At 71.5% G+C, this 222601-nt stretch carries 209 protein-coding genes, 2 tRNA genes and 1 pseudogene (2 of these 212 cut by a window edge); 124 read left to right on the top strand and 88 right to left on the bottom strand.

Translation table 11 applies throughout. The annotated features are described in order from the left end of the window. On the top strand, positions 1-237 hold the 3' portion of the coding sequence (locus F1C12_RS07610; protein ID WP_185278831.1) for an amidase. The gene continues 1173 nt to the left of window position 1, outside the view; only the last 237 of its 1410 coding nucleotides appear in the window; its start codon lies off the left edge, out of view; it ends in the stop codon at positions 235-237. A gap of 136 nt (positions 238-373) precedes the next feature. Beyond that, positions 374-1747 carry a pyridoxal phosphate-dependent decarboxylase family protein gene (locus tag F1C12_RS07605; protein ID WP_185278182.1) on the top strand — a complete coding sequence of 458 codons (1374 nt, stop codon included), beginning with the start codon at positions 374-376 and terminating at the stop codon, positions 1745-1747. A gap of 7 nt (positions 1748-1754) precedes the next feature. Here F1C12_RS07605 and F1C12_RS07600 read toward each other — a convergent pair whose 3' ends face one another. Next, positions 1755-3551 (bottom strand): gamma-glutamyltransferase family protein, encoded by a 1797-nt coding sequence (locus F1C12_RS07600; RefSeq protein ID WP_185278181.1) that lies wholly within the window; start codon positions 3549-3551, stop codon positions 1755-1757. 56 nt (positions 3552-3607) lie between these two features. On the opposite strand from F1C12_RS07600, the gene F1C12_RS07595 reads away from it, so the two are divergent. Continuing rightward, on the top strand, positions 3608-4309 hold the full coding sequence (locus F1C12_RS07595) for a YoaK family protein (protein ID WP_258046162.1): 702 nt from the start codon (positions 3608-3610) through the stop codon (positions 4307-4309). A gap of 142 nt (positions 4310-4451) precedes the next feature. On the opposite strand, the gene F1C12_RS07590 is transcribed toward F1C12_RS07595, so the two are convergent. Beyond that, entirely contained in the window at positions 4452-4784 is a 333-nt protein-coding gene (locus tag F1C12_RS07590; protein ID WP_185278180.1) for an MmcQ/YjbR family DNA-binding protein, read from the bottom strand. Next, positions 4784-5158, bottom strand: coding sequence for a DUF1844 domain-containing protein (locus F1C12_RS07585; RefSeq protein WP_185278179.1), 375 nt, complete (start codon positions 5156-5158; stop codon positions 4784-4786). The genes F1C12_RS07590 and F1C12_RS07585 overlap by 1 nt, the downstream gene beginning before the upstream one ends. A 266-nt stretch (positions 5159-5424) precedes the next feature. Here F1C12_RS07585 and infC point away from each other — a divergent pair, with 266 nt between their 5' ends. The 8 genes from infC (at position 5425) to pheT (ending at position 12905) form a co-directional block, all read left to right on the top strand. Next, the gene (gene infC / locus F1C12_RS07580) at positions 5425-6081 is read left to right on the top strand and encodes a translation initiation factor IF-3 (protein ID WP_185278829.1); all 657 of its coding nucleotides are present in this window, start codon (positions 5425-5427) and stop codon (positions 6079-6081) included. Next, positions 6081-6275 carry a 50S ribosomal protein L35 gene (gene rpmI, locus F1C12_RS07575; RefSeq protein ID WP_185278178.1) on the top strand — a complete coding sequence of 65 codons (195 nt, stop codon included), beginning with the start codon at positions 6081-6083 and terminating at the stop codon, positions 6273-6275. The genes infC and rpmI overlap by 1 nt, the downstream gene beginning before the upstream one ends. A 37-nt stretch (positions 6276-6312) precedes the next feature. After that, a complete protein-coding gene (gene rplT, locus F1C12_RS07570) occupies positions 6313-6696 on the top strand; it encodes a 50S ribosomal protein L20 (protein ID WP_185278177.1) in 384 nt (127 codons plus the stop codon). A gap of 308 nt (positions 6697-7004) precedes the next feature. Further along, positions 7005-7808: a TrmH family RNA methyltransferase gene (locus F1C12_RS07565; protein ID WP_185278176.1), complete on the top strand. Its 804-nt coding sequence runs from the start codon at positions 7005-7007 to the stop codon at positions 7806-7808. Positions 7809-7854: 46 nt separating this feature from the next. After that, complete coding sequence (locus F1C12_RS07560; protein ID WP_185278175.1) at positions 7855-8211, top strand: ArsR/SmtB family transcription factor; 357 nt, start codon at positions 7855-7857, stop codon at positions 8209-8211. Beyond that, positions 8208-9248 carry an SRPBCC domain-containing protein gene (locus F1C12_RS07555; RefSeq protein ID WP_185278174.1) on the top strand — a complete coding sequence of 347 codons (1041 nt, stop codon included), beginning with the start codon at positions 8208-8210 and terminating at the stop codon, positions 9246-9248. The genes F1C12_RS07560 and F1C12_RS07555 overlap by 4 nt, the downstream gene beginning before the upstream one ends. Positions 9249-9321: 73 nt before the next feature. Continuing rightward, a complete protein-coding gene (pheS, locus tag F1C12_RS07550; protein WP_185278173.1) occupies positions 9322-10362 on the top strand; it encodes a phenylalanine--tRNA ligase subunit alpha in 1041 nt (346 codons plus the stop codon). After that, positions 10362-12905 carry a phenylalanine--tRNA ligase subunit beta gene (gene pheT / locus F1C12_RS07545; protein ID WP_185278172.1) on the top strand — a complete coding sequence of 848 codons (2544 nt, stop codon included), beginning with the start codon at positions 10362-10364 and terminating at the stop codon, positions 12903-12905. Before pheS ends, pheT begins: the two co-directional genes overlap by 1 nt. A 57-nt stretch (positions 12906-12962) precedes the next feature. Here the strand turns inward: pheT and F1C12_RS07540 are convergent, their stop codons facing one another. Continuing rightward, positions 12963-14465, bottom strand: a complete 1503-nt coding sequence (locus F1C12_RS07540; protein ID WP_185278171.1) for a hypothetical protein — start codon at positions 14463-14465, stop codon at positions 12963-12965. 398 nt (positions 14466-14863) lie between these two features. Between F1C12_RS07540 and argC the strand changes: the two genes are divergently transcribed. The 7 genes from argC (at position 14864) to F1C12_RS07505 (ending at position 22410) form a co-directional block, all read left to right on the top strand. Then, complete coding sequence (argC, locus tag F1C12_RS07535) at positions 14864-15913, top strand: N-acetyl-gamma-glutamyl-phosphate reductase (RefSeq protein WP_185278170.1); 1050 nt, start codon at positions 14864-14866, stop codon at positions 15911-15913. Further along, positions 15910-17064, top strand: coding sequence for a bifunctional glutamate N-acetyltransferase/amino-acid acetyltransferase ArgJ (gene argJ, locus F1C12_RS07530; RefSeq protein WP_185278169.1), 1155 nt, complete (start codon positions 15910-15912; stop codon positions 17062-17064). The genes argC and argJ overlap by 4 nt, the downstream gene beginning before the upstream one ends. Position 17065: 1 nt before the next feature. Continuing rightward, positions 17066-17983, top strand: a complete 918-nt coding sequence (gene argB, locus F1C12_RS07525; RefSeq protein ID WP_185278168.1) for an acetylglutamate kinase — start codon at positions 17066-17068, stop codon at positions 17981-17983. After that, the gene (locus F1C12_RS07520; protein ID WP_185278167.1) at positions 17980-19209 is read left to right on the top strand and encodes an acetylornithine transaminase; all 1230 of its coding nucleotides are present in this window, start codon (positions 17980-17982) and stop codon (positions 19207-19209) included. Before argB ends, F1C12_RS07520 begins: the two co-directional genes overlap by 4 nt. 31 nt (positions 19210-19240) lie before the next feature. Next, positions 19241-20209 carry an ornithine carbamoyltransferase gene (argF, locus tag F1C12_RS07515; RefSeq protein ID WP_185278166.1) on the top strand — a complete coding sequence of 323 codons (969 nt, stop codon included), beginning with the start codon at positions 19241-19243 and terminating at the stop codon, positions 20207-20209. Further along, positions 20206-21663 carry an argininosuccinate lyase gene (gene argH / locus F1C12_RS07510; protein ID WP_185278165.1) on the top strand — a complete coding sequence of 486 codons (1458 nt, stop codon included), beginning with the start codon at positions 20206-20208 and terminating at the stop codon, positions 21661-21663. The genes argF and argH overlap by 4 nt, the downstream gene beginning before the upstream one ends. 117 nt (positions 21664-21780) lie before the next feature. Next, on the top strand, positions 21781-22410 hold the full coding sequence (locus F1C12_RS07505) for a DNA-3-methyladenine glycosylase (RefSeq protein ID WP_185278164.1): 630 nt from the start codon (positions 21781-21783) through the stop codon (positions 22408-22410). 68 nt (positions 22411-22478) lie between these two features. On the opposite strand, the gene F1C12_RS07500 is transcribed toward F1C12_RS07505, so the two are convergent. Continuing rightward, positions 22479-23078 carry a hypothetical protein gene (locus F1C12_RS07500; RefSeq protein WP_185278163.1) on the bottom strand — a complete coding sequence of 200 codons (600 nt, stop codon included), beginning with the start codon at positions 23076-23078 and terminating at the stop codon, positions 22479-22481. After that, positions 23075-23701, bottom strand: coding sequence for a DNA-binding protein (locus tag F1C12_RS07495; RefSeq protein ID WP_185278162.1), 627 nt, complete (start codon positions 23699-23701; stop codon positions 23075-23077). The genes F1C12_RS07500 and F1C12_RS07495 overlap by 4 nt, the downstream gene beginning before the upstream one ends. Positions 23702-23840: 139 nt before the next feature. Here F1C12_RS07495 and tyrS point away from each other — a divergent pair, with 139 nt between their 5' ends. The 9 genes from tyrS to xerD all read left to right on the top strand — a co-directional run bounded on the left by tyrS (position 23841) and on the right by xerD (position 33829). Continuing rightward, on the top strand, positions 23841-25172 hold the full coding sequence (gene tyrS, locus F1C12_RS07490) for a tyrosine--tRNA ligase (RefSeq protein WP_185278161.1): 1332 nt from the start codon (positions 23841-23843) through the stop codon (positions 25170-25172). A 27-nt stretch (positions 25173-25199) separates the two neighbouring features. Next, entirely contained in the window at positions 25200-25385 is a 186-nt protein-coding gene (locus F1C12_RS07485; RefSeq protein WP_185278160.1) for a hypothetical protein, read from the top strand. Further along, positions 25378-26169: a TlyA family RNA methyltransferase gene (locus F1C12_RS07480; RefSeq protein WP_185278159.1), complete on the top strand. Its 792-nt coding sequence runs from the start codon at positions 25378-25380 to the stop codon at positions 26167-26169. Before F1C12_RS07485 ends, F1C12_RS07480 begins: the two co-directional genes overlap by 8 nt. A 107-nt stretch (positions 26170-26276) precedes the next feature. After that, complete coding sequence (locus tag F1C12_RS07475; protein WP_185278158.1) at positions 26277-27593, top strand: hypothetical protein; 1317 nt, start codon at positions 26277-26279, stop codon at positions 27591-27593. Between the two features lie 131 nt (positions 27594-27724). After that, positions 27725-28651 (top strand): NAD kinase, encoded by a 927-nt coding sequence (locus tag F1C12_RS07470; protein ID WP_185278157.1) that lies wholly within the window; start codon positions 27725-27727, stop codon positions 28649-28651. A gap of 58 nt (positions 28652-28709) precedes the next feature. Beyond that, the gene (recN, locus tag F1C12_RS07465; RefSeq protein WP_185278828.1) at positions 28710-30428 is read left to right on the top strand and encodes a DNA repair protein RecN; all 1719 of its coding nucleotides are present in this window, start codon (positions 28710-28712) and stop codon (positions 30426-30428) included. A gap of 40 nt (positions 30429-30468) precedes the next feature. Beyond that, positions 30469-32229, top strand: a complete 1761-nt coding sequence (locus F1C12_RS07460) for a CTP synthase (protein WP_185278827.1) — start codon at positions 30469-30471, stop codon at positions 32227-32229. Next, positions 32229-32927, top strand: coding sequence for an NUDIX domain-containing protein (locus F1C12_RS07455; protein WP_185278156.1), 699 nt, complete (start codon positions 32229-32231; stop codon positions 32925-32927). The genes F1C12_RS07460 and F1C12_RS07455 overlap by 1 nt, the downstream gene beginning before the upstream one ends. Further along, positions 32924-33829, top strand: coding sequence for a site-specific tyrosine recombinase XerD (xerD, locus tag F1C12_RS07450; RefSeq protein ID WP_185278155.1), 906 nt, complete (start codon positions 32924-32926; stop codon positions 33827-33829). Before F1C12_RS07455 ends, xerD begins: the two co-directional genes overlap by 4 nt. Here xerD and F1C12_RS07445 read toward each other — a convergent pair. Beyond that, positions 33811-34332, bottom strand: coding sequence for a GNAT family N-acetyltransferase (locus tag F1C12_RS07445; protein WP_185278154.1), 522 nt, complete (start codon positions 34330-34332; stop codon positions 33811-33813). The two genes, xerD and F1C12_RS07445, sit on opposite strands and share 19 nt — an antisense overlap. Before the next feature lie 136 nt (positions 34333-34468). Here F1C12_RS07445 and F1C12_RS07440 point away from each other — a divergent pair, with 136 nt between their 5' ends. The 11 genes from F1C12_RS07440 (at position 34469) to F1C12_RS07390 (ending at position 47046) form a co-directional block, all read left to right on the top strand. Beyond that, positions 34469-35368, top strand: coding sequence for a ParA family protein (locus tag F1C12_RS07440; RefSeq protein WP_185278153.1), 900 nt, complete (start codon positions 34469-34471; stop codon positions 35366-35368). Continuing rightward, positions 35352-36179, top strand: coding sequence for a segregation and condensation protein A (locus F1C12_RS07435; protein ID WP_185278152.1), 828 nt, complete (start codon positions 35352-35354; stop codon positions 36177-36179). Before F1C12_RS07440 ends, F1C12_RS07435 begins: the two co-directional genes overlap by 17 nt. Then, the gene (gene scpB / locus F1C12_RS07430; protein WP_185278151.1) at positions 36169-36783 is read left to right on the top strand and encodes an SMC-Scp complex subunit ScpB; all 615 of its coding nucleotides are present in this window, start codon (positions 36169-36171) and stop codon (positions 36781-36783) included. The genes F1C12_RS07435 and scpB overlap by 11 nt, the downstream gene beginning before the upstream one ends. Continuing rightward, the gene (locus tag F1C12_RS07425; RefSeq protein ID WP_185278150.1) at positions 36773-37537 is read left to right on the top strand and encodes a pseudouridine synthase; all 765 of its coding nucleotides are present in this window, start codon (positions 36773-36775) and stop codon (positions 37535-37537) included. The genes scpB and F1C12_RS07425 overlap by 11 nt, the downstream gene beginning before the upstream one ends. A 30-nt stretch (positions 37538-37567) precedes the next feature. After that, complete coding sequence (locus F1C12_RS07420; RefSeq protein ID WP_185278149.1) at positions 37568-38656, top strand: prephenate dehydrogenase; 1089 nt, start codon at positions 37568-37570, stop codon at positions 38654-38656. Next, positions 38653-39372 carry a (d)CMP kinase gene (gene cmk / locus F1C12_RS07415; protein WP_185278148.1) on the top strand — a complete coding sequence of 240 codons (720 nt, stop codon included), beginning with the start codon at positions 38653-38655 and terminating at the stop codon, positions 39370-39372. Before F1C12_RS07420 ends, cmk begins: the two co-directional genes overlap by 4 nt. After that, positions 39365-40870: a ribosome biogenesis GTPase Der gene (der, locus tag F1C12_RS07410; RefSeq protein WP_185278147.1), complete on the top strand. Its 1506-nt coding sequence runs from the start codon at positions 39365-39367 to the stop codon at positions 40868-40870. Before cmk ends, der begins: the two co-directional genes overlap by 8 nt. Before the next feature lie 197 nt (positions 40871-41067). Beyond that, the gene (locus F1C12_RS07405) at positions 41068-43395 is read left to right on the top strand and encodes a glycosyltransferase family 2 protein (protein ID WP_185278146.1); all 2328 of its coding nucleotides are present in this window, start codon (positions 41068-41070) and stop codon (positions 43393-43395) included. After that, on the top strand, positions 43395-45029 hold the full coding sequence (locus F1C12_RS07400; protein ID WP_185278145.1) for a chitinase: 1635 nt from the start codon (positions 43395-43397) through the stop codon (positions 45027-45029). The genes F1C12_RS07405 and F1C12_RS07400 overlap by 1 nt, the downstream gene beginning before the upstream one ends. Positions 45030-45266: 237 nt before the next feature. Further along, positions 45267-45340: transfer RNA gene (locus F1C12_RS07395), tRNA-Pro, on the top strand. Between the two features lie 473 nt (positions 45341-45813). Then, complete coding sequence (locus tag F1C12_RS07390) at positions 45814-47046, top strand: type II toxin-antitoxin system death-on-curing family toxin (RefSeq protein ID WP_185278144.1); 1233 nt, start codon at positions 45814-45816, stop codon at positions 47044-47046. 401 nt (positions 47047-47447) lie between these two features. Here the strand turns inward: F1C12_RS07390 and F1C12_RS07385 are convergent, their stop codons facing one another. Continuing rightward, positions 47448-47630: a hypothetical protein gene (locus F1C12_RS07385; RefSeq protein ID WP_185278143.1), complete on the bottom strand. Its 183-nt coding sequence runs from the start codon at positions 47628-47630 to the stop codon at positions 47448-47450. Positions 47631-47735: 105 nt separating this feature from the next. On the opposite strand from F1C12_RS07385, the gene F1C12_RS07380 reads away from it, so the two are divergent. Further along, positions 47736-48071, top strand: a complete 336-nt coding sequence (locus tag F1C12_RS07380) for a hypothetical protein (protein WP_185278142.1) — start codon at positions 47736-47738, stop codon at positions 48069-48071. 621 nt (positions 48072-48692) lie between these two features. On the opposite strand, the gene F1C12_RS07375 is transcribed toward F1C12_RS07380, so the two are convergent. Both F1C12_RS07375 and F1C12_RS07370 read right to left on the bottom strand, forming a co-directional pair. Next, positions 48693-49142 (bottom strand): DUF1801 domain-containing protein, encoded by a 450-nt coding sequence (locus tag F1C12_RS07375; RefSeq protein ID WP_185278141.1) that lies wholly within the window; start codon positions 49140-49142, stop codon positions 48693-48695. Between the two features lie 80 nt (positions 49143-49222). Next, on the bottom strand, positions 49223-49417 hold the full coding sequence (locus tag F1C12_RS07370) for a hypothetical protein (RefSeq protein ID WP_185278140.1): 195 nt from the start codon (positions 49415-49417) through the stop codon (positions 49223-49225). A 149-nt stretch (positions 49418-49566) separates the two neighbouring features. On the opposite strand from F1C12_RS07370, the gene F1C12_RS07365 reads away from it, so the two are divergent. Continuing rightward, positions 49567-50061, top strand: a complete 495-nt coding sequence (locus tag F1C12_RS07365; protein ID WP_185278139.1) for a peptidoglycan-binding domain-containing protein — start codon at positions 49567-49569, stop codon at positions 50059-50061. A gap of 84 nt (positions 50062-50145) precedes the next feature. Here the strand turns inward: F1C12_RS07365 and F1C12_RS07360 are convergent, their stop codons facing one another. Then, entirely contained in the window at positions 50146-51327 is a 1182-nt protein-coding gene (locus tag F1C12_RS07360; RefSeq protein WP_185278138.1) for an ROK family protein, read from the bottom strand. Positions 51328-51474: 147 nt separating this feature from the next. Here F1C12_RS07360 and F1C12_RS07355 point away from each other — a divergent pair, with 147 nt between their 5' ends. From F1C12_RS07355 to F1C12_RS07330, 6 genes are read left to right on the top strand one after another with little or no spacing between them, the layout of a single operon-like run. Then, positions 51475-52617: a Gfo/Idh/MocA family protein gene (locus F1C12_RS07355; protein WP_185278137.1), complete on the top strand. Its 1143-nt coding sequence runs from the start codon at positions 51475-51477 to the stop codon at positions 52615-52617. Continuing rightward, positions 52614-53591 (top strand): sugar phosphate isomerase/epimerase family protein, encoded by a 978-nt coding sequence (locus tag F1C12_RS07350; RefSeq protein ID WP_185278136.1) that lies wholly within the window; start codon positions 52614-52616, stop codon positions 53589-53591. The genes F1C12_RS07355 and F1C12_RS07350 overlap by 4 nt, the downstream gene beginning before the upstream one ends. 56 nt (positions 53592-53647) lie before the next feature. Further along, positions 53648-54778 (top strand): ABC transporter substrate-binding protein, encoded by a 1131-nt coding sequence (locus tag F1C12_RS07345; RefSeq protein ID WP_185278135.1) that lies wholly within the window; start codon positions 53648-53650, stop codon positions 54776-54778. Beyond that, positions 54778-55806, top strand: a complete 1029-nt coding sequence (locus tag F1C12_RS07340) for an ABC transporter permease (protein ID WP_185278134.1) — start codon at positions 54778-54780, stop codon at positions 55804-55806. The genes F1C12_RS07345 and F1C12_RS07340 overlap by 1 nt, the downstream gene beginning before the upstream one ends. Then, positions 55803-56615, top strand: a complete 813-nt coding sequence (locus tag F1C12_RS07335; RefSeq protein ID WP_185278133.1) for an ABC transporter permease — start codon at positions 55803-55805, stop codon at positions 56613-56615. Before F1C12_RS07340 ends, F1C12_RS07335 begins: the two co-directional genes overlap by 4 nt. Further along, the gene (locus tag F1C12_RS07330) at positions 56615-57688 is read left to right on the top strand and encodes an ABC transporter ATP-binding protein (protein WP_185278132.1); all 1074 of its coding nucleotides are present in this window, start codon (positions 56615-56617) and stop codon (positions 57686-57688) included. The genes F1C12_RS07335 and F1C12_RS07330 overlap by 1 nt, the downstream gene beginning before the upstream one ends. A gap of 76 nt (positions 57689-57764) precedes the next feature. On the opposite strand, the gene F1C12_RS07325 is transcribed toward F1C12_RS07330, so the two are convergent. The 3 genes from F1C12_RS07325 to F1C12_RS07315 all read right to left on the bottom strand — a co-directional run bounded on the left by F1C12_RS07325 (position 57765) and on the right by F1C12_RS07315 (position 61156). Then, a complete protein-coding gene (locus F1C12_RS07325; protein ID WP_185278131.1) occupies positions 57765-58292 on the bottom strand; it encodes a DUF1269 domain-containing protein in 528 nt (175 codons plus the stop codon). Positions 58293-58461: 169 nt separating this feature from the next. Beyond that, positions 58462-60099, bottom strand: coding sequence for an amidohydrolase (locus tag F1C12_RS07320; protein ID WP_185278130.1), 1638 nt, complete (start codon positions 60097-60099; stop codon positions 58462-58464). A gap of 121 nt (positions 60100-60220) precedes the next feature. Continuing rightward, positions 60221-61156 carry a LysR family transcriptional regulator gene (locus tag F1C12_RS07315; protein ID WP_185278129.1) on the bottom strand — a complete coding sequence of 312 codons (936 nt, stop codon included), beginning with the start codon at positions 61154-61156 and terminating at the stop codon, positions 60221-60223. A 159-nt stretch (positions 61157-61315) separates the two neighbouring features. Here F1C12_RS07315 and F1C12_RS07310 point away from each other — a divergent pair, with 159 nt between their 5' ends. Together F1C12_RS07310 and F1C12_RS07305 are read left to right on the top strand one after the other, a co-directional pair. Beyond that, the gene (locus F1C12_RS07310; protein ID WP_185278128.1) at positions 61316-62746 is read left to right on the top strand and encodes a purine-cytosine permease family protein; all 1431 of its coding nucleotides are present in this window, start codon (positions 61316-61318) and stop codon (positions 62744-62746) included. Next, entirely contained in the window at positions 62743-64302 is a 1560-nt protein-coding gene (locus F1C12_RS07305; protein WP_185278127.1) for a GMC family oxidoreductase, read from the top strand. Before F1C12_RS07310 ends, F1C12_RS07305 begins: the two co-directional genes overlap by 4 nt. Positions 64303-64668: 366 nt before the next feature. Here the strand turns inward: F1C12_RS07305 and F1C12_RS07300 are convergent, their stop codons facing one another. From F1C12_RS07300 to F1C12_RS07290, 3 genes are read right to left on the bottom strand one after another with little or no spacing between them, the layout of a single operon-like run. Continuing rightward, positions 64669-66177, bottom strand: coding sequence for an APC family permease (locus F1C12_RS07300; RefSeq protein ID WP_185278126.1), 1509 nt, complete (start codon positions 66175-66177; stop codon positions 64669-64671). 52 nt (positions 66178-66229) lie between these two features. Continuing rightward, positions 66230-67075 carry an HpcH/HpaI aldolase/citrate lyase family protein gene (locus F1C12_RS07295; RefSeq protein ID WP_185278125.1) on the bottom strand — a complete coding sequence of 282 codons (846 nt, stop codon included), beginning with the start codon at positions 67073-67075 and terminating at the stop codon, positions 66230-66232. A gap of 10 nt (positions 67076-67085) precedes the next feature. Beyond that, positions 67086-68561, bottom strand: coding sequence for an aldehyde dehydrogenase family protein (locus F1C12_RS07290; protein ID WP_185278124.1), 1476 nt, complete (start codon positions 68559-68561; stop codon positions 67086-67088). A 290-nt stretch (positions 68562-68851) separates the two neighbouring features. Between F1C12_RS07290 and F1C12_RS07285 the strand changes: the two genes are divergently transcribed. The 5 genes from F1C12_RS07285 to F1C12_RS07265 are packed head-to-tail and all read left to right on the top strand — an operon-like array spanning position 68852 to position 73784. Beyond that, positions 68852-70129 carry a flavin-containing monooxygenase gene (locus F1C12_RS07285; protein ID WP_185278123.1) on the top strand — a complete coding sequence of 426 codons (1278 nt, stop codon included), beginning with the start codon at positions 68852-68854 and terminating at the stop codon, positions 70127-70129. Continuing rightward, positions 70129-70572 carry a RidA family protein gene (locus F1C12_RS07280; protein WP_185278122.1) on the top strand — a complete coding sequence of 148 codons (444 nt, stop codon included), beginning with the start codon at positions 70129-70131 and terminating at the stop codon, positions 70570-70572. The genes F1C12_RS07285 and F1C12_RS07280 overlap by 1 nt, the downstream gene beginning before the upstream one ends. After that, entirely contained in the window at positions 70569-71240 is a 672-nt protein-coding gene (locus F1C12_RS07275; RefSeq protein ID WP_185278121.1) for a DUF1028 domain-containing protein, read from the top strand. Before F1C12_RS07280 ends, F1C12_RS07275 begins: the two co-directional genes overlap by 4 nt. Beyond that, positions 71233-72378 carry a M20 family metallopeptidase gene (locus tag F1C12_RS07270; protein WP_185278120.1) on the top strand — a complete coding sequence of 382 codons (1146 nt, stop codon included), beginning with the start codon at positions 71233-71235 and terminating at the stop codon, positions 72376-72378. The genes F1C12_RS07275 and F1C12_RS07270 overlap by 8 nt, the downstream gene beginning before the upstream one ends. Then, positions 72375-73784 carry an aspartate ammonia-lyase gene (locus F1C12_RS07265; RefSeq protein ID WP_185278119.1) on the top strand — a complete coding sequence of 470 codons (1410 nt, stop codon included), beginning with the start codon at positions 72375-72377 and terminating at the stop codon, positions 73782-73784. The genes F1C12_RS07270 and F1C12_RS07265 overlap by 4 nt, the downstream gene beginning before the upstream one ends. A 1-nt stretch (position 73785) precedes the next feature. Here the strand turns inward: F1C12_RS07265 and F1C12_RS07260 are convergent, their stop codons facing one another. The 3 genes from F1C12_RS07260 to F1C12_RS07250 are packed head-to-tail and all read right to left on the bottom strand — an operon-like array spanning position 73786 to position 75140. Next, positions 73786-74187, bottom strand: a complete 402-nt coding sequence (locus F1C12_RS07260; RefSeq protein ID WP_185278118.1) for a PIN domain-containing protein — start codon at positions 74185-74187, stop codon at positions 73786-73788. Then, positions 74178-74444 carry a type II toxin-antitoxin system Phd/YefM family antitoxin gene (locus F1C12_RS07255; RefSeq protein WP_185278117.1) on the bottom strand — a complete coding sequence of 89 codons (267 nt, stop codon included), beginning with the start codon at positions 74442-74444 and terminating at the stop codon, positions 74178-74180. Before F1C12_RS07255 ends, F1C12_RS07260 begins: the two co-directional genes overlap by 10 nt. Before the next feature lie 48 nt (positions 74445-74492). Next, positions 74493-75140 carry a TetR/AcrR family transcriptional regulator gene (locus tag F1C12_RS07250; RefSeq protein WP_185278116.1) on the bottom strand — a complete coding sequence of 216 codons (648 nt, stop codon included), beginning with the start codon at positions 75138-75140 and terminating at the stop codon, positions 74493-74495. A gap of 102 nt (positions 75141-75242) precedes the next feature. Between F1C12_RS07250 and F1C12_RS07245 the strand changes: the two genes are divergently transcribed. Continuing rightward, positions 75243-77213: a primary-amine oxidase gene (locus F1C12_RS07245; RefSeq protein ID WP_185278115.1), complete on the top strand. Its 1971-nt coding sequence runs from the start codon at positions 75243-75245 to the stop codon at positions 77211-77213. Beyond that, positions 77213-77725 (top strand): hypothetical protein, encoded by a 513-nt coding sequence (locus F1C12_RS07240; protein ID WP_185278114.1) that lies wholly within the window; start codon positions 77213-77215, stop codon positions 77723-77725. Before F1C12_RS07245 ends, F1C12_RS07240 begins: the two co-directional genes overlap by 1 nt. Before the next feature lie 6 nt (positions 77726-77731). On the opposite strand, the gene F1C12_RS07235 is transcribed toward F1C12_RS07240, so the two are convergent. Both F1C12_RS07235 and mobA read right to left on the bottom strand, forming a co-directional pair. Further along, complete coding sequence (locus F1C12_RS07235; RefSeq protein WP_185278113.1) at positions 77732-77980, bottom strand: DUF6457 domain-containing protein; 249 nt, start codon at positions 77978-77980, stop codon at positions 77732-77734. After that, complete coding sequence (mobA, locus tag F1C12_RS07230) at positions 77980-78552, bottom strand: molybdenum cofactor guanylyltransferase (RefSeq protein WP_185278112.1); 573 nt, start codon at positions 78550-78552, stop codon at positions 77980-77982. The genes F1C12_RS07235 and mobA overlap by 1 nt, the downstream gene beginning before the upstream one ends. An 84-nt stretch (positions 78553-78636) precedes the next feature. On the opposite strand from mobA, the gene F1C12_RS07225 reads away from it, so the two are divergent. Then, entirely contained in the window at positions 78637-78861 is a 225-nt protein-coding gene (locus F1C12_RS07225; RefSeq protein ID WP_185278111.1) for a PLDc N-terminal domain-containing protein, read from the top strand. 9 nt (positions 78862-78870) lie between these two features. Here F1C12_RS07225 and F1C12_RS07220 read toward each other — a convergent pair whose 3' ends face one another. Then, on the bottom strand, positions 78871-80649 hold the full coding sequence (locus tag F1C12_RS07220; protein WP_185278110.1) for a DUF2510 domain-containing protein: 1779 nt from the start codon (positions 80647-80649) through the stop codon (positions 78871-78873). A gap of 11 nt (positions 80650-80660) precedes the next feature. After that, entirely contained in the window at positions 80661-82064 is a 1404-nt protein-coding gene (locus tag F1C12_RS07215; RefSeq protein WP_185278109.1) for a GmrSD restriction endonuclease domain-containing protein, read from the bottom strand. 138 nt (positions 82065-82202) lie between these two features. On the opposite strand from F1C12_RS07215, the pseudogene F1C12_RS22880 reads away from it, so the two are divergent. The 4 genes and pseudogenes from F1C12_RS22880 to F1C12_RS07200 all read left to right on the top strand — a co-directional run. Then, positions 82203-82637 (top strand): annotated as a pseudogene (locus tag F1C12_RS22880) (YDG/SRA domain-containing protein); the annotation flags it as partial. A gap of 159 nt (positions 82638-82796) precedes the next feature. Continuing rightward, complete coding sequence (locus F1C12_RS22680; RefSeq protein ID WP_258046161.1) at positions 82797-83126, top strand: HNH endonuclease; 330 nt, start codon at positions 82797-82799, stop codon at positions 83124-83126. A 144-nt stretch (positions 83127-83270) separates the two neighbouring features. Next, positions 83271-83867 (top strand): PadR family transcriptional regulator, encoded by a 597-nt coding sequence (locus F1C12_RS07205; protein ID WP_185278107.1) that lies wholly within the window; start codon positions 83271-83273, stop codon positions 83865-83867. Between the two features lie 4 nt (positions 83868-83871). Continuing rightward, the gene (locus F1C12_RS07200; RefSeq protein ID WP_185278106.1) at positions 83872-85638 is read left to right on the top strand and encodes an ABC1 kinase family protein; all 1767 of its coding nucleotides are present in this window, start codon (positions 83872-83874) and stop codon (positions 85636-85638) included. 93 nt (positions 85639-85731) lie between these two features. On the opposite strand, the gene F1C12_RS07195 is transcribed toward F1C12_RS07200, so the two are convergent. Next, positions 85732-86577 carry an SDR family NAD(P)-dependent oxidoreductase gene (locus F1C12_RS07195; protein ID WP_258046160.1) on the bottom strand — a complete coding sequence of 282 codons (846 nt, stop codon included), beginning with the start codon at positions 86575-86577 and terminating at the stop codon, positions 85732-85734. Positions 86578-86684: 107 nt separating this feature from the next. On the opposite strand from F1C12_RS07195, the gene F1C12_RS07190 reads away from it, so the two are divergent. After that, on the top strand, positions 86685-89030 hold the full coding sequence (locus F1C12_RS07190) for a glycoside hydrolase family 5 protein (protein ID WP_185278104.1): 2346 nt from the start codon (positions 86685-86687) through the stop codon (positions 89028-89030). A gap of 27 nt (positions 89031-89057) precedes the next feature. Here F1C12_RS07190 and F1C12_RS07185 read toward each other — a convergent pair whose 3' ends face one another. Then, a complete protein-coding gene (locus tag F1C12_RS07185) occupies positions 89058-89351 on the bottom strand; it encodes a hypothetical protein (protein ID WP_185278103.1) in 294 nt (97 codons plus the stop codon). 184 nt (positions 89352-89535) lie between these two features. Between F1C12_RS07185 and F1C12_RS07180 the strand changes: the two genes are divergently transcribed. Then, the gene (locus F1C12_RS07180; RefSeq protein WP_185278102.1) at positions 89536-89811 is read left to right on the top strand and encodes a hypothetical protein; all 276 of its coding nucleotides are present in this window, start codon (positions 89536-89538) and stop codon (positions 89809-89811) included. Positions 89812-89818: 7 nt separating this feature from the next. Here the strand turns inward: F1C12_RS07180 and F1C12_RS07175 are convergent, their stop codons facing one another. The 4 genes from F1C12_RS07175 to F1C12_RS07160 form a co-directional block, all read right to left on the bottom strand. Further along, the gene (locus F1C12_RS07175) at positions 89819-90112 is read right to left on the bottom strand and encodes a hypothetical protein (RefSeq protein WP_185278101.1); all 294 of its coding nucleotides are present in this window, start codon (positions 90110-90112) and stop codon (positions 89819-89821) included. A 34-nt stretch (positions 90113-90146) separates the two neighbouring features. Then, entirely contained in the window at positions 90147-90296 is a 150-nt protein-coding gene (locus F1C12_RS07170; protein ID WP_185278100.1) for a hypothetical protein, read from the bottom strand. A 109-nt stretch (positions 90297-90405) separates the two neighbouring features. Continuing rightward, entirely contained in the window at positions 90406-91758 is a 1353-nt protein-coding gene (locus F1C12_RS07165) for a M20/M25/M40 family metallo-hydrolase (RefSeq protein WP_185278099.1), read from the bottom strand. A 33-nt stretch (positions 91759-91791) separates the two neighbouring features. Continuing rightward, complete coding sequence (locus F1C12_RS07160; RefSeq protein ID WP_185278098.1) at positions 91792-93276, bottom strand: anaerobic C4-dicarboxylate transporter family protein; 1485 nt, start codon at positions 93274-93276, stop codon at positions 91792-91794. Positions 93277-93474: 198 nt separating this feature from the next. Here F1C12_RS07160 and F1C12_RS07155 point away from each other — a divergent pair, with 198 nt between their 5' ends. Together F1C12_RS07155 and F1C12_RS07150 are read left to right on the top strand one after the other, a co-directional pair. Then, positions 93475-93855 carry an SHOCT domain-containing protein gene (locus F1C12_RS07155; protein ID WP_185278097.1) on the top strand — a complete coding sequence of 127 codons (381 nt, stop codon included), beginning with the start codon at positions 93475-93477 and terminating at the stop codon, positions 93853-93855. 126 nt (positions 93856-93981) lie between these two features. Then, complete coding sequence (locus tag F1C12_RS07150; protein ID WP_185278096.1) at positions 93982-95274, top strand: APC family permease; 1293 nt, start codon at positions 93982-93984, stop codon at positions 95272-95274. A 174-nt stretch (positions 95275-95448) separates the two neighbouring features. Here the strand turns inward: F1C12_RS07150 and F1C12_RS07145 are convergent, their stop codons facing one another. Then, the gene (locus F1C12_RS07145) at positions 95449-96132 is read right to left on the bottom strand and encodes a TetR/AcrR family transcriptional regulator (RefSeq protein WP_258046159.1); all 684 of its coding nucleotides are present in this window, start codon (positions 96130-96132) and stop codon (positions 95449-95451) included. Positions 96133-96241: 109 nt separating this feature from the next. On the opposite strand from F1C12_RS07145, the gene F1C12_RS07140 reads away from it, so the two are divergent. From F1C12_RS07140 to F1C12_RS07100, 9 genes are all read left to right on the top strand, one after another. Next, entirely contained in the window at positions 96242-97933 is a 1692-nt protein-coding gene (locus tag F1C12_RS07140) for an amidohydrolase (protein ID WP_185278095.1), read from the top strand. 50 nt (positions 97934-97983) lie between these two features. Further along, positions 97984-99633 carry an ABC transporter substrate-binding protein gene (locus F1C12_RS07135; protein WP_185278094.1) on the top strand — a complete coding sequence of 550 codons (1650 nt, stop codon included), beginning with the start codon at positions 97984-97986 and terminating at the stop codon, positions 99631-99633. After that, on the top strand, positions 99620-100588 hold the full coding sequence (locus F1C12_RS07130) for an ABC transporter permease (protein ID WP_185278093.1): 969 nt from the start codon (positions 99620-99622) through the stop codon (positions 100586-100588). Before F1C12_RS07135 ends, F1C12_RS07130 begins: the two co-directional genes overlap by 14 nt. Next, positions 100585-101451 (top strand): ABC transporter permease, encoded by an 867-nt coding sequence (locus tag F1C12_RS07125; protein WP_185278092.1) that lies wholly within the window; start codon positions 100585-100587, stop codon positions 101449-101451. The genes F1C12_RS07130 and F1C12_RS07125 overlap by 4 nt, the downstream gene beginning before the upstream one ends. Next, positions 101448-103073, top strand: coding sequence for a dipeptide ABC transporter ATP-binding protein (locus tag F1C12_RS07120; RefSeq protein ID WP_185278091.1), 1626 nt, complete (start codon positions 101448-101450; stop codon positions 103071-103073). Before F1C12_RS07125 ends, F1C12_RS07120 begins: the two co-directional genes overlap by 4 nt. Before the next feature lie 35 nt (positions 103074-103108). Continuing rightward, on the top strand, positions 103109-104530 hold the full coding sequence (locus F1C12_RS07115) for an NAD(P)/FAD-dependent oxidoreductase (protein WP_185278090.1): 1422 nt from the start codon (positions 103109-103111) through the stop codon (positions 104528-104530). A gap of 96 nt (positions 104531-104626) precedes the next feature. Further along, on the top strand, positions 104627-105994 hold the full coding sequence (locus F1C12_RS07110; RefSeq protein WP_185278089.1) for an NAD-dependent succinate-semialdehyde dehydrogenase: 1368 nt from the start codon (positions 104627-104629) through the stop codon (positions 105992-105994). 112 nt (positions 105995-106106) lie between these two features. Then, complete coding sequence (locus tag F1C12_RS07105; protein ID WP_185278088.1) at positions 106107-107993, top strand: esterase/lipase family protein; 1887 nt, start codon at positions 106107-106109, stop codon at positions 107991-107993. Between the two features lie 54 nt (positions 107994-108047). After that, positions 108048-108962: a PrsW family intramembrane metalloprotease gene (locus F1C12_RS07100; protein WP_185278087.1), complete on the top strand. Its 915-nt coding sequence runs from the start codon at positions 108048-108050 to the stop codon at positions 108960-108962. 71 nt (positions 108963-109033) lie between these two features. Here F1C12_RS07100 and F1C12_RS07095 read toward each other — a convergent pair whose 3' ends face one another. From F1C12_RS07095 to F1C12_RS07080, 4 genes are all read right to left on the bottom strand, one after another. Continuing rightward, positions 109034-109870 (bottom strand): hypothetical protein, encoded by an 837-nt coding sequence (locus tag F1C12_RS07095; RefSeq protein WP_185278086.1) that lies wholly within the window; start codon positions 109868-109870, stop codon positions 109034-109036. 57 nt (positions 109871-109927) lie between these two features. Further along, positions 109928-110905: an RNA polymerase sigma-70 factor gene (locus F1C12_RS07090; RefSeq protein WP_185278085.1), complete on the bottom strand. Its 978-nt coding sequence runs from the start codon at positions 110903-110905 to the stop codon at positions 109928-109930. Beyond that, on the bottom strand, positions 110902-111834 hold the full coding sequence (locus F1C12_RS07085; RefSeq protein WP_185278084.1) for an NAD-dependent epimerase/dehydratase family protein: 933 nt from the start codon (positions 111832-111834) through the stop codon (positions 110902-110904). The genes F1C12_RS07090 and F1C12_RS07085 overlap by 4 nt, the downstream gene beginning before the upstream one ends. A gap of 117 nt (positions 111835-111951) precedes the next feature. Beyond that, positions 111952-113106: a hypothetical protein gene (locus tag F1C12_RS07080; protein WP_185278083.1), complete on the bottom strand. Its 1155-nt coding sequence runs from the start codon at positions 113104-113106 to the stop codon at positions 111952-111954. Between the two features lie 186 nt (positions 113107-113292). On the opposite strand from F1C12_RS07080, the gene F1C12_RS07075 reads away from it, so the two are divergent. From F1C12_RS07075 to F1C12_RS07055, 5 genes are all read left to right on the top strand, one after another. Continuing rightward, a complete protein-coding gene (locus tag F1C12_RS07075) occupies positions 113293-113493 on the top strand; it encodes a hypothetical protein (protein ID WP_185278082.1) in 201 nt (66 codons plus the stop codon). Between the two features lie 41 nt (positions 113494-113534). After that, the gene (locus F1C12_RS07070) at positions 113535-114674 is read left to right on the top strand and encodes a hypothetical protein (protein ID WP_185278081.1); all 1140 of its coding nucleotides are present in this window, start codon (positions 113535-113537) and stop codon (positions 114672-114674) included. Next, positions 114671-115240: a YdeI/OmpD-associated family protein gene (locus F1C12_RS07065; protein WP_258046158.1), complete on the top strand. Its 570-nt coding sequence runs from the start codon at positions 114671-114673 to the stop codon at positions 115238-115240. The genes F1C12_RS07070 and F1C12_RS07065 overlap by 4 nt, the downstream gene beginning before the upstream one ends. A 79-nt stretch (positions 115241-115319) precedes the next feature. Next, complete coding sequence (locus F1C12_RS07060) at positions 115320-115934, top strand: GNAT family N-acetyltransferase (protein WP_185278079.1); 615 nt, start codon at positions 115320-115322, stop codon at positions 115932-115934. 77 nt (positions 115935-116011) lie between these two features. Beyond that, the gene (locus F1C12_RS07055) at positions 116012-117883 is read left to right on the top strand and encodes an alkyl/aryl-sulfatase (RefSeq protein WP_185278078.1); all 1872 of its coding nucleotides are present in this window, start codon (positions 116012-116014) and stop codon (positions 117881-117883) included. Positions 117884-117937: 54 nt separating this feature from the next. Here the strand turns inward: F1C12_RS07055 and F1C12_RS07050 are convergent, their stop codons facing one another. Both F1C12_RS07050 and F1C12_RS07045 read right to left on the bottom strand, forming a co-directional pair. Beyond that, complete coding sequence (locus F1C12_RS07050) at positions 117938-120586, bottom strand: DUF4062 domain-containing protein (RefSeq protein ID WP_185278077.1); 2649 nt, start codon at positions 120584-120586, stop codon at positions 117938-117940. A 105-nt stretch (positions 120587-120691) separates the two neighbouring features. Continuing rightward, positions 120692-121672: a DUF1996 domain-containing protein gene (locus F1C12_RS07045; protein WP_185278076.1), complete on the bottom strand. Its 981-nt coding sequence runs from the start codon at positions 121670-121672 to the stop codon at positions 120692-120694. Between the two features lie 110 nt (positions 121673-121782). On the opposite strand from F1C12_RS07045, the gene F1C12_RS07040 reads away from it, so the two are divergent. Genes F1C12_RS07040 through F1C12_RS07030 form a run of 3 tightly spaced genes read left to right on the top strand, consistent with a single transcriptional unit; the run spans position 121783 to position 124654 of the window. After that, positions 121783-122469, top strand: a complete 687-nt coding sequence (locus tag F1C12_RS07040) for a response regulator transcription factor (RefSeq protein WP_185278075.1) — start codon at positions 121783-121785, stop codon at positions 122467-122469. 5 nt (positions 122470-122474) lie between these two features. Then, entirely contained in the window at positions 122475-123827 is a 1353-nt protein-coding gene (locus F1C12_RS07035) for a sensor histidine kinase (protein ID WP_185278074.1), read from the top strand. A 35-nt stretch (positions 123828-123862) separates the two neighbouring features. Then, a complete protein-coding gene (locus F1C12_RS07030) occupies positions 123863-124654 on the top strand; it encodes a DUF5666 domain-containing protein (RefSeq protein WP_185278073.1) in 792 nt (263 codons plus the stop codon). Positions 124655-124736: 82 nt separating this feature from the next. Here the strand turns inward: F1C12_RS07030 and F1C12_RS07025 are convergent, their stop codons facing one another. Genes F1C12_RS07025 through F1C12_RS07010 form a run of 4 tightly spaced genes read right to left on the bottom strand, consistent with a single transcriptional unit; the run spans position 124737 to position 128171 of the window. Further along, entirely contained in the window at positions 124737-125972 is a 1236-nt protein-coding gene (locus tag F1C12_RS07025; RefSeq protein WP_185278072.1) for an OmpA family protein, read from the bottom strand. Beyond that, positions 125969-127030 (bottom strand): hypothetical protein, encoded by a 1062-nt coding sequence (locus F1C12_RS07020; RefSeq protein WP_258046157.1) that lies wholly within the window; start codon positions 127028-127030, stop codon positions 125969-125971. The genes F1C12_RS07025 and F1C12_RS07020 overlap by 4 nt, the downstream gene beginning before the upstream one ends. Positions 127031-127039: 9 nt before the next feature. Beyond that, positions 127040-127393, bottom strand: coding sequence for a hypothetical protein (locus F1C12_RS07015; protein ID WP_185278071.1), 354 nt, complete (start codon positions 127391-127393; stop codon positions 127040-127042). Further along, on the bottom strand, positions 127386-128171 hold the full coding sequence (locus tag F1C12_RS07010; protein WP_185278070.1) for a hypothetical protein: 786 nt from the start codon (positions 128169-128171) through the stop codon (positions 127386-127388). The genes F1C12_RS07015 and F1C12_RS07010 overlap by 8 nt, the downstream gene beginning before the upstream one ends. Positions 128172-128344: 173 nt before the next feature. Here F1C12_RS07010 and F1C12_RS07005 point away from each other — a divergent pair, with 173 nt between their 5' ends. Continuing rightward, positions 128345-129142, top strand: coding sequence for an ABC transporter ATP-binding protein (locus F1C12_RS07005; RefSeq protein WP_185278069.1), 798 nt, complete (start codon positions 128345-128347; stop codon positions 129140-129142). A gap of 12 nt (positions 129143-129154) precedes the next feature. On the opposite strand, the gene F1C12_RS07000 is transcribed toward F1C12_RS07005, so the two are convergent. Then, the gene (locus F1C12_RS07000) at positions 129155-129625 is read right to left on the bottom strand and encodes a GNAT family N-acetyltransferase (protein ID WP_185278068.1); all 471 of its coding nucleotides are present in this window, start codon (positions 129623-129625) and stop codon (positions 129155-129157) included. 40 nt (positions 129626-129665) lie between these two features. Here F1C12_RS07000 and F1C12_RS06995 point away from each other — a divergent pair, with 40 nt between their 5' ends. Together F1C12_RS06995 and F1C12_RS06990 are read left to right on the top strand one after the other, a co-directional pair. After that, positions 129666-130442, top strand: a complete 777-nt coding sequence (locus F1C12_RS06995) for an alpha/beta fold hydrolase (protein ID WP_185278067.1) — start codon at positions 129666-129668, stop codon at positions 130440-130442. Between the two features lie 157 nt (positions 130443-130599). Continuing rightward, positions 130600-131979 carry an FAD-binding oxidoreductase gene (locus F1C12_RS06990; RefSeq protein ID WP_185278066.1) on the top strand — a complete coding sequence of 460 codons (1380 nt, stop codon included), beginning with the start codon at positions 130600-130602 and terminating at the stop codon, positions 131977-131979. A gap of 73 nt (positions 131980-132052) precedes the next feature. On the opposite strand, the gene F1C12_RS06985 is transcribed toward F1C12_RS06990, so the two are convergent. Then, positions 132053-133414: a DUF2252 domain-containing protein gene (locus tag F1C12_RS06985; protein ID WP_185278065.1), complete on the bottom strand. Its 1362-nt coding sequence runs from the start codon at positions 133412-133414 to the stop codon at positions 132053-132055. Positions 133415-133492: 78 nt separating this feature from the next. Here F1C12_RS06985 and F1C12_RS06980 point away from each other — a divergent pair, with 78 nt between their 5' ends. The 6 genes from F1C12_RS06980 to F1C12_RS06955 all read left to right on the top strand — a co-directional run bounded on the left by F1C12_RS06980 (position 133493) and on the right by F1C12_RS06955 (position 140058). Further along, on the top strand, positions 133493-133861 hold the full coding sequence (locus tag F1C12_RS06980; RefSeq protein WP_185278064.1) for a hypothetical protein: 369 nt from the start codon (positions 133493-133495) through the stop codon (positions 133859-133861). A 79-nt stretch (positions 133862-133940) separates the two neighbouring features. After that, positions 133941-135572 carry an MFS transporter gene (locus F1C12_RS06975; RefSeq protein WP_185278063.1) on the top strand — a complete coding sequence of 544 codons (1632 nt, stop codon included), beginning with the start codon at positions 133941-133943 and terminating at the stop codon, positions 135570-135572. 84 nt (positions 135573-135656) lie between these two features. Next, a complete protein-coding gene (locus F1C12_RS06970) occupies positions 135657-137489 on the top strand; it encodes a glycoside hydrolase family 15 protein (RefSeq protein ID WP_185278062.1) in 1833 nt (610 codons plus the stop codon). Beyond that, positions 137486-138586, top strand: coding sequence for an ATP-binding protein (locus F1C12_RS06965; protein ID WP_185278061.1), 1101 nt, complete (start codon positions 137486-137488; stop codon positions 138584-138586). The genes F1C12_RS06970 and F1C12_RS06965 overlap by 4 nt, the downstream gene beginning before the upstream one ends. Positions 138587-138613: 27 nt before the next feature. Next, positions 138614-139468 (top strand): MIP/aquaporin family protein, encoded by an 855-nt coding sequence (locus tag F1C12_RS06960; RefSeq protein ID WP_185278060.1) that lies wholly within the window; start codon positions 138614-138616, stop codon positions 139466-139468. Between the two features lie 32 nt (positions 139469-139500). Further along, complete coding sequence (locus F1C12_RS06955; protein WP_185278059.1) at positions 139501-140058, top strand: hypothetical protein; 558 nt, start codon at positions 139501-139503, stop codon at positions 140056-140058. 6 nt (positions 140059-140064) lie between these two features. On the opposite strand, the gene F1C12_RS06950 is transcribed toward F1C12_RS06955, so the two are convergent. From F1C12_RS06950 to F1C12_RS06935, 4 genes are read right to left on the bottom strand one after another with little or no spacing between them, the layout of a single operon-like run. Then, positions 140065-140736 carry a GAP family protein gene (locus tag F1C12_RS06950; protein WP_185278058.1) on the bottom strand — a complete coding sequence of 224 codons (672 nt, stop codon included), beginning with the start codon at positions 140734-140736 and terminating at the stop codon, positions 140065-140067. Positions 140737-140747: 11 nt separating this feature from the next. Next, positions 140748-142013, bottom strand: a complete 1266-nt coding sequence (locus F1C12_RS06945) for an AI-2E family transporter (protein WP_185278057.1) — start codon at positions 142011-142013, stop codon at positions 140748-140750. Then, positions 142000-143730: a SulP family inorganic anion transporter gene (locus tag F1C12_RS06940; protein ID WP_258046156.1), complete on the bottom strand. Its 1731-nt coding sequence runs from the start codon at positions 143728-143730 to the stop codon at positions 142000-142002. The genes F1C12_RS06945 and F1C12_RS06940 overlap by 14 nt, the downstream gene beginning before the upstream one ends. A gap of 13 nt (positions 143731-143743) precedes the next feature. After that, entirely contained in the window at positions 143744-144223 is a 480-nt protein-coding gene (locus F1C12_RS06935; RefSeq protein ID WP_185278056.1) for an SHOCT domain-containing protein, read from the bottom strand. A 171-nt stretch (positions 144224-144394) separates the two neighbouring features. On the opposite strand from F1C12_RS06935, the gene F1C12_RS06930 reads away from it, so the two are divergent. From F1C12_RS06930 to F1C12_RS06920, 3 genes are all read left to right on the top strand, one after another. Continuing rightward, the gene (locus F1C12_RS06930) at positions 144395-145594 is read left to right on the top strand and encodes a Fic family protein (RefSeq protein ID WP_258046155.1); all 1200 of its coding nucleotides are present in this window, start codon (positions 144395-144397) and stop codon (positions 145592-145594) included. A 66-nt stretch (positions 145595-145660) separates the two neighbouring features. Then, complete coding sequence (locus tag F1C12_RS06925) at positions 145661-147985, top strand: arylsulfatase (RefSeq protein WP_185278054.1); 2325 nt, start codon at positions 145661-145663, stop codon at positions 147983-147985. Between the two features lie 7 nt (positions 147986-147992). Then, the gene (locus F1C12_RS06920) at positions 147993-149597 is read left to right on the top strand and encodes a SulP family inorganic anion transporter (protein WP_185278053.1); all 1605 of its coding nucleotides are present in this window, start codon (positions 147993-147995) and stop codon (positions 149595-149597) included. A gap of 12 nt (positions 149598-149609) precedes the next feature. Here F1C12_RS06920 and F1C12_RS06915 read toward each other — a convergent pair whose 3' ends face one another. The 3 genes from F1C12_RS06915 to F1C12_RS06905 form a co-directional block, all read right to left on the bottom strand. After that, on the bottom strand, positions 149610-150515 hold the full coding sequence (locus F1C12_RS06915) for a hypothetical protein (protein ID WP_185278052.1): 906 nt from the start codon (positions 150513-150515) through the stop codon (positions 149610-149612). 63 nt (positions 150516-150578) lie between these two features. Further along, positions 150579-152648, bottom strand: coding sequence for a DUF6777 domain-containing protein (locus F1C12_RS06910; protein WP_185278051.1), 2070 nt, complete (start codon positions 152646-152648; stop codon positions 150579-150581). 41 nt (positions 152649-152689) lie between these two features. After that, positions 152690-153526, bottom strand: a complete 837-nt coding sequence (locus tag F1C12_RS06905) for a helix-turn-helix transcriptional regulator (RefSeq protein WP_185278050.1) — start codon at positions 153524-153526, stop codon at positions 152690-152692. A 101-nt stretch (positions 153527-153627) separates the two neighbouring features. On the opposite strand from F1C12_RS06905, the gene F1C12_RS06900 reads away from it, so the two are divergent. Further along, on the top strand, positions 153628-154404 hold the full coding sequence (locus F1C12_RS06900) for an SDR family oxidoreductase (protein WP_185278049.1): 777 nt from the start codon (positions 153628-153630) through the stop codon (positions 154402-154404). Between the two features lie 46 nt (positions 154405-154450). Here F1C12_RS06900 and F1C12_RS06895 read toward each other — a convergent pair whose 3' ends face one another. The 4 genes from F1C12_RS06895 to F1C12_RS06880 all read right to left on the bottom strand — a co-directional run bounded on the left by F1C12_RS06895 (position 154451) and on the right by F1C12_RS06880 (position 159065). Continuing rightward, positions 154451-155554 carry a DNA glycosylase AlkZ-like family protein gene (locus tag F1C12_RS06895; RefSeq protein ID WP_185278048.1) on the bottom strand — a complete coding sequence of 368 codons (1104 nt, stop codon included), beginning with the start codon at positions 155552-155554 and terminating at the stop codon, positions 154451-154453. Positions 155555-155591: 37 nt separating this feature from the next. After that, complete coding sequence (locus F1C12_RS06890) at positions 155592-156269, bottom strand: DedA family protein (RefSeq protein WP_185278047.1); 678 nt, start codon at positions 156267-156269, stop codon at positions 155592-155594. Next, the gene (locus F1C12_RS06885) at positions 156266-157807 is read right to left on the bottom strand and encodes a glycosyltransferase family 39 protein (protein ID WP_185278046.1); all 1542 of its coding nucleotides are present in this window, start codon (positions 157805-157807) and stop codon (positions 156266-156268) included. The genes F1C12_RS06890 and F1C12_RS06885 overlap by 4 nt, the downstream gene beginning before the upstream one ends. 175 nt (positions 157808-157982) lie before the next feature. Next, complete coding sequence (locus tag F1C12_RS06880; protein WP_185278045.1) at positions 157983-159065, bottom strand: NAD(P)/FAD-dependent oxidoreductase; 1083 nt, start codon at positions 159063-159065, stop codon at positions 157983-157985. Between the two features lie 130 nt (positions 159066-159195). On the opposite strand from F1C12_RS06880, the gene F1C12_RS06875 reads away from it, so the two are divergent. Together F1C12_RS06875 and F1C12_RS06870 are read left to right on the top strand one after the other, a co-directional pair. Further along, positions 159196-161745: an ATP-dependent Clp protease ATP-binding subunit gene (locus F1C12_RS06875; protein ID WP_185278044.1), complete on the top strand. Its 2550-nt coding sequence runs from the start codon at positions 159196-159198 to the stop codon at positions 161743-161745. Between the two features lie 135 nt (positions 161746-161880). Further along, entirely contained in the window at positions 161881-164382 is a 2502-nt protein-coding gene (locus F1C12_RS06870; RefSeq protein ID WP_185278043.1) for a penicillin-binding protein, read from the top strand. Here the strand turns inward: F1C12_RS06870 and F1C12_RS06865 are convergent. The 4 genes from F1C12_RS06865 to F1C12_RS06850 form a co-directional block, all read right to left on the bottom strand. After that, positions 164379-165272 carry a 3-methyladenine DNA glycosylase gene (locus tag F1C12_RS06865; protein WP_258046154.1) on the bottom strand — a complete coding sequence of 298 codons (894 nt, stop codon included), beginning with the start codon at positions 165270-165272 and terminating at the stop codon, positions 164379-164381. The two genes, F1C12_RS06870 and F1C12_RS06865, sit on opposite strands and share 4 nt — an antisense overlap. A 22-nt stretch (positions 165273-165294) precedes the next feature. Next, the gene (locus F1C12_RS06860) at positions 165295-165900 is read right to left on the bottom strand and encodes an HD domain-containing protein (RefSeq protein ID WP_185278042.1); all 606 of its coding nucleotides are present in this window, start codon (positions 165898-165900) and stop codon (positions 165295-165297) included. Between the two features lie 216 nt (positions 165901-166116). Continuing rightward, positions 166117-167151: a zinc-dependent alcohol dehydrogenase family protein gene (locus F1C12_RS06855; RefSeq protein ID WP_185278041.1), complete on the bottom strand. Its 1035-nt coding sequence runs from the start codon at positions 167149-167151 to the stop codon at positions 166117-166119. Then, the gene (locus F1C12_RS06850; RefSeq protein ID WP_185278040.1) at positions 167148-167594 is read right to left on the bottom strand and encodes a (deoxy)nucleoside triphosphate pyrophosphohydrolase; all 447 of its coding nucleotides are present in this window, start codon (positions 167592-167594) and stop codon (positions 167148-167150) included. Before F1C12_RS06850 ends, F1C12_RS06855 begins: the two co-directional genes overlap by 4 nt. A 57-nt stretch (positions 167595-167651) precedes the next feature. On the opposite strand from F1C12_RS06850, the gene F1C12_RS06845 reads away from it, so the two are divergent. Next, positions 167652-168194: a cysteine hydrolase family protein gene (locus F1C12_RS06845; protein ID WP_185278039.1), complete on the top strand. Its 543-nt coding sequence runs from the start codon at positions 167652-167654 to the stop codon at positions 168192-168194. Here F1C12_RS06845 and F1C12_RS06840 read toward each other — a convergent pair. Beyond that, the gene (locus F1C12_RS06840) at positions 168191-169309 is read right to left on the bottom strand and encodes a hypothetical protein (protein WP_185278038.1); all 1119 of its coding nucleotides are present in this window, start codon (positions 169307-169309) and stop codon (positions 168191-168193) included. The genes F1C12_RS06845 and F1C12_RS06840 overlap by 4 nt on opposite strands. Before the next feature lie 123 nt (positions 169310-169432). Here F1C12_RS06840 and F1C12_RS06835 point away from each other — a divergent pair, with 123 nt between their 5' ends. Continuing rightward, positions 169433-169768, top strand: coding sequence for an antibiotic biosynthesis monooxygenase family protein (locus tag F1C12_RS06835; RefSeq protein WP_185278037.1), 336 nt, complete (start codon positions 169433-169435; stop codon positions 169766-169768). Positions 169769-169814: 46 nt separating this feature from the next. On the opposite strand, the gene hpaD is transcribed toward F1C12_RS06835, so the two are convergent. From hpaD to hpaH, 6 genes are all read right to left on the bottom strand, one after another. Then, positions 169815-170888 carry a 3,4-dihydroxyphenylacetate 2,3-dioxygenase gene (gene hpaD / locus F1C12_RS06830; RefSeq protein WP_258046153.1) on the bottom strand — a complete coding sequence of 358 codons (1074 nt, stop codon included), beginning with the start codon at positions 170886-170888 and terminating at the stop codon, positions 169815-169817. Positions 170889-170901: 13 nt separating this feature from the next. Further along, positions 170902-172398 (bottom strand): 5-carboxymethyl-2-hydroxymuconate semialdehyde dehydrogenase, encoded by a 1497-nt coding sequence (hpaE, locus tag F1C12_RS06825; RefSeq protein ID WP_185278036.1) that lies wholly within the window; start codon positions 172396-172398, stop codon positions 170902-170904. A 32-nt stretch (positions 172399-172430) separates the two neighbouring features. Then, complete coding sequence (locus F1C12_RS06820) at positions 172431-173144, bottom strand: GntR family transcriptional regulator (protein ID WP_185278035.1); 714 nt, start codon at positions 173142-173144, stop codon at positions 172431-172433. After that, positions 173126-174559 (bottom strand): fumarylacetoacetate hydrolase family protein, encoded by a 1434-nt coding sequence (locus F1C12_RS06815; RefSeq protein ID WP_185278034.1) that lies wholly within the window; start codon positions 174557-174559, stop codon positions 173126-173128. Before F1C12_RS06815 ends, F1C12_RS06820 begins: the two co-directional genes overlap by 19 nt. Before the next feature lie 84 nt (positions 174560-174643). Then, entirely contained in the window at positions 174644-175453 is an 810-nt protein-coding gene (locus F1C12_RS06810; RefSeq protein ID WP_185278033.1) for an aldolase/citrate lyase family protein, read from the bottom strand. Then, the gene (gene hpaH / locus F1C12_RS06805) at positions 175438-176223 is read right to left on the bottom strand and encodes a 2-oxo-hept-4-ene-1,7-dioate hydratase (RefSeq protein WP_185278032.1); all 786 of its coding nucleotides are present in this window, start codon (positions 176221-176223) and stop codon (positions 175438-175440) included. The genes F1C12_RS06810 and hpaH overlap by 16 nt, the downstream gene beginning before the upstream one ends. A gap of 138 nt (positions 176224-176361) precedes the next feature. Here hpaH and F1C12_RS06800 point away from each other — a divergent pair, with 138 nt between their 5' ends. Then, complete coding sequence (locus tag F1C12_RS06800; RefSeq protein WP_258046152.1) at positions 176362-176598, top strand: type II toxin-antitoxin system Phd/YefM family antitoxin; 237 nt, start codon at positions 176362-176364, stop codon at positions 176596-176598. Beyond that, complete coding sequence (locus F1C12_RS06795) at positions 176595-177032, top strand: type II toxin-antitoxin system VapC family toxin (RefSeq protein ID WP_219732689.1); 438 nt, start codon at positions 176595-176597, stop codon at positions 177030-177032. The genes F1C12_RS06800 and F1C12_RS06795 overlap by 4 nt, the downstream gene beginning before the upstream one ends. 12 nt (positions 177033-177044) lie before the next feature. Here F1C12_RS06795 and F1C12_RS06790 read toward each other — a convergent pair whose 3' ends face one another. Continuing rightward, the gene (locus F1C12_RS06790; protein ID WP_185278030.1) at positions 177045-178340 is read right to left on the bottom strand and encodes an MFS transporter; all 1296 of its coding nucleotides are present in this window, start codon (positions 178338-178340) and stop codon (positions 177045-177047) included. 185 nt (positions 178341-178525) lie between these two features. Between F1C12_RS06790 and F1C12_RS22835 the strand changes: the two genes are divergently transcribed. The 4 genes from F1C12_RS22835 (at position 178526) to F1C12_RS06770 (ending at position 183147) form a co-directional block, all read left to right on the top strand. Then, positions 178526-179806, top strand: a complete 1281-nt coding sequence (locus F1C12_RS22835; RefSeq protein WP_185278029.1) for an LPXTG cell wall anchor domain-containing protein — start codon at positions 178526-178528, stop codon at positions 179804-179806. A gap of 56 nt (positions 179807-179862) precedes the next feature. Next, on the top strand, positions 179863-180807 hold the full coding sequence (locus tag F1C12_RS06780; protein ID WP_219732717.1) for a helix-turn-helix domain-containing protein: 945 nt from the start codon (positions 179863-179865) through the stop codon (positions 180805-180807). Positions 180808-181069: 262 nt separating this feature from the next. After that, entirely contained in the window at positions 181070-182065 is a 996-nt protein-coding gene (gap, locus tag F1C12_RS06775) for a type I glyceraldehyde-3-phosphate dehydrogenase (protein WP_185278027.1), read from the top strand. Positions 182066-182217: 152 nt separating this feature from the next. Further along, entirely contained in the window at positions 182218-183147 is a 930-nt protein-coding gene (locus F1C12_RS06770) for an MBL fold metallo-hydrolase (RefSeq protein ID WP_185278026.1), read from the top strand. A 10-nt stretch (positions 183148-183157) separates the two neighbouring features. Here the strand turns inward: F1C12_RS06770 and F1C12_RS06765 are convergent, their stop codons facing one another. Continuing rightward, positions 183158-183460, bottom strand: a complete 303-nt coding sequence (locus tag F1C12_RS06765; protein WP_185278025.1) for a DUF1905 domain-containing protein — start codon at positions 183458-183460, stop codon at positions 183158-183160. 141 nt (positions 183461-183601) lie between these two features. Here F1C12_RS06765 and F1C12_RS06760 point away from each other — a divergent pair, with 141 nt between their 5' ends. Next, a complete protein-coding gene (locus F1C12_RS06760; protein ID WP_185278024.1) occupies positions 183602-183997 on the top strand; it encodes a DUF7144 family membrane protein in 396 nt (131 codons plus the stop codon). 89 nt (positions 183998-184086) lie between these two features. Beyond that, positions 184087-184713 carry a hypothetical protein gene (locus tag F1C12_RS06755; RefSeq protein WP_185278023.1) on the top strand — a complete coding sequence of 209 codons (627 nt, stop codon included), beginning with the start codon at positions 184087-184089 and terminating at the stop codon, positions 184711-184713. 6 nt (positions 184714-184719) lie between these two features. Here F1C12_RS06755 and F1C12_RS06750 read toward each other — a convergent pair whose 3' ends face one another. Beyond that, positions 184720-186162: a lipase maturation factor family protein gene (locus tag F1C12_RS06750; RefSeq protein WP_185278022.1), complete on the bottom strand. Its 1443-nt coding sequence runs from the start codon at positions 186160-186162 to the stop codon at positions 184720-184722. 66 nt (positions 186163-186228) lie between these two features. After that, on the bottom strand, positions 186229-186900 hold the full coding sequence (locus F1C12_RS06745) for an endonuclease/exonuclease/phosphatase family protein (RefSeq protein WP_185278822.1): 672 nt from the start codon (positions 186898-186900) through the stop codon (positions 186229-186231). Positions 186901-187084: 184 nt separating this feature from the next. Between F1C12_RS06745 and ligD the strand changes: the two genes are divergently transcribed. Then, the gene (gene ligD, locus F1C12_RS06740) at positions 187085-188104 is read left to right on the top strand and encodes a non-homologous end-joining DNA ligase (protein ID WP_185278021.1); all 1020 of its coding nucleotides are present in this window, start codon (positions 187085-187087) and stop codon (positions 188102-188104) included. A gap of 25 nt (positions 188105-188129) precedes the next feature. Here ligD and F1C12_RS06735 read toward each other — a convergent pair whose 3' ends face one another. Beyond that, entirely contained in the window at positions 188130-189200 is a 1071-nt protein-coding gene (locus F1C12_RS06735) for an ATP-dependent DNA ligase (protein ID WP_185278020.1), read from the bottom strand. A gap of 95 nt (positions 189201-189295) precedes the next feature. Here F1C12_RS06735 and F1C12_RS06730 point away from each other — a divergent pair, with 95 nt between their 5' ends. Then, positions 189296-189745: an SIP domain-containing protein gene (locus F1C12_RS06730; protein WP_185278019.1), complete on the top strand. Its 450-nt coding sequence runs from the start codon at positions 189296-189298 to the stop codon at positions 189743-189745. Here F1C12_RS06730 and F1C12_RS06725 read toward each other — a convergent pair. The 7 genes from F1C12_RS06725 to F1C12_RS06695 all read right to left on the bottom strand — a co-directional run bounded on the left by F1C12_RS06725 (position 189720) and on the right by F1C12_RS06695 (position 195525). Continuing rightward, positions 189720-190577, bottom strand: coding sequence for an SDR family NAD(P)-dependent oxidoreductase (locus F1C12_RS06725; protein WP_185278018.1), 858 nt, complete (start codon positions 190575-190577; stop codon positions 189720-189722). The two genes, F1C12_RS06730 and F1C12_RS06725, sit on opposite strands and share 26 nt — an antisense overlap. Further along, positions 190574-190939 carry a Fe-S oxidoreductase gene (locus F1C12_RS06720; RefSeq protein WP_185278017.1) on the bottom strand — a complete coding sequence of 122 codons (366 nt, stop codon included), beginning with the start codon at positions 190937-190939 and terminating at the stop codon, positions 190574-190576. The genes F1C12_RS06725 and F1C12_RS06720 overlap by 4 nt, the downstream gene beginning before the upstream one ends. An 8-nt stretch (positions 190940-190947) precedes the next feature. Next, positions 190948-192399 carry a dihydrolipoyl dehydrogenase family protein gene (locus tag F1C12_RS06715; RefSeq protein WP_185278016.1) on the bottom strand — a complete coding sequence of 484 codons (1452 nt, stop codon included), beginning with the start codon at positions 192397-192399 and terminating at the stop codon, positions 190948-190950. A 76-nt stretch (positions 192400-192475) separates the two neighbouring features. Beyond that, the gene (locus F1C12_RS06710; RefSeq protein WP_185278015.1) at positions 192476-193261 is read right to left on the bottom strand and encodes a crotonase/enoyl-CoA hydratase family protein; all 786 of its coding nucleotides are present in this window, start codon (positions 193259-193261) and stop codon (positions 192476-192478) included. A gap of 22 nt (positions 193262-193283) precedes the next feature. Then, positions 193284-194222: an arginase family protein gene (locus tag F1C12_RS06705; RefSeq protein WP_185278014.1), complete on the bottom strand. Its 939-nt coding sequence runs from the start codon at positions 194220-194222 to the stop codon at positions 193284-193286. Next, positions 194219-194866: an NADPH-dependent F420 reductase gene (locus F1C12_RS06700; RefSeq protein WP_185278013.1), complete on the bottom strand. Its 648-nt coding sequence runs from the start codon at positions 194864-194866 to the stop codon at positions 194219-194221. Before F1C12_RS06700 ends, F1C12_RS06705 begins: the two co-directional genes overlap by 4 nt. Next, positions 194863-195525, bottom strand: coding sequence for a TPM domain-containing protein (locus F1C12_RS06695; protein WP_185278012.1), 663 nt, complete (start codon positions 195523-195525; stop codon positions 194863-194865). The genes F1C12_RS06700 and F1C12_RS06695 overlap by 4 nt, the downstream gene beginning before the upstream one ends. A 126-nt stretch (positions 195526-195651) precedes the next feature. Here F1C12_RS06695 and F1C12_RS06690 point away from each other — a divergent pair, with 126 nt between their 5' ends. After that, positions 195652-196395, top strand: a complete 744-nt coding sequence (locus F1C12_RS06690; RefSeq protein WP_185278011.1) for a gamma-glutamyl-gamma-aminobutyrate hydrolase family protein — start codon at positions 195652-195654, stop codon at positions 196393-196395. Positions 196396-196554: 159 nt separating this feature from the next. Here F1C12_RS06690 and F1C12_RS06685 read toward each other — a convergent pair whose 3' ends face one another. The 7 genes from F1C12_RS06685 to F1C12_RS06655 all read right to left on the bottom strand — a co-directional run bounded on the left by F1C12_RS06685 (position 196555) and on the right by F1C12_RS06655 (position 203922). Next, entirely contained in the window at positions 196555-197172 is a 618-nt protein-coding gene (locus tag F1C12_RS06685; RefSeq protein WP_185278010.1) for a protein-L-isoaspartate(D-aspartate) O-methyltransferase, read from the bottom strand. 38 nt (positions 197173-197210) lie between these two features. Continuing rightward, positions 197211-198215: an N-acetylglucosamine kinase gene (locus F1C12_RS06680; protein WP_185278009.1), complete on the bottom strand. Its 1005-nt coding sequence runs from the start codon at positions 198213-198215 to the stop codon at positions 197211-197213. Next, complete coding sequence (locus F1C12_RS06675; RefSeq protein ID WP_185278008.1) at positions 198212-199471, bottom strand: 6-phospho-beta-glucosidase; 1260 nt, start codon at positions 199469-199471, stop codon at positions 198212-198214. The genes F1C12_RS06680 and F1C12_RS06675 overlap by 4 nt, the downstream gene beginning before the upstream one ends. Before the next feature lie 3 nt (positions 199472-199474). Further along, on the bottom strand, positions 199475-200380 hold the full coding sequence (locus F1C12_RS06670) for a carbohydrate ABC transporter permease (RefSeq protein WP_185278007.1): 906 nt from the start codon (positions 200378-200380) through the stop codon (positions 199475-199477). Next, complete coding sequence (locus tag F1C12_RS06665) at positions 200377-201360, bottom strand: carbohydrate ABC transporter permease (protein ID WP_185278006.1); 984 nt, start codon at positions 201358-201360, stop codon at positions 200377-200379. Before F1C12_RS06665 ends, F1C12_RS06670 begins: the two co-directional genes overlap by 4 nt. Positions 201361-201364: 4 nt before the next feature. Beyond that, positions 201365-202696, bottom strand: coding sequence for an ABC transporter substrate-binding protein (locus tag F1C12_RS06660; RefSeq protein ID WP_185278005.1), 1332 nt, complete (start codon positions 202694-202696; stop codon positions 201365-201367). 77 nt (positions 202697-202773) lie between these two features. Then, positions 202774-203922: an ROK family transcriptional regulator gene (locus tag F1C12_RS06655; protein ID WP_185278004.1), complete on the bottom strand. Its 1149-nt coding sequence runs from the start codon at positions 203920-203922 to the stop codon at positions 202774-202776. Between the two features lie 203 nt (positions 203923-204125). Here F1C12_RS06655 and F1C12_RS06650 point away from each other — a divergent pair, with 203 nt between their 5' ends. After that, entirely contained in the window at positions 204126-204938 is an 813-nt protein-coding gene (locus F1C12_RS06650) for a CPBP family intramembrane glutamic endopeptidase (RefSeq protein ID WP_185278003.1), read from the top strand. 42 nt (positions 204939-204980) lie between these two features. Here F1C12_RS06650 and F1C12_RS06645 read toward each other — a convergent pair whose 3' ends face one another. Further along, entirely contained in the window at positions 204981-205976 is a 996-nt protein-coding gene (locus F1C12_RS06645; RefSeq protein WP_185278002.1) for an SDR family oxidoreductase, read from the bottom strand. A 173-nt stretch (positions 205977-206149) separates the two neighbouring features. Here F1C12_RS06645 and F1C12_RS06640 point away from each other — a divergent pair, with 173 nt between their 5' ends. The 4 genes from F1C12_RS06640 (at position 206150) to msrA (ending at position 209462) form a co-directional block, all read left to right on the top strand. Beyond that, a complete protein-coding gene (locus F1C12_RS06640) occupies positions 206150-207361 on the top strand; it encodes a mechanosensitive ion channel family protein (protein WP_185278001.1) in 1212 nt (403 codons plus the stop codon). Between the two features lie 193 nt (positions 207362-207554). Continuing rightward, complete coding sequence (locus F1C12_RS06635; RefSeq protein ID WP_185278000.1) at positions 207555-208370, top strand: type IV toxin-antitoxin system AbiEi family antitoxin domain-containing protein; 816 nt, start codon at positions 207555-207557, stop codon at positions 208368-208370. A gap of 103 nt (positions 208371-208473) precedes the next feature. Next, the gene (gene msrB / locus F1C12_RS06630; RefSeq protein WP_185277999.1) at positions 208474-208950 is read left to right on the top strand and encodes a peptide-methionine (R)-S-oxide reductase MsrB; all 477 of its coding nucleotides are present in this window, start codon (positions 208474-208476) and stop codon (positions 208948-208950) included. Next, positions 208950-209462, top strand: a complete 513-nt coding sequence (msrA, locus tag F1C12_RS06625; protein WP_185277998.1) for a peptide-methionine (S)-S-oxide reductase MsrA — start codon at positions 208950-208952, stop codon at positions 209460-209462. Before msrB ends, msrA begins: the two co-directional genes overlap by 1 nt. 68 nt (positions 209463-209530) lie before the next feature. Here msrA and rlmC read toward each other — a convergent pair whose 3' ends face one another. After that, positions 209531-210655 carry a 23S rRNA (uracil(747)-C(5))-methyltransferase RlmC gene (gene rlmC, locus F1C12_RS06620; protein WP_185277997.1) on the bottom strand — a complete coding sequence of 375 codons (1125 nt, stop codon included), beginning with the start codon at positions 210653-210655 and terminating at the stop codon, positions 209531-209533. 130 nt (positions 210656-210785) lie between these two features. Here rlmC and F1C12_RS06615 point away from each other — a divergent pair, with 130 nt between their 5' ends. The 5 genes from F1C12_RS06615 (at position 210786) to F1C12_RS06595 (ending at position 215999) form a co-directional block, all read left to right on the top strand. Continuing rightward, a complete protein-coding gene (locus tag F1C12_RS06615) occupies positions 210786-211571 on the top strand; it encodes a DeoR/GlpR family DNA-binding transcription regulator (RefSeq protein ID WP_185277996.1) in 786 nt (261 codons plus the stop codon). Further along, positions 211568-212533 carry a 1-phosphofructokinase gene (locus F1C12_RS06610; RefSeq protein WP_185277995.1) on the top strand — a complete coding sequence of 322 codons (966 nt, stop codon included), beginning with the start codon at positions 211568-211570 and terminating at the stop codon, positions 212531-212533. The genes F1C12_RS06615 and F1C12_RS06610 overlap by 4 nt, the downstream gene beginning before the upstream one ends. Before the next feature lie 55 nt (positions 212534-212588). Then, positions 212589-214664, top strand: a complete 2076-nt coding sequence (locus tag F1C12_RS06605; RefSeq protein WP_185277994.1) for a PTS fructose transporter subunit IIABC — start codon at positions 212589-212591, stop codon at positions 214662-214664. 38 nt (positions 214665-214702) lie between these two features. Continuing rightward, the gene (locus tag F1C12_RS06600; RefSeq protein ID WP_185277993.1) at positions 214703-214972 is read left to right on the top strand and encodes an HPr family phosphocarrier protein; all 270 of its coding nucleotides are present in this window, start codon (positions 214703-214705) and stop codon (positions 214970-214972) included. A 124-nt stretch (positions 214973-215096) separates the two neighbouring features. Further along, on the top strand, positions 215097-215999 hold the full coding sequence (locus tag F1C12_RS06595) for a trypsin-like serine peptidase (RefSeq protein ID WP_185277992.1): 903 nt from the start codon (positions 215097-215099) through the stop codon (positions 215997-215999). 93 nt (positions 216000-216092) lie between these two features. On the opposite strand, the gene F1C12_RS06590 is transcribed toward F1C12_RS06595, so the two are convergent. Then, positions 216093-216165: transfer RNA gene (locus F1C12_RS06590), tRNA-Arg, on the bottom strand. Between the two features lie 70 nt (positions 216166-216235). Further along, entirely contained in the window at positions 216236-216847 is a 612-nt protein-coding gene (locus tag F1C12_RS06585; protein ID WP_185277991.1) for an iron ABC transporter ATP-binding protein, read from the bottom strand. Positions 216848-216944: 97 nt separating this feature from the next. On the opposite strand from F1C12_RS06585, the gene argS reads away from it, so the two are divergent. The 5 genes from argS to thrC all read left to right on the top strand — a co-directional run. Beyond that, positions 216945-218648 (top strand): arginine--tRNA ligase, encoded by a 1704-nt coding sequence (gene argS / locus F1C12_RS06580; RefSeq protein WP_185277990.1) that lies wholly within the window; start codon positions 216945-216947, stop codon positions 218646-218648. A 4-nt stretch (positions 218649-218652) separates the two neighbouring features. After that, complete coding sequence (locus F1C12_RS06575) at positions 218653-219474, top strand: LmeA family phospholipid-binding protein (RefSeq protein ID WP_185277989.1); 822 nt, start codon at positions 218653-218655, stop codon at positions 219472-219474. Positions 219475-219628: 154 nt separating this feature from the next. After that, positions 219629-221044, top strand: a complete 1416-nt coding sequence (lysA, locus tag F1C12_RS06570) for a diaminopimelate decarboxylase (RefSeq protein ID WP_185277988.1) — start codon at positions 219629-219631, stop codon at positions 221042-221044. Continuing rightward, positions 221041-222414: a homoserine dehydrogenase gene (locus F1C12_RS06565; RefSeq protein ID WP_185277987.1), complete on the top strand. Its 1374-nt coding sequence runs from the start codon at positions 221041-221043 to the stop codon at positions 222412-222414. Before lysA ends, F1C12_RS06565 begins: the two co-directional genes overlap by 4 nt. Next, positions 222414-222601 carry the 5' portion of a threonine synthase gene (gene thrC / locus F1C12_RS06560; RefSeq protein WP_185277986.1) on the top strand. It continues 934 nt past the right edge of the window, so only the first 188 of its 1122 coding nucleotides appear in the window; it begins with the start codon at positions 222414-222416; its stop codon lies beyond the right edge, outside the window. Before F1C12_RS06565 ends, thrC begins: the two co-directional genes overlap by 1 nt.

Here is a 222601-nt window from a genome sequence, read left to right as displayed (position 1 = left end):
GACCAGGAGGACGGCGAGCGCAACTTCGAGCAGCAGGTGCTGTACACGCCGTTCACGTCGATGCTGAACGTGACCGGGCTGCCCGCGATCGTGCTGCCGGTCGCGCAGACGGCGGACGGCCTCCCGATGGGCGTGCAGCTCATCGGCCGCCCCGGTGGCGAGCGCACCCTGCTCTCCCTGGCCGCCCAACTCGAGCGCCGCATCCGCTGGGACACCCGCCGCCCGCCGACCTGGTGACGCCCGACCGCCGTCGCCAACGGAGGACATCCGCCCTCCCGCACCCCGGTTCTCCTCCGCTGACTGCCCGGTACCGGCGTGTCGGCCCGGATCTCCTCCGTTGTTCACGGCGGTGAACCAGCGCTACCCTGCCCTCGTGGACGATCGGGAGGCGTTCGTGCTCGGCGAGGCCGCCGCGCTCGCGGCGCGGTGGCTCGACGGCGTGCGGGACGGGAGCATCCCGCCGACCGCCGACGTCGAGGCGGTCAAGGACGCGCTCGGCCGACGCCTCCCGGAGCGCGGGCCTGCTCCCGCCGAAGTCCTGGGGCACCTGGCCTCCGCCGTCGAGCCCGGGCTGATGAGGATGCACTCGCCGCGGTTCCACGGCTGGGTGATCGGTGGCGCGCAGCCCGTCGCGCTCGGCGCCGACTGGCTGGTGGCGGCGTGGGACCAGAACACCGCCCTGCGCGCGGTCACCCCCGGCGTGATCGCGGCGGAGGAGCTCGCCGCCGAGTGGATGCTCGACCTGCTCGGGCTGCCCTCCGACGCGGAGGTCGGCTACGTGACGGGCGCGACCGTCGCGAACCTCGTCGGCCTGATCTGCGGGCGCGACGAGACGCTGCGCCGCGCCGGCTGGGATGCGCGCACCGACGGTCTCGCCGGAGGCCCGCGGGTGCGTCTCCTGGTCGGGGCCGAGCGCCACGGCTCCATCGACAGTGCCGCGATGCTGGCCGGGCTCGGCGCCGGACGTCCGGTCGACGCCGACGAGCAGGGCCGCCTCCGGGTGGACGCGCTGCGGGCGGCGCTCGCCGACGGCGACGGCCCGGCGGTCGTCTGCCTCCAGGCGGGCAACGTCCACTCGGGCGCGTTCGACCCGCTGGCCGACGCGATCGAGGTCGCGCACGCCGCGGGAGCGTGGGTCCACATCGACGGCGCGTTCGGGCTGTGGGCCGCGGCGGCCCCTGGTCTGCGCCACCTCACCGAGGGGATGGCGGGCGCCGACTCCTGGGCGACAGACGCGCACAAGACGCTCAACGTCCCGTACGACAGCGGCGTCGCCGTCGTCGCCCACCCGGAGGTGCTGCACGCCTCGATGGCGCAACACGCGGCCTACCTGGCGGCGATGTCGGGGGCGTCGGATCCGGAGGACCGGGTCCCGGAGCTCAGCCGCCGCGCGCGGGGGGTTCCGGTCTACGCGGCGCTGGCCCAGCTGGGACGCGCGGGGGTCGGCGAACTGGTCCAGGGGCTCGTCGACGCCGCGACCGTGATCGCAGAGGGGCTCGCCGGCATCCCGGGGGCGCGCGTGCTCAACGATGTGGTCTACACGCAGGTCTGCGCCACGTTCGACGGCGACGACCGCACCCGCCGGGTGGGGGACGCGCTGCGGGCGGGCGGCGTCGCGCTGGCGTCGCCGTCGGAGTGGCACGGGAGGGCGGTGCTGCGGTTCTCGGTGAGCAACTGGCTCACGGACGCCGTGGAGGCCGGGCGCACGGTGGAGGCGGTACGGGAAGCGGTCGCGGCGACCGCGTAGCCCGGGCTCAGCGCCCCGCCGCGTACCCCTGCATCCCGCGCGGATTCGCCGCCGCGCTCAGCACACCCGTCTCCGGATCCCGCCCGACCGACGACAGCCGCCCGAGCGTCCACCCACCGGCCCGCGTCACCACGTGCCCGCGCGCCTCCAGCCCCGCGATGACCTCCTCGCCGAGCCGCGACTCCACCACCGCGCCGGCCGGCGCCCACGTGCGCGGCCAGAACGACTCCGCCAGCGACGTGGTGTGCAGCGCGGGCGCGTCGATCGCCTGCTGCGGCGTGTAGCCGCCGACGAGCGTGCGCAGCAGGTACAGCAGCTGCCACTGGTCCTGCTGATCGCCGCCGGGCGAGCCGAGCGCGGTGACCGGGACGCCGTCGCGCAGCACGAGGGTGGGGGTGAGCGTGGTGCGCGGGCGCTTGCCGGGCTCCAGGGTGGAGGCCGAGCCCTCCTCCAGCCAGGTCATCTGCAGGCGCGTGCCGAGGCAGAAGCCGAGCGCGGGGATGGTCGGCGACGACTGCAGCCAGCCTCCCGACGGCGTCGCCGAGACGATGTTGCCCCAGCGGTCCACGTCGTCGATGTGGCAGGTGTCGCCGCGGGTCGTCCCGTCGCGGGCGACGGTCGGCTCGCCGACGCCGGCGATGGCCTCCGCCAGCGGGGGCTCGTACTCGGTGCGCAGCGGCGGCAGGAACGGCTCGGCTCCGTCGACCCGGCCCGGACGGAACTCCGCCGATGCCCGGTCGCCGATCAGGCCGCGGCGCGCTGCGATGTACTCGGGTGCCAGCAGCTCCGCCACCGGCACGCGTGCGTCGCCGAAGTAGGCGTCGCGGTCGGCGTAGGCGAGCTTCTGCGCCTCCAGGATCGTGTGCGCGCCGAGCTCCGACGACGGGTCGAGGCGCTCGTCGTCGAACCCGTCGAGGATGGCCAGCGTCTCCAGCAGCGCGGGTCCCTGGCCCCACGCGCCGGTCTTCGCGATCGTGTGCCCGCGGAACTCCAGCGTCGTCGCCGGCTCGTACGTGGCGCGGAAGGCGTCGAAGTCGGCCTCGGCGATCACGCCCGCGTGGTCGGTGCCGGGGGAGTGCCGGTGCGGGATGCGTGCGAAGGCGGACGCCTCCTGTGCGACCCGGCCGGTCGCCCACTCGGTGCGGGCGGCCTCCACCCGGTCCTCACGGGTCGACGCGCCGTCGCCCGCGGCGATCAGGTCGCACAGCACCCGCGCGTACGCCGGGTTGCGGATCAGCTCGCCGGCCTCCGGGACGCGGCCGCCCGGCATCCAGTGCTCGGCCGACGACGGCCAGTGCTCGGCGAACAGCCCGGACACTGTGGCGATGGTGCGGCAGACGCGCTCCAGCACGGGGTGGCCGTCCTCCGCGTAACCGATGGCGAAGGCCAGGACGTCGCCGAGCTCCCAGGTGCCGTGGTCCTTCAGCAGGAGCAGCCAGGCGTCGACCGCGCCCGGGACCGCGGCGGCGAGGGCCCCGGCGCCGGGGACGAGTTCGAGGCCTTCCGCGCGGTAGTGCTCCCGCGTCGCGCCGGCCGGCGCCGGACCCTGGCCGGCCAGCACGACCGGAGTCGGGTCGTCCGCCGTCGCGAACAGCGCCACCAGGTCGCCGCCGGGGCCGTTCAGGTGCGGCTCGACCACGTGCAGCACGAATGCGCCGGCGACCGCGGCGTCGAACGCGTTGCCGCCGCGCTCCAGGACGGCCTGCGCGCTCGCGGTCGCCAGCCAGTGCGTGGAGGCCGACATGCCGAACGTGCCGGTGAGGGTCGGGCGGGAGGTGACGGCGGGGGGAGGGGTGAACGTCATGGACTCCAGTCTGCACCTGCGTCCGTGGGCCGCCGTCTCGCATAGGGTGGTGCTCCGTGTCCGTCACTCATCGCCTGGGCCGCGCCGACGCCGATCGGCTGCATCTGGCCCTCATGCTCGCCCTCACGTTCTCGACCGGTGTCGTCGACGCCACCGGCTACCTCGGCCTCGACCGGGTCTTCACCGGCAACATGACCGGCAACGTCGTGCTGCTCGGGATGGCGCTGACCGGGACCACCAACCTCCCGATCCTGCGCCCGCTGCTGGCGCTCGGCGCGTTCCTCGCGGGCGCCGTCGTCGGCAGCCGGCTGGTGCGCCGGGACGACGGCTGGTCGGGACGCGTGACGGCGACGCTCTGGGTGATCGCCGGCCTCCTGACCGCGATCGCCGCGCTTCTGGCGTTCGCGCTGCACCTCGATCCGCAGCTGATCGGCACGATCGCCACCTCGGCGCTGGGCTTCGCGATGGGGATGCAGGCCGCGCTCGCGCGCCGGGTGAAGGTCGCCGACGTCACCACCGTGGTCGTCACCTCCACGCTCACCGGCCTCGCCGCCGACAGCCGTCTGGCCGGAGGGAACGGCTCGCTGTGGGTGCGGCGCGCGCTCGCCGTGCTGCTCATCACCGCGGGCGCGGCGGCGGGCGCGCTCGCGCTGCTCGTGCACGTCTCGCTCGGCGTGCTGCTGTCGGCGGTGATCACGATCGTGGTCGCGACGCTCGGCCACACCGGCCACCGCGCCCGCGCGGCGGCCGCCGTCTAGCGCGACATTCGTGCCGAATGTGGCCTTTGGTCGCGTCAAACGCGACATTCGTGACGAATGTGGCCATAACCGGCGCGAGGCGCATTCGTGCCGAATGTGGCCTTTGGTCGCGCCAAACGCGACATTCGTGACGAATGTCGGCTCAGTCGAGCAGGCGGCGCAGGGAGACCGGGGCGCGGTTGCGCCACGCGTCGGTCATCAGCTCGCGCAGCAGCCCGGGCTCGATGTCGGAGAAGTCGACGTGCGCCGACGACAGCCGTCCGGCGTACCACTGCTCCGAGCAGTGCTCCGGCCACGCCGCGGCGGCCTCCCGGATGCCGGCCTCGCCGAGCATCAGGTTCACCGTCGAGGTCTCCGGATCGAGCATCGTCGCGTACCGCTTGCCGCGGACGCGGAACGCCGGGAGGCCGCCGTGCTCGTACTCCTCGGCCTCCGGGAGGCCCAGGGCGAGCGCGTGCACGGCGGCGGCGTCCATCAGTTCACCGGGCCCGTGTACTTCTCGCCCGGCCCCTTGCCGATCTCGTCCGGGAATGGCGACGCCTCCCGGAAGGCCAGCTGCAGCGAGCGGAGGCCGTCGCGCAGGCTGCGCGCGTGCTGGTCGCCGAGGTGCGCGGCGCTGGCGGTGACCAGGCCGGCGAGCGCGTCGATCAGCTTGCGGGCCTCGTCCAGATCGGTCTGGTGCTCCGGGTCGTCCGCGAGGCCCGTCTTCACCGCGGCGGCGCTCATCAGGTGCACGGCGGTGGTCGTGATGACCTCGACCGCGGGCACCTCGGCGATGTCGCGGGTGGCTCCGGCGATCGCCTCCTCCTCGTGGTTGTGACCGTCAGGGATGGGGGATGTGTCGCTCACTGCTTTCCTCTGCTAGAATCGTTCGGGCTCCGGGGCATCTGCCTCGGGACGAAAGTGGAGATTCCTCCCACCCGCGCTTGACCGCTTTACAGGTTACCGGGTCGTTGCACTCCGCCGACGTGCGTCAGCACAGCGGTAGCCAGGGTGCTGCACCAGCCCCGCGAGATTTCTTGCGGGGCTGCGCTGGTGCGTGGAATCCCTACTTTCTCCGAACCGTCGGAAGACGGCCCGAGCACTCGAAGCATCGCTCATCAGAGGAGACTGACATCAGCGAACCCCGTACGAATGACCGTATCCGCGTCCCCGAAGTTCGACTCGTCGGCCCCAGCGGAGAGCAGGTCGGCGTCGTCAAGATCGAGGTCGCCATCCGACTCGCGCAGGAGGCGGATCTCGACCTGGTCGAGGTCGCGCCCAATTCCAAGCCGCCGGTCGCGAAGATCATGGACTACGGCAAGTTCAAGTACGAGGCTGCGCAGAAGGCCAAGGAGGCCCGGCGCAACCAGGCGAACACCATCCTCAAAGAGGTCCGGTTCCGCCTCAAGATCGACAAGCACGACTACGAGACCAAGCGCAAGCGCGCCGAGGGCTTCCTGAAGTCCGGCGACAAGGTCAAGGCGATGATCCTGTTCCGCGGCCGCGAGCAGTCGCGTCCCGAGCAGGGCGTCCGCCTGCTGCAGCGCTTCGCCGAGGACGTCGCCGAGTTCGGCCAGGTCGAGTCGAACCCGACCATCGACGGTCGCAACATGGTGATGATCATCAGCCCGCTCAAGAACAAGTCCGAGGCCAAGGCCGAGGCCAACGCAGTACGTGCCGCTTCCAAGGCGCGCGCCCAGGGGCGCGACCAGGAGGCGGTTGCTGAGACAGCCGACGCTGCTCAGTCCGAAGAGAGTTCGCCCGCCCAGGCGACGAACGAGGAGAAGTAATGCCCAAGCAGAAGTCCCACTCCGGCGCCAAGAAGCGCTTCAAGATCACCGGCAGCGGCAAGGTCATGAAGCAGCAGGCCGGTATGCGCCACAACCTGGAGCTCAAGTCCAGCCGTCGCACCCGTCGACTGAACCAGGACCAGGTCGTCCCCGAGGTGGACGCCAAGGTCATCCGCCGGATGATCGGCAAGTAGAGCTCCTCCCCGACACGCACGTAAGGAAAATCGACTAATGGCAAGAGTGAAGAGGGCTGTCAACGCCCACAAGAAGCGTCGGGTCATCCTCGAGCGCGCCGAGGGCTACCGCGGTCAGCGGTCGCGCCTCTACCGCAAGGCGAAGGAGCAGGTCACCCACTCGCTCGTCTACGCATACCGTGACCGCCGCCAGAAGAAGGGCGACTTCCGCCGTCTCTGGATCCAGCGGATCAACGCCGCGAGCCGCGCGAACGGCCTCACCTACAACCGCCTCATCCAGGGCCTGGGCCTGGCGGGCGTCGAGGTCGACCGTCGCATCCTCGCCGAGCTGGCCGTGAACGAGCCCGCGACCTTCGCGGCGCTCGTGGAGACCGCGAAGAAGGCCCTCCCGGCCGACACGTCGGCCCCGAAGGCCGCGTAAGCAGCTGCACCACACGAACGGCCCGGTCCTCCCGACCGGGCCGTTCGGCGTTCCCGCCCCCGTCGCCAACTCCGGAGATCGCGCCCGTCTCGTCCCGGATGTCCGGAGAAACGGACACGTCGGCGGCGTGTCGGCCGGAGTCTCCGGAGTTACCGCAACTCCGGAGACTTGGACCGACACGCCGGCCGGATGACCGGAACTCCGGAGTACCGGGCTCGGGAGGCGGGTATCTCCGGAGTTACGGAAACGGCGGATCGGGAACGCGCCGGAGCTACGGTTGCGGGAGGCCGCGCCGATAAGCTGTGCGCATGCTTGACAACCCGCGCTCCCCGCGCGTCCGCGCCGTTGCGAAGCTGGCGAAGCGCCCCGCCCGCGCCGAGACCGGGCTCTTCCTCCTCGAGGGGCCGCAGGCGGTCTCCGAGGCCCTCACCTACCGACCGGAGCTCGTCGTCGAGCTCTACGCGACGCCGACCGCGCTGGAGCGCTACCAGGACATCGCGCAGACCGCGGTGGAGGCCGGAGTCGACGTCGAGTTCGTCACCGAGCACGTGCTGGACACGATGGCCGACACGGTCACGCCGCAGGGCTTCGTCGCGGTGTGCCGGCAGTTTCCGACCTCCGTCCGCGACATCTTCGCCGACGAGCCGCGGCTGGTCGCGATCCTGGAGGAGGTGCGCGACCCCGGCAACGCCGGCACGATCATCCGCGCCGCCGACTCCGCAGGGGCGGACGCCGTCGTGCTCACCGGCCGCACCGTCGATCTCTACAACCCGAAGGTGGTGCGCTCCACGACCGGGTCGCTGTTCCACGTGCCGGTTGCGGTCGGCGCCGACCTCGCCGACGTGGTCGGCCGCGCGCACAGCGCCGGCTTACAGGTCCTCGCAGCGGACATCAAGGGGGAGGACCTCCTCGCCGCGCGCCAGGAGGGCCAGCTCGCCCGCCCGACCGCGTGGGTGTTCGGCAACGAGGCGCGCGGGCTCGCCGACGACCTGCTGGGTCTGGTGGACCGCGTGGTGACGGTGCCGATCTACGGCCGCGCCGAGTCGATGAACCTCGCGACCGCGGCGTCGGTCTGCCTGTACGAGTCGGCGTTCGCGCAGCGCTCCGAATGATCGATAAGCCTTGCGTTATATAACGCAGACTTGATAGATTGACCGTATGGACGGTCTGGAGGCGGTGGGCGACCCCGTGCGGCGGCGCTTCGTGGAGCTGCTGGCGCGCGGTGAGCGCACGGCCGGCGAGCTCGCGACGCTCGCCGCCGACGAGTTCGGGATCACGCAGCCCGCGGCCTCCCGGCACCTGCGGGTGCTGCGGGAGTCCGGTGTGGTGGCCTCCCGGGTGGACGGCCAGCGCCGGGTCTACGCGCTGGAGCCGGCCGGACTGGAGGAGGCGGCGGCCTGGTTCGACGGCTTGGCTGTCTTTTGGGAGCAGCGCCTCGACGCTCTCGGCACCGAGCTGGTGCGCGGCCGCAGAGGCACCAAGACGATCCACCACACCGGAAAGGCCGCATCATGACCCTCTGGGGAGAGCTCGCCCTCGACGGCCCGCGCCGCTCGGTGACGGTCGAACGGGAGTACCCCGCGACCCCGGCCGAGCTCTGGGCCGCGCTCACCGAGCCCGAGCGCCTGGCCCGCTGGATCGGCCGCTACGAGGGGACCCCCGACGGCTTTCGCCTCGCGATGGGCGGCCCCGACGCGGACGCCGTGGTCGACGGCCGCGTGCTGACCTGCGAGCCCGAGCGCCGCCTCCTGGTGACCTGGCGCTTCACCGGCGACGGCCAGGTCGAGGCGCCGACCGAGCTGGAGGCCGTCATCGAGCCCGCGGGGGAGGGGCGCGTCCTCCTGACCCTGACCCACCGGCGCGTGCAGGCGGTCACTGCAGCCGTGTACGGGGCGGGCTGGCAGGACGTCCTCACCCACCTGGCTCGCGAGCTCGGCGCGGACGCGAGCCCTCAGGAGCACGACGGCTACCTCGGCGAGGCCGCCGATCCCGCCGCGTTCGACGCCGCGCTGGACGAGTACCGCAGCGCGGAGGCCGCGCTCGTGGCGGCCACGATGACCCGGGAGGGCGAGCGCTCGGCCGTGTCCCTCCGACGCCTCCTCGACGCGCCCGTGGACGAGGTCTGGGACGCCCTCACCCTCCCCGACCGGGTGGGCCGCTGGCTCTGGCCGGTCGTGGAGTGGCCCGACGATCCCGCGCGCGAGCGCCGGCTGCGGCAGGGCGACGTGATGCGGCTCGGCGACGAGAACGTGGACGGCGCCGTGCAGGTCCTGGAGGTGCTCGACCTCGAAGACCGCGCCCACCTCCGCTTCACCTGGGGCGACGCTGCGGTGAGCATCCGCCTCACGGAGACCGGCGACGGCACGCTGCTGTCGCTCGAGCAAGACGGAGTGAAGGATACCTTCGGCGCCGGGCGGCTGCGCTCGGCGCCCGACTTCGCGGCGGGCTGGCACCAGCTGCTCGACCAGCTGACCCTGTTGCTCTCCGGGCTGACCGTCCCGGCGCCCGACCGGCTGTGGGAGGCCGCGTACCTGGTGTACTCGGCGGAGTAGCGCCCGGCCCGGCCGCCGAGCATCCCGCCTCGGCCGCAGAGCCCTCCACTTCCACCGACTAAACTGGGGAACCGTGTCTGAAACCACAGAAATCACCGAGGAGTCCGTCGACGCGGCCGTCTCCGCGGCGCTCGCCGCGATCGACGCAGCCGGCACCTCGGACGCGCTGAAGGCCGTCCGCCACGACCACACCGCCGAGGCATCGCCGCTCGCACGGCTGAACGCCGCCATCCGCTCGCTGCCCGGCGACCAGAAGGCCGCAGCAGGCAAGCTCGTCGGCGGCGCCCGCGGCCGCGTGAACCAGGCGTTCGCCGCCAAGGAGGCCGCGATCGCGGCCGAGGAGGACGCCGCCCGGCTCGCCGCCGAGGCCGTCGACGTCACCGCCCTGCCGAGCCGCTGGACGCCCGGCGCCCGCCACCCGCTCAGCCTCCTCCAGGAGCGCATCGCCGACATCTTCGTCGGCATGGGCTGGGAGGTCGCGGAGGGTCCGGAGCTGGAGAGCGAGTGGTACAACTTCGACGCGCTCAACTTCGACGCCGACCACCCCGCGCGGGCGATGCAGGACACCTTCTTCGTCGAGCCGACGAACGCGCACCTCGTGCTGCGCACGCACACCTCCCCGGTGCAGCTGCGCGCCCTCCTCGGCAACGAGCTGCCGGTCTACCGCATCGCGCCCGGCCGGGTGTTCCGCACCGACGAGTTCGACGCGACCCACCTCCCGGTCTTCACGCAGACCGAGGGCATCGCCGTCGACAAGGGCCTGACGATGGCGCACCTGCGCGGCACGCTCGACCACTTCGCCAAGACGCTCTTCGGCGAGGGCGCCCGCGTGCGCCTGCGTCCCAACTACTTCCCGTTCACCGAGCCGAGCGCCGAACTCGACCTCTGGCACCCGACCTTCAAAGGCGGCGCGCGCTGGATCGAGTGGGGCGGCTGCGGCATGGTGAACCCGAACGTGCTGCGCTCCGCGGGCATCGACCCGGAGGTCTACTCCGGGTTCGCGTTCGGAATGGGCGTCGAGCGGGCGCTGATGTTCCGCAACGACGTCAAAGACATGCGCGACATGGCCGAAGGCGATGTCCGGTTCTCCCAGCAGTTCGGAATGGTGGTCTGATGCGCGTCCCCCTGAGTTGGCTCGGCGAGTACGTCGACCTCGAGCCCGGCACCACGGCCGACGAGGTCCACGCCGCCCTCGTGTCCGTCGGGCTCGAGGAGGAGGACGTCCACACCTTCGAGATCAGCGGCCCGGTGGTCGTCGGCCAGGTGCTGGACTTCGTGGAGGAGCCGCAGAGCAACGGCAAGACCATCCGCTGGTGCCAGGTCCGCAGCGCTCCGGAAGGCCAGAAGGCCGCCGACGGTGGCGACGCCGTCCACGGCATCGTCTGCGGCGCCCGCAACTTCTTCCCCGGCGACAAGGTCGTCGTGACGCTGCCCGGCTCGGTCCTGCCCGGACCGTTCCCGATCGCCGCCCGCAAGACCTACGGGCACGTCTCGGACGGCATGATCGCCTCCGCGCGCGAGCTCGGCCTCGGCGACGACCACGAGGGCATCCTGCGGCTGACGACGCTCGGGCTCGACCCGGAGGTCGGCGCCGACGCCATCTCGCTGCTCGGGCTGGACGACACCGCGGTGGAGGTCAACGTCACGCCCGACCGCGGCTACGCGTTCTCCATCCGCGGCATCGCCCGCGAGTACTCGCACGCGACCGGCGCGGCTTTCCGCGACCCGGCCGAGGCCGTCCGCGTCCACTCCACGGGAGCGCACGCGCACGGCTTCAGCGTGACGATCGACGACCGCGCGCCGATCCGCGGCCGCGTCGGCGCCACGGTGTTCGTCACGCGCGTCGTCCGCGACGTCGACGGCTCCCGGCCGACCCCGCCGTGGATGGTCGCGCGGCTGAAGCTCGCCGGCATCCGCTCGATCTCGCTGATCGTGGACATCACCAACTACGTGATGCTCGAGCTCGGCCAGCCGATCCACGGCTACGACCTCGACAAGCTCTCCGGCGGCATCATCGTGCGCCGCGCGCACGCGGGCGAGACGCTGGTGACCCTGGACGACCAGACCCGCGTCCTGGACGAGGAGGACCTCCTCATCACCGACGAGTCCGGGGCCATCGGCCTGGCCGGCGTGATGGGCGGAGCGTCCACCGAGATCGGCGCGGGCACGAGCAACGTGCTGGTGGAGGCCGCCAACTTCGACCCGGTGTCGATCGCGCGCACCGCCCGCCGGCACAAGCTGCCGAGCGAGGCCTCCAAGCGCTTCGAGCGCGGGGTCGACCCGCGCGTCGCCGTCGCGGCGGCCGCCCGCGTCGTGCAGCTCCTGGAACAGCTCGCCGGTGGCCACGCCGACGAGCTCGGCTCGCTGCTCGACACCGCGGGGGAGGCGGAGCCCATCCGCCTGCCGAGCGCCTACATCCCGAACCTGATCGGGGTGGCGTTCACCGACGACGAGGTGCGCGGCGCGCTCGCCGAGATCGGCGGCACCGTGACCGGCGACGCCGACGGCCTGCTCGTCGTGCCGCCGAGCTGGCGTCCTGACCTGCGCGACAAGTCCGACCTGGCGGAGGAGGTCGCCCGCATCGTCGGGTTCGACCGCATCCCGTCCGTGCTGCCCGTCGCGCCTCCCGGCCGCGGCCTGTCGCGCGCGCAGAAGCTGCGCCGCTCGGTCGCCCAAATGCTCGCCGACAACGGCGCGACCGAGGTGCTCGCCTTCCCGTTCGTCTCGGAGGCGCAGAACGATCTGTTCGGCTCGCCCGAGGCCGGCCCGGTGCCGGCGGTGCGCCTGGCGAACGCGCTCGACGCGACCGCCCCGTACCTGCGCACCTCGCTCCTTCCCGGCCTGATCGACGTGGCCAAGCGCAACCTCGCGCGCGGCCTCGTCGACCTGCGCGTCTACGAGCTCGGCACGGTGTTCCTCCCCGCAGGCGGCGTGCTCGGCAGCGAGGAGCTGCCGCTCGGCGCCGCCCTCCCGGGCGACGACGTGCTCGCCGGCCTGAACGCGGGCATTCCCGCGCAGCCGCGCCACCTCGCCGGCCTGATCGTCGGCAGCCCGGTGGAGAAGCAGCCCGGCCAGGCGCCCGTCGCCGCCGGACTCGCCGACGCGCTGACCGCCGTGCAGCAGACCGCGACCGCCGTGGGCGTCCGCGTCGAGCCGGTGCAGAGCCGCCACCAGGCGCTGCACCCGGGACGCACCGCCCAGCTCGTGGCGCACGCCGCGGACGGCTCGCGCGTCGTCGTGGGCTACGCCGGCGAGCTGCTGCCCGCGATCGCGGAGGACCTCGACCTCCCGCGCGTCGTCGCGGTCTACGAGCTCGACCTGGACGCGCTGATCGCCGTCGCGCCCGCCGACATCGTCGCGGGCGTGATCGCCGGCTTCCCGGCGGCGACGCAGGACCTGTCGCTCGTCGTGCGCGACGAGGTCCCGGCCGGCGAGCTGCTGGCCGCGGTCCGGGAGGGCGCCGGCGCGCTCCTGGAGGACATCCGCCTGGTCGACGACTACCGCGGCGCCGGTCTCCCGGCCGACCGCAAGAGCCTCACCTTCGCGCTGCGCTTCCGCGCCGACGACCGCACCCTCACCGCGGCCGAAGCCAGCGAGGCGAAGCTCGCGGGGGCGGCGCGTGCCGAGGAGCTGTTCGGCGCGCATATCCGCGAGTAGCGGAACGATCCCGTGCCGGGTGGGAGGCCCCATCCGGCACGGATCGCCGCGCGGCCGTCAGAGGACGCTTCGGGATCGCAGCTTGCGCTTCACGCGATAGGCGGCGCGAGGCAGGAACTCCTGCACGCGCAGGCCCGACGTGCGGGGATTGATCGGTTCCTTCAGCCAGTCGTCGCCGCCCGAGGCGATGATCTGCCGGAAGGCCACGCGCTCGGGAGCGGAACGCAGTTCGTCGGGCAGCTGCAGCAGGGTCGTGAGGAGCACGCGGTCGTTGAACGGGGTGAAGGCCTCCTGGGCGATGTCCCATTCGAGCTGGCTCTGTGCCTGCCAGGAGCCGCACAAGTGCTCCCAGTGGAACAGGACGTCGAGGTCGATCCCCACCGCAGCGGCGGCGGGCGCTGCCTTCTCCCGCCACACGTCGAGGGAGGCGACGATCGCGGGCGCCGTCTCCCAGCCGGGGATGAGGCGGGCGAGCTGCCGGCCGGTGTCGGTGTCAGGGAGGATGCCGTCGGTCCGGAGGTAGAACTGGGCGATCTCGGCCGCGTTGCCCTTCAGGGCCACCCGCTCGGCGGGGAAACCGCGCTCCATTCCGTAGGCGATCTGGCCCCAGTCGTCGAGGTGCGAGATGGCGGAGTTGTCGCGATAGACCCGCAGCCATTCCGCGGTGGCCGGCTCGCGGCAGTCGATGATGTGGTGCTCCAGCCCGCGTGCGGCCAGCAGCCGGGACGGGATGGCGATGTCCGGCGACCTGCGATGCAGGTGCCGGTAGCGGAGCGTGTAATAGAACAGCCGGTCCGCCAGCGGCCCGGACGCCGCCAGGAGCATGCGCGAGTCCAGGCCGCCGGTCACGGGCAGCGCGACCGGGAACCGGTCCGCCGCGGCCGCGAGGGACGCCCGGAGTCTCGTGATCGCCGACTCGATCAGGAACGCGGGGTCCGCCCCCTGCCTGGCGTGCAGGGCGGTGTCCTGCACCGGCCAGTAGCGCTCCTGCTCTCCCGTGCTGGCTCGGAGCAGGTGGTTCGGGACCAGACGATCCACGTCCTCGAACGGTGTCGCGTCCGCGGGCAGGAAGGCCTCCTGGGAGTTGCGCCAGTAGCGGGACTCGAGCAGGTCGCGATACCGCGCGCTCGGCCTGAGCGGCACGACCTGCTCCAGCAGCAGCGCCTGCGAGGCGAGGTGCAGCGCGCCGTCTCGCCGCGTGTATTCGAGGGTCCGCAGCCCGCAGGGGTCGGCGAGGAACAGGACATCGTCCGCGGTGAACACCACGAGGACGAAGCGGCCGGCCAGCTCGACCGCGGACCAGGTCGAGACGTCGCCGCGCCAGGTCGCGGCGAGCTCCGCCAGGAGTGCGGCATCGTCGAGCCCAGGCCGTGCCGGGTCGATCGCGAAGCCGAGAAGCAGGAGGCGGACGGGGGAGGCCTCGTCGTCGTGCACACTCACCGCGAGGTCGGGATGCGCGTGCAGCCGGTAGTCGGCGATGTCGAGCGTCGTCCATCCGGGCAGGTCCACGTTCCGGGACGGGGTCAGCAGGAACTGACGGCGGTAGCGGAACGGATTCATCGACGGCTCGCTTTCGGATCGTGGAAGTCGCCTCACCTCGTGAGTGACGGCGAGAGTCGCCCGGGTCAGGATAGGCGCGGGACGGAGGCCGTTCGGCCGGGGGCCGACCCGGCTCCGGAAAGATCACCCGGCGGTTCACCGGCGCGGCAGAACCCATCGGTGGTGTGCGGGGCGGACGACGGCGCGGGTGTTCGCCGGCCGTGTGTGACGCCCGCGATTTGGCGGCGCGGAGGGAGAGGGCGCTAGGGTGGTCTACATGCTTACCGTCGGTGCCCCCTCGATGCGCCGACGCCTGCGCGACCGCCGAATCTAGGCGGCGCTCGGGCGACCCTTCGCGGTCGGACATGGGCGTCGCCGGCTCCTCGGCCCCCTGTCGTCCACCCCATCAAGGAACAAGCATGACTCTCTCGGTTGCCGTCGCCGGTGCCTCCGGGTACGCGGGTGGCGAGCTGCTGCGCATCCTCGCCGACCATCCCGACTTCGAGATCCGCACTGTGACCGCGCACAACAACGCCGGTCACCCACTCGCCGCGCACCAGCCGCACCTGCGCTCCCTCGCCCACCTCACCCTCACCGAGAACACGCCGGAGAACCTCGCCGGTCACGACGTGGTCTTCCTCGCGCTGCCGCACGGCCGCTCCGGGGAGGTCGCCGCGCAGCTGCCCGGCGACACCCTCGTCGTCGACGCGGGGGCCGACCACCGGCTGGAGGACCCGGCCGACTGGGACGCGTTCTACGGCGGCGAGTACTTCGGCTCGTGGGCGTACGGCGTCCCCGAGCTGATCGTCGGGGCCGACGGCGCCAAGCAGCGCGCGCACCTCGCCGGAGCGACCCGCATTGCGGCGCCCGGCTGCAACGCGAGCGCCGTCTCGCTCGCGCTCGCGCCGGGCATCCACGCCGGGGTGGTCGAGGAGGAGGACATCGTCAGCGTCCTCGCCGTCGGGCCGTCCGGCGCGGGGAAGTCGCTCAAGACGATGTATCTGGCCAGCGAGATCCTCGGCTCCGCCAACCCGTACGCGGTCGGCGGCACGCACCGGCACATCCCGGAGATCCAGCAGAACCTCCGCAAAGCGGGCGCGACGACGCCGACCCTCTCGTTCACTCCGGTGCTCGTGCCGATGTCGCGGGGGATCCTGGCGACCACCACCGCGCGGGTGAAGCCGGGAGTGACCGCCGCACACGTGCAGGAGGTCTGGGAGGCCGCCTACGCGGACGAGCCGTTCGTGCACGTCCTGCCCGCAGGGGTCGTGCCGCGCACGGCGGACGTGCTGGGGTCGAACACCGTGCTGATCGGGGTCGCCCTCGACCAGGCGGCGGGCCGGGTCGTGACCGTGCTCGCCATCGACAATCTGTACAAAGGAACGGCCGGCGCGGCGATCCAGTCCGCGAACATCGCTCTCGGGCTCCCCGAGACCGCCGGTCTGAGTGTGAACGGAGTCGCGCCATGAGCGTCACCACCGCCAAGGGATTCTCCGCCGCCGGCGTCGTCGCCGGCCTCAAGTCGAGCGGCAAGCGCGACCTCGCGCTCGTCCAGAACCGCGGACCGCTGACGGCGGCCGCCGCGGTCTTCACGACCAACCGCTGCAAGGCGAACCCGGTGCTGTGGAGCGAGCAGGTCATCGCCGACGGCGTCGTGTCGGCGATCGTCCTGAACTCCGGCGGCGCGAACTGCTACACCGGCGCGCAGGGCTTCCAGACCACGCACGCGACGGCGGAGGCCGTGGGCGAGGCGCTCGGCGTCTCCGCCGGTGACGTGCTGGTCTGCTCCACCGGCCTGATCGGCGAGCAGCTCGACCTCCAGAAGCTGACCACGGGTGTCGCCCAGGCGGCCACCGCCCTCGCCGGCGACTCCGGGCTCGGCGCGGCCGAGGCGATCATGACCACCGACACGCGCCCGAAGCAGGCCGAGCAGGTCTCAGCGGCCGGCTGGTCGGTCGGCGGCATGGCCAAGGGCGCCGGGATGCTCGCGCCGGGCCTCGCGACGATGCTCGTCGTCATCACGACGGACGCCGTGCTCGACTCCACTCAGCTCGACTCGGCGCTCCGCGCAGCCACCCGGGTCACCTTCGACCGCCTCGACTCGGACGGCTGCATGTCGACCAACGACACCGTCGCGCTGCTCGGCTCCGGCGCGAGCGGCGTCACGCCCGACCTGGACGAGTTCACGTTCGCGCTCACCGAGGTGTGCCGCAGCCTGGCAACGCAGCTCCAGGAGGACGCCGAGGGCGCCTCCCACGACGTCACGATCGAGGTCGTCAACGCCAGGACCGAGGACGAGGCCGTGACCGTCGGCCGCGCGGTGTCGCGGTCGAACCTGTTCAAGGCGGCCATTTTCGGCAACGACCCCAACTGGGGCCGCGTGCTCGCCGCGGTCGGCACCACCGACGCGGAGTTCGACCCGTACGGCATCGACGTCGCGATCAACGGCGTGCAGGTGTGCACGGCGGGGGAGCCGGACCAGCCGCGCGACCTGGTCGACCTGACGCCGCGCGCGGTGCACGTGCTCATCGACCTGCACGCGGGCGACGAGACGGCGGCCATCCTCACCAACGACCTGACCCACGACTACGTCCACGAGAACAGTGCCTACTCCAGCTGACATGACGACCGACACCGACACCGACACCGCGGAGGCCGCCGAGCGCGCCGCCGCCGCGGACAAAGCCGCGACCCTGATCGAGTCGCTGCCCTGGCTGAAGACCTTCCACGACCGCATCATCGTGGTGAAGTTCGGCGGCAACGCCATGGTGAGCGAGGACCTCCAGCGCACCTTCGCGGAGGACATCGTCTACCTGCGCTACGCGGGGCTGCGCCCGGTGGTCGTGCACGGCGGCGGTCCGCAGATCTCCGCGATGCTCGACCGGCTCGGCATCGAGAGCGAGTTCCGCGGCGGCTACCGGGTGACCACACCGGACGCGATGGACGTGGTGCGCATGGTCCTGACCGGCCAGATCAACCGCGACATCGTCGGCAACATCAACAAGCACGGCCCGCTCGCCGCCGGTCTGTCCGGGGAGGACGCCGGGCTGTTCCAGGGCCGCAAGCGCGGCGCCGTGGTCGACGGCGAGGAGGTCGACCTCGGCCTCGTGGGCGACGTGATCGGCGTGAACCCGGAGGCCGTGCTCGCACAGCTCGACGCCGGCCGCATCCCGGTGGTCTCCTCGATCGCGCCGGACATCGACGACCCGGGCCAGGCGCTCAACGTCAACGCCGACGCGGCCGCTGCGGCGCTCGCCGTCGCGCTCGGGGCGGCGAAGCTCGTCATCCTGACCGACGTCGCCGGTCTCTACAGCGACTGGCCGAACCGCGACTCGCTGCTGTCCAAGATCGCCGCGCCCGAGCTGCGCGAGCTGCTGCCCGCGCTGGAGTCGGGCATGATCCCCAAGATGTCGGCCTGCCTGGACGCGGTCGACGGCGGCGTGCCGAAGGCCGCGATCATCGACGGACGCGTGGCGCACTCGATCCTCCTCGAGGTGTTCACGCAGTCCGGAATCGGAACGGAGGTGGTGCCGGCATGACGGCGCGACTCGCACACAGCACGGAAGCCAACACGGACGGGCGGTGGAAACCGCGCTTCGGCGACGCCATGATGCGCACTCTCGCGACCCCCAAGCTCATGCTCGCCCGCGGCGAAGGCTGCCGGGTCTGGGACGTCGACGGCAACGAGTACCTCGACTTCCTCGCCGGGATCGCGGTCAACTCGCTGGGCCACGCGCACCCCGTCCTGGTGGAGGCCGTGAGCAGCCAGGTGGCCACGCTCGCGCACGTCTCCAACTACTTCTCCACGCAGCCGCAACTCGAACTCGCCGAGCGCCTGCGCGACATCACCGGAGCGGGCGAGCAGGGCCGCATCCTGTTCGGCAACTCGGGGGCGGAGGCCAACGAGGCCGCCTTCAAGCTGGCGCGCCTCAACCGCGGCCCGCACGGCCGGCGCACGCGCGTGCTCGCCCTGCACAACGCCTTCCACGGCCGCACGATGGGCTCGCTCGCGCTCACCGGCAAGCCGCCGATGCGCGAGGCGTTCGAGCCGCTGCCGGGCGGGGTCGAGCACATCGACTCGACCATCCACGCGCTGGAGGCCGCCATCGACGACCGCGTGGCCGCGCTGTTCGTGGAGCCGATCAAGGGCGAGGCCGGCGTGCTCGACCTCCCGGAGGGCTTCCTGCAGCGCGCCCGCGAGCTCACCGAGCAGCACGGCGCGCTGCTGATCATCGACGAGATCCAGACCGGCATCGGCCGCACCGGGCGCTGGTTCGCCTACCAGCACGCCGACATCCTCCCGGACGCGATCACCGTCGCGAAGGGCATCGCCGGGGGAGTGCCCATCGGCGCCCTCATCACGTTCGGCCGCGCGTCGGAGCTGTTCAGCCAGGGCCAGCACGGCTCGACGTTCGGCGGCAACCCGCTGGCGACGGCCGCGGGCAACGCGGTGATCGGCGAGATCGAGCGGGCCGACCTGGTTGGCAACGCCGCCCGGCGCGGCGAGGAGCTGCGCGCCATCCTGCGCTCCTACGACTCGCCGCTGATCGGCGACATCCGCGGCGCCGGCCTGCTGATCGGCGTCGGCCTCACCGACGGCGAGGCGCACCGGCTCTCCGACGCGGCGCTCGCCAACGGGCTGATCATCAACGCGCCGAACGAGTCGAGCATCCGCCTCGCTCCTCCGCTGATCGTGGGCGACGCCGAGCTCGCGGAGTTCCGCGAGCGGTTCGGGCGCGCGCTCGACGCGGTGCACGCCTCCTGACCTCCTGACCGACGCAGACCCAAGGACTCCCATGACCCGTCATTTCCTCCGCGACGACGACCTGAGCCCGGCCGAGCAGGCCGAGGTGCTCGACCTGGCGGCGCGGCTGAAGGCCGACCGCTTCTCCGCGAAGCCGCTCGCCGGCCCGCAGACCGTCGCCGTGATCTTCGACAAGACCTCGACCAGGACCCGCGTCTCGTTCGCGGTCGGGATCGCGGACCTCGGCGGCAACCCGCTGATCATCCAGAGCGGCGAGAGCCAGCTCGGCGGCAAGGAGTCGCTGGCCGACACCGCGCGCGTGCTGGAGCGGATGGTCGCCGCGATCGTCTGGCGCACCTTCGCTCAGAGCGGCCTGGAGGAGATGGCGGAGGGCACCACCGTCCCTGTCGTCAACGCGCTGTCGGACGAGTTCCACCCCTGCCAGATCCTCGCCGACCTGCAGACGGTGCGCGAGCACAAGGGCCGCACCGAGGGCCTGACGCTCGCCTTCTTCGGCGACGGCGCCAGCAACATGTCGCACTCGTACCTGCTCGGCGGCGCGACCGCCGGCATGCATGTCCGCGTCGCGGCGCCCTCGTCGTACGCGCCGGACGCCGCCGTGGTGGCCGACGCGGCCGCCATCGCCGTGCGCACCGGCGGCTCGGTCGCCGTCTTCACGGACGCCAGGGAGGCCGCGGCCGGCGCCGACGTCGTCATCACCGACACCTGGGTGTCGATGGGCAAGGAGGACGAGAAGGCCGAGCGGGTCGCCGTCTTCGGCGACTACACGGTGAACGCCGAGCTGATGGGGCTTGCCGCGGAGGACGCCGTGTTCCTGCACTGCCTGCCGGCCTACCGCGGCCTGGAGGTCACCGCCGACGTGATCGACGGCCCGCAGTCCGTGATCTGGGACGAGGCGGAGAACCGCCTGCACGCCCAGAAGGCGCTGCTGGCCTGGCTGCTCGCCAAGAACGAGCCGACCACGAACGAGCCGACCACGAACGAAGAGGGGGCGGCATGACCGCGGACAGCACCGACGGCGTCGGCAAGACCGACGAGGGCAAGCTCTGGGGCGCGCGCTTCGCGGGCGGACCGTCGCCCGAGCTGGCCGCGCTGAGCAAGTCCACCCACTTCGACTGGGCGCTCGCGTCCTACGACATCGCCGGCTCCCGCGCCCACGCCAAGGCGCTCGCGGCGGCCGGCTACCTCACCGACCAGGAGCTGGCCGGGATGATCGGCGCCCTCGACGTCCTGGAGACCGACGTGCTCTCCGGCTCCTTCGCCGCCGCCGAGAGCGACGAGGACGTGCACGGCGCGCTCGAGCGCGGCCTGATCGAGCGGGCGGGCGCCGAGCTCGGCGGCAAGCTGCGCGCCGGCCGCAGCCGCAACGACCAGATCGCGACGCTCGTGCGCCTCTACCTGCGCGACCACGCCGGGATCATCGCCGAGCGCCTGATCGCGCTGATCGACGCGATCGCCGCCCAGGCGGACGCGCATCCCACCGCGATCATGCCCGGCCGCACCCACCTGCAGCACGCGCAGCCCGTCCTGCTCGCCCACCACCTGCTGGCGCACTGCTGGCCGCTGGTGCGCGACCTGGAGCGGCTGGCCGACTGGGACCGGCGCGCGAACGTCTCGCCGTACGGCTCGGGTGCCCTCGCCGGGTCCACGCTCGGGCTCGATCCACTGCTGGTCGCCCGGGAGCTCGGCTTCGCGATCAGCTCGGAGAACTCCATCGACGGCACCGCCGCGCGCGACGTCGTGGCCGAGTTCGCCTTCGTCGCGGCGCAGATCGGTGTGGACGTGTCGCGCTTCGCCGAGGAGATCATTCTCTGGAACACGCGCGAGTTCGGCTTCGTGACCCTGGATGACTCGTACTCCACGGGCTCCTCGATCATGCCGCAGAAGAAGAACCCGGACATCGCGGAGCTCGCCCGCGGCAAGGCGGGGCGCCTGATCGGCAACCTGACCGGGCTGCTGAGCACGCTCAAGGGCCTCCCGCTGGCGTACAACCGCGACCTCCAGGAGGACAAGGAGCCGGTCTTCGACTCGGTGCAGACGCTGGAGGTCGTCCTGCCCGCGTTCGCCGGGATGGTCGCGACGCTGCGCTTCCACACCGACCGGATGGCGGAGCTCGCGCCGCAGGGCTTCTCGCTCGCGACCGACGTCGCGGAGTGGCTGGTCAAGCAGCACGTTCCGTTCCGGAACGCCCACGAGATCACCGGCAGCCTGGTGAAGTACGCGGAGGACAACGGGCTGGAGCTGAGCGACCTGACGGACGAGCAGCTCGCCGCCGTGTCGCCGCTGCTGACGCCCGAGGTGCGCTCGGTGCTGACCGTGGAGGGGTCGGTCGCGAGCCGCGCCGGGGCCGGCGGGACCGCTCCCGACCGCGTCGCCGACCAGCTCGCGACGCTGACCGAGCGGGTCCGAGCGCTGACCCGTGCCCTGATCGCCACCCGGCGGGACCTGGGCTGATGGCCCGGCGTCCCGGCTGGCTCATTCCGCTGATCGTGGTGGTGGCGGTCGCGGTGATCGTCGTCGGACTGATCGTGACCGTCGCCGCCGGCGGCCGGATCTTCTGAGCCGGGCAGCATGACGCTCTACCGGCCCGGGCGCGACGTGTTCGCCGCGTCGGCGCTGGAGGTCGCGCCGCAACTGCTCGGCGCCGTGCTCCGCCACGAGACGGAGGAGGGCGTCGTCGGCATCCGGATCAGCGAGGTGGAGGCCTACGTCGGCGACGGCGTCGACCCCGGCTCGCACTCCTTCCGCGGCCGCACCAAGCGCAACGCGGTGATGTACGGCGGCCCCGGCCACCTCTACACGTACTTCACCTATGGGATGCACGTCTGCGCGAACGTGGTGTGCTCGCCCGAGGGTGTGTCGTCGGCGGTGCTGCTGCGGGCCGGGGAGGTCGTGGAGGGCGCGGAGCTGGCCGCACACAGGCGCGGCGGTCCCGTCGGCCGGGCCGTCGCGGCGCGCGACCTGGCGCGGGGACCCGCGCGACTGGTGGTGGCGGCCGGCATCCTGCTGTCGGAGAACGGCTCCGACCTGTTCGCGCCGCCGTTCGAGCTGGAGCTGCCGACCGTCCAGCCGGCCTACGAGACCGGCCCGCGCACCGGCGTCTCCGGAGCGGGCGGGAGCGTGACCTTCCCCTGGCGGTACTGGCTCCCCGGCGACCCCACGGTCAGCCCCTACAAGCGCCACCCCAAATCCCACGACTGACCACCGCCGAGGGGCACCTAAACGCCCCTAAACCGCAGTTTTAGGGGCGTTTACGTGCCCCTCGGCGGTCAGGCGATGGCGAAGCGGAAGAGGCCGGCGCAGAGGCAGGCCCAGATGAGGCTGACCAGGGTGCCGATGATGAAGCGTTCGCGGGCCTCCGGCGCTTCGAGCTCGGTGAACCGGCCGACGCCCTTGATGGCGATGAGCACGCCGAGCGCCTCCGGGAAGCCCGCCATGATCGAGCCGGTGGTGGCGAACCGCTCCAGGTAGCCGATCGTCATGCCGCCGCGCAGCACCTCGCGCGTCTCCTCGATCCCGCTGACCTTGTCGTGGACGACGATGCCGCCGTGGACGCCGGGCACCGATGTGCTCCGCGTGGCGAGTGCGAGGGCGAGCTGCGCGGCCGGGCCGCCGCCGACGACGCTCAGCACGAGCGCGACGATGCCGATGAGCACGCGGAAGACCAGCGGGGCGCCCTGCTGGGGGAGGGCGACGAGGAGGAACGCGAGCCCGAGCAGGCCGGCCGCGGTGTAGACGAGCGGCCGCCGCGGCGACCGGAGCGTGGCGATCATGCAGCACACGGCGGCGATCGCGAGGATCAGCGCGACGGCCCACAGCGCGAACGGCACGATGGCGGCGAGGAACTGCGGCACGGGCAGGGACGTCATCCATCCTCCGGACGTTCGGCCGACTGCTGGGCTGCGTCGGCGGTCTCCAACAGCCTAACCAGGGCCGGCTGCGCCGCGAGGTCGGCACGCAGGCCGGCGGCGCGGGCGCGGTCGTTCGCCGATTGCGGGGTGATCCCGAGCCGCGCGCCGGCCTCCGCCTGTGTCAGCCCGGCGGCGACGAGGTCGTAGAGCTCCCAGCCCGCCGCGCTGCGCGTCTCCCGCAGGGTCAGCAGGAGGCCGACCAGCGCTTCGACGTCGGCGGCGGCCTCCGGCGCGGCGACCGCCTCCGCGGCGAAGCGGAGCGGCGCGCGCTTGGCGCGGGTGACCGCGGCCCGGGCTGCCACGAACGCGTCGCCGCTGGCCTCCCGCGTCGCGGCGGGGAGCGGCGTGCGGACCGCGCCGATGCCGATGCCGACGCTCCACGCCCCGCCGCGCGCGAGCGTCGTGACGATGTCGAAGGCGGTGGCGGCGTCGGCGGTCAGCGCCTGGAGCTCGTCGCCGGCGTTCCGGTCGGCGGGCAGGGCCAGGCGCTCGCCGTGGCGCTCGTTCAGCGCGGAGAGCGCGGGGGCGACGATGTCGGGCCGGTTGCGGCTGTCGACCTGGTCGGCGGTGACGACGAACACGGGATGCCTCCTCGCAAGCATCAGGGCTGTGGACCTGATTCGCACATTATCAGGTCCTGAGGCCTGATTCAAGTCTGATCAGGTCCACAGACCTGATCGACGACCGGGATACGGAGGCCTCCGCTGCTACTCTGTGGGAGTGCCAGAAACCGCCGCCGCCGAAGACCGCAGCAGCGCAGAGCCCACGCTCAGCGCGCAGACCAACGACCCGTCGTTCGACGACGTCTGGGACGAGCTGAAGTGGCGCGGACTCGTCCACGTCTCCACGGACGAGGCCGCGCTCAAGGAGCTCCTGGCCGGTGACCCGATCACCTACTACTGCGGCTTCGACCCGACCGCCCCGAGCCTCCACCTCGGCAATCTGGTGCAGCTGCTGACCATGCGCCGCCTCCAGCTCGCCGGGCACAAGCCGCTCGGCCTCGTCGGCGGCTCGACGGGTCTCATCGGCGACCCGCGGCCCACCGCGGAGCGCACGCTGAACACCAAGGAGACCGTGTCCGAGTGGGTCGGCTACCTCCAGCAGCAGGTCACGCGCTTCCTCTCGTCGGAGGGCGACAACGCCGTCCGCCTGGTCAACAACCTCGACTGGACGGCGCCGCTGTCGGCCATCGACTTCCTGCGCGAGATCGGCAAGCACTTCCGCGTCGGCACGATGCTGAAGAAGGACGCCGTCGCCGCCCGGCTCAACTCGGACGAGGGCATCTCGTACACCGAGTTCAGCTACCAGATCCTGCAGGGTATGGACTTCCTGGAGCTGTACCGGCAGTACGGCTGCCTCCTCCAGACCGGCGGCAGTGACCAGTGGGGCAACCTCACGAGCGGCACCGACCTCATCCGCAAGGTGGAGGGCGTGCACGGTCACGCGATCGGCACCCCGCTCATCACGAACAGCGACGGCACCAAGTTCGGCAAGAGCGAGGGCAACGCGATCTGGCTCGACGCGAGCTTCACGAGCCCGTACGCGATCTACCAGTTCTGGCTCAACGCCGACGACGCCGACGTGATCGACCGCCTCAAGGTCTTCACCTTCCTGCACCGCGACGAGATCGAGCGCCTCGAGCGCGCCGTCGCGGAGGAGCCGTTCCGCCGCGAGGCCCAGCGCCGGCTGGCCTACGAGGTGACGGCGCTCATCCACGGCGTGGAGGCCACCGAGGCCGTCATCGCGGCGTCCGAAGCCCTCTTCGGCCAGGGCGACCTGGCCGCCCAGGACCGCGGCGCGCTGGAGTCGGCGCTGCGCGAGCTCCCCAACACGACCACGGCGTCCTCCACCACGATCGCCCAGGCGCTGGTCGACACCGAGCTCACCAAGAGCCTCGGCGAGGCCCGCCGCGCGGTCGCCCAGGGCGGCGTGTACGTCAACAACGCCAAGGTCGAGGACGCCGAGTCGCCCGTCGGCGACCACCTGCTCCCGGGCGGGATGGTCGTCCTGCGCCGCGGGAAGAAGACGCTCAGCGGCGTGTTCGTGGAGTAGGGGACGAGCGCGGGTAGGGTGTCGGACATGCAGAACGAGGCGGGGACCGTGGACGGCGACCGGCCGGACGACGAGTCGGCCCCGGACGGCCTCGTGTCGCGGCTCGAGGTGATCGAGGAGCAGCCGCTGGAGGCGCGCGCCGAGTCGTACGCCCAGCTGCACGAGGAGCTCAGCGCGCGGCTCGAAGGCGCCGACGCTCCACGGCATGGCTGAACGACTGGATGTCGCGCTCGCCGCGCGCGGGCTGGCGCGGTCGCGGACGCACGCCGCGACGCTGATCGCGGACGGCCTCGTGACCGTCGACGGCAAACCGGTCGTGCGCGCGTCCACGAAGGTGGGCGACGAGCAGGAGCTGGTCGTCGCCGGCGCCGACCACTACGTGAGCCGCGGCGCGCACAAGCTGATCGCGGCGCTGGACGGGTTCGGAGTCGCGGTGGAGGGGCGTGTCGCGCTCGACGCGGGCGCGTCGACGGGAGGCTTCAGCCAGGTTCTCCTGGAGCGCGGCGCCCGCCTTGTCATCGCGGTGGACGTCGGGCACGGGCAGCTCGCGCCCGAGCTCACCCGTGAGGACCGGCTGTTCTCGTACGAGGGCGTGAACGTCCGGGAGCTGACCCGTGAGTCCTTCGCCCGGCTCGTCGGCCCCGACCTGCGTCCCGACCTGGTCGTCGCCGACCTGTCGTTCATCTCGCTCGCGCATGTGCTCCCCGCGCTTCGCGAGGTCGCGGCGGAGGGCGCGGACTTCGTCCTGCTCGTCAAGCCGCAGTTCGAGGTCGGCCGCACCGGCATCCGCGAGGGGATCGTGCGCGACGCAGGGCTGCGCGCGGACGCCGTCGGCGGCGTGCTCTGGAGCGCCTGGGACGCGGGGCTCGGCACCGCGGGCGTGATGGCCTCCCCGATCGCGGGCTCGCACGGCAACCAGGAGGCGCTGGTGCACCTGCGGGCGGGCGCGAGCAACCCGACGGAGTGGCTGGAGAGGGTGCGAGCGGTCACGGCGTGACCCGCGGTTCCGGTTCACGATCGAACCGGTGAAATCCCGGGCGATTATCGAGGCCCTTCGTGTGATATCCGGGATGTCTGAGGTGCCTCCGGGGTTACCGTCATCGGATGAGCTCCGCCCCCGTCGCCTCGTGGCGGAACCGTCTGACCCGGGTGCGCGCGGTGCTTGCGGCCTTCATCGGCTACCTCGCCGTCCCGGTGCTCAACGCCGTCTCGCCGCTTCTCGCCCTCCCCGCGATCACCTCGACCAACGGGGGAGGAGCCTGGGCCGCGATCGCCCTCGGGCAGTCGCTGGGCGGCACCGCCGGCGTCGTGGTGGAACTCGGCTGGGGGCTGAGCGGCAGCCAGCGGGTCGCCAGGATGTCTGAGCGCAACCGGGCGCGCGCCTACGCCACGTCGCTCGTCACCAAGGCCGCCGTCGCCGTCCCGGCGCTCGCGGTCGCCGCGCCGCTCGCGTCGGCGCTCGCCCCGGGATTCGGGCTGCTCTCCGCCCTGGTCGCGATCGCGAGCGGGCTCGCCGTCATGGGCGCGGGCTGGATCTTCATCGGGATGCTGCGCCCGCGCCTGTTCCTGGTCACCGAGGTCCTCCCGCGGACCCTCCTGGTCGTCGCGTCCGCCCTGGCGATCTCGGCCGGCTGGTCGGTGCTCGTCTACCCGGTCGCCCTGCTCGTGGGGACGGTCTCCGCTCCGCTGGTCGCCGCGGCGGTCCTCGGGGTGAGACTCGCGGACTTCACAGCGCTCGGGCCCCGGCGCATCGTCGCCGTCGTGCGCATGCAGGGCCACGCGCTCACCACCAACATCTTCTCGTCGGTGTACCTCTCGCTCGGGACGAGCGTCGCGACTCTCGGCGCGGTGGACGCCACCCTGCTGTACGCGTCCGTCGACCGGCTCAAACGGATGTTCCAGCAGGTGCTGGTCACCCAGCAGTACGTGCTGAAGGGCTGGGTGGGTCGCGAGACGGATCCGGCCGGGAGGATGGTGCGCGCCGCGCGGGCCGCGATCATCAGCTCGAGCATCGGTGTGATCGCAGGTGTGGGCTTCGCCTTCGCGGCGGAGCCGGCGGCCCAACTGGTCTTCTCCGGGACGGTGCACGTTCCACCGCTCGCAGCGGCGATCGCCGGAGCGAACCTGGCCGTGGTCTGCGCCAGCATGTCCACGGGGGTGGTGCTCCTGGTGGCCCTCGGGCGCCTGTCGGCCACCGCCCGCTCCGCCGTGGTCGGTGCGGCGGTCGGCCTGCCCGCGATCTTCTTCGGAGCCCTGGCGTTCCAGGGCACGGGCGCGCTCGCCGGCCAACTCCTCGCGGAGCTCGCCGTGCTCGGCGTGCAGCTGGCCGCCGTGCGCACCCGGCTGCGCGAACTGCGCGGCGCCGGACGCTGGCGGGGGCTGCGGCCAGACGGACGATCCGTCTCCACACCCGCTCCCTGAGTGAACGTTCTCCACAATCTGCCCTGCCCGGGCACATCCCGGCCCGAAAACCGACAGAATGGTGGGACGGCCCGGAACGGGCGGGTCAGGCAGGATGGGCGCACAGCGCATTGCAGGCACAGGGAGGCGACGTGGCGGCATCGGGTGACGCGCAGCGATACATTCTGGTCGTCGCGCACACCGGCCGTCAGGACTCCCTCGACGCGGGCGTGCAGGTGTGCAGGCAGCTCATCTCCGCCGGAGTCGTCCCGGTGCTCAGCGAGGACGAGCGGCGCGACCTGCTCGCCGCCGCACCCGACCTCGACGCGGTCGCCGTGCTCGGCGACGAGGTGCAGGCGAGCGATCTCGAGCTGGTGATCGTCCTCGGTGGCGACGGCACCATCCTGCGGGCGGCCGAGCTGGTCCGCGGATGCACGGCGCCCCTGCTCGGCGTCAACCTCGGGCACGTCGGCTTCCTCGCCGAGAGCGAGCGGGACGACCTGGAGATCGCCGTCGCGCGCGGCCTCGCGAAGGACTACGAGGTGGAGGAGCGCATGACGCTCTCCGCCCGCGTCAAGGTCGGCAAGGAGGTCGTCTACGAGAGCTGGGCGCTCAACGAGGCGACCGTCGAGAAGGCGAGCAGGGAGCGGATGCTCGAGGTCGTCATCGAGGTCGACGGGCGGCCGATGTCGAGCTTCGGCTGCGACGGGGTCGTGATGTCGACGCCCACCGGCTCCACGGCCTACTCGTTCTCCGCAGGCGGACCGGTGGTCTGGCCCGGCGTCGCTGCGCTGCTGCTCGTCCCGCTCAGCGCCCACGCCCTGTTCTCCCGGCCGCTCGTGGTCGACGCCGACTCCTCGCTCGCGATCGAGCTGCTCGACCGCGCGGGCGGGGAGGGCATCCTCTGGTGCGACGGCCGCCGCCAGTTCGACCTGCCGCGCGGTTCCCGTGTCGTGGTGCGCCGCTCGCCCATCCCGGTGCGGCTCGCGCGACTGCACCCCGGGCCGTTCACCGACCGGCTCGTCCACAAGTTCGACCTCCCGGTCACGGGATGGCGGGGGCCGGCTGGACGTGACTGAGCGCTCTACCACCCGCACCGCGGCGGGTCGCGGCAAGGCCGTCGCGCCGCGCGGCGGCATCGACGAGATCTCCATTCGCGATCTCGGCGTCATCGCCGAGGCCGCGCTGCCGCTCGGCCCCGGATTCACCGCGATCACCGGCGAGACCGGCGCGGGCAAGACCATGGTCGTCTCCGCCCTCGGCCTCCTGCTGGGCGAGCGCGCCGACACCGGCGCAGTCCGGCTCGGCAGCGCCCAGGCCTGGGTCGAGGGGCGCTGGCGCGTCGAGGAGCCGGGGGAGGTCGTGGAGCGCGTCCGCGATGCCGGCGGCGACGTCGACCCGATCGGCGACGGATCCGCCGAGCTCGTGCTGAGTCGCTCCGTGTCGGCCGAGGGCCGGTCGCGCGCGGTCGTCGGCGGTCGCAGTGCGCCGGTGAGCGTGCTGACCGAGCTCGGCGAGCAGCTGGTCGTCGTGCACGGCCAGTCCGACCAACTGCGGCTGCGCTCCGCGGTGGCCCAACGCGAGGCGCTCGACCGCTTCGCCGGCCCGGAGCTCGCGAGTGCGCTCGAGGCCTACGCCCAGGTGTTCCACCGCTGGCGCGACAACGCCAGCGAGCTGGAGGAGCTGCTGGCGGACCGCGACCGCCGAGCACGGGAGGCCGACGACCTCCGCGTCGCCATGGCCGAGATCGAGGCCGTCGCGCCGCAGCCGGGGGAGGACGACGAGCTGGGCGAACGGGCCGAACGGCTGACCAACCTCGAAGAGCTGCGCCTCGCCGCCTCCGGCGCGCGCGAGCTGCTCTCGGCCGAGGAGTCGGAGGAGCCCGATGTGGTCGGCCTGCTGGACGCCGCACGCCGCCAGGTCGAACGGGTCGCGCCGCACGACGCCGAGCTCGCCCCGACGGTGGAGGCCGTGGCCAACCTCAGCTACCTGGCCTCCGACATCGCCGCGCAGCTCTCCACCTACCTCGCCGCGCTCGACACCGACGGCTCGCGCGAGCTGGAGGCCGTGCAGGAGCGCCGCGCCGAGCTGTCCACGCTCGTCCGCAAGTACGGGCCAACGCTCCACGACGTGATCAGCACGCTGGAGACCGGGAGCCTCCGGCTGCTGGAGCTGGACGGCGACGCCGACCGCATCCAGGAGCTCACAGACGAGGTGGAGGCCGACAGGACGCTCGTCGCGGAGCTCGCCGCCGACCTCAGCGAGCGTCGCCGCGTCGCAGCGGAGCGCCTGGCCGCAGCGGTCTCCGACGAGCTGTCCGCCCTCGCGATGCCGGACGCCCGCATCGTCGTGGAGGTCACCCAGCGCGACGAGTCCGACCCGCAGAGCTACACCGCCAGCGGACGCGACCAGGTCGCGATCCTGCTCCGCCCGCACCCGGGCGCCGAGCCGCGCCCACTCGGCAAGGGCGCCTCCGGCGGCGAGCTCTCGCGCGTCATGCTCGCGATCGAGGTCGTCATCGCGGCGACCGATCCGGTGCCGACCTTCATCTTCGACGAGGTCGACGCCGGCGTCGGCGGCGCCTCGGCCATCGAGATCGGCCGCCGGCTCGCACGCCTCGCCGAGAGTGCGCAGGTGATCGTCGTGACCCACCTCGCGCAGGTGGCGGCGTTCGCGAACAACCACCTCACGGTCGTCAAGGGCAACGACGGCGCGGTCACCGCCTCCAGCGTGCGCCGGCTCGACGGCGACGAGCGGATCGCCGAGATGGCGCGGCTGCTCTCCGGTCTGCCCGACTCCGAGAGCGGGCTCGCCCACGCGCGCGAGCTGGTGGACATGGCCGCCGCCGCACGCTGACCGCGACACCCCGCTGCAGGTGATAAGCTGCAAGCCCGTGGTGGATTATTCAGACGCGGCGCAGACCAACAGCAAAAACGGCACTACCAAGCACATCTTCGTGACAGGTGGTGTCGTTTCTTCGTTGGGGAAGGGCCTGACAGCGGCCTCCCTCGGCAACCTCCTGACGGCACGCGGCCTCCGCGTCGTCATGCAGAAGCTCGACCCGTACCTCAACGTGGACCCGGGGACGATGAACCCGTTCCAGCACGGCGAGGTGTTCGTCACCGACGACGGCGCGGAGACCGACCTCGACATCGGCCACTACGAGCGCTTCCTCGACATCAACCTCTCCCAGTCGGCGAACGTCACCACCGGGCAGATCTACTCGAACGTGATCGCCAAGGAGCGCCGCGGCGAGTACCTGGGCGACACCGTCCAGGTCATCCCGCACATCACCGACGAGATCAAGCGCCGGATGCGCCTCCAGGCCCAGCCGGGACCGGACGGCGAGCCCGCGCCCGACGTCATCATCACCGAGATCGGCGGCACGGTCGGAGACATCGAGTCGCAGCCGTTCATCGAGTCCGCGCGCCAGGTGCGCCACGAGCTCGGCCGCAAGAACTGCTTCTTCGTGCACGTCTCGCTCGTGCCGTTCATGAACGCCTCCGGCGAGCAGAAGACCAAGCCGACCCAGCACTCGGTCGCGGCGCTGCGCTCCATCGGCATCCAGCCGGACGCGCTCGTGCTGCGCAGCGACCGGCCGGTGTCCGAGTCGAACAAGCGCAAAATCGCGCTCATGTGCGACGTGGACGAGCAGGCCGTCGTCAACGCGATCGACGTCCCGAGCATCTACGACATCCCGACCATGCTGCACGAGCAGGGCCTGGACGCCTACATCATCGACCAGCTCGGCCTCGACAAGGCGAACGACGTCGATTGGCATGGCTGGGCGCACCTCCTGGAGGCCGTGCACGACCCCAAGCACGAGGTCACCATCGGCCTGGTCGGCAAGTACATCGACCTCCCGGACGCCTACCTGTCGGTCACCGAGGCCCTGCGCGCGGGCGGCTTCGCCCACCGCACCAAGGTGAAGCTCAAGTGGATCCCGTCCGACGAGTGCCAGACGCCGGAGGGCGCTGCCGCGCAGCTCGGCGACGTCGACGCCATCTGCGTGCCGGGCGGCTTCGGCGTCCGCGGCATCGAGGGCAAGGTCGGCGCGCTGAAGTTCGCCCGTGAGAACGGCATCCCGGCCCTCGGCCTGTGCCTCGGCCTGCAGTGCATGGTCATCGAGTACGCGCGCCACGAGGCCGGCCTGGCCGGCGCGTCGTCGTCGGAGTTCGACCCGGAGACCGAGTTCCCGGTGATCGCCACGATGGCCGAGCAGGTCGAGATCATCGCCGGCGGCGACCTGGGCGGCACCATGCGCCTGGGCCTCTACCCGGCGCTGCTCGCCGAGGGCTCGCTCGCCGCCGAACTGTACGGCGCCGACGAGGCCAGCGAGCGCCACCGGCACCGCTACGAGGTCAACAACAACTACCGCGAGCAGATCGCCGACGCCGGCCTCTGGTTCTCCGGCACCTCGCCGGACGGCCATCTGGTCGAGTACGTGGAGCTGCCGCGCGACGTGCACCCGTTCTACATCGGCACCCAGGCCCACCCGGAGCTGCGGTCGCGCCCGAACCACGCGCACCCGCTGTTCGCCGGGCTCGTCGGCGCCGCGCTCGACCGGCAGAAGGCCAGCCTCCTGTTCGAGGTCGCGGCGGACGACGAAGTGGGCGCCGTCGTGGACGGTGCGCTCGAAGTGGGCGCGGACGCCTGATGGCGGCGGAGGCCGAGGGCGCTCCGGAGGCCGGCGCGCTGCGCGATGAGCCGTTCCGTCCCGAGATCGTCTCCTCCGACGTCGCCTTCGGCGGTCGGATCTGGGACGTGAGGCGGGACACCTTCCGCTACAACGGCGAGGACATCACCCGCGAGTACGTCGACCACACCGGCGCGGTCGCGGTGCTCGCCCTGGACGACGAGGGCCGCGTGTTGCTGATCCGGCAGTACCGGCACCCCGTGCGCTACCGCGACTGGGAGATCCCGGCCGGCCTGCTCGACATCCGCGGCGAGGACCCGCTGACCGCGGCGCAGCGCGAGCTGGCCGAGGAGGCCGACCTCCAGGCCGGGCAGTGGAACGTCCTGACCGACGTGTTCACCAGCCCGGGCGGCAGCGACGAGGCCATCCGCGTCTACCTGGCACGGGACGTCCGCGCCACCGCGGAGGCGTTCGCGCGCGAGGCCGAGGAGGCCGACATCGAGGTGGCGTGGGTGCCGCTGGAGGAGGCGGTCGACGCCGTGCTGGAGCGCCGCGCGCACAACGCGGTGCTGATCATCGCGGTGCTCGCGGCGCGGGTCGCGCGCGAGAAAGGCTGGGAGAGCCTCGGCGCCGCCGACGCGCCCTGGCCGAGCCACCCGAAGCTGGCGGACGCGGACGGCGAAGCGCCCGAGCTGAGCGAGCAGAGCGCCGCGGGATGACCGTCGCGGCGGACGCGGACGCCTTCCTGAGGCACGTCGCCATCGAGCGCGGCCTCTCGGCGAACACCGTGGCCGCCTACCGGCGCGACCTGACGGTCTACACGGTCTGGCTGGACGGCGAGGGCGTCGGCGATGTCCGCGACGTCCTGCCGGTGACCGTCTCGACCTACCTCGCGCACCTCGGTTCCCGCGAGGAGTCGCCGTTGACCGCGACCTCCCTCGCCAGGATGCTGTCCACGGTGCGCGGGTTCCACCGGTTCCTGCTGGAGGAGGGCCGCGTGGAGGCCGACGCCGCGCGCGACATCCGTCCGCCCAAGCAGCCGAGCACCCTCCCGAAGGCGATCACCGTCGACCAGGTCGCCGCGCTGCTGGCGGCCACCGACGGCGACGAGCTCGACCACCTCCGGGACAAGGCGCTGCTGGAGCTGATGTACGCGACCGGCGCCCGCGTCAGCGAAGCGGTCGGTCTCAATGTGGACGACGTGATCGACACGGACGTCGTGCGCCTCACCGGCAAGGGCGCCAAGCAGCGGATCGTGCCGCTGGGCAGCTACGCGCAGACCGCGGTCGCCGCCTACCTGGTGCGAGCGCGCCCGGTCCTGTCGGCGCGGGGGAGGGCGACGCCCGCGCTGTTCCTCGGGATGCGCGGCGCGCGCCTGTCACGCCAGAACGTCTGGCTGATCATCCGCGCCGCCGCCGAGCGCGCCCAGCTCGGCGTCGAGATCTCGCCGCACACCCTCCGCCACTCGTTCGCCACCCACCTGCTCGCGGGCGGCGCGGACGTGCGCGTAGTGCAGGAGCTGCTCGGCCACTCGTCCGTGGCCACGACGCAGATCTACACGCTGGTGACGGCCGACGCGCTGCGGGACGTGTACGTGACGGCTCACCCGCGGGCGCGATGACGCCCCCGCGGCGCCTTCCGGTACAGCCAGACCAGCACCTTCCCGTCGTCGCCCGACACGCGTGACGGCGTGAAGCCGAGCTTGTCGAGGACGCGGAAGGACGGCGCGTTCCAGCGTTCGACGATCGCCCACAGCACGGGGAAGCCAGCGTCGAACGCCGCGTCGGCGACCGCGGCAGCGGCCTCCGTGGCGTAGCCGCTGCCGACATGGCGGCGCAGGAGCTCGTAAGCCAGCCCCGGCTGTGCGGCGCTCGCGCGCCTGGCGACCAGTCCGCAATAGCCGATCGCCTCGCCCGTCTCGGCGAGCTCGACCGCGTAGACGCCGAAGCCGGCCTCCTCCGCGGCGCGGCGCTGCGCGTCCAGCCGGTCGCGCTCCTCCTCGACCGTCCTGGTCTCCTGGTCGGGGTCCTCGGCGATCAGCGCGAGGCTCCACTCGGCGTCGCGTCCGTCGCGGAGACGCAGGCTCAGGCGCCCGGTGGTGAGCTCGGCTGGCATCGTCGGCATCCGCACAGCGTACGCCCTGGGTCCGCCCCGTGACCCGCCGCCGTCGCGGCCCGCGGACCGGGGTGCGCGCGGATAGGATGGAGCCCATGAACGGGCCGTGAACGGCCGTCGATCGAAAGGGACGAGGATCAGCCAGGTGACGCGCAACGACGAGGTCAGGACGGAGCTTCCCGGCATGGACACCGCATCCATCGCCGCACCGCTCGGACCCACCGGGCGCCCGCTGCGCGCGTTCCCCGCACCCGTCGAGCTGACCCAGCACGGTCCGGCCAAGATCGTGGCGCTGTGCAACCAGAAGGGCGGGGTCGGCAAGACCACGACCTCCATCAACCTGGGCGCCTCGCTGGCCGAGTACGGCCGCAAGGTGCTCGCGATCGACTTCGACCCGCAGGGCGCGCTCTCGGCCGGTCTCGGCGCGCAGACGCACGACGTCACGACGATCTACGACCTGCTGCTGAACCGCAACGCGGACGTGCGGGAGGCGATCCAGTCGACCGGTGTTCCGGGGCTGGACATCATCCCGGCCAACATCGACCTCTCGGCTGCCGAGGTGCACCTGGTCAACGAGGTCGCCCGCGAGCAGATCCTGGCCGGCGTGCTGCGTAAGGTGTCGGCCGACTACGACGTCATCCTCATCGACTGCCAGCCGTCGCTCGGCATCCTCACCGTCAACGCGCTGACCGCCAGCCACGGCGTGCTCATCCCGCTGGAGTGCGAGTACTTCGCCCTGCGCGGCGTGGCCCTGCTGATCGAGACCATCGACAAGGTGCGCGAGCGGCTCAACCCGGCCATCGAGCTCGACGGCATCCTCGCCACGATGTACGACTCCCGCACGCTGCACTCGCGTGAGGTGCTGGAGCGCGTCGTCGACGCGTTCGGCGACCGCGTGCTCGAGACGGTGATCTCGCGCACGGTGAAGTTCCCGGACGCCTCGGTCGCGGCCACGCCGATCACGCAGTTCGCGCCCGAGCACCAGGCGGCGGAGGCCTACCGCCAGCTCGCGAGGGAACTGATCTTCCGTGGCGCCGTCGCCTGAGGCGCCGCAGGAACAGGACACCGCCGGCGAGGGCGGCTTCCGCGTCGCGGTCGGCCAGTTCGAGGGGCCGTTCGACCTCCTGCTGTCGCTGATCTCCAAGCACGAGCTGGACATCACCGAGATCTCGCTGAGCCGGGTCACGGACGAGTTCATCGCCTACCTGCGCCGGCTCGACGCCGACGAGAGCCTGGACGAGGCGAGCGAGTTCCTGCTGGTGGCCGCGACGCTCCTGGACCTCAAGATCGCCGGGCTCCTGCCGCAGGGCGAGCTGGTCGACGCAGAGGACGTCGCGCTGCTGGAGGCGCGCGACCTGCTGTTCGCGCGGCTGCTGCAGTACCGGGCGTTCAAGGAGGCGTCGGCGTGGTTCGCGTCGCGGCTCGACGCCGAGAGCTCCCGGCACGCGCGCACGGTGCGGCTGGAGGACAAGTACCGGCAGCGCACGCCCGAGCTGGTCTGGACGCTGACCGCGGAGGACTTCGCGGCGCTCGCGACGCTGGCGATGACGCCGCGCGAGATCCCCGTCGTCGGCCTCGACCACCTGCACGCGCCACTGGTCAGCATCCGCGAGCAGGCCGCCGTGGTGGTCGGGATGCTGCGTGCGGGCGAGCCGCTGTCGTTCCGGCAGCTGGTGGCCGGCGCCGAGCAGAAGGGCGTCGTGATCGCCCGGTTCCTCGCCGTGCTGGAGCTGTACCGGCACGCGGCGATCGCGTTCGAGCAGCTGGAGCCGCTGGGCGAGCTGACGCTGCGCTGGACGGCCGAGCACTGGTCGGAGGAGAACCTGTCGAACCTGGGAGCGGATTATGACGGTTGACGGAACCGAGCTGGAGACCGAGCCGGCGGCGGTCGAGGACGCGCAGATCGAGCGCGCGCTGGAGGCCATCCTCATGGTCGCCGACGAGCCGATGAGCCTCGTCACCCTCGCGACCGCGGTCGGCGCGCCGGTCAAGCGCGTCCGCGCGGCGGTCGACGCGCTGGTGGCCGACTTCGACGGCGTGGCGGGGTCCGACGGTACGCCGGGCGTCCGCCGCGGTTTCGAGCTGCGGGAGGTCGGCGGCGGCTGGCGCGTCTACGTCCGGCCGGAGTTCGACGCCGTCGTGTCGGGCTACGTCCTCCAGCAGAACCCCACCCGGCTGTCGCAGGCGGCGCTGGAGAGCCTGGCGGTGATCGCGTACAAGCAGCCGATCAGCCGCGGTGCGATCGCCTCCATCCGCGCCGTCAACGTGGACTCCGTGGTGCGCACGCTCCTTGGCCGGGGCCTGATCACCGAGCTGTTCACGGACAGCGAGACGGGCGCGATCAACTACGGCACCACCGACCTGCTGCTCACCCAGCTCGGCATCAACTCGATCGAGGAGCTGCCGAAGATCTCGCCGCTGCTGGCGGACGGAGCGGAAGGTTTCGACGATGTCCGGTGACCGTGCGAACGGAGACGCCTCCGCGCAGGGCGAGCGCCTCCAGAAGGTCATGGCTGCGGCCGGTGTGGCCTCCCGCCGGGTGTCGGAGGACCTGATCGTCGCCGGCCGCGTCACGGTGAACGGCCAGGTCGTCACCGAGCTCGGCCGCCGCGTCGATCCCGCGACCGACCGCGTGGCCGTCGACGGCACCGCGGTCCAGCTCGACACGTCCCGCCGCTACGTGATGCTCAACAAGCCTGTCGGCGTGGTGAGCTCGATGCGCGACGAGCAGGGCCGCCCCGACCTGTCGCGCTTCACTGCGGACTACCCCGAGCGGCTGTTCAACGTCGGCCGCCTGGACGCCGAGACCTCCGGCCTCCTGATCCTGACGAACGACGGCGAGCTCGCCCACGTGCTCGCGCACCCCAGCTTCGGCGTGACCAAGACCTACATCGCCCGCGTCCGCGGCGCGGTCACCCCGCAGACGATCGCACGGTTGACCAAGGGCGTCGAACTGGAGGACGGCCCGATCGCCGCCGACAAGGCACGGCTGCTGCAGTCGCGCTCGGGTGGGGGCGACAGCCTCGTGGAGCTCACGCTGCACTCGGGCCGCAACCGCATCGTCCGCCGCATGATGGCGGAGGTCGGGCATCCGGTGATCGAGCTGGTGCGCCGCCAGTTCGGGCCGCTGCATCTGGGCACGCTGAAGGTCGGCGCGATGCGCGACCTGACCAAGGACGAACTGGGCGCTCTGCTCACGATCTCGCGGCGGTAGGCGCGTTTCCGCCCCGACTAAGGTTGTTCCGTGACTGATTCCGCCTCCCGCCTCGCCGGACCCGTCCGCGTGGTCGGCGCGGGGCTGCTCGGGGCGTCCGTCGGGCTCGGGCTGCGCGCCCGCGGCGTGGACGTGCTGCTCGCCGACGCCTCTCCCGCCCATCTGCGCCTCGCCGCCGACTACGGCGCCGGGCGACCGGACGACGGGGCCGTGGAGCCCGCGCTCATCGTGGTGGCGGTGCCGCCCGACCTGGTGTCGCGCGTCGTCGCCGACGAGCTGGCCGCCCATCCCGCCGCGGTCGTCACCGACGTCGCGAGCGTCAAGGGCCAGCCGCTCGCCGAGCTCGTGGAGGCCGGAATCGACCTCTCCCGCTACGTCGGCTCGCACCCCCTCGCCGGGCGCGAGCGCGGCGGTCCCAGCGCCGCGCGCGCCGACCTGTTCATCGGCCGCCCGTGGGTGGTCGCCGCGCGCCCCGAGAACGCGCGCGCGTCCGTCAACCTCGTGGAGGCGCTCATCCTCGACCTCGGCGCCACGCCCGTCGAGATGGCGGCCGACGACCACGACGCCGCCGTCGCGCTCGTCTCGCACACGCCCCAGATCGTCTCCTCGCTCATGGCGAAGCGGCTCGCGGCCTCCACCGACGCCGCGCTCGGCCTCGCCGGGCAGGGCGTCCGCGACGTGACGCGCATCGCCGGAAGCGAGCCGGAGCTGTGGGTGCAGATCCTCGGCGCCAACGCGCCCGCGATCGTGGCGATCCTGCGCGCCTACCGCGACGACCTCGACCGGGTGCTCGCCGCCCTCGACGACGTCGACGCCGCCGGCTCCCGCCGCACCATCGCGGAGGAGATCGCCGGCGGCAACCTCGGCGTCTCCCGGCTTCCGGGCAAGCACGGCCAGGACAAGCGGTTCTCCAGCCTCGTCGTCATGGTGGACGACCGGCCGGGCGAGCTGGCGCGCCTCCTCGCCGAGCTCGGCGACCTGGACGTGAACCTGGAGGACCTGCGCCTGGAGCACTCGCCCGGCGCCGCCTTCGGCCTGGCGGAGATCGCCGTGCTCCCCGAGGTGTGGCAGCGCACCGTGACCGACCTGACCGACCGTGGCTGGAGGATCGCCGGATGACCGACCCCACCGACCCCACCGACACCGCCGACCGAACCGAGGCTGCGGGCCTCCCGATCGTCGTCGCCGTCGACGGGCCCGCCGGCAGCGGCAAGTCGTCCGTCTCGAAGGCGGCCGCCCGCACGCTCGGCTGGTCGTACCTCGACACCGGCGCCGCCTACCGCGCGCTCAGCTGGTTCGTCGTCCAGCGCCGCCTCGACCCCACCGACTCCGCCGCCGTGATCGACGCGCTCCCGGACTTCGACTACCGGATCGGAACCGACCCGGACACGTACCACGTGTTCGTCGGCGACCACGACGTCACCGACGCGATCCGCGAGCCGGAGGTCACCGCCGTGGTCAGCGCGATCGCGCGGGTGCCGGAGGTGCGCGCGTTCCTGACCGGACTGTTCCGGTCGATCATCGCGCACGGCGAGAAGCGCGGCATCGTGGTCGAGGGCCGCGACATCACGACCGTGGTCTGCCCCGATGCCCCGGTGCGCATCCTGCTCACCGCCGACGAAGAGGTTAGAATGGCGAGGCGTTCTGCCGAGCTGACCGGCCATTCCGCCGCCCACGTCGGTGAGGCCCTCCGCAGACGAGACGCGGCCGACTCCCGGGTCGTGGACTTCATGAACGCCGCAGACGGCGTGACCACCGTCGACTCCACCGACCTCGACTTCGACCAGACCGTCGACGCGGTCATCGCGGTCGTACAGAAAGAGACCCATGTCTGACATCGAGAACGAGCCTGTAGGCGCCGACGACCTGGTCGAGCGCCTCGCCGGCCTGGACGAGAACCTCGCGGTGCAGCGCGCCGCCGCCCTCCGCAGCGGTCTGGAGGAGTACGAGCTCGACGACACCGACCTCGATCTCCTCGGGACGGTCACCGAGGACCCCGACGCGATCACCTACCTGCCCGCGCTGCCGGTGCTGGCCATCGTCGGCCGCCCGAACGTCGGCAAGTCGGCGCTCGTCAACCGCATCCTGGGCCGCCGCGAGGCCGTCGTGGAGGACACCCCCGGCGTCACGCGCGACCGCGTCTCGTACCAGGCGGAGTGGAACGGCCGCCGGTTCACGATCGTGGACACCGGCGGCTGGGAGCCCGACGCCCGCGGCATCGACGCCTCTGTCGCCGCGCAGGCGGAGGTCGCGATCGACCTCGCCGACGCGGTGCTGTTCGTCGTGGACGCGACCGTGGGCGCGACCTCCACCGACGAGCACGTGGTCCGGCTGCTCCGCAAGACGAAGAAGCCGGTGTTCCTCGCCGCCAACAAGGTGGACGACGCCCGCCAGGAGCCCTACGCGACCGAGCTGTGGTCGCTGGGCCTCGGCGAGCCGTGGCCGGTCTCCGCACTGCACGGCCGCGGCGTGGCCGACCTGCTGGACGAGATCCTGAAGGCGCTGCCCGAGGTCTCCAAGGTCGCCAAGCAGGAGGTCGGCGGCCCGCGGCGCGTGGCCATCGTCGGCCGCCCGAACGTCGGGAAGTCCTCGCTGCTGAACAAGGCGGCGGGGGAGGAGCGCGTGGTCGTCAACGAGCTCGCCGGCACCACCCGCGACCCGGTGGACGAGCAGGTCGAGCTGGGCGGCAAGGTCTGGCGCTTCGTCGACACCGCCGGCATCCGCCGCCGCGTGCACCTGCAGCAGGGCGCCGACTTCTACGCCTCGCTGCGCACCTCCACCGCGCTGGAGAAGGCGGAGGTCGCCGTCGTCGTGCTCGACGTGTCCGAGCCGATCAGCGAGCAGGACGTCCGCATCATCGACCTGGTGCTGGAGTCCGGCCGCGCGCTCGTGCTGGCCTTCAACAAGTGGGACCTCCTCGACGACGACCGCCGCCGCTACCTGGAGCGCGAGATCGAGCAGGACCTCGCGCACGTCTCCTGGGCGCCGCGCGTCAACATCTCGGCGCGCACCGGCCGCCACCTGGAGAAGCTGGTGCCCGCGCTCGAGCTGGCGCTGGAGTCGTGGGACACCCGCATCCCGACCGGCAAGTTCAACGCCTTCCTCGCCGAGCTCACCGCGGCGCATCCGCACCCGGTCCGCGGCGGCAAGCAGCCGCGCATCCTGTTCGGCACGCAGGCGAGCAGCCGTCCGCCGACATTCGTGGCGTTCACCACGGGCTTCCTCGACCCGGGCTACCGGCGCTACATCATCCGCCGGCTCCGCGAGGTGTACGGCTTCGAGGGCAGCCCGATCGTGCTCAACATGCGCGTGCGCGAGAAGCGCAAGCGCTGATCCGAGCGTCGCGCGTCAAGCCGGCGCGCCGGGGGTGAAGGTGAACGGACAGGTTCACGTCACCCCCAATGAGGGGGCGACCCGGTTGGGGGTATTTGTACCCCGGTCTGTCCTCACTAATGTGGACCTCTGAGAGAGCTACCCGACTGCGCTACCCGAAGGCGCAGGCTCTCGTCATCGAGGACGCATACCCGAAAATGAGTTCTACAAGTACATATTCGCCTGCCCGGAAACGACAGTGGGGCGCCGAGCGCCGCACCGAACCACTGCCCACGGTCCACCCGAAGCCCTCGGACCGGAAGATCACCTGGAGCCGCGTCGCCATCGTCGCGACCATCGTGTTCTGGGCGATCTACGTCGTCACCACGATCATCCGCCAGTTCCTCGTGCTCGGCACGCAGGACTTCCGCTTCACGATGGAGGCGATCGGCTACACGGTCGTCGTCACCTTCCTCACCTTCTCCGCGCTGATGTACCTGGTCGCCCGGCAGGGCGCGCTGCAGCGCTTCCAGAAGCACGTGCGCGTCCCGCGCGCCGAGCTCGACCGCCACTTCGCCCAGCACCAGCCGTCCATCACGGTGCTCGTGCCCTCCTACGCGGAGGAGCCGGAGGTCGTGCGGATGACGCTGCTCTCGGCAGCGCTGCAGGAGTTCCCCTCCATGCGCGTCGTGCTGCTGGTCGACGACAACCCGAACCCGACCGACCCGGCCACGGCCGAGCGGCTGAACGCCACTCGTGCACTCGCGGACAGCATCACCGGGCAGCTCGCCGAGCCGCGGTTCCGCTTCACGGACGCGCTGCTGCGCTTCGAGCTGGGCGACGAGCGCGCCTTCGTCTCCGACGAGGACGCGCTGGAGCTGGCCGACCACTACCGCTGGGCGGCCGAGTGGCTGTACGCCCAGGCCGACGCGCACGGGATCGACGACCACGTGGACGTCTTCTTCGCCGACCAAGTGCTCCGCGCCCTCGGCGACGAGCTGGCCCTGACCGCGGAGGCCGTGACGGCCGCCGTCGGCGAGGGCGCCGCGCTCACCTCCGAGCGCGTGGCCCAGCTCTACCGCCGCCTGGCGTGGACCTTCGACGCCGAGCTGATGATCTTCGAGCGCAAGAAGTGGGCGTCCCTCTCCCACGAGGCGAACAAGGCGATGAACCTCAACGCCTACATCGGCCTGATGGGCGGCACCTACCGCGTCGAGGAGACGCCGGACGGCCCGATCCTGAACGCCGTGCCCGCGGGCTCCCGCCGGCCCGGCGACATCGAGATCCCGGACAGCGACTTCCTGCTGACCCTGGACGCCGACTCCATCCTGCTGCGCGAGTACTGCCTGCGGCTGACCTACTTCCTGCAGCAGCCGGACAACGCGCGCGTCGCCGTGACGCAGACCCCGTACTCGTCGTTCCGCGGCGCGGGCACCCGCATCGAGCGCCTCGCCGGCGCGACGACCGACATCCAGCACATCCTCCACCAGGGCAAGAGCTTCTACGGAGCGACGTTCTGGGTCGGTGCGAACGCGGTCATCCGCAAGCGCGCGCTGGAGGACATCGTCGAGACCGAGTGGGTCGGCGGCTTCGAGGTGCGCCGGTACATCCAGGACCGCACCGTCATCGAGGACACCGAGTCGAGCATCGACCTCGGCACCCACGGCTGGACGCTCGTGAACTACCCGGAGCGGCTCAGCTACTCGGCCACCCCGCCGGACTTCGGCTCGCTGATCGTCCAGCGTCGCCGGTGGGCGAACGGCGGCCTCCTGATCCTGCCGAAGCTGTGGAAGCAGGTCCGTGAGCGCAAGCGCCGCGGCGAGACCGTCTCGCGGATCGAGCTGCTGCTCCGGGTCAACTACATGGCCTCCATCTGCTGGGCGAGCTTCGGCCTGGTGTTCCTGCTGGCGTACCCGTACGACGGCCGGCTGCTCAGCCCGATGGTGCTGCTGGCCGCGCTGCCGTACTTCATCAGCCAGGCAAGCGACCTCCGCTACGCCGGCTACAAGGCCACCGACATCTTCCGGATCTACGGCTTCAACCTGATCCTGCTGCCGGTGAACCTGGCGGGTGTGCTCAAGTCGATCCAGCAGTCGCTGACCGGCAAGAAGATCCCGTTCGCCCGCACGCCGAAGGTCAAGAACCGCACCGCGTCCCCGCTGCTGTACGTGATCGCGCCGCTCGCGATCATCGCGTTCTCGCTGTTCACGCTGTGGCGGGACTGGAACGCGCACAACTGGGGCAACGCCGCGTTCGCCGCGTTCAACGCGACCCTGGCGATCTGGTCGCTCGTCGCCTACATCGGCATCTGGAACACGATCGTGGACATCTTCCTCGGCCTGACCAAGCCGCTCTACGTCGAGAAGAAGCGCAAGCGCTCCGCCCCGGCGTCCGCTCCGGTCACCGAGTCGATCGACTGGCGCTCGGTGCTGTACCACGGGCACGCCGGCGGGGATGTGCCGCACTTCGAGCGCACGGCGGTGCGGGATGACGCTCCCGCTGCTCCGGACGCTCCGGCGGTCGACGGCGAGAGGCAGGCCGCCTGATGTCCCGGAAGGACAAGAAGGCCGCCGCGGCCGCCGCCGCCTCGCAGGCCTCCGCCACGGACCGGCTGCAGGCCCCGGAGTCGGACTCCGGCCGCCGCCTGTCCCCGTTGCGCGTGATCGGCGCCGCCCTCGTCGCCGTGGTCGTCGCCTCGGCCGGCGTGGTCGGCTTCCAGTGGTGGAGCGCCCGCGCCTCGGTGGACGTCAAGCCGTGGTTCGCCTCCTTCGTGGACGTGACCGCGACCCCGAAGTTCGCGTTCGAGAACCTGGGCACGACCTCCACCAAGGACGCCGTGCTGTCGTTCATCGTGTCCGACCAGACCAACCCGTGCACGCCCTCCTGGGGCGGCGCGTACACGATGGACCAGGCGCGCGGCTCGCTCGACCTGGACCGCCGGATCGCCCGCCTGCAGCAGCAGGGCGGCACCGTGGCGGTGTCGTTCGGCGGTCAGCGGAACGAAGAGCTCGCGGTCGGCTGCACCGACACCACGTCGCTGAAGAACGCGTACGCGGCGGTCGTCGACCGGTACAAGGTCGGCACCGTCGACCTCGACCTGGAGGGCGACGGCCTCGTGAACGCGGACGCCGCGGCTCGCCGGGCGACCGCCATCCACGACCTCCAGCAGGAGCGCCGCGCCGCAGGCAAGAGCCTCGCCGTCTGGCTGACGCTGCCCGTCGCGCCGACCGGCCTGACCGTTGACGGCACCAACGCCGTCGCGGCCATGCTGAAGGCGAAGGTCGACCTCGCCGGCGTCAACCTGATGACGATGGACTACGGAACCGCGAAGGATGCGGCGAAGTCGATGGCCGCGACCTCCGAGGCCGCGCTGACCGCGGCGCAGAAGCAGCTCGGCGTGCTGTACGACCGGGCGGGGACGCACCAGTCCGACCCGAGCCTGTGGGCGAAGATCGGCGCGACCCCGATGATCGGCCAGAACGACGACGAGGGCCAGGTGTTCGGCCTCGCCGACGCGAAGACGCTGAACGCCTGGGCGGTCTCGACGGGCATCGGCCGGATGTCGATGTGGTCGGCGAACCGCGACAAGACCTGCGGCTCGAACTACGTGGACACCAGCGTGGTGTCGGACGCGTGCAGCGGCGTGAACCAGGGCAAGCAGACCTTCGCCGGCCTCCTGTCGAAGGGCTTCGACGGCCGCATCGCGCTGGGGGAGGGCGCCGTCACCACGGCCGAGCCCACCTCCGCCGCCGCGACGGATGACCCTGCGCACTCGCCGTACCCGATCTGGACCGCGAGCAACTCGTACCTGAAGGGCACGAAGGTCACCTGGCACCACAACGTGTACCAGGCCAAGTGGTGGACGAAGGGCGACGTCCCGGACAACCCCGTGCTCAACGCGTGGGAGACCCCGTGGGACCTGGTCGGACCGGTGCTGCCGGGCGAGACCCCGATCCCGCAGCCGACCCTCCCGCCGGGCACGTACCCGGACTGGGCCGGCGAGACCGCGTACCAGAAGGGCGCCCGCATCCTGTTCGACGGCGTGCCGTTCGAGGCGAAGTGGTGGACGAAGGGCGACAGCCCGGAGGCCGCCAGCGCGAACCCCGACTCGTCCCCCTGGGCCCCGCTCACCCAGGACGAGATCGACACGATCCTGGGCGGTGGTACCACCCAGAAGTGACTCGGCGGCGGGATGCTGCCCGGTTCGCGCATCCCGCCGCCGACCCACCTGGACGCACCGCTGCGGGGCGGGAGGTCCGGGCGTCGCGTCGCGCCTCCTCGTCGGGAGGCAGGCCGCGCGGCGCTGTGTCGGCGGGGCCCACGGTGGCTTTCGGGTTGGTCACGACCGGCCCCGTCGACACGCTAAGATAGACGAGTTGTCTCGCTTGGCGCTCTCACGGCCTGGGTGGGACAGCAACGGGCTGTGGCGCAGCTTGGTAGCGCACTTGACTGGGGGTCAAGGGGTCGCAGGTTCAAATCCTGTCAGCCCGACGTTCTGAAAAAGCCGGTGGGGCACGAAGGTCGCAAAGCGACCACGTGCCCCACCGGCTTTTTCAGAACTCGCACTGACTAATGGGGTCCCCGCCCGCGAGGGGCCCCGGGCGACGACCCGAGCGCAGCGAGGGCCGGCGTCTGGGGGAGCGGGTGGGGCGCAGCCTGGCGACGGGCGTGGAGAGGGCGGACGGAACTCTTCTGCTTGAACGGACAATGACACCCCTCCTTCTGGGAATCCGTAACACCTCGGTCATAGCCCTAGCCTGTCTAAGTCTGGCAAGGAGAGAGCAGAGTGAACGAAATGACGTGGGGAAGGCCGACTACGAAAAGATGGTCGAACGAGGACAAATGAGTGTGGCTTTGCAAGGTGGAGCCCATGAGAACGCGATGGAGGCGTGCCTTCGTCCCGCGGCCGCGAACGCGACTGCAGCATTCCGGAGTGGCGTAGCCCTCGCACAATCAATGAGAGCTTGTCTGCCAATATCGACGAGGAACGCATAGTCATGGCAAAGCGTCGAAGTTGGACGGTAGGTACGTTGAGTTCTGCGTCGGGTCTTGACGTCGAACAGGTACTCCTAGCCCTCTGGGGCGAAAAGATCGAATACCCGATGGATGCAAACTCGCGAATCCATCCCAGCGACGTCGCCGCGGCGGAACGCGCAACAGGCATCGAGGGATCCAGGTTGAAGCGGATCAGCTACTGGCTCGATGAGCTCTCCGTGTCACGCGCGGAGCTTGTCGAATACCTCGCTGAGTTAGGAGTGCGGGTTCACCCCGCAGCAAGCACCCTCCCGAAAGGTGCGATTAGGCGGCTGGAGCACCATCCTTCTCGGGAATTTCGCAAGCGCGATCAAGAGGTGACCAGCGAGCCAAAACCCCAGGCGCCACCGTTGGTGTGGGAGGTCCCTGGAAATACGAGAAGTTGCAACTATTTGAGTGCAGCTGAAATTGAACAAGTGCATGTGGCCTTGACAGTGGACTTCCAATCAACCGACGATCCCATTTCACCGCCGGGAGTCAAAAGCCGAGCCCTGCTAGAGAGCGCGGCTGGCCGACCGGCTGCGTCTTTCGGCGACCAGATGAAATACACAACCGTCGAGTCATCGGCCGCGGCTTTGCTTCACTCGATCGTTCAGAACCACCCTTTTCACAACGGCAATAAGCGAACGGCTCTCGTAGCGATGCTCGTGTTTCTCGACCGGCACAATCTAGTAATTCAATCCGATGAGGCAGACCTCTACCGGTTCATGGTCCAGGTGGCCGCGCATGGGCTCCTTGACCCGGACGTGGAATATGACCGGATCGCCGATCGTGAGGTTTTAGCAATAGCCAATTGGATTCACAAGCGCACGAGGCAGATTCGACGCGAGGATCGCGCGGTAACGTGGCGCGAACTCTCGCACAGGCTGCGCGAATTGGGCTGCGAAGTGCTCCCGGATCGCGGCGAGTGGATGCTTGTCAAGCGCCGCGTTTCAGGACGTCGCACCCTGCTCGGCCGTAAGACTCTGGAGCTTAGTTCTCGCTACAGAAATACAAGCGACGGACGCGAAGTTCCGAAGAGCATAATCAAGCGGATGAGACGTGAGTTACAACTTGATCCCGAAAATGGATTCGACGCTGAAGTTTTCTATGGGGACGCCAAGGGCCCCGACTTCTTTATCCTAGAATATTCCCAGTTACTCAAGAGGCTCGCGCGGGTGTAAGCAAAGCTGATAGCGGGCTCCAACGCGACGGGGGCAGCTCGCTCCGGCTAGCACAAGCCCCTTCCTTGATCAAGCGCACTTCACCGGGGGTCAAGGGGTCGCAGGTTCAAATCTCGTCAGCCCGACGTCAGAAATCGCTGCTGACTATCGGGGTCCCGGCCCGCGGGGCCCCCGCGCGACGGGCCTCGCTCCGCGAGGCACGGCGTCTGGGGGAGCGGGTGGGGCGCAGCCTGGCGACGCCCGTGGAGAACGCCGGTCCCGCCCGCCAGGGCCATCCCCGGACCACGTCACCGGCCAGGCCGTGACCCCCACGCCTGGCCGGTGACGCTGCCCCGGCAGCCACCGGAGGGACGGGTGGTGGCTGCCGTCCCCGCTCGCCCGGGGAGTCAGGCCGTGTCGTCCTACGAGCAGAGCCGGACGCTCCCGCACCACACGGGAGGCGGGCCCGGCTTGTACATCGCGGTGACAGTCCCGCTGTCGACGCCCTTGACCTTGGCTTCCGCGGTGACCGGGCCGGAGACGGTGAGCGTCACCGCAGCGACGGCGGCGAGAGTCGTCGCGGCAGCGCGGATTCGAGCGTTCATGGTCGGCCGGCTTTCGGGTGCTCCGGTGAGGGGACGATCGCCTCCGGGAAGGCGATGAGGGTGCGGTCGGCGACGTGGTCCGGGTCGGCCACTTCGGGTTCGGACATGGTATTCACCTCCACCACCGATCGTGGAAGCCGGGCGGCTGACGCGGTATGGGCAATTCTTCCCATGGCGGCGGCAGGTGCCAGCGCCGATCATGCTGCCGAGCGGAGGTGTTCGGAGATGATGCTGCAGTTCACAGTGACGGTCCTCTCGGCGTGCCTCTGCCTGACGCCGGGGCCGTTGTCATCGTTCCGACCCCTGCAGGACCGGCCGACGCCGCCGCTGTGCCTGGCGGCCGCACCCGAGTGGGCGCGCCTGCATGCGCCGTGCCCGGTGATGCCGGTCGATCCGTTCGAGAGTGTCGGCGCGAGACTGTGGCTGCTGCACGTGCGATGACGAGCACCTTCGGTGGGTGAAATCGCCCGACCGCGCCCCCTGACGAGACGGGGGACCGAAGTCCTCCGACTCGTCAGCGACGGCGTCAACGAACGCGGCCCAGCAGGAGCGGTCGCGCTCCAGCATGGACGAACGGGTCCACTGGCATCCGCGGGCACGCCGCGGCGGCATGGGACCACGCTCTCGACGTCAGGCACCGTTCCGGGATCGCGTCCGCGGGCGCGGCAGCATGAATCGTCGTGACGAGCGCGTCAGGCGCGACCGGGACCTGCTCGGGCACCGGCGCCGGGCTCAGACAGAAACACGCGGCAGCAACCGTCACCGTGAAACCAAGCAACATGGTGATCACCTCCCATCACCGCTGATGGTGACGGCTCGCGGCACTCGGCTGCCATTCGCAGAATTGCCTAGACCTCACGAGGTCCCGGCGCCGATCGCTCGCGCCGGGATGCGACGTTCGCACAGCACACTGAGCCGGAGGGGAGGGAAGCGGCGCCGGCGACGACATGCCTTGGGGGAGGGTGCCGCCGGCGCCGCTGGTGAATCCTCACCTACCGGGACTAAGACGAGGCTAAGAATCGGATGCGGGAGCGCAATCACCCGCAGCCGTGACGGGAGTCGTTACCCGGCCGCCCCGCGGACGACCTCTGCGATCCGCTGCCACGCGGCCTCCGTCGGCGCGGTGAGCGCGTACGAGGTGGCCCACATGCCGCTCTCGTCGTCGAGCGTGGCGCGGGAGCTGACGCCGAAGGTGGAGTAGCGCTCGTTGTCCTGCTGCCCGCTGCGGAAGAAGACGACGACCTTGCCCGACCGGGCGTAGCCGGGCTGGCCGTAGAACAGCTTCGGGGCGAGGTCGGGGGCCTCCTCCGCGACGATCGTGTGGAGGCGTTCCGCCAGCTCGCGGTCGCCGTCGGGCATCGCGGCGATCTTCGCGACCACCTCCGCCGCCTCCGCCGCGGCCTTCTCTGCGCCCCTCGAGCGCTTGGCCTCCGCCTTCAGCTCGGCGGCGCGCTGCTTGATCGCGGCGCGCTCCTCGGCGGTGAACGTGCCGGCGTCGTCCGTGTTCGTCATGTCCTCTTCCCCCTGCGTGCCTTCTGGTGGTCCCACGCTAACGGACGGTCGCTGCTGCGGAGAGGGGGATGAATCGCGCCCTACTCCTGGAACACCCCCAGCATCCGCTCCCGGTTGTCGCCGAGCGCCCGCTCGCAGCCCGAGACGCAATGCACATCCTGCGGGGCCGTCCGGAAGCCGGCCTGGCCCGGGTTGCCGAGCATCTTCACCGTGCCGTCCATGCGCTTTCCGCAGACGGGGCAGTCCGCCGTCCGCAGTTCGATTCTGATCGCCATGCGCATACGGTATGCCCCCCATTCGCGGGACAGTCGCGGCCACGCGGGCCGTTTGCAGAACGTCCAGGAACCGCACCTTGCCGTAGACGGGGTGGTCTGCCACACTGACGGCGCCCGGGCCAGGGGAGCCGCGGACGAGAGGAGTCATCATGTCGAATCCAGGTCAGCCGACGGTCCAGCAGGGGGACACCGGCGACGCGGTCAAGCGGGCCCAGCGGGCGGTGCGGCGCACGCCGAACCTCGGCATCGTCGTGGACGGGATCTTCGGGCCGGCGACGAAGGCGGCGATCATCGACTTCCAGAGCGGGGCCGGGCTGACGCCGGACGGGATCGTCGGGCCGCTCACCTGGGCGGCGCTGCCGGACGGCGGGCCGATGCCGGTGCTCAGCGAAGGGTCGAGCGGGGCCGTCGTCTCCAGTCTCCAGACCATCCTCACCAACGGCGCCGACCAGTGGGGAGGCGTCACGCCCGGCGGGATCGACGGTATCTTCGGGCCGCACACGCGCGCCTCGGTGGAGGCGTTCCAGGGCTGGGGTCATGTCGCGGTGGACGGCGTGGTCGGCGACCAGACCTGGAGCGTGTCGCTGCACGCGGCCAGCGCGACGCTGGAGACGGCCGTGGGGTTGCAGTACGTCGTCTCCTGAAGGAAGACGCGTCAGGATCTCCTGCGGAACGGGCTTCGGCAGGAGACCGGGCGCGTGTCGGGCCGAGATCACCTGCGGGAGGGCTTAGCTGGCGGCCTCCTCGGGGGAGGCCGCCGGGATGCGGGCGCGGCCGATGGTGGCGACTCCGGCGGGGGTGAAGAGCTGGTCGGCCAGGGATTCGATGCACATCCGCAGGGCGCCGGTGAGGACGCTGGCGTCGCCGAACTGCGACCCGCGCAAGCGCGTCTCGATCGGGCGGTCGTTGGTCGCGAGTCTCCGCTCCAGCGCGGGGATCAGGAGGTCCTGCAGGGTACCGAGCGAGCCGCCCAGGATGATCTCCTCCGGCGCGAGCAGCCAGGCGATCAGGGTGACTCCGGTGCTGAGCGCGTTCGCGAGGCGGTCGACCTCCTCCAGCGCGTGCCGCTCGCCGGCCCGGGCCGCCGTCACCAGTTCCCAGGTCGCCGCGTGGCCGGGCGCGAGCTCGTCGTCCAGGTCGACCAGCAGCGGGCTGACCAGGTCGTGAAGGCCGAGGTCGCGCGCCCAGCTCACCTCGCCGGCGGCGCCGTCGCGGCCGCGGTACAGCTCGTTGCGCAGCACCAGACCGATGCCGATGCGCTCGCTGTCCGAGAAGATGTAGGCGAAGTCTTGCACCTCGCCGTCGCGCGACCACTTCTCGCCGAGCGCGGCGACCTTCGCGTCGTTCTCGACGCGCACCGGGCAGTCGAACAGCTCGCCGACCGCGTCGCGCAGTGAGAAGCCGGTCCACTCGGGCATGGTCATCGGGAGGTCGACCATGCCGTCGTCGCGCACGATGCCGGGGGTGGAGACGGTGACGGCGACGACGGCCGAGCGGTCGACGCCGGCGTCGTCCAGCAGGCGCGTCACGCAGTCGTCCAGGAGGCTGAGGCGCTCGGCGCGGGAGGTCTTGATCGGCAGCGGGACCCGCAGATCGCCGAGGATCGTCGTCGCGAGGTCCGCGACCGTCGCGTGGATCTGGCCGGCCTCCAGCTGCAGGGCGACGACGCACGCGGCGTCGTAGCGGAACGCGAACGACCGTGCGGGCCGGCCGACCGGGCGGGCGTCGGGGGAGGCTGCGGCCAGCTCGACGACCCAGCCGGTGTCCATCAGGTCGTCGAGGATCAGCTCGATCGTCCGCCGGGACAGCCCGGACTCCTGCTGCAGCTCGGTCATCTTCGCCGGGCCGGTGCGGTACAGGATGCCGAGCGTGCTGGCGGCGTTGCGCTGCCGCATCTCCGAATGATCCATGTGTGGTCTACCCCTTCGTGCCAGTGCCTGATCTTACGCGAGAAAAAATAGTTTTGCTATTACCGCGCATAATTGCTAACGTTCCCGTTCAACGGCGCAAAGCAAACGTGCTTCCTCCGCCGAGAGCTTCGAAGAAGAAGGGCCAGCGTGACTGTTCAGAAAGACCGGATCGGGGTCGGCATCGTCGGCTGCGGCAACATCTCGGGCGCGTACTTCCGCGGACTGGAGCGCTTCGACGGCCTCCGCATCGTCGGCTGCACCGACCTGAGCCAGGAGCTCGCGCAGGCGGCGGGGGAGCGCTACGGCGTCCCGGTGTTCGCGAGCGTGGAGGAGCTGGCCGCGGCGGAGGGCGTCGACATCCTCGTCAACCTCACCCCTCCGCTGGCGCACGAGAGCGTGACCCGCGCCCTCATCACGACGGGCAAGCACGTGTTCACGGAGAAGCCGCTCACGGCCTCCTTCGCCACGGCGGCCCCGCTCGTCGCCGAGGCCCGCGAGCGCGGCGTGCTGTTCGGCTCCGCCCCCGACACCTTCCTCGGCTCGGCCGGACAGACCGCGCGCGCCGCGGTGGACGAAGGCCTGATCGGCGAGGTGATCGGTGCGAGCGCGTTCGTCACCCACAGCAAGGCCGAGCTCTGGCACCCGGATCCCACCTTCCTCTTCATCCCCGGCGGCGGCCCCGCGCTCGACATGGGCCCGTACTACATCGCCGCACTGGTCAACCTCCTCGGCCCGGTCGCGAGCGTGTACGCCAGCGCCCGGATCGGCAGCACGGTCCGCCCGGTCTCCACCCCGGGGCGCCGCGTGGAGTCCATCGACGTGACGATCCCGACGCACGCCTCGGCGACGCTCGACTTCGCGTCCGGCGCCATCGGCACCGTGCTCGCCAGCTTCGACGTCTGGGACCACAAGCTCCCGTTCATCGAGCTGTACGGCTCGAAGGGCACGCTCAGCGTCCCCGACCCGAACAACTACGACGACACCGTTCGGGTGCGCCTGCACGGAGAAGAGGAGTGGCGCGAGCTGCCCCCCGTCATCGAGGGCTTCACGGACGGTCTCCTGGAGGAGCTGCTCCCGCTCCGCGGTCCCGGCGTCGCCGACCTCGCCGCCGCCCTGACCGGCGAGCCCCACCGCACCAGCGCCGGCTTCGCCCTGCACGTGCTAGAGGTGCTGGACGCGATCGCGAACGGCACCGACGGCGTCCACACCCTGACCACCACCTGCGAGCGCCCCGCCCCCTCCACAGAGACCTGGCGCTCGGCATCCCTCGAGGAGAGCGCAATCGCATGACCACCACCGACACCACCACCATCGCCCCGGCCACGACCCGCGCGTTCGGCGTCGACCTGATCACCTTCTTCGCCCCCGAGTTCTGGGGACTCGCCGACGGCGAGGAGCTGACGGCTCTCGCCGCCGCGGAGCCGCGTCGCGTCTGGGACACCATCCTCGACGCGCTGCAGGAGGCAGGCGTCGCGGAGTTCGAGATGACGTTCCCGCCCGCCGACCGCCTCACCGCGATCGCCGCCTACGGGTCGGTGGAGGCCTTCGGCGCCGAGCTGGAGCGCCGCGGCCTCTCCGTGGTCAGCGCCTACTTCGCCTACATCGAGCACGCGAAGGACGTGACCGACCCGGCCACCCGCGCCGCCATCCTCGCCGCCGCGGAGACCGAGGCGGCCTTCCTCGCCGGCCTCGGCGCCTCCTTCCTGGTGGCCGGCCTGCCGATGCGCCGCAACAACGCCGAGGGCGACGGCCTCGCACCTGTCGACCTCGCGACAGCGGCGCCGATCGCCGACATCGCGAACGAGGTCGGCGCGATCACCAAGCGCCACGGCGTCACCCTCGCCCTGCACACCGAGAGCCACTCGGTGTTCTGGACGCCGCGCGACGTCGACCTCTTCCTGCTGCTGACCGACCCGTTCCTCGTCGCGTTCTGCCCGGACACCGGCCACATCGTGCTCGGCGGGGGAGACCCGGTCCAGCTCGTCGCGCGCCACCGCGAGCGCGTCGTGATCGCGCACTGGAAGGACGCCGCCGGCGCCTTCCGCGAGCACGCGCTCGTGGACGGCAACATCTGGAACCGGCACCGCCCGTACTTCCGCGCCGCCGGCCAGGGCGTCGTCGACTGGCCCGCCTTCGCTGCCACCCTGGCCGAGATCGGCTACGAGGGCGGCATCCTGCTCGAGCTCGACGCCGCCTCCGACCCGGTCGGGCAGCTCATCGCGGCGCGCACCTACCTGGAGGACGCCACCGCCGGCATCCTCTGACCCCGGCCTCCACCGCCAAGAGTGGATCCACGCACCAACAACAAGGAGAGAATGACGTGAACATCTCACGCAGCACCAAAGGGCAACGGCGCCGCTCCACCGCACGACGGGCGAGCATCGCCGTCGGGGCGGCCGTCGCGGCCGCCGTCGCCCTGACCTCGTGCTCGCTGTCGCCGAGCGCTTCGGGCAGCGACAGCAACACCCTGACCGTCGCCATCTGGAAGGGCTACGGCGCCGACCTGCCCTGGGTCGCCACCGACTTCAAGAAGGAGACGGGGGCCACCCTCAAGTTCCAGTACATCGACTCCGAGTCGAACGAGCTCCAGCTGGTGAACAAGGCCAACGGCGGCATCGACGTCGCCCTGCCGAACATCCAGTACATCGGCCAGGGCATCGACCAGGGGATCTTCCACGAGCTGGACACCTCCAAGCTGACGAACTACAGCGACTTCTACCCGGAGTTCTCCGGCCGCAAGGAGATCCGCAAGGACGGCAAGCTCTACGGTGTCCCGTGGACCTGGGGCAGCACCGGCCTGTTCTTCGACGGCAGCAAGGTGACGCCGACCCCCGACTCGCTCAGCGTGCTGTGGGACCCGAAGTACAAGGGCCAGATCGCGCTCATCGACGACGCGACCGTGCTCGTCCCGATCACGGCGCTCTACCTCGGTGAGGACCCGCAGAACCCCGACATGGCGAAGGTCACGCCGGCGCTGCAGAAGCTGAAGGACAACGCGAAGCTGCTCTACTCGTCCACCGACGACCTCGCCAAGGGCATCGCCAGCGGCTCGATCGTCGCGGGCATCGCGAACTCCGACGGCATCGGCGGCCTGATCGCCGGCAACGCGCCGGGCACCTCGAACTTCAAGTACGAGATCACCAAGGAGGGCGCGGTCGGCTGGATCGACAACTGGGCGATCGCGGCGAAGACGCAGCACCTCGACCTCGCCTACAAGTGGCTGAACTACATGACAGGCAAGGACTTCCTCACCAAGTGGGCGAACACCCCCGCCGACTCCTCGCCGGCCCCGGCCAACAAGTCGGTCGTCGCGTCGCTCGAGCCGGCCACGCTGGACCGCCTCCAGGCGAACCCCGACAAGATCTCGAGCCTCGCGCTGCAGCTCCCGCAGCCCGCGGACCGGCTCCAGTCGTGGGTGGACGCCTGGACGCAGGTGAAAGCCGGCTCCTGATGACCACCGCCCCGCTCTCCCTGGCCCGCCGTCCCCGGCGGCGGGCCAGGGGCGCCCTGGGCACGGGCTTCCTGCTCACGCCCGGCGGGCTCCTGCTCGTCCTGTTCGCCCTGCTCCCGCTGGTCGCCCTGCTGATCATCGGCTTCACGAACGGCTCCGGCGGCTTCACCGTCGAGAACTTCGCGGAGATGTTCTCGAGCGCGGTCTACATGTCGCTGCTTGGACGGACGCTGCTGATCGCGTTCTGCGTGACCGTGGTGAGCATCGCGCTGGCGTGGCCAGCCGCGTGGGCGCTCGCCCGCTACACCAGCCCGAAGGTGAAGCCGCTGATCCTCGGGTTCGTCATCATCCCGTACATCACCTCGCAGCTGCTGCTGATCTACGGGTTCGTCAGCCTCGTCCAGGCCGGCGGGCCGGTGATGTCGTTCCTCTCGGGGATCGGCGTGGCCGACCCGCAGGCGTCGATCATGTACACGCCGGCGGCCAACGTGCTCATGCTGATCCAGGAGTCCGTCCCGACGGCGATCCTGGTGATGTACTCGGCCTCCGAGCAGATCAGCGGCTCGGTGCTGGAGGCCTCCCGCACCCTCGGCGCGAGCAAGGGCTTCGTGTTCACCCGAGTGATCTGGCCGCTGTCGTCGGCGATGATCGGCGTGAACTTCGCGCTCACCTTCGTCCAGACCGTCGGCGCCTTCGCCGAGCCCGCCATCCTCGGCGGGCCGAACGGGCAGATGCTCGGCAACACCATCTCGGCGCAGCTCTCCGCGGGCGTGCACCAGCAGTTCGCCGTCGCGATGTCCCTGGTGCTGCTGGTGACGTCGCTGGCGATCGTCGGCGGCGTGACCGGGCTGCTCTCCTGGTCGCGCTCGGCGCTGTCCGGCGTGTCCAAGGCGGGACGCCCGAAGGCCGAGCGGGTGACCGCGCAGGCACGCCGGGTGGAGGACGCGCTCACGACCGAGGACGCCCTCGCGACCCACGAGGCCGTCGCCGCCGCGCCGACCGCGCCCACGGAAGGAGTGCTCCGATGAAGACCGCCGTCCTGCCCCGCCTGATGAAGGTCTGGCTGTACGTGGTGCTGGTGATCCTGGCACTGCCGCTGCTGGCCATGACCGCGCTCAGCCTCAACCAGTCCCGGTACGGCACGTTCCCGTTCCACTTCACCTTCGACTGGTACGCGAACCTCTCGCACGACCAGGCGCTCGTGGACGCACTGCTCACCAGCCTCAACCTGGCCACCCAGGCGACCATCTTCGCGGTCATCGTCGGCACGCTGCTGGCGCTTGGGATGGCGCGCAGCCGCATCTACATCACGGCGCCGATCAACAGCCTCCTGCTCGCCCTGCTCACGGTCCCCGCGCTGATCCTCGCCGCCGGCTTCGTCGTGGTGTTCGGCTGGCTGGGCCTGGGGTCGAGCACGCTCGGGCTGATCCTCGCCTCGATCGTGACCTCGCTGCCCTTCGTGGTGCTGATCGTCTCCGGCCGGCTGCGCGACCTGAACCCGCACTACGCGGAGGCCGCGCACTCGCTCGGCGCCGGACCGCTGCGGACGTTCCTGACCATCACCATCCCGCTGATCGGCCCGTCCATCATCGCGGGAGGCCTGCTGGCGTTCGTGATCACGTTCAACAACTTCGCGATCCAGCTCTTCCTCGCCCCGATCGGCGTCTCCACGCTGCCGGTGCAGATCTACTCGATGGTCCGCCTCGGCGTGACCCCGGATGTGGACGCGCTGGCGACGATCATCATCCTCTCCACGGTGCTGCTGGTGGTCATCCTCAACTGGCTGTCCGGCAACGCCGCCAAGCTCTTCACGACCTCTACGAACAAAGGAAACTGATGGCCGAGCTGACTGTCTCGCGCGTCTCCAAGACCTTCAACGGCACGCGCGTGCTCGAACCGCTGGACCTGACCGTCGGCGACGGCCGGTTCTGCTGCATGCTGGGCTCCTCCGGGTCCGGCAAGTCCACCCTGCTCCGCATCGTCGCGGGGCTGGAGGACCCCGACGAGGGCGCCATCCGGGTCGGGAACCGGGATGTCACCCGGCTCTCGGTGGAGAAGCGCAACATCGGGTTCGTCTTCCAGAACTACGCGCTGTTCCCGCATCTCTCCGTGCTGTCGAACGTCATGTACGGGCTCCGCGCCCGCCGCACTCCGCGATCGGCGGCGAAGCGGAAGGCGGAGGAGATGCTCGGCCTGGTCGGCCTGGGCGACTTCGGCGGCCGTTCGCCCGCCCAGCTCTCCGGCGGTCAGCAGCAGCGCGTCGCGCTGGCGCGTGCGCTGGTGACCTCACCGGACCTGCTGCTGCTGGATGAGCCGCTGTCGGCGCTGGACAAGAAGATCCGCGGCGAGATGCAGCGCGAGCTCAAGCGCATCCACCGCGAGACCGGGCTGACCACGATCATGGTCACGCATGACCAGGAGGAGGCCATGGACCTGGGCGACCAGGTGATGATGCTCGAGCACGGCGTCGTGCAGCAGAACGACACCCCCGAGAGCATGTACCGCACGCCGGGCAACCGGTTCGTCGCGCAGTTCCTCGGCGGCCAGTCCCTCGGCACCGGCGTCGTGCACGGCTCCGGGCCGGCGGCGACGGTGGAGATCGGCGGCCTGTCGCTGACGACGTCGCAGGACGACCTCCGCGAGGGCGACCGGGTCGACGTGCTGGTCATGGCCGAGCGGGTGCGCATCCTGCCGGACGACGCGGCCTCCACCGCGCGGTCCGCCTCCGGGACGCTGCGCGCGGTCGACTTCTTCGGGCCGTTCGCGCGGGCCGAGATCGTCGCGGGCGACCTCCGCATCCCGGTCACGATGCTGTCGCAGGCCGCGGAGGCGCTGACGCCGGGCCAGCGGGTGCGGTTCGCGATCGCGCCGGAGGGGCTGCACGCGTTCGCGGGCGAGCGCGCGGCCTGAGAGCGCAGGACATTCCTCGCGTCCTCCCGTACCGCACCTGCGCGCGCGGGTCGACGCGAGGGACGTCCTGTCTGCGCTAGTCGTTCGCCTCGGAGACCTCCTCGTCGAGCTTGTCCTCGTCGACGGCGAGCTCCTTCCGCGTGACGTTCGTCGCGTGGGTCAGCAGGCCGGCCACCTCGTCGGCCTCCGCGGGCTCGGCGACCACGACGATCCCCGAGCTGCCCGCGTTGAGCGTCTCGGTGATCTCCTTGAGGTCGTCTGCGGACGCCTTGTTCTTGATGTGCCCCGCGAGTGCGCCGATCCCCGCGCCGGCGCCTCCGCCGACCAGAAGGGCGCCGCCGAGGGCGACAGCCGGGAACAGTGCGACGACCAGGCCGCCGGCGAGTCCGATCGCGAGGCCCTTCCTGCCGCCGTGGTGCTTGTTCCCGTCATCCCGTTTCGGGATCGTGACTTTGCCCTCCTTGTCGCGGTTCACCACCGCGGCGTCGAACGACGCGTGCTTTCCGGAGTCCTTGTAATGCGCGTGCAGCGCGTCGAAATCCGCGACCGCCTCGTCTTCACTCGCGTACTGTGCCGCGATCGCCACATACGGCTTGTCAGCCATCTTCGCTCCCGTCGAGTGTCATCCTCCGCCGCAGGTCCACGGCGTCCACGCGCACGGTAGCGCCGGGCTCGTCCGGTGCAACACCCCCCGAAATCTGCGGCATCCCATTCGTGCCGAATGTCGTGATTCCCGTCGCGATAAGCGAGATTCGGCACGAATCGCGGGACGGCTACGCGCGGTGGACGGTGACCCCGGCGACGACGGTCTCGACGACGCGCGCGGTGTCGAGACCGCGGCCGTCGGAGATGTCGCGGTCGAGCAGCACGAGGTCGGCGGCGTACCCGGCCGCGAGCCTCCCGGTCGCTCCCTCCACCCGCCCGACCCACGCCGCCGTACCCGTGTAGGCGTCGAGCACCGTCGCGAGCGGCAGCGCCTCGGCGGCCAGCAACGGCTCGGTCAGCGCCTGCCCGGTCGCGTGCGGATCGGTGGAGGGCGCCAGGCGGGTGGTGCCGGTGTGCATCGCCCACAGCGGGTTCGGGTCGGAGACCGGCCAGTCGCTGCCTCCGACGATGCGGGCGCCGTGGCGGCGGAGCGACTCGAACGGGAAGTGCCTGGTCGCCCGGTCGTGGCCCATCATCGGAAGCTTGCGTTCCACGATCTCGGTGTCCGTGCGCGCCCAGAGCAGTTGCGCGTTGGCCGTCACGTCGAGCGCGGCGAACCGGTCGAAGTCCGCCGGGTCGACCACATCCAGGTGCGCGAGCTGGTGGCGGCCGCCGTCCGGGCCGTTCACGGTGCGCGCGTGCGCGACAGCGTCCAGGCACTCCCGGACGGCGCGGTCGCCGACGGCGTGCAGGTGGACGTCGAAGCCGCGCGCGTCGAGCTCGGCGACGATCGTCTTCAGCTGCTCCGGAGGGATGAAGGAGTCGCCGCGCTCGCCCGAGCCGTCGGCGTACTCCTCCAGCAGGGCGCCGGTGTGGTTCTCGATCACGCCGTCCTGCATGATCTTGACGACGCCTGCCGAAAGGCCGGGGACCTCCGCCGCCCGCGCGCGCCGAGCGATCAGGTCGTCCACCTGCTCCAGCCCGCGGTCGCGGTCCCACCACTGGCAGAGCACCGCCCGCGCGGTCAGCTCGCCGCGCGCGGCGAGGGCGAGGTAGCTGTCGAAGGAGTCAGGGCCCAGCTCGCTCGCGCCGACGGCCGCGTCGTGCCAGGTCGTGATGCCGACCGAGTGGAGGCGTTGCTGGGCGGCGAGGATGGCCTCCTCCAGGAAGCCGGGCGGGGGCGGCGGCGTGATGGCGGCGAGCGCCTGCACCGCCGTGTCGAGCAGCACGCCGGTCAGCCGTCCGGCGGCGTCGCGCACGAACCGGCCGCCGAGCGGGTCGGCCACGTCGTCGCGGACACCCGCGGCCTCCAGCGCCCGGGAGTTCACCCAGACGCCGTGGCCGTCGTGGCTGGTGAGGATGACCGGGCGGTCGGGGACCACCTCGTCCAGCAGCTCGCGCGTCGGGAAGCCGCCGGGGAACACGTCGCCGTACCAGCCGACGCCGACGATGGTGTCCAGCTCGGGATGCGCGGCGGCGTACGCGGCGATGACCCGGCGGTACTCGCCGGCGTCGTGCGCCGGCATCAGGTCGATGCCGAGCAGCGAGCTGCCGGCCATCGGCGGGTGCACGTGGGTGTCGTGGAAGCCGGGGAGGAGGGAGCCGCCTGCCGCGTCGCGGAGCTCGGTGCCGGGGTCCCGCAGCGCCGCGAGCTCGTCGTCCGCGCCGACCGCGGCGATGCGGCCGTCGCGCACGAGCACGCCGCCGTCCCGCCAGACCCCGTCGCCGAGGTATAGGCGGGCGTTCGTGAAGTGCAGACTCGTCATCGGCGTCCCTTTCGCGTGTCCGACCAGTCTCGGCGCCCGCGTTGGATCACGCAAATAGTTTCGGCTGGATCAGTTCATCATCCATGTAGATGTGTGATCTGTCCGAAACCTGCCCGTCATCTCACGCGCGCAGCGGGTCGGGGTTCAGCGCTTCCGCGACCACCTGGGCGGCGATGTCGCTCACCGCGCGCGCCCGGGCCGTCGCCCGCACCGACCGCATCGCCGCGAGCACGACCGGGAGCGCGGGGACGCTGTCCGCGATCGGCAGCGCGGCGACCCGCTCGCCGTCGTAGCTGAAATCGTGCCGCGGCCGCTGGTTGAGGATCGAGAAGCCGTGCCCGTGCGCGACGAAGGCGCGCACCGTCTCGTAGTTGAGCGACCTGTGCCGGATCTCCGGCTGCAGGCCGGCGCCGGCGAGGATGCCGAGGAAATACTCCCGGCTGTGCGGCAGGTCCAGCAGGATCATCGGCTCCCGCGACAGCTCGCGCAGGAACACCTGCGGCGAGGCGGCGAGTGGATGGTCGGCCGGCAGAATGACGTGCGGGGGAGCGTCCGACAGCACGGCGGTACGGATGTCGTTGCCGAAGCCGAAGTCGTAGCCGATCAGCAGCTCCACGCGCCCGCTGCGGAGCGCCGCCCTGGCGCCGTCGGTGTCCAGCTCGTCCACCTCGATGTCGAGGTAGGGGTGCTCCGACCGCACGCGGCTGACGATCGCGGGCAGGATGAACGGCGCGAGCGTGACGAAGCAGCCGATCCGGATGGTTCCGCGCACCTGGTTGTCGATGCCGCGCGCGGTGTCGAGCGCCTCCTCCAGGTTGAGCAGCAGCGCGCGGGCGTCGCCGAGGAACTGCTGCCCGGCCGGGGTGAGCGTCAGCCCGCGCGAGCGCTGGCGGATGAAGAGCTGCGCGCCGACCTGCTGCTCCAGCTGGGCGATGGCGGACGAGACGGCGGACTGGGCGACGAACAGCTCCTCGGCGGCGCGGGTCATCGAGAGGTGCGTCGCGGCCTCGATGAAGTAGCGGAGCTGCGCGAGCGTGACGTCCGGCTTCTTGCTCAAGGGAGGCCTCCCGTCGGTGCGGCCGATGACGGCGATGTTTCGGTCCTGTTACCTACGGCCCTGTATCTCGCGAAGTGATGCAGTGCTTCAGGCAACCTTACTTGATTGATGCGGCGGGAGGGCAGAAGCTTCTATGCAATCGACGACGAGGAGCACACCATGACCACAGAGGTCCGTAGCGACGCCCTCGGCGTCGAGACCCGCACCATCGACTACATCCCCGAGGACGAGCGGCACGGCAAAGCCCGCAACCTGTTCACGATCTGGTTCGGCGGCAACATCATGATGCTGTCGATCGCGACCGGGCTGCTCGCGACCGCGGTGTACGGCCTCCCGATCTGGGCGGCGATCGTCGCGCTGGTCGTCGGAAACCTGATCGGCGGCGTGGTCATGGCGCTGCACGCCGCGCAAGGCCCGCAGATGGGCGTGCCGCAGATGCTGCAGACCCGGGCGCAGTTCGGGTCGTACGGCAGCCTCCTGGTGGTCGTGATCGTGGTCGGGATGTACGTGGCGTTCTTCGCCTCGAATGTGATCCTGGGCGGCCAGGCGCTCGACTCGCTGACCCACCTGGGCGCGTTCTGGTCGACCGTGATCGTCGGCCTGATCAGCGTCTTCGGCGCGGTGTTCGGCTACCGGCTGCTGCACGTGTTCGGCACCGTGATGAGCGTCGTCGCCGGACTCACCATCGCGATCGTCTTCGTCTACATCTTCGCCGCGGGCACCCTCCCCGCGAGCGCGATCGACTACGGCTCGGTCACCGCCACCGGCATCATGGGGACCATCTCGGTGGCGGCGCTCTGGCAGATCGCCTACGCGCCGTACGTGTCGGACTACACCCGGTACATGCCGAAGGACACCGGCGTGCGCGCCGCCTTCTGGGCGACGTTCGCCGGCTGCGTCGCCGGGTCGGTCATCCCGATGGTGCTCGGCGCCATCGTCGGCGCTGCCTTCCCGAAGGACGACGTCGCGACCGGGCTCAGCGCGCTGGTCCCCGGGATCGCCGGGCTCGCGATGCTCGTGTTCGGCGTCGGCATCAGCGTCAGCAACGGGATGAACCTGTACTGCGGCAGCCTCGCCATCATCACGATCGGGCAGACGCTGTTCCCGAAGTGGATCCCGCGGGCCGTCACGCGCGGCGCCATCGCCGTCATCCTCTTCCTGGTCGCGCTCGTACTGGGCTTCGCCTTCTCGGCGAATTTCCTGGTCAACCTGTCGAACCTGATGATCCTGCTGCTGTGCGTGCTCATCCCGTGGACGGCCGTCAACCTGGTCGACTACTACGCGGTCAAGCACGGCAAGTACGACATCGCGTCGCTCTTCCGGCAGGACGGCGGGGTCTACGGGCGGATCAACCGGAACGCCGTGATCTGCTACGTGCTCGGCATCCTCATCCAGCTGCCGTTCATCAACACCGCGTTCTACACCGGCCCGATCGCGACCGCGCTCGGCGGCGTCGACATCTCGTGGATCGTCGGCCTCGCCGTGATCTGCCCGCTGTACTACGCGCTCATGAAGTGGGCGCCGTCCAAGCCGCCGGTGCTCGCCGCGGCCTCCCTCCCCACGCCCGTCGGAACCGCAGGAGCAGAATGACCCTCCAACCAGCAGCACAGCCCGCCGCCGAGTACGACTATGTCGTGGTCGGCGGCGGCACTGCGGGCGGCATCGTCGCCGCGCGCCTCTCCGAGAACCCGGACGTGACGGTCGCCCTCCTGGAGTGGGGGCCGAGCGACCGCGACGAGGGCCGCGCCCGCGAGCTGCGGCGCTGGGAGGAGATGATCGAGAGCGAGTACGACCTCGACTACCGCAGCGTGCCGCAGGAGCGCGGCAACTCGGCCATCCGGCAGACGCGGATGCGCATCCTCGGCGGCTGCTCGACCGCGAACACGATGATCGCGTGGCGCCCGCTCGCCTCCGACCTGGACGAGTGGGTGGAGGCCGGGGCGGCCGGCTGGGACGCGGCGAGCTTCCAGCCGTACTTCGACCGGCTCGCGATCCCGGTGCATCCGGTGGGAGCGGCCGACCGGAACCCGTTCGTCGCCGACGTGGTGGCCTCCGCCGTCACCGCGCTCGGCCTCCCGCTGCAGGAGCGCTGGAACGACGGCCGCACCGACACGCTCGCGCGCGGCGCGGGCTTCTTCGAGGTCGGGTACGACCCGGAGACCAACGTGCGGGGGTCGAGCTCCATTCACTACCTGCACGACGTGATGGACGTTCGCGATTCGCTGGAGGTGATCACTGGGGCGCGGGCGACGCGTATCGTCGTCTCGGACGGGCGTGCCGTCGCCGTGCAGTACCGCGACCCGTCGGGCGCGCTGCACGAGGTGCGGGCGCGGCGGGAGATCGTGCTCGCCTGCGGCGCCATCGACACCCCGCGGCTGCTTCTGCTGTCAGGGATCGGACCCGCGGCGGTGGTGACCGCCGCGGGTGTCGAGCCCGTGCTCGACCTGCCCGGCGTGGGGGAGAACCTCCAGGACCACGCCGAGGGGCTGGTCGTCTGGGAGGCGGTCTCTGCGCCGCCCGCCGTCTCCGCCTCCGGGTGGGACGCCGGTGCGATGGTCGGCGTCGACGGCGACCCGCGGAAGCCGGACGTGCTCATGCACTTTCCGGTGGAGCCGGTGGTCGACCACCCGCGCGCCCGCGGCGTGTCGTTCCCGTCGTCCATCGTGGCGATCGCGCCGAACGTCGCCAAACCGCACAGCCGCGGCCGCGTCACCATCGCCTCCGCGGACCCGGACGAGCCGCCGGTGATCGACTACCGGTACTTCACGGATGCGTCCGGGCATGACGAGCGGATGCTGGTCGCCGGCGTGCGGGCCGCGCGCCGCATCGCGGAGGCCGAGCCGATGCGCAGCCACCTGGTGCGGGAGGTCTTCCCCGGGCCTGACGTCCAGACGGACGAGGAGCTGTCTGCTGCTCAGCGCGCCATCCACCAGACCGTTTACCACGTGTCCGGCACCTGCCGGATGGGCGCGGAGGACGACGACCTCGCGGTGGTCGACCCCGAGCTGCGCGTGCGCGGGATCGACGGGCTGCGGATCGCCGACGCGTCGGTGTTCCCGACGCTGACCTCGGTGAACCCGGTCATCACGGTGATGATGGTGGCCGAGCGGGCGGCGGAGCTGGTCGCGGCCTCCGTCCCGGCCTGAGACCGCAACGCGCCCCAACCGTCACCAACGGAGGAGTCCCCGCCCCGCCCGGCCCCGGACTCCTCCGTTGACTGCTTCCCGCCGGCGTGTCGGCCCGGATGTCCTCCGTTGCCCACCGCCGTCGCGAACGGAGGACATCCACCCTCCGCAGCCCCAGAAACGCAGCCAACGGAGGACATCCCGTGTCCTGGAGCCGGGATGTCCTCCGATACCTGCATCCGGACGGCGTGTCGGCCCGGATGTCCTCCGTTGCCGACGGGCGTCGCGAACGGAGGACATCCGGTGCCGGGCAGCCCCGAAACGCAGTGAACGGAGGAGATCCCGGCCGGGTGGGCCGGGATCTCCTCCGTTTCGGGGATGCGGGCCTCAGTCGCGGACCGGCTCCAGCAGCACCTCCGGGCCCGGGTCCAGCCGGCGGTCGCGCGCCCGCTGCCAGAAGAAGCCCGCCAGCGCCAGCACGGTGATGACGATCAGCGTGCCGACCGTGAAGCCTTCGAAGGTCGGGCGGTCGACGCCCCAGGTGTCGACGAAGTCGTACTTCACTCCGAGCGGGCCCTCGAGCGTGCCGGGGAAGACCGCCACCCACGAGCCGAGCAGCACCCAGGCGTAGATGATCACGACGGCGATCCACAGGCCGGCACGGCCGCCCGGGACGCGGAAGGGGCGCTCGACGTCCGGGTACTTCCTCCGCAGCCGCACGATCGACGGGAAGATCACCAGGTACGACAGCAGCAGGGTGGAGATCGCGACCGTCAGCACCACCGTGAACACGGCCGCGGTGCTGCCCTTGAGCAGCAGCGTCGCCGAGATGCAGAAGACCGTGGCCACGATCCCGGACAGCAGGTTCATCCGCACCGGCGTGCCGAACCGCTTGGAGAAGACGCCGAAGTAGCGGAAGAACGCGCCGTCCGCGCCCGCGGCGGCCTGCACGCGGTCGGAGGCGATCATCCACGCGCTCGCCTGGGTCAGCACCACGAAAACGAACAGCAGCGCCGCGATGAACATCACCGGGCCGGTCGCGATGCCGTAGACCGAGAAGACCTCCTTGAAGGCGTCGAGGAGACCGCTGGCGCCCTGCACCTTGTTCGCCGGCAGCACGGCCAGGATGGCGAAGATCGGCACGAGGTAGCAGAGGATCGACACGATGCCGGAGGACGTGATCGCCTTCGGCACGTCGCGCTGCGGGTTGCGCATCTCCTCCGCCGCCCCGTTCGGCGCCTCGAAGCCGACGACCGCGAACAGGATGACCGGGGTCACCGCGAGGAACCCGCCGAGCGTCGGCGAGAACGCGCCGGCCGCGTAGCCGTGCACGCCGTTCTTGATGGCGTAGACGGCGACCGTGACGACGAAGACGACCAGCAGCAGGATCTTGATGATCGCCCCGGCGGCCACGATGTGCTTGCCGTACTGGAGGCCGATGATCGCCGTGCCGATGGCCAGCCAGATGAACACCAGTTTGAACACGATGTCCCCGGCGCTGCCCTCCGGCAGCGGGGCGATGTACGCGCCCCAGGTCGCGGCGGAGATGAACACCAGCGAGCCGCCCATCCAGAGCGGGTTGGTGATCCAGTAGAACAGCGTCGCGATCGCCGCGGTCAGCTTGCCGAACGCCAGCCGCACCCAGACGAACGGGCCGCCCTCGTCGTGGAACGTGCTGCCGAGCTCGGAGATGACGAGCGCGTACGGGAACAGGAAGGTGAGGCCGATCACCGCGGTCCAGGTGAACGCCTCGGCGCCGCCTCCTGCCGCGATCTGCGCGACCGTGTCGATGGAGATGACCGCGCTGATCGACAGGAAGATGATGTCGAGCCGGCCGAGGGTCTTCCGGAAATGCTGGGTTCGGATGTTCGAGGTCTGGAGCTTCGTGTCGGTCATCGGGGACTCCTTCGTCCTTGCATTCTCTTCGGGTGGGACTGGGTGGGGGAAATCAGGCGCCGCCGAACGCGCGGTCGAGCTGCAGGATCTTCTCGGCGCGCCCGAGCCGGGGGAGGTCGCTGCCGTCGCGGACGACGCGGCCGCCCTCCTCGAACTCCTCGAGGAAGCCGCTGGCCCAGGACACGTCCTCGGCCGACGGCGCCATGACCTCGTTGACGATCCCGACCTGCGTCTCGCGCAGGCAGAGCCGCCCGGTGAGGCCGAGCGCAGCGGCCGACTGGGACTGCTCGGTGACGACCGGCGCGCCGTCGACTACCGAGGGCCCGTCGATCGGGCCAGGCAGTCCGCCGACCCGGCTGGCGACGACGAGCCGCGAGCGCGGGTAGGCCAGCGCGACCTCCTTGTTGGCGACGCCGGTGTCGCGGCGGTAGTCGCCGCTGCCGAACGCGAGCCGGAAGGCGCCGGGCGCGCGGGCGATCAGCGCGGCGTTCTCGATGCCGAGGGCGGACTCGATCAGGGCGACGACCGGTGTGGCTCCGCCCAGCCGCTCGGCTGTCGCGGTGACGTGGGCGGCCTCCTCGGTCTTCGCGAGGACGACGCCGAGCAGGCCCGGGAGGCCGCGCAGCCGGTCCACGTCGCCGGCCCAGAACGCCGAGGTGCGGTCGTTGACGCGCACCCACGCCTCACCGCCGGCCTCCAGGAAGCGCGCGACGCGCTCCCGCTCGACCTCCTTGCGGGACGCGTCGATCGCGTCCTCCAGGTCGATCACCACCGCGTCGGCCCGGGAGCCCGCGACCGCGACGGCGTCGAGCCGGGAGGCCGCGATCAGCAGCCAGGAGCGGGCGACCTCCGGAGGCACGTGCCCGGCCGAGCGGGGGGCGTCGAGCTGCTTCGTCATCGCCGGCCTCCTACTCGTGCTGGAACCACGTGGTCTTCAGGCCCACGTAGTTGTCGATGGCGTGCCGGGAGAGGTCGCGGCCGAAGCCTGACTGCTTGAACCCGCCGAACGGGGTCGTGGAGCCGAGCGCGTCGACGGTGTTCACCGAGACGGTCCCGGCGACCAGCCGCTCGGAGACGCGGTGGGCGCGGGAGAGGCTGGAGGTCCACAGCGACGCCGCGAGGCCGTAGTCGGTGGCGTTCGCCGCTCGAACCGCGTCGTCCTCGTGGTCGAACGCCTGCACCACGACGAGCGGCCCGAAGACCTCGTCGCGGTGCAGCGCGTGCGTCAGCGGGAGACCGGCGACGATCGCGGGGTCGATGAACGCCGTCGAGCCCTGGCGCCGGACGCGCTCGCCGCCGATCAGCTCGCCGTCGCGGGCCGCGTCCTCGATCGCCGCGGCGACGCCGTCGGCGTGCGCCTCGGAGACGAGCGCGCCGTTGCCGCTGGCCGGGTCGAGCGGGTCGCCCGACCGGTACGCCTCTGCGGCGGACGTGAGCAGCCCGAGGAACTCGTCGTACACGGGACGCTCGACGAAGATGCGCGAGTTGGCCGAGCAGACTTCGCCCTGGTTGTAGAACGCGCCGAACGCGGCCTTCTCGGCGGCCAGTGCCAGGTCCTCCACGTCGGCGAAGATCAGGTTCGAGCTCTTGCCGCCGGCCTCCAGGCTCAGCCGCTTCAGGTTCGACTCGCCCGCATAGGTCAGCAGCTTCTTCGCCACGGCGGTCGAGCCTGTGAACGTGAGCGCGTCGACGTCCGGGTGGAGGCCGAGCGCGCGGCCGATGACCGAGCCGGGACCGGGGACGACGTTCAGCACGCCGGGCGGGATGCCGGCCTCCAGCGCCAGCTCGCCGAGGCGGAGCGCGGTGAGGCTGGTGGTCTCGGCGGGCTTCAGCACGACGCTGTTGCCGGCGACCAGGGCGGGCGCGAGCTTCCAGGCGGCGATGTCGAGCGGGTAGTTCCACGGCACGATGGCCGCGACGACGCCGAGGGCGACCCGGCTGACGATCGCTGTCGAACCCGGGGGAGTGGAGGGGACCTCATCGGTGAGCTTGTCGGCCAGTTCGCCGTACCAGCGGAAGGTCGCCGCGGTGCCGGGGACGTCGACGGCGCTGGTCTGCGAGAGCGGCTTGCCCATGTCGAGGGATTCGAGGAGGGCGAGTTCGGCGGCGTTCCGCTCGACGAGGTCCGCGAGGCGGCGGAGGACGGCGCCGCGGTCGGCGGCGTCGCGCCGGCTCCAGACGCCGGACTCGAAGGCGGCGCGGGCCGCGGCCACGGCGCGGTCGACGTCGGCGGCGCCGCCCTTGGCGACCTCCGCCAGCGCCTCGCCGGTGGCCGGGTTGATCGTGACGAACGTCTCGCCCGACGCCGAGGCGACGCGGTCGCCGCCGATGACGGCGCGGCCGTCGATGCGCGTCGCGAGGGGGGTGGTGGTCTCGACCGTCATGCGGGCCTCCTCCGTTCGCCGCGGCCGGGAACCTCCCGCTGCGGTAATCGCAGAGTACGCACCAGGAGTGCATCGAAACGAGCGTTGAAAAGCGTTGAAGTGCATCGTTTGAAGTGATGCGGCGGAAGTCGTTGGTCCGAGGAGTGCGTCACTGCGGAATGGTTCACGCGCGTGAGACGCACGCGAAGCATCACTTCAACAGATTCAGTACGGCGATTCTCATTGTTTTACAGATTCGCCCGTGGCTGCTGACAATGGCCACACCACCTCGGATGAGCGAAGGAGATCACATGTCGAGCCAGGAAATCGAGGTCCTCGTCGTCGGCGCGGGACAGGCCGGTGTGGCGATGAGCGCCCACCTGACCGAGCGCGGCATCCCGCATCTCGTGCTGGAACGCGGCCGCATCGCCGAGCGCTGGCGGTCGGGCCGCTGGGACTCGCTCGTCGCGAACGGACCCGCGTGGCACGACCGGTTCCCCGGCCTGGAGTTCGACGACGTCGACCAGGACGGCTTCGCCCCCAAGGAGCGCGTCGCCGACTACTTCGTGGCATACGCCGCGATGACGAACGCGCCGATCCGCAGCGGAGTGGAGGTGCTGTCGGTCCGCCGCAACAGCGGGAATCCCGGATTCCGGGTGGAGACCACCGACGGCAGCTACACCGCCCGCTACGTCGTCGCCGCGACCGGCCCGTTCCAGAAGCCGGTCATCCCCACCGTCATCCCCGCTTCGGCCGGAATCGAGCAACTGCACTCCAGCGACTACCGCAACCCCGACCAGCTCCCAGCCGGGGGCGTGCTCGTCGTCGGCGCCGGCTCCTCCGGCGTGCAGATCGCCGACGAGCTGCGCCGCGCCGGCCGCCAGGTGCACCTCTCGGTCGGTCCGCACGACCGGCCGCCGCGCCGCTACCGCGGACGCGACAACGTGTGGTGGCTGGGTGTCCTCGGCAAGTGGGAGGCCTCCGCGCCCGCCGCCGCCGCCGAGCACGTGACAATCGCGGTCAGCGGCGCCCGCGGCGGCCGCACCGTCGACTTCCGCGAGCTCGCCGAGAGCGGCATCACGCTCGTCGGCCGCACACAGGACTACGCCGACGGCGTCATCCGGTTCGGCGGCGACCTGGCCGCCAACATCCACGCCGGGGACGCCAACTACCTGTCGGTGCTCGACGAGGCGGACGCCTACATCGAGCGCAACGGCCTCGACCTCCCGGAGGAGCCGGAGGCGCGCATCCTCGGCCCCGACCCCGCCTGCGTGACCGACCCGGTCACCGAGCTCGACCTCGCCGCGGCGGGCATCACCTCCATCGTCTGGGCGACCGGGTTCGGCGTCGACTACGGCTGGCTGCGGGTGGACGCGCTGGACGCCGCGGGCCGGCCCGTGCACCAGCGCGGCGTCTCGGCCGAGCGCGGCGTCTACTTCCTGGGCCTGCCGTGGCAGTCGCGCCGCGGCTCCAGCTTCATCTGGGGCGTCTGGCACGACGCCGGCTACATCGCCGACCAGATCCAGATCCAGCGAACCTACCTGTCGTACGAGAACGCCGCGGTCGCGGCGGAAGGAGCAGCCGTCTGATGCCGACCCACACCCGCATCCGCCCGTTCAACACGAAGGACACCTATCCCGAGCAGAACCTGGACAACGACCTCTGCCAGGCGGTCGTCGCGAACGGCGTCGTCTACCTCCGCGGCCAGATCGGCCAGGACCTGGAGACCCGCGAGTCGGTCGGGATCGGCGACGTCGAGGCACAGACCGAGAAGGCCATGGCGAACATCGCGATGCTGCTGGAGGAGGCCGGATCGAGCCTGGACGACATCGTCAAGGTCGTCATCTACATCATCGACCCGCGCTACCGGGAGGACGTGTACCGGGTGGTCGGACGCTGGTTGAAGGGCGTCTTCCCGGTCTCCACGGGCATCGTCGTCTCGGCGCTCGCCCGCCCGGAGTGGCTGGTGGAGATCGACGCGACGGCCGTCATCAGCTCGCCGGCTGCTGCCGTGGCGGGAGGCGCCGCGTGACCTTCTCGATCCTCGCCGTCGACGGCACGGGAGCGATCGGCTCGGCCATCTGCTCCTCGTCGCCCGCCGTCGCCGCCCGCTGTGTGAACCTCGCCGACGGCGTCGGCGGCGCGCACTCCCAGAACATCACCGACCCTCGCCTCGGCCCGAGGCTCATCGACGGGCTGCGCGACGGCCGGCCGGTGGAGGAGGTGCTGGCGTGGGTCGTGGACTCCACGCCGGACATCGACTACCGGCAGCTCCTCGTGATCGACCGCGAGGGCCGCTCCGCCATCCATTCGGGCTCTCAGGTGCTCGGCCACCACGGCCAGGCGCAGTCCGCGCACGCGGTCGCGGCGGGCAACATGCTCGCGCGGGACGATGTGCCGCAGCTCATGGTGGACGCGTTCGAGGCGTCCGAGGGCGAGTTGGAGGTGCGGCTGCTGGCCGCGCTCCAGGCTGCGGTCGCAGCGGGCGGCGAGGAGGGGCCGGTCCATTCGGCCGGCGTCGCGGTCGTGCGCGACGCCGGCTGGCGCGTCACCGATCTCCGCGTCGACTGGGCCGAGAACCCGGTCGAACTGCTGGGCGAGATCCTGCTGGAGACCTGGCTGCCGCAGCGCGACGCCTACGTCACGCGCGGGCTGATGCCGGCGGGCGCCCCGAGCTACGGGGTGCCGGGGGATGAGTGACGTCGCGGTCGCCACGACGACGCTGAAGGATCGCGCCCGCGAACTCGTGGACGCCGAGCTGCCGTCGCTCGTCGCCCTCTCGGAGGCCCTGCACGCCGACCCGGAGACCGCCTGGAACGAGCATCGAGCCTGCGCCCGCTTGCAGGAGGCGCTGGCCGCCCGCGGCTTCGCCGTCACGCCCGCGTACCTCGGGCTGGACACCGCGTTCCTCGCGACCGCGGGCTCCGGTCCCGTGCGGATCGGCGTCTGCGCGGAGTACGACGCCCTGCCCGGCCTCGGGCACGCCTGCGGCCACAACCTCATCGCGGCGATCGCGGTCGGCGTGGCTTCTGCGCTGGCGCCGCTCGCCGACGAGCTGGGCATCACCGTCGAGGTCTACGGGACCCCGGCGGAGGAGGGCGGCGGCGGCAAGATCGAGCTGCTCGACCGCGGCGCATTCGCAGGGCTCGACCTCGCCGTGATGGCCCATCCCGGCCCGGTGGACGTCGCCGAGGCGCGTCCCTTCGCCGTCGCGCACTCGCACGTGCGCTACGACGGCAAGGCCGCGCACGCCGGCGCCTACCCGGAGGAGGGCGTCAACGCGAACGACGCCTTCGTCATCGCGCAGGTTGCGATCGGCCTGCTCCGCCAGCAGCTGCCGCACTCGGCGCGCGTGCACGGCATCCAGACGGTCGGCGGGCAGGCGCCCAACGCCATCCCGGACCGCACGGAGGGCCGCTGGTATGTCCGCGCCGAGACGCTGGAAGAGCTGGAGCGCGTCGAAGAGAAGGTGAACCGCTGCTTCGAGGCCGGCGCTCTGGCCTCCGGGACGACGCTGACCGTCACGCCGGAGAGCAAGCCGTACTCGGAGTTCCGGAACGACGAGCGGGCGCTGGGGTTCTACCGGGCGAACGCCGAGGCGCTCGGCCGGGTGTTCGACGGTTCGTCCGCCGCCGGCCGGATGAACCGCGCGTCGACCGACATGGGCAACGTGTCGCAGGTCGTCCCGGCCATCCACCCGTACGTCGGGGTGGGCAGCCTCCCGGCCACCAACCACCAGCCGGAGTTCGCCACCGCGTGCGTCGGCCCGTTGGCGGAGAAAGCGTTGCGGGACGCCGCCGTCGCGCTCGCCCAGACCGTCGTGGACGTCGTGTCATGACCGGGGTTCGGATCGAGGCCGTGCGGATCGAGCGCGACTCGCTCGGGCCGGTGGAGGTCCCCGCCGACGCGTACTGGGGTGCGAACACGCAGCGCGCCGTCGAGAACTTCCCCATCTCCGGGCGTGGGATCGGCACCTATCCGGAGCTCGTGACCGCGCTGGCGCTGGTCAAGCAGGCGGCCGCGCGGGCGAACGCCGAGATCGGCGTGCTGGAGCCGTCCGTCGCCGACGTCATCGACGCCGCGTGCCAGGACATCGTGGCCGGCGGCCTCCACGACCAGTTCGTGGTCGACCTCATCCAGGGCGGAGCTGGCACCTCCACGAACATGAACGCCAACGAGGTCATCGCCAACCGCGCGCTGGAACGCCTGGGGCATCCGCGCGGGAGGTACGACGTGCTCCACCCGCTCGACCACGTCAACCGCAGCCAGAGCACGAACGATGTGTATCCCACCGCGGTGAAGGTCGCGCTGACCATCGGGCTGCGGCGGCTGATCGCCGAGCACGCTCTGCTGGCCGGTTCGTTCCGGGCGAAGGGCGTGGAGTTCCGCGACCACGTGAAGATCGGCCGCACCCAGCTCCAGGACGCCGTGCCGATGACCCTCGGCCAGGAGTTCACGGCGTTCGCGGTCACGATGGACGAGGACAACCTGCGGCTGACCGAGACCATCCCGCTGCTGGCGGAGATCAACCTCGGAGCGACCGCGATCGGCACCGGCATCACCGCGTCGCCCGGCTACGCGGACGCGGTCGTGCGGCATCTCGCGGCGCTCACCGACCTGCCGCTCGTGACGGCCTCCGACCTGATCGAGGCGACCTCCGACACCGGTGTGTTCATGCTGGTCTCGGCCGCCCTGAAGCGCGCCGCCATCAAGCTGTCCAAGATCTCGTCGGACCTGCGCCTGCTGTCGAGCGGTCCGCAGTTCGGCTTCGGCGAGCTGCACCTGCCGCCGCGTCAGGCCGGTTCGTCGATCATGCCGGGCAAGGTCAATCCGGTCATCCCGGAGGTCGTCAACCAGGTCGCGTTCGCCATCGCGGGCGCCGACGTGTCGATCACGATGGCGGCCGACAACGGCCAGCTCCAGCTCAACGCGTTCGAGCCGGTCATCGCCAACGCGCTGCTGCAGGGGCTGACCTGGCTGACGAACGCCTGCCGGACGCTCCGGGTGAATTGCGTGGACGGCATCCGGGCCGACGCGGAGCTGCTGCGCAGCCGCGTGGCGTCGTCGGTCGGGCTAGTGACCGCTCTGACGCCCCGGATCGGCTACACGACCGCGGCGCAGATCGCGCACGAGGCGCTGGAGACCGGGGGAGACGTGCGCACGGCGATCGTCGGGCGCGGGCTGCTGACCGCGGAGGAGTACGACGCGATCACGGACCCGCGGGCGCTGACGGGAGTGCGCTGAGTCAGTCGGCGGAGATGACCTGAACGATCCGTTCCAGACCGGCGAAGTCCGCGACGTTGTGCGTGACGATCGCCGCGCCGTGGGCGCGCGCGACCGCTGCGATCATCAGATCGGCGATGCGGCCTCGCGGAGACCTTCCGGAGGCGTGCACCGCTTCGACGATGCGCCCGTAGTACATCGCGGCGACATCGTCGAACGGGAGGCCGCGGCCGAAGGCCTGCCGGATCTCCAGGACCTGCAGCTTGCGATCGGCCAACGCGGCCGGATCGAGGCCGGGAGCGACGAGCCCCTGTTCGAGCTCGGCATAGCTGATCGAGCAGATCGCCACTTCCGTGATCTCGGCGGGCGCGACGAAACCGCCGGTGATGACGACGTTGGTGTCGAGGAGCGCTCTCACTGCCACGGGTCCCGGAGGTCCTGCTCGGCCCGCTGCTCGTCGAGCTCGCGCGCCCAGTCCTCGTCGCCGCTCTTGCCCAGCAGCTGGGCGACCTGATCGATCGGCACCCAGCCGGAGCCGACATGCGGGACCACGTCGGCGATGGGACGCCCGTGGCTGGTCACCACGTAGCGCTCGCCGCCCTGGACATCGGCGAGCATCTGCGTCGGGTTCTGCCGCAGCTGTCCGACGGTGATGTTGTGGTCATCGAGCGTGGGGATCATTCCTCCACCCTACGGTACCGGGTAGATATTTGTCTACGCCCGGAAGCGCTACCGTGCCCACTGCCGTAGCATCCCAGCCGCCGGCGACGCCGTGCCGTCCGGCCCCGCCGCGTCCAGCCACGGCGCCACGGCCGTCGCGAACGTCCGCCGCACCTGCCCGAGGTCGGCCTCCACCGACTCCGCCGCCCAGATCACCTGCTCGCCCGCGTAGATCGAGTCCAGCAGCCGGACCAGCGGCTCGACCGGTGTGGCCGCCACGAGCTCGCCGTCGGCCACGGCCTCCACCAGTGCGGAGCGCGTCAGCTCGGTGAACTCGCGCGGCCGCCCGAACGCCGAGCGCGGGTCGGAGCCCGGATGCACCTGGCCCCAGAACGCCACCACCACGCGCGCCTCCTCGCGGGTCACCGCGGAGGTCGGCAGGATCTCGTCCGCGATCGCGAGCAGCGCGGCGAGCCCGCGCGCGTCGCCCGTCCGGGCGGCGATCCGCTCCAGCGTGCGCTCGATTCCCCGCTGGGCCGCTGCCTCCGCGATCTCCTCGACCGAGTCGAAGTAGTGCCAGAGCGTACCGGGGACCACGCCGAGGTCGGCTGCGACCGAGCGCCCGTGCGTGCCCGCGACGCCGGTGCGCGCGAGGACGCGGAGGTAGGCGTCCACGATGTCGCGGCGGCGCTGGTCGTGATCGACGATCTTCGGCACGCACCCCATCTTGCACGATCGCCTCGGCGCCGCCCTTCCCAACACAGGATTTTGACGCTACAGTCAATAACCATCGGGATCCACCGACGAAGGAGTTCTGGAATGTCCCTGACGATCGCCACCGCGACCTCCCACCCGCTCGCCGCGCTCACCGGAGCCGAGATCGACCGCGCCCGCGAGGTGTTCGCGGAGGCCGGCCTCGTGACCGAGCACACCCGGTTCACGTACGTCATGCTGCGCGAGCCGCACAAGCGCGACGTCCTCGACGCCGACCGCGCCGCCGGCCTGCACCGCGAGGTGGAGGCGCTGCTGCTCGACTTCTCGACCGGCGCCGTCACGCAGGCGGCCGCCGACCTCACCGCGGGGGAGGTGGTCCACACTCGCGAGCTCGACCCCGTCACCGAGGGCACCGCGCCCGTGCTGGACGAGGAGTTCGGCCTCGTGGACGAGATCGTCAAGGCCGACGCCGGCTGGGTCGCCGCGCTCGCCCGGCGCGGCATCCACGACGTGAGCACGGTCCGCACCTGCCCGCTGACCGCCGGCCACTTCGACTACGACGACGAGGAGGGCCGCCGGATGTTCCGGGTGCTCGCCTTCCTGCAACAGAGCGAATCCGACCTCCCGTGGGCGCACCCGATCGACGGCCTAGTCGCCCACGTCGACACCCTCTCGCGCACGGTGATCCGCCTGGTCGAGACCCCGATCGACACCGTCCCGCTGGAGTCCGGCGACTACCTCGACCCGGAGCTCACCGGCCCGCTTCGGACGTCACTGAAGCCCATCGAGATCACCCAGCCGGAGGGCGTCAGCTTCCAGTACCGGGACGGCGTGCTGAGCTGGGAGAACTGGGACCTGCGTGTCGGCTTCAACGGCCGCGAGGGCCTCACCCTCCACGACGTGGCCTTCACCTACCAGCAGGAGCGCCGCCCGATCCTGTACCGGGCCTCCATCTCGGAGATGGTCGTCAACTACGCCGACCCGACGCCCATCCACGGCTGGCAGAACTACTACGACGCAGGCGAGTACCAGTTCGGGCGGCTCGCGAACTCGCTGGAACTCGGCTGCGACTGCCTCGGCGACATCTTCTACCTGGACGCCGTGGTCGCGGACGACTTCTGCCACCCGCGGGTGATCAAGAACGCGATCTGCGTCCACGAGGAGGATTACGGCATCCTCTGGAAGCACACCGACGAGTTCACCCACACCTCGGAGGCCCGCCGCCAGCGCCGCCTGGTCGTCTCCTTCTTCACGACGGTCGGCAACTACGACTACGGGTTCTACTTCTACTTCTACCTGGACGGGACGTTCGAGGTGGAGGCCAAGGCCACCGGCATCGTCTTCACCGGCGCCCACGACGGCGGCGACGACCCGTACTCGACCCCACTCGCGCCCGGCCTCGGCGCGCCCGTGCACCAGCACATGTTCTGCGCGCGCCTCGACATGACAGTGGACGGGACGGCGAACGCGGTCGACGAGATCGACGTCGCCCGCGTGCCGGTCTCGGAGGGCAACCCGTGGGGGAGCGCGATCGGCCGCACCATCACCCGCCTGTCGTCGGAGGCTTCCGCGGTCCGGGATGCGAACGGCTCGGTCGGCCGCGTCTGGTCGATCAGCAGCGCCTCCCGCCGCAACCGCGTCGGCCGCCCGACCAGCTACGTGCTGCACCCGTCGTCGGAGCCGGCGCTGTTCTCGGCCGACGAGGCGCACCAGCGCCGCCGTGCGGGCTTCGCCGCGCACCACCTGTGGGTGACGCAGTACGAGCCGTCCGAGCTGTGGGCGGCGGGGTACGCGGTGAACCTGCACCCGGGCGGCGCCGGCCTCCCCGCATACGTCGCGCAGGACCGCCCGCTGGACGGCGAGGACATCGTCGTCTGGCACACCTTCGGCCTGACCCACTTCCCGCGCCTGGAGGACTGGCCGATCATGCCGGTGGACTACGCGGGCTTCACGCTGAAGCCGTACGGCTTCTTCGACCGGAACCCGACGCTGGACGTGCCGCGGTCGGCGGCGTCGTGCCACACGGCGGCTTCCGCGGCTGACTCTTGCGGCGCCGATTGCACCTGCGGGCACTGATGCTGCTCGACGTCGGTGCGCTCGGCGCGTCCACGGTCTCCGCCTGCTGCCTGCTGGGTTCGCCGCGTCCGGTGCGGGTGTGGGTGTCGGCCGGGCTGATGGTGCTGGCGATGGCGGGCTGCGTGCTCGGGTCGTCCGTGCCGGGCGTCGGGCTGGCCTCCATCGTGCTGTCGCTGGCCTCGGCGGGCTTCGCGCTGCAACGGAGGGCCGGCCGGGTGCCGCCGATGAGTCTGCACCGCGCGCTCGGCGGGGTGACGATGGCGGCGCTGGTGGCGATGTCGCTGGGGATGACGCGGCCGGCGGTCGCTTCGGGTTCGGCGCACGAGCACGGGGTGTCGCTCGGCGCGATCGTGGCCGCGTTCGTCGCGGGGTATCTTGCGTACAGCGCGTGGCTGCTCGTCACGATGGCGCGGGCTCGCCACCTCCCGCGTCGCGCAGGGGCTCGCGGCCTCCTGGAGCTCGGAGAGGTCGCCGGAATGGCTGTCGGCGTCCTGCTGATGTCGGTGATGTAGGCGGGCTCAGTCTCCGTCGCCGGGCGCGGCCTCCGCGATCGCGACGCGCAGCTCCCGGGCGACATCCTCGAGCGTCCGGCCCGACCCCACCGCCATCCCGGCGATGTAGGCCGTGAGCGGCGCCGCCGGCCGCGTCACTCCGTGGGCGGCGTCCCGTGCGAGATCGAGCAGCGCGGACACGTCGCCCGGTTCGAGGCTCACCCCGAGCCGACGCGCGGCAGCACCGGCCCATGCGTCGAGTTCCTGCGGTTCCATCAGTGTCGCTCCTTCAGGTAGTCGAGGTCGTGCTGTTCGTCGATGTCCGCGACCGCGTCGCGGTGGGTGGGGACGATGGGGAGGCCGAGGTGGCCGATCAACGCGCGGACGGGTCGGCCGGCCGCGCCTCCGTCGGCGTCCAGTTTCGCGAGCTGCGCCCCCAGTGCCGGGACCGGAACCCGGGCCAGCAACCACTGCACGTTCCCGTCCTGGTCGGCGAGAACGCCCGTCTCGATGGCATGCAGTGCGGCGACGGCGCTGGCCGGTCGGGCGAGGTCGGCCGAGACGATCAGCGTCTCGGTGGTCGTCTCCGGCAGCGCGGCGACCCCCGCCGCGATGCCCGCGCACGGCCCACCCCACCGCGGATACTCGGACACGATCACGACCCCGCGGGGCACGGTCTCGTTGGTCGCGGACACCAGGACGACCGTCGCACAGCCGCTCACGGCCTCCATCGTCCGCTGCAGCAGCGTGCGCCCGTCGACCTCCGCGAGCAGCTTGTCGCTGCCGAAGCGCGTGGAGCGTCCGCCGGCGATGACGATGGCGGCGGGCGGCGGGGGAGTGGGGGCCACGGCCCCAGCCTGGCACGGTCCAGGAGGCGACACGACCCGTCCGGTCGTGCGACTGATTTCCTACCGCACGGTATCCTTCTCGACTTGCTCTTTGGACTCACCGGCTGGCACGTGATGCTCGTGCTCTCGTTCTGGATCGTGCCATTCGTGCTCTGGTTGATCGCGCTGGTGCAGATCGCGAAGTCGAAGGCGGCGGCGGGGCCGGTGGTCGCCTGGGTGGTCGTGGTGACGCTCATCCCGCTGGTGGGCGCAATCCTGTGGTTCGCGATCGGCCGGCGTTCGCTGCGGGAGGGCGGCGCGACGACCTGATCCTCCCGGCTACCGGAACTGGCTTGTGACGTAGAGCACAGCCCACAGCACGAAGAAGCCCGCGCCGACGCAGCCGAGGACCAGCCCGGCGGTCGCGCGGGCCCGCCCCGAATCCACGAGCCCCGCCCGTTCCATCTGGTCGGCGGTGGTGCGCGACTGCGCCCCGAAGACGATCGCGAGGATCGAGGGCAGCGCGAACGGGTTGATGAACAGGCTGATGATGCCCCACACGAGCGAGCGGGTCGCCTTGCTGTTCTTCGGCGGGACAGCGACGACATAGTGCGGGTTGGCGGGGGCGGTGGAGTACGGTGTGTAAAACTGCGCTGGGGCGTACGACTGTGCTGGTGCGTAGCCGGCGGGGTCGCGATACGACGGGTCGGCGGTGTGCGGCGCGTCGCCGCTCGAACTCACGAACGGCGCGGCGGCGGGCGGAACCGGCGCGTGCGGTGCGGTGTGCTCGGTCCAGGCCGCACCGTCCCAGTAGCGGACGAGTCCGGAGGCAGCTGGGTCGGCATACCAGCCGGCGGGAGGGTTCATGGGTTGTCCTTCGTGTCGGCCTCGATTTGTTCGGGGAGTCGGACTCCTCCGCGCCCGTGCGGGACGGGACACGCGTCTACGGAGCGAGGAAGAGATTCTTGGGATGGCGTACTGACCGGTGCGGAGTAGCGCGAGTGCCACAGCGACGAGGCCGCTGAAGGGCAGGATCGGCCTCCACACGAGGTAGATCGACGGGAGCACGCACGCCAGTGGGGAGCCGCACGGCTGATCCGCAACGCCTCGGACGACGAGGATCGCAACGACGACGACGGCAGCGGCGAACCAGACCCGGAAGACATCGGCGAGGGCTGCGACACGGGTCGCCGGCTTTCGGTTTTTCTTGCTGCCGGTGTTCGTGCGTCCGGTCGGGCGCCGCACCGGCCGGCTCGGGGACGATGCTCGCGTCGCGTGCCTGTCCGGAATCTCGACGCGCGCCACGAGCCGTTCGAATCGCTGCATGACACGAAGGGTGTCGGCCGCTCTCGGGTCGTTATGCCAGGTCATCGGTTCTTCGGCCGCGAGCTTGAGCAGCTCGATTTTGGTCGCGCTCAACTGAGCCGGCTGCGAGCTCACCCACGCAACCAGTTGCCGCGCATCTAGGACGGCGATCGAGCGATTCTGAGCCGAGCGGATGTCCTTGACGGACTTCGCGTGCAGCACAGCGATGACCGCGGTCACTGGGACGGGGAACCCGGTCTGCTGCGAGAGTCGCCGGCCGACATCTAGCGCGTCGCTCCGCGCGATCACGAGGTGAGATGTGTTCGCGTTGTTGACTCGGAGCACGTGGTCGCCCACCCAGACCGAGGCGCCGGCATGGTGCTTCGTGTTAATCGCGAAGACCCCGGCCGGTCCGATCACCAGATGATCGACGTCCTTCGTGTCTGCTCCGATCGGCACGGAATGACGGACAAACCACTCGGGTCCCAGCTGATCCAGCAGGGCGCCGATCTGGATCTCGCCGAGAGCACCCTGGTACCAGGACCAGGCGTCCGGATGCAGCCTCACGTGTCCACCCGACCGGAGCGCGGGGTCGCCGTCCTCGGCATCCGCCTGGACCTGCAGGCATTTGAGCGCCACAGCGTAGCCCGCGGGGCGCGAAGCCAGAGCGTTGATCCCGGCGAAGTCGACGCGCGGCGACGTCGTGCCGCCCTCCTGCTCGCCCGTCACGGGAGGCACGGACCCGGTTCGCGTGACCTGCCGCGTCGCGGTCCGCTCGACGGCGAAGTCGACCAGGTTCGCAGGGCGGGGCATGCCACGATGGCCTACTTGTAGAAGACGGCGACGCCGCCGTGGTGCGAGCAGGCGCCCTGGTGGTGGGCGGCGAAGGAGTAGGTGCCGTCATTGCAGAGTGCCGTCGCACCGTTTCCCGGGTCCTGGGGCGCGGCGGGAGCCGGGGCGGGAGCGGGGGCAGGTGCGGGCGCCGGGGCGGGAGCAGGCGCCGGCGCGGGTGCGGGTGCCGGTGCGGGTGCCTCGGTCGGCGTGGGCGCCGGTGCCGGCGGCGTGAACGCCGACGACTGCGCCATCTGACCGGTGCAGCCGGAGAGCACCCGCGTCATCGCGTCGTGCTCGGCCCGCGTCACCCACAATCCGTAGGTGGCTTTGACCGAGATCTGCCGTGCGACGTACTCGCAGCGGAAGGACTTGTTCGACGGCAGCCAGGTCGCGGCGTCGCCGGACGACTTCTGCTCGTTGGAGTGTGCGTCCACCGCGATCAGATTCAGCGGGTCGTTCGCCAGGCTGATCCGCTGCGCCTGCGTGAGCTTCTGAGCCCCGGTGACCCACGCGTTCTGGAGAGGGACGATGTGGTCGATCTGGACCAGCGTCGACGTCGTCGCGCCACGGACGAACGGGATGCTCTGCGCGGTGTACTTGTCGTCGAGCGTTCCCGAGAGCACGCGGCACGCGCCCTCCTTGGTGATGGCGGTGAGGTCGCGGGCGAGGATGTCATTGCGGGTGTCGCAGCCGTTGTGGTCGACATCAAGCCAGGCCGCTCCGAAGTCGGTGGTGCGCGCATACCCCGTGGAGGGTGACTTGCCCTTAACCGGCAGCGTGGCCAGCACGTCCAGCGCGCTCGCGTCCGTGCTGCTGGCGTCGGCAATGACGACGGTCGGGCCCGTGTCGGCGGCTACGACCGTTGCCGGGTCGAGCGGCTCGCCCTGACTCGACGGAGTCGGCGACGGCTTAGCCACCGTAGGCGTCGAGGGCGCGGAATGGATCATCGCATCCGCGTCGGCCAGGGCGGGCGGGTGACTTGCCCCGAAGATGCTCGCTCCGGCAACGAGGACCACGAGCGACCCGGCAGCGATCGCCCCGGCGGTCTTGCGGGACTGCGGAAGGAGAGCCCACCCGCGGCGGCGGGTGACCATGGTGTAAAGAGCGCTGAATCCGGCGAAGAGGGAAAGCCAGATCAGGAACGACCCCAGGCCCCCACTCGCGGCACCGATGAGGAGGACGAGGAGGACGATCACGCCAACCACCCAGGTGCTGAGGGGGATCCTGCGCTTGGTCTTCGGAGTCTGCGGGCCAGCTGCCGCGGACGCCGCCGCCGCCACTGTCCCGGGCTCGGCGGTGTGCGCGGACCACGCCGCACCATCCCACCACCGCAGCTCGGACGGTTTGTCAGGATTGGGATACCAGCCGGCAGGCGGCAAAGCAGGGTTGCTCACTGTGAGTCTTCCTCGGGTCGGGTGAGAGCAGACTACCGAGAAGCCGACCGATCGGTATGGAATTGCCCCTGGATTGGGGGCGGGTGTGGCTCGACGCGGAGTGTCGCGGCATTCGCCCCCAAACGCGTGTCAGCAGCAATGCATGCATTTGTCTACCTTGTTACCGAGGGGGCAATACCAGTGTCGAAGTATTTTGGAACGCCGGCGGGCGTCGTTGTCGGGCAAGCATTCGCTTCGCGGAATGAACTCAGCGTCGCCGGTGTCCACCGACCACCGATGGCCGGTATCTCTGGCACCAGGGTGGAGGGAGCAGACTCCATCGTTGTGTCGGGTGGCTATCCGGACGACGAAGACCACGGCGAGTACATCATTTACACCGGTCACGGAGGACGCGACCCTCGAACGCACAAGCAGGTCGCAGACCAGTCTGCCGATGATCCAGGAAATGCTGGTCTTATCACCAGCTGGGTTGGGGGTTTGCCCGTTCGAGTCTCACGCGGTGCGCATGCAGCCTCCCGGTTTGCTCCGCGGCAGGGGTATGAGTACGCCGGGCTCTACGAGGTAACGAGTTACTGGACGGAGCGTGGGCGCGATGGCTTTGTGATTCAGCGGTTTCGGCTTGACCGCCTGTCCGACCCGAGTACTGCTACCGATTCGGAAACACAGGATCAAGTGGAGTTTAGAACCACGACCATTTCGCGGCGCATTCGAGACTCGGCGGCGTCTCGGCGGGTGAAAGCCACCTATGCCAACGCCTGTCAGATCTGCGGTACATGCCTGGTCGGCGTCGCGGGCCGTCGATATTCTGAAGGCGCCCACGTAAGACCGCTGGGAAGACCGCATCTGGGACCTGACGACGAATCGAACATCTTGTGTCTCTGCCCGAACCACCACACCCAGTTCGATATCGGGGGACTTTTCGTCTCCGACGACCTCACGGTTACTGACGTGGCGGGCAATATCGTTGGTCAACTCACGTTCAGTGGCTCACATAGCGTCGATCCGCTCCATTTCGACTACCACCGCTCGCTCTGGAGCGTCTCACCGGCCGGCGGCATCTGAGCGTCCGCAGCGCTGCATCCTGCACCTCCGCATCAGTTCCAATCCACCCTGACCGCTAGCCGAGAATCCCTCCCCATCCGTCCTCTAACGATATATCGTTAACTATCGTTACCGACTCACCCGATCCGTACCAGGAGGCACATCATGAGCGGAACATTCAACGGCGGAGGCGCCTGGGGCAACATGAACGCCGACGGCCTTTTCCAGGCCTTCGACCAGCTCAGGTCGCAGTTCGAGAAGAAGGTCGGCACCCGCATGGGCCGCGGCGACGTCCGCTCCGCCGTGCTCGCGCTGCTCACCGAGAAGCCCATGCACGGGTACCAGATCATCCGGGAGATCGAGGAGCGCAGCGGCGGGAGTTGGAAGCCGTCCGCCGGGTCCGTCTATCCGACGCTTCAGCTGCTCGCCGATGAAGGGCTGATCACGGCCGAGGAGTCCAACGGGCGCAAGACCTACGCCCTGACCGAGGAGGGCCGCGCGGCCGCCGAGGAGGCCGGGCCTGCGCCGTGGGCTCCGGAGGAGAAGAAGGAAGACGCCAAGGGCAGCTGGGGGCCGGGCAATTGGAGCGGCGGCCACAACCCGTTCGACTCCGAGCTGCCGAAGGCGGGGATGGCGCTCGCGCAGGCCGCCGCGCAGGTGCGGCGCACGGGCACGCCGGAGCAAGTGAAGGAGGCCGTCGCGGTCCTCGACGAGGCGCGGCGGAAGCTGTACTCGATCCTCGCCCAGGACGCCCAGGACTGAGCGGGTGGCGGCGCCCGACGCGGCCGGATCAGGCGCGACGACGACACCAGGCACGACGAGCAGGAAAGCAGCAGTAGCGGGCACCGGCAGCACCCGGGCCCGCTACCGCCGCATCCTGCGTTTCGCCGCGGCCAACCTCGTCCACATCTGGTGGTACGACCTCTTCCTTCCGCGCATCGGGCTGGGCCGCTTCAGCGAGCGCGGGCGCACCAAGCGGCTCACCGCCTTCGCGCGGCGCTTCCACGACCTCGCGGTCGAGCTCGGCGGGCTGATGATCAAGGTCGGGCAGTTCATGTCGTCGCGGCTCGACGTCCTCCCGCCGGAGATCACCAAGGAGCTCGAAGGGCTCCAGGACGAGGTCCCTGCCGTCCCGTTCGATCAGATCCGGAAGCTGGCCGAGGACGAGCTCGGGATGCCGCTGGAGCGCGTCTTCGACAGCATCGACCCCGTCCCGGTCGCTGCAGCCTCCCTCGGGCAGGCGCATCGGGCGCGGCTCGCCGCCCAGGACCGGGAGGACACCGGGCTCGACACGGTCGTCGTGAAGGTGCAGCGGCCGGGGATCGACGCGATCGTCGACGTCGACCTGGCCGCGCTGCGGCGGGTGGGCGGCTGGCTCAAACGGGTCCGCGTCGTCTCCGATCGCGTGGACATGCCGGCGCTGGTGGAGGAGTTCGCTGCGACCAGCCTGGAGGAGATCGACTACCTCCACGAGGCCAGGAGCGCTGCGCGCTTCGCCGACGACTTCAGCCACGACCCCCGCGTGGCCGTGCCGGAGGTGGTCTGGGAGCGCACCACCCGCCGCGTCCTGACACTCGAAGACGTGACGGCGATCAAGATCACCGACATCCTCGCGCTGCGCGCCGCCGGCATCGACCCGGCGCACGTGGCGCCGGTGTTCGCGTCCGTGATGTTCGACCAGCTGTTCACGAACGGGTTCTTCCACGCCGACCCGCACCCGGGCAACATCTTCGTCACGCCGAACATCGCGCAGGCCGGCGACGGGATGGACGCGACGACGGCGCACCCGTGGAAGCTCACGTTCATCGACTTCGGGATGATGGGGGAGGTCCCCGACGGCACCAGGCGCGGCCTCCGCAAGCTGCTCATCGCGGCGGCGGCGCGCGACGGCAAGGGGCTCGTGGACGCGATGCGCGACGTCGGCGTGCTGCTGCCCACCTCCGACACCTCCGAACTCGAACGGGCGATGACGCAGCTGTTCGCGCGGTTCGGCGGGATGGGGTTCGCGGAGCTGCGGGAGGTCGACCAGCGGGAGTTCCGCGACTTCGCCGTGCAGTTCGGCGACGTGATCCGGTCGCTGCCGTTCCAGCTCCCCGAGCACTTCCTCCTCATCGTGCGCGCGATGTCGCTGACCTCCGGGGTGAGCAGCGCGCTCGACCCGGCCTTCAACCTGTGGGACTCGATCGAGCCGTACGCGACGCAGCTGCTGCGCGACGAGAGCGGCAACCTGGTCCAGGACGCGCTCAAGGAGGCCGTCTCCGTCGCGGGCGTGGCGGTGCGGCTGCCGAAACGGCTCGACAACGTCGTCAACCGGATCGAGGAGGGCAACCTCTCGGTCAAGACGCCGGCGCTGGACCAGCGGATCGGGAGGCTCGAACGCGTCACCCGCCGGCTCATCGCGGCGGTGCTGTTCAGCGGGTTCCTGGTCGCGGGAGCGGTGCTGCTGCCGACCATCCCGGCGTTCGGGATCGTGCTGATGAGTGTGTCGGCGCTGCCACTGATCTACGTGCTGGTCGGCGGCCGGAGGCGGTAGCTCACGACGCCGAGGGGCACGTAAACGCCCCTACAAGCGTGTTTTAGGGGCGTTTACGTGCCCCTCGGCGATGGTGGGGGCGAGGTGCCGGCGTCAGGCGCCGGTCACCCAGTGCCGGGTCACGGCCTGCACGTGAGCGCCGTCCAGGTCCGCCAGCTTCACCCCGGCGAACCGCTGGGCCGCTTCCGACGTCTGCACGCGCGCGGGCGGCTGCTCCGCGGTCAGCACGTCCACGATCACGTCGGCCACGCCCTCCGGAGTCTGCGCCGCGGCCGGGTCGAACGCGGCGGCGGTGCGCGCCAGATAGGCGGTCAGCGCGCCCTCGTACGGCGTCCCCGCCACGGCCGGCGTCTCCTGCGCCTGCACGCTCGCGACGAACTCGGTGGACACCGCCCCGGGCTCGATCACGCTGACGCCGACGCCGACCGTCGCGGCGACCGGGGTCAGCGACTCCATGAAGCCCTCGACGGCGAACTTCGCGGCGCAGTACGCCTCGTTGAAGGGCTGGCCCACCACGCCGCCGACGCTCGACACGGTGACGACGCGGCCCCCGCTCTCCCGCAGCAGCGGCAGCGCGGCCTTGGTGACGGCGACGACGCCGAAGAAGTTCACCTCCATGACGGCGCGCACATCCTCGACGGACTCCAGCTCGATGGTCCCGAGGTGCCCGGCGCCCGCATTGTTGAGGAGGGCGTCGAGGCGGCCGTAGGTCGACCGGATGTGGTCGAGGCACGCTTCGACGGAGGCCGACGACGTGACATCCAGGGGCTGCACGTCGAGCGTGACGCCCGCGGCGGAGGCCGCCGACTGGAGCGCGCCCGCCTTGCCGGTGTCGCGCATGGTGGCCACGACGGTGAAACCGTGGCGGGCGGCGGCGACCGCGGTCGCCAGGCCGATACCGGAGGACGTTCCGGTGACGAGAAGAATCGATTCGGTCACGGTGTCATCCTGCCACTGCAGCCTGCTTGACACTGAGTGCCGAATCATGGATTCTGTCCTGGCTGCCCACGTCGGCCAGCCTCTGAACCTTGTCACGATGGAGTGTCATGAAGTCGGTTCGCCGTCCTCTCGTCGCGGTGTGCGCCGCGCTGGTCCTGGTCGTCCTCCAGGCGGTCCTCGACCCGACCGGGCTGCTCGCGCTCGCGGGCTGGTCGGGGGCGCTGCCGTCCACCGCGGGGGTCTGGCCGTTCGCGCCGTACGCCGTCTTCGTCCCCGTGCTGCTCGGGATGACGTGGTGGACGGCGCTGCGCGCGGGCGAGCGGTACTGGACGCTCGTGGCCGGGATCGTGCTGGCGGTGCTGCTCGCGCAGGCCGCCGCCGCCCTGGTGATGACGTGGAACCTGCCGGTCAGCGCGTGGGCGGCGGGCTATGTGACGGCGAAGGCCGTCCCGGCGGCGCTGATCGTCGCGGCGGTCGCACGCTGGTTCGGCGGCCCGACCCGGCGCGTCGTGCACCGCTGCGGTCCGCCGTGGATTCCTGCCGCCCTGTTCGCGGCCGCGGCGCCGCTGCTCGCCGGGGTGTGGTGGACGAGCGCCGCCTACGCGCCCGGCGTCCCTGTGGCGCGGCCCGAGCACGGAGCGCTGTCCGTGATCGTCGCCGTCCTCCTGATCGCGTTCGCCACCGCGCTGCTCCTGAACCCGCTGCGGCGGCGCGTCCCCGGCGCCCTCGGCGGCTGGCTGGCGGCGCTGGTCGCGGGCGGGATCGTCGGGGTCGTGCAAGCGATCGTCGCGTTCGCCGTCGACGGCGGGCTCAGTGGCGACCTGTGGCCGGGGATGGCGGCCTACGTCGCGGTCGCCGACGGGCTGTCGTTCGGGGCGTGCGTCGGCTGGGTAGCCGGCGTCGGAGCGCTGGTCGTGGAGCTCATCCCCGCGGCCGGGCGGGTGCGGGTGGCGCAGGCGACGGCCGCGGCGATCGTGGTCCTCGCGGTGGTCGTCGCGGTCGTGGTGCCGCCGGGGACATCAGCCGGCGCGCCCGCCTCCGCTGCGGCCGCGCCCGCCGGCGCCGCGCCCGCCGGCTTCCTGCGCGCCTCCGGGAAGGTCATCACCGACGGCCGCGGCGACCAGGTGCTGCTGCGCGGCGTCAACGTCAACCAGCTCGTCGACTTCTACCAGCCGAAGAAGGGCGTCGCGGCGACGCGTCCGCTGACGGAGGCCGACTTCGCCGGGATCGCGGCGAACGGCTTCGATGTCGTCCGGCTGAACCTGTCCTGGTCGGCCCTCGAACCGCAGCGCGGGACGCTGTCGAGCTCGTACCTCGGCGCGATCAAGCAGGCGGTCGGCTGGGCCGGAGAGCACGGCCTCTACATCGTGCTCGACATGCATCAGGACGGCTGGTGGAAGGGCGCGACACCGTCCGGCACGGACTGCCGGCCCGGCACCGACCCGATGTGGGGCTACGACGGCGCCCCGGCCTGGGCGACGATCACAGACGGGGCGCCGCGCTGCCAGTTCACCGGCCGCGACATCTCGCCCGCCGGCGACCGGGCCTTCCAGAACTTCTACTTCGACACCGACGGCATCCAGTCGGCGCTCGTCGCCACGTGGGGGAAGCTTGCCGCAGAGTTCCGCGACGAACCGACGGTGGCCGGCTACGACCTCCTGAACGAGCCGGGCTTCGGCGAGACCGCGCCGGTCACGACGTCGTACCTGCTCGGCCGGTTCTACGACCGCGCGATCTCGGCGATCCGCGCCGCCGGGTCGCAGCAGCTCGTGGTGGTGGAGCCGAGCATCCTCTGGTCGGGTCTCGGCTTCGACAGCGGTCCGACGCCGGGCTTCACGTCCGACCGGAACATCGTGTTCTCCCCGCACCTCTACGCCGAGTCGATCACGATGGACCGCTCGCTCGGCCTCCCGCCGATCGTGAGCCTCGATCGGCAGTTCACCCTCGCGCAGCGCGTCGCCGACGAGTACGGGGCGCCGCTGTGGTCGGGGGAGTACGGCTACTGGGGCGACACGGCCGACGTGGACGCGCGGCTCGCCCGCTACGCGACGGCGGAGGACGCGAACCGGCTCGGCAGCGCGTACTGGGTGTGGAAGCAGGCCTGCGGCGACCCGCAGAACGGCATCGGCCCAACCGGCAACGGCCTGATGGTGCAGGACTGCGCGACGGGAGGCGACGCCCCGCCGCGCAGCGACCTCCTGAGCGTGCTGAGCCGCGCCTACCCGCGATCGGCGCCCGGGACGGTGACCACGCTGACGGCGAAGGGCGCGGACCTGCTGCTGTCCGGGACGACGACCGAGCCGAGCTGCGGGCTGGAAGTCTGGGTGCCCGGCACGGCGAAGCCGCAGGTGCACACGACGGGACTCACGAAGGTGGCGACAGCCGCGATGCCGGGAGGCTGGCTGGTGAGCGGGTGCGCGGCGGGGCGGTACACGGTCAACACCGGCTCGTGACCGGGTTGCGCGACGCCCGCCAGCGGCTCAATGCTCCGGCAGAGTCACCCGCGCGCCGTCGCGGGTGAACCCGCGCGTCGCCTCGTCGTAGGTGGTGTGCGACCGTTTCGGCGAGGAGTCGGCCGGCGGCGGCACCTCGGTGTGTTCGAGGGCGCGGAGGACGAGGGTCTCCACGAGGTGGGAGGCCGTCGTGTGTCGGTGCAACGCGATCCGGACGAGCGCGGCGTACTCCGGCTCGTTCAGGTGCAGTTTGAGTGGAATCCCCCCTGGCGTGCTGCCGGGGCCGAGGGCGGTGGGGCCGGTGGCGTTGGCTTCGCTCATACCCGGATTGTGCCTCGCATCGCACCGCCTTGGCTATTCCCGATATTCGTCCCCCGGACGGCGCCCGATCCCTTGCCGACCCCGCGGCGGCGGGTGCATCATGCCGCCACGGGGAACCGGACGGGCGCCCCGACACGGCGCGGGCCGGTCGGAGTCGCGCCGACGACGGATCGGGGGAAGGGTCATGGGCGATGACGCGCTCTCCAGCTTCGTGGCCGTGTTCCTGTACCCCGACGAGTCGGCGCCGAGCGTCAGCCGACGCCTGCCGATCGTCGGCGCCGGACCTCCCGCGGTGATCCGGGCAGCGGCTCCGTTCGAGGGAGTGGCGGCAGTGGACGTCTTCCGCCTGGTGGACGCCAGCGCGTGGCCGGAGGCGGCGGCCTACCTCTACGAGGGGACCGTCCCCGGCACAGTGGAGGACGGCGAGGGCGTCGAGCAGATGTCCACGCCAGACGACTGAGCGCGGGCTAGCGCGGCGTGTACTCGTACACGACGGCCGACCAGTGGTTCTCCAACTCGTCCCACGCCGAGTCGTCCATGTACGCGAGCCGGAACTGCAGGTTGAGCACGGGCCCCAGCACCTCCAGCACGTCCGGACGGAACGGCATCTCGGGAGGCAGCCCGATCCCGAAGCTGTGGATGACGCTGTCGTCGGCGGCGCGCAGCCACACGCCCCAGCCGCGGTCGAGCGGGATCGCGACCACGCGGAACACGTGCGCGGGCTCGTAGTCGGCGGGGAGCGCGTCCGGGAGGTCGGTCATGGGACCAAACTACACAGCGAACGAGACAGGACGGCTACGACGGCACCCCCGCCTTCGCCGCCGGATCCGACGTCACCGCCTCCAGCTCCCGCGCCCGCCGCACCTCCGCCACCCCCGCGCAGAACGCGCACCCCGCCGCAGCGACCAGCACCACCAGCGCGTCCACCAGCCGCACGGTGCTCAACGCAGGTCCGGGCGTCGTGGCAAGGGCGACCAGCGCGATCAGGGCCACCGCCCCCGCGAACCTGGCGAGCTCCCGCATCGGCCGTCCCCGCGTCCCGTTCCGCGCCGGCCTACATCGCGGCCGCGAACTCCCGGATGAACAGCGTCTGTGTGACGATCATCCGCTCGATCTCGTCCGGGTCGACCGATTCGTCCGAGGCGTGGATGCGGGACTGCTTGGTGTCCTCCGCGCCCCAGAGCAGGATCGCCGCGTCCGGCGAGACCTTCTTCAGGGAGGCGACCAGCGGGATGGAGGCGCCGCTGCCGATGGACTCGACCTGGCGCCCGTAGGCCTGGCGCATCGCGTCCATCGCCGCCGGGATGGCGGGGTGGCTCTCGTCCACCCGGAACGCGTGGCCGACCTTCACCTTCTCCACCTCCACGACGCAGTTCCACGGGCGCTGCGAGCGCAGGTGCGCCATCAGCGCCTCCAGCTGGGCGTCGCCGTCCGAACCGGGGATGATGCGCATCGAGAGCTTCGCCGTGACCGACGGCAGCAGCACGTTCGACGCCTCGGCCGTGTTCGGGAGGTCCATCCCGAGCACCGTCACCGAGGGCTTCATCCAGATCCGGTCGGCCAAAGAGCCGGTGCCCAGGAAGTCGACACCGGGGAGGATGGCCGAACCTTCCCGGTACACCGGCTCGTCCATCGCAGCCCCGTCCCATCTCCCGGAGTCGACGCCCGGGATGACCGTGTCGCCGTTCTCATCGTGCAGGGTGTCGAGGATGCGGATCATCGCCGTCATGGCATCCGGCGCCGCGCCGCCGAACTCGCCGGAATGGACGGGGTGCTCGAGCGTGCGCACGGTGACCGTGCACGCGACGTCGCCGCGCAGCGCGACGGTGAGGCCGGGACGGCCGACCTCCTGGCCGCCGATGTCGGCGATGACGGCGGCGTCGCACGCGAACAGGTCGGGGTTGGCCTCCACGAACGCCTCCAGGTGCGAGATGGTCTCCTCCTCGCCCTCCGACAGCAGGATGACGCGGCAGGGCCGGTCGGCGCCGAGCAGCTTCAGGGTGGCGTAGTTGGCGACCAGGCCGGACTTGTCGTCGGCGGCGCCGCGACCGTAGATGCGGCCGTCGTCCTTGCGGGTGGGCTCCCACGGCGGGGTGGACCAGCCCTGGCTCTCCGGCGCCGGCTGCACGTCGTAGTGCGCGTAGAGCAGCACCGTCGGCGAGCCGTCGGGGCCGGGAAGGTCGGCGTAGACGCACGGGTAGCCGCCCGGCACGTCGAGCAGGCGGACGCCCTCTGCGCCTGCCGCCTCGAAGAGGTCGACGACGGCCTGGCCCATCCGGTGCACAGGCTCCGGGTCGAAGCCGGGGAAGGCGACCGACGGGATGCGCACGAGCGCGTCGAGGCGGTCGAGCACGTCGGGCATCAGTGCCTTCGCGGCGGCGGTGACGTCGGCTGCGGTGTCGGTCATGGTGTCTCCTCCAGGTTGCTGACGGACGCGCGCTCAGTGGACGACGAGCTGGATCAGGAGGCCGGACGCCACCGCGGCGACCCACGACACCAGCATCGGGATGGTGAAGGAGTGCCAGATCGGCACCTGCGTCAGTTTGGTCGACCCGGTGCGGTCGGTCTCCACCGACGCGATCTGCGAGCCGTTGGCCGGGAACAGCCAGACGCCGATCAGGGACGGCCACATGGCGGTGATCACCCCGGGCGCGAGGCCGGCGGTCAGGGCGATCGGGATGAGCGTGTTCGTCGTCGCGGACTGGCTGGTCGTCAGGCCGCAGACGATGAACAGGGCGACGGCCAGTAGCAGCGGGTTCGCCTGGATGAGCTCGCCCAGCGGCTTGATGATCGTCTCCTCGTTGGCGGAGATGAAGGTGTCGGCCATCCACGCGATCCCGAACAGGGCGACGGCGGCGACGTAGCCGGCGCGCAGCAGCGGCTGCTCCACGACGAGCGAGGGCTTCACCCGGCGCACCAGGATGATGACCAGGGCGACGGTGAACATCACCATCTCGATCACGACCGCCATCGCGAGCGGCTGCGGCTTGCCCTCTGCGTCCGGGAAGGCCGGGCGCAGCGACGGGAAGAGTCCGAGCAGCACCACCAGCAGCGTGCCGGCGACGAAGATCCACGCGGCGGTCGCTCCGCCCGGCGGGACGGGGTGCTCGATCGTGGAGGCCTCCTCCTTCGACAGCCGGCCGGCGCCGCGCGGCGGCTTGGTCGCGACGGCGGTCGGGGCCGCTGCGGCGTCGGCGGCCCCCGTGCCGTCTCCGACGGTCGCAGCGGCCGGCGCGGCCCGCCCCACCTGCTCCTCGTAGCGGCGCTCCAGCGCGGCGGGGACCTCGACGGTCCCGGCGTCGACGCGCTTCAGGAAAACCGGGTCCTGCAGCAGCTCCTTGCCGATCCGCTGCTGCACGAACGACGTCACGATGCACGCGACGATCGCCGACGGGATGGTGATCGCGAGCACCTGGGGGAGGCCGAAGCCCTTCGACTCCATCAGCACCAGGTACGCGGCCATCGCCGCGGACACCGGGCTGGCCGTGATGCCGAGGCCCGACGTGACGGTGGAGGCCGCCAGCGCCCGCTCCGGACGCTGGCCGTTGCGGTACGCCGTCTCGTAGATGACCGGGATGAGCGCGAAGAAGATGTTCGACGTGCCCGAGAGCACGGTGAAGACGAACGCGACCAGGGGCGCCACGTAGGTGAGACGTCTCGGGTTGCGCTGGATGATCTTCGACGCGATCGACACCAGGTAGTCGATGCCGCCCGCGGCCTGCATCGCGCTGGAGGCCGTGATTACGGCGATGATGATGAAGAAGGCGTCGATCGGCGGCGACCCCGGCGGCAGCCGGAAGACGAAGACGAGGATCGCGGTCCCCACGACCCCCCAGAGCCCCAGGCCGATGCCGCCGGTCCGGACGCCGAGAACGATCGCGCCGATGACGACGCACCCCTGAATGATGACCAACGCGATGTCCATGGTCGACCTCCCCGCTCGGTCTCGCGTTCGGCCACAGGATGCATCACCCATCCGGCGTTGGGGAGGGGCCAATCCTGCGAATTGTCTCGAATTCTGAACATTTCGAAACGCGCAAAAACCGGGTGTAGCCAGAGAGTGTGCGACGGGGTTACATTCCCGTCGCCGGCGAGAGGCCGGCGCTCGAGGGGAGGAAACGAAATGAGCAACTTCTGGAGTACGGTCTGGCTGTTCTTCTGGTGCTTCGCGTTCGTCGCGTACCTGTTCGCGCTGTTCGCGATCATCGGCGATCTGTTCCGCGACCACAAGCTCAACGGCTGGTGGAAGGCGGTCTGGATCATCTTCCTGATCTTCGTGCCGTTCCTGACCGCTCTGGTCTACCTCATTGCGCGCGGCCGCGGCATGGCGGAGCGCAACATGAAGGAGGCCGTGGACACCCAGGCGGCGGTGGACGCGCACATCCGCGAGGTCACCTCGACGTCCAGCCCGGCCGACGAGATCGCCAAGGCGCAGGCGCTGCTGGACTCCGGTGCGATCTCGCAGGACGAGTTCGCGCACCTGAAGGCGCGGGCGCTGGGGTAGGGCTCGGCGCCGGGAGGTCACCGGCTTCGGGCGCCGCCGCCGCACAACCCCCTTGGCGTGGCGGCGCCCGTGGCCTGGTCGGAGTCCGCGGAAGCGACGAGGGGGATGGGGGATCGGAGGTCGCGGATGAGTGAGAAGGTCACCGCCAAGCGCATGACGGTGCTGCAGGCGACCTACATCGGTGTCGGCTCGATGGTCGGCGCGGGGATCTTCGCGCTGCTCGGCGCCGCGGGGGCGGTCGCCGGGGCGGCGGTCTGGCTGTCGTTCCTCATCGCCGGGATCATCGCCCTCCTGCAGGGCTACTCGTTCGCCAAGCTCGGCTCGAAGTACCCGTCGGGCGGCGGCATCCTCACCTTCCTCTCGAAGGGCTACGGGGAGGGCCACGTCGCCGGGATCGGCGCCTGGCTGTTCTTCACGGCGGGGTCGATCGTGGTCGCGATGATCGCGTCCTCGTTCGGCAGTTACGCCAGTTCGGTCGTCGCGCACGACGACCCGACCTGGGCGAAGGTCCTGGGCGTGCTGCTCATCCTGGTGATGAGCGGGCTCAACACCATCGGCGCGGCCGCGGTGGCGCGCGTCCAGTCGGTGATCGTGAGCGTCGTGCTCGTGATCCTGGTGCTGTTCGCGGTCGTGACGATCGCGAACTGGAACCCGGCTCTGCTGGCGCCGTCCGGCTACCCGGGCTGGGAGCACATCATCTCCAGTGTCGCGCTGACCTTCTTCGCCTTCCTCGGCTTCGGCGTCATCACCTTCACGGCGAAGGACCTCCCGAACCCGGCGCGGCAGCTCCCGAAGGCGATCTACTTCGCGCTGCTCATCGCGACGACGGTGTACGTGGCGGTGTCGCTGGGGGTGTTCGGCACGCTCACGGCGGACGAGGTGGTGAAGTACGGATCGACGGCGCTCGCCGAGGCAGCGAAGCCGGTGCTGGGCCAGGCCGGCTACGTGCTCATGGTGGTGACGGCGCTGTTCTCGACCACGGGAGCGGTGAACGCGGGCCTCTACCCGTCGATCGGGATGACGCAGCACCTGGCGCGCGTCGGCCAGTTCCCGCCGTTCTTCGGCCGCAAGTGGGGGCCGTTCCCGGCCGGCCTGGTCGTGATGGCCGTGCTGGCGATCCTGCTGGTCTCGTTCTTCAACCTCAACGCGATCGCCTCGATCGGCAGCGCTGTCGCCCTGCTGGTGTTCTCGGCGGTGAGCATCGGCCACCTCCGCATCCGGCACGAGACCGGCGGCAACGTGGTCATCCTGTGGATCGGGCTGCTCGCAACGCTCGGGACGTTCGTGATCTTCAGCACGACGACGCTCGTGAGCGAGCCGAAGACGGCGTTCGCGCTGCTCGGGATCCTGGTGCTGGCGGTGGTGATCGACTACGGGTGGAAGGGCGCGGCGCGGGGGAGGCGGGCGCGCGCGGCCTGAGCGCACGCGAACATTCGAGCCGAATCGCGCCTCTGGCGCCGCGAGAGCCGCGATTCGGCACGAGTGCGGGAGTCGCTGGCGGAGGAAGGAAGACTCGACTGGATCTCCTTCCGAGCGACCTTCCGAAGGAAGCCGGTCGGCGTTGCGCCCGGAATCTCCTGCGGGAGGGGCGCGTCAAGCGCCGCCGGCCGCGGCGCGCTCCGCCGAGTCGAGGATGGCGTCCACGCCCATCCGGAAGATGTCCTCGTCCCGCAGGTCGCGGAGCTCCGCCGCGACCGACGCGATGTGCGAGTGGACGAGCGGGTCGACCAGCAGGGGGCCCTCGAACCAGGCGTTGCTCACGCGGGTGTCGTCGCTCGACGCCGAGGGGGTGGTGCGGCCACGGGCGATGCCGGCGGCCTCCGACAGCACGTACGAGGCGAAGAGCGCGTAGTGGCGGACCAGGTCCGAGCCGCTGAGGCCGGCCTCCGCGAAGGCGGCGAGGATGTACTCGATGGTCGCGAGCTCCGCCGGGCCGTTGGTCGTGAGGACGGTGGCCTCCAGAGCGATCGCGGGGTACTGCACGAAGGTGCCGAGCGTCGCGAGCGACAGGGAGCGGAGGCGGTCGCGCCACGCTCCCGAGTCCGCTGAGAGCTGCGCGAGCGCGACGGCCTGCACCTCGTCCAGCAGGGCCTTCATCAGGTCGTCCTTGCCGCGGAAGTGGCGGTACACGGCGGTCGGGTCGACGCCGAGCGCCGAGCCGAGCGCGCGGATGGAGATCGTGGCGGTGCGCGGGTCGGAGGCGATCTCCAGCCCGGCCTTGACGATCGTGGCGCGATCGAGGCGCTTCGAGTGGTCGTGCGTCATCGCTTCAGTCACACGCCAACCCTAGCCCATGCCAACAGCAATGTCAGCAGTGTTGACATTGCTGTTGATCTTCTTCTACCATCGGGCTCGATCCACTCGATGACGAAGGGAAACCAGGGCGATGGCCGACGCAGACGTGATCCTGACCGGAGGTCAGATCTTCACCGGGACAGGGCAGCCGGTCGCCGGCCATGCCGTGCTGATCGGCGACGGCCGCATCCTCGGGCTGGTGCCGCAGGAGTCGGTGCCGGCCCACCGCGGACCGGCCACCGAGGTGGTCGACCTGCGCGGCGCGCTGCTCAGCCCGGGCTTCCAGGACGCGCACATCCACCCGGTCGGCGGCGGCGTCGAGCTGCTGCAGTGCTCGCTGGCCGACTCGGCCGACGCGGCGGACACGCTGCGCCGGGTCGCCGAGTACGCGGCGGAGCATCCGGCGACGGACGACACGAGCGCCTGGATCCTCGGCGGCGGCTGGTCGATGGACCACTTCCCGGGCGGCGCCCCCGCGCGCGGCCTCCTCGACGCCGTCGTGGGCGACCGGCCGGTGCTCGTCGCCAGCCGCGACCACCACAGCCTCTGGGCGAGCACCGCCGCGATCCGGCTCGCCGGCCTCGACGCGAGCACACCCGACCCGGTGGACGGCCGCATCGAGCGGGAGGCCGACGGCTTCCCGGCCGGCACGTTCCACGAGGGCGCTGGCGACCTGTTCGACGCGGTCAAGCCCGCGATCGACGCCGACCTCGCCTACGCCGGCCTGCTGCGCGCCCAGTCCGAGCTGCTGAAGCTCGGCATCACCGGCTGGCAGGACGCGATGATCGGCGTCGTCGCCTCCATGCCGGCCAATCTGCCGGCGTACCGCCGGGCACTGGAGGAGGACACCCTGATCGCGCACGTCCGCGGCGCGCAGTGGTGGCTCCGCGACACCGGCGCCGAGCAGCTCGACGCCATCGTGCGGCGGCGCGACGAGTACGAGCGGCTGGGGGACGACCGGTTCACCCTCGGCACGGTCAAGATCATGGTCGATGGCGTCGCCGAGAACTTCACGGCGGCGATGAAGTCGCCGTACCTCGACGCGCACGGCCACGAGACGGCGAACTCCGGGCTGTCCTTCATCGACCCCGACCGGCTCACCGAGTACGTGACCGAGCTCGACCGGCTCGGCTTCCAGGTGCACTTCCACGCGCTCGGCGACCGCGCCGTGCAGGAGGCCCTGGACGCGGTGGAGGCCGCCCGCGCGGCCAACGGCGCGAGCGACGGCCGGCACCACCTCGCCCACCTCCAGGTGGTCTCCGAAGAGGACGCCGCGCGCTTCCCCGAGCTGGGTGCCGTCGCCAACCTGCAGGCGCTCTGGGCCTGCCACGAGACGCAGCTCGACGAGCTGACGCTGCCGTTCCTGAAGGACGGGCTCGAGGCCAGGCAGTACCCGTTCGGCGACCTCGACCGGGCCGGCGCCCGCCTCGCCGCCGGCAGCGACTGGCCGGTGTCGAGCGCCGACCCGATCGCCGCCATCCACATCGCCGTCAACCGCGTCTCCCCAGGCTCGGCCGACGCTCCGCTCGGAGGCGCGCAGCAGCGGCTCGACCTCGCCACCGCCTTCGCCGCCTACACGTCCGGCTCGGCGTACGTGAACCACCGCGACCACGACACCGGCACGATCGCCCCCGGCTACCGCGCCGACCTGGTCGTCATCGAACCCAACCCGTTCGCCGTGCCGGCCGACCGCATCCACGAGAGCACGGTCGTCTCCACCTGGGTCGGCGGCGCTCCGGTCTACGTCCGCGACCAGGTGGACGCCGCGACCGCGGCCGTCTGAACCGTCACCACTCCACCCCCACCGCCCCCACTGCACAGGAGGATCACGCAATGCCTCGACACCGCACCCGACGCCGGCTCGTCCTCACGACGGCGGTCGTCCTCGCCTCCGGGCTCGCGCTCGCCGCGTGCTCGCCCGCCGGCTCCGGCGCCTCGTCGTCCGGCGCCCACCCGGCCTACCAGCTCACCGCCCAGACCCCGGCGCCCTCCGGCGACATCGACTCGTTCACCTGGGTCTCGTACTCCGAGCCGTACTCGCTCGACTACGCGTACGCGTTCGACTACTCCGACAACCAGGTGCTCTCCAACGTCTGCGAGTCGATGCTGCGCCTGAACCCGGACTACACGATCTCGCCCGGGCTCGCCGAGTCGTACAGCAACCCGACGCCCACGACGTGGGTCTACGAGATGCGACCGGGCGTCACCTTCCACGACGGCACCCCGATGACCGCCGCCGACGCCGTCGCGTCGATGCGCCGTCACCTCGACCCCGCGGTGGGGTCGTCGTGGTTCTCCGTCTACCAGAACGTCGCGTCCATCGACCAGACCGGGCCGATGGAGGTCACGGTCACCTTGACCAAGCCGGACTCGCAGTTCAACCTCGGGATCAGCGGCGCCGCCGGCGTCGTGGAGTCCGCCGCGACGCTCGCGGCGAAGGGCAAGAACTACGGCAACTCGACCGGACTGGTCAACTGCACAGGCCCGTTCGAGCTCACCTCGTGGAAGTCGGGCGAGTCGGTGACACTGACCCGCTACGACAAGTACTGGGACCCGAAGCTGAAGGCCAAGGCCGGCAAGGTCACGATCCTGTTCATGACCGACCCGAACGCCCGCGTGAACGCGCTGACCTCCGGCCAGGTGGACGGCGGCTGGATGGTGCCGACCGAGGCCATCCAGAAGCTGAACACCTCCAGCGCCGGGAAGCTCTACTTCGGACTCAACACCGCGGTGGGCAGCCTGATCGTCGGCAACCTGAAGGGCGCGCTCGGTGACGTGAACGTCCGCAAGGCGCTGCTGATGGCGATGGACCGCCAGGGCATCGTGGACGCCGCGGTCAAGGGCTACGGCTCGGTCACCAACGCGCTCACCACCGAGTCGGTGTGGGGCGAGGCGTCGGATGCGACCAAGAAGGCGGCGTTCTCCGGCCTCGAGTCCTACAAGTACGACGTCGCCGCGGCGAAGAAGCTGGTCGAGAAGGCCGGAGCGACCGGCAAGACGATCACCATCCGCACCGCACCGATGGGGGCCGACTTCAGCGTCGTCGCGCAGGCCACCGCCGCGGCCGCCGAGTCGATCGGGCTCAAGGCGAAGATCCAGACGATGACGCCGGACTCGTACACCACGCTGTTCTCCGACCCGACCGCGCGCCAGGGCGTCGACCTGTTCTACACCTCCTGGTACCTCTCCACGCCCGACCCGCTGGAGATGTACGGGGTGCTGCGCACCGGCCAGTTCAGCAACTACGGCAACTGGTCCGACCCGAGCTTCGACGCGCTGGTCGACCAGGCGGTGGCCATCGCCGACCCGAAGGCGCGCGCCGAGAAGTCGGCCGAGCTCCAGAAGATCGCGAACCAGCAGCTCCCGTGGCTGCCACTCTTCCAGGGTCCGATGACGGTGTTCGTCGGTAAGAAGATCACCGGAGTGGCGCCGTCGGTGGCGTTCCTCTACTACCCGTGGGCGGCCACGATTGGCGCGCGGTAAGGCGGCAGCGCGGCGGGTCGCGGGCAAGCTCGGCTCGCTCCTGCTGACGCTGTTCCTCGCCTCGCTCCTGGTCTTCTTCTCCCGCTTCCTCGTTCCCGGCAACCCGGTGAGCTTCCTCCTCCGGGGGCGCAAGCCGTCCCCGGAGGCGGTGGCCCAGGTCACCGCAGAGTTCGGCCTGAACCTGCCGCCCTGGCAGCAGTACCTGAACTGGGTCGGCGGGATGCTGCACGGCGACTTCGGCCGCTCGCTGCAGTACCGCCAGTCCGTCGCCACCGTGATCGGCGACCGGCTGCCGGTGACCCTCGGGCTCGTCGTGATGGCGGGCCTGATGATCACCGTCGTCGGCCTCGTCGCCGGCACGGTCGCCGCGCTCAACCGCGGCCGGCTCGCCGACCGGGCGACCCTGACCCTGCTGACCGTGCTCGGGGCCATCCCGTCGTTCGTCGGCTCCATCGTGCTGATCGCGGTCTTCGCCGTGCAGCTCGGCTGGTTCCCGGCGTTCGGCTCGGGGACCGGGTTCCTCGACATGGCCTACCACCTGGTGCTCCCGTCGATCGCGCTGGCGATCGTCTTCGTGGTCCTGATCGGAAAGGTGACGCGCATGTCGATGGTCGAGCAGCTCGGCCGCGAGCACGTGGAGGTCGCGACCAGTCGCGGCCTGAAGCGCGCCACGGTCGTCCGCCGCCATGTCTTCCGCAACGCGATCGGCCCGATCCTGACGGTCAGCGGCATGCTGGTCGCCGGGCTGCTGGTCGCGACCTCCATCGTGGAGTCGGCGTTCGGCATCTCCGGGATGGGCTCGCTGCTCGTGCAGTCGGTCGACCGGCTGGACTTCCCCGTGGTGCAGGCGATCGTGCTGCTGGTGGTCACCGCGTTCATCGTGGTCAACGCGATCGTGGACCTGCTGGAGCCGGTCATCGACCCGCGCGCGGCGGCGGGGGAGGCCGGACGATGAGCGCACCGACCCCGACCCTCGCGCTGAAGGTGATGCGCTCGACCGTTCGGAGGCCCGCCCGGCTCGGCTTCACCGTCGCGCTCATCGTGCTCGCGGTGATCGCGCTCGCGGCGATCTTCGCCCCGTTCATCGCGCCGTACGACCCCGACCATGTGGACTTCTCCGCGGTGTACGCGAACCCGAGCCCCGCGCACTGGCTCGGCGCCGACGCGCTCGGCCGCGACACCCTCAGCCGGATGATCTTCGGCGCCCGCACGGCGCTGCTCGGGCCGCTCCTGGTCGTCATCGCGTCCACGCTGCTCGGCATCGTGCTCGGGCTCGTCGCCGGCTGGCGGGGAGGCTGGCTCGACGCCACGCTCGCCCGCGTCTTCGACGTGCTGTTCGCGTTCCCGTCGCTGCTCATCGCGATCATGGCGGTCGCCCTGTTCGGCAAGGGCCTGGTGGCCCCGGTGATCGCGATGAGCATCGCGTACTCGCCGTTCGTGGCCCGGCTGACCCGCCAGCTCGTCGCGACCGAGCGGTCCCGGCCCTACGTCTCGGCATATCGGGTGCAGGGATTCGCCGGGTCCTGGATCGCCGTGCGGAGGGTGCTGCCCAACGTCGCGCCGACCGTCGGTGCGCAGTCCACCCTGAACTTCGGCTACGTGCTCGCCGAGCTCGCGGGCCTGTCGTTCCTCGGCCTCGGCGTCCAGGCGCCGACGGCCGACTGGGGCGCGATGATCAACGAGGCCCAGGCGGGCGTCGCCGGCGGGTACTTCCTGCCCGCGATCGTGCCCGCCGTCGCCGTGGTGATCGTCGTCGTCGCTGTGAACGTGATCGGCGAGGAGCTCTCGGACCGGATCGGTGGAAGGAACCTCGCATGACGACCCTGCTCGAGATCTCGGGACTGACTCTCGACCTCCCGCCGACGGCGAAGGGCGCGAAGGGCCGGCGGCTGCTCGACGGCATCGACCTCGCGGTGGCCGACGGCGAGACCGTCGGGCTGGTGGGGGAGTCGGGCTCCGGCAAGTCCCTCACCTCCCGCACCGTGCTCGGCCTGCTGCCCGAGCGCGCGGAGACGACCGGCGCCGTGCGGCTCGACGGCGTTGACGTGCTGACCGCGAGCCGCGCGGAGCTGCGGAGGCTGCGCCTCAGCACCGCCGCGATGGTCTTCCAGGACCCGCGCGCCGGGATCAACCCGATGCGCACCCTCGGCGACCACCTCACCGAGGCGCTGCGCCTCGGCGAGGGGCGCCCGGCCGCCGAGGCCCGCGCCCGCGCGGTCGAGCTGCTGGAGGCCGTGCACCTGCCGCACCCCGAGCAGCACCTGCGGCAGTACCCGCACGAGTTCTCCGGCGGGATGCTGCAGCGCGTGATGATCGCCGGCGCCCTCGCCGGCTCGCCGAAGCTGCTGGTCTGCGACGAGCCGACCACGGCGCTCGACGTGACGACGCAGGCGCAGATCCTCGACGTGCTCGCCGAGCAGCGGGACCGGCGGGCGATGGGGATGCTGTTCATCACCCACGACCTGACGCTCGCCGCGGCCTTCTGCGACCGCGTCTACGTGATGCGTGAGGGGAAGGTCGTCGAGCAGGGCTCGGCGGGTCGGGTGCTGCGCCAGCCGGAGAACCCGTACACGCAGCGGCTGGTCGCGGCGACGCCCACCATCGAGGTGACCGGGGACGAGCCGCGCGAGCGAGAAGCCGATGGGCGGCCTCCCGTGCTGGAGGTGCACGACCTCGCGAAGACCTACCAGGTGCGCGGCCGAGGGCCGGTGCGTGCCGTCGCCGGAGCCTCCATCGCCATCGCGGCCGGCGAGGCGCTCGGCGTCGTGGGGGAGTCCGGGTCGGGCAAGTCGACGCTGGCCCGCATGATCGTGGGCCTGGAGCAGCCGGACTCCGGGACGGTCCAGATCGACGGCGTCGCCCAGGCCGGACGGCCGCGCACGCGCACCGACCGGCTCCGGCACGCGCGCCGTGTGCAGATGGTGTTCCAGGACCCGTACCTCTCGCTCGACCCGCGCATGACGGCCGGCCGTGCCGTGGAGGACGCGCTGCGCCTCCACCATCCCGGCCTCAGCACAGCCGGCGCGCGCTCGCAGGTGCTCGGACTGCTCGGGCAGGTCGGGCTCGTGGAGGCGCACGCGCAGGCGCTGCCGCGCACGCTGTCCGGCGGGCAGCGGCAGCGGGTCGCGATCGCCCGGGCGCTCGCGATCGAGCCGGCGTTGCTCGTCATGGACGAGGCCACCAGCGCGCTCGACGTCTCGGTGCAGGCGCAGGTGCTCGACCTGGTCGCCGACATCCGGCGCGAGCGCGGGCTGACCGTCCTCTTCATCAGCCACAACCTGGGCGTCGTGCGCACGGTCTGCGAGCGGACGGTGGTGATGCGCTCCGGCGAGATCGTCGAGAGCGGCCGCACCGTCGACCTGCTCTCCGACCCGCAGCACGAGTACACCCGGCTGCTGCTCGACTCGGTCCCGCGGGCCGAGCCCGACCCGGTCGCGTGAGCGGCCGTTCCCTCCATCCCTTCGACAGGAGCTCCATGCCCCACACGACCGTCTTCGAACGGCACGCCCCCTCCGCCGCCGCGATCGCGCACCTCCTGGAGGGCAGCGAGCACGGCTCCTTCTGGATCGCCGACGCGCCGGCCGCCCGGCGCCCCGCCGTCGAGGAGCCGTTCCGCGCCGACCTCGTGGTCGTGGGCGGCGGCTACCTCGGCCTCTGGGCCGCCCTGCTCGCCAAGCAGGAGCATCCCGGCCGCCGGGTGGTGCTGCTGGAGGCCGAGCGGATCGGCTGGGCGGCCTCCGGGCGCAACGGGGGCTTCTGCGAGGCCAGCCTGACGCACGGCGAGCCCAACGGCCGCAGCCGGTTCCCGAAGGAGTTCGACCGCCTCCAGCAGCTCGGCAGGGAGAACCTCGACGCCATCGAGACCACGCTCGCCGAGCTGCGCGTCGACGCCGACTTCGAGCGCACCGGCCTGCTGAACGTCGCGGTCGAGCCGCACCAGGTCGCCTGGGCGGAGGAGGCCGCGGCCGACGGCGACGGGGAGTACCTGGACGTTGAGGCCGTCCGCGAGGAGGTGGACTCGCCGACCTACCTCGCCGGGGTCTGGAACCGCCGCGACGCCGCGCTCGTGCATCCCGCCAAGCTGGCCCGCGGCCTCGCCGACGCCTGCGACGCGCTCGGCGTCGAGCTCTACGAGGGCTCACCGGTCGGCGGCGTGCAGACCGACGGGTCCGGCCCGGTGCGCCTCCCGGTCAACGGCACGGTCGTGACCGCCGACCGGGTCGTGCTCGCCACCAACGTGTTCCCGTCGCTGCTCAAGCGCAACGCGCTGATGACCGTCCCGGTCTACGACTACGTGCTGATGACCGAGCCCCTGAGCGACGCGCAGCTCGCCGACATCGGCTGGAGCAACCGGCAGGGCCTCAGCGACATGGCCAACCAGTTCCACTACTACCGGCTCTCCCAGGACAACCGGCTGCTGTTCGGCGGCTACGACGCGGTGTACCACTACGGCCGCCGCGTCGATTCCGCCTACGAGGACCGCCGCGCGACGTTCGAGCGGCTGGCCGGCCATCTGCTGACGACGTTCCCGCAGCTGGAGGGGATCCGGGCGACGCACCGCTGGGCCGGCGCGATCGACACCTGCAGCCGGTTCTGCGCGTTCTACGGCACCGCCCGCAAGGGACGTGTCGCGTACGCGAGCGGGTTCACCGGGCTGGGCGTCGGGAGCACCCGGTTCGCCGCGCGCGTGCTGCTCGACCTCCTGGGCGGCACGCCGACCGAGCTGACCGAGCTGCGGATGGTGCGCAGCAAGCCGACCCCGTTCCCGCCGGAGCCCCTGGCGAGCACCGGCATCAACCTGAGCCGGTGGGCGCTGAACCGCGCCGACCACAACGAAGGACGCCGCAACGTCCTCCAGAAGACCCTGGACGCGGTGGGGCTCGGCTTCGACTCGTAGCGCGAGCCGACACCGGACCCGTAGTGTCTTACCGAGGGCTTCTCTGCCCCGATCACCCAGGGCCACGACCCCGTCACTGTAGGAATAAGGAGCAACATGAGCTACGCCGTGACCAATCCCGCCACGGGCGAGACGGTCAAGACCTTCGACACGATCACCGACGCCGGCCTGGAGGCCGCGATCGCGTCGGCCGACAACGCGTACCGCACCTGGTCGAAGACGACCACGGTGGCGGAGCGCGCGGCCCTGGTGCGCCGCGTCGGGGAGCTGCACGTGGAGCGCCGCCAGGAGCTGGCCGACATCATCGTGCGCGAGATGGGCAAGCCGATCGAGCAGGCGCTCGGCGAGGTGGACTTCGCCGGGGCGATCTACGAGTACTACGCCGACCACGCGTCGGAGTTCCTGAAGGACGAGCCGATCCAGCTGCTCGACGGCTCCGGCTCCGCGGTCGTCCGCCGCTCGGCGCTCGGCGTGCTGCTCGGCGTCATGCCGTGGAACTTCCCGTACTACCAGGTGGCCCGCTTCGCCGGCCCGAACCTGATCATCGGCAACACCATCCTGCTCAAGCACGCCGAGCAGTGCCCGGAGTCGGCCGCCGCGATCGAGCGGATGTTCCTGGACGCCGGGTTCCCGGAGGGCGCGTACGTCAACATCTACGCCTCGCACGACCAGATCGAGAAGGTCATTGCCGACCCGCGCGTCCAGGGCGTCTCGCTGACCGGCTCGGAGCGCGCGGGCGCCGCGGTCGCCGAGATCGCCGGCCGCAACCTCAAGAAGGTCGTGCTGGAGCTGGGCGGGTCCGACCCGTTCATCCTGCTGTCGACCGACGACCTGGACGCCACCGTGCAGAACGCGGTCGACGCCCGCCTCGACAACAGCGGTCAGTCCTGCAACGCGGCGAAGCGCTTCGTGGTCGCGGACGAGCTGTACGACTCGTTCCTCGCGAAGTTCACCGCCAAGCTCGCCGAGGTGGAGGCCACCGACCCGACCAGCGAGTCCTCGGCGCTCGGCCCGCTCTCGTCGTTGAAGGCGGCCGAGGGCCTGGACGAGCAGGTGCAGCGCGCGGTCGCGAACGGCGCGACGCTGGTGCGCGGCGGCGGCCGCAACGGCGCCTTCTTCGAGACGACCGTGCTCACCGACGTGACCCCCGAGAACCCGGCCTCCCAGGAGGAGTTCTTCGGACCGGTCGCGCAGGTGTTCCGGGCGAAGGATGAGGCGGATGCGGTGCGCATCGCGAACGACACCCCGTTCGGCCTCGGCTCGTACCTCTACACGACCGACGAGGAGCAGGCCCTCCGGGTCGCCGACCAGATCGAGGCCGGCATGGTCTTCGTCAACGTCGTGCTCGCCGACGGCGCCGAGCTGCCCTTCGGTGGCGTGAAGCGCTCCGGCTCGGGCCGTGAGCTCGGCCGCTTCGGCGCCGACGAGTTCGTGAACAAGAAGCTCATCCGCATCGGCGGCTGACGCCTCCCGTGCCACGCGGCCGGTCGCCCTCGGGCGGCCGGCCGTCTGCGTTCGCGCGGCGGTAGACCACCCGGTCTTGACACTTCCTCACGATCAGCGGGACCCTGTCCCCGTGCAAGAGCTGCCGATCGTCTACTGCCGCGGGTATGCCGGCCCGACCAGTCAGATCGACTCCACGGTCAACGATCCCTTCTACGGCTTCAACGAGGGCGCCACCCACACCCGTGTCAACGGGGACGGCGACCCGATGTTCTACCAGTTCGAGGGTCCGCTGCTGCGGCTGCTGGGGGAGCGCGCCTACCAGGTGCTCGTGCGCGGCAGCCAGAAGGAGCTGCTGGCGACGGCCGCGGACGGATCGCTGCCGCAGAAGTCCATCTGGATCCACCGCTTCTACGACGAGGCAGCCACGACCTACGCGGCGCCGACGCCACGCTCCGGGAATCTGTTCGACCGCGCGATCACCTGGACGGAGGACCTGGTCCGCGAGCACACGCAGGCGCAGGGCTTCGACATCGAGCAGGCGGCGCGCGAGCTGTACGACCTCGTGCTGATGGTGCGCGAGAAGACCGGCGCCCCGAAGGTGTTCCTGGTCGCCCACTCGATGGGCGGGCTGGTCGCGCGCTGCATGATGCAGAAGGTGTGCGAGGAGGACGGCCGCATCCCGGCGAAGGAGCTGGTCGCCAAGTTCTGCACCTACGCGACGCCGCACGGTGGGATCGTCTTCACCGGCGGCCTCCTCAACTGGCTGATGGAGACCTTCGGCCCGGCCGGGTCGGACATCTTCTCGCCGCCCAAGATGTACGGCTACCTCACGCCGGGCAAGAAGTTCGGCGACAAGCCGATCGGGGTGGCCTGGGACCCGCGCGTCATCCCGCCGTCGGTGTTCGACGTCGACGACGTGTTCTGCATCATCGGCACCGACCAGAACGACTACAACTTGGCGAAGCTCGGCGTCGGGCCGCGCAGCGACGGGCTGGTGCTGATCGAGAACGCCTACGTGAAGGGCGCCCACCGGGCGTTCGTCTACAAGTCGCACTCCGGCCCGTACGGCGAGGTGAACTCCGAGGAGGGCTACCAGAACCTCGCGCGCTTCCTGTTCGGCCACTGGTCGGTGCAGGTGGAGCTGAGCAAGCTCCCGCCGGCCTCGGTCATCGCGGCGCAGCCGGATGTCGCCTGGCAGGCCGACCTCCAGCTCGCCATCCGCGGCCTGTCGGTGCTGATCACCGAGCAGAAGGCGGTGCACTACAACCCGGTGCAGCTCAACGCGGAGATCGCGCAGCACGCTCCCGGCGCCGCGGGCGAGGACTCGGTGGACGCGCCGATCCCGCTGGTGGGCACGTTCCTGTTCTCGAAGGAGCCGCCGGGCGACCTCCCGCCGACGCACGTGACGCCGGGGGTGGGGGACGACCCGACACCGGGAGTGGCGGCTGCGGGGGCCTCCGAGGTGGAGGTCGCCGCCGCGCCCGCCGAGCCGCCGCACCGGAGCTGGTGGCACCGGTTCCTGGACTCGTTCGACGGGGGCGCGGAGGAGCAGGGACAGCAGGCGCCGTCGAGCGAACCGGAAAACGTCGCGCTGGACAATCCGCTCGATCCGACGCTCCCCGCGGTGGCGGCTGCGGCGGTGGCCTCGTACGCGCAGCTCAGCCAGGACCTCTCCCGCTACGCCCTCACCCTCCGCGTCTACCAGGTCATCACGCGCAACGGCGTCTTCGACTTCTCCAGCAACCTAGAGCAGGTCGGCGACTGGCAGGACGTCCTGATCGTCGACATCGGCCGCGCTGCGGACGGCCGCTTCGGCGCCTGGACGGGCTGGAACAGCGCGGTGCCCGGCGCGATCAACCAGCTCGGCCAGATGGCCGACGAGCTCACGCTCACCCCCGATCCGCACGACCGCAACGTCATCCGCGCCGTCCTCGACCTCCCGCCGGCCGCCCGCGCCCTCCCGATCTTCGGCCCGGCCGCGCAGCTGGCGTTCACGATCGTGAACCGGGACGCGTAGGCGGGACGCCGCCAGGGCTGGGCCGCGCCCTCCGGCACTGCTACCGTCGGCCGCATGACCGCCGCCGAAGCGCTGAACGTCGAGAGTCGCGACCATCCGCACCATCACCACGGCTGGTGGTGGAAGACCCTCCTCGCGGGGTTCGCGCTGTGGATCGTCACGATCGTCGTCACCGCCTTCACCGGCAACAGCAACCTCGTCCCGACGCTCATCCTGCTCGGGAGCTTCCTGGTGCCGTTCTGCGTGGTGCTGTTCGCGATCGAGCGGGTGACCGGATCGATCAGCACGCTGCAGCTGATCCTCGCGTTCTTCGTCGGCGGCATCTTCGGTGTGCTCGGAGCCTCGCTGCTGGAGGCGCCCCTCCATCAGAGCTTCTGGGTCTACGGGCTGATCGGGCTGATCGAGGAGTTCGTGAAGGTCATCCTCCTGGTGATCTTCGGCTGGCGGACGGTGCCCAAGACCGCGAAGCAGGGCGCGCTGCTCGGGGCGACGATCGGAGCGGGCTTCGCGGCGTTCGAGTCGGCGGGCTACGCGTTCAACGCCGCCATCACCTCCCGCGGCATCGACCTCGTCTCGTTGCTGGAGACCGAGCTGGTGCGTGCGATCCTCGCGCCGGTGGGGCACGTGATGTGGACGGCCATCCTCGGCGCGGTGATCTTCGGCGCGGCCGCAGGCGGGAGGCGGTTCCGCTGGTCGTGGTGGATCCTGCTGACATACGCGTGCGTGTCCCTTCTGCACGCGGCCTGGGACTCGGCGGCGGACGTGGCCACGTTCTTCGCGGTCGTGTTCAACGGCGAGGCGGTGCAGGAACTCCAGAACGGGGCGCTGCGGCAGAGCACGGCGAACCAGGTGGAGGCGCTCGCGACGGCGATCTACGTGATCGCCCTCGTGATCGTGTCGGCGGCGGGCATCGTCACGCTGTGGCTGGTGCTGCGGCACTACCACCGCGCCGCGGCCGCACCGGAGTAGCGCCCCGGATTCGGCACGAATCGCGCGAAAGGGGCCGCGATTCGCGACATTCGGCACGAATCGCGCGCGGCTCAGACGTGCTGGTCGGCGATCGGCCCCGGCCGGTCCGCGTACGTCCGCCCGGTGACCACGAGCCGCAGGATCGCGGGCGCGACGTCGTAGCGCTCCGACAGGTCGGCGAGCGGCGTGCCCGCGGCGTACGCCTCGCGGATGCCGCGCACCTCGTCGTCGCCGAGCCGGCGGCGGTGCGCCTCGGCGATCGGGCCGCCGTGCGCCGCGTGCGAGCTTCCGCGGACGATCAGGCTGACCCACTGCTGGCTGGTGCCGAAGCGGCGGGCGATCTCGGTCTGGGACACCCCTGCGCTGTGCAGGCGGCGCATCTGGACGACCTCGTCGTCCTCGCCGGTCGCGTCCTCCACCCCGGTCGTCGCGCCGCGGACGACGGACGCGATCGTCCAGTGCGAGACGCCGAAGTCGTCCGCGATCGTCTGGCGGTCCTCGCCGGCGGCCACGCGCTCGCGGATGCGCGCCACCTGCTCGACGGTCAGCGGCCGGGCGCGCGTGGCGGCGCTGCTCGTGAGCGGACCGCCGACGTCGGCGAACGCGCGGCCGGAGGCGATGTTGGAGACCATCTGGTGCGAGATGCCGTAGCGTTCGGAGACCTCCGCGCGCGGGGCGCCCGCGGCGATGGCCTCGCGGATCGCGACGACCTCAGCGCTCGTCACCTTGCGGGCTTTGCCCGGCATGATCGGGCCGCCGGCCTCCTGCCGCGACCTCCCGGTCACCAGGCTCGACACGGTGTTCTGGCGCACCCCGTACTCGGCCGCGAGCTGCACCTGGCGCGCGCCGGCGGCGTACTTCTCGCGCAGCTCGCGCACTTGCGCGTCGGTGAGCGGGACGGAGGCCATGAGCCGAGAGTATCGGTGCGGGCGGCGCGCGGAAAAGGTGCCGGGTGTCGGGAGCGCTCAGTCGCGCGTGACGCGCTTGGCCAGCGGAGGCAGCGGGTCGCCGCCCGCCGCGAGGCGCGCCTGGTTGGCCTCCCGCAGCACCGACCAGGCGTCGGCGACCGGGCCGACGTGCGCCAGCTTGTCGGGGTTGATGACCGTGCGGATGGTCTGGACGCCGCCGCCGACGATCTCCAGCGCCATCGTGTTGATCACGCGGCCGTCGCGGTCGCGGAACACCGCGCCGGGCTGGCCGTTCACCTCGTGCGGCTCGACGGTCCCGCCGATCGTCGCGAACGGTCCCGCCATCGCGATCAGCACCTGCGCCACGTTGTCGGCGCCGACGATGCGCCGCGCCCACTGCGGCGCCTTGCCTCCGCCGTCGCCGACCATGTCCACGTCGGAGAGGAGCAGGGCGCGCAGCGCCTCCACGTCGCCCGCGCGGAACGCGTCGAAGAACCGGGCGGCGAGGTCCTCGCGCTCGGCCCGGTCGGCGTCGAAGCGCGGCCGGCCCGCGTCCATGTGCCGGCGGGCGCGCACGGCGAGCTGGCGGCACGCGGCCTCCGACCGGCCGACCGCCGTCGCGATCTCCGGGAAGTCGAACGCGAACACCTCGCGCAGCACGAACACCGCGCGCTCCAGCGGGGTGAGGCGTTCGAGCAGCAGGAGGGCGGCCATCGACAGCGAGTCCGCCAGCTCGGCCGAGCGCTCGGGATCCTGGTACGGGTCGGAGAGCAGCGGCTCGGGGAACCACGGCCCGACGTAGGCCTCGCGCCGCACCCGCGCCGACGACAGGACGTCGATCGAGACGCGGGTGACGACCGTGGACAGGTAGGCCTTCAGCGAGACCGGCCGCACGCCGGCCGCCTCGTAGCGCAGCCAGGTCTCCTGCACGGCGTCCTCGGCCTCCGTCACGCTGCCGAGGATGCGGTACGCGATCGAGAACAGCAGCGGGCGGAGGTCCTGGAAGGTCTCGTCGCTGTGCGCGTCGCCGGTCATTTCAGTCCCTCCGCGAACCCCTGCCGCCACGACGGGTAGCGCAGCTCCCAGCCCAGCTCGCGCTTGGCCTTCGCGTTGGAGAAGCCGCGGCCCTCGGTCATCATGATGACAGCCTGGTCGCCCGCGGCGATCCGCGCCAGCCACACCGGGATCCGCAGCGGAGGCTTCGCGCCAGCGGCCTGCGCGAGATACGGCAGCCATTCGTTCGCCGGCGCCGGGTCGTCGTCCACGATGTCGAACACTCCGGTGGCGTGCTGCTCCAGCGCGAGGACGGTCGCCGACGCGGCGTCGTCCAGGTGCACCCACGAGCTGTAGCCCTGACCGCGGCCGACCAGCGGATACTGCCTCCGGCGCACGAGCTCCACCTGGTCATCGGTCGCGCCGGGGCCGTAGAAGGCGCCGTAGCGCAGGACCGTGCCGCCGAACGCGGTCACCGCCTCCTCCACGTGCTTCATGGCCAGCATCCCGGGCTCCGCGGGCGTGCCGGGCAGCAGGTCGAGCGGGTCGGCCTCCGTCTTCACCCAGCCGCCCTCGCGGAGGCCGTTCCAGCTGGCGTAGCCCTGGGCGAGGAACCGCGTCACGCCCTGCGCCTGCGCCGCGGCCAGCAGGTGGTCGGTGCCCTCGGTGCGCAGCCGGTTGGTGCCGGCGAACCACCGGTCGGGGTGCTTGAGGTCCGGCTTGCCCGCGTGCGCCGGGTTGATCGCCGTCATCTGGTGGATGACGGCCTCCGGCTCGGCGGACGCCACCGCCCGGCCGACGGAGGCGCCGTCCAGCCCGTCCATGACGACGCCGGCCGCGCCCATCGCCTCGATCGTCCCGAGCTTCGCCGCGCTCGTCGTCGACGCGGTCACCGTGTGGCCGCGCGCCACGAGTTGCGGCACCAGCCGCCGGCCGAGCACACCGCTCCCACCTGCCACGAAAACACGCATGTCGTCCACCTTCCGTTCCCTGGTCTGCGTACACCCCTGCAGACGGGATAGCGGGCGCGCGTGTGACATCGCGAGGCGACGGAGGTCGGCGGAGGCTCAGCGGAGGTCGGCGGAGGCTCAGCGGAGGCCGTGGATCGGGTGCGGGTCGACCGGGCCGAACCGCCCTGGCTTGTAGCGCAGCTCCACGATGTCGAGCCCCGTCGACCGGTAGAACACGTTCTGCGTGCCGCGCCCCGGGTCGGCGTACCCGACCGGGCCCTCTGCGGCGGGGAAGGAGCCTTCGCCGCCCGTGAGCGGGTTCGCGTGCCAGCCGCCGTCGTTCCAGAACTCGTACACGACTCCGTGGTCGCCGGTGTAGACGACGTGCCGGGTCGCGACCGGAGCCTGCGGGTTCGCCTCGTACGCGTAGCCCGAGGGCGGCGTCCCGCGCAGGGGCTGCGGAGCGCCGCGGTCCTGGGTGAGGTTCAGCATGCTCCAGCCGGCGCCCGCGTTCGACGCCTCGTGCGTGTCGACGTCGTCGCCGTTCCACGGGACGTGCCGGGAGCCGTCCGCGGCGAAGCCGTACCCGAGCGGCTGCGGGAGGGAGTCGTGCGCGGCGCCGACGTTCAGCCCGAGGTCGCCGGCGTAGTGCCAGCCGGAGGCGTCCATCAGGTACTCGTGGATGAGCTGGTCGTCGCCCACGTAGTGGACGTGCTGCGTGCCCGCCGCGTCGAACGCGAACCCGGCGGGAGCGGACGCGGAGGTCGGCCCGCCGAGGCGCGTGAGCGGCCGCTGCACCCAGCTCGCGTCGTCCCCGGTGCCGCGGGTCAGCAGGTGCACGCCGCGCGGGTCGTCCCCGCGGAACACCACCTGCTGGAGGGCGTGCGTGCGCGAGGCCCAGCCCATCGGCGGGTCGACGGCGCGCACGACGGTCCCGGAGGCCTCCATCAGGTCGTTCGCGTGCCAGCCGTCCGACTGGTAGAGCTCGTGGATGTGTCCGTCGCCGCCACTGAGGTAGACCACGTGCTGGCTGCCCTCGGCGTCGAACGCGTACCCGGCCGGGTCGGAGGACGCGAGCGGGGCGGAGGCCTCCGCGGTGATGTCCTTGTGGTGCCAGACGTCGTCGTCGCCGCAGTACAGCTCGATGAGGTGGCCGGTCGGGAAGCCGCCACCGCCGGCCTCCCGGTAGACGACGTGCCGGGTGCCGTCCGTCGCCAGCAGATAGGCGGCCGGTCTGCCCGCGGCCGCCGGTACGCCGAAGCGCTGAGTGATGTTCCGTGTCGTCCAGGCCATGATGAGCCCCCTTCGTCGAAAGGCAGCGTCGGCGTTCGTCGGCGTTGACGCGGGAACGGTATCGCCGGGCGGGCGAGCGGTACATCCGTGAGGGCACGCATCGCGCTGCACCCTGACGCCTCCGCTGACGTGCCTGCCCACTGACGTGCCTCCCCGCCGACGCCCCGGCTCGCTACGCTGTCGGCCATGAGCGAGAACGGGCGCGGCCGCGTGGTCGTGCAGTCGGCGCAGTGGGGGTTCTTCTTCTTCATCGCCTACATCGGCGCGGCGGTCTACTTCGTGTCGGTCTCCGACGGCTCGTTCTGGGGCGTCGTGCTCGGGCTGCTGCAGGCGATCGTCTGGCCGGCGTACGTCGTCTACCACGTCCTGGTGCTGCTGCACGTGTGATGCGCTGGGCGCCTGTCGGGGGCCGTCGCTAGGGTTGCGGAATGGGGATCGATGCTGCCGCGCTGCTCGCCGGGCCGCGCGGCTGCCGGGTCTGCATGAATGTCGCGGTGCCATGGCCGACGGGAGCAGCAAGCCGGCCCGATCCGCTTCTGAACGCCATCTTCCTGGCGGCGCACGAGCGCGAAGGCGGAACCCTGGTCGTATTCTCCGCCGCCGACGGCCCCACGGGCGCGGGGAGCGACAGGCCGCCCGGGCCGCCTGCCGCACCGGCGCTCGACGAGATCGCCCGGATGTTCGCCGCCCGGCCTGCCCCGGCGCCGGATGCCCGCGGGCTCCTGGGCGCGCTCGGGCGGAGCGTCGGCGCCGCACGGTACTGGCAGGAGCCGGACGGCGCGGATCAGCTCGCAGCCGAGCCGGAGCTCGCCGACCTGCTCCGCGCGGGCGCGGACGCCGTCTCGCGCGCGGACGGCGCGCAGTGGTGGGCGACGAACCTGCACATCGGTGACCAGTGGACGGTGGAGTTCGACGACCAGCCGCGCGACGCCCGCCCGGCCCGTGAGGACCCGCCCGGCCGCGACACCCCGGCGGCGGAGCTGCTGGCCCGCTGGCGCGAGGCGTTCGACCGTGAGGAGGAAGCCCGCCGGGGCGACGACGGCCGCGGCATGCCCCCCGAGCGCTGCGGCGGCTCGTGGTGGTCGATTCCGCCGCACGGGCTGCCGAGGACGACCCGTGGCCTGGCGGACGCCGGCGCGGTCGGCCTCCACCTGGTGGAGGACGGGCTGGGCTGGCGGTACGCACGCCTCACCCGTGCGACGGTGCGCACCGGCGCGCGCGTCTTCGAGATCGACGGGGCCGAGCGCTGGGCCGAGCTGTGCGCGCGGTTCCCGCTGGATGCGTCGGCCTCCCGCCGCGGCGACTGGCTGCGCGCCACCGGGCGCGACGGACGCTGGCTGATCCCGGACTGGCCGCGCGTGGCCGAGGAGTACGACGGCGTGCACCTCACGGTCCTCGGCTATCTGAGCACGGCCGGCCGCGCCGTCCCGGTCGCGGACGACTGGGCCACCGTGCTCGCGGGCTGGGACCCGGACGCGACCTATTGGCTGACCGAGGACGCCGTCCGGCCGACCGACGAGTGGTCGGATTGGTGGGCCGACGACGGCCGGGAATGGAGGAGACGATGACGGAGCTGATCGTGGCCGACGCCGCCGCCTGGCGGGCGTGGCTCGACGCGAACGAGGACGCCTCGGACGGCGTCTGGCTGGTGCTCGCGAAGAAGGGGACGACCGACCCGACCTCCCTCAGCTACGCGCAGGCCGTGGACGAGGCGCTGTGCAGCGGCTGGATCGACGGCCAGAAGCGCAGCCGCGACGCCACGACGTTCGTGGAACGGTTCACGCCGCGCCGTTCCGCCTCGCTGTGGTCGCAGCGCAACATCGGGCTGGTGGAGGCGCTGACCGCAGAGGGCAGGATGCGGCCCCGCGGCCACGCCGAGATCGAGCGCGCCAAGGCCGACGGCCGCTGGGAACGCGCGTACGCGTCGTCCCGGACGGCTTCCGTCCCGGACGACCTCGCCGCCGCGCTCGAGGTCTCGGCGGCGGCCGCGGCGACCTTCGCGACCCTCAACGCGGCGAACCGCTACTCCGTCATCCACCGCATCATCACGGCGCCCAGCGCGACGAGCCGCGGCAACCGCCTCGCGAAGCTCATCGGGATGCTGGAGGCGGGTGAGACGCCGCATCCGCAGTAGTCGCCGCCTCCCGCCGCTCCACCACGGTCGCCTGAGCGGCGCCCTCCCCGCCACGCGCGGCCCCCACTACAGTGCCACCATGACCTCACGCACCGCCCGCCCCGACGACATCGCGGCGGTCACCACCACGATCGCGCTCGCGTTCCGCGACGACCCGGTGTGGGGTCCCGCGCTCGTGTCCGCCGACGGCGGCACCGGCCACGTGCTCCCGTTCTGGCGGTTCTATGTGGAGGGCGCCGTCGGCCACGGGACCGTGTCCGTCGTGGACGGGCCGGCCGGGGAGATCGCGTCCGCCGCGGTCTGGGTGCCGCCGGGCGTGGACGAGCTCACGCCCGAGCAGGAGAGCGGTGTGGAAGCGCTCCTGGCGGCCTCGCTCACCCCCGAGCGCTACGCCGCGTACGAGCGGCTTTGGAAGCTGTTCGAGGACGCGCACCCCGAGGAGCCCGCGCACATGTACCTCAGCCTGCTGGCGACGCACCCCGACCATCGCGGGCACGGGATCGGGCAGCGGCTGCTCGCCGCGGACCTCGCCCGCTTCGACGCGAACGGGCTGCCCGCCTACCTGGAGTCGACCAACCCGGCGAACGACCACCGCTACGCACGCGCCGGTTTCCGCCCGGTGGGACGCTTCCAGGCAGTGCTCGACGGCGCCACGGTGACGACGATGTGGCGGGATCCCGCGGATCGGGTCTAGACGCCCCGGTCATCATGAGGAACCCTCGGCGGTATCGGTGCGCATCCGTGCCGCACGGCCCCGAGGGAGAGACCCGCATGAAGCAGAACGACCCCACCGCCTCCATCGCCGACGCCAACCGCGCCCTGCTCGACGCCCTGCCGTTCGCCGACACGGACGACTTCGCCGGCGCCGACCGCGGCTTCCTCGGCACGCTGGACGACCCGGTGATCCGCGACGGCGACGGCAACACGGTGTGGGACGCGGCGGCCTACGACTTCATCGACGGGGACGCGCCCGCGTCGGTCAACCCGAGCCTGTGGCGGCAGTCGAAGCTGGTCGCCAAGCACGGTCTGTTCGAGGTGGTCGAGGGCGTCTACCAGGCCCGCGGATTCGACCTCTCCGTGATGTCGTTCATCGAGTCGGACAACGGCGTGATCCTCGTCGACCCGCTCATCTCGAAGGAGACCGCGGCGGCCGCGCTCGGCCTGTATCGCGCCCACCGCGGCGACCGTCCGGTGGTCGCGGTGATCTTCACGCACAGCCACATCGACCACTTCGGCGGTGTGCTCGGCGTGGTGGAGGCGGACGACCTGGAGGCCCGCAAGGTCCAGATCGTCGCCCCGGAGGGCTTCCTCGGCCACGCCATCTCCGAGAACGTGTACGCGGGGACCGCGATGGGCCGCCGTGCGGGCTACATGTACGGCGCGGCGCTCGACAAGGGTCCGTCGGGGCAGGTCGGCGCGGGCCTCGGTCAGACCACCTCGACGGGCGACGCCGGCATCCTCGTCCCGACCGTCGACATCCGGGAGACCGGCCAGACGCTCACGATCGACGGGGTCGAGATCGAGTTCCAGATGGCGCCTGGCACTGAGGCGCCGTCCGAGATGCACTTCTACCTGCCGCGCTACCGCGCGCTCTGCATGGCCGAGAACGCGACGCACAACCTGCACAACCTCCTCACCCTGCGCGGCGCGCTCGTGCGCGACCCGCACATCTGGTCCGCCTACCTCACCGAGGCGATCGAGCGCTTCGGCGACCGCTCGGACGTGCTGTTCGCCTCGCACCACTGGCCGACCTGGGGCGGCGACCGCATCCGGCACTTCCTCGGCGTGCAGCGCGACCTGTACGGCTACCTGCACGACCAGACGCTGCGCGGCATCAACCGCGGCTACACGGGAGCCGAGATCGCGGAGGAGTTCGAGCTGCCGCCCGCGCTGGTCGCCGAGTGGAGCACGCACGGCTACTACGGCTCGGTCTCGCACAACGTGAAGGCGATCTACCAGCGCTACATGGGCTGGTTCGACGGCAACCCGGCGCGGCTCTGGCCGCACCCGCCGCAGGCGCTGGCCGAGCGGTACGTGGAGGCCATCGGCGGCGTGGACCGCGTCGTGGAACTCGCACAGCAGGCGTACGACGCGGGCGACTTCCGCTGGGCGGCGACCCTGCTCGACCACGCCGTGTTCGCCTCGCCGTCGCACGACGCAGCGAAGGCGCTCTACGCCGACACCCTCGAACAGCTCGCCTACGGCTCGGAGAACGGCACCTGGCGGAACTTCTTCCTCTCCGGCGCGACCGAGCTGCGCGAAGGCAACTTCGGCACCCCGACCACGGCGGCGTCGCCGGCCATCCTCATCCAGCTCTCGCCGGAGCAGCTCTTCGACTCGGTCGCCATCCGCGTCGACGGCCCGCGCGCCTGGGACCTCGACCTGGAGTTCGACATCACTCTGACCGACCTGGGACGCAGCTTCCACCTCACCCTGCACAACGGCGTCTTCGTCTACGTGGAGCGGGAGCCCTCGGGTGACGCGCCGCTGCACCTCACGCTGACCAAACCCCGCCTGCTGCGGCTGGTCGGCGGCGACACGGAGTCGGAGGGGATGACGGTGGACGGGGACCTCGGGATCCTGCGGTCGCTGATCGGGGTGCTCGACCAGGGCGACCCGGACTTCGACATCGTGCTGCCCTAGGGCGGCCGCACCGGACGATCGCCCGGATTCCCCATCCCGAGCAGACGTCGAGCGTCAGCTGTCGCCGTCGCCTTCCTGCTCGCCTTCCCGCTCGCCGCGACCTGCCGCCAGCGCCTCAGCCACGGCCTCCTCGACGGTGAGCTCCCGGCCTGCTGCGATCGCGGCGGCGACCTCGTCGCCGTGCGGTCCGGAGAGCAGGTCGTCGAGGTAGCGGCGGTGGAAGGTGAACGTCGGACCGTTGTGCAGGCCGCTCCGCTCGCGGAGCGCCTGCGCCGCACCCGCCAGCTCGCCCGCGCGCTCGTCGTCGTGCGACAGCGCCGCGACCGCGACCATGCCCTCGAGTCCGTACGCGATTCCTTCCGGGTGCCCGACCGCAGCGGAGATCGTGACGCTCAGCGCGAAGTCCGACCGCGCCGCCGCCGCGTCGCCCAGCATCAGCTCCGTCCAGCCGAGGTGGTACGAGGCGATCCGCTGGCCCACGCGGTCGCCGGACCGGTTGGTCAGCGCGAGGCTCGTCGTGAAGTGGTCCTGCGCCTCCGCCAGGTCGCCCTCCCGCAACGCCACCCGGCCCAGCAGCACCAGCGCCATCGACTCTCCCCACACGCTCCCGGTCTCGCGGTAGAGGGCGAGCGCGGTCTCCATCACCCGTCGGGCGCGCGCGGTGTCGGGAGTGTCGCCGGCGAGCAGGGCGAGGGCGAGCGAGATCGAGGCGATGCCCTCGCCGTTCGGGTCACCCGTGCGACGGAACAGCTCGATGCTCTCGGCGAGGTCGGCGGCGACGCTGCCGTCCGGGTCCTTCCAGAACATGATCGTCCGGCTGAAGTAGAGCGCGACCGCGCGGGTGTGCGCGGACAGTTCGTCGCCGGACGCCAGCGCCTCCTCCATCCAGGTGCGCACCTCGCCGAGGAGGCCGGTGACCCACCAGTACAGGTAGAGGCTGAAGGCGAGGCGTGCGGCCCGATCCCAGTCGTGCCCGTCGAGCAGGAACCGCTCGGCCGCGCGCAGGTTGTCCCGCTCGTCGCCGAGCCGTTGCATCCACCTGCGCTGGCCGGGGCCGCGCAGGTCGTCCTCCGCGTCGTCGCCGAGTGCGAGGAAGTAGCGCGCGTGGGCGTCGCGCACCGCCGGCTGCTCGCCGCTCTGCGCGAGCTGCTCCCTGGCGTACTCCCGGACGATGGCCTGCATGGAGAACCGCGGCCGATCGTCGCTGTCGTGCTGGCCGACGAGGCTGCTGTCGACGAGCGCTGCGAGGTTCTCGAGGACATCGACGTCGACGACCGGCCCGGTCTCGCCCTCCTCGCTCGCGGACCCGGCCGCTCCCACGAACTCCGCGGCCTCCAGCGTGAATCCGCCTTCGAACACCCCCAGCCGGGCGAGCAGTCTCCGCTGGTCGCTCTCGAGGAGCTGCGTGCTCCATTCGATCGTCCGCCGGATGGTCTGCTGGCGCGCGGGCAGGTCGCGAGGCCCGCCGACCAGGACGGACAGCCGCCGATCGAGCCGGTCGAGCAGTTCGGCGGGGGAGAGCACCCGCACGCGCGCCGCCGCCAACTCGATGGCCAGCGGGACGCCGTCGAGCGCGTCGCAGACCCGCTCGACGGCCTCCTGGTTGTCGGGCGTGATCTCGAAGTCCGGCTTGACGGCGTGCGCGCGCTCGACGAAGAGGTCGACCGCCTGCTCATCGGCGAGCGGCTCGACGTCGAAGCTCTGCTCGCCGCTGATGCGCAGCAGCACCCGGCTGGTGACCAGGATCGCGAGTTCCGGGGCGTCCGCGAGCAGCGTGGTGAGAGCCGGCGCGGCGTCCACGACCTGCTCGAAATTGTCGAGGACGAGCAGGATGCTGCGCTCGCGCAGCGCGGTCGCCAGGTTCTCCATGATCGGCGCATCGCCGGTGTCGCGGACGCCGAGCGATTGGGCGATGCGGTTGGGCACGCGCTCGGGGTCGTGGACCGCTGACAGGTCGACGAACACGGAGCCGTCCTCGAAGTCGGGCGCCGATGCGCGCGCCGACGCGATCGCGAGCCGGCTCTTGCCGATACCGCCCGGGCCGACCAGCGTCACGAAGCGGGTCCCGGAGGCCAGCATCCCGCGGATCTCCGCGATGTCCCGCTCCCGCCCGACGAGCCCGGTCAGCGGCACGGGCAGGCGGACGGGATCCGCCACCGCCGGATCCGGCCCCGAGCGCGCGATGGCGGGTCGCGACGTGCTGGGCTCGTCCACGATCGCGGGCCGGCTCTGGTCGAACCGTTCGGCGAGGAGGGTGGCGAGGTCGGCCTCCACCAGCCGCGCGAGCTCTTTGGAGTTCTCGAAGTACTTGTAGGCGGCCCGGTCGTCGTCGCGGATGCGGTTCAGGAGGGTGCTGAGCCGCTCGTCCCGGTGGTCGGACGCTTTGACGTAGAGCAGCCGCGGCACATCGTCGGGGCAGAGGTTGTACTCGTCCTCCAGTCCGGAGACCTCCTCGTCGGGCGCCACCCAGCCGTAGCGCTCCCAGTAGAGCCCGAGGAAGACGTCCGACTGCTGGAGGTACGCACGATAGAGCTCACGCGGCGGATGCGGCCGCGCGCCGAGCTCGAACATCACGGGAGCGAGGTGCAGCCGCTCGATGGCGGTTCGAGCCGCCCGGCGCTCCGCCGCGAGCTCCTGGAGCGTCGAGGAGACGAAGATGCGTAATCGTTGATCGGGAGTCCGGATTACATGAGGGTGGCTCATGTTATGTCATTGTGTTGCGTTCGTATGGAAATGTACAGAGAGGCGACACAACCAATTCCGGCACTGGTGCCGGTTGACCATGCTCCCTCTCTGCACGTTTCCCGGCTACCCCTTCCCGCCCGGCACCTTCGCGCTCTGCACCTTCCCACCTTGCGGTACCGCGTCCGCCCCCTTCACCGGCCCGCACCGCACCTGCGCCGTGTCGCAGGCGGCCGCATCCGCGTCCATCCGGCTCTGCTGCCAGCCGCTGACGAAATCGGCGTGGCCGGTGACCGGCGGTCCTTGCGTCTGCGGGCCGGTCGAGAGCGTGATCCCTGCGCCGCTCGTCGTCGGATACGTGATGTGGAGCACGATCTGCGGGATGTGCACCGGATGCGATGACGGGCATCCCGAGCTGGTCGCGTAGACCGCGCCCGAGCGGTCACGGCCGTCCATGGTGTGGCCGTCCCAGCAGTTCGGGAACGTGATGACGAGCCTGAGCTGCGATCCCGACGGACAGTCGTGGGGCAGCGCCGCCCGTCCCGGCCGGGGGTTCGATGCGGTCGTCGTGCAGGTCCAATCGACGACCGAGGTGCTCTGCGGAGCCGTGGCCGTCTCGTTGCCGGCGATCAGGCTGATGCCCTCCGGCATGGACCGTGTCGACGACGCGATTCCGGCCGGGGTGCGCCAGTAGAGCAGGGTGCGTTGCGGAACCAGCGCGGAGCCGTTCTGGTACACGACGGGCGTCCAGTACGCCGAGGCGTCGGCGGAGGTCGAGCACGTCGTCGAGCCTGCCCGGAGCATCGCAGCGGTGGACGACGCGTTCACCGCTGGATTGCCGAAGAAGTCGTGCTGCATCGACATCCCGGTCATGCCCGGCATCATGATCGGATCGTTCGGAGCCGTCGTCGACCGCGTGCACGTGTCGGTGAAGATGCCCGGGTTGGAGCCGCCGGAAGGGAAGCCGGTCGTGTCGACGCGCGGAGGCGGCGCCGACGCCGCGACGGTCGCGGCGGTCGCGGCCGCGGCGCCCGCGGCGAGCACGAGCGCGGCGCCGAACGCGATCAGCAGGGCGATCGGGCTGCGGAGGCGGGAGGAAGTCGGCATGGAGAGAGTCAACGCCGGACGTGTTCGAACGATGAGAACGGAATGTAAGGAAACGGTAAGGGTGCGGCGAAACGGCTGTGGGTGGTCTCCCGACCAGCGAAGATGGTCAGATGAGTGAGGAGAGAGGGCTGGTGCTCGTCGTGGAGGACGAGGCCTCCATCGTCGAGCTGGAGAGGCTGTACCTCTCCGGCGCAGGGTTCGGGGTGCACGTCGAGGCCAATGGCCGGGACGCCCTCGCCGCGGTCGAGCGGCTGCGGCCGGCGGCCATCGTGCTCGACGTGGGCCTCCCGGGGCTCGACGGCATCGAGGTCTGCCGCGCCCTCCGAGGGCGGGGCGACTGGACGCCCGTCATCTTCGTCACCGCGCGCGACGACGAGGTGGATCGCGTGGTCGGCCTCGAACTGGGAGCGGACGACTATCTCACCAAACCGTTCTCACCGCGCGAACTCGTCGCACGCGTCAAAGGGATGGTGCGCCGCGCGGCCGGATCCACCGCGGCGCCCTCCCGTTCGGTGGGAGGAGTGCACATCGACGGCGCGCGGCGGCGGGTGGAGACCGCGGCGGGCAGAGTGGAGCTGACGGCGACCGAGTTCGACCTGCTCGACCATCTCATGAGCCAGCCGGGCCGGGTGTTCACCCGGGAACAGCTCCTGTCGTCGGTGTGGGGGGTCGCGAACTACAGCAGCAGCCGCACGGTCGACGTCCACATCGCGCAGCTGCGCGTCAAGCTCGGCGACGCCGCTGGCATCGTCCGTACCGTCCGCGGGGTCGGCTACAGCGTCGGGGACGAGAGCTGAGCGGCGTGGCGCGACGTCGACGCCCGCTCGGGTCGCTGAGCGCGCGGTTCGTCCTGGTGACGTTCGCGGTCGCACTCATCGCCGTGCTGGTGACGGCGCTCGTAGCGGTCCAGGTGGTGCAGACCGTGGAGCAGAACCAAGCGCGCAACCAGCTCAAGGCCCAGGCCGCGGCGCTGGTCGCGTCCGGACGGGCGGCCGAGGGCCGGGTGGGAGTGGTCGGGGACCGGTTCGCGGTCGTCTCGCCCGACGGCACTGTCACCGGTGCGGCGCGCGGCTCCGTGAGCCCCGAGGTGGTGAGAAAGCTCCAGGACGGCAAGCAGGTCTCGGCGAACACGACGCTGAACGGCAAGGATGCGGTGCTCGTCGGCATACCCGGCCCGAACGGCGGCGGGATCGTGGGCGTCCGCAAGGTGGCCGACATCGCCGCCGGCGACGCCGATCTGCTGCGCGGGATCCTGCTCGCCCTCGCGATCGGACTCGCGGTCGCCACGGCGGCCGGCGTGCTGCTCGCGCGCCTGCTCGCCCGCCCGCTCCGCCGGCTGGCAGACGTCGCGCGGGCTCTCGCGGGCGGCTGGCGCGACGTGAAGATCGAGCCACAGTCGGTCGCCGAGATCGACGACATCGCCCAGGCGCTGCGCACTCTCGACACGGCCCTCGCGACCAGCGAGGACCGTCAGCGCGAGTTCCTGCTGTCCGTCTCGCACGAGATCCGCACCCCACTCACGGCGATCCGCGGGTATGCCGAGGCATTGGCGGACGGCGTCATCCCGCCCGGCGATGTGGCGGAGGCCGGCCGCACGCTCTCGGCGGAGTCGGAACGGCTGCGCAGGTTCCTCGACGATCTTCTGGAACTCGCGCGCCTGGAGGCGGAAGAGTTCACGATCACGAAACAGCATTTCGACGCCCGCGAGACGGTCGGCGACGTCGTGCGGGCCTGGGCGGGGGCGGCCGGCGGAGCCGACGTGGCGCTCCGCGCGGAGCTGCCGGACGACCCGATACCGGTTCACACCGACGAGATGCGGCTGAGACAGGTCCTGGACGGGCTCGTCGAGAACGCCCTGCGGGTCGCGCCGGCCGGTACGGAGATCGTCGTCACGGGAGGCCTCTCACCGCAGCGGGTCATCGAGATCGGCGTCCGCGACAGCGGCCCGGGGCTCAGCGCGGAGGACACCGCGGTCGCGTTCGACCGCGGCGCGCTTCATTCGCGCTATCGCGGCGCGCGACCGGTCGGGACCGGCCTCGGCCTCTCGATCGCGAAGGCGCTGGTGGGCCGCCTCGGCGGGGCGATCAACGTGTCCGCCGTCGAGGCGGGCGGCACCGAATTCCGGGTGTCTTTACCTTCCTCTGACATTCCGTGAGTGTCGCCCTGATCTGCACCTGTCACGGTTGAGACATGAACAGGGATGACAACGAGAACGACTCCGCAGCTGAGGCGGCGAACGACACGGAGAATGCCGCGAACGGGGTCGTGAGCGGGCCCGGCGAGGGTCGCGAGCTTCCGACCGAGCCGCTGCCCTGGTGGGTGGAAGGGCACGGTGCGGAGGGGCGCGATGGCGCTGCGGGAGACACGGTGCCGTTGGCGCACGTGGACTCGGGGGCGGGAGCCGCGCCGGGGGCAGGAGCCGCGCTCGGGTCAGGGGCTGCATACGGGGCGGGGGCTGCGCCCGCGTCCGGGGCGGGCATGGCCGTCACGGACTCTATGAAGGGCGACGACCAGCCGCGTTCGTCCTTCCTGCGTCGGCACGCGGTGGGGCTCTCCATCGCGGCCGCAGCGCTGGCGATCGTCGTGGTCGCGGGCGGGACGGCATGGGGAGTCTCCGCAGCCGTCGCCGGGGGAGGCTCCGCCGCACCCGCAGCGATGAACACCGCGGTGCACGCGAAGAAGGGCGCGAGCGCCGCCAAGCAGAAGCACTCGCATGGCACCGTCGGAACGGTGACGGCCATGTCGGGCGGCACCTGGACGATCCAGTCGGCGGCAGGCACCCCGATCACCGTGAACGTCGGTTCGGCCACCGCGTTCGGCACGGCGAAGAAGCCGGCCACCGAGTCATCCTTCGCGGTCGGTGATCGGGTCGGGGTGCTCGGAACGCGCAGCGGGGACTCGGTCACGGCTACGCGCATCGTGCACCTGGGGGCCTCGAAGCAGGGCGGGATGTCCACGCCGGCTCCGACTCCGAACACCTGAGAAGGCCTCGTCGCCACGCGCGTGCCAGCAGCGTTCGCGGCGTGGCCTCGGGAAGCGGTGGGGGGAACCGAGAGCGGGCCGCTCAGCCGCAGAGCGAGACGCCGGGGGAGGTGAGGATCACCGAGCGGTTCTGTTCGGCGAGAGCGTCGGAGTAGGAGCCGGAGGTGTCGGTCTCGCTTCTCCAGCCGCACCATTGGAAGCCGACGCCGGCTGTCGCGAGCTCGGCCTCCGGTACCCCGAGCGAGACGAGGGCCGCTTTCACGGCGTTCGCTCGCCGCAACGACAGCGCCGTGTCGGCGGTGTTGTTCGTGGCCTGGTCCTTCGAGGCGGTGCCGGTGATCGTGATCACGCTGCCGCTCTGCTCGATCGACGGTGCGATGGTCGAGAGGAGCTGCTGCGCGGCAGCGGGGTCGGAGAACGTTGCGGTGTCTTTGACGAAGTGGAGGTCACTGTTGCGGATGACCACCGGGTGCGACCAGTCGGTCTTGGTCGCGACCGCCTCCACGGGAACGGGCGTCACAGCAGGGAGGCCGGTCGCGGCGGCGCCGGAGGCGGGCTCGGGGAGCAGCGACAGGGTCCCGCCGGCGGCCGTGATGACGGCGGACCAGATGGCGGAGAGGTTGCTGCGTGCGGGCACGGTGAGCGGCTGCTGTGCTCCGGCGGTGTCGCCCATGCCCGACCAGTAGACGGTCACGCCCGTGAGATCGGTGGGAAGGAGGTTCCGTGAGCGGAGGTCGGAGACGACCTGAGCCGGGTCGGCATAGAGCAGGCCGCTTCCGGCGAAGTTCAGCGGGTCGGCGGTCTGAAGGCCGTTGCCGATGACCAGCACACCGAGCGGATGTGCGCCGAGGTCGCGGGCGGCCTGGCCGATCGCGCCGAGGAAGTCCACCTCGGGTGTCGCGGCCTTGAGGCCCGCCAGGTACGTGCCGATCTGAGTGAGCTTGGTGCGCTGGTCGTTCTGGCAGACGATCGCGTCCTGCGCGCTCGAGCCGAGCGACGTGGTTCCCATGGTCTGCGGCGTTCCGGAGGGGATCACGACGGTCACGCTGCCGTTGGTGGCGCCGGCCGTCTTGAGCTGCTCGGTCGCGCTCGCGGGCACGGCGACGGCGGGCGCATTGGCGGTGCTCCCCGCGACCACCCCGAGGTTCCGCTTGTTCGATTGGTCGCAGGCTTGCCCGGCGGCGGTCGCAGACGTGCACGCCGTGAGTCCGGCGCCCAGGGCGAGGACTCCGGCGAGCGCGACGAGCGAACGCAGCGGACGTGCGAAGGACGAGCGTCTCCGCAGCGTCGGACCGCCACCGTTCCGGCTGGCCGTCATCGGTCGAACTCCGTCGTCGACGACGGCCACACGGTCGTCGCCTCCGAGGCCTCGGCCGACTCGCGGTACACCGGCCCCGTCGTCGTCGCGGCCGGACTCGTCGTCGCAGAACGGTCCACCGGAATGGCGCCCTCCATCGCGACGGCACCCTCCACCGGAACGGCGCCCTCCAGTGCGACGGCACCCTCCACCGCGGCGACCCCCGGCATCATCGGCACAGCCGGCGCGGGCTCCGCGGCCTCCACCACCCGGCGGGCGCGGAGTTCGCGGATGAGCTGGCTCGTGCTCTCCGGGTCGCGCGCGTGCTGCGCGAGGCTGGTGGAGAGGCGGGCGCGGATGACGTCCACCCGGGAGTGGAACGTGACGCGCGCGCCCGTGTAGCGCACAGCGTCGTGCGCGTCGAGCTGCGCCGCGTGGCGGGCGGCCTCCTGGGCCTTCACCGCCTCGGCGAGCAGCCGGTCGCGGTGGGTGCGGAGCTTCGCGACGTGGGCGTGCGCCTTCTCGGCGGCGGTCAGCAGCGGCCGGGTCGTCAGCCACGCGACGACGAAACTGATCGTCCCGGAGGTAGCCAGCACCCCGAGCATCAGGAACGCCATCAACGTGTCCGGCGCGGTCCACGAGAAGCCGGGAGCGGCAGTCGTCCCGGCGCCGACCAGGCCGGTGAGGCCGCCGGAGCTCGCCGCGTCCATCCCCGCCTTGATCCGGGCGACGGTGATCGCGGCCAGCAGTGCGGCCCAGACCAGGAGGAGGGCGACCGAGACCACGATCCAGCCGCGGGACATCACGCGCGCCTGGACACGTCGCAGCAGGATCGCGGCCACGTGGGGCAGCGAGACCACCGCGAGCGAGATCCCGAGCGTGATCACATACATCTGCAGGCCGATCGAGCCGTACTGGCTGTCGTTCCGCAGCAGCAGGGTCAGCGCCTGCGCGAGCAGGAGGTAGTCGACGGCGAGCATCGCAAGCAGCAGCACGTAGACCAGCACGTGCGCGGCCGGCGACAGATGGCCGACGGTGGGGCGGACCCGCGGGGGCTTGGTGACGATGTCTCTTGGCATGCGGTCCTCCTACGCGTAACTGTGCAGCTCGGGGTCGCCGCCGGCGAGCTTGTCGTCGAGGCGGGCGGCGTCCTGCTCGGCGCGGCGGATGTCGGCCTCCGTGCGCTCCAGCGCGTGCCGGATCAGTTCGACCCGGGACTGCGCCTCGGCCAGCCGGGCGGAGCAGTCGGAGACGTTGCGGGTGCGCTGCCGCTCCAAATCCGCGACGCCCGCCCGCTCGAACGCGGCGAGCTCGTGCTCGAACACCTCGAGCGTCTCGACGTCCACGGCGCCGCGCATCCGGCGCAACCGCCAGAGCAGGCGTCGCCGGAGCCCGGCGGTGGATGGGATCCGGTAGTCGGTGAACCGGTCACGTTTACGCATCGAAGCTCCCCGGGTCGGTGGCTGGTCGGGTGGTGGGTGATGGTGGGGCGGCCAGTGTCGGGCCGTTGGTCGTCGGGCCGCCGGTCGCCGGGCCGCCCGCGAACGGCTGCACCGCGCCCGCGGGATGCCAGCGGTCCACGGAGGTCTCCCGCCCGGCGAGCGAGTCGGCGCGGCGCAGGGCCGGCGCCTGGACGCGGACGGGGCGCGGCGGCAACGCCCTCAGGTAGGCGCCCCAGTAGACGGCGATCTTCTCGTCCGAGCGGTCGAAGTGGCGGGTGGCGCGCAGGCGTGCTGCGGTGAAGCGGGCGTGGATCCGGGCGCCGAGCTGCTCCGATCGCGCGTTGCGGGCGGCGATGCGGCGGCGCAGGCGGCGCACCTCCTCGAACGCCACCCCCTCGCCCTCCGCGATGCGCGCGGCGGCGCGGTCGGCGGGGGTCAGGGCGTCCAGCCGCTCGTCGTAGGCGTCGAGGTCGGCGGCCAGCGCCTGGGACACCTCGTGCTGCTCCGCGAGGTCCCGCCTGCACCGGGCCAGGAAGCGCTGCTCCTCGCGGTGGGCGTACGCGTTCGCCCTCGCCTGGAGCGCTGCGACGGTCGGCGTCGGCTCGCCACCATAGTCGCGATCGCTGTTGTGGGGGTCGTCATCCGGATCGCCGAAGGCAGGACCGCCGCGCACGCTCGCCTCCGCCCCACGCGCGCGCACAGCCTCCGCATCCCGGCGCGCCCAGCGCACCAGTCTGCGTCGGGTGAGCGGTCCGACTCGGAGCGGTTGGGTCCCCATAGCGGGGGAGCGTACGAAGGGATGCTGAGCGCTGGCTACGTTTCCGGTGACGATGTGCCGTATGAGACCGAACCGTGATCATCGGCCAGGCCTGCCGGCGGCAGTAGCCGGCACCGCGGACAGGGCAGGATGCGCGGACAGGGCAGGATGCGCGGACAGGGCAGGATGGGGGGATGGAGACAGTGCTCGAACTGCGCGATGTGACCTTCCGGCGTGACGGGCGCCACATCCTCGAGGACATCGGGTTCGGTGTGCGGGCGGGGGAGCACTGGGCGCTGCTCGGCCCGAACGGCGCGGGGAAGAGCACCGTGCTCGGCTTCTGCGGCGCCGTCGCGTTCCCCACCAGCGGCACCGTCGACGTGCTCGGCCGCCGGCTCGGGCGGGTCGAGCTGCAGGAGCTCCGGCGGCACATCGGGCACGTGAATCCCCGGCATCCGGTCCGTTCGCCGCTCACCGTGACGGAGGTCGTCCTCACCGGCATCACCGGCACGCTCGAACCGCCGATGCGCTGGGAGCCCACCGCCGACGAGACGGCCCGCGCCCGCGAGCTGATCCGGACCATCGGTCTCGACGACCGTCGCGACGCCCGCTGGCCCACGCTGTCGCAGGGCGAACGCGGGCGCGCTCTCATCGCGCGGGCGCTCGTGTCCGAGCCGCACCTCCTGCTGCTGGACGAGCCCACGACCGGGCTGGACGTCGCCGCCCGCGAGCAGCTCCTCGAGACGATCGACGGGCTCTCGGTCGCGGTCCCCGACCTCGCCAGCGTGCTGGTCACGCACCACCTGGAGGAGCTGCCGGAGACGACCTCGCACGCCCTGCTGCTCTCGCACGGCCGCATCGTCGCTTCCGGGCCGATCGCGGAGGCCGTGACGACCGAGACGGTGAGCACCGCGTTCGAGCACCCGATCCGGGTGGAGCGCGAGGACGGGCGCTGGAGTGCGCGGGCGGTCCGCGGCGAACGGGTGCGCTGACCGGCGTCCCGCCTAGCGCAGCTCCAGCAGCAGCTCCTCCACCGGCCTCCCGGCGCCCGCCGCGTACGACGTCTCCCGGCCCGTCTCCACGAACCCGGCCCGCGCCAGGACCCGCTGCGATCCGATGTTGGCCGCGGCGACGCGCGCGTGCAGCGGCCGCGCCGGCTCCGCCGCGACGAGCAGGAGCAGCGCCGCCGTGGCGATGCCGTGGCCCCACAGCGGGCGGCGGATCCAGTAGGTGACCTCCCGGTCTCCGTCCAGCGTGAACGCCGCGACGGTCCCCGCGAAGCCGCCGTCGGCCTCCACCGCGCGCATCGTGATCGCCGGGTCGCTCAGGTGGCGGGCCCAGCGAGCGTCGAAGTCGGCCCGGTCGTCGGGGTCGGCGGCGGTGAACGCCGCCAACCGCACCGCCTCGCGGTCGCGCATCATCTCGAAGGCGGCGTCGGCGTCCGCGGCGGTCACCGGGCGCAGTCGCACATGCATGCCGCGATGCTAGCGGGGGCGGCCGCTAGACTCACACCCCGTGCCCCCTCTCGCGACCGCCGACGACGGTGCGCCGATCGCGTTCGAGGAGCGTGGCAGCGGCGTCCCGCTGCTCCTCATCGCGGGGCAGGCGACCGGGATGCACGGCTGGGGGCCGTTCGCGGACGCCCTCGCCGAGGACTTCCGGGTGATCGTGTTCGACCACCGCGGCATCGGCGACAGCGGCGAGGGCGACCCGGCCTCCTACAGCACGCGGCAGTTCGCCGACGACGCGCTCGCCGTGCTCGACGAAGCCGGCGTCTCGGCGGCGCACGTGCTCGGGCACTCGATGGGCGGCCGGGCTGCGCAGTGGCTGGCGGCCGAGCATCCCTCCCGGGTGCGCCGGCTGGTGCTCATCGGCACGACGGCGAGCGACCGGGCCGGCGGTGCCGGCTACCGGCGCGATCCGGCCGTCATCGGCGACCTGCTGAGCGGGGACCCGGAGCGGATGCTGCCGCTGTTCTTCGAGGCGGACTGGGCGCGGGCGCACCCGGAGGCCGTGGCCGGGTTCTTCGACCGCGTCGCGTCGCGGGCGGCGCTGCGCGGGCACTTCGCGGCAAGCCGCGACCACGACGCGCGGGAGGCGCTCGGCCGGATCCGCGCGGAGACGCTAGTGATCCACGGCAGCCAGGACGCGCTCACGCCGGTGGCGCACGCGCGACTGCTGGCCGCGGGGATCCCGGATGCCCGGATGCTGGAGCTGGACGCACGGCACGGGTTGCACCTGGACACGCCGGAGGTGCTGGACGCGGTCCGGGCCTTCCTCGGCGCGCACTGAGGGCGCTGTCCAGCACGCACCCTGCTCAGATGAGCAATTTTCACTTCCCCCTGGTGCCGACCCGTCCCGCAGGAGCATCCTTGCTCCCGTCGCCGTGCGTGCCCGGCCGCCGGCGGCCCTCACCAGAAAACGCAAGCACCCGAACAGGAGCACCGCTATGTCTCTCACCGAGACCGCCGTCTCGGATCGTTTCCGAGACCTCGCCGACCGGCTGACCGGCCGCGTCGTCACGCCCGCCGATCCCGACTGGGACGTCGAACGGCTCGGCTGGAACCTCGCAGCCGACCAGCGTCCGGAGGCCGTGGTCGTGCCGGCCGACGCCTCCGACATCGCGGTCGTCGTCGGATTCGCCCGCGACCTCGGCCTGCGCGTCGTGCCGCAGGGCACCGGCCACCTCGCGGCGCCGCTCGGGGACCTCTCCGGCGCCGTGCTGCTGCACACGTCGCGTCTGCGCGAGGTGGAGGTCGACGTCGCGGCCGCCCAGGTGCGCGCCGGCGCCGGCGTGTTGTGGGGCGAGGTCACCTCGGCCCTCGCGCCGCACGGACTCGCCGCCCTCGCCGGATCCTCGCCGGACGTCGGCGTGGCCGGCTACCTGCTCGGCGGCGGCTACAGCTGGATGGCCCGCGAGCGCGGCCTCGGCTGCTCGGCGGTCACCGCGATCGACGTGGTCACAGCGGACGGCCGGCAGCGGCACGTCACGGCCGACACCGAGCCCGACCTGTTCTGGGCGCTGCGCGGCGGCGGGGGCAACACCGCGATCGTGACGGCGCTCACGTTCGGCGTGTTCCCGGTCGTCACCGTCTACGCGGGGATGCTGCTCTACCCGATCGCGCGCGCCGGGGAGGTGCTGCGCGCCTACGAGGAGTGGACGCGCGACCTGACCGAGGCCGCGACGACCTGCGTCCGGCTGCTGCACGTCCCGCCGCTGCCGGACCTCCCCGACTTCCTGCGCGGTCAGGCCTTCGTCGGCGTGGACGGCGCGATCGACCTGCCCGAGGCGGAGGCGGCAGCAGTCCTGGAGCCGTTGCGGGCGCTCGGCCCGGCGATCGACACCTTCGGCGACCTCGCGGCCGCCCAGCTCGGGCTCGTGCACATGGACCCGCCGCAGCCGGTCCCTGCGATCGGCGACGGGCTGATCCTCGACGACCTCCCAGAGGCCGCGATCGAGGCGCTGCTCGCCGCTGCCGGCCCGGAGGCGCAGACCGCATTGCTCGCGATCGACCTGCGCCACCTCGGGGGCGCCGCCGGCCGGCCCGCCGAGCACGGCGGGGCCGTCGACCACCTGCCGGGGCGCTTCCTCGTCTATGCGGTCGGGATGCTGCCCGACCCGGCCCTCGCGCCGGTGCTGGAGGCCGAGGTGGCCGGGCTGCGCGCCGCACTGGAGCCGTGGGCGAGCGGGCGCGACTACTCCAACTTCCGCGAGGCCGCGGTCCCGCCGTCGCGGTTCTACGACACCGCGACGCTGGAGCGGCTGCGCGCGATCAAGCAGGCGTACGACCCTGAGCGGGTCATCCGCACCGCGCACGAGCTCGACTAGCGCCCTCGAGGGGCACGTAAACGCCCCGAAAACGCCTGATTGAGGGCGTTTACGTGCCCCTCGGCGCCGGCGACTAGCCGAACTGGCCGGAGCGGATCGCGTCGACGAACGTCGCGTAGTCCGCTTCGGATTGGTTCGCGTAGGCGTGCGCCCACTCGGCGACGGCGCGCACGAATGTGCCGCCCGTCCCCATGTAGCCGGCCGCGAACTGCGCCTTCGGCGAGCGCGCGTGCGCGCGGCCGAGGACGATCGCGCACGACTGCGCGTACTCGCCGAACTGGACGCGGTTCATGTCGGCGATCTCGAACGACGCGTTCCGATTGCGGAAGATGCGCATGTAGAAGCTGAGGTCCTCCACGTTCAAGTAGCCGAGGAACGGATCGGACACCGCCTGAAGGATGCGCTGGCAGCCGACCACCCGGTAGCCCTGATGAAGCGCCTCCAGCTCCGGGTCGAGGTAGCCGACGACCGGCACGACCCCGCCGTACTGCTGGACGACGGACCGGCTGGCCTCCTTGAGTTGCAGGATCTGCACGTCGCCCGTCGGATCCCCGAGCGCGATGATGAAGCAGCGGGTCCCGACGCTGCCGACGCCGACCACCCGGCGGGCGACATCGAGCACGGTGTACTGCGACAGCATCAGGGCGAGGTTCGTCGGCACGGTCCTGCGGTACGCCGCGAAGACCGAGTCGATGAGGGAGCGGATGTCCGGCTCCAGCCGGGTGAGCACGGGGGGGTTCTCGACGAACTGGACGCCTCCGTCGCCGCCCTCCTCGAGGGAGCGCCGGGCGACGCGCTCGCTGGTGCGCTTCTCCGACTCTTTGAGTGTGCGCTTGATCATGCGCTCGCTGTCCGGGCTGAGAATCTGCCGGTCGACCAAGCTGGTGGGCCGGAAGTACCGGCCGATGAGCGTCTGCTGGAGGGCGTTCCGCAACGAGTTGCGGTACATCGCGGCCGCCGAGATCACGATCGCGCGCAGATCGGAGCCGCCCATCCCGAGCGAACGCCCGGCGAGCACGACACTGGCCAGGAGGCGTTTGACATCCCACTCCCACGGGCCGACCGACGCCTCGTCGAAGTCGTTGATGTCGAACACCATCGCGCGCTCCGGCGACCGGTAGATGCCGAAGTTGCTCACGTGGGCGTCGCCGCAGATCACGACCTCGGCACCCGAGGTCGGAGCGCCACGCATATCGGCGGCCTGCAGAGCGGCGGTCCCGCGGTAGAACGCGAACGGATCGGTGCTCATCCGCTGCATGCGCAGCTGGACCAGGTTCGGGAGGCGGGACTCGTTCTGCTCGTGGAGGATGCCGAGCGGATCGCGTCCGGGCGGCGGCGTGTACTCCGCCTGCGCGGTTCGCGGCACCTGCGAGCGGGCAGCGCGCCCGGCGTCGTAGAGCTCGGTTTCGGTGAGCGGGGTCGCGATCGTCGTCATGACGCACCTCCTGGGCTGGCGCTCATGGTAGCTCCGCGGGCGGCGGGCGGGTAGAGAGTTTCCGTTAGGGTGGGCGCCGTGGATCACACCGACGCCGCCGACCGGGCCGACTGGATCGAGCACCGCAGGCACGACGGCGAGCGCGTCGGCTGGATCCGCATGACCGGCGACCTGTTCGTCCCCGTCGATCTCCTCGGGCGCGATCTGAGCGGGCCGGTCGGCTGGCTCGAGGCCGAGGAGACCCTGGAGGACGCGGGCATCGGCTACCTCGCCGAGCTGTACGAGCTGCGGCAGCCGGACGGCTCCTGGCTGCGGGTGCGGCTGGCGGAGGTCTCGCCCGAGCGGATCGTGGCGAAGAAGGACGACTTCGGCGCGGTCGGGGCGCCGCAGCTGTACTACCCGCTGCCGTTCCCGGCGCCAGAGAGCCTGCGCGTGCTGCGGCGCTGACCGCGCGGCCAGCTGCGGGTCTGGTGCCGTCGAACGCCCGCGGGCTACCATCGGGCAGATTTCCCGGGAGGGGGCTGCCATGGCGAGCAAGTGGGGCGCGGTCACGGTGCTGGCGTCGGCGCAGTTCGTGATGACGCTCGACAGCACCGTGATGAACGTCTCCATCTCGACCGTCGTCAAGGACCTGAACACCACCATCTCGGCCATGCAGGCCTGCATCACCTTCTACACGCTGACGATGGCGGCGTTCATGCTGCTCGGCGCGAAGCTCGGCGATGTGTGGGGGCGCCGGCGGGCGCTCGTGATCGGCTCGATCGTCTACGCGGTCGGCTCGGGCACGACGGCGCTCGCGCCGAACATCGTCGTCCTGTTCCTCGGCTGGTCGGTGGTCGAAGGGCTCGGGGCCGTGCTGGTCATCCCGGCGATCGCGGCGCTCATCGCGAACAACTACTCGGGGCACGCGCGGGTGACGGCGTTCGCCACGATCGGCGCCGCCTCCGGCGTGGCCGTCGCGGTCGGCCCGCTGATCGGCGGGTTCCTCACGACCTACGCCAGCTGGCGGTACGTGTTCGCGGGCGAGGTCGTCATCATGGCGATCGTGCTGCTGTTCCGCAACGTGGTGTCGGACACCGGCGAGCGCGCGCACATCCGCATCGACATGCTGTCGGTGCTGCTGTCAGCCGCCGCCCTCGTGCTCATCGTCTACGGCCTCCTGCAGACGAAGACGTGGGGCTGGATCCTGCCGACGCAGCAGGACATCACGGTCCTCGGGCTGTCCCCGGTCCCGTTCATCGTGGGCATCGGCGCCGTGCTGCTCTGGCTGTTCTTCCTGCGGCAGCGCCGGCTGATCCGGCTGGGGAGGCCTCCGCTGCTGAACACGGCCATCCTCCGCATCCGGCAGCTCCGCGCGGGCGTCGGGAGCCTGGGCATCCAGTACACGGTGACCGCGGGCCTGTTCTTCGTCGTGCCGATCTTCCTGCAGCTCTCCCTCGGTCTGGACGCGCTCTCGACGGGGTTGCGGATCTTCCCGCTGTCGGTCGCGCTCGTGCTGTTCTCCATCCTCGGGACGGCGCTCGCGCGGCGGCTCTCGCCCAAGCTGATCGCCCGGATCGGGCAGTACGGGCTGGTGCTGTCCAGCCTGGTGCTGCTCGGCTCGGTGGACACCAAACTGGACAACTGGATCTTCGGCACCGGGATGTTCCTGGCCGGCGCAGCGCTCGGGCTCCTCGCCTCCCAGCTCGGCAACGTCACGATGTCCGCGGTCGGGGAGGACGAGCTCAGCGAAGCCGGCGGAGTGCAGGGCGTCTACCAGAACCTGGGATCGTCCCTCGGCACGGCCCTGATCGGCTCGGTGATGATCGCGTCGCTCACCACGCTCTTCACCGGAGCCGTCGCGGCGAGCACCCTCCCGGACTCCGTGCAGCAGCAGATCGCGGCGGAGACGCAGGGCGGCGTCGCGGTCGTGCCCGTGTCGGACGTGCCGAAGATCGCGACGGACGCCGGTCTCAGCCAGGATCAGGCCAACGAGCTCTCGTCGCTGTACAGCGCGTCCCAGCTGGACGCGCTGCGGCTCTCGTTCGCGGCGCTGGCGATGGTCTCGCTCGGCGCGGTGTTCTTCTCGCGCAACCTGCCGTCGAGTGTGCTGGGGAAGCCGGAGGCCACGAACGAAGACGACAACGAGGACGCGCCGCCCACGACCGCGACCGCCTGACGGGTCTGGTGCCGCGCTCGCGCCCGGAGCTAGCATGCGGCCGTCGGCGCCCGGCGGCGCACGACAGGACGGGAGGTTACCGGCATGGAGGCGTTCCCCGACATCGCGGACCACGGTCTGATCGGTGACCTGCAGACCGTCGCGCTGGTCTCCACCGGCGGCTCCATCGACTGGTTCTGCGCCCCCCGGTTCGACTCGCCGACCATGTTCGCGTCGCTGCTCGACCGCGAGAAGGGCGGCTTCTTCCGCATCCACGCTCTGGCGGACGACGTGCGGATCCGGCAGATGTACTTCCCGCAGACCGCGGTGCTGATCACCCGGTTCATGTCGTCGAAGGGTGTCGGGGAGGTCATCGACTTCATGCCCGTCGCCGACGAGCCGCGCATCGCGACAGCCAGGCGCGTCATCGTTCGGGCGGTCCGGGTGGTGCGCGGCGAGCTGACCTTCCGGCTGGAGTGCCGGCCGCGGTTCGACTACGGCCGGAGCGCGCACACGGCCACGGCCTCCGAGAACGGCGTGCTGTTCGCCGACGACACGACCAGTGCCGCCCTGCACGGCGTGCCGGCCGACGCGCTCATGGACGGCGACGTCGACCTGGAGTTCGCGCTCGGCGCCGGCGACTTGCGCATCTTCGCGTTCGAGACCGAGCCGCGCGGCGAGCCCCGCGACATCGGCCGTGCGCGCGGCAACCGGCTGTTCCGCGAGACGGTCGCCTTCTGGCGGGACTGGGTCGGCCGCAGCGAGTACTCCGGCCGCTGGCGCGAGGACGTCGAGCGCTCCGCGATGGTGCTGAAGCTGCTCCAGTACGCGCCGAGCGGGGCGTTCGTCGCTGCGCCGACCGCCGCCCTGCCCGAGCAGCTCGGCGGCGTGCGCAACTGGGACTATCGATACACCTGGATCCGCGACGCCTCCTTCTCGGTCTACTCGCTGCTCGCGCTCGGCTACGAGGAGGAGGCCATCGCCTTCTCGCTGTGGACCGCCGACCGCGTCTCCGAGCAGGTGGGCGAGAGCTCCGGGCCGCTCAAGATCATGTACCGGATCGACGGCTCGTCCGACCTGGAGGAGCTGACCCTCGACCACTTCGAGGGCTATGCCGGCTCCACACCCGTGCACATCGGCAACGGGGCCGCCGACCAGCTCCAGCTCGACATCTACGGCGAGGCGATGGACGCGCTGTCGATCGCGGAGGACTACCGGCAGATCGGGCATCCCGGCTGGATGAAGCTCGTCGGCATCCTCGACTGGCTCGCCGACAACTGGGATCAGCCCGACGAGGGCGTCTGGGAGACCCGCGGAGGCCGCAAGGACTTCACCTACGGCCGGATCATGTGCTGGGTCGCCTTCGACCGCGCCATCACGATCGCCCGCGAGCGCAGCAGGCCGGCGCCGCTGGAACGCTGGATCACGACCCGCGACGCGATCTACGAGCAGGTCTTCACGAAATGCTGGAACCCGGAGCGGAAGGCGTTCACGCAGCATCCCGGCACCGACGTCGTGGACGCGATCACCCTGCTGATGCCGCTGGTCGGCATGATCTCGCCGCAGGACCCGATGTGGCTCTCCACGCTCGACGCGATCGGGGAGGAGCTGGTCACCGACAGCCTGGTCTACCGCTACAACCCGTCGGCGTCGCCGGACGGCCTGCCGGGCGAGGAGGGCACCTTCTCGCTCTGCTCGTTCTTCTACGTCTGCGCGCTGACCGACGCCGGCCGGTTGGACGAGGCGCAGTACGCGTTCGAGAAGATGCTCACCTACGGCAACCACGTCGGCCTGTTCGCCGAGGAGATCGACCCGGCCGGACTCCAGCTCGGCAACTTCCCGCAGGCGTTCACCCACCTCGCGCTGATCCGGGCGGCGATCGCCCTGGACGCCGCGCTCACCGCCCAGAACTCCAGTAACCGGAAGGCCGCACGATGATCCCGCTCACCATCGGCACCACCGTCGACGCCCCGGAGCGTCCCGCCGTCATCGACGGGTCGCGCTTCAACCGGCACACCTTCTGGTGCGGGCAGAGCGGCTCGGGCAAGACCTACGCGCTCGGGGTCGTGCTGGAGCAGCTGCTGCTGCAGACCGAGCTGCCGATGGCGGTGCTGGACCCGAACGCCGATTTCGTGCGGGTGTCGCGGACGCGGGAGGACGCCGCGCCCGACGAGCGCGAGCGGTTCGCCGGGTTCGACATCCGCGTCTTCCACTCCAGCACGCACACCGAGCCGCAGCTCCACGCCCGCTACGTCGACCTCAGCGTGCGGTCGCAGGCGGCGGTGGGGAGGCTGGACCCGATCGCCGACGAGGAGGAGTACAACGCGCTCCTGCACCTCGACAAGTCGCCAGGGCAGCACTTCGACAAGGCGCGCTTCCTGGAGGCGCTGGCCACCTCCGACGACCCGGCTCGACGGCGGCTCGGGATGCGGATCGACAACCTGGAGATCCTGAACTGGCCGCTCTGGTCGTTCGGTGGCGCGTCCGTCGTCGACACCATCGACGAGCGGCCGCGCGTCACCGTGCTCGACGTGGGCGGCTTCGCCCACCAGGCCGAGCCGCAGGCCGCCGCGCTGTGCGTGCTGGAGCACCTCTGGGAGAAGCGGATGGAGCGCCAGCCGCTGCTCATCGTCCTGGACGAGGCGCACAACTTCTGCCCGCCCGTTCCGCGGAACAGTGTGGAGGCGCAGCTCACCGAGCAGCTCATCCAGATCGCCGCGGAGGGCCGCAAGTTCGGGCTGTGGCTGTTCCTCTCCACGCAGCGGCCGACCAAGATCCACCCGAACGTGCTGTCGCAGTGCGACAACCTCGGCCTGATGCGGATGAACTCGCCGCGCGACCTGGACGAGATCGGCGACGTGTTCGGGTTCGTGCCGCCGCACGTGCTGGAGCAGTCGCCGACCTTCCGCAAGGGAGAGGCGCTCTTCGCGGGGGCGTTCTCGGACGAGCCGCAGCTGGTCCGGGTGGGCCGGCGCATCACCGTCGAGGGCGGCAGCGACCTGTCGGTCGAGCCGAGCACGGTCGAAGCCGGATAGCCGGAGCCGGAGACACAGGGAGGCACCATGAGTCAGCAGCAGACCCGGGAGGACGCCGCCGAGGCGCGCGGGATCATGAGCGACATCGTCCACGGCAGGCTCATGCACGCGCCAGCGACGATCGCCCAGTCCATCGAGGACTTCCACGACTCGTCCCAGGAGTGGCGGCGGCTCTTCTCGGAGCTGCTCGGCACGTTCTTCCTGGTGCTGGTGGCGGCGGGCGGCGGGATGATGGGCCAGGCGTTCCCGAACACCATCTCCCGCACTGCCGCCGTGACCGCGCCGGCGCTGATGGTGTTCGCGATCATCCTGTTCATGGGCAAGGTCTCCGGCGCCCACCTCAACCCGGCGGTCAGCGTGGCGTTCGCGCTGCGCGGCGACTTCCCGTGGGCGCGCGTGCCCGGCTACGTCCTCGTGCAGCTCGCCGGGGCGTCGCTGGCGGCGTGGTTCCTGGAAGGCGTCACCCACGTCTCCGCGCGCTACGGCTCGAACTACCCGGCGTCGGGCTTCTCGTCGTGGGACGCCCTGCTGATGGAGACCGTGCTCACCTTCGGACTGGTGAGCGTCATCCTCGGCACGGCCTCCGGAGCCCAGAACCTCGGCATCATCGGCGCGTTCGGCGTCGGCGCCTACATCGCGCTGGCCGGGCTGTGGGGGAGCCCGATCTCCGGCGCCTCGATGAACCCGGCGCGCACCTTCGGGCCGGACCTGGTGAGCGGCCACTGGGACGCGTATTGGGTCTACATCGTCGGCCCGGTCGCAGGCGCGGTGATCGCCGTCGGCGCGGCGTTCCTGCTGCGCGGCCGCGGGGGAGGCCTCGCGGGATCGGCGGCGGCGCAGGGCGGCCTGATGACGGAGGCGCGCTTCCCCGAACAGGACTGACGGCGCGCTCGCCCGCGGACCATGATGTCCTCATGGACTCGATGGACCTCAACTCGTCCGCGGCGCAGCCCGCCGACAGCGGCGTCCGGGTGCAGCGCGCACTGTGGCGGCACTGGGGCACGCCGGCCGGGATCTACGGCACCATTGTCTACGCGAGCGTGGTCGCCGCGAGCTCGGGCGGCGCGTCCGGCCGCTCCGACGCGCTGCACGTCCTGGTCTTCAGCCTGGTGAGCATCGTGGTCTTCTGGCTGGCGCACGTCTACTCGACGGCGCTGGGCTTCCACGCCGACGACGAGAGCGCCCGTGCCCGCATCGTCGACTCCCTCCGCCACGCCCTCTTCGAGTCGAGCGGGATGCTGGAGGCCGCGGTGGTGCCGAGCATCCCGCTGCTGCTGGCGGCGCTCGGCATCCTGCCGGCGGAGGTGGGGGTGCTGGTGTCGCTGTGGCTGACGGTGCTGCTGCTGGGGTTGCTGGGCTACCTGGTGTTCCTGATCCGCGGGCGGTCGGTGTGGGTGTGTCTGACCGGGGCGGTGGTGACAGGGTTGTTCGGGGTCGTGGTGATCGTGCTGAAGACGACGTTGCAGCATTAGGGCGTCTCAGAAGCTCCCGATCCCCTTCCCGACCAGCACCACCCCGATCACGAGCAGCAGCACCGCCATCACCGTCGCGTTGTTGGCCACCAGCCAGCCGCGCAGCGAATCCAGCGGTCCGCGCATCGCGTTCGCCGCCACCAGGTAGCCGATCACCGGGATGGCGACCGAGCTGGCCGCGACGAGCACGAAGATCACGATGACCACGGTCGCCGAGCCGGCGGAGAGCCCGGCCGTCCCGATCGCGACGCCCGCGCCGGCGGCCAGCAGGAGGTTCTTCGGGTTCACCGCGGCCAGGATGAAGGCGAGCACGAAGCCGCGGCCCGCGGTCATCGAGTCGATCGCGCTCATCCACTTCGGGAGGGCGGCCGTCTCGCCGGGCTTCGGCCGGGATCGCCACTGGCGGTAGGCGAGGAAGAGCAGACCCAGCCCGAGCAGGATCTTGACGGTGCCGGAGATCGGCTTGGCGGCGTTCGGATCGGCCGGCGGGATCAGCCCCGACAGCAGCGTGAAGACCACCACCGCCACGACGATGCCGAGCACCCAGCCGATCAGGAAGCCGACGCTCGTCCCGCGCGCCTTCGGCGAGAGCAGCATCAGGATCGCCGCGATGATCGGTATCGGGCTGATCGCGATGCCCAGCGCCAGTGGGAGGGTGTCCCCGATCGCACTCCCCATTCGCATTCTCCTTACGTCGTCGTCCCGGTGGTTCCGTCCGTGCCGTCCGTTCCGCCCGGTCCCGCCGGCGGCAGCGGGCCGCCACCGGCGCGCGTCGCCTTCGCTGAGCGCCGCAGGGCCTTCGCCGCCTCGGACTCCTCCTTCATGAGGTCCTTGGTCTCCCGCAGGTCGCCGATCGCGGCTCGCCAGATGCGGGCGCGCGGATCGGAGTCCACCAGGATCGCCCGGCCGAGCAGGGTCAGCGGGATGGCGAGGATCGCGCCGATCGCGCCGAGCACGACGGCCCAGAGCAGCACAGAGAAGAAGGTGAGCGTCTGGCTGAGCGCCACCGCGTTCCCGACCACCTTCGGCTGCACCACCGACTGGACGACGGCGTTGACGACCCCGTAGATGACGATGATCGCGATGACGGTGCCCCAGCCGCCGATGAGGTAGCCGAATACGAGGGGCGGCACGAGCGCGAGGAAGTAGCCGACGTTCGGGATGAAACTGCACAGGAACGACAGGATCGCCCAGAGCAGCGCGGCCGGCACTCCCAGGATCCACAGGGCGATGCCGTTGATGACACCCTGCACGATCCCGAGCAGCGTCGTGACGACCATGTACCGGCGGACGCTGTGGGCGAAGCCGGTCATCGCGTAGACGAGGTTCGGCTTGGTCGGCTGCAACTCGCGCAGCAGGGTCGGAGTATAGGCAGCGTCTGCGGGCATCAGGATGAGCATGGTCAGCACGATCACGCCGAACGTGATCACCCCGAACGCGCCACCGAGCAGGCCGCTGAAGAAGTTCAGCAGCTTGGTCGGGTCGAAGCCCTGCGTCACCGCCTGGAGGTCCTGCGGGCTGATACCGATGCTCGAGAGCCAGTGCGCGAACTGCTGCCCGAGCTGCTGGAACTGTTCTTTGTACTGCGGCAGCATCGCGACGAACTGGGCCATTGCGATGATGAGGAGAGCGGCGAAGCCGGCCAGCAGCGCGAATGTTGTCAGAGCGACGGCGCCGGTCGCGACCCCGCTCGGCGTGCCATGCCGCTCCAGCCAGACGCGCACCGGCTGCGCGCAGATGACGAGCACCAGCGCCAGCAGCGTCGGGGCGAGGATGCCGGCGATGGCATGCATCCCGATCAGGATGACGACGCCGCCGGCCAGGCCGAGCAGGATGCGGACGCCGCGGCCGTTGGCGGTCTCCGCCTCCTGGTCGGTGTCTGGGCCGTTCGGCGGCTCCGCCTCCGGCGTCCGCGTGCGGCGGCGGAACGGCCAGATCCCGCTAGCGGCGGCCATGATCGCTTCCCGCGGCCGGTGTCTGGAGTGCCATGATGGCCTCCCGGTTGGTGTCGAAGAACCGCACCCCGTCGAGCAGCTCCAGGTGCTGGAGCCGGTCGCGGATGCCGGGTCGCACGCGGCTGAGGGCGAGGTCGCCCCCGTGCGCGGCGAGGAAGGTCTGGACGGCCTCCCACGATTCGGCGCCGGTCACGTCGACGTCGGTGACGGCCTCCATGTCGAGGACGACGTGGCGGGCGCCGGTGTCGCGGACCGCGCGCTCCACGGCCTTCTCGAAGGAGGTCGAGTTGGCGAAGAACAGCGGAGCGGCCAGCCGGACGACGACCACTCCCGGCACGGTCGGCTCGCCCGCGGGCGCAGCCTCCAGGAGCGAGTGCCGCGGGTCGCCGTCGGCGGCGAGGGTGTCGATCGGCGGGTTGGCCGCGCGGCGGGTGACGTTGACGACGGCGAGGACGAAAGCGATCACGATACCGGCGATCGGCCCGACGAACACGGCGCCGAGGAAGCAGGCGGCGCCGATCGCGAACTCGAACCGGTCGAGCCGCCAGAGCCGGATGAAGTCGGGGATGCCGAGCAGCGGGACGACCGCGACGGCGACGATCGTGCCGATGGCGGGTGAGGGGATGTCCGCCAGCAGGGCGGTGCCGAAGATCAGCAGGAGCAGTGTGCCGAGCGCGGTCACCAGGGTCGGGAGCTGGGTGCGCGAGCCGCTCTGGTCCATCGCGGCCGTGCGTGAGGTGGACGAGCCGACCGTGAAGCCGCCGCTGACCCCCGCGGCGATGTTCGCGGCTCCGAACGCGAAGAGGTCGCGGTCGGGACGGGTCGGGTAGTTCCGCTTCTCACCGTAGGAGCGGGAGACGAGCAGGCCCTCACCCATCGTGACGACCGTGAGGGCGATCGCGGAGGGGATGAGGGCGAGCCACTGGCCCCACTCGATGACCGGCCAGGTGAACGTCGGAGGCCCGGCCTCCACCGGGCCGAGCACGGCGACGCCGTCCCGCTCCGCTCCGGTGAGCAGGACCACGACGGTCGCCACGATGAGGACGAGGAGCGCCCACGGCACAGCACCGGCGAGTCGGCGGCCGACGAGGAGCACGATGAGCGAGCCGAGCGAGATGAGCACGGACCAGACGTTGAGGGTCGGCAGGCCGGTGATCAGGCCGCTCAGCTTGTCGACGAACTCGCCGCCGGAGTCGATCTTGACCCCGAGCATCTTGGCGACCTGCGACACCAAGATGTCGAGCGCCAGCCCGCCGACGAAGCCGATCAGGATCGGCTTGGACAGGAAGTTGGCGAGGAAACCGAGCTTGAAGACGGAGCACAGCACGAAGAGCACGCCGCAGATCATCGCCTGCGCGAGAGCGAGGGTGATGTAGTCCTGATGGCCCGCGACGGCGAGGCCGCCGAGTGAGGACGCTACGAGGGCCGCCGCGGCGGCGTCGGGCGACGCGACCAGCTGCCGCGAGGAGACGGTGAGGGCGTAGACCACGGCGGGCACCACGAGCGCGTACAGCCCGGCGGTGGCCGGGAGGCCGGCGATCTGCGCGTAGCCGATGTTCAGCGGGATGGCGATCGCCAGCAGGGTGACGCCGGCGAGCACCTCTCGGACGGCGTTCTTCGCGGTGAGGCCCGCGAGCGGCCGGATGCGGGTGTGCGACGGCGCCGGAGTCCGGGAGGACTCCGGCGCCGTGGCGGTCGGGTCGGTCACGTCGGTCACCGATCCCGTTCGATCACGCCGTGGGCGCTGCCGGCGGCGGGGTCGGCGCGGACGGGGCGGCGGGAGCGGCGGCCGCCGGGGCGGCGTGGGCGCCGGCTGCGGCCTGGTGGCCGAGCGCGACGCTCTTCAGGTGCGCGAACTCCTCCGGGGTGATGGTGCCGGCGTCGAGGAGGGCCTTCGCCTTCGCGATCTCGTCGGACGGGCTGGCCGTCGCCACCTGGCGGATGTAGGCGTCGGTGCTCTGCTGCACCTGGCGCGCCTCCTTCTGGCTGCGCTCCGCCATCCCCGGCCCGCGGGCGATCAGGTAGACCAGCGCGGTGAGGAACGGCACGAAGATCAGGAAGATGATCCAGAGCGCCTTCCACCAGCCGTTGAGCTTGTGGTCGCGGAACAGGTCGCTGATGATCGCGAACAGCGCGAACAGGTACGCGATGAAAGCGAAGCTCCAGAAGAACAGCCAGATGATGTTCCAGAAGTTGTTCCAGAAATCCATGTCGTTTTACCTTTCCCCCTGGGCTCGGGGCCGAGCCTGGATGTGGGCTGAGAGTAACGCCGCGGGGGTTCGGGCGTCTAGAGGGCGTTGGGGTGGGGTGGAGGTGAAAATAGTGGTGAATGTTATTAACACTTAGGGAGTTAAACGTAAATAACGATTAGCCTTATGCTCATGTCCGGAATCGGCGCCTGGCCCACCCTCACGCGCGAGCAGTTCGCGTGGCGTTCGCGCTACAGCCGGGAACACCTGACCCAGCGGCAGTGGGAGGCCAGCCGAGGGCCGTACGACGCCGCGGTCGCCCCGCCGATCGCCGAGCTCGACGTCCCGGTCGGCGCCGCCGTCGCGGCCGACGCTGCGGAGGCGGCCGGTCTGCTCACCCGCTTCGACACCGAGTTCGGGCTGTCCGTCCTCCCCTTCGCGTCGATCCTCCTCCGCAGCGAGTCCGCATCGTCCTCGCAGATCGAGAACCTGACCAGCGGCGCCCGGGCGATCGCGGAGACCGAGCTCGGCGAGCGCGACACCGGCAACGCGCCGCTGATCGTGCGCAACGTCCACGCCATGCAGGCGGCGCTGGAGCTCTCCGACGCCCTCGACGGCGGCGGCATCATCGCGATGCACGCCGCCCTGCTGGAGGACCACGCCCCCGAGCTGACCGGAGGCTACCGGCGCGAGCAGGTCTGGATCGGCGGCTCGGGCGTGAGCCCGCACGGCGCCGCGTTCGTCCCTCCGCACCACGAACGCGTGCCCGCCGCGATGGGGGACCTGGTCGCTTTCATGGGCCGCTGGGACATTCCAGCGCTCGTCCACGCCGCCGTCGCGCACGCTCAGTTCGAGACCATCCACCCGTTCCCGGACGGCAACGGCCGCACAGGGCGAGCTATCGTCCAGGCGATGCTCCGGCGGTCGCGCACGACGTCGACAGTCGTGGTCCCGGTGTCCGCCGGGCTCCTCCACGACGTGGACGGTTACTACGACGCCCTCACCGCGTACCGCGCGGGCGACCTCGATCCGATCGTCCGCGCCTTCACGGAGGCGGCTGCGTTCGCGGTGCGCACCGGTCGGGAGCTCGCGACCTCGATCGCTGAGCTCCGCGCGCGCTGGGAGGACGCGCTGATCGGACTGCGTTCCGACAGCTCCGCGCGGCGGGTCGCCGTACTCGCCCTCGAACAGCCCGTGCTCAACGCGGCGGTCGTCGAGGCGAGGCTCGGGCTCTCGGCCCCCGGAACCTACCGAGCGTTCGAGGCCCTGGTGGATCGCGGCGTCCTCCGCCCCGCGAACTCGCGCAAGCGCAACCGGCTCTGGATCGCGGACGACATGATCCAGGCGCTCGACGACTTCGCCGACCGCGCGGCCCGCCGCTCGGTGCGGTAGCGAACCGGTCTAGACGCTCCCGACCTCACCTCATTAACGTGTGCCCCACATCGAGGGGACGGACACATGACCGGGGAATTCAACGGAACCATCAAACTCGACATCCGCGACAGCGTGCCGGACTGGACGCCGTACCTGGAGGCGGCAGCTCCGGAGGGCGCGCCCAACGTGCTCGTGATCCTGTACGACGACACCGGCCTCGCCGCCTGGTCGCCGTACGGCGGCCGCATCCAGATGCCGACGCTCGACCGGCTCGCGGCCGGCGGCCTGATCTACAGCAACTGGCACACCGTCGCGCTGTGCTCGCCGACGCGGTCCACGTTCCTGACCGGGCGCAACCACCACCAGAACGGCTTCGCCACCATCTCGGAGTCGGCCGTCGGCTTCCCCGGCTACAACGGGCACATCCCGCTCTCCAACGCCTCCATCGCGACCGTGCTGCGCGACGCCGGCTGGGCGACCTCGTGGGTGGGCAAGAACCACAACGTGCCCGTCGACCAGATCTCCAGCGGCTCCTCGCGCAAGGCGTGGCCGCTCGCGCTCGGGTTCGACCGGTTCTACGGGTTCATCGGCGGCGAGACCAACCAGTGGTACCCCGACCTCGCCGAGGACAACCGCTACGTCGACCAGCCCTACCTGCCGGAGGACGGCTACCACCTGTCGAAGGACCTGGCCGACCACGCCATCCAGATCATCCGCGACGTCAAGCAGTCCGAGCCGGGCAAGCCGTTCTACATGTGGTTCTGCCCCGGAGCCAACCATGCGCCGCACCACGCCCCGCAGGAGTACATCGACAAGTACAAGGGCATGTTCGACGACGGCTACGAGGCCTACCGCGAGTGGGTGCTGCCGCGCATGATCGAGCGCGGCATCCTCCCGGAGGGCACCGAGCTGACACCGATGAACCCGATGACGCCCGGCACGTTCGACGAGGGCGACTCCGTGCGGCCGTGGAGCGACCTCAGCGCCGACGAGAAGCGGCTGTTCTCCCGGATGGCCGAGGTGTACGCGGGCTACTCGGAGTACACGGACGTGCAGATCGGTCGGATCGTGGACTACCTGGAGGAGTCCGGCCAGCTGGACAACACCCTCATCGTCTACGCGGCCGACAACGGCGCGTCGGGGGAGGGCACGCCGAACGGCGAGGTCAACGAGAACACTTACTTCTCGGCGTACCCGTCGAGCCTGGAGCAGAACCTGGCGGCCATCGACAAGCTCGGCTCGCCCGACACCTACAACCACTACCCGACCGGCTGGGCGTTCGCGTTCTCCACGCCGTTCCGGATGTTCAAGCGCTACTCGTACGCGGGAGGCACGGCCGACCCGCTGATCGTGCACTGGCCGAAGGGGATCGCGGCGCGCGGGGAGGTGCGGTCGCAGTACCACCACTGCACCGACATCGTTCCGACCATCCTGGAGGCCTGCGGCGTGACGATGCCGGACGTCGTCGCCGGCGCCGAGCAGACTCCGCTGCCGGGCGTCGCGATGAACTACTCGTTCGACGCCGCCGACACCCCGACGAAGAAGACCGTGCAGTACTACGAGATGCTCGGCACCCGCGGGCTGTACCACGACGGCTGGAAGATCGTCGCCGAGCACGGCCCCGTGCCGATCGGCCTCGGCAAGTTCGATCAGGACCGCTGGCAGCTCTTCCACGTCGCCGAGGACCGGTCGGAGGCTGTCGACCTCGCCGAACAGCATCCCGACAAGGTCGAGGAGCTGAAGGCGCTCTGGCTGGAGGAGGCGAAGAAGTACGACGTGCTGCCGCTGAACGACCTCGGCATCGCGGACTTCATCAAGCTCGAGTACCACAAGCCCGTCCCCGCGGACGGCCGGTTCACTTACTATCCGGGTACGACCGAGGTGCAGGAGGCCTCCGCCGCCCGCACGCAGGGCGTCTCGTACAAGATCCTCGCCGAGGTGGACTTCACCGGCAGCAGCGAGGGCGTCATCGTCGCGCAGGGCTCGCGGTTCGGCGGCTACTCGCTGTTCGTGAAGAACGGCGAGCTGGTCTGGGTGTCGAACTTCCTCGGCATCCCGCCGGACCAGCGGCTCGCCGCTCCCGCGCCCACCGAGGGGCGCCACATCGTCGGCGTCGACTTCGAGAAGGAGGGTCACGGCGAGCACGGCGAGGCGCTCGGCACGGCGACGCTCTACATCGACGAGGAGGCCGTCGCCTCCGGCCCGCAGCGCACTCAGCTGGGCCGCTACGCGCTCACCGGCGAGGGGCTGTCGGTCGGCTACGACAGCGGCGACGCGGTCACGCCCGAGTACGGGTCGGTCACCTTCCCGTTCACCGGCGGCGAGATCCACAAGGTCGTCTACGACGTGGCCGGCGACGTGTACCTCGACCTGGAGCACGAATTCGGCGCCCGGCTCGCCAGCGACTGAGGACGCGATGACCACCGCGCCCCCGGTCGCCCGGCGGCCGTGGCTGCTGCCCACCCTGGCGGGCTACCGCCGGGAGTGGCTCGGCCGCGACATCCTCGCCGGGGTCTCGGCCGGCGCGGTGGTCGTCCCGCAGGCGATGGCGTACGCGACCATCGCGAACCTGCCGGTGGAGGCCGGCCTCTACACGGCCACGGTGCCGATGGCCGTCTACGCATTCCTGGGCGGGTCGCGGGCGATGAGCGTGTCCACGACCTCCACCATCGCGACGCTCACCGCGACCACCTTCGTCTCGGCGGGGGTCGTCGCGAACTCGCACGCGATCCCGCGCGACCTGGTGACGCTGACCCTGCTGGTCGGCGCCGCGCTGCTGCTGGCGCGGCTGCTGCGGCTGGGCACGCTGGTCGAGATCATCAACAAGCCGACGCTGCTCGGCATCCAGATCGGCGTCGGCGCGACGGTGGCGGTCGGTCAGCTCCCGAAGCTGCTGGGGGAGACGGACGCGCCGACCGGCAACGGGTTCATCCACAGCGTCAACGCGGTGATCGCCGCCGTCCCGCACGCGAATCCCGTCACGACCGTGCTCTCGGTGCTGTCGGTGGCCGCGCTGTTCCTGTTCAAGCGGTTCCTGCCGCGGGTGCCCGGTCCGCTGATCGTGGTGGCTGCCGGGATCCTGCTCGTCGCGTTCGGCGGCCTCCGGTCGGCCGGGGTCGCGCTCATCACGCCGGTCACGCAGGCCTTCCCGCTACCCGTGCTGCCGAGCCTCGACCACGTCTTCCAGCTGATCCCCGGCGCGCTGGCGATCGCGGTCATGGCGTTCCTGGAGTCGGCGGCCGTCGCGCGCGGCATCCGCGAACTGGAGGACCCGCGGATCGACAGCAACCGCGAACTGTTCGCGACCGCCATGGCGAACCTGATCGGCGGCTGGTTCCAGACGCTGCCGGCGGCGGGAGGCTTCTCGCAGAGCGCGGTGAACAAGTCGGCGGGCGCCCGCTCCCAGCTCGCCGCGCTCGTCACCGTGGTTCTGGCGCTGCTGATCGGCCTGTTCCTCGGCCCGGTGATCAGCCTCCTGCCGCAGGCGACCCTCGCGGCTCTGGTCTTCGTGGCGGTGTTCGGGCTGATCGACGTGAAGGATCTGGTGCTGCTCTGGCGCGTCAGCCGCCGAGACTTCGCCGTCGCGATGGCCACGGCGGTCATCGGCCTCACCGCCGGGCTGCTGGCGGCGGTCGGCGTCGGAGTGCTGTTCACCCTCGTGCTCGTGCTGGCGGCGTTGAACAAGCCACGAGTCCGCCTCGACGAGTCCGCGGGCGGCCGGCTCTCGGTCAGCCTGCTCGGCCCGCTCTACACGGCCAACGTGCTCGCGACCGAGCAGACGATCCTCGACGCCGTTGACGCCGCGCGCGCCGAGGGAGAGGTCACCGAGCTCACCCTCGACTGCTCCCCGCTCCAGGACATCTCGGTCACCGTCATCCTCGCCCTGCAGAACCTCGACCAGGAGCTCGCCGGGCGCGGCGTGCAGCTCCGCGTGCGCGGCCTCCCCTCCGCCGCGCACGCGGTCGCCGCGCGCACGAAGTGGTTCCAGGGACTGGAGGCCGAGGGGCGGGTCGCGGACTAGGCCGCGCGGCGGTCACGCCTCGGCCCACTCCAGCACCCGCAGGGCCCGCAGCGTGTTCCAGCGGCTCGGCTCACCGACGGTCTCCATGCTCAGCAGTGCCCGCCCGGAGTGCTCGTGGTCGAGCAGCCAGCGCCCGTCGGGCTGCATGCGCGACGACACGACGGACACGGCCTCCGTCACGCGATCGTCCGCCGGCACTCCGGCCTCCCGCAGGTGGTCGAGCCCGCGCAGCAGGTCGAACGACCAGTAGTACGGGAACGAGAACCGCAGCCAGCTCTCCTTGATGATCGAGTCGTCGCTCAGACGGCGCATTAGGCCGCGCGCCAGGAGGTAGTCGTGGCCGCGGTCGATGGCCGAGGCCACGTCGGTGGGGCCGCCGGCGTCCCGGTAGGCGGTCAGGCCCTCCAGTGCGCAGATCGTGCTGTGGAACGAGCCGGGGTCCTGCCGGGTCTGCGCGTAGCAGTTCCAGCCGCCGTCATCCTGCTGCTCGTTCAGCAGCCGCTCGACGATCAGCTCGCTGGGGTGCCCGAAGCGTGCGCCGGCGACGAGCACGCGGCCGTTGATGCACGGCTCCACCTCGCCGTCGAAGAACGGATGGTTCCACCACTCCTCGCCCCAGTCGACCCGGCGCACGACGCGGTCGACGGCGACGCTCGTGCGCGGGCCGTCCGCCGGCGCGCCCAGCACCGCCAGCAGCAGCATGGCGTCGTCCACGCCGACCCGGTCGCGCTGCGTCCAGACGCCCTCGCCCCAGGTGCCGTCCTCTCGCTGGAGGTCGAGCAGGCGGGCGCCCCAGCCCTCGGTCTCCACGTTCGCGCGTTCGGCGGCGACCGCGTCGTCCGGTTCGTGCAGCAGGTCGCGGCGCACCTGCCAGCGGATCGCGGGGTCGCCGTCGAGAAGCCAGCCGATGACATCCACGGCGCACAGGCTACCCGGCGGACGACGGCGTGCCCAGTACCGCCGGCTTCTCCGCGGCCTCCGTCAGTTGCTCTGGCAGGCCGCCGGCGCGACCGCGGGCGGCAGGACGTTCTGCGAGCACACCGTCGTGCGGTCCCGCCACTGCCAGGCGCCGTCCACCCACTGGAAGACCGCGGTCGTCTGGGACTCGGGATGGTTGACGCCGGCCGCCGCCCAGCCGGCGCTGCACGCCAGGTCGGAGCCGATCGTCCCGGGGAGCCCCGCCGCGACGAGCGCACGCTGGAGCGCGGCGGCGGTGCAGTCGGGCGTCCCGCCCGAGCCGCCGGCGCTGGGCGCGGTGGTCGGCGCGGGCGTCGCCGTGGGCGTGGAGGTCGTCCCCGGCGACGCCGCCGCCGCCACGCTTCCGTAGGCGAGCGCGCCGAGCGGCCCGTCGATGCGGCCGGCGGTCGTCCAGGAGATTCCGTCTTCGCTCGCGCTCACGCGCGTCGTGTTGAAAGCGTGCCCCTGGTTCATGAGCTCCGAGTCCTCGCTGCCGAGGAGCCATCGCCCGGCGCCGGACGCCAAGGCGTGCGGAAGCTGCTGCTTCAGCGCCGCGGGACTGGACGTCGTCCACGCTCCTGCTCCGGCGCCCGCGTTGATCAGCGTGTCCTGGAGCGGCGGGTCGAACGAGGCCGGGTCCGCCGGATAGGTGGTGGACGCCGCCATGCGCCAGCCGTCGTCCGCGCCGTATGCGACGATCCCGTCGGTCTGCTGCGCGATCCCGGCGCCGCTCGTGGTCCAGGCGGTCCCGTCGCTGCTCTGGTAGACGTTGACGGGCGAGTTCTGCACGTAGATCGCATTGGCCGTCGCGACCCAGTGCCCGTCGCCGTAGGCGATCGACCAGAACCCGTCCGATCCCGGGGTGTCGACGGTGGTGGTCTTCGTCCAGGTCGCGCCGTCCGTGCTCGCATACACGTCGGCGTGGCCGCTCGGCTCCGAGAGTCCCAGCGAATCGCTGTACCCGTCGGAGGGATCGCCGACCGCGAGCCAGCCTCCCCGTCCGAAGCCGACGCCGCGGAGACGGCCGGTCACCGTGGTCGCGACCGTCCACGTGCTCAGGTCGGGCGAGGTGAGGATCTCCGAGTGGATCGTCGCCTGGTCGTCGGACGCTGCGACCGCGACCCAGCGCCCGTCGCCCCACGCCAGCCCCATGATCAGCTCGTGCGGGACCGTCGCCCGCTGTGTCCAGGCCGTGCCGTCCGCACTGGTCCACAGCACCGACTGGTCGGCGATGCCGGCGCCGGCCGATGAGGTCAGGCTCGCGGCCGCCCAGACGGCCGCGGCGGCGCCGAGCGGCTGCGCATAGACCTGGCCGCTCGCGCGGTCGACGAGTTGGAGGCTTCCACTCGCCGTCCCGCCGTGCACCAGCATCACGCCGCCTGCCGTGTAGCCCGGCCACACCGCACCCGTGGTGGGCGCCGACGGCACGGACACCACGCTCGGTTCGGTCAGCGGGTTGCCGCAGTTGCACTTGACGCGGGGGAGGCCGGCGCTGTCGACCATCACCGCGGTGCCGGCCTGCAGGATCGCGGGGAAGGAGGTCGCCGCGCCCGCGTGGTAGCCGTGGTTCTGCACGAGCGTGTCGCTGTTGAGGATAACCGGTGTGAGGCCGGCGACGTAGTGCTCGATCGTCGCCGGGGCGATGCCGAGCACATGCGCCCACGCAGCGGCCTTCGCCGGTGCGTCCTGGAGGAAGCGGACGAGGCGCTGCGCGTCGCAGACCTGCGCGTTCCCGCTGCCTCCGTAGAGCCCGGGGGCGGTGCCCTCGGCGACGGGCGTGCTCGTGCCGCCGGCCTTCGGGAGGGTGGCGCGCAGCTGCTCGGTCTTCCGGGTGACGGTCGCCGAGGCGGCGGGCGCGGTCTCCGTCTGGGCGGAGTCGGTGAACGGGTTCGGGCCCGGCTTGTCGGCCGGCACGAGCGTCAGCGCGGCGGCCGGGGCCGAGCGGCCGATGGCGATGCCGGCGACCACGGCTGCGGCGACGACGGCCACGACGACGACGATCGCGGCGGCGAGCCACCACCGCCGTCGGCTGCGCGACCCCGGACCGTGTCCGTCTGGTTCGGACGGAGTCCGGGGGACGGCGTCCTTCGACATGAAGGTGAGGATAGCTCAGATCAGAACGGGTGGGGAGGCCTTCACGCGAACGACTGCGTGCCGACCACGCCCAGCAGCGCCAGCTTCTCCGCCGCCTCCGTGCGCGGCGCGGCGGTCAGCACGAGCAGGCACTGCGACTGGTCCTCGGTGAAGAGCGCCTGGCAGTCCAGCTCGATCGCGCCCAGCTCCGGGTGGAGGAGCGTCTTGTGGTCCTCGAACCGGCGGGCGACCTCGTGCCGCTCCCACAGCGCGGCGAACTCGGGGCTCCGCTCCAGCAGCGCCCGCACGAGCTCGCCGGCGCGCGACTGCGGGCCGAGCGCGCCGTACGCGTCGCGGAGGGAGGCCACCTGGGCGCGGCTCTGCCGGTCGCGGTCGGCCTCCGGGTACATCGCACGCGCGGTCTCCGGGTCGGTGAACCAGCGGTAGAACTCGCTGCGGTCGAGCCCCGTGTAGTGCGAGCGATCGCCGAGCAGCGCCACGGCCAGCCGGTTCTGCAGGAGGGTCTCGCCGACGTTCGACAGCACCAGAGCGGGGGTGTCGTCGAGCCGGTCGAGCACGCGCTGGAGGGCGGGAGGGACGTGCGCGCCGCCCATCCGGTCGGGGGTGTTGTGGCCGGCGACGCGGTACAGGTAGTCGCGCTCGTCGGCCGACAGCCGTAGTGCGCGGGCGAGCGAGGCGAGCATCTGGTCGCTCGGCTGCGGGCCGCGGCGCTGCTCCAGCCGCGTGTAGTAGTCGTTCGACATCGCCGCGAGCATGGCGACCTCCTCGCGGCGGAGGCCGGGGGCGCGGCGGCGGGCGCCGGAGGGCAGGCCGACGTCCTCCGGGCGCAGCGCCTCACGGCGGCGGCGGAGGAAGTCGGCGAGCGCGGTGCGATCCATCCCACCATCATCCGACGTCGGGCGCGCCCGAGCCAGGGATCGCGGATCCCCCGATGAGCGCTCCGCTCCCGTCCGCGCCGCGACGCCCGCACAGTGGAGGCATGGACATCACAGGGAACACCGTCTTCATCCCCGGCGCCACCAGCGGCATCGGGCTCGCCCTCGCCGTCGCCCTCCACGAGCGCGGCAACACCGTCATCGTGGGAGGCCGCCGCACCGAGCTGCTGGAGCGCATCGCGGCCGAGCACCCCGGCATCGACACCGTCCGCATCGACACCGCGGACGCCGACAGCATCCGGGAGGCCGCCGCTGCGGTTCTTGCTGGCCACCCCGACCTGAACGTGCTCGTCGCCATGGCCGGGATCATGCGCGCGGAGGACTGGCACCGCCCCGAGGCCTTCCTCGCTTCGGCGGAGTCGATCGTCACCACCAACGTGCTGGGGCCGATCCGGCTGATCGCGGCGTTCGTCGAGCACCTCCAGACCCGGCCGGACGCCACGATCGTGACCGTCTCGTCCGGTCTGGCGTTCACGCCGCTCAAGGTGACGCCGAGCTACAACGCCAGCAAGGCGGCGATCCACATGCTCAGCGAGAGCATCCGCCTCCAACTCGCAGACACCTCCGTGCGCGTCATGGAGCTGGAGCCGCCGGCGGTTCGCACCGCGCTCATGCCGGGGCAGGAGGAGAGCGACTTCGCGATGCCGCTGGACGAGTTCGTGGCGGAGGTCATGGAACTGATCGAGACGCAGCCCGACGCGACGGAGCTCCAGGTCGAGCGGGTGAAGTTCCTCCGCTACGGCGAGGCCCGCGGCGACTACGACCACGTCGTCCAGGTGCTGAACAGCTCCGATCCGCACGCCCGCGAGTCCGCCGCCTGACCTCGAAGGGCACGTAAACGCCCCCAAAACCGCGTTTTAGGGGCGTTTACGTGCCCCTCGGCGACGGATACTCGGGGGTGAGGGTGAGCCAGGCGGCGAGCGCGTCGATTTCGGTGCGCACGGCGTCCCGGGTCTCGGGCGAGAGCGGGCCGTCCTCGTGGATGGCCGTCACGTGCAGGACGCCGGACTTGCGGTCGGCGGCGGCGTCGAGCTTGCCGATCAGTCGGTCGCCGTGCAGGATCGGCAGCGCGAAGTAGCCCCAGCGGCGTTTGGCGGCGGGCTTGTACATCTCCAGCAGGTACTCGAACCCGAAGAGGTCGTTGGTGCGGACCCGGTCGTGCACCAGCCGGTCGAACGGCGACAGCAGCGCGGTGCGGCCGGTGAACGGGAGGCCGACGGCGGCCGGGTCCACCCGCCACTCCAGGGCGCTGCCCTCGACGGTCGCCGGCTCGCCCGCCTCGCCGACCAGGGCGCGGCGGGCGATGCCGAGCGAGCGCAGCCGGCGCTCGTCGCGCAGCCGGGCGGCCTCCGCCTCCGGCACCACCGCTATGCCCGCCGGGTAGACGCGCTCGCCCAGGTCCCAGGCGCGCTGCCGCCCGATCCGGCCGGCGACCGCGACCTCGCCTCGGCCCTGCAGCAGCTCGAGCAGGCGCGTGACGTTCTGGTTGTGCGTCCAGCCGGTGGACTCCCACGGCACGGCGGCGGTGTCCGGGATGTCCTTGGACAGCGTCGGACCGCGGTCGCGCAGCAGCGCGAGTACGTCCCGGCGGAACGCGTCGTTCGCCTCCAGCCAGGCGTGGGCGCCCGACAGCCGCTCGGGCCAGCGCGACATCCGGTCGAGGTGGAGGCCGAGGTCGGACATCGGCCGCACCATCGCGAACGGCGGTGTGACCGGGTCGTCCATCGCCTTCACCTCGTAGAGCAGCCGGTCGGTCTCCAGCGCCTCGACCAGGGTCTCCGGCCGGTAAGCCGGGCCGAGCCGCGTGTAGGCGATCAGGTCGGCGCTCGGCGCGATGGCGGCCGTCGGGTCGAGCTGCAGGAAGGTCAGGCTCTCGGCGAGCGGGACGATCCCGTCGGGTCGCCCGGCGTCCAGGCGCTGCGCGCGCACGGCGATCCGGCGCGCTTCGTCGCGGTCCAGGGTGACGGCCATGGCCCTACGCTAGCCGCAGCCTCCGACGGACGGGCGGTCAGGACTCGACGCGAGACCTCCGGCGGCGCAGCATGATCGCTCGCACCAGCACCGGGCCGACCGAGAGTACGACGATCGCGATGAGCACGATGTCCAGGTACTTGGACACGAAGTCCGCGACGCCCGGGATGTGGCCGAGCCCGTACCCGATCAGCACGACGGCGGCGGCCCAGACCGCGGCGCCGATCACGTTGTAGAGGCTGAACACGCCGTGACGCATCCGGCCGACCCCCGCCGCGACGGGTGCGAAGGTGCGGACCACCGGGACGAAGCGGGCGACGACGACCGCGCCGCTGCCGTACTTGTCGAAGAACGCCTGCGTCCGGTCGACGCTCGCCCGGCTGAACACGCCGGACTCCCGCCGGTCGAACACCGCGGGGCCGGACTTCCGGCCGATCAGGTAGCCGACCTCGCCGCCCGCGATCGCCGCGACGGCGACGGCCGCGATCACCAGCCAGAGCGGCTGCGGGATGTGGCCGGTGAGCGTGAGCACGCCGGCGAAGAACAGCAGCGTGTCGCCGGGCAGGAAGAAGCCGAGCAGGAGGCCGGTCTCGGCGAACACGATCGCGCAGACGCCGAGCAGCGCCCACGGGCCCGCGGCCTGGATGAGACCCTGCGGGTCGAGGAGGCCCGTGTGGACGAGGGAGCCGGCGGCAGCCAGGTCGTGGGGGGTCATGGGGTCCTTTCGTACAGCGAGATCAGCTCGCGATGGGTCGCGATCCGCGTGGTGGTCTCGTGGAAGCCGAGAGTGGTGAGGTCGGCGACGCCGTAGTCATCGACCGAGCCGGGGGACGGGGCGTACTCGATGAGCCAGACCCGGTCGACGCCGTCGAACCGGCCGAGAGCAGCGGCCTGTCGCACAGTGTAGGCCGAGTCGCGCCAGGACCTGGTCTGCGCGAACGGCCGATGGAGGGCGACGTCGGTCGTGTCGCGGAAGCCGGCGGGGTAGGTGTGCTCGGCGAGCCGCGGGAGCTTGGACGGCTTGGTCGACTCGTCGAACACGACGCCGTCGCCCGGGCGCGCGTTCGCGCCGATCGCCGCGGAGACCTCCGCCCAGTCGCTCTGGTTCTTCGCGTACGGGGTCCGCTCGTCGACGTAGACCGGCACGCACAGCCCCAGGACGAGCAGGCCCACGACGACGCCCGCCCAGCGCCGCCAGCGGAGGACATCGTCCACGCCGCAGGCGATCAGGAGCGCCGCCGCCGGGGCGCAGTAGGACACATAGCGTGCGGTGAAGTCGGGGACGACCGGCTGCACGGCGATCAGGATGGCGGGCGGGAGGAGCAGCCAGAGCGCGGCGACGCCGACGAGCGAGGGCACGCGCGAGGCCGGGCGGCCGAGGAACCGCTCGCCGCGTGCCCGGCCGACGAGCACACGCTGCTGCACGGCGATCGCCACCGCCAGCACGATGAGCGCCCAGGCGACGATGCCGAGCGGCCAGGAGTCGCCGAACCACAGCCCGCTGAACAGCGTCTGCGGCGCGAGCTGCTGCACGGCGCCGAGATAGGCGATCTGGTGGTGCTGGCCGATCGCGACGACGAGCAGGGGAGCGACGGCGAGGACGGCCGCCCCGACCGCGATCAGCCAGCCGCGCACCGTCCGACGCGGCGCCCGGCACACGGCGACGATCACGCCGTGCACCACCGCGAACAGGATCGTGTAGAGGAAGACGTAGGTGCCGACCGCCAGCAGCGCGCCGTAGCCGACGAACCACGCGGCCCGCGGACGCTCGCGGTCGAGTGCGGCGACGAGCAGCACGGTCAGCCACGCGACGATCGCTGCCGAGAACGCGAACGAGCGCGCCTCCTCGCCCATGTACGTCACGCGGGGGAGGATCGCGCAGACCAGGCCGGCGATGACCGCCGTGCGGATATCGCGGAGGCGGGCGGCCAGCAGCACGACGGCCGCGGTGGCCAGTCCGACGGCGACGGCGCTCGGCAGCCGGACGGCAAACGGGGAGAACCCGATCAGGTCGCTCCAGAAGTGGAGGCCGAAGTAGTAGGTGCCGTGCACCGCGTCGACCTGGCCCAGCATCCCGAGCAGTGTCGACAGCGGGCGCTGTGCGGACATGATGCTGGTGGCCTCGTCGCCCCAGAGCGACGGGATCCAGGAGCCGATCGCGGAGAGCAGGGTCGCCAGTACGCCGAAGAGCGCGGCGAGCACCGCGGGGCGGGTGAGGGGCGCGGCCTTCTGCGTCGGGGCCGGCCGCAGCATCGTGACAGACAGGTCGGCACCGTCCTTTCGAATCAGCGTCCGATCCCCAGTCAATCCCAGTCCTCCCAAGAAAGGTCCAAGACAGCGGTGAACGCCGGAAGGATACTCGGTGACAGGGCGGTCAGGCCAGGATCGCGGTCAGGCCAGGATCCCGGTCAGGCCAGGACGCCTGTCATCACAGGGATCCGAGTACGCGCTCCGCGAGCAGGTCGCCGATGAGCGGACCCATCGTGAGCCCGCCGGCGCCGAAACCGGTGTTGACGAACAGGCCCGGCCGGTCGTCCACGGGCCCGGCGGTCGGGAGGTCGCCGTCCGGCAGCGGACGCAGCCCCACGCGCGTCTCGATGACCGTCGCGTCCGCGAGGCCGGGCGCGACCGCGAGCGCGTCCTCCAGCACCTGCCGCGTCCCCGCCGCTGTCACGCGAGCGTCGAAGCCCGACCCGGTCTCCCGGGTGGCGCCCACGACGATCCGCCCCGCGTCGAAGGACACCAGGTAGTGCGGCGCGACCGGATGCACCGACGGCCACTCGCGGGTGTCGGCGTCGACCCGCAGGTGCACGAGCTGCCCGCGCTGCGGCTCCACCGGCACGCGGACGCCGAGCGGGAGGAGGACCTGGTCCGTCCACGCGCCCGCCGCGACGACGACGGCGTCGGCGGGGAGGGTCTCGCCGTCAGCGGTCACGACGCGGTCGGCGTCGAGCGCGGCCGTGGCGTCCAGGTGCGTCGCCCCGAGCGCGACGGCTGCGTCGAGCAGACCCGTCCGCAGCGCGCGCCCGTCGACCCTGGCGCCTCCTGCGATGTGGAGGCCGTGGAGGTCGCCGGCCAGCGGAGGGAACAGTTCGCGCGCCTCGGCCGCGCCGACCCGGCGCACCTCGCCGGCCGTGCGGGAGGCGGCGGCGCGTCCGCGCACCCGCGCCTCCACGTCGTCGATCACGGCGGCATCCCGGTTGACGACGAGCGCGCCGGAACGCCGGTAGCCGATGTCGTGCACCCCCGCCTCGGCGAGCCGCTCGATGAGCTCCGGATAGAAGTCGGCGCCCGCAGCGTAGAGCTCGTAGAAGTCGCCGCCGGCGCTCGTGCTCCACGGCTGGACGATTCCGGCGCCCGCGTCCGTGGCGCGGCCGGGAAGGCCGGCGTCCACGATCGTCACCGCGGCGCCGCGCCGGGCGAGCGCGAAGGCGGTGGCGGCCCCCGCGACCCCGTCGCCGATCACCACGACGGCCGGACCGGACTGCTTCGAGACGCCGTGCTTCCCCATGCGGCGACCGTACACCGGACGCCGGACGCGGTTTGCTCCGCCGGTTTCCTCTGCGCATCCCGGAATAAACCTTCCCCCCGAACGTTGAACTTGAGTGCACGTAACTCAACTTTTAGAAACAGGAGATCAGGTGCCCGAGAACTTCACCCCCGAGAGCGGCAGCGAGAACTCGTTCGACGAGTTCCTCTCGCGCTACCTCGCGGGCGAGCGCGCCCGCGCCGCGCGCTCCATCGACATCAGCCGGTTCCTCAGCCGGCGCACGCAGGAACTCCTCGCCGAGGCGGGCCGGTACGCCCTCGAGCACGGCCACCGCGAGCTGGACGCCCTGCACATCCTCCGCGTGATGGCCGGGCAGGAGCCCGCGTCCGAGGCCATGCGCCGTATCGGCGTCGACCCGTCCGCAGTCGCCGCCGCCGCCGAGCAGCGCCTCCCCGCCTCCGGTGAGGCCATCGACGCCGACGGCGCCTCGATCACGGCGTCCGCCCAGCGCGTCCTCTTCCACGCCTACCAGGTGGCCCGTGCCTCCGGAGCGACCTACATCGACCCCGAGCACCTCTTCTTCGCGCTCGTGATCGGTCAGGACGCCCCGGCCGGGCAGGTCCTCCAGTCCGCAGGCGTGACGCCGGACTCCCTGACCAACGCCATGCGGCAGTCGGCCACGGTCGGTGCGGGGGCGCAGGACGCTTCCGATGAGGCCGCGACCGACTCCGAGACCCCGATGCTCGACCAGTTCGGCACCGACCTGACCGCGCTCGCGCGCGACGGCAAGCTCGACCCGGTCATCGGCCGGCTCGACGAGATCGAGCAGACCGTCGAGATCCTCTCCCGCCGGACCAAGAACAACCCGGTCCTGGTCGGCGAGGCCGGCGTGGGCAAGACCGCGATCGTGGAGGGCCTGGCCCGCGCGATCGTCGCAGGCGACGTCCCCGAGCAGCTGCGCGGCAAGAAGGTCGTCGCGCTCGACCTCGCCGGGATGGTCGCGGGCACCCGGTACCGCGGCGACTTCGAGGAGCGGCTCACGAAGCTCATGGACGAGATCAGCGCAGGCACGGACGAGCTGATCGTGTTCGTGGACGAGCTGCACACCGTGGTCGGCGCCGGAGGCTCCGGCGAGGCCGGCGGCATGGACGCGGGCAACATCCTGAAGCCGCGGCTGGCGCGCGGCGACCTCCACCTGGTGGGGGCCACCACGCTCAAGGAGTACCGCCGCATCGAGAAGGACCCGGCGCTGGAGCGCCGCTTCCAGCCGGTGACGGTCGGCGAGCCGAGCGTCGAGGACGCCGTGCTCATCCTGGACGGCCTGCGCGCCGCGTACGAGGAGCACCACGCCGTCACCTACACGCCGGAGGCGATCCGTGCCGCGGTGGAGCTGTCCGACCGCTACATCTCCGACCGGTTCCTGCCGGACAAGGCGATCGACCTGATCGACCAGGCCGGCGCCCGGCTGCGCCTGTCGCTCGGCAAGCGGGTCGACGCGTCCGAGCTGATGCAGAGCCTGGCGACCCTGGAGTCCGAGAAGAACTCCGCCGTCGCCGGCGAGCACTACGAGGAGGCGTCCCGCCTGCGCGACGAGATGGAGGACGTCCAGCGCCGGATCGACGAGCTCGGGAAGGCGCCGCGTCACGCCGCGGAGGCGGTCGTCGACGAGGCGGCGATCGCGGCCATCGTGTCCCGCGCGACCGGCATCCCGGTGTCCCGCATCGGCGACGCCGACCGTCAGCGCCTCGCCGCGCTGGAGTCGGAGCTGCACGCCAGGGTCATCGGCCAGGACGACGCGGTGACGGCGGTCGCGAAGGCGGTGCGCCGCAACCGCACCGGCCTCGGCGACGAGCGCCGTCCTGTGGGCTCGTTCCTGTTCCTCGGCCCGACAGGCGTCGGCAAGACCGAGCTGGCCAAGTCGCTGGCGGAATCGCTGTTCGGCGACGACAAGGCGATGATCCGGTTCGACATGAGCGAGTTCGGCGAGCGCCACACGGTCGCCCGCCTGGTCGGCGCCCCTCCCGGGTACGTCGGCTACGACGAGGCCGGGCAGCTGACCGAGCGCGTGCGCCGCAACCCGTACTCGGTGGTGCTGTTCGACGAGATCGAGAAGGCGCACCCGGACGTGTTCAACCTGCTGCTGCAGGTGCTGGACGACGGCAGGCTGACGGACGGCCAGGGCCGGACGGTCGACTTCCGCAACACGGTCGTCATCATGACCTCCAACCTGGGCTCGGAGTTCCTGGCGTCCCGCAGCGGCGCGCTCGGCTTCGTCCCGGCGGGCTCCGACGGCTTCGCGTCCGACAAGGACATCCGCGACCGGGTGATGGGCAAGCTCCGGGAGGCCATGCGTCCCGAGTTCCTGAACCGCATCGACGAGATCGTCCTGTTCCGCAAGCTGGACGCCGAGCAGCTGCGCGACATCGTCCGCCTGCTGCTGCAGTCGACGGCCACCCGCCTCGGCCGCCGCTCGATCGCCTTCGAGGCGTCGGACGCGGCCGTGGCGTGGATCGCCGAGGCGGGCTACGAGCCGGAGTACGGCGCCCGCCCGCTGCGCCGCGTCATCCAGCGCGAGGTGGACGACCGGATCGCGGAGCTGATGGTGTCGGGCGGCGTCGCGGACGGCGGGACCGTCGTGGTGGACGCTGTCGACGGGGTGCTGCAGGTGCGGCCGCGGGCGGTGTTCGCGGCGGCGGCGTGACCGTAGTCGGTCGTGAGAGGCGCCGGTCCCTTCGGGGGCCGGCGCCTCTTCGTTGTCCACCCTTCCTGAAAATCCACATAGGGGTACAGTTCATCTCTCAACCCGTCCCACAGCAGACCCTGGAAGCGTGGATACGTGCCCAACCCGGACAGATTCCAGAATTCCCCGCGCCTTCAGGCTATTGACGAGCGCCTCGAGCCCCTCAAGCGGTTCGAGCTGCGTGCTCCGCGCTCGCGCAATGCCGCGATCGTGCAGTGGGTGGCGCTCGCGCTCGTCGCCGCGGTGCTCTCCGCCTTGTTCTTTCTTCCGGGTTTCCTGGGAGCCGGCGTAGCGGCGGCTGCAGGGATCAGCGACTTCAACAAGCTGCCGGGCGACCTCAACATCGGGCAGTTCGCGCAGAACTCCACCGTGTACGCCAAGCAGGGCGGCAACGACGTTCCGATCGCCCAGTTCTACGCGCAGAACCGCAAGGATGTGGGCTGGGCCGATGTCGCCCAGGTGGCCAAGGACGCCACGACCTCCGCCGAGGATCCCCGCTTCTACAGCGAGGGCGCCGTCGACGTGTTCGGCACCGTGCGCGGCGCGCTCTCCACGGTCGTCGGGGGCAGCGTGCAGGGCGGCTCGTCCATCACGCAGCAGTACGTCAAGAACGTGGAGGTCGAGCACTGCGAAGGGCTCACCGACCAGAAGAAGGTTCAGGCCTGCTACAACGACGCCGCGGGCGTGACCCTGCAGCGCAAGATCCAGGAGATGCGCTACGCGGTCGGCCTGGAGAAGAAGTACAGCAAACAGGACATCCTGCTCGGCTACCTGAACGTCGTCGGCTTCGGCGGCCAGATCTACGGCATCGAGGCCGCGTCCGAGTACTACTTCAACACCAGCGCCGCCAAGCTCAGCCTCCCGCAGGCGGCGACGCTGATCGCCATCGTCAACAACCCGTCGAACCTCCGCATCGACGAGCCGAACAACAAGGACAACGGCGCGGCCAACGGCTACAAGCTCACCAAGGCCCGCCGCGACTACGTGCTCGACCGCATGTACGTGAACCACAAGATCTCGCTGGCCGACCGGGACGCCGCCAAGAAGACGGCCATCCAGCCGACGGTCACCCCGACCACCTCGGGCTGCGCCGCCGCCCAGCAGGTCAACGCGGCGTTCTTCTGCGACTACGTACGCGACGTCATCCTCAACGACCCGGCGTACGGCAAGACCAGCGCCGACCGCTGGACGACCCTCAACCGCGGCGGGCTCAAGATCTACACGACGTTGAACCTCGACCTCCAGTCGGTCGCACAGCAGTCGCTGTCGAAGTACATCCCGGGGTCGCGCCCCGACATCGACATCGGCGCGTCCAACGTCTCCGTGGAGGTGGGCACCGGGCGCATCGTCACGATGGTGGAGAACCGGGCCTTCAACAACACCGACCAGCCGCAACCGGGCACGACGGCGGTGAACTACAACACCGATGAGGCCTACGGAGGCTCGCAGGGCTTCCAGACCGGCTCGACGTTCAAGGCGTTCGACCTCGCCGGCTGGCTGGAGGGCGGCCACAGCCTGTACGAGTCGATCGACGCCTCCCAGCACACCTTCCCGATGTCCGACTTCTCCAGCAGCTGCGGGACGGTCTCCGGCCCACCGTGGCCGGTGTCCAACGACGAGGGCTCCGCGAGCCGGCTGTCGGTGATGTCGGCGACGGCCCAATCCGTCAACACGGCGTTCGCCATGATGGCCACCAAGACCGACCTCTGCTCGATCCTCAAGGCGGCGCAGGGCCTCGGCGTCCACGCGGCGAAGACCGGCGCGCAGCTGAACTCGTACCCGTCGATGATCCTCGGCACGAACAACATCGCGCCGCTGACCATGGCGACCGCGTACGCGGGTATCGCCAACGGCGGAACCGTCTGCACCCCGATCGCGATCGACAAGGTCATCAACGCCGACGGCTCCGCCCACAAGGTGAGCCCGTCGACCTGCACCCAGGGCCTCCAGAAGAAGATCGCGGCCGGCATCACGTACGCGCTGCAGGGCGTCATGCGCGGCGGCGGCACGGCGGCCAGCGCGAACCCGTACGACGGCACGCCGATCATGGGCAAGACGGGTACGACGGACAACTCGCTGCAGAACTGGATGATCACCTCCACCACGAAGGTCGCCCAGGCCACCTGGGTGGGCAACGTCTCCGGCCAGACCGCGCTGCGCAGCCTCGACTTCAACGGCATCGGCGGCGGCAACGTCAAGTTCTCGATCGCCAAGCCCATCCTGCAGGCGCTGGACTCCTACTACGGCGGCGACGCGTTCCCGAAGCCGGACAGCTCGGTGCTGTACGGCAGCCAGGTGACGGTCCCCGACGTCAGCGGCAAGACGCCCGACCAGGCGACGTCGCTGCTGCAGGCGCTCGGCCTGACCGTCACGGTCGACCAGACGCCGGTGCCCAGCAGCCAGCCGGCCGGGACCGTCGCGGGCACGAACCCGTCGTCGGGCTCCACCGTGGACGGCGGCTCGAGCGTCACCATCCAGCTCAGCTCGGGACAGAACACCTCGACGCCGGCGCCGACCACCACCGCGACACCGCAGCCGACCAACACCCCGGGGAACGGCAAGGGCGGCGGCACCGGAGGCGGCGGGAACGGCGGCTAGGCCGGGACGCGGTCCGCGGCGGGCGTGATCGCGCGCCCGCCCGGCCACGCGTCGAGCACCCGAGCGCGCAGCGCGTTCGACCGCTCGGCGAACGCGCGCTGGCGGCGCACGTACTCCGCCTTGCCGTCGGCGGTCTCGATCCGCACGGGCTCCGCGCCCCACGGCCGCATGTCGTAGGGGGAGGCCTGCATGTCGAGCAGCCGGATGTCGCGGGCGAGCTCGAACGCGTCGAGCAGCACCTCGCCGGGGACCAGCGGGCCGAGCTTCATCGCCCACTTGTAGACGTCCATGCCGGCGTGCAGGCAACCCGGCTGCTCCAGCTCGGGCTGCGTCTCGCGCGTCGGCGCGAACCGGTTGCGCGGGATCGCGTCCGGCGTGAAGAAGCGGAACGCGTCGATGTGCGTGCAGCGCAGCTCTGCGGCCTCCACCACGGCGTCCGTCCCGTCCTGGCCGAGGCGCAGCGGGACGTCGTGGCGGTGCCCGTCCTGGCGGTAGACCATCGCCCACTCGTGCAGGCCGAAGCAGCCGAACCGGCCGGGCCGCGCGGCGGTGGAGCGGAGGATGCGCTCGATCGTGCCCAGCAGCGGCGCCTTCTCGCGCTCCATCGCGGCGCGGTCGACGACGAGGCCGCCGGGCGTCGCGCCGGGGGAGTACCAGCGCCAGGCCGCGCGTGGCTCGCCCGCGGCCTCCAGCAGCTCGACGCCGGCGCCGGGATGCCAGCGCCGCAGCACGGACGGCGAGTACGCGTAGTAGGTGAAGAGGAAGTCCTCGATGGGGTGCTTCTCGCCGCGCGCGGCGCGGGCGCGGTGACCGGCCGTGAGTGCGTCTGCGCGCTCGGCGTGCGCGGCTTCGCGGGCGCGCCAGTCGGCGGCGGGGAGCTGGAGGGTCACCAGACGAGGATACGTCGCGGCGTCAGCCCAGCGTCTCCAGCGGGTTGCGCAGCAGCTTGCCCGCGACTCCGCGGTCGACGATCCGCCTCGCGGCGGTGTCCGGCTTGCGCTCGGCCTGGTCGGTGACACACGCGGTGAACTCGGCGGCCAGCGCGAGCCGCGGGAAGGCCGTCACCACTTCGCGCCGGAACTCCTCCGGCAGCGCGTCGGGCCGCACGCCGGAGATGTCGAGCGCCGTCGCCATCTCCAGCAGGTGGCCCTCCGGGTCGAAGGCCGGGTCGACCTCCGGCCAGTTGTGCCGCACGATCACTTCGTGCGCGCGGGTCCGGCGAGCGGCCGGCCAGCCCGCTCCGGCGGTGAGCGCCTTCGCGACGTGGCCGCCGGCGTCCTCGTAGGCGAGCGTGTGGTTGTCGTAGGCGGGCACGATCCCGATGTCGTGGAGGACGGCCGAGACGTAGAGCAGTTCCCGGTCGATGCCGTGCAGCCCCTCCACGGTGGCGAAGCCCTCCGCCCACAGCCACGACCGCAGCACGTGGTTGAGCAGGGACGGCGTGTGGTACTCGGTGGCGAGCTCCAGGGCGGCGCGGGCCGCGGCGGTGTCGGGGGCAGGGATGTCGGCGAGGCGCATGCCTCCATCCTGGCGTGCTGCGCCGCACAGATCCGGCCGGGCGTCGCCGATTTCGTGCCGACTTCCGCCCCGCGTCCCGCCGCGATTCGTCACGAATGTCGCGAATGCCGCGGCCAAACGCGACATTCGTCACGAATCGCGATGCCGACATTCGGCACGAATCGCGTGAATGTCGCGGCGAAACGCGACATTCGTCACGAATCGCGTGCGGGTGGGCTACGGCAGCGTCGGGTCGAGCACCGTGATCCCGGTGGAGGGGGCCGACTCCGCGAGCGGGAGGAGGCGCGCGGCCTCCGCGAGCCCGACCGTGCGGCCGACCAGCAGCTCCGGCCTCAGGGCGCCGGACGCCACGAGCGCGAGCATCCCCGGGTAGTCGGCGGCCGCCATCCCGTGGCTGCCGAGGATGTCCAGCTCCCACGCGATCGCCCGGTCCAGCGGCAGCACGGGCATCCCGCCGGCGAGGAGGCCGATCTGCACGTGTCGCCCACGCCGGCGCAGCGACAGGACGCTCGCGGTCGCGGTCTCGGCGGAGCCGACGGCGTCCACCGACACGTGCGCGCCGCCGCCGGTGAGCGCCGCGACGGCCTGCGGGGCGTCGGGGCCGGCCGCAAGCACGTGCTCGGCGCCGAGCCGGGCAGCCGTCTCCAGCGCGGCGGGGGAGCGGTCGACCGCGATCGGCCGGGCGCCGAGGGCGCGGGCGATGACGATCGCGCTCAGCCCGACACCGCCCGCGCCGTAGACCGCGACCCACTCGCCCTGCGCGAGGCCGGCGCGCGCCGTCAGCGCCCGGTACGCGGTGGCGAACCGGCAGCCGAGGGCGGCCGCGGCGGCGTCCGGGAGTCCGTCCGGGATCGCGACCAGGTTGAGGTCTGCCGCCCGCACCGCGACCAGTTCGGCGTGCGATCCCCAGTGCGTGAAGCCCGGCTGGGTCTGGTCGGGGCACACCTGCGCCTGACCCGAGAGGCACCACTCGCAGCGCCCGCAGCCGTTGACGAACGGCGCCGTGACGCGGTCGCCCGGCCGCCACTGCTCGACGCCCGCGCCGACGGCCTCCACGACTCCGGCGAACTCGTGGCCGGGGACGTGCGGCAGCCGCACCGAGTCGTCGTGTCCTGCCCACGCGTGCCAGTCGCTGCGGCACAGCCCGGAGGCGCCGACCCGGAGCAGCGCGCCGCCGTCCGGCAGTTCGGGGGACGGGAGGTCGCGCACCGCGACCGGGCCGGAGAACGTCTCGTAGTACAGCGCCTTCATCGGGCCTCCTCCTCGGTCGGCGCGACCGCCGCGGCCGCCGTCAGCGCCTCCGCCTCCAGCTCGGCGAGCCGTGCGACGACCGGCAGGTCGGCATCGGCCCAGTCGAGGCCGGCGAGCGCGCCCGTCCCGCGCCACTCCAGCGCGTCGTGATCCGTGGAGGCCGTCGGCGCCGGGCCGAGGAGCGTCGCCGCGTAGCAGGCCAGATCGACCTGCCCGGTCACGGTCCGGTCGAGCAGAGCGCCCACCCGGACGTCCACGCCGAGCTCCTCGCGCAGCTCCCGTGCCAGCGCAGCCTCCGGCGTCTCGCCCGCCTCCACTTTGCCGCCCGGGAACTCCCACCGGCCCGCGGCGTCCTTGTGCGGAGCCCGCCGGCAGGCGAGCACGGCGCCGTCGCGCACGATCACGGCGGCGACGACCTGGAGGGTCCGGCTCGGAGAGGTCACCGTCCCATCCTGCCGCACCGTCCCATCCTGCCGACCCGGGGATGCCAGGATGGTCACGTGACCGACTCGAACCCCACCGCCCTGCTCGTGATCGACCTGCAGAAGGGGGTCCTCCCCGGCTGCCTGGACGCGGACGCCGTCGTCGCCCGGGCCGCCGCCCTGGTCGACCGGGCGCGGGCCGCCGGCACGCCGGTGGTCTGGGTGCAGCACGAGACCGAAGACCTCCCGTGGGAGAGCGCCCCGTGGCAGCTCGCCGACGGGCTGGTCCCGGCGAGGGGCGAGCGGCTGGTCCGCAAGGAGTACCGCGACGCGTTCGCGGGCACCGACCTGGACGAGGTGCTGGAGTCTCTCGACGTCACCCGCCTGGTCGTCGCGGGCGCGCAGACCGACTACTGCATCCGCACCACGACGCAGAGCGCGGCGGTCCGCGGCTACGACGTCGTGCTCGTCGGCGACGCGCACACCACGACCGACGCGGAGTGGGAGGGCGTGACCATCGGCGCGGAGCAGATCGTGGCGCACACGAACCGGTACTTCTCGGGGCTGCGGTACCCGGGGCAGGAGTTCGGGGTGGCGAGTGCGGCGGAGGTCGGGCTCTAGCTCACCGTCCAGCGCAGCTCGATGATCTCGTGTGCGTCGCTCAGGTAGAACACGTTCTGCGACCCCTCGTCGACCTCCACGAACGCCACCGGGTCGCCCACGATCGCCGGCGCCCCCATGCGCGGGCCGATGTCGTTGGTGTGCCACACGCCCTCCTGCCACCAGAGCTCGTGCACGAAGTTGTCGCGTCCCGTGAAGATCACGTGCTGCGTGGCGACCGGCTGGAAGAGGCCGGCCTCGAACGCGTAGCCGGCGGGGCTGGACGTCGAGTACGGAGTGACCGCGGAGGCGGCGGTGGTGAGGTCGAAGTAGTGCCAGCCCGTGGTGTCCCACCACAGCTCGATCAGGCGCCCGCTGCCGCTCACGTAATCGATGTGCTGCGTGCCCTGGCCGCGGAACACGTAGCCGTTCACCGTCTCCGCGTCGCTCACGACCGGAGCGCCGGTCGCCAGGGTGAGGTCGTTCCAGTGCCAGGCGGTGTCCCGCCAGAACTCCAGGACGTGGCCCAGGTCGGTGCGCACCAGCACGTGCGCGGTCTTCTGGTCCTCGAACGAGTAGCCGGTCGGCGCGGCGTCGGCGGCGCAGGGCGGCGCGCCGGTCGCCGCGGTCAGGTCGAGGTCGTGCCAGCCGTTCCCGGAGTTGCTCAGCTCGTGGATGTGGCCGCCGCCGCGCGCCTGGTAGACGACGCGCTGCGTGCCGTCGTAGTACGTCTCGTAGCCGTACGGCTGCGACAGGGTGAGCGGTGCGCCGGCGGCGTCGGTGAGGTCGTTCGCGTTCCAGCCGTCGTCCTCCGTGTACCAGAGCTCGTGCACGTGGCCGTCGAACCGCTGACCCTGGTACACCACGTGCTGCGAGCCCTGGTGCGCCCAGATGTAGCCGTTGGAGTTGGTCGCGGCCGCCGCGCCACCCGCCTCGGAGACGAGGTTCTTCACGTTCCAGTCGTCGCTCGCGCTGCAGTACAGCTCGTAGAGCTGCCCGTCGCCGCCGGTGAGGGAGCTGTAGCCCTGGAACACGACGTGGCGCGTGAACTGCGCGAACAGCCACCCCGTCGGCTGGTACACGGCGTGCGGCGCCCCCGAGGTCGCCGTCGTCAGGTTCTTGAGTCTCCATCCCATGGTGCGCTCCGATCGTCCGGGCGTCGGCGTCGGGAATCGGCGTTGACAGCCCCAGCGTAGGCGCGAGCGGCCCGCTGCTGGCTGGCGGATTCGTGGTACTTTTCACCCGGCGAGGGGAGTGCCGTGTACACGTCGACCTTCATCTTCGAGGCGAAGCCCTACGACGACGAATTCCACCGGTTCAACGACGAGATCGCGGCGCGCGCCCGCGTCATCCCGGGGTTCCTCGGCGAGGAGGAGTGGCACAACGAGACCACCGGCCTGCACGCCGAGATCTACTACTGGGAGACCCTGGAGGCGCTGCACCAGCTGATCGGGATGCCCGTGCACAAGGAGGCCAAGAGCGTCCACGAGCGCTGGATCGGGCCGTACCGCGTGGTGATCGCGGAGGTGCTGACCACGTACGGGCAGCAGGGGCTGGGCTTGGAGCACGTGCCGCCGGCGGCCGCGACCGCCTGAGTCCGTTCGAACATCCAGGGCGGCCGCGACCTCCGGCGAACCGCCGCTAGAGCTGCGCCCCCAGCTTGAACCCGTGCTCGGTGTCGTCCTTGCGCGTGTACGAGAACCCGTCCGCGCCGATCGTGACCGCCATCTCGGAGTCGTCCGTGCGGGTGGTGAGCGGCTGGACGTTGCCGTCGAGGTCGAGCACCGGGGACGCGTCCGTGTACCAGGAGGGCACGACCGGGTTGCCCCACCAGTCGCGGCGCTGGTTGTCGTGGACGTCCCAGGTGACGACCGGGTTGTCCGGGTCGCCGGTGTAGTAGTCCTGCGTGTAGATCTCCACGCGGTGGCCGTCGGGGTCGCGCAGGTACAGGTAGAACGCGTTGGAGACGCCGTGCCGACCGGGGCCGCGCTCGATGGCGTCGCTGCGGCGGAGGGCGCCGAGCTTGTCGCAGATCGCGATGATGTTGTGCTTCTCGTGCGTGGAGAACGCGACATGGTGCATGCGCGGGCCGTCGCCGCCGGTCATCGCGGTGTCGTGCACGGTGGGCTTGCGGCGCATCCACGCCGCGTACGTCGTGCCCGCCTCGTCCTGGATGTCCTCCGTCACCCGGAAGCCCAGGTCCTCCATGTACTTCACGGCGCGTGGCACGTCCGGCGTCACCTGGTTGAAGTGGTCGATGCGCACGAGCTCTCCGGGGGTGTGCGCCTCGTAGTTCCAGGTCAGGCGCTCGACGTGCTGCACGTCGTAGAAGAACTCGTACGGGAAGCCCAGCGGGTCCTCCACGCGGACGCTGTCGCCGACGCCCTTCGTGAAGCCACCGGCCCGGCGCTCGACCCGGCAGCCGAGCTCGGTGTAGAACGCGACGGCGCGGTCCAGGTCCTCGGGGGTGCGGACGCGGTACGCGAACGCGGCGACGGCCGCGACCGGGCCCTTCCGCAGCACGAGGTTGTGGTGGATGAACTCCTCGAGGCTGCGCAGGTAGACCGCGTCCTCGTCCTCCTCGGTGATGTGCAAGCCGAGCACGTCGACGTAGAAGTCGCGACTGGCCTGCAGGTCGGTGACGACGAGCTCCATGTACGCGGCGCGGACGACGTCCGGCGGGGCGGAGGCGGGGGTGGGGATGGGGGTGCTCATGCTGACTCCTTCGTCATTCTGCGCCGAAGCGCGGCGTGTGGACCGGACCCAGCGTGATGTGGACGGCCTGCTGGTCGGTGTAGAAGTCGATGGAGCGGTAGCCGCCCTCGTGCCCGAGGCCCGAGGCCTTCACTCCGCCGAACGGGGTGCGGAGGTCGCGGACGTTGTGCGAGTTGAGCCAGACCATCCCGGCCTCCACGTTCTGGGCGAAAGTGTGGGCGCGGGTGAGGTCGTTGGTCCAGAGGTAGGCGGCGAGGCCGTACTTCACCCCGTTGGCGAGCTCCAGGGCCTCGGCGTCGGAGTCGAACGGCGTGATCGCGACGACCGGGCCGAAGATCTCCTCCTGGAAGATGCGCGCGTCGGGCGCGACATCGGCGAACACGGTCGGGGCGATGTAGTTGCCGTGGTCGATGCCCTCGGGGCGGCCGCCGCCGGCGAGCAGGCGGCCCTCCTGCTTGCCGAGCTCGACGTAGCTCATCACCTTCGCGTAGTGCTCGGGGTGGACGAGCGCGCCGACCTCGGTCTTCGGGTCGTGCGGGTCGCCGACCACGATGCGCTTCGCGCGCTCGGCGTACCGCTCGCAGAATTCGTCGTAGACGGCGCGCTCGACCAGGATGCGGGAGCCGGCGGTGCAGCGCTCGCCGTTCAGCGAGAAGACGCCGAACAGGGTGGAGTCGATCGCGGCGTCCAGGTCGGCGTCGGCGAAGACCACGGCGGGGGACTTGCCGCCGAGCTCCATCGACAGGCCCTTCAGGAAGGGAGCCGCGTTGGCGAAGATGAGCTGGCCGGTGCTGCTCTCACCGGTGAACGAAATGAGCGGGACGTCCGGGTGCTTCACCAGCGCGTCACCCGCCTCCTCACCCAGGCCGTTGACCAGGTTGAACACGCCGTCCGGCACGCCCGCCTCGCGGAAGATCTCCGCCCACAGCGACGCGGACAGCGGGGTGAACTCGGCCGGCTTGAGCACGACGGTGTTGCCGGTCGCGAGCGCGGGGGCGAGCTTCCAGCTCTCCAGCATGAACGGCGTGTTCCACGGGGTGATGAGCCCGGCGACGCCGATCGGCTTGCGGTTGACGTAGTTGAGCTGGCTGCCCGGTACCTTGTAGGCGTCGTCGGCCTGCGCCACGATCAGGTCGGCGAAGAACCGGAAGTTCTCGGCCGCGCGCTGCGCCTGGCCGAGCGCCTGTGTGATCGGCAGCCCGGTGTCGAAGGTCTCCAGCTCCGCGAGCCGGGCGTCCTGCGCGGCGACGGCGTCGGCGATGCGGTTCAGGACGCGGGCGCGCTCCCGCGGCTTCATCCGCGGCCAGGGGCCCTCCTGGAACGCGCGCTTCGCTGCGGCGACGGCGAGGTCGATGTCCTCCTTCTGCCCGGCGGCGGCCTGCACGTAGGTCTCGTTGGACACCGGGTCGAGCACGTCGAACGTCTTCCCCGAGACGCTGTCGACGAACCTCCCGTCGATGAAGTGCTGGATCTTCGCCGGAAGACCGGCAGGGACGTGGTGCTGCGGCATGCGCGGCCTCCTGGGATTCGGAAGAGGGTGGATCAGTGGTCGTGCTCGTCGTGCTCGTCGTGCTCATCCGGGGACGCGTGACCGCGCTGATAGGCGCGGAAGGCGTCCAGGGTGGCCAGCCGGTGGCGGCGGGCGGCGAGCTCGATCTCGAGCGGCTCGGCGCCCGACTCGATGAGGGCGACGATGTGCTCGTGCTCGGCGACCGACTCGCGTGCGCGACCGGGCACGAAGCTGAAGACGGAGTCGCGGAGGACGGCGAGCCGATTCCAGCCGCGGTGCACGAGGTCGAGGATGTGCGGGTTCGGGCACTCCTCGTAGAGCACCGAATGGAACTCCTGGTTGAGCTGGGTGAAGCGGTGCGGGTCGAAGCCGCCGAGGCTTGCGATCATGGCGTCGTTGACCTGGCGCGCCCGGCGCAGATGGTCGGCCGTGAGCCGCGGCGCCGACATCTGGGTGGCCGCGCCCTCCACGAGCGCCAGCGTCTCCATCGTGTACGTGTACTCGGTGGGATGCAGGAAAGCGACCTGGGCGCCCACGTTCTTCTCGAACGTCACCAGGCCCTCGGCCTCCAGCCGCCGGATCGCCTCGCGCACCGGGACCACGCTGATGCCGAGCTCGCCGGCGATCGCCCCGAGCACCAGCCGGTAGCCCGACACGTAGCGGCCGTCCTCGATCCGGGCGCGGACGAACTCGTAGGCGAGCTGCGACTTGCTCGGCGCGACCGCGTTCAGTGCTGCGTCAGCCATGCGCGGTACCGCTCCTTCCACTCCGCGTTCATCGGGAACAGCCCGTCGACCTTCACGCCGCCGCGCACCATCTCCGCGATGAACTCCTCCTCGCGCTCCTGCTCGATCGCGTCTGCGACCACCTCGGCGACGAGGCCGGGCGGGATGACGAGGAGCCCGTCCGCGTCGCCCACGATCACGTCGCCGGGCAGGACGGTCGCGCCGCCGCAGGCGATCGCGATGTCCGCGTCCCACGGAACGTGCTTGCGGCCCAGCACCGCCGGGTGCGGGCCGGCGTGGTACGTCGGGATGTCGAGGGCGGCCACCTCCGCGAGGTCGCGGACGCCGCCGTCGGTCACGATGCCGGCCGCGCCCTTCACCTGCGCGCGCAGCGCCAGGACGTCGCCGACAGTGCCGCTGCCGCGCTCGCCGCGGGCCTCGATCACGAGCACCTCGCCGGCGCCGACCGCGTCGAACGCCCGCTTCTGGGCGTTGTAGCCGCCGCCGTGCGACGCGAACAGGTCCTCGCGGCCGGGGAGGTAGCGGAGGGTCCGCGCCGTGCCGATCAGCTTCGCGCCGGGGCGGGTGGAGGTGAGACCGTCGATGGAGACGGCGTTCAGGCCGCGCTTGCGCAGCTGCGAGCTGAGGGTCGCGGTGGCGACGGAGGCGAGCTGGGCGCGGAGGTCGTCGGTCAACGTGAAGGCGGGCGTCGGAGGCGTTCCCCAGGCCTCGGAGCGCTGTACGTCATCCACGGTCGGCTTCGTGCCGAAGTCCCCGAACGGGACCGTGCCCTCTGTGATCCGGGTGACCAGCCGGCCGGAGGTCGGGGCGCCAGGCGCCGTCGGGGCGTCGACCTCCACCTCCACGATGTCGCCCGGCTGCGTGACGGACGACCCGGCGGGCGTGCCGGTGAGGATGACGTCGCCCGGCTCCAGAGTCATGAGCTGCGAGAGGTCCGCGACCAGCTGGCCGAACGGGAACAGCAGATCGTCGCTCGTCCCCTCCTGCACCAGCTCGCCGTTCAGCCAGGTGCGCACCCGCACGGCGTCCGGGTCGATGGCCGCGGCCGGGATGACGGCGGCGCCGAGCGGGGTGAAGCCGTCGCCGCCCTTCGAGCGGACGTTCGAGCCCTTGTCGGCTGCGCGCAGATCGTAGAGGCCGAAGTCGTTCGCGGCGGTGATGCCCGAGACGGCCGCCCAGCCTTCGGCGGGGGAGACCCGGCGGGTGGGCCGGCCGATGATGAGCGCGACCTCGCCCTCGAAGGCGAGGAGCTCTGTCCCGGTGGGACGCTCGAGCACGTCGCCCGAGGCCGCGACCGAGGACGCGGGCTTGAAGAAGTACGACGGCTGCGCCGGGGTGCGGCCGCGTTGCGCGGCGCGCGAGCGGTAGTTGAGGTGCACCGCGATGATCTTGCCGGGCCGGCCGATGTCGCTCACAGCTCAGGTCTCCTCGTCGTCGGGGATGGATGGAACGTATTCGAGATCATATACGATCGAATCGGGATGGGCAAGGGCGCCCGATCAGTAGGCGGCCGGAGCGGGGCCGCCGGCGTCGCCGACGAACCGCGTCGCGAGTCCTTCGGACGCCCGTGCCAGCAGCGTCACGTCGCTGCCGACCAGCACGTACGCCGCGCCTGCCTCCGCGTACCGCGCGGCCATCGCCGGGTCGAACGCGTTGACGCCCACCGGGGTGCCGGCCTCGCGGCCGGCGCGGATGACGTCCTCGACGGCCGCGACCACGTCCGGGTGGTCCTGCTGCCCGAGCAGACCCATCGACGCCGCCAGGTCGGCCGGGCCGACGAGCAGCGCGTCCACGCCCTCCACCGCCGCGATCGCCGCCGCGGCCGCGAGGCCGTCGGTGGTCTCGATCTGGACGGTCAGTGACACCAGCTCGTGGGCGCGTGCCAGGTAGTCGGGGATCCGGCTCCACCGCGACGAGCGGGCGAGCGCGCTGCCGACGCCGCGGACGCCGAGCGGCGGATACCGCACCGCCCGCACCATCTCCTCGGCCTCCGCCGCGCTGGACACCATCGGCACGAGGACGTTCTGCGCGCCCAGGTCGAGCAGCTGCTTGAGGATCACCGCGTCCCCGATCGGCGCGCGCACGACCGGGACGACCGGGTAGGCGGCCGCCGCCTGCAGCTGGGCCAGGATCGACTCCAGCCCGACGGGGGAGTGCTCGCCGTCGATCAGGAGGATGTCGAGCCCGCTGCCTGCGCAGATCTCCGCGACGAGCGGGCTCCCGGCGCAGGACCAGATCCCGTACAGGGTCCGGTCGGCCGCGCGGAGGCGGTCGGCGAAGGTCGCGGCGGGGGTCAGGCGAATCGGCATGTCACGGCTCCCAGGGTCCCGTAGTCGGCGTGGATGGTGTCGCCGCGCTCCACCCAGAGCGGGCGGGTGAAGGAGCCGGCGAGGACGATGTCGCCGGCCTCCAGCCGCGTGCCGTGCTGCGCGAGCTTGTTCGCGAGCCAGGCGACGCCGGCGGCGGGGTGGTCGAGCACGGCGGCGGCGACGCCGGACTCCTCGACGCTCTCGTTGCGGTAGAGCAGCGCGGAGACCCAGCGGAGGTCGACCGCGTCCGCCGCGACCGGCCGTCCGCCGACGACCATGCCGCCCATCGCGGCGTTGTCGGAGATGGTGTCGACGATGGTGCGGCCCTGCAACTCGATGCGCGAGCTGAGGATCTCCAGCGCGGGCACGACGTACTTCGTCGCGTCGAGCACGTCGAACAGCGTGGCGTCCGGCCCCTCCAACGGCTCGGCGAGGACGAAGGCGAGCTCGACCTCGATCCGGACGTTCGAGTACTGGTCGAACGGGATCACGGATCCGGTCTCGTGGACCATGTCTGCGAAGATCGCCCCATAGTCGGGCTCGGTGATCCCGGTCGCCTGCTGCATCACCTTCGAGGTCAGCCCGATCTTGCGCCCGACCAGCCTGCGCCCGGCGGCGAGTCCGCGCTCGACCCAGACGCGCTGCACGGCGTAGGAGTCCTCCACGGTCATGCCGGGGTGGCGGGCGGTGAGCAGCGGGACCGTCGTGCGCTGGCGCTCGGCGGTCGCGAGCTCGTCCGCGATCGCGTGGATGGTGGAAGTGTCGAGCATCGGCGGCTCCCTGTCGTCGTCGGAGGGCGTCATCCCGGCTCGGAGAGAGCCTGTTCAGGATCGTATATCATCCGGGAGCGTTCGATGGGTGCTAGTTTTGTGCCTACGTAGCTACATCGGGGGGTAATCATGGCCATCATGACAGCGAGAGACTTCAACCAGGACGCCTCGGCGGCGAAGCGGGAGGCGGCACGCGAGCCTCTGATCATCACGGATCGCGGCACGCCGTCGTTCGTCCTCCTGACGTACACCGACTATCGCCAGTTGAAGGGCGAGCTCGACAACATCGTCGACCTCCTGCGCCAGGACGACGACGGCGACTTCGACGCCGACTTCCCGCCCATGAACTTCGAGGCGAAAGAGATCGACCTGTGAAGTGGCTGCTCGACACGATGACCTTGTCCGCGACCCGGCGCCCCGAGCGTGAGGATCCGGACGTCGTCCGCTGGCTCGAGCGGCAGAACCCGTACTCGCTCCATATCTCGGCGGTCACGATCTTCGAGCTCGAGCTGGGCATCCAACGCAAGGAGCGTGTCGACCCGGCGCAGGGGATCATGCTGCGGCGCTGGCAGGACGACGTGATGATGATCTTCTCCGAGCGCATCCTCCCGATCGACGGTGAGATCGCGGGTTATGCCGCCGGCTATCACGTGCCCGATCCGCGGCCCGAGCGGGACGCTCTGATCGCGGCGACGGCGGAGATCGGGAACCTCACGCTCGTCACCCGGAACTCGCGCGACTTCGAGCCCTTCCGGGTCCGGATGTTCAACCCGTGGATCACCCGGCTCGCGAAGGCCGTGAGCGAGTAGCGCCGGTATCGGTCAGGCTTGCGCGGCCGCGCGCGGTCGCATCGCCCAGAACACCACCGGCACGAGGAGCGCCGAGAGCAGCCCGCCCGCGATCGACAGCAGCGCGTAGCCGGCGCTCGCCATGACGACGCCGGACATCGCGCCGCCGCCCGCGCCCGCCAGAGCGATCAGGACGTCGATCGTGCCCTGCGTGCGGGCCCGGTTGGCGGGAGTGGTCGCGTCCACGACCAGGGCGGTGCCCGAGATCAGGCCGAAGTTCCAGCCGAGGCCGAGGAGGGCGAGGGCCAGCACCAGGAGGCCGAGCGAGTCCGCGGGCGCGACGGCGCCGACGATCCCGGCGGCGAGCAGGGTGACCGCGGCCGCGACGGCCATCGGGATGCGGCCGACGCGGTCCACGAGCAGGCCGGTGAGCGGGGACGGCAGGTACATCGCGGCGATGTGGATGCCGATGACGACGCCGACCTCGGACAGGTCGTGGTGGTGGGCGCGCATCTCGACGGGCGTCATCGTCATGATGGCGACCATCGCGATCTGGGTGAGGATCATGACGGCGGCGCCGACGATCGCGCCGCGGCCGATGGGGGCGGGTTCCGTCGCGGGCGCCTCCTTCGCCGTGCCGGGGTTCGCCGCGTCGGGCTTCGCCGCCGCCTCCGCGTCCGCCGCCAGCCTCCGGGCGAGCAGCAGTGGATCGGGACGCAGCAGCAGCGACAGCACGAGTCCCGCGGCGAGGTAGGCCACCGCTGCGAGCAGGAACGGCCCGGCCAGCGCGGGGATGCCGAGCGCGACGGCGAGCGAGCCCATCGGCGCGACGAGGTTGGGGCCGGCGACCGCGCCCAGCGTCGTGGAGACGAGCGCGACGCTCACCGCTGTTCCGCGTGCGGACGGGGCCGCGAGGTCGGAACCGGCGTAGCGCGCCTGCAGGTTCGTGGCCGTGCCTGCGCCGTAGACCAGGAGCGCCACGAACAGCAGCGGCACGCTCCCGACAGCCGCCGCGCCGACGACGCCGAGCGCGCCGAGGCCGCCCGCGCAGAAGCCGAGCCCGAGTCCGACCCGGCGTCCCCGGCGCTGGCTGACCCGGCCCACGAGGAACGCGGCGGCCGCCGAGCCGAGGGTGAAGAGCGCGGCGGGGAGGCCCGCCAGCGAGTCCGCGCCGACGAGCTGCTGGGCCAGCAGCGCACCGACCGTGACGCCGGCGGCCAGTCCGGCGCCGCCGAGCACCTGGCTGGCGACGACGACCGCGAGCGTCCGGCGCTGGACCCGGCGGCGCAGTTCCTCATCCGCGGCGAGGACCTGATCGGCGGACGTCACGACTGCTCCATGGGCCTCAGCGTAGGAAGCCGGAGGCCGGCGGAGCAAGCGCGACGCATCCCGCTATGCTGAGCTTCACCCTCCTAGCCACACCTGAAGTCACCCCCAGGAACCACCCCCAGGAATCAGCCCCTGGAACCACCCGAAACCAGCGCGGAGCAGCGCGCCCCACCCGAAGGACCATCGTGCGTCGTCGCCCGTTCCGTACCCTCTCGACCGTCTCGGGCCTCGCGCTCGTCGTCGGCGCCGTCGCCCTCGCAGCCACGCCCGCCGCCGCGAACAGCGCGTCCCCGGCCACCTGCATCACGAACTGCACCGCGGTCTTCGACACCGCAGGCACCGCCACCTTCACGGCACCGCCCGCCGCGACCAGCCTCACAGCGACGATCGTCGGCGCGTCCGACGCGGCCGCGCCGCTCGCCATCACGGCCGACCCGACCGCGGTCGGCGGTGCGGGCGGCAGTGCGACGGTCGTCCTCGGCACGGCGTTCGCGGGCCACGCCTTCAGCGTCACGGTGGGCGCGGCGGGGAGCGGCAGCGCGAGCGTGCTGAGCTCCGCCGGCAGCCTGGTGGCCGTCGCGGGCGGCGGCGGAGGCGGGGGCTACGCCGGCCTCCTCGACCTCCCTGGCCAGATCTTCGCGACCTACCCCGGCGGCGCGGGCGGCTCGCCGACCTCGGCGGGTGTCGCGCCGGGAGCAGCGGGTGCGGCCTTCGGGACGCTCGCCGCGAACGGCGGCGGCGGCTCAGCGGCCGGCGGCGCCGCCGGCACCGGCGACGCGCCGGGAACCGCCGGCGCCGCCCCTGCCGGCGTCGCGGCGGCGGCCGGAGGCACGGGAGGATCCCTCACGATCGGCGCCACCACACACCACGCCGGCAACGGCGGCTCGGGCTACGCGGGAGGCGGCGGCGGAGCGGTCATGCGCAACGTCCCCAACGGCGACGACTCGGTCGACGTCGTCGCACCGGGCGGCGGCGGCTCGGGCTTCCTCGCGAGCGGTCTGACCGCCTCCGCAGCGGCTGCCGGGACCGGCGCCGGCACGGTGACCTTCACCTGGTCCTTCACTCCCACGGCGACCACCACCGCGACGACGGTGAAGCCCGGCGACACGGTCACCGTCCAGGTGCACGGCCTCCCGTCGAACATCCCTTTCACGGAGACCTTCGCCGGAGCCACCGTCGCGAGCGGCACGACCGACGCGTCGGGGGCGGCGACGGTGACGTTCACGGTCGCGGCCCGGCAGGCGGCGGGGTCGTTCCCGGTGCAGACGGTGGTCGCCGGCTCGGTGGTCGCCAGCACGAGCGCGGTGACCGTCGCGATCCCGGCGCAGCCGGCCGCGACCGGACCCGAGCTCGCGGCGACGGGCTCCACGACGGCGGACTGGGCGCCGGCGGGAGGGGCGGCGGCTGTGCTGCTCGTCGCGGCCGGCGTGCTGGTGCTCGTGCTTCGGCGGCGGGTGCGCGCCTGAGCCGTTCACGCTCGGCCGGCCGGCCGTCCCGCTAGCCTGATCCCGTGCCCGCCCCGCTGCATCGTGTCGCCGTCCTCGTGCTGGAGGGCGCCAAGCCCCTGGACGTCGGAATCCCGGCACAGGTGTTCACGACGCGGGCGAGCATGCCCTACGAGGTCCGCGTCTGCGGGGCCGCGCCCGGGCTGGTGACCGGCGGCGACGGGCTGTCGTATCACGTGGCGCACGGGCTGGAGGCGCTCGCCTGGGCGGACATCGTGTTCCTGCCGGGCTACCGCCATCCCGACCGCGAGGACCCTCCCGCTGCGGTGGTGGCGGCCTTGCTCGCCGCCCACGCGCGCGGCGCCCGGCTGGCGGCCATCTCGACCGGAGCGTTCGCGCTGGCGGCGACCGGCCTCCTCGACGGCAAGCGCGCAACCACCCACTGGCACTACACGCGCGCCCTCGCGCAGCGCTACCCGCTGATCCGGGTGGACGAGAACGTGCTGTTCGTCGACGAGGGCGACGTGCTCACCTCGGCGGGCGCGGCCAGCGGGATCGACCTCTGCCTGCACATCCTCCGCGGCGACCTCGGCATCGCCGCCGCCAACCATGCCGCCCGCCGGCTGGTCGCCGCGCCGTACCGCAGCGGAGGACAGGCGCAGTACGTCCCGCGCAGCGTGCCCGAGCCGCTCGGGGAACGGTTCGCCGCCGTCCGTGAGTGGGCGCTGCACCGGCTGGGCGACCCACTCACACTGGAGGTTCTGGCGCGCCGGGCGGCGGTGTCGCCGCGCACCTTCTCGCGCCGCTTCGTGGAGGACACCGGCTACACCCCGATGCAGTGGGTGATGCGGGCGCGCATCGACGTCGCGCGCGAGTTGCTGGAGCGCTCCGAGCTCAGCGTCGAGCAGATCGCGGCGGATGTCGGCCTCGGCACGGGAGCCAACCTGCGGCTGCACTTCCAGCGCATCCTCGGCACGACGCCGAGCGACTACCGGCGCACCTTCAGCGGTGACGCCGGCTGAGGCGGCGCGCGGCAATGCGCGCGATTCGTGCCGAATGTCGCGAATGGCGCGGCGATTCGCGCGATTCGTGCCGAATGTGGGTCCCGGCGATTCGTGCCGAATGTCGCGAATGGTGCGGCGATTCGCGCGATTCGTGCCGAACGTGGGCGCGATGCAGCGGGTGGAGCGGGTGGCGGGATCCTTTCGAACCATGGCGTTCGCGCCCCTGTCGGCACGGCGGCGCGGCGGCGAGGCTGTCAGGGAACGAAAGGATCCCCTCCGCATGACCCGCATCGCCATCAACGGTTTCGGCCGCATCGGCCGCAACGTCCTCCGCGCGCTCCTGGAGCGCGACACCGACCTGGAGGTCGTGGCGGTCAACGACCTGACCGAGCCTGCTGCGCTCGCCAAGCTCCTGGCCTTCGACTCCACCGCCGGCCGCCTCGGCCGCCCGGTCTCCGTGGACGGCGACGTGCTCGTGGTCGACGGTCACCGCATCCGCGTGCTCGCCGAGCGCGAGCCCGCGCAGCTCCCGTGGGGCGAGCTCGGTGTGGACATCGTGCTCGAGTCCACCGGCCGCTTCACCTCCGCGACCGCCGCCCGCGCCCACCTGGAGGCCGGCGCGAAGAAGGTCCTCGTGAGCGCCCCCGCCGACGGCGCCGACGTCACCCTCGCCTACGGCGTCAACACCGACGCGTACGACCCGGCCGTGCACACGATCGTGTCGAACGCCTCCTGCACGACGAACGCCCTCGCTCCGCTCGCCGCGGTCCTGGACGAGCTGGCCGGTATCGAGCACGGCTTCATGACCACGGTGCACGCGTACACGCAGGAGCAGAACCTGCAGGACGGCCCGCACCGCGACCCGCGCCGCGCCCGCGCCGCCGCCGTCAACATCGTGCCGACCACGACCGGCGCGGCGAAGGCGATCGGCCTGGTCCTGCCGAACCTGGACGGCAAGCTGTCCGGCGACTCGATCCGCGTGCCCGTCCCGGTCGGCTCGATCGTGGAGCTGAACACGGTCGTCGCCCGCGACGTCACCCGCGAGGACGTGCTCGCCGCGTACCGTGCCGCCGCCGAGGGCCCGCTCGCCGGCGTCCTGGAGTACTCGGAGGACGCCCTGGTGTCGTCCGACATCACCGGCAACCCGGCGTCGTCGATCTTCGACTCGGAGCTCACCCGCGTCGACGGCCGCCACGTCAAGGTGGTCGCCTGGTACGACAACGAGTGGGGCTTCTCGAACCGCGTGGTCGACACGCTGGGCCTGCTCGCGGGCTGAGGTCTCCGACGGCTGACGGGCCGCGCCCTTGTGGGGGCGCGGCCCGTCACCGTGTGATGGGCGGTGGAGACCGGCGATGCGGGGGTCCCCCGATCGCGGTCGTGCGCCGGGCGCCCGCCACCGCCCGACGGCCTCTCGGCTAGCGTGTGGGCATGACCTCCACCCGCGCCGCCGAGCCGATCGCCCCCGGGGTGCGCCGTGTGCGCGTGCCGATGCCGCCCGGCACCGGACTCCCGTTCAGCAACGCCTACCTCATCGAGGACGCCGACGGCGCGGTCCACGTGATCGACCCGGGCTCGCCGACGGCAGAGGCGCGGGAGGCTCTTCGTGCGGCGCTCGGCGCTGCGCCGGTGGCCTCGATGGTGCTCACGCATCTGCACGCCGACCACTCCGGCGGCGCCGCGGCGCTCGCCCACGACACCGGCGCGTCCGTCCTGGTCCACGAGCGCGAGCGGGCGGCGCTGGGGCTGATCGCGGCGGGCTTCCCCGCACCCGATCTGGAGGCGTGGGGCGTCCCCGCCGAGCGGCGGCCCGAGCTGCTCGCCGCCGCCGCCATCCCCACCGAACCGGCCGCGGAGCTCGTGGACGCGGTCATCACCGGCGTCCTCGCCGACGGTCAGCTGCTCGACATCCCGGGCCGGCGCCTCCGCGTCGTCGGGACGCCCGGGCACACCGACGGGCACCTCTGCCTGCACGACGAGGAGGCCGGCCTGCTCCTGACCGGCGACCACGTGCTGCCGACGGTCAACTCCGGGCTGGGGCTCGGCGGCCCGACCGCCACGAATCCGGTCGCGGACTACCTCGCATCGCTCGACCGGGTCGCGCAGCTCGACCGGGGCGACCTCCGCGCGCTCCCCGGGCACGAGGATCCGTTCGGCGGCCTCCGCGAACGCTGCGCCGAACTGGCCGCGCACCAGCTGCGCCGGGCCGAGGAGGTCGCGGCGCATCCGGCCGGGACCGTCTGGGAGGCGGCGGGCACGCTCACCTGGACCGGCGGCTGGGACGGGCTCGCCGGGTTCACCCTGCTCTCCGCTCTGCGGCAGACCGCGCAGCACCGGGAGTTCGTGGCGCGCCGCGTCTGACGAACCCCTGCTACAGCATGGTCTCCACGCCGAGCGTCACCCGGTCGCCGAGGCCGACGCCCTCGCGCCTGCGCACGTCGCCCTTGATCGCCACGACGTAGGCGCCGTCCGCGCTCTCCGGGAACACCGACGTCGACCAGCGCGACCCGCCGAGCGTCATCATCACCTTGACCGAGCCCCAGCCCGCGGGCGGGTGCGGCTGCAGGCGGATCTCCTCCGAGATGTCGTCGGGCAGGCGGGCGAACACCCACAGGTCGCGTCGCGCCTCCCAGCGGAACAGCTCGGTCTCGAACTCGTAGCGCACGCCGGACATGGCACCCAGCCTGCCACCGACCACCGACATCCGCCCACCGACACCATCCAGACCGCCGACGGCGACCACACGGCCCCCACGTCGCCCCTGCCCTCCCGCGCACCCGCGGCGCTATCCTCGCACCGACACCCAGGAGGACCCATGCCCGCGACCCGCCCCGGCACCGTCACGTTCGTCGCCGTGCTCGCCTACATCAACGGCGTGCTCAACATCGTCGGCGGGGTCGTCATCCTGTTCACCCGCGACCAGATGGTGCGCGCGTCGAACGGCGGCACGGAGGCCGGGCTGATCACCTCCGCGATCCTGGCGATCATCCTCGGCGTCGTGATCCTCGTGGTCGCGCGCGGCCTCCTGAACGGCAGCCGCTTCGCCCGCGGTCTCGTCACGGTCGTCATGATCCTGAACGCGGTCGGCGGGGTGATCCTGCTGTTCAGCCTGCAGTTCTTCAGCGGCATCCTGGAGATCCTCTGGGCGATCGTCATGCTTTCGCTGCTCTATACGCAGCGCGCGAACGCGTTCTTCGCCTCCCGCGGGTGACGCCCCGGCCCGACGTGTCGGCGCGATCGGACAGAATGGGAGGTGGCGCCGACGCCCGGCGTCCCCGACCGACCCGAAAGGCTGTGGCCATGCGCTGGCCGAACTGGCTCAGGAAGCGCACGGAGAAGACCGTGCGCACGCGTCCCTTCGACGAGGACGCCCTGCCGGAGCCCGCCGCGCCCACACTGGAGCAGACCGTCGAGGAAGGTATGCTCCTGGCGGAATACGCCACCCGGATGGCGGTCAAGAACCACATCGTGGTCGACACCCTGCAGTACGGGAACGACTTCGACCCGGCGCGGCACACCGGCGAGGCCGCTCACCTGCTGCGCGAGCTCGCGTCCGAGCAGGGGGAGGCCGCCGGCCGCATCGACGCCGACCTGGAGGTCGCCCAGGGACTGCGCGGCGACGCCACCCACCCGCACGACTACCGCGACGTGGACGTCGACAACCTGCGGCTGCGCAGGGACGCCGCTGTCGCGCTGGCGAGCGCGCTGCGGGCGAAGGCCGACTCCGAGGAGGAGCTGCTCGCCCTGGTCGAGCGCGGGCGGGTGGACGCCTGGGACGAGGTCGGCCGGGCGATCGAGGCGGGGCTGGATGCGTTCTCGGGTGTCGAGGCGCTGAAGGCGGACTACGAGCGCGAGAAGCCGGGACGGCTCAAGCTGCTCATCTGGCGCGACCTGGCCCGGCTCCAGGAGGAGCACACCGGGTACTGAGCCCGTTCACCTCCCGCGCAGCCCCACCGGCGGCACCAGGGTCCCCACTTCCGTGCGCACCCACCGATCCCCGGTCGCGCGCTTCTCCGCGTGCGTCGCGAACCGGTAGAGGAACATCCGCGCCCGCACCGAGCGCGGCGCCTCCCCGCCGAACGGATCGTCGCGCAGCAGCCGCAGGGTCGGCCGGTCGGCCTCCAGCAGCCGCAGCAGGAACACCTCGAACCACGGCGAGTCCCGGGATCCGAGCGCGAGGAACCACATCAGCCAGTCCAGCCGCAGGTGGTACGGCGCGTATTGCCGCGGCAACCTCCGCACGTCGCCCGGCTTGCCCTTGAAGCCGTACTCGCGCCACTCGGCGCCGGGATCGTGCGGGTCGTCGGCCGTGCCCTCCACGATCACCTCGTAGCGCTCCTTCGTGACGCTGCCGAAGGCGCCGTACGCGTTGACCAGGTGCCACCGGTTGAAGCTCGCGTTCATGAGCTGACGGCGGCGGAACAGGTTGCGCAGCGGCCACCAGCTCAGCGCCACCAGGAACGCGCTCACCAGGAGGGCGACGACGGCGTACCAGAGCGGCACACCCGCCGCGCCGATGCCGCCGCGGAGCGCGCCGCCGCTGATCCACCGCCACGCACCGTCGCTCACGCCCGCGAAGGCCAGTACGATCGTGATCCAGTTCAGCCAGGCGAAGTTCCCGGTCGCGACCAGCCAGAGCTGGGTGAGGATGACCACCGCGGCCGCGGCGCTCGCCACCGGCTGCGGGAGGAACAGCAGCCACGGCACGACGAGCTGCGCGAAGTGGTTGCCCAGCACCTCCACCCGGTGCCACCACTTCGGCAACAGGTGCGCGGTCCGGCTGAGCGGGTTCGGCATCGGCTGCGTCTCGTGGTGGTAGTACAGCGCGGTCAGGTCGCGCCAGGAGCGGTCGCCGCGCATCTTGATCATCCCGGCGCCGAACTCCAGCCGGAACACCAGCCAGCGCACCAGGATGACGATGGTGATCGGGGGAGCGGTGTCCCAGGAACCGAGGAAGGCGACGGTGAAGCCGGCCTCGCAGATGAGGCTCTCCCAGCCGAAGCCGTAGAAGGTCTGGCCGATGTTCGCGATCGAGAGGTAGAGGAACCAGATGATCAGGAACACTGGCACGAACACGTACGACGGCGTGAGCTGGAGGACGCCGACGACCACGAGGGCAGCCAGCACGGCGCCGGTCCACGCGACGGCGAGCAGCAGCCGGTCGGAGTACCGCCAGCGGAACAGCGTCGGCTGCCTCCGCGCATAGTTCAGGCGCAGGAACCGCGGAGCGGGCAGGAGGCCGTGCTCGCCGAGCAGCGCGGGGAACTGCGCGACGGCCGACAGGAACGCCACGACGTAGAGGGCCGCGACGCCGCGCTGCAGGATCTCGCGCGCGATCGTGTAGTCGGTGCCGGCCAGCCAGCCCAGAGCGTCCATCGGTCCTCACCGTACGCTCGCCGCAGCAGCGTGCGAACGCCCGATGACGGCGCGGGCGGCGGGACGCTAGGCGGCCAGCTCCGCGTCGAGCCGGATGGCCCGGTGGTCCGACGCGCCGGCGGGCAGCACGTCCACCCGATCCACGTCGAAGCCCGTGGAGGTGACGAAGTCGAAGTAGCCGCTGAAGAACTTGTAGCGCAGGTACGTCGGCTCGTCGGTGCGCTTGAGCGTGTAGCCGGAGGTGGTCAGGTGCCGCTCCAGGCCGCGGATGAACCACGGGTAGTTGAAGTCGCCGACCATGATGGCGGGCGTCTCGGGCGCGAGCGAGCGCATCCCCTCGTGGGCGGCGGCGATCTGCTTGCGGCGCAGCGAGTTGGAGGCCGTCAGCGGCGCGGCGTGGAACGAGCCGACCAGCACGCGCTCGCCGGAGTCGCGGTCGCGCAGCAGCGCCGCGAGCAGGCGCTCGTTGGCCGGCGCGAGGACGCGGTCGTGGATGGACTTCTGCACCGCGAACACCTGGGTGTCCAGCACTTCGAAGCGTTCGTCGCGTACGTACATCGCGAGGCCGAGTCGGTTGGCCTTGGTGGTGTCGGCGAGCTGGAGGTCGTGCAGCCGGGGCGCGAGCGCCTCGCTGTCGCACTCCTGGAGGCACAGCGCGTCGGCGTCGTACGTCTTGGCGATGTCCTCGAGCTCGTGTCCGGCGGCGTGCTTGCGCAGGTTGTAGCTGATGATCCTCAGTGCCCTGCACCTCCTCGCGTCGTTGGGTCGCCGGGAGCGCAGAGCTGCCCGGGCCGCCCGGGGGGTCTTCGGGCGGTCACCGCTCATTGTGGCCCACTCCGGGCCGAGTGCGAGGGAGTCGGCCTGCATCCCACACGGAATTCACACCCTGGTCATCGCCCGTTGGACCGCTACGGTAGGTCGCATGGCAGGCGACGCAGTCATCCTCACGGTCCCCGGTCCGCACGGAGATCGGGAGGTCCGCATCTCCAGTCCGGGACGGGTGATCTATCCGGAGCCCGGGATCACGAAGCTGGACCTCGCGAACTACCTCGTGGAGGTCGGCGAGGCGTTCGTCCGGGCGAACGGGGACCGGCCGCTGTCGCTGCAGCGCTTCCCGGACGGGATCGACGGCGAGCAGTTCTTCTCGAAGAACCCGCCGCGCGGCACGCCGGACTTCGTCCGCTCGGTGATGGTCGTCTACCCGAGCGCGCGCTCGCACCCGCAGCTGGTGATCGACGAGCCGGCCGCCGCGGTCTGGGCGGCGCAGATGAACACGGTGGTCTTCCACCCGTGGCCGTCGCGGGCGGAGGATTCGGACAACCCGGACCAGCTGCGGATCGACCTCGACCCGCAGCCGGGCACGGACTTCACGGACGCGATCCCGGCCGCGATCGAGCTGCGCGCCGTGCTGTTCGAGGCCGGGCTGGAGGCGTACATCAAGACGTCGGGCAACCGCGGCCTCCATGTGTTCGCGCCCATCGAGCCGAAGCGGGAGTTCCTGGATGTGCGGCACGCGGTGATCGCGGCCGCCCGCGAGCTGGAGCGCCGGATGCCGGAGAAGGTGACAACGGCGTGGTGGAAGGAGGAGCGCGGCGAGCGGATCTTCGTCGACTTCAACCAGGCCAACCGCGACCGCACGATGGCGGGCGCGTACAGCCCGCGGGCGCTGGCCCACGCGCCGGTCTCGACGCCGGTGACCTGGGACGAGCTCCCGGAGGTCGACCCGCGCGACTTCACCGTGCAGACGGTCCCGGAGCGGCTGCGCAGCACGGGCGACCCGTGGCAGGACTTCGGCGAGCGGCCGGGCACGATCGACACGCTGATGGAATGGTGGCAGCGCGACCTCGGCAACGGCCTCGGCGAGCTGCCGTTCCCTCCGGACTACCCGAAGATGCCGGGCGAGCCGCCGCGCGTGCAGCCGAGCCGGGCGAAGAAGGCGTAGGGCCGTCCGAGCGTCGGCACAGCACTCAGGACATCACGTCGGCGAGGTCGTACGCGATCGGGCGGTCGAGCTGGTCGTAGGTGCAGGAGGCCGCGTCGCGATCCGGGCGCCAGCGCTCGAACTGCGCGGTGTGCCGGAAGCGCCAGCCCTCCATCTGGTCGTAGCGCACCTCCATGACCCGCTCCGGGCGCAGGCGCACGAACGAGACGTCCTTGCTCGCCGAGAACCGGCTGCGATCGGTCTCACCGGTGACCGCCGCGCCGGTGTCGTCGCGTTCGACCAACGGCTCCAGGTCCTCCACGAGCTGGAGGCGCACCTTGTCGCTGAACGCCGAGACGCCGCCGACGTTCCGCAGCACGCCGTCATCGCCGTAGAGCCCGACGAGGAGCGATCCGACGCCCTGGCCGCTCTTGTGCACCCGGTAGCCGAGGACGACGACGTCGGCGGTGCGGTGGTGCTTGATCTTGAGCATGGTCCGCTTGTTCGGCGCGTACACGCCGTCCAGCGGCTTGGCGACGACGCCGTCGAGCCCCGCGCCCTCGAACTCGACCAGCCACTGGCGCGCACGCTCGGTGTCGACGGTGGTGCGGGTGACCTTGATCGGGTCCGGGAGGTCGCCGGCGAACTCTTCGAGGGCCGCGCGCCGTTCGGAGAACGGCCGGTCGAGGTAGGAGTCCGCGCCGAGCGCGAGCAGGTCGAAGGCGACGAAAGTGGCGGGGGTCTGCTCGGAGAGCAGCTTCACGCGGCTGGCGGCGGGGTGGATGCGCTGCGAGAGCGCCTCCCAGTCGAGCCGCTGCGCCCCGGGCTCGCCGGTCGGGACGACGATCTCTCCGTCCAGCACGCACGGGCCGGGGAGGAGTTCGCCGAACGCGGCGATCAGCTCGGGGAAGTAGCGCGTCAGCATCTTGGAGCCGCGGCTACCGATCTGGATGTCGCCGATCGTGCCGTCGCCGGCGTCGTCCGCGTAGACGAGCGCGCGGAAGCCGTCCCACTTGGGCTCGAAGCTCAGTCCGCCGGGGACGCTGTCCTGGTCGGGCACGGCCGGGAGGGCCTTGGCGAGCATGGGGGCGACGGGGGACTCCGAGGTCGGACGCATGTCTCGATCATGCCGTGAGGCGCGGACATGCGGAAGAGCGGCGGGGCGCTGCTCTCGGCGGGTGTTAGGTAAGCCTCGCCTATAATCGAACAGCCATGTACCGACCCGACCACGCCGCCCACACCTCGACGACAGCGCACCACGACGACCGCGTCCAGTTCCTGGTCGTCGGCGACGAGACGTCGCTCACCGAGCTGGAGGCCGAGCTCGCGCTGCTGCCGCTGTGCGCCAGGGGCCGGGTGTTCGTGGAGGTCGCCGAGCAGAGCGGAATCGTCCCGCTGACGGCGCCCATCCGGATGACGGTCACCTGGCTGGTCCGCGCCCACCGGTCGGGACGTCCCGGCACCGCCGAGCGCTGCGCGCCAGGGGAGGCCGCGGCCCGCGCGGTCCGCGCGTGGAGCACCGAGATGCTGTGCGACGGTCCCGGCGCGACGCGTGCGATCGTGACCGGATCCTGGTCGCTGGTTACGGAGGTCCGCGAGCTGCTGGTGGACGAGGCGGGCCTCAGCCCCGAGGACGTCAGCCCCGCTCCGCGACTCCGGTGAGCCCTTCACTCAGCGTCCAGAGATCGCGGGCGAGCTGCGGGTCCTTCGCCTGGCGGGTCACCCGGCCGTTGGCCGCGAACCGGTCGAAGTAGGTCCCGCTCGGCGCCCCGACGGGCACCGGACCGGTGAGCCGTTCGAGCGGTGCGGCGCCCTCCTCGGGGGTGATGCCGTACCGTCCGCCCGTGACGGCGCCGCCGAACCGGATGAGCGGCGAGCTCGCCCCGAAGCGGGTGACGACCGTCCCGGGGTGGAACGAGTACGCCGTTACGCCGGTGCCGGTGAGCCGTTCCGCGAGCTCGGAGACGAACAGGATGGTCGCGATCTTGGACGTGCCGTAGGCCCGCCAGCCGCCGCGCCAGCGCCGCCGCTCCCAGTCGAGGTCGTCCAGCCGCAGGCTCCCGAACAGGTTGGCCATGCTCGCGGTCGAGACCACGCGCACGTCCCGCCCCGCCGCGGCCGTCTCCACCAGGCGCGGCCGGAGCAGGTGCGTGAGCAGGAACGGCGCCAGGTGGTTGAGCTGGATGGTGCGCTCGTGACCGTCCGGCGTGACGCGGCGCTCGTGGTACAGCCCGCCCGCGTTGTTGGCGAGGACGTCGATGGTGTCGTAACGGTCGAGGAGGGCGGCGGCGAGCGCGCGCACGTCGTCCAGCCGCTCGAAGTCCGCGAGGAACGCGGTGGCCCCGATCCGCTCCGCGATCGCGCGCGTCCGCTCCGGGTCGCGGCCGACCACGGCGACCTCGTCACCGGCGGCGGCGAGCCGTCCGGCGGCGACGGCCCCGATGCCCGAGCTGGCGCCGGTGACGATCACGGTGCGCCTCTCCTGCGTGTTCATCGATAGCCGCCTTTCTCGAGGCCCGCCTCGATCTCGAACCGGTTGCGCAGCGGGTCTCGCCCGGCCAGCAGGTACAGGAAGGGGAAGAGCATGCCGTAGCGCTGCCACTGCCGCTTGTGGACGCCCTCGTGCTCAAGGACGTCGTCGCTCACGTTCCGGTCGGTGAGGTAGCACGCGCCGACGCAGGACCCTCCGCGGCCGAAGGTGCGCCGCGGCATCCCGCGGAACACGAACAGCCCGGCACGCCGCTCGACCCGGCCGGTGCTCCAGACGAAGCCCCAGACGAGCCCGACCGCGGTGGCGTACAGGTAGCCGAGCCGGCTGATCGGGGAGTCGAGGAAGACCGCAGAGAGCGGGCGCATCACCGCCCTCACTTCTCGGGCCGGCCGTAGGTCTCGAGCAGCCGCAGCCAGACCTCGCTGACCGTGGGGTAGGACGGGACGGCGTGCCAGAGCCGGTCGAGCGGCACTTCGCCGACGATCGCGACCGTCGCCGAGTGCAGGAGCTCGCCGATGTCCTGGCCGACGAAGGTGGCGCCGAGGACGACGCCGCGGTCCTCGTCCACGATCATCCGCGCCATGCCGTCGTAGTCGTCGGCCAGCACGTAGGCGCCGCTCACCGAGCCGATCGGGTAGTCGACGACGCGGGTGCGGTAGCCGGCCTTGTCCGCCGCGGCAGCGGTGAGCCCGACGGAGGCGACCTCCGGCTCGGTGAAGGTGACCTGCGGGACCGCCTGGTGGTCGGCGGTGGCGACGAACGCGCCCCACGGCGCGAGGGACACCTCGTGTCCTTTCGCCCTCGCTGCGATGGCGTCGCCGGCCGCGCGCGCCTGGTACTTGCCCTGGTGGGTGAGCAGCGCGCGGTGGTTGACGTCGCCCGCGGCGTACAGCCAGCCGCCGCCGACGGGCTCGCCCGCGGCGTCGAGCACGCGCATGCTGTCGTCGACGGTGAGCCAGCCGCCGTCCTCGAGCCCGAAGCTCTGCAGGCCGAGGCCCGAGGTGCGCGGCAGCCGGCCGGTCGCGACGAGCAGCTCGTCGGTCTCGACCGTCGAGCCGTCGCCGAGCCGGATGCGGAACCGGTCGTCCTCGGTGCGCTCGACGGACTCGGTCGTGACGTCGAGGTGCATCGTGACGCCGAGTTCTTTCAAGGCCGCCGTGACGCGCTCGCCGGCGAACGGCTCCTCGCTGCCGAGCAGCCCGTGCCGCGCGATGAGGTGCACCTCGGTGCCGAAGCCCGCGTAGGCCGTCGCCATCTCGGTGCCGACTGTGCCGCCGCCGAGGATCGCCAGGGACACCGGCACGCGCTGCACGCTCGTCGCGTCGCGGCTCGTCCACGGTTCGCTCTCGCGCAGGCCGGGGATGTCGGGCAGCAGCGCGGCGGAGCCGGTGCACACGGCCACGGCGTGCTTCGCGGTGAGCACGACGGTCCCGCCGTCCTCGTCCGTCACGGTGACCTCGCGCGGACCGGAGATGGTGGCCCAGCCGCGGACGAGGTCGATGCCCGCGCCCTCCAGCCACTTCACCTGCCCGTCGTCCTTCCAGTCGCTGGTCATGTAGTCGCGGCGGCGGAGGACGGCGGCGACGTCGAGCGGACCGGTCACCGCCTCGCGCGCGCCGCCGACGCGCTGCGCCGCCCGGAGCGCCGCGGAGGAGCGCAGCAGCGTCTTCGACGGGATGCACGCCCAGTACGAGCATTCGCCTCCGACGAGCTCGGCCTCGACGATCACCGTGCGCATGCCGCCCTGGGCGGCGCGATCGGCGACGTTCTCGCCGACGGCTCCGGCCCCGATGACGATGACGTCGTACTCGGTCGTTGCGGGCATCTCTCCTCCTGGGTGTTCGTGCGTCGTGCGGTCTGATCGGATCTCGTGCTGATCGGATGTCGGGGAGCGCGGCGCGTCAGCGCCCCACGAACTCCGCCGGGGTGCGCGTGAGGAACGCCTGCATGCCGATGCGCGCGTCCTCGCTGCCGGCCATCCGGACGAGCTCGGGCTGCAGGGCGGCCTCCGCCGCGGCGTCGCCGTCGCGCACCGCGATGACCGCGTTCGCGAGCGTCGCCTGGACCGCGAGCGGCGCCTGCGCGGCGATTCGATCGGCGATGGCGAGCGCAGCGTCGAGCTGGGCGCCGTCGTCGACGACCTGCTGCACGAGCCCCATCCGGTACGCCTCGGCGGCGTCGAACGGGTCGCCCGTGAGGATGTACCGCATCGCGTTCCCCCAACCCGCGGCGCGCGGGAACCGGATGGTCGCGCCGCCGAACGGCAGGATGCCGCGCGCGACCTCGATCTGCGCGAACGTCGTCGACCGCGCCGCCACCGCGACGTCTGCGGCGAGGATGAGCTCGATGCCCAGCGTGAGGCAGGTGCCCTGCACCGCGACGACGACCGGCTTGCGGACGCGCGGACCGGAGACGCCCCACGGGTCGACGCCCGAGTCGCCGATGAACGACAGCCCCTCCGGCCCGATGCGCGGACCGACGTCGGCGAGGTCGAGCCCTCCGGTGAAGTGGTCGCCGATCGCGTGGACGACGCCCACCCGCAGCTCGGGATCGCGGTCGAGCTCCCCGTAGGCCTCCGCCAGCGCGTTCAGCAGCTCGTAGTCGGCGGCGTTGCGCTTCTCGGGACGGTTGAGGCCGATCAGCAGCACGTGGCCTCGCCGCTCGGTCAGGATCTTCGGTTCGCTCATGCCTCTCAAGCTACCGGCGGGATCAGCGGACGTCATCCGGCGGCGCGGTATCCGTGGACAAGTGGCGGGGCCGATGATCTGTGGAGGAGCTTGTGTCCTGCGACGGCGTCGTCGCCTTCAACGGCGCCGTCAGGCTCCCCAGGACGCGCAGGATCACGCTCAGGTCGCGCCCCGCCGCGTCCGGCGACTCCGGCGCGAACTCCGTCACGGCCGCCCCGGCCAGCTCGAACCGCGTGCGGAGCGCCCGGATCGCGTCGGTCAGCTGCTCCGGCGACACCCCGAACGGCTCCGGGTAGCCGATGCCCTCGATCGCGGCCGGGTCGAGCACGTCGAGGTCGACGTGCAGGTAGACCGCCGTCGCACCCGTTGCCTCCACCGCGCGCACCAGCGCCTGCGGGTCCTCGAACTCGCCCGGCTCGACCACGCGGATGCCCATGTGTTCCACGAAGGCCGACTCGCCGTCGTCCAGCGCCCTGGTCCCGGCGAGGACGAGCTGCTCGTGATGCAGGCGTGCCGCTCCGGTCGCCGCCAGCCCGTCCGGCCCGTCGCCGAGCAGCGCCCGCACGACCATGCCGTGGAACGCGCCGGAGGGCGAGGTCGAGACACTGTTGATGTCGCCGTGCGCGTCGAACCACACGACCGCGACCGACCCGGGCGGACGCGACGCCACCGCGTGCTGCACGCCGGCGAGGTCGGCGGCGCAGTCGCCGCCGATCGTCACGACCGGCGCCTCCAGGACCGCCAGCTCCGCCGCTGCGAGCTCGCGGACCAGGCTGAGCGACGAGTACCGCAGGACACCGGTCCCGAGGGCCTCGCCCGCCGCCGCGGGGACGGCGACGCTGTGCGTGGCGTTCGCGGGGAGGTCGCCGCGGATGGCCTCCGCGCCGTCGATCAGCCGCATCGCCCGGGACGAGCCCGAGCCCTGCCACTGCGGTACGACGAGGAACGAAGCCGGGCTCATCCTCTCTCCTTCCGTGTCGCCGCCGCGGCCGCGCTGCGCAGGCCGGAGGCGGTCAGGTGCTGGCCGTAGGCGGGCATGTCGCGCTCGAACCGCCAGCCTTCGGCGAGCGGACCAAGATCGACCACGTCGAAGCCGAACTCGTCGAGCAGCTCCGAGACGAGCGCCTTCGCGTCGCCGTCGTCGCCCGCGATGGCGAGCGCACGGCGGCCGGGAGTCCCGGGCGGGGCGGCGTCGGCCGTGAGGTTCGCGGCGGGGATGTGGTTGAACGCCTTGACGACGCTGGCCTGCGGCAGGACGCGCTGCAGGAGCCCGGACACCGTCTCGCGGCCGTCCTCGAGTTCGGGGATGACGCCGTCGCGGGCCGGGTAGTAGTTGCCGGTGTCGATGACGACCTTGCCGGCGAACGCGGCGGCCGGCAGCGAGGCGATGGACCGCAGCGGGATGGCGACCACGACGAGGTCGCCGGCCTGCGCGGCCTCCGTCACCGTCCCGGCGCGCGCGTGCGGCCCGAGCTCGCCGACCAGCGCCGCGAGCGACTCCGGAGCGCGCGAGTTGCTGACCACGACGTCGTAGCCGTGCGCGATCCCGAGGCGGGCGAGCTGGCTGCCGATCCTGCCGGCGCCGACCAGGCCGAGCGTCGTCACGATGCGCCCTCCCTCTGCTCCACGTCCCGCTTCGCGCGCCGGCGCCGGAACACCAGGTACAGCACGACGGCTCCCACCACGAGGACGACCACCAAGACCACCCAGAAGATCACGGCCCCTCCGCTGTCGCCGACCGCCGCGCCGAGCCCCTGCGCCGCGGCGACGGCGGCCGGGGTCCAGTCCTGCGTGCGCAGCTTCGGCTCGACCTGGGTCTGCTCGATGCTGGTCAGCTCCTGGTCGCTGACCGGGCCGCTGCTGTCGCCGGAGAGGTAGTAGGCCTGGCCGTCGGTCGCGACGGCGAGCAGGTAGTCGGTCGGGCCGAGGTCGTTGCGGGCCGCGGTCTCGTTGGCCCAGTCCTCCGCGTCGGTGGGGTTCGTGAAGTGGTCCACGTAGGCGACGTAGAGGCGGATGCCGTGGTTCTTGTGGAGGGAGGCCGACGCCGCCTCGATGGTGTCGACGTCCGCGTCGGAGAGCACGCTCGCCTGGTCCACGACGTGCCCGGAGCCGAAGTCGACCGGGTCCTGCGTGCGCGCCGTCTGGTCCACCCGTGCTGCGTGGGCAGCGGGCGGGGACAGCACGAGCGGCGCTGCCACGACGCCCGCCGCGAGCAGGAGGGCGATGAGCGCGCGACGCCCGGTCAGCGAACGATGCACAGACATTCACCCACTCTCCCGAGCTTTCCTGTCATCGAGCCGAGTCTATGAGCGCGCTCCCGGCCGTGTCACTGTTTCGACCTGTTACGCGCCCGGATGCGCCGGAGCGGGGCCGGACGCAGAATTGCTGTCATGTCTCCGGCCGCCCGCACCCTCGCCGTCGTCGAGGCGACGCGCTTCCGCGGCCACGACCCGGCGTACCACGCGTACGTGCAGGTGCTGGTCGGGGGAGTCGTCCGCGCCGCGGAGGCCGACGGCTGGACGGTATCCCGGCTCGCAGCCGACGGCGGCACCGACGCGCTGCTCGCGGCGACCGAGCGGGCGGACGCCGTGGTGATCGTCGGCGGCGAAGACATCGCGCCGCGGTTCTACGGCGGCTCGGGAGGCTACCCGCACGAGAGCCTGCACCGCGAGACCGCCGACGCCGCCCAGCTCGCGCTCGTCCACCGCGCGATCGAGCGCGGCCTCCCGCTGCTCGGCATCTGCCGCGGCCTGCAGATCGTCAACGTCGCACTCGGCGGCACCCTCGTCCAGGACCTCGGCGAGTCCGACCACGTCCGCCGCGACGTGCCCATCCCGGACGTGCTCACCACGCACCCCGTGCTCCTGGAGCCGGACAGCCGCGTCGAGGAGCTGCTCGGCGGCCCGGTCGTCGCCGTCCGCAGTGCGCACCACCAGGCCGTGGACATCCTCGGCGCCGGCCTCCGCGTCACCGGGCGGGCGCCCGACGGCCACGTCGAGGCGATCGAGCACGAGAGCGCGCCGATCATCGCCGTCCAGTGGCACCCGGAGGACCCGGGAGCGCCGGAGGGCCAGCTCGCCGCCCTGCTGGGCGCACTGCGCGTGACCGCACCCGCGGCCTCGCTCGCAGCCTGAGGCCGCGCACTCCCGCGCACATTCGGCACGAATGTCGCGAATGGCTCGGCGAAAGGCGACATTCGGCACGAATGCGACGATTCCGGCCCGCGAACATTCGGCGCGAATGTCGCGAATGGCGCGGCGAAAGGCGGCATTCGTCACGAATGTCGGCGCGGGTCAGGGCTTCCAGCCGTCGTCGCCGACCAGCGGGACAAACGCCACCGCGCCGAGGTTGCGCTCGTGCAGCGTCCCGTCGGGCCCGCGTTCGAACACGGCCAGGTGCTGGGCGCCTCCCGGATGCCCGACCGGCATCACGATCCGCCCGCCGGGCGAGAGCTGGTCGGGCCACGCGCGCGGCACACTCGGCCCGGTCGCCGCGGCGACGATCACGTCGTACGGCGCCCCGGCCGGCCAGCCGAGCGTCCCGTCGCCGGTCACCACATTGACCCGGTAGCCCAGCGCCTCCAGTGTCGCCGCCGCCGTGACGGCGAGCTCGGGATGCCGCTCGATGCTGACCACCCGGTGGCCGAGCTCCGCGGCGACGGCGGCGGCGTAGCCGGAGCCGGTGCCGACGTCGAGCACGCTGTCCTCCGGGCCGATCCGCGCGGCCTCCAGCATGAGCGCGACGATGTACGGCTGCGAGATGGTCTGCCCGTCGCCGATCGGCATCGGGTGGTCCTCGTAGGCGTACGGCTCGGCGCCTTCCGGGACGAACTCGTGCCGCGGCACGCGTCTCATCGCGTCGAGCACCCGCTGGTCCTCGATCCCGCGGAGGCGGAGCTGCTCTTCGACCATCCGCTCGCGTTCGGCGCTGAATTCCCTGTTCGTACCGCCTATTGAACCACCGCGGCCCGCCGGTCCTGAAGGCTGGATGTCGCGGTCTGCAGCGCTTCGGGGGACGCGCCGGCGGCCTCCAGCGCCAGCAGCGCGGCCCCGAGGATCGGCGCCGCCGTGACCAGCCGGATCCGCGCGTGCGGCGCCCGCGCCGAGAGCCGGCGCTCGATCCCGGACAGCAGCCGTTCGTCTCGCGAGCCGATCACGCCGCCGCCGAGCACGACAGGCACCTCGCGGTCGAGCAGCCCGAGCCGGCGGAGGGTGGTCACGGCGAACACCACGATCTCCTCGGCTTGCCGGTCGACCAAGTCCTGCGCGACGAGGTCGCCCGCACGCGACGCCGCGAGCACGGCGGGCGCGATGCGCGAGAGGTCGCTGCTCGGGACGCGCCGGAAGTGCAGCGCCTCGATCACCTCCGGGATGCCGTCCAGCCCGTAGAGCGGCGGGATGGCCTCCACCAGCGCGGTCGCCGAGCCGCGCCCGTCGACCGCGCGCGCGGCGTGCCACAGCGCCTGCTCGCCGAGGTGCCAGCCGCCGCCCCAGTCGCCGGAGGTCATCCCGAGCGAGGGGTAGCGCACCACCTCGCCGTCGGCGCGGACGCCCACGCAGTTGATTCCGGTGCCGCAGACCACGGCGACGGCGTCCGGCTCGCTGGTGCCGGCGCGCAGCAGCGCGAACAGATCGTTGTCGACCACCGCGTCCGCCCAGGCGTAGCCCGCGATCCCGGCGCGGAACTCGACTTCCTCAGCGGGGAGGTCGAGCCCGGACAGGTAGATGTTCGCGGCGGCGATCGGGCGCGGCCCGGTCTCGGCGAGCAGCTGCTCGATCAGGTCGTCCACGAGGGCGGCGGTCGCGGCCATCCCGATCAGGTGCGGGCTGGAGGTGGTGCCGCGCGCGGTGGCGGCGACGGTCCCGTCGAGCTCGAGGGCGACGGCGTCGGTCTTCGAACCGCCGCCGTCGACCGCGATCGCCAGCGGAGCCGCCGCGCCGGTCATGCCGCTCATCGCGCCCACGCCAGGTGCGCCCGGTTCTCCGCCAGGAGCAGGTCGGTCAGCTTCTCCGCGCGGTCGTACTGGCCGACGAGCGGGTGGGCGAGCATCGCCCGCAGCACCCGGTCGCGCCCGCCGTGCACGGCGGCGTCGAGGGCGAGCCGTTCGTAGCCGGCGACGTGGCCGATCAGCCCGGCGAGGTCGGCCGGGAGGGCCGGGACGTCAACGGCGCGCACACCGGACGCGCCGACGACCGCCGGCACCTCGATCACGTGGTCGTCGGGCAGGAACGGCAGCGTGCCGTCGTTGCGCAGGTTGACCACCTGCACGTCGCCGCGATCGCTCGTCAGTGACGCGAGCAGATCGACGGCGGCCTCCGAGTAAAAAGCGCCGCCGCGCTGGGCGAGCTGTTCCGGCTTGCTGTCGACGGCCGGGTCCGCGTACAGCTCCAGGAGCTCGCGCTCGACCCGCTGCACGGCCTCCGCCCTGGTCGGCGCGTCGAGCTGCTCGCGCAGCACCTCGTCGTGTGCGTAGTAGTAGCGCAGGTAGTAGCTCGGCACGTTCCCGAGCAGGCGGATCAGCGCGGCAGGCAGCTCGATCTCCTCGGCCAGCTGCGGGAGGTGCGCGCCCAGGAGGTCGGGGAGGACGTCCCGGCCGCCGACGGTCACCGAACGCTCCCAGGTGAGGTGGTTGAGCCCGACATGGCCGAGGGCGACGTCGGCCGGCGCGACCCCGAGCAGCCCGGCGAACCGACGCTGGAAGCCGATCGCGACGTTGCAGAGGCCGACTGCGCGGTGGCCCTCCTGCAGCAGTGCGCGCGTGACGATCCCGACCGGGTTGGTGAAGTCCACGATCCAGGCGTCCGGCTTGGCATGTTTGCGCACTGCCTCCGCGACCGAGAGCACGACCGGGACGGTGCGCAGCGCCTTGGCGAAGCCCCCGGGGCCCGTGGTCTCCTGCCCGATGCAGCCGCACGCGTGCGGGAACGTCTCGTCACCGTGCCGGGCGGCCTGTCCGCCGACCCGGAGCTGGATGAGCACGGCGTCGGCGTCCGCGACCCCGGCGACCAGGTCGGAGGTCGGCACAATTCGCCCCGGGTGCCCTGCGGCGCGGAACATCCGCTCGCTCACGCCGCCGACCAGCCGGAGCCGCTCCGGGTCGGTGTCGACGAGCCAGAGCTCCTCGATCGGCAGCAGGTTGCGCAGCCGGGCGAACCCGTCGACGAGTTCGGGGGTGTAGGTGGAGCCTCCGCCCACGACGGCCAGTTTCACGAGCTATCCCTTCACGCCGGTGAGTGTGATGCCCTCCACGAAGACGCGTTGGGCGAAGAAGAAGATGATGACGACGGGGACGGTGACGAGCATGGTCATCGCCATGGTGAGTCCCCAGTCCGTACCGTGCACGCCGCGGAACGACGCCAGTCCGTAGGCGACCGGCCACGCGGCCGGGTTCTCGGAGGTGTACAGCAGCGGGCCGTAGTAGTCGTTCCAGGAGTTGAAGAACATGAAGATCGCGGTCGCCGCGATCCCGGGCTTGGCCATCGGCAGCACGACCCGCCAGAGCACGCCGAACTCGCCGTTGCCGTCGATGCGCGCTGCGTCGGAGTACTCCGCCGGGATCGTCAGGAAGAACTGGCGCAGCAGGAAGATCGAGAACGCCTCGCCCAGCAGGTTCGGCAGGATGAGCGGCCAGAGCGTTCCGGTGAGGCCGAGCTGGGACCACATCACGTAGATCGGGATGGCGGTCACCTGCGGCGGCAGCAGCATCGCGACGATGATCGCGGTGAACAGGACGCCGGAGCCGCGGAAGCGGATCTTCGCCAGCGCGTACGCGGCCGGCACCGACGAGATCAGCATGAAGGCCGTGGCCAGGATCGCGTACATCGCTGAGTTCGCGAACCACTGCGCGAGCGGCACGGTCGTGAACACGGTGACGTAGTTGCTCCAGACGAACGGCTGCGGCCAGAGCGACGCGGTCAGCGTCTGCGAGCTCGACATCAGCGAGGTCAGCAGCACGAAGACGACGGGGGAGACGAACAGCACCGCGAGCACGATGAGCACGGCGTGCTCGGCGATCCAGCCGAGAGCCTTGCGCGTGCGCAGCGAGCGCGGGCTGCGCATCCTCCGCTGCGGGACGGCGGGAGACGCGGGGGCCTCCGGGGTGAGGGTTGCGGACGTCATTGTGCGCCTTCCGGGGTGAACGCCTTGAAGCGGCGCAGCAGCAGGACGAGGATGATCGCCGCGACGACGAACAGCAGCACGGCGAGCGCGGAGGCGTAGCCGAGCTGGTAGGTGCCGAAGCCGCGCACGTACAGCCACTGCGTGTAGGTGAGCAGGGAGCCGTCCGGGTAGCCGAGCGTGTTGCCGATGCCCTCGCCCACCACGGCCTTCCCGCTGGCCACCGACGACGCGACCGCGGCCTCCGTGAAGTACTGGATGGCGGCGATGACGCCGGTGACCACAGCGAACAGCAGCACGGGCGAGATGCTCGGCAGCGTGACGTAGCGCACCTTCTGGAGGCCGCCGGCGCCGTCGAGGGAGGCCGCCTCGTACTGCTCGCGCGGCACGTCGAGCAGCGCGGCCAGCAGGATGATCATGATGTCGCCCATCACCCAGACGCCGAGCAGCACCAGCGACGGCTTCGACCAGGCGGGATCGTTGAACCACAGCGGGCCCTTGATCCCGAACCAGGCGAGCACCTGGTTCACCGGGCCGGTGCCCGGGTTGAAGAGGAACACGAACGCGACCACGCTCGCGACCGGCGGCACCAGCGCGGGCAGGTAGAAGATCGTCCGCCAGACCCCGGAGGCCCGGCGGGCGCGGGCGAGGAGGCCGGCCACGATGAGCGCGAACCCGGTCTTCACGGGAACCCAGATCACCACGAACCACAGGGTGTTGAGGGTGGCGAGCCAGACGTTCGGGTCCTGCGTGAACAGGTACTCGTAATTGCGCAAGCCGATCCACTCCGGAGGAGAGATCAGGTCGAAGCGCGTGAACGAGTAGTAGACGGAGGCGATGAGCGGGTAGACGAAGAAGATCGCGAGCCCGAGCAGGGCGGGGGCGAGCAGCGCCAGCGTCACCAGGTTGCGGCGCCGGCGGCCGCGGGAGGGCCGCGCGGGGCGGGCGGTCGCCCGCCCCGCGCTGCGAGCCGTGGTGGTCACGAGCTCACGGACCCTTCGAGAGGGCGAGGGCGTCGTTGATCTGCTTGTCGACCGACTTCAGTCCGGCGTCGATGTCGCCGCCCTGGCTCTGGTACTTGTTCCACCAGTCCTGGAAGGTGTTCTGGTAGCCGGCGCCGAGCGGGCTGGCCGGCGTGGTCATCACGTTCTTGTTCGACGAGATGTCGAGGAACGTCTTGAACTGCGGGGAGACCTCCAGCTTCGGGGAGGCCAGCGCGTCCTTCGTGGTGGGCACGTTCTTCAGGCCGTTCGCCAGCTTGACCACCGCGTCGGTGTCGGTGGTGAGGTACTTCAGCAGCGCCCAGGCCAGCTCCGGCTGCTTCGAGCCCTTGGAGATGCCGATGATGTTGCCGGTGATGTACCCGCCGCCGTAGAGGTCGGTGTGGTCGTCGGCGGTCGGGAACGGCGCGGTGCCGTAGTCGAGGCCCTTCGCCTGGTCGTCGATGAACGCGGTGCGGTACTCGCCGTCCATGTTCATCGCCACCTGGCCGGTCTGGAACGCGTTGTCGGCAGAGAACTCCTGGCCGAGCCCGGAGGTGAAGGCGTTGAGCTTGTCCCAGCCGATCTTGTCGACGTAGGCCTTCTGCCACTGGATCAGCTCCTTCCAGCCGGGGGAGGAGGAGATCGCGCTGGTGCCGTCGGCCTTCAGCCACTCGGCGCCCGCGGCCGGGCCGTAATGTGCGGCCGAGTTCTCGTACCAGCCCATGGTCGGGTTGAAGCCGAGGGTCTTGATCGAGCCGTCGGGGTTGAGCGTGGTCAGCTTGTCGGCCATCGTCTCCAGCTCGCCCAGCGTCTTGGGCGGCTCGGTGAAGCCGGCCGCCTGGAGCAGCTTCTTGTTGTAGTAGAGGCCGTACACGTCGGCGAGCATCGGCATCGCGCAGCGGTTGCCCTTGAACTCGGTGTACGACTTCACGGTGTCGCTGAACTGGCTCATGTCGACCTTGTCGCGATCGATCACCTTGTTGAGCGAGCGGAACGCGCCGTTGGAGCAGAAGTTGCCGACGATGTCGGTCGAGTAGGAGAGGCCGACGTCGACCTTGCTGCCGGTGGCGATGGCCTTCTGCAGCTTCTCGTCGTCCTGGCCGGAGTGCACGTCGACTTTGATCTTGGGGTACTTCTTCTCGAAGTCGTCGACGACCGACTGGATGACCTTGGCCTCCCGGTCGGAGAAGAAGTGCCAGAACGACACGGTGCCGGAGAGGTCGGACGGCGTGCTGTCCTGGAACGACGCTCCGCTGGACCCGCCGGAACAGCCGGCCAGGGTGAGGGCGGCGGCCGCGGCGACAGCGGCGGCTGCGATGAGATGACGGTGTTTCACGGGTGGTTCCTCGCTGATCCTTCTCGTGATTTCGGTGGACGGGTGTGGTGCGGGTGGTGCGAAGCGCCGGCGTCGCCTCAGACGGCGATGCGCGACACCTCGTCGAAGAGCGCCTCGCGCACCTCGCCGAGGAGGTGCTCGCGTGCGCCGCGGAGGACGGGATGGGTGGCGACGCCGGTGGCGACGACGGCGCGCTCGCCCCAGGCGTCGCGCAGCTCGCGGGCGACGAGCTCGGCGAGCCGGGGGCCGCACGCGGCGCCGGTCGGGCCGCCGAGCACGACCAGCTCCGGGTCGAGCAGGGCGAGGACGGGGACGACGCCGACGGCGACCCTCGCGGCGAGCTCTGCGACCAGCTCCCCCCGGGCGGCGGCGTCGCCCTGAAGGTCGTCGGTCAGTCCGTGGGCGGCCGCGAGCCGCGCGACGGCCGGGCCGCCGATGAGGTCCTGGAGGTCGGCGGCCTCCGGGTCGAGGTCCGCGGCCGAGCGCGGGATGGGGAGGTAGCCGATCTCGCCTGCGCCGCCCGAGGCGCCGCGGTGCACCGCGCCGGCCTGGTCGACGGCGAGACCGAGGCCGTCGCCCATCCAGAGCAGCGCGAAGCCGCCGGCCTCGGTTCCCGCGCCGTCGGTGCGCTCGGCGACCGCGGCGAGGTTCACGTCGTTGTCGATGTGGACCGCGATGCCGAGGGCGTCCTCCAGCCGGCGGCTGATGCCCTGCTTGGGCCAGCCGGGCAGGGTCTCGATGTAGGTGAGCTCGTCCGTCCGCGGGTCGAGCGCGCCCTGCACGCCGACGCACACGGCGCGCACGCGGTCGGCGTCGACTCCCGCCGCTTCGCACGCGGCCTCGATCGCCAGCCGGAGGTCGGCCTCCGGCGTCCGGGCGGCGAGCGGGGTGACGGCGATGGGGTGCTCGCCCCCGGCCGCATCCACGATGGTCGAGCGGATGGAGGTCGCATCGATGTCCACCGCGACGCCGAGCATCCGGTCGGTGCGCACGGCGTAGCCCGCCGCGTTCGGGCCGCGTCCGGCGGAGACCTCGCCGACGACGTGGATGAGGCCGGCCGTCTCCAGGCGGGAGACCATCTGCGCCGCGGTGGGCTTCGAGAGCCCGGACAGTTCGCCGATCCGGGTGCGGGTCAGCACGCCGTGCTCCAGCAGCAGGGCGAGCGCCGTGCGGTCGTTGGTCTCGCGCAGCCACCCCGGGGTTCCCCGGACGGGTCGGTCGGCCATTGTCATCCCCTCGTCGGAACGATTGATGGGCCGAATGTATCAGGAAACTTTCTTTATAGTAAAGAGGCAAACGAGAACTCTCCTGAGAACTGACCTGGCAGCGGCTCGCGACGACGGCGTGAGGAGATGCGGTATTCCTGTCAGAACCGATAGATTCAGCAAGCCCGCTTCGTGCTTGTCCTGAGATCTGGAAGGTTCGCCCGATGAGCGATGCCGCACCCGTGTCCTACCGCGTCCGTCCCCGAGTCTGGATCGGCTTGGCGATCTGGGTGGCCTACGTCCTCCTGGTCTACGTCGTCCAGCTCCTGGCCGGTGTTCCATACACAGACCTTGGCAAGAACGGCGGGACGCTGTTCCTCGGCGCCGGGCTCTCGCTGATCATCGGCACCATCTTCTTGGCCGTGACCGCCAGTCTCCTCGGCTGGTGGCGGCCGGCGTTGTTCGACCGGCAGCACAGCCACCACCGCTGGCCGATCTTCGTCCCCGCGGTGATGGTGGTCGCGCTCGTCATCAACCTGCTCAGCACCGACTGGGCCTCCTACGACGGCGGGTTCTTCGCCGCCTCCATCGTGCTGCTGCTGGTCGGCTTCACCGAGGAGATGACCACCCGTGGTCTGCTCCTGGTCGGACTGCGCTCGCGCCTGTCCGAGCCCTGGGTGTGGTTCATCACCTCCGCCGCGTTCGGGCTGATGCACCTGATCAACGCGCTCAGCGGCCAATCCCTGGGACTGACGATCCAGCAGGTCGGCCTGGCGTTCCTCGGCGGGACGGTGTTCTACATCCTGCGCCGCACCACCGGCACCCTGATCTGGGCGATGGTCCTGCACGGGTTCTGGGACTTCTCCACCTTCGCCGTCGGCCACGGCACCCCCGGCCCGCTGGCCGCGCTCGCCGGCGCGATCAACCTCATCGCCGGAATCCTCGGGCTCATCGTGGTCGCCTTCACCTTCCGAGGCGTGAGCGAGCGCACCGCAGTGCCGGCCGCCCACGAGACCACAGAGAAGGCCGCCGCTTAACCTCAGACGGCGCGAGGATGAGGGGCCGAACGGAGGCGGCGCTCAGACCACCGAGCGCGCGTGCTCCACGAGCCGGTCGAACGCGACGTCGAGGTCCGGGTCGAGCCGCTGCCGGGACGCGTCGGCGAGGTACCAGTCGACGATCTCGCCTGCGCCGTGCGCGAACGTGACCCTGGCCTGGTATTCGGGCACCAGCGCCTTCACCTTGGCGTTGTCGAAGTGCATCGAGTGCGCCTTGTCGCCGAGGAGCCCCGGGCCGAGGTCCGGGATGACGGCCGCGATGGTCTCGCTCGCCACGTGCACCAGCTCGGCCTCCACGCCGAGCGCCTCGGCGAGGTAGCAGTAGATCTGGTCCCAGGTCGGCGCCTCGTCGGAGGTGATGTGGAAGGAGTCGCCCACGGCCTCCGGGCGGCCCAGCAGCCCGACGAACGCGACGGCGAAGTCCGTGTTGTGGGTGATCGTCCACCGGCTGGTGCCGTCGCCGTGCACCACGACGGGGGCGCCGCGCCGCATCCGCTCCAAGTCGGTCCAGTGCCCGCTGGTCGGGATCATCGTGCGGTCGTAGGTGTGCGACGGGCGCACGATCGTCATCGGGAAGCCGCGCTCGCGGTACGCCTCCACCAGGAGGTCCTCGCAGGCGATCTTGTCGCGGGAGTACTGCCAGAACGGGTTGCGCAGGGGCGTCGACTCGACCACCGGCATGCGCGCGGGCGGGGTCTGGTAGGCGGAGGCCGAGGAGATGAACACGAACTGGCCGACCCTGCCCTCGAACAGGTCGAAGTCCGTGCGGATGTGCTCGGGCGTGAAGGCCAGGAACTCGGCGGCGACGTCGAAACTGCGCTCGCCGAGCACGCGGTGCACGCTCTCCGGGTCGCGGATGTCGGCGTGCAGCACCTCGACGCCGTCGGGCAGCGGACGCAGCTCGCTGTTCCCGCGGTTGACGACCGTGACCTCGTGGCCCTGATCGAGGGCCCGGGCGACGCATGCGGAACTGATGACCCCCGTGCCGCCGATGAAGAGTGTCCGTGTCGCTGTCATCCCTGCTCCTCGCATCGTTGCCGGCGGTTCCGCACAGGTTTCGCGGCCGTCGCCGACCACGCCCCCAGACGACCCAGACTAACGCTCTCCCGGCTGCGAGGTTAAGGTCCCGTCGCGCCCCGCGTACAGTGCAGGTCGTCCACCCGGCAGACGAGGGAAGGAGTCCTCCCGCCATGCCTCTGCGAACCTGGCCATCGCTCGTGATCGCGTGCGTCGCCGCGATCGTCGTCGCCGTCGTGGTGACGGCGATCGTCGGCCTGATCCTGCGCGGCGTCGGCCGTCATCGCCAATGGCCCGCTCTGCTGGTGAAGCGTGCACGCGTGCCGTTCCGGCTCTTCCTGGCGGTGATGGTGCTGTGGATCGCGGTCACGCTGACGCTGCCGCTGGACGTGCCGCTGGACTGGACAGGCGTCATCCAGCACACCTTCCTGATCCTCGCGATCGCGACAGGGACCTGGTTCCTCGCGGCGCTCGCGGTCTTCGCCGAGGACCTCGGGCTGGCCCGCTACCGGGTCGACGTCCCGGACAACCGGTACGCCCGCCGGGTGCGCACGCAGGTGCTGGTCCTGCGGAGGCTGACCGTGGTCGCGGCGGTCGTGATCGGGCTGGCCGCGATCCTGCTGACCTTCCCCGTGCTGCAGGCGGCCGGTGCGAGTCTGCTGGCGTCGGCGGGGATCATCGGTGTGATCGCCGGTGTCGCCGCCCAGTCGAGCCTGGCGAACCTGTTCGCGGGGATCCAGCTCGCCTTCAGCGACGCCATCCGCATCGACGACGTGGTCGTGGTCGAGCAGCAGTGGGGCACGATCGAGGAGATCACGCTGACCTACGTGGTCGTGCACGTCTGGGACGACCGCCGCCTGGTGCTGCCGTCGACCTACTTCACGACGAAGCCGTTCGAGAACTGGACGCGCCAGCACAGCGAGCTGCTGGGCTCCGTGGAGTTCGACCTCGACTGGCGGGTGTCCCCGTCCGGGATGCGCTCCGAGCTGCAGCGCATCCTCGCCGCCACCGACCTGTGGGACGGCCGCACCGGCGTCCTCCAGGTCACGGACGCGACGCTGGGCTGGGTGCGCGTGCGCGTACTGGTGACGGGCAAGGACGCTCCGACGCTGTTCGACCTGCGCTGCCACGTGCGCGAACGCCTGATCGACTGGATGCAGCGCTACTCGGACGCGTCGCTGCCGCGCAAGCGCGTGGAGCTCGTGGAGGCGCCGGAGCAGACGGTGCCGAGCGCCCGCGCCCGCACCGCCCAGGAGGCCGAGGGCCGCCTGTTCGGGGGCACCCCGGAGAAGGAGCAGCGCGCCTCCCAGTTCACCGACGCCATCCCCGTCGTGCAAGACCCGGCGCGGACGGACGAGCGCCAAGCCGACCCGGCAGACGACTGACCCGGCCCCGCCTCCTGCCTCCCCCCGCAAACAGGAGATTTGCGCGCGACTCACTTCGAATCTCCTTCCGAACCCCCTTCGGAAGGAGATCCGGATCGTGTCTCCTGTCCACCCCAAGCACACTCGGTGCCGACTTATCCACGGATCCGCGCAACGGGCCGCGCCCGCGGCCTGTCGCGCCCAGGATCATTCCATGACCTGGATGAATCGGCTCAGAGAACTCGGTGGCGCAGCCACCACCCATCAGCTCCGGATGGCAGGTGCGACTCCAGAGGATCTGAGGCGCGCTGTGCGCGGTGGAGCGCTCGACCGCGTGCGAAAGGGCGTGTACGTCTCGCCGCTCATGGACGGGGCCGCACTGGAGGCCATCCGGGCGGGAGCCCGCCTGTCGTGCGTGACGGCCTGCGCCAGTTACGGATTGTGGTCCGGGACGGATCGGCGGACACACGTCACGCTTTCGCCCCAGTCCCGTCGCGCGCCCCCTGGGCTGACCTGCCACTGGAGGCCGGTCGAGGCGCATCCCGAGCTCTGGCGGGTGTCGCTCGCCGACTGCCTGCGGTCGGTGGCGCGGTGCGCGGACGAGGAGACGGCGGTCGCCGCGTTCGACACCGCACTCGCGTCTGGGCACGTGAGCCCGTCCGGTCTGCGACGGATCCTGGAGGACGTGCCGAAGGCGGCGCGAGAGCGCGGGGCGCTGGCGCGGCCGGGATCGGACTCCGGGGTCGAGTCGGTCGTGAGGCAGCGGTTGGAGCGGGGAGGGCGCCTGGTCGAGCAGCAGACGCACGTCCGCGGCGTCGGCCGCGTGGACATGCGGATCGACGGTGAACTGTACCTGGAGATCGACGGCTACGCCTTCCACAGCGACGCCGATTCGTTCGAGCGCGACCGGCTGAGGGATTCCGCGCTCGCGCAGCGCGGAGCCCGCCGGCTCAGGGTGACCGCACGCCAAGTCATGGAGGACTGGAACAGGGTGGAGGCAGCGATCGACCGCATTCTCGAGCAGGCGTAGCCCCTCAGCGAACTCACAGCAACCCAGGGACCAACCCGGCCCCTTCCGCTGTTCTCCTTACTGACGGCGCCGCAGCCAGCGCTCGCCGCACTCAGGAGGAAACGTGACACAGGACTACCGCAAGAGCCAGGACGCCGTCGCGCGGCTCACCCCCGCGCAGTACGCGGTCACCCAGGAGGCGGCCACAGAGCCGGCCTTCCGCAACGAGTTCTGGAACAATCACGAGGCGGGGCTCTACGTCGACATCGTGTCGGGGGAGCCGCTCTTCGCGTCAGTGAACAAGTACGACAGCCGTTCCGGATGGCCGAGCTTCACCGTGCCGGTGGAGCCGGGCAACATCGTGGAGAAGACCGACCGCACCTACGGGATGGTCCGCACCGAGGTGCGTTCCGCCCACGGCGACAGCCACCTCGGCCACCTGTTCGACGACGGGCCCGCAGAGGCGGGAGGATTGCGCTACTGCATCAACTCCGCCGCCCTCCGCTTCATCCCGCTCGCCGAGCTGGACGAGCAGGGCTACAGCGGCTACCGCCACCTTTTCGAGAACGACCAGCACGACAACACCGAGGAGAACCACTGATGACGACCGAGAAGGCCATCTTGGCCGGAGGATGTTTCTGGGGCATGCAGGACCTCATTCGCAAGCGCCCCGGCGTCGTGAGCACCCGCGTCGGCTACACCGGCGGCGACGTGCCCAACGCCACCTACCGCAACCACGGAACGCACGCCGAGGCGATCGAGATCGAGTTCGACCCGGAGAAGGTCAGCTACCGTGACCTGCTGGAGTTCTTCTTCCAGATCCACGACCCGTCGACCAAGAACCGCCAGGGCAACGACGTCGGCACCAGCTACCGGTCCGCGATCTACTACGAGGACGACGCGCAGCGCCGGGTCGCCGAGGACACCATCGCGGACGTCGACGCCTCCGGTCTCTGGCCGGGCAAGGTCGTCACCGAGGTGGAGCCGGCCGGGCCGTTCTGGGAGGCCGAGCCCGAGCACCAGGACTACCTGGAGCGCATCCCGTGGGGCTACACCTGCCACTTCGCGCGCCCGGACTGGAAGCTGCCGCGCCGGGAGGCCGCGGCGAGCTAGTCCGCCCGAAGATCACGAGGCCCGCGTCAGAAATGACGCGGGCCTCGTGCCGTTTCGGAGGGTGCGGCTCAGACCCGGTCGAGCAGCACTGCGACCTCCTGGTGCCCGGTCTGGGGGAACATGTCGAGGACGCGGCCGGTGCGGATCCGGTACGACGGCATCCGCGCCAGGTCGTGCGCGAGGCTCTTCGGGTTGCAGCTCGAGTAGACGACGTGAGGGACGCCGGAGCCTTCGAGCCAGCCGGAGAGCTCGGCGCCGATGCCGCGCCGCGGCGGGTTGACGATCACCAGCTCCGGCGCGGTCTTCGCCGAGAGCGCGAACCCGGTCGCGTCGCCCGCCCGGAAGGCCACCAGCGGCAAGCCCGCGGCTGAAGCCGTCGCGCGGGCGCTCCGCACGGCCTCCGTGCTGGTCTCGACGCCGACGACCCGGCGCCCCGGCGCCGCCACGTTCAGGGCGAAGCCGCCGACGCCGCAGTACAGGTCCCACACGCTCGCCGGCGACACCTCGTCCACCCAGGCGGCCACCTGCGCGTACAGCGCTTCGGCGACGGCGGTGTTGGTCTGGAAGAAGCTCTGCGGGCGCAGCCGCAGCGGGATGCCGCCCACACGCATCACGAGCGACGACTCCGCTGTCAGCACGATCTCGCGGTCGCCCTCGACGACCGCCTTGTGCTCCGGCTGGAGGTTCGCGGTCACGACCCTGGCGTTCGGCAGCGCCGCCAGCAGCTCGGGCAGCAGGGCGCGGATGCGGCCGACGGCCACCTCCGAGCGGACGACGAAGCGCACCATCAGCTCGTCGTCGGGGGAGAGGGTCACCAGCACGTACTTCAGCTCGCCCCGGCGGTCGGGGACGCTGTAGGGCTCGATCCGCGCGCGCGTCACGAAGTCCGCCAGCACGGGCAGCGCCGCCCGCACGCCCGGCGCGCAGATCCCGCACTCGCGCAGGTCGACACCGCGCCCTGCCTCGTCCAGGATGCCGATGGTCGGCGCGTCGACGGTGCCGGAGACGACCATCTTCGCCTTGTTGCGATAGCCGGACTCGGCGCTCGCGACCGGCGGCAGCCAGGCCGCATCGCCGAACGGCGCCAGGAGTTCGCGGGAGTGCCGGTCCTTGCCGGCCAGCTGCTCGGCGTAGGGGACGCCCATCAGCGTGCACGAGCGGCACACGCCGGCGTCGAAGTACGAGCAGTCCATTCCGCGAACGATTGTACGTGGCGTGGGGATTCCCACACGTCCGCGTGAGAACGCAGGAAAAGCAACAAAGAATTCTCTTGCTAGATGTTGTTTCGTGTTGTAATGTGTGGGAAACCAAAGGAGGCCTCGCGTGTATGCAACGGAGCGTCAAGAGCTGATCGAGCGGCTGCTGCTCGAGGAGGGCCGCGTCGCCGTGGTCGAGCTCGCCGAGCGGTTCGGGGTGACCACCGAGACCGTCCGCCGCGACCTCGACGCCCTGGAGACCGCCGGAGCCCTGCGCCGCGTGCACGGCGGCGCCGTCGCCCTGGAACGGGTGAGCACCGCGGAGGCCTCCGTCTTCGAACGCACCGGCCTCCGCGCCGACACCAAGCAGCGCATCGCCGCCCGCGCCCTCGACGTCCTGGGCGACGGCTTCCGCGGCTCCCTCTACCTCGACGCGGGCACGACCACGGCGGCCGTCGCCCAGCTCCTCCCCGCGCGGCTTTCCGCGACCGGGGGAGAGGCGGAGGTCGTCACCCACTCGCTCACCCTGGCTCCCGCGCTCGCCGCGGCCGACCGGGTCGCCCTCACCGTCGTGGGCGGACGGATCCGCGGGGTCACCGCCGCGGCGGTCGGCGCGGCCACGGTCCGCTCCATCCAGTCGCTGCGGCCCGACATCGTCTTCGTCGGCGTCAACGGTGTCTCCGCCGGCTTCGGCCTCAGCACGCCGGACCCGGAGGAGGCCGCCGTCAAGGAGGCCATCGTCCGGGCCGCGCGCCGGGTGGTCGTCGTCGCGGACTCCACCAAGTTCCAGCAGGAGTCGCTGGTCTCGTTCGCGGCGCTCGACGCGGTGGACGTCCTGGTCACCGACCGCGCGCCGGACGGCGAGCTCGCCGACGCGCTCGCCGCCTCCGGAGTCGAGGTCGTGCAGGCATGATCGTCACCCTGACCGCCAACCCGTCCCTCGACCGGGCCGTCACGCTGAGCGCAACGCTGCGCCCGGGCGAGGTCCAGTCCGCGGCGTCGTCGCGCGAGGACGCCGGTGGCAAGGGCATCAACGTGGCGCGCGTCGTCGCGGCCTCCGGTGTGCCCGCGCTCGCGGTGCTGCCGCTGGCGGCCGACGACCCGTTCGGCGTCGTGCTCCGCACGGCCGGGGTGCCGGTGCGCACGGTCGCCATCCACGGCCACGCGCGCGCCAACCTGACCATCACCGACCCGGCCGGCGTCACCACCAAGCTGAACCTCCCCGGCGCCGCCCTCGACGCGGGCGACGCCGCCGCACTGGTGGAGGCCGTCGTCGAGGCCTGCGCCGGCGCCAGGTGGCTCGTGCTCGCCGGGTCGCTCCCGCCCGGGGCCGGCGACGACTTCTACGTGACGGTGATCCGCGCCGTGCGCGAGCGCTGGGCGGAGGCCGCGCCGCTGATCGCGGTGGACACGTCGGGGGAGGCCCTGCGGGCCGCGGTCTTCGACGGTCACCCCGACCTCATCAAGCCCAACGAGGACGAGCTCGCCGAGCTCACCGGCTCCCCATTCACGTCCGGGGAGCTCGGCGAGTCCGGCGAGCTGCCGACGGCGGTCCTCGCCGTCGCCCGCACGCTCGTCCCCGAGCAGGCCGGCGCCGCGCTGGTCACGCTCGGCGCCCTCGGCTCCGTCCTCGTGACCGCCGACGGCGGTTTCGTGGCCGACGCCCCGCGCATCCGCGTGCGGAGCACCGTCGGCGCAGGCGACAGCGCGCTGGCCGGCTACCTGCTGGCCGACGTCGCAGGAGCCACCCCCTCCGAGCGGCTCGTCCACGCGATCCGCTACGGCTCGGCCGCGGCCTCGCTGCCCGGCACCCAGGCGCCCCGACCGGCCGACCTGCCCACCGGCGACCTCAAGGTCGCCGCACTCCACCCCTGAACCCGCGAACCCGGAATCCATCTCCCGGAGTTCATCCCCCGACCTGGAGGACACCATGTCACTGAAGACAATCACCCCAGCCCTCGTCAGCCTCGACGCCGGCGCGGTCGGCGACAAGAGCGACGTCATCCGCGCCCTCGCAGCCCGCGTCGTCGCGGAGGGCCGCGCCGACGACACCGACGCGCTGTACCGCGACGCGTGGGCCCGCGAGCAGAAGGACGAGACCGGCCTCCCCGGCGGCATCGCGATCCCGCACGCCAAGAGCCCGTCCGTGACAGTCCCGACGCTCGCATTCGCGCGGCTGCAGCCCGGCGTGGACTTCGGCGCGCCGGACGGTCCCGCCGACCTGGTGTTCCTGATCGCGGCCCCGGCGGACGCGGCGGAGGCCCACCTCGCCGTCCTGTCGAAGCTCGCGCGCAGCCTGATGACCGAGGAGTTCACCGCGGGTCTGCGCGCAGCGAAGTCTCCCGAGGACGTCGTGGCGCTCGTGGACGAGGCCATCGGCGAGGGGGAGCCGAAGCCGGCCGCCGCAGCGGAGCCCGTCACCGCAGCAGCCTCCGGTCCGGCCGACGCCGACGCCGCCCTCCGGATCGACGGCCGCCCCGCCCGCATCGTCGCCGTCACCTCCTGCGCGACCGGCATCGCCCACACCTTCATGGCCGCCGACGCGCTCACCGCGGCCGGCACCAAGAACGGCGTGGCCCTGACCGTCGAGCCGCAGGGCTCCAGCGGCTACCAGGCCATCCCGCAGAGCATCATCGACGACGCCGACGCCGTCATCTTCGCCAACGACGTGGATGTGCGCGAGGAGGCGCGCTTCGCCGGCAAGCCCGTCGTGCGCTCCACCGTCAAGCGCGGCATCGAGCAGCCCGACCAGCTCATCGCCGAGGCGGTCGCCGTCGCGGGAGACCCGAACGGTGCGCGCGTCACGGCGTCCGGCTCCGCATCGACAGCCTCCCCGGCGGCGACGCTGTCCTGGGGCGCCAACCTCAAGCGCATCCTGCTCACCGGTGTCAGCTACATGATCCCGTTCGTCGCCGGCGGCGGCCTGCTCATCGCGATCAGCTTCCTGCCGTTCCTGGGCGGCTACGGGATCGCGCTCGCCCACGGCAGCTCCGGCATGAACAACGCCGTGTACACGCTGACCCACTACGCGATCTGGAACCTTCCGCCGGAAGGCCTCGGCTATTACCTCGGCGCGATCGCGTTCGAGATCGGCAGCGTGAGCCTCGGCTTCCTCGTCCCTGCCCTGTCCGGCTATATCGCGTTCGCGATCGCAGACCGGCCGGGCATCGCACCGGGCTTCGTCGCCGGAGCGATCGCGGTGTTCATGAACGCGGGCTTCCTCGGCGGCCTGATCGGCGGCCTGCTGGCCGGCTACGCCGCGTGGCTGATCGGCCGCCCGGCCGTGCCGCGCTGGCTGCGCGGCTTGATGCCGGTCGTGATCATCCCGCTCGGCGCCTCGATCATCGCCTCGGGCCTGATGCTGCTCATCCTGGGCGCCCCGATCGCCTGGCTGATGACCCAGCTCACCGCGTTCCTGAACGGACTCTCCGGAGCCGGCGCGATCTTCCTCGGCGTCATCCTCGGCCTGATGATGTGCTTCGACCTCGGTGGCCCCGTCAACAAGGTGGCCTACGCGTTCGCGGTCGCCGGCCTCGCGGCCCAGACCGACGCCAGCTTCCACATCATGGCCGCGGTCATGGTCGCCGGGATGGTGCCGCCGCTCGGCATGGCGCTGGCCTCGACCGTGCTCTACCGCCGCGGATTCACCCAGGTGGAGCGGGAGAACGGCGCGGCCGCCTGGCTGCTGGGCCTGTCCTTCATCTCCGAGGGCGCGATCCCGTTCGCCGCGGCCGACCCGCTGCGAGTCATCCCGGCCAACCTCGCGGGCGGCGCCGTCGCCGGAGCCCTGGCCATGGCCTTCGGGGTCGGATCGCGCGCTCCGCACGGCGGGATCTTCGTGTTCTTCGCGATCGACCCGGTCTGGGGCTTCCTCGTGGCGCTCGCGGCCGGGACCCTCGTCACCGCCGTCCTCGTCGTCGGGCTGAAGCGGTTCGCGGCGCCCCGCGTCGCGAAGCCCGCCCCGGCGGAGGCCGAGCAGCCCGTCCCGGCGACCGTCGCCGCCTGACCCCGTCCACACCACCCACGACCACGAAGAAGAGGACCATGACCCAGCGCACCGCCACCGTCGCCAGCGCCTCCGGGCTCCACGCCCGCCCCGCCAAGCTGTTCGTCACCGCCGTCCAGGAGAAGGGCATCCCGGTGACCATCGCCGCCGGCGACGGCCCCGACCTCAATGCGGGCAGCATCCTCTCCCTGATGGGGCTCGCCGCGAGCAAGGGAACCGTCGTGACCCTGAAGTCGGACGCCCCTGGCGCTGAGGTCGCACTGGACGAGCTCGTCGCCCTCCTGGAGACCGATCTCGACGCCGAGTAGCGACCGACCCCGACCCGTCCCGCGGCCGACGCGGCCCGCGGGCTCCCCGCCCTAGCGTCGAAGGGGACGACCGCTCCGCACGCGGCGTCCGACCGGGACGCGGGGAGCGGGAAGGGGGAACAGGATGCGTACGCTCACTCAGGCACTCGGCGCGATCGCCGTGACGGTCGCACTCGCGGCGGCCGGTCCCGTGCCGTCGTCGGCGGCGGAGCCGCGGATCGACCCGCACGGCTACTGGTCGGAGGAGAGGCTGCGGGCGGCCGTTCCCGAGCAGCACACCCGGACCGGGGCGGTGGAGGACCTGGCGCAGGAGGCGGACGAAGCCTCCCGCGCGGCCCTGGGCACCGTCGTCACCCGCACGGCGACCGTCGGGAGGCTGTTCTTCCGCACCCCGACCGGCGACGGGTCCTGCACCGCCGCCGTCGTGAACAGCGCGTCGAAGAACCTGGTCATCACCGCGGCGCACTGCGTGCATCCGGGCGGACCGGGGAAGGCGTACTACGGGAACTTCCTGTTCGCGCCGGGCTGGAGCGACGGACCGTCGGCGCACGGCTACTGGTCGGGCACGGCGGCGCGGGCGTCCGCCGAGTGGACGCAGAGCAAGAAGTGGGACCACGACTACGCGTTCGTCCGGCTCGCCGCGAGCAACGGCGAGCAGATCGTGAGCCGGGTGGGCGCCAACGCCCTCGCGGCCGGGACGGGGCACGTCGTGCCGAACACGAGGATCTGGGGCTACCCGGCGCGAGCGCCGTACACCGGGCAGACCGCCCAGCACTGCGAGGTCACCACGACCCGGGAGAACAGCTACACGCCCGACGCGCGTGCGGCCTGCGCCTTCAACCAGGGCGCGAGCGGAGGCCCCTGGCTGAAGGATGTGCAGGCGTCGGGGACCGGCTCCGTCTGGGCGGTGACGTCCCGGTGCGAGAGCGGGCCGGGCGTCGGCGACACGTGCGCGGGGACGGCGATCTACGCGTCGCCGCTGCCCGCGGCCGTCTTCACCCTCCGGGACGCGGTCGGCAGTCTCTGAGAACGAAGGAAGCCCCCTCCCGCGGCGGGAGGGGGCTTCCTTCTTGTCTTCGGTGCCCTCAGCTTGTCTTCGGTGCCCCCAGCTTGTCTTCGGTGCCCCCAGTAGGATTTGAACCTACGGCCTTCTGCTCCGGAGGCAGACGCTCTATCCCCTGAGCTATGGGGGCCAGGAGTGCCCGTCCAGGCTAGCATCCTTTCGCGCGGCGCCCGTCCAGAGCGGCGCGCCGGCGGCGCGGGTCAGCTCGCGGGCAGGTTGCCCAGCACGCTCTGCATCAGCGGCGCGGCGTCGCCCGGCTCGAAGAACGCGGTCGACTCCGCGACCACCCAGTACGTGCCGCGGAAGATCTGCACCTGGCCGGCGGTGCCCGGCTTGAAGTAGCCCTCCACCTGCGGCGGCGTGCCGTAGGTGGGAACCGGCTGGGCCACCGTGATGGCGGTGTTCTTCAGACCCTCCAGCTTGTCCGACGGCGGCATCGCCACGGCGATCTGGACGACGTCGCCGCTGGTCTGGTTCTTCCAGGCGCAGGTGACGCCCTTCCAGTCCGCGACCTGCTTCTCCAGCGTCCCGTCGCCCGGCGCGTAGCCGGGATCGGTCGTGAAGTTCGGGTTGTACGCGTAGACCTGGTCGGGGGTCACGACCTGGGCGCAGGTCAGCGTGACCGGCGTCGGAGGCACCGTGGACGTCGGGGTCGGCGTGGGCGTCGCGGCGGGGTCGGCCTTCGATCCGCCCGCGTGCGCGGACGAGGAGGCCGTCGCGTTCGGCTTCGCGGACGGCGTGCAGCCCACGAGCGTGACGGCGGCTGCGGCGATCGCGAGGGCGGCGAGGGTCCGTGCTGTGTGCTGCTGCATGCGGTTGTGCGTCTTCCGTGTCGTCCCGGCGGTGTCGCATCGCACCCTATCAAGAGCCGGAAGAGGAAGGCTTGGAGCGCCATTAGACTATTTCTCTATGACTCCCGATGACCTCTCCGCCGCCCTGCTCGCCATCGTGACGACCGTGGTGAGCCGCCGACGCGAGGCCGACGAGAGCATCCAGGAGCTCACGATCACCGCGGAGGACATCCCGCTGGAGCGCCCGAAGAACCGCGAGCACGGCGACTGGTCGTCCAACGTCGCGATGCGGCTCGCCAAGCGGCTCGGCGCCAACCCGCGCGAGCTCGCGACCGAGATCGCCGAGGGCGCGGACGGCATCGAGGGCGTCGCGTCCGCCGAGGTCGCCGGTCCCGGCTTCATCAACTTCCGCCTGGAGGCCGCGGCCGCCGGCAAGCTCGCCCAGACGATCGTGGAGGCCGGCGACGCCTACGGCCGCGGCGACCTCTACGACGGCCTTCTGGTCAACCTGGAGTTCGTCTCCGCGAACCCGACCGGCCCGATCCACCTCGGCGGCGCCCGCTGGGCGGCCGTCGGCGACAGCCTCGCCCGCATCCTGCAGGCCGCGGGCGCCGACGTCACCCGCGAGTACTACTTCAACGACCACGGCTCGCAGATCGACCGCTTCGCGCGCAGCCTCCTCGCCGCCTACCTCGGCGAGGCGACGCCGGAGGACGGCTACGGCGGCGCCTACATCGGCGAGATCGCGGCCGAGGTCGCGACCCGCGCCGCGGCCGACCCGGAGATCGGCGACCTGGCCGCGCTGTCGCGCGAGCAGCAGCAGGAGGTCTTCCGCGGCCTCGGCACCGAGCTGATGTTCCAGGAGATCAAGAACCGGCTGCACGCGTTCGGCGTCGACTTCGACGTCTACTTCCACGAGGACTCCCTGCACGAGTCCGGCGCCGTGGAGCGCGCCATCGAGCGTCTCGACGAGCTCGGCCACATCTTCGAGGCCGACGGCGCGATCTGGCTGCGCACCACGACCTTCGGCGACGACCGCGACCGCGTCGTCGTTCGCTCGAACGGCGAGCCCGCCTACATCTCCGGCGACCTCGGCTACTACCTCGATAAGCGCGAGCGCGGCTTCGAGCAGAACATCATCATGCTCGGCGCCGACCACCACGGCTACATCGGCCGGCTGATGGCGATGGTGGAGGCGTTCGGCGACGAGCCGCACGTCAACCTCCAGATCCTGATCGGCCAGATGGTCAACCTGGTCAAGGACGGCGAGCCGGTCCGGATGTCCAAGCGCGCCGGCACCATCGTCACGCTCGACGACCTGGTCGACGCCGTCGGCGTGGACGCGGCCCGCTACTCGCTGGTGCGCTCCTCGACCGACTCGCAGCTCGACATCGACCTCGACCTGCTCACCAAGCGCAGCAACGAGAACCCCGTCTACTACGTGCAGTACGCGCACGCCCGCACCCGCTCGGTGGCCGCGAACGCCGCCAAGTCGGGCGTCGACCGCAGCGTCTTCAAGCCGGAACTGCTCACGCACGAGACCGAGAGCGCCCTGCTCGGCGGCCTCCAGGAGTTCCCTCGCGTGATCGCCCAGGCCGCGGAGCTGCGCGAGCCGCACCGCGTCGCGCGCTACATCGAGGAGCTCGCCGGGCTGTACCACGCCTGGTACGCCGTGCGCGACGGATCCACCCGCGTCCTGCCGCACGGCGACGAGCCGATCACCGACGCCCACCGCACCCGCCTCTGGCTGAACGACGCGACCGGCCAGGTCGTCCGCAACGGCCTGGCGCTGGTGGGGGTGTCCGCTCCGGAGCGGATGTGACGGCATGAGCGACCAGCGCGATCAGCCCACCGAGGTCCTGGCCGGCGAGCAGCCGGCGGGAGCCGCCACTGTGCCTCCGCGCCGCCGCCGGCCGCGCTGGCTGAAGACCGTGCTCTGGATCGTGATCCCGGTCGTTGTCGTCGTCCTCCTGCTGGTGGTCGCCGACGCCGTGACGCGCGCGGTCGCGGAGCAGCGGGTGGCGACCGAGATCGAGAAGAACCTGCCGGACACGGTGAAGGCCGACGTCACCGTGCACATCGGCGGCTTTTCCGTGCTCGCGCAGTTTCTGGAGGGCAGCTTCTCGGACGTAGACCTGGTGGCGCCGCACGCGACCGTCAACGGCGCCCCGCTGAGCGCGGCCATTCACGCCACAGGAGTGCCGACGGACTTCAGCAAGCCGATCCAGTCGGCCACGGGCACGCTGAGCATCTCGCAGGACTCGTTGAACAAGCTCGTCACCATCCCCGGCGCCAAGGGCGACATCACCCTGGGCGACGGGGTGCTCGGCTACGACGGCACGATCGACCTGCTCGGCCTCCCGGTCGACTACACGGTGAGCGCGACCGCCAAGGCGAACGGGAGCACCGTCCTGCTCACGCCCGGCAAGGCCAGCGTCTCGGCCGGGGCGGGCAACGTCAGCATCACGAAGCTGATCCAGGCGCTCACCGCGTCGGGTCCGTTCCCGCTGTGCGCGGCCCAGTACCTCCCCGACGGGGTGCAGGTCAGCGACATCCGCGTCACGCCGAATCGCGCCACCGTCACGCTCACCGCCTCGAACTTCGTGATGGACGAGAAGTTCCTGCACAGCAAGGGGAGCTGCTCGTAACACGGCGAAGCAGGTGCGTGGCGCTCGATAGACTTCATGCAACTTCTCCACCGTTCGTTCTTTCTCCAACGGCTTCAGGGGCCAATCCGGGTCCGCTCGCCAGAGAGAACCCCACTCGTCGTACTTGTTTCTCCGTACTCGTGAGGTTGTCCCCATGGCATCGAATCCGCTCGCACCCCCGTGGCTGACCGAGCCGGGTGACGCGAACGCGCTGGTCCCCGGTCTCTGGTCGCGCACCGTCCACCGCGAGGAGGGCGGCATCGTCGTCGGCGGCGTCCCCGTCGCCGAGCTGGCCGAGCGCTTCGGCACGCCGCTCTACGTCGTCGACGAGTCCGAGGCGCGCGAGCGCGCGGTCGAGGTCCGCTCGGCGTTGCAGCGCGCGTTCGCCGAGGTCGGCTCGTCGGCCCGGGTCTACTACGCGGGAAAGGCGTTCCTCTCGATCGAGATCGCCCGGTGGATGACGGAGGCCGGACTCAACATCGACGTCTGCTCGGGAGGCGAGCTCGCCGTCGCCCTCGCGGCGGGTGTGCCGGCGGAACGGCTCGGGTTCCACGGCAACAACAAGTCGCTCGCCGAGATCGACCGCGCCGTCGCGGCCGGCGTCGGCGCCATCATCATCGACAGCCTCCAGGAGGTCGACCGCGTCGCCGAGGCTGCCGAGCGCCACGGCGTCGTCCAGCGCGTGCGGCTGCGGGTGAACAGCGGGGTGCACGCGCACACGCACGCCTTCCTGGCCACAGCGCACGAGGACCAGAAGTTCGGCATCGCCCTGGCCGAGGCGGCGGACGCCGTCGCGCGCATCCGATCGCACGCGTGGCTCGCCTTCCTCGGCCTGCACTGCCACATCGGCTCGCAGATCTTCGGGGCGGACGGCTTCGCCGAGTCCGCCGCGCGCCTGCTCGCCGTGCACAAGGAACTGCTGGCCGGCGGCGACGTCCCCGAGCTGAACCTGGGCGGCGGCTTCGGCATCGCGTACACCGCCGCCGACGACCCGGCGCCGATCGACCTGCTCGCCCGGAGCATCGCGGAGACCGTGGCAGCCGGCTGCGAAGACCTGGACATCCCGATCCCCGCCGTCGCGTTCGAGCCGGGCCGGTCGATCATCGGCGCAGCGGGCCTCACCCTCTACACGGTCGGCACGACCAAGGACGTCACGGTCGCTGCGCAGGACGACGGCGAGACCGCGGTGCGCCGCTACGTGAGCGTGGACGGCGGGATGAGCGACAACGCCCGCCCGGCCCTCTACGGCGCCGACTACTCCGCCAGGATCGCCGGCCGGGAGTCCGCCGCCGCATCCGTGCTCGTCCGGGTCGCGGGCAAGCACTGCGAGAGCGGCGACATCGTCGTGGACGCCGAGTACCTGCCCGGCGACGTCGCCCCCGGCGACCTCCTCGCCGTGCCCGCGACGGGTGCCTACTGCTGGTCGCTGGCCAGCAACTACAACTACCTCGGCCGCCCGCCGGTGGTCGCCGTGAAGGACGGCGCGGCCCGCGTCATCGTGCGCGGCGAGACCGAGGCGGACCTGCTGGCACGCGACGCCGCGTACGAAGACGGGAGCACCCGCCGATGATCGAATACCGCAACCTCCGCGTCGCGCTGCTGGGCGCTGGCTCCGTCGGCTCCCAGGTGGCGCGGCTGCTGCTGGAGCAGGGCGACGAGTTCGCCTCCCGCGTCGGCGCCCGGCTCGAACTGGTCGGCATCGCGGTGCGCGACGTCGACGCGCCGCGTGACGCCGACCTCCCGAAGGAGCTCTTCACCACCGACGCCACCTCGCTCATCCTCGGGGCGGACATCGTCGTTGAGCTGATGGGCGGTGTCGAGCCGGCCCGCGGCTACGTGCTGGAGGCGCTGAACTCCGGCGCCGACGTGATCACGGCCAACAAGGCGCTGCTCGCCACGCACGGCCCCGAGCTGTTCGAGGCCGCGGAGCAGGTCGGAGCGCAGCTCTACTACGAGGCCGCCGTCGCGGGCGCCATCCCGATCATCCGGCCGCTGCGCGACAGCCTCGCCGGCGACACCGTCAAGCGCATCCTCGGCATCGTCAACGGCACGACCAACTTTATCCTCGACCGGATGGACGCGACGGGGGAGTCCCTCGCCGACGCCCTCGCGACCGCCACCGAGCGCGGCTACGCGGAGGCCGACCCGACCGCCGACATCGGCGGCTACGACGCCGCGCAGAAGGCCGCGATCCTGGCGAGCCTCGCCTTCCACACCACCGTGCCGCTGGAGCAGGTCTACCGCGAGGGCATCACCGCGGTCACCCGCGAGCAGGTCGAGGCGGCCCGCGCAGGAGGCTGGGTGATCAAGCTGCTGGCGATCTGCGAGCGGCTGGTCGACCCGGAGACCGGCGAAGAGGGCGTCTCCGCCCGCGTCTACCCGGCCCTGATCAGCCGGGAGCACCCGCTCGCCGCCGTGCGCGGCGCACACAACGCGGTCTTCGTCCAGGCCGAGTCCGCGGGCGACCTCATGTTCTACGGCGCGGGCGCCGGAGGCGTCGAGACGGCCTCCGCCGTGCTCGGCGACGTCGTGTCCGCCGCGCGGCGCCACGTCGTGGGCGGCCCGGGCGTCGCGGAGTCGACGCACGCCGGCCTCCCGGTGCTCGACGTCGGCCGCGTCGTCACGCGCTACCAGATCACGCTGTCCGTGGCGGACCAGCCGGGCGTGCTCGCCACGGTCGCCCGCATCCTGAGCGACGGCGGGGTGAGCGTGGAGACGGTGCAGCAGTCCGTGCCGAGCAGCACCGGCGCCGTCGTCATACCGGGGCGGTCCCCATTGCAGAGTGTGGCACCGATTCACGGCGCGACCGCCCCCACCGCTACCCTGGTGATCGGCACCCACGAAGCCGAGGAGGCCGCGCTGGCGGCCACCGTGGAGGCGCTCGCCGCGAGCGACGTGGTGACCGCCGTCTCTTCCGTTCTCCGAGTCGAAGGATCGTAATGCCCCAGTCGTCGAATGGGCCGAAGTCGTACAGCCGGCAGTGGCGCGGCGTGCTCCGCGAGTACGCGGACCGCCTGAACATCTCCGAGGCGACTCCGATCGTGACGCTCGGCGAGGGCGGAACGCCGCTCCTGCCCGCCCCTGCGCTGTCCGCGCGCACGGGTGCGAACGTCTTCGTGAAGTTCGA

The sequence above is a fragment of the Leifsonia shinshuensis genome (assembly GCF_014217625.1).
In the GTDB taxonomy this organism is placed as follows: domain Bacteria; phylum Actinomycetota; class Actinomycetes; order Actinomycetales; family Microbacteriaceae; genus Leifsonia; species Leifsonia shinshuensis_A.
This window is presented reverse-complemented; position numbering and strand designations above follow the sequence as displayed.

What these genes read in the sequence shown, in the direction of transcription:
- argS (WP_185277990.1), top strand. Translation starts at nt 216,945, where the DNA reads ATGACTCCCGATGACCTCTCCGCCGCCCTGCTCGCCATCGTGACGACC.
- F1C12_RS07520 (WP_185278167.1), top strand. Translation starts at nt 17,980, where the DNA reads ATGACGGCGCGACTCGCACACAGCACGGAAGCCAACACGGACGGGCGG.
- F1C12_RS07185 (WP_185278103.1), bottom strand. Translation starts at nt 89,351, where the DNA reads ATGAGCGAAGCCAACGCCACCGGCCCCACCGCCCTCGGCCCCGGCAGC.
- F1C12_RS07265 (WP_185278119.1), top strand. Translation starts at nt 72,375, where the DNA reads ATGACCGGGGTTCGGATCGAGGCCGTGCGGATCGAGCGCGACTCGCTC.
- F1C12_RS07270 (WP_185278120.1), top strand. Translation starts at nt 71,233, where the DNA reads ATGAGTGACGTCGCGGTCGCCACGACGACGCTGAAGGATCGCGCCCGC.
- F1C12_RS07565 (WP_185278176.1), top strand. Translation starts at nt 7,005, where the DNA reads ATGCTTGACAACCCGCGCTCCCCGCGCGTCCGCGCCGTTGCGAAGCTG.
- F1C12_RS07325 (WP_185278131.1), bottom strand. Translation starts at nt 58,292, where the DNA reads ATGGCTGACAAGCCGTATGTGGCGATCGCGGCACAGTACGCGAGTGAA.
- F1C12_RS06885 (WP_185278046.1), bottom strand. Translation starts at nt 157,807, where the DNA reads ATGCTGCGGCCGGCCCCGACGCAGAAGGCCGCGCCCCTCACCCGCCCC.
- F1C12_RS06970 (WP_185278062.1), top strand. Translation starts at nt 135,657, where the DNA reads ATGGAGGCGTTCCCCGACATCGCGGACCACGGTCTGATCGGTGACCTG.
- F1C12_RS06935 (WP_185278056.1), bottom strand. Translation starts at nt 144,223, where the DNA reads ATGGATTTCTGGAACAACTTCTGGAACATCATCTGGCTGTTCTTCTGG.
- F1C12_RS07135 (WP_185278094.1), top strand. Translation starts at nt 97,984, where the DNA reads ATGCCTCGACACCGCACCCGACGCCGGCTCGTCCTCACGACGGCGGTC.
- argB (WP_185278168.1), top strand. Translation starts at nt 17,066, where the DNA reads ATGACGACCGACACCGACACCGACACCGCGGAGGCCGCCGAGCGCGCC.
- F1C12_RS07175 (WP_185278101.1), bottom strand. Translation starts at nt 90,112, where the DNA reads ATGACCGACCTCCCGGACGCGCTCCCCGCCGACTACGAGCCCGCGCAC.
- F1C12_RS07385 (WP_185278143.1), bottom strand. Translation starts at nt 47,630, where the DNA reads ATGAACGCTCGAATCCGCGCTGCCGCGACGACTCTCGCCGCCGTCGCT.
- F1C12_RS06950 (WP_185278058.1), bottom strand. Translation starts at nt 140,736, where the DNA reads ATGGGGAGTGCGATCGGGGACACCCTCCCACTGGCGCTGGGCATCGCG.
- F1C12_RS07500 (WP_185278163.1), bottom strand. Translation starts at nt 23,078, where the DNA reads ATGACGTCCCTGCCCGTGCCGCAGTTCCTCGCCGCCATCGTGCCGTTC.
- F1C12_RS07060 (WP_185278079.1), top strand. Translation starts at nt 115,320, where the DNA reads ATGACCTCACGCACCGCCCGCCCCGACGACATCGCGGCGGTCACCACC.
- F1C12_RS07155 (WP_185278097.1), top strand. Translation starts at nt 93,475, where the DNA reads ATGAGCAACTTCTGGAGTACGGTCTGGCTGTTCTTCTGGTGCTTCGCG.
- F1C12_RS06855 (WP_185278041.1), bottom strand. Translation starts at nt 167,151, where the DNA reads ATGAAGGCGCTGTACTACGAGACGTTCTCCGGCCCGGTCGCGGTGCGC.
- rlmC (WP_185277997.1), bottom strand. Translation starts at nt 210,655, where the DNA reads ATGGACTGCTCGTACTTCGACGCCGGCGTGTGCCGCTCGTGCACGCTG.
- F1C12_RS06930 (WP_258046155.1), top strand. Translation starts at nt 144,395, where the DNA reads ATGTCCGGAATCGGCGCCTGGCCCACCCTCACGCGCGAGCAGTTCGCG.
- hpaD (WP_258046153.1), bottom strand. Translation starts at nt 170,888, where the DNA reads ATGAGCACCCCCATCCCCACCCCCGCCTCCGCCCCGCCGGACGTCGTC.
- F1C12_RS06635 (WP_185278000.1), top strand. Translation starts at nt 207,555, where the DNA reads ATGACCTGGATGAATCGGCTCAGAGAACTCGGTGGCGCAGCCACCACC.
- scpB (WP_185278151.1), top strand. Translation starts at nt 36,169, where the DNA reads ATGACGGTTGACGGAACCGAGCTGGAGACCGAGCCGGCGGCGGTCGAG.
- F1C12_RS07370 (WP_185278140.1), bottom strand. Translation starts at nt 49,417, where the DNA reads ATGGCGATCAGAATCGAACTGCGGACGGCGGACTGCCCCGTCTGCGGA.
- F1C12_RS06720 (WP_185278017.1), bottom strand. Translation starts at nt 190,939, where the DNA reads ATGCGCCCGCTCTCTGCGGTCTTCCTCGACTCCCCGATCAGCCGGCTC.
- F1C12_RS07025 (WP_185278072.1), bottom strand. Translation starts at nt 125,972, where the DNA reads ATGACGGCCAGCCGGAACGGTGGCGGTCCGACGCTGCGGAGACGCTCG.
- F1C12_RS06645 (WP_185278002.1), bottom strand. Translation starts at nt 205,976, where the DNA reads ATGACAGCGACACGGACACTCTTCATCGGCGGCACGGGGGTCATCAGT.
- F1C12_RS06605 (WP_185277994.1), top strand. Translation starts at nt 212,589, where the DNA reads ATGTCACTGAAGACAATCACCCCAGCCCTCGTCAGCCTCGACGCCGGC.
- F1C12_RS07600 (WP_185278181.1), bottom strand. Translation starts at nt 3,551, where the DNA reads ATGACGTTCACCCCTCCCCCCGCCGTCACCTCCCGCCCGACCCTCACC.
- F1C12_RS06710 (WP_185278015.1), bottom strand. Translation starts at nt 193,261, where the DNA reads ATGAGCGAACCGAAGATCCTGACCGAGCGGCGAGGCCACGTGCTGCTG.
- F1C12_RS06810 (WP_185278033.1), bottom strand. Translation starts at nt 175,453, where the DNA reads ATGCCGATTCGCCTGACCCCCGCCGCGACCTTCGCCGACCGCCTCCGC.
- F1C12_RS06890 (WP_185278047.1), bottom strand. Translation starts at nt 156,269, where the DNA reads ATGACCCCCCACGACCTGGCTGCCGCCGGCTCCCTCGTCCACACGGGC.
- argC (WP_185278170.1), top strand. Translation starts at nt 14,864, where the DNA reads ATGACTCTCTCGGTTGCCGTCGCCGGTGCCTCCGGGTACGCGGGTGGC.
- F1C12_RS06640 (WP_185278001.1), top strand. Translation starts at nt 206,150, where the DNA reads ATGCCTCTGCGAACCTGGCCATCGCTCGTGATCGCGTGCGTCGCCGCG.
- F1C12_RS07480 (WP_185278159.1), top strand. Translation starts at nt 25,378, where the DNA reads ATGGCTGAACGACTGGATGTCGCGCTCGCCGCGCGCGGGCTGGCGCGG.
- F1C12_RS06585 (WP_185277991.1), bottom strand. Translation starts at nt 216,847, where the DNA reads ATGCAGCAGCACACAGCACGGACCCTCGCCGCCCTCGCGATCGCCGCA.
- hpaH (WP_185278032.1), bottom strand. Translation starts at nt 176,223, where the DNA reads ATGCTCGACACTTCCACCATCCACGCGATCGCGGACGAGCTCGCGACC.
- hpaE (WP_185278036.1), bottom strand. Translation starts at nt 172,398, where the DNA reads ATGCCGCAGCACCACGTCCCTGCCGGTCTTCCGGCGAAGATCCAGCAC.
- F1C12_RS06610 (WP_185277995.1), top strand. Translation starts at nt 211,568, where the DNA reads ATGATCGTCACCCTGACCGCCAACCCGTCCCTCGACCGGGCCGTCACG.
- F1C12_RS07140 (WP_185278095.1), top strand. Translation starts at nt 96,242, where the DNA reads ATGGCCGACGCAGACGTGATCCTGACCGGAGGTCAGATCTTCACCGGG.
- F1C12_RS07010 (WP_185278070.1), bottom strand. Translation starts at nt 128,171, where the DNA reads ATGGGGACCCAACCGCTCCGAGTCGGACCGCTCACCCGACGCAGACTG.
- F1C12_RS06755 (WP_185278023.1), top strand. Translation starts at nt 184,087, where the DNA reads ATGCGCTGGCCGAACTGGCTCAGGAAGCGCACGGAGAAGACCGTGCGC.
- F1C12_RS07080 (WP_185278083.1), bottom strand. Translation starts at nt 113,106, where the DNA reads ATGGCCTGGACGACACGGAACATCACTCAGCGCTTCGGCGTACCGGCG.
- F1C12_RS07350 (WP_185278136.1), top strand. Translation starts at nt 52,614, where the DNA reads ATGACCACCACCGACACCACCACCATCGCCCCGGCCACGACCCGCGCG.
- F1C12_RS07475 (WP_185278158.1), top strand. Translation starts at nt 26,277, where the DNA reads ATGAGCTCCGCCCCCGTCGCCTCGTGGCGGAACCGTCTGACCCGGGTG.
- F1C12_RS06990 (WP_185278066.1), top strand. Translation starts at nt 130,600, where the DNA reads ATGTCTCTCACCGAGACCGCCGTCTCGGATCGTTTCCGAGACCTCGCC.
- F1C12_RS07055 (WP_185278078.1), top strand. Translation starts at nt 116,012, where the DNA reads ATGAAGCAGAACGACCCCACCGCCTCCATCGCCGACGCCAACCGCGCC.
- F1C12_RS06880 (WP_185278045.1), bottom strand. Translation starts at nt 159,065, where the DNA reads ATGGGGAAGCACGGCGTCTCGAAGCAGTCCGGTCCGGCCGTCGTGGTG.
- msrA (WP_185277998.1), top strand. Translation starts at nt 208,950, where the DNA reads ATGACGACCGAGAAGGCCATCTTGGCCGGAGGATGTTTCTGGGGCATG.
- F1C12_RS07165 (WP_185278099.1), bottom strand. Translation starts at nt 91,758, where the DNA reads ATGACCGACACCGCAGCCGACGTCACCGCCGCCGCGAAGGCACTGATG.
- F1C12_RS07335 (WP_185278133.1), top strand. Translation starts at nt 55,803, where the DNA reads ATGAAGACCGCCGTCCTGCCCCGCCTGATGAAGGTCTGGCTGTACGTG.
- F1C12_RS07505 (WP_185278164.1), top strand. Translation starts at nt 21,781, where the DNA reads ATGACGCTCTACCGGCCCGGGCGCGACGTGTTCGCCGCGTCGGCGCTG.
- F1C12_RS07075 (WP_185278082.1), top strand. Translation starts at nt 113,293, where the DNA reads ATGAGCGAGAACGGGCGCGGCCGCGTGGTCGTGCAGTCGGCGCAGTGG.
- F1C12_RS06965 (WP_185278061.1), top strand. Translation starts at nt 137,486, where the DNA reads ATGATCCCGCTCACCATCGGCACCACCGTCGACGCCCCGGAGCGTCCC.
- F1C12_RS07180 (WP_185278102.1), top strand. Translation starts at nt 89,536, where the DNA reads ATGGGCGATGACGCGCTCTCCAGCTTCGTGGCCGTGTTCCTGTACCCC.
- F1C12_RS06650 (WP_185278003.1), top strand. Translation starts at nt 204,126, where the DNA reads ATGAGCGATGCCGCACCCGTGTCCTACCGCGTCCGTCCCCGAGTCTGG.
- F1C12_RS07285 (WP_185278123.1), top strand. Translation starts at nt 68,852, where the DNA reads ATGTCGAGCCAGGAAATCGAGGTCCTCGTCGTCGGCGCGGGACAGGCC.
- F1C12_RS07125 (WP_185278092.1), top strand. Translation starts at nt 100,585, where the DNA reads ATGAGCGCACCGACCCCGACCCTCGCGCTGAAGGTGATGCGCTCGACC.
- F1C12_RS06985 (WP_185278065.1), bottom strand. Translation starts at nt 133,414, where the DNA reads ATGACGACGATCGCGACCCCGCTCACCGAAACCGAGCTCTACGACGCC.
- F1C12_RS06750 (WP_185278022.1), bottom strand. Translation starts at nt 186,162, where the DNA reads ATGGACGCTCTGGGCTGGCTGGCCGGCACCGACTACACGATCGCGCGC.
- F1C12_RS07100 (WP_185278087.1), top strand. Translation starts at nt 108,048, where the DNA reads ATGACCGCCGCCGAAGCGCTGAACGTCGAGAGTCGCGACCATCCGCAC.
- F1C12_RS07290 (WP_185278124.1), bottom strand. Translation starts at nt 68,561, where the DNA reads ATGACGGTCGAGACCACCACCCCCCTCGCGACGCGCATCGACGGCCGC.
- F1C12_RS06685 (WP_185278010.1), bottom strand. Translation starts at nt 197,172, where the DNA reads ATGGTCGAAGAGCAGCTCCGCCTCCGCGGGATCGAGGACCAGCGGGTG.
- F1C12_RS06975 (WP_185278063.1), top strand. Translation starts at nt 133,941, where the DNA reads ATGGCGAGCAAGTGGGGCGCGGTCACGGTGCTGGCGTCGGCGCAGTTC.
- F1C12_RS07030 (WP_185278073.1), top strand. Translation starts at nt 123,863, where the DNA reads ATGAACAGGGATGACAACGAGAACGACTCCGCAGCTGAGGCGGCGAAC.
- F1C12_RS06960 (WP_185278060.1), top strand. Translation starts at nt 138,614, where the DNA reads ATGAGTCAGCAGCAGACCCGGGAGGACGCCGCCGAGGCGCGCGGGATC.
- F1C12_RS07020 (WP_258046157.1), bottom strand. Translation starts at nt 127,030, where the DNA reads ATGCCAAGAGACATCGTCACCAAGCCCCCGCGGGTCCGCCCCACCGTC.
- F1C12_RS06900 (WP_185278049.1), top strand. Translation starts at nt 153,628, where the DNA reads ATGGACATCACAGGGAACACCGTCTTCATCCCCGGCGCCACCAGCGGC.
- F1C12_RS06730 (WP_185278019.1), top strand. Translation starts at nt 189,296, where the DNA reads ATGTACCGACCCGACCACGCCGCCCACACCTCGACGACAGCGCACCAC.
- F1C12_RS06680 (WP_185278009.1), bottom strand. Translation starts at nt 198,215, where the DNA reads ATGAGCGGCATGACCGGCGCGGCGGCTCCGCTGGCGATCGCGGTCGAC.
- F1C12_RS07310 (WP_185278128.1), top strand. Translation starts at nt 61,316, where the DNA reads ATGACCACAGAGGTCCGTAGCGACGCCCTCGGCGTCGAGACCCGCACC.
- F1C12_RS06765 (WP_185278025.1), bottom strand. Translation starts at nt 183,460, where the DNA reads ATGTCCGGCGTGCGCTACGAGTTCGAGACCGAGCTGTTCCGCTGGGAG.
- F1C12_RS06735 (WP_185278020.1), bottom strand. Translation starts at nt 189,200, where the DNA reads ATGCGTCCGACCTCGGAGTCCCCCGTCGCCCCCATGCTCGCCAAGGCC.
- rplT (WP_185278177.1), top strand. Translation starts at nt 6,313, where the DNA reads ATGGCAAGAGTGAAGAGGGCTGTCAACGCCCACAAGAAGCGTCGGGTC.
- F1C12_RS06920 (WP_185278053.1), top strand. Translation starts at nt 147,993, where the DNA reads ATGACCACCGCGCCCCCGGTCGCCCGGCGGCCGTGGCTGCTGCCCACC.
- F1C12_RS07190 (WP_185278104.1), top strand. Translation starts at nt 86,685, where the DNA reads ATGAAGTCGGTTCGCCGTCCTCTCGTCGCGGTGTGCGCCGCGCTGGTC.
- F1C12_RS07590 (WP_185278180.1), bottom strand. Translation starts at nt 4,784, where the DNA reads ATGGACGCCGCCGCCGTGCACGCGCTCGCCCTGGGCCTCCCGGAGGCC.
- F1C12_RS07235 (WP_185278113.1), bottom strand. Translation starts at nt 77,980, where the DNA reads ATGGAACCGCAGGAACTCGACGCATGGGCCGGTGCTGCCGCGCGTCGG.
- F1C12_RS07320 (WP_185278130.1), bottom strand. Translation starts at nt 60,099, where the DNA reads ATGACGAGTCTGCACTTCACGAACGCCCGCCTATACCTCGGCGACGGG.
- F1C12_RS07400 (WP_185278145.1), top strand. Translation starts at nt 43,395, where the DNA reads ATGTCCCGGAAGGACAAGAAGGCCGCCGCGGCCGCCGCCGCCTCGCAG.
- F1C12_RS06800 (WP_258046152.1), top strand. Translation starts at nt 176,362, where the DNA reads ATGACAGCGAGAGACTTCAACCAGGACGCCTCGGCGGCGAAGCGGGAG.
- F1C12_RS07540 (WP_185278171.1), bottom strand. Translation starts at nt 14,465, where the DNA reads ATGAATCCGTTCCGCTACCGCCGTCAGTTCCTGCTGACCCCGTCCCGG.
- F1C12_RS06670 (WP_185278007.1), bottom strand. Translation starts at nt 200,380, where the DNA reads ATGACGTCCGCAACCCTCACCCCGGAGGCCCCCGCGTCTCCCGCCGTC.
- F1C12_RS07340 (WP_185278134.1), top strand. Translation starts at nt 54,778, where the DNA reads ATGACCACCGCCCCGCTCTCCCTGGCCCGCCGTCCCCGGCGGCGGGCC.
- F1C12_RS07405 (WP_185278146.1), top strand. Translation starts at nt 41,068, where the DNA reads ATGAGTTCTACAAGTACATATTCGCCTGCCCGGAAACGACAGTGGGGC.
- F1C12_RS07255 (WP_185278117.1), bottom strand. Translation starts at nt 74,444, where the DNA reads ATGATCCCCACGCTCGATGACCACAACATCACCGTCGGACAGCTGCGG.
- F1C12_RS07305 (WP_185278127.1), top strand. Translation starts at nt 62,743, where the DNA reads ATGACCCTCCAACCAGCAGCACAGCCCGCCGCCGAGTACGACTATGTC.
- F1C12_RS07095 (WP_185278086.1), bottom strand. Translation starts at nt 109,870, where the DNA reads ATGGCCTCCGTCCCGCTCACCGACGCGCAAGTGCGCGAGCTGCGCGAG.
- F1C12_RS06715 (WP_185278016.1), bottom strand. Translation starts at nt 192,399, where the DNA reads ATGCCCGCAACGACCGAGTACGACGTCATCGTCATCGGGGCCGGAGCC.
- argH (WP_185278165.1), top strand. Translation starts at nt 20,206, where the DNA reads ATGACCGCGGACAGCACCGACGGCGTCGGCAAGACCGACGAGGGCAAG.
- F1C12_RS07160 (WP_185278098.1), bottom strand. Translation starts at nt 93,276, where the DNA reads ATGGACATCGCGTTGGTCATCATTCAGGGGTGCGTCGTCATCGGCGCG.
- F1C12_RS07365 (WP_185278139.1), top strand. Translation starts at nt 49,567, where the DNA reads ATGTCGAATCCAGGTCAGCCGACGGTCCAGCAGGGGGACACCGGCGAC.
- F1C12_RS07240 (WP_185278114.1), top strand. Translation starts at nt 77,213, where the DNA reads ATGCTGCTCGACGTCGGTGCGCTCGGCGCGTCCACGGTCTCCGCCTGC.
- F1C12_RS07065 (WP_258046158.1), top strand. Translation starts at nt 114,671, where the DNA reads ATGACGGAGCTGATCGTGGCCGACGCCGCCGCCTGGCGGGCGTGGCTC.
- F1C12_RS07375 (WP_185278141.1), bottom strand. Translation starts at nt 49,142, where the DNA reads ATGACGAACACGGACGACGCCGGCACGTTCACCGCCGAGGAGCGCGCC.
- F1C12_RS06910 (WP_185278051.1), bottom strand. Translation starts at nt 152,648, where the DNA reads ATGTCGAAGGACGCCGTCCCCCGGACTCCGTCCGAACCAGACGGACAC.
- pheT (WP_185278172.1), top strand. Translation starts at nt 10,362, where the DNA reads ATGCGCGTCCCCCTGAGTTGGCTCGGCGAGTACGTCGACCTCGAGCCC.
- F1C12_RS06595 (WP_185277992.1), top strand. Translation starts at nt 215,097, where the DNA reads ATGCGTACGCTCACTCAGGCACTCGGCGCGATCGCCGTGACGGTCGCA.
- F1C12_RS06925 (WP_185278054.1), top strand. Translation starts at nt 145,661, where the DNA reads ATGACCGGGGAATTCAACGGAACCATCAAACTCGACATCCGCGACAGC.
- der (WP_185278147.1), top strand. Translation starts at nt 39,365, where the DNA reads ATGTCTGACATCGAGAACGAGCCTGTAGGCGCCGACGACCTGGTCGAG.
- F1C12_RS07245 (WP_185278115.1), top strand. Translation starts at nt 75,243, where the DNA reads ATGTCCCTGACGATCGCCACCGCGACCTCCCACCCGCTCGCCGCGCTC.
- F1C12_RS07380 (WP_185278142.1), top strand. Translation starts at nt 47,736, where the DNA reads ATGGTATTCACCTCCACCACCGATCGTGGAAGCCGGGCGGCTGACGCG.
- rpmI (WP_185278178.1), top strand. Translation starts at nt 6,081, where the DNA reads ATGCCCAAGCAGAAGTCCCACTCCGGCGCCAAGAAGCGCTTCAAGATC.
- lysA (WP_185277988.1), top strand. Translation starts at nt 219,629, where the DNA reads ATGGCATCGAATCCGCTCGCACCCCCGTGGCTGACCGAGCCGGGTGAC.
- F1C12_RS07330 (WP_185278132.1), top strand. Translation starts at nt 56,615, where the DNA reads ATGGCCGAGCTGACTGTCTCGCGCGTCTCCAAGACCTTCAACGGCACG.
- F1C12_RS06725 (WP_185278018.1), bottom strand. Translation starts at nt 190,577, where the DNA reads ATGAACACGCAGGAGAGGCGCACCGTGATCGTCACCGGCGCCAGCTCG.
- ligD (WP_185278021.1), top strand. Translation starts at nt 187,085, where the DNA reads ATGGCAGGCGACGCAGTCATCCTCACGGTCCCCGGTCCGCACGGAGAT.
- F1C12_RS06690 (WP_185278011.1), top strand. Translation starts at nt 195,652, where the DNA reads ATGTCTCCGGCCGCCCGCACCCTCGCCGTCGTCGAGGCGACGCGCTTC.
- F1C12_RS07110 (WP_185278089.1), top strand. Translation starts at nt 104,627, where the DNA reads ATGAGCTACGCCGTGACCAATCCCGCCACGGGCGAGACGGTCAAGACC.
- F1C12_RS06905 (WP_185278050.1), bottom strand. Translation starts at nt 153,526, where the DNA reads ATGGATCGCACCGCGCTCGCCGACTTCCTCCGCCGCCGCCGTGAGGCG.
- F1C12_RS06600 (WP_185277993.1), top strand. Translation starts at nt 214,703, where the DNA reads ATGACCCAGCGCACCGCCACCGTCGCCAGCGCCTCCGGGCTCCACGCC.
- F1C12_RS06655 (WP_185278004.1), bottom strand. Translation starts at nt 203,922, where the DNA reads ATGGCCGACCGACCCGTCCGGGGAACCCCGGGGTGGCTGCGCGAGACC.
- F1C12_RS06575 (WP_185277989.1), top strand. Translation starts at nt 218,653, where the DNA reads ATGAGCGACCAGCGCGATCAGCCCACCGAGGTCCTGGCCGGCGAGCAG.
- F1C12_RS06705 (WP_185278014.1), bottom strand. Translation starts at nt 194,222, where the DNA reads ATGAGCCCGGCTTCGTTCCTCGTCGTACCGCAGTGGCAGGGCTCGGGC.
- F1C12_RS07070 (WP_185278081.1), top strand. Translation starts at nt 113,535, where the DNA reads ATGGGGATCGATGCTGCCGCGCTGCTCGCCGGGCCGCGCGGCTGCCGG.
- F1C12_RS06565 (WP_185277987.1), top strand. Translation starts at nt 221,041, where the DNA reads ATGATCGAATACCGCAACCTCCGCGTCGCGCTGCTGGGCGCTGGCTCC.
- F1C12_RS07120 (WP_185278091.1), top strand. Translation starts at nt 101,448, where the DNA reads ATGACGACCCTGCTCGAGATCTCGGGACTGACTCTCGACCTCCCGCCG.
- F1C12_RS07360 (WP_185278138.1), bottom strand. Translation starts at nt 51,327, where the DNA reads ATGGATCATTCGGAGATGCGGCAGCGCAACGCCGCCAGCACGCTCGGC.
- F1C12_RS07085 (WP_185278084.1), bottom strand. Translation starts at nt 111,834, where the DNA reads ATGCGTGTTTTCGTGGCAGGTGGGAGCGGTGTGCTCGGCCGGCGGCTG.
- F1C12_RS06895 (WP_185278048.1), bottom strand. Translation starts at nt 155,554, where the DNA reads ATGGCCGTCACCCTGGACCGCGACGAAGCGCGCCGGATCGCCGTGCGC.
- F1C12_RS07040 (WP_185278075.1), top strand. Translation starts at nt 121,783, where the DNA reads ATGAGTGAGGAGAGAGGGCTGGTGCTCGTCGTGGAGGACGAGGCCTCC.
- F1C12_RS07050 (WP_185278077.1), bottom strand. Translation starts at nt 120,586, where the DNA reads ATGAGCCACCCTCATGTAATCCGGACTCCCGATCAACGATTACGCATC.
- F1C12_RS07560 (WP_185278175.1), top strand. Translation starts at nt 7,855, where the DNA reads ATGGACGGTCTGGAGGCGGTGGGCGACCCCGTGCGGCGGCGCTTCGTG.
- cmk (WP_185278148.1), top strand. Translation starts at nt 38,653, where the DNA reads ATGACCGACCCCACCGACCCCACCGACACCGCCGACCGAACCGAGGCT.
- F1C12_RS07005 (WP_185278069.1), top strand. Translation starts at nt 128,345, where the DNA reads ATGGAGACAGTGCTCGAACTGCGCGATGTGACCTTCCGGCGTGACGGG.
- F1C12_RS07220 (WP_185278110.1), bottom strand. Translation starts at nt 80,649, where the DNA reads ATGCCCCGCCCTGCGAACCTGGTCGACTTCGCCGTCGAGCGGACCGCG.
- F1C12_RS06955 (WP_185278059.1), top strand. Translation starts at nt 139,501, where the DNA reads ATGGACTCGATGGACCTCAACTCGTCCGCGGCGCAGCCCGCCGACAGC.
- F1C12_RS07115 (WP_185278090.1), top strand. Translation starts at nt 103,109, where the DNA reads ATGCCCCACACGACCGTCTTCGAACGGCACGCCCCCTCCGCCGCCGCG.
- F1C12_RS07295 (WP_185278125.1), bottom strand. Translation starts at nt 67,075, where the DNA reads ATGACGAAGCAGCTCGACGCCCCCCGCTCGGCCGGGCACGTGCCTCCG.
- F1C12_RS07485 (WP_185278160.1), top strand. Translation starts at nt 25,200, where the DNA reads ATGCAGAACGAGGCGGGGACCGTGGACGGCGACCGGCCGGACGACGAG.
- F1C12_RS06860 (WP_185278042.1), bottom strand. Translation starts at nt 165,900, where the DNA reads ATGCGCCTCGCCGACATCCCTGCCCCCGACACCGCCGCGGCCCGCGCC.
- F1C12_RS07045 (WP_185278076.1), bottom strand. Translation starts at nt 121,672, where the DNA reads ATGCCGACTTCCTCCCGCCTCCGCAGCCCGATCGCCCTGCTGATCGCG.
- F1C12_RS06945 (WP_185278057.1), bottom strand. Translation starts at nt 142,013, where the DNA reads ATGGCCGCCGCTAGCGGGATCTGGCCGTTCCGCCGCCGCACGCGGACG.
- xerD (WP_185278155.1), top strand. Translation starts at nt 32,924, where the DNA reads ATGACCGTCGCGGCGGACGCGGACGCCTTCCTGAGGCACGTCGCCATC.
- F1C12_RS07090 (WP_185278085.1), bottom strand. Translation starts at nt 110,905, where the DNA reads ATGACCGGCGACGCGCACAGCGACGAGACCTTCCAGGACCTCCGCCCG.
- F1C12_RS07015 (WP_185278071.1), bottom strand. Translation starts at nt 127,393, where the DNA reads ATGCGTAAACGTGACCGGTTCACCGACTACCGGATCCCATCCACCGCC.
- F1C12_RS07300 (WP_185278126.1), bottom strand. Translation starts at nt 66,177, where the DNA reads ATGACCGACACGAAGCTCCAGACCTCGAACATCCGAACCCAGCATTTC.
- F1C12_RS07445 (WP_185278154.1), bottom strand. Translation starts at nt 34,332, where the DNA reads ATGCCGACGATGCCAGCCGAGCTCACCACCGGGCGCCTGAGCCTGCGT.
- F1C12_RS07280 (WP_185278122.1), top strand. Translation starts at nt 70,129, where the DNA reads ATGCCGACCCACACCCGCATCCGCCCGTTCAACACGAAGGACACCTAT.
- F1C12_RS07000 (WP_185278068.1), bottom strand. Translation starts at nt 129,625, where the DNA reads ATGCATGTGCGACTGCGCCCGGTGACCGCCGCGGACGCCGACGCCGCC.
- argF (WP_185278166.1), top strand. Translation starts at nt 19,241, where the DNA reads ATGACCCGTCATTTCCTCCGCGACGACGACCTGAGCCCGGCCGAGCAG.
- F1C12_RS06820 (WP_185278035.1), bottom strand. Translation starts at nt 173,144, where the DNA reads ATGGCTGACGCAGCACTGAACGCGGTCGCGCCGAGCAAGTCGCAGCTC.
- argJ (WP_185278169.1), top strand. Translation starts at nt 15,910, where the DNA reads ATGAGCGTCACCACCGCCAAGGGATTCTCCGCCGCCGGCGTCGTCGCC.
- gap (WP_185278027.1), top strand. Translation starts at nt 181,070, where the DNA reads ATGACCCGCATCGCCATCAACGGTTTCGGCCGCATCGGCCGCAACGTC.
- F1C12_RS07555 (WP_185278174.1), top strand. Translation starts at nt 8,208, where the DNA reads ATGACCCTCTGGGGAGAGCTCGCCCTCGACGGCCCGCGCCGCTCGGTG.
- F1C12_RS07205 (WP_185278107.1), top strand. Translation starts at nt 83,271, where the DNA reads ATGAGCGGAACATTCAACGGCGGAGGCGCCTGGGGCAACATGAACGCC.
- F1C12_RS06770 (WP_185278026.1), top strand. Translation starts at nt 182,218, where the DNA reads ATGACCTCCACCCGCGCCGCCGAGCCGATCGCCCCCGGGGTGCGCCGT.
- F1C12_RS06760 (WP_185278024.1), top strand. Translation starts at nt 183,602, where the DNA reads ATGCCCGCGACCCGCCCCGGCACCGTCACGTTCGTCGCCGTGCTCGCC.
- F1C12_RS07425 (WP_185278150.1), top strand. Translation starts at nt 36,773, where the DNA reads ATGTCCGGTGACCGTGCGAACGGAGACGCCTCCGCGCAGGGCGAGCGC.
- F1C12_RS06840 (WP_185278038.1), bottom strand. Translation starts at nt 169,309, where the DNA reads ATGGGATGGAGACTCAAGAACCTGACGACGGCGACCTCGGGGGCGCCG.
- F1C12_RS07455 (WP_185278156.1), top strand. Translation starts at nt 32,229, where the DNA reads ATGGCGGCGGAGGCCGAGGGCGCTCCGGAGGCCGGCGCGCTGCGCGAT.
- F1C12_RS06695 (WP_185278012.1), bottom strand. Translation starts at nt 195,525, where the DNA reads ATGTCTGTGCATCGTTCGCTGACCGGGCGTCGCGCGCTCATCGCCCTC.
- F1C12_RS07150 (WP_185278096.1), top strand. Translation starts at nt 93,982, where the DNA reads ATGAGTGAGAAGGTCACCGCCAAGCGCATGACGGTGCTGCAGGCGACC.